This window comes from Stenotrophomonas sp. Ps181 (assembly GCF_025697425.1).
GTDB classification, from domain to species: Bacteria; Pseudomonadota; Gammaproteobacteria; order Xanthomonadales; family Xanthomonadaceae; genus Stenotrophomonas; species Stenotrophomonas sepilia.
In genome coordinates this window covers 1-229,171 of the sequence record NZ_JAHWBI010000002.1, presented here as the reverse complement: position 1 = coordinate 229,171, position 229,171 = coordinate 1, and the positions used below count along the sequence as shown (strand labels likewise).

The window sequence follows — 229,171 nt, the reverse complement described above, 5'->3', positions numbered from 1 at the left end:
CGGTAGATGCCAACCTTGGTTGGCAATGCCCGTTCACGGCATCCGCGGGTGCGGCGTCCAGAATGCAGTAGCGCCGGGCCATGCCCGGCGGAAGATTTCACCGCACGGTGGGAATGTGCCAACCAAGGTTGGCAAATACCAAAGCAGGGTCAGGCCAGGGCTGCAAGCGCCTGCACCAGTGCATCCATCTGCTGCGGCCGGGTGAACACCGACGGCGTCACCCGCACGCAGGCGCCGGAGTCCAAGCCGTCACGATGCGTGCTGAACACGCGATGCTCATCCAGCAGGCGCTTCTGCAGCGCGATGTTGTCAGCCACGCTGGTGCGCCCGCGCAGGCGGAAGCTGGCCAATGCGCTGGCCAGCGCCGGATCAGGCGAAGACAGCACTTCGATATGCGCCATCTGCCGCGCAGGCACGGTCCAGCGCTCGCGCAGGTAGCGCAGGCGCGCCTGCTTGTTGGCCGCGCCGATACGCTGGTGCAGCGCGATCGCTTCCGGCAGCGCCAGGTAAGCGGCGAAGTTGACCGTGCCGGTGTGCACACGGCTGCCCACGCGGCCATCGTCGGTCTCGCCCATGTACGGGTCGAGGTCCGCAACGCGGCCCTTGCGCACATACATCGCGCCGACGCCGACCGGCGCACCGATCCACTTGTGCAGGTTGATGCCAACGAAATCGGCCTTGAGCTGCGGCACCGCGTAGTCGATCTGGCCAAACCCGTGTGCTGCATCAACGATCACGTCGATGCCGCGTGCCCGCGCACGTTCGGCGATTTCGGCCACCGGCAGCACCAGTCCATGGCGATGGCTGACCTGGGTCAGCAGCACCAGTTGCAGGCGTGGCAGCCGCGCGAACGCGGCCTCGTAGGCCTGAAGGATCTGGGCATGGTCGGGCACTGCCGGCAGCGCAATGCGCTCGACCTGCACGCCGCGGCGCTGCTGCAGCCAGCGCATGGCGCCGATCATGCTGTCGTAGTCGATGTCGGCGTACAGCACCTGGTCGCCAGGCTGCAGGCGGTTGTAGCCGCCGATCAGCGCCAGCATCGCCTCGGTGGCGCCGCGGGTCAGCGCAATCTCGTCGGCGCCCACGCCCAGCAGTTCGGCCACCTGCCGCTGCACCGCCATGTACTGCGCCGGAAATTCGCGACGCCCATACCACGCGTTGCCACGGTTCACCTCGGCGGTGTGGCGCTGGTAACTGGCCAGCGTCTCGCGGCCCATCGCGCCCCAATAGCCGTTCTCCAGATGGTTCACTTCGTCGGTGACGTCGAAGTGGCTGGCCACTGCGGCCCAGTAGTTTTCGTCGCGGGCCAGCACGTCCGGCGCCACGGTCGTTGCGGGAATCTGCATGGACGCAGCGTAACGCGTGGCAGCCATGGCCGGCAGTGAAGAAAGTGCGGCTGCGGCCGGCAGCAGGGTGCCGGCACGCAACAGGAAGCGGCGGGCCGGGTCCATCAGAAGCTCAGCCGGTACTGCGCGTACAGGTTGGCGCCGTCGGTGTCATAGGGCGCGTTGCGCGAGTAGACCAGGCCGCGGCTGGCCTGGAAGGTGGCTTCGTCCGGATAGCGGTCGAATACGTTGTCGGCACCGACGCGCAGGCTGTGATGTTCGTTGATGCGATAGCCGACGGCCAGGTCGAGGAAGCTCATCGCGCCGAAGCGCTGGTAGATGTCGCCCACTGCATTGCCGCTGGAATCGGTCCAGGCGCCGTAGTAGCGCATGCGTGCCATCAGCGACCAGGTGCCGATATCCCAGCTGCCGGTCAGGCTGCCCTTGTGCTCGGGCAGGCGATCCTCGAACAGCACGCGCTGGGTCTCGTTGGTGGCCACCGAGGTGCTGCCGTTGTCCACGCGGGTGCGGTTGTAGTTGTAGGCCAGGGTCAGCGTCATGCGGCCGGCGCCGAGGTCGCGCAGGTAGTTGCCGACCACGTCCACGCCGGTGGTGGTGGTATCGAAGTCGTTGGTGAAATAGTTCACCGAGGTATAGCCCAGCGGATTGGGCGTACCGGCCGGAATGGCGAAACTGGCCGACTGGCTGAAGCGGTCGCTGAGCTTGATCTGGTAGACATCCACCGAGCCGGACAGGCCCTGGTCGGTGCGCCAGGTCAGGCCCATCGACGCGGTACGCGATTCTTCCGGCTTCAGCGGCCTGGCGCCGAGCAGCTGCGCCAGCGGATCGTCCGGTGACAGGCGGCCACTGGTGAAGATCTGCAGCGTGCGCGTGTCCAGGCCCTGGGTGGTACTGGTGGTGTTGAGCTGCGCCGGCGTCGGCGCACGGAAGCCGCTGGACACGGTGCCGCGCAGGGCCAGGTCCTGCGTGATCGCGAAGCGCGCCGAGAGCTTGCCGTCCAGCGTGCTGCCGAAGCTGGAGAAGTCCTCGTAGCGGCTGGCCGCACCGATACTCCAGCGCTCGCCCAGCGGCACTTCCATGTCCACGTAGGCGGCCTTGCTGCGCTGGCTCCACTGCCCGGCCTGGCTGGCCGAGAAACCCGGCGCGCCGTTGGAATTGGCCTCCAGGCCTGCAGCCGCGCCCGGGCCCACCGCGTACGAGGCCGGGTCACCGGCGCGGACCTGGTAGGTCTCCTGGCGGAACTCGCCCCCGAAGGCGACATTGATCGGCTGGGACAGCGCGCCCACCTCCCACTCGTAGTTGAAGTCGGCGTTGGCGTTCTTCTCGGTCTGGGTCAGGCGGCCGAGGTCGAACGCGGTCGGGCTGGCCGGACCCAGCGAAGCATTGATCGAGTTCTTCAGGCGGTAGTCGATGGCATTGCGGCCATACGAGGCGCTGACGTCCCAGCGCAGCTTGGGCGTGATCTCGCCACGCAGGCCACCGACCAGCTGCAGGTCGTTCTGGACGTTGCCGTACTGCGGGCTGAAGCCGACCGGATACAGCGAACGCAGGTTCCAGCCGGGGAAGATGGCGGTGGTGCGATACGCGCCGGTGGTGGTATCCGGGTTGCGCCAGTTGAAATCGCTGACGCCATCGCTGTGGCTGTACAGGCCGAAGGCATACAGCTCCAGCGTCCCGCTGGCGTTGGCCTTGACGTTGAAGCCGACGCGGCGGCTCTCCAGTTCCGGCTGGCCCCAGCGCTGCACCGGATCGGGCACCTCCAGCTCCGGATGTGCAGCCTGGAAGGCGATCGCATCCGGGCGCTGGCGCGTGCGCGAGGTGGCGTCCGAGCTGGACGATTCGGCGAACAGCACCAGGCTGCCATAGTCGCCCAGCGACCAACCGGTGCGCGCACTGAAATCGCGCGAGGCACCGTCGCCCTGCGCATACTGCGAGTAGCCGGCGGTGATCTCGGTGCCGGGACCCTCTTCGAGGATGATGTTGATGACACCGGCGATGGCATCCGAACCGTACTGCGCCGACGCACCATCGCGCAGCACCTCGATGCGCTTGATCGCACTGGTCGGAATCTGCGCCAGGTCGGCCGCCTGTGCACCGCGGTTGCCGAGCAGCGCGCTGCGGTGGAAGCGGCGACCGTTGACCAGCACCAGGGTCTGGTCCGGCGACAGGCCACGCAAGGTGGCCGGACGCACGAACACCTGGCCGTCCGCCATCGGCAGGCGCTGTACCACGAATGATGGCACCAGCTGCGCCAGCACGTCCTTCAGGTCGGTGGATTCGACGGACCTGATGTCTTCCTTGGTGAACACGTCCACCGGCGCCAGCGTTTCGAACTGGGTGCGGTTGGAGGCGCGGGTGCCGGTGACCAGCATCGCATCGAGCTGGGTGGGTGCGGCGCGGCTGCCGCCTGCGGCATCGACCGCATCGGCCTCCGCTGCGATCGCGCCTCCTGCGCTGGCCATGGAAAGGGCAAGGAGGATGGAACGCGAAAGCTTCGAACGATGCACGGCAGGGCTCCGGGAGGACGCGACAGGGCCAGCACCTGCAGGGACATCGCAGGCCTGGACAAGGCGCGCAGTCTCGGCGCGCTCTGTGAAGGAGGCATGACGTCAGTGCGACAGCTTGAGTCCGCACAGGCGCAAGAACTGCTAAACGCCGCGCCTGCCGATCCGCTACTGTGCCCAGCATTGGTTCTAGGAACGGCAGGATGAGCGCGGCAGGCAAGGCGTTGTGGTACATCGAAACCCACGCGGACCAGCCACTGGCGCTGGCCGACATTGCCGCTGCGGCGGGCCTGTCGCCGTTCCATCTGTCGCGCCTGTTCCAGGCCCGCACCGGCACCTCGGTGATGCGCTACCTGCGCGGGCGCCGCCTGACCGCTGCGGCGCAGCAGTTGGCCAACGGCGCCGGCGACATCCTGCAGGTGGCGCTGGGTGCCGGCTATACCACCCATGCCGCCTTCACGCGTGCCTTCAGCGAACAGTTCGGACAGACGCCGGAGCGCGTACGCGAACAGGGCACCGATGGGCTGGCGCTGGTGCAGGCGATCCGCGTGGACGAGGCCCCGTCCGCCTGCATTGAAGCCCCCCGCCTGCTCGAGACACCCGCGTTCCAGGTGGCCGGCATCGGCATGCGGCATACCCGCGACAGTGGCGGCGCGATTCCCGGACAGTGGGCCCAGCTCAACCGCGAATGGCCGACGCCGGCGCCGATCAGTTTCGGCGTGTGCTGCAACAGTGATGACAAGGGTGGCTTCGATTACATCGCGGCACTACCGGCAAGCACGGTGCCGAGCGTGCCTGCGCACTGGCGACGCGTGGACATCCCGGCGCGCCGCTACCTGGTGGCCTGGCACAGCGGGCACATCTCGGCCATCCGCTCGACCTGGTTCTGGTTGCTGGATCATTATCTCCCTGCTTCCAACCTGGGCCTTGCCGATGCGCCGGATCTGGAGCGCTACGACGCCCGGTTCGATGAGCGCACCGGCCAGGGCGGCGTGGAAATCTGGCTGCCCGTCGACGACCGTCCCCACTGACAAGGAGTTGAAGATGCGCATGACCGCTGCTGTGCTGGGAGCGATGCTGATGGTGTTCGCGAGCACCGGCGCCGCCCGCGAACGCGGGGTGGCCGGCGAGCGCCACGGCACAACGACGCTGGCCAGCGCCGCCGTGCGCGACGCAGAGCACCGCGACGCGCTGCGCTACACGGTCTGGTATCCGGCACCTGCAGGCAGCCGGGAAACCGCGCTGACCATCGGTCCACCCGACGCGCCGCTGTTCGACGTCGGCTGGTCGTCCAGGGATGCGCCGGTCGCGGGTGGTCGCCTGCCGACCCTGCTGCTCTCCCATGGCAACGGCGGCAGCGCGCGCATGATGGGCTGGCTGGGCACCGCGTTGGCGCGGGCGGGCTATCTGGTGATCGCAGTCGATCATCCGGGCAACAACGGCGTTGACAGCATGACCCTGCCCGGCAGCGTGCTGACCTGGCTGCGCGCCGATGATCTGCGTGCCGCACTGGCGGCTGTGCAGGCCGATCCGGTGCTGGGCCCGCATGTCGATCCCGAGCGCCTGGGGGTCGCCGGCTTCTCGGCCGGCGGCTACACCGCACTGTTGGCGGCCGGTGCGCGACCGGACCTGCAGCGACTGCTGGCCTTCTGCACCGCGCATCCGGATGACGGCGTCTGCCGGCCCCAGCAGGAAGCGGCAACGCACACGATGGAGGCGCGTGTTGCCGCTGCGGCGTCGCCGGAGCTGTCGCCGTGGATGTCCCACGCCAACGACGCACGCGCCATTCCCCGCGTGCGCGCGGTGTTCCTGCTGGCACCGGCAATCGTGCAGGCCTTTGCGCCCGAGCAGCTCTCCTCTCTGAAACAGCCGGTGTCAATCGTGCTGGGCCAGGCGGACACGGTTGCGCCACCGCAGAGCAATGGCGAAGCTGTGCAGGCCTTGATTGCGGGCGCTGCACTGCAGGTGCTGCCCGGTGTCGGCCATTACGATTTCCTCGCCGCATGCACCCCGACCGGACAGCAGCGGCTGCAGGGCCTGTGCAGGACGTCGGTGCCGAAGGCGCAGACCCACGCGCAGGCGGTGGACGCAGCAATACGATTCTTCAACCATTCACTGCGCTAGTGGCCGCCGGGCAGGCCCCAGCGCTACAGTGAGCGCGTCCATGGAGAATCGGTCATGCGCCTGCTTCACCTCACCCTGCCGGTGTCCGACGTCGCCACCGTCGCCGCGTATTTCCACGATGTGCTGCAGCAGCGCGTGGTCAGCAACCACGTGCACATCGGCTGGAGCACGATCGAACTGCAGCCGGCGGGTGATCACCCCGTCGGTGGCGTGCACCTGGCCTTCAACGTACCGGACAACCGCTTCGGCGAGGCGATGGCCTGGTTGCGCGAACGTACCCCGCTGCAACGTAATCCTGAGGGTCTGGATTACTTTGCGCTGGAGAGCAGCTGGCAGTCGCAGTCGGTGTACTTCACCGGCCCGGACGGCCTGATCCTCGAGTTGATCGGCCGGCACCGTCTGCCAGTCAGCACGCGCGCAGGCGCCTTCCATGGCAGCGAGCTGACCTGCCTGAGCGAGGTTGGCCTGCCCAGCCATGATGTCGACGCGGTGCGCGAACAGTCCAGCCAGCGCTTCGGCCTGCAGCCGATCAGCCCGCCGTCGCCGCAGTTCGCGCCGGTGGGCGACGACGAGGGCCTGCTGATCATCGTCGCCGCCGACCGTCGTTGGTTCCCCGAGCAGAAGGACCTGCCCAATGCGCAGGGCGTGCAGCTGCAGGTGGGTGATGTGAGCGGCAGCGGCGAACTGCGCGATGCCGCGCTGGGCTGGCGGGTGTGGGCGGCCTGAGCTACCAGCTGCCCGATGCGCCGCCGCCGCCGCTGCGACCACCACCACCGGACCAGCCGTCGGAACTGCCTGAGGACGAACTCGACGACGAGGTGCTGGACGAGGAACGGTAGCCTTGGGACGACCTTCGTCCGCTGCGTGCTTTTTCGCCGGGCAGCAGGGTGAACACCCAGATGAAGTACAGGAACAGCGTGCCTACGCTGGACACGATCGTCGCCAACGCGCGTGCGTTCTCGTCGCTGGCCCGGTCGATGGCCAGCAGCGCGCCCAGCGCATAGCCGCCGGTCAACAGCACCAGTACCACCAGCCGCACGGCGAAGCTGTTGCGGTTCTTCCGCCAGCGCGCGCGGCCGGCCTGCACCAGGAAGAACACCAGCATGGCGGCAATGGCGACCGCCAGGTTCAGCAACGTGTGCAGGGCAAGGCTGGGCGGCAACTGACCACGGACCAGCATCACCACAAAGAAACCGATACTGACGGCCAACATGCCGGACAGCACGATGCGCACACCACGGCTGCGACGCCAGCACCACCCCAGCAGCGCCGCCACCGGTACAGCGGGTAACAGCACGAAGAACAGCGCAGGCAGCACATGCCGCGGCAGCAGCAGCGTCGCCGAAACCAACCCAGCGGCCATCACTGCCGTTACCAGCAACGGTCTGCCCCAGGCCGGCAATGTCGGCCAGTTCGGCCTGGGCATTGCCGCATTGGCTGCCAGTGCCTTGCGCCGCCGCTCACGGCGTTTACCGCTGAACTCGGCTTCGGTCCTGGTGGCCAGCAGGCGCGGCGGTGATCGCCACAGACCGGCCAGGAACCCCACCAGCAACGTCAGGGCAACGACCGAATCCCCTGTGCGCCAATCCGCTGGCAACAGGTTGCGTGCGGATGAATCTTCCTCGGGCGGCAGCGGCTCGCCATCGATCAGCGCCACCAGCACCTTGCTGCCGTCCAGCATGCCCTGGTCCAGGTTTCCTTCGCGCAGGCGCGGCACGATGGCTTTGTCGATGATGCGCGCGGCATAGGCATCGGGAATGGTGCCTTCCAGGCCATAGCCGGTCTGGATGCGTACGCGCCTGTCCTGTACCGCCACCAGCAGCAACACCCCGTCATCGACACCGGCGCGGCCCAGCCGCCACTGGTCGAAGACACGCTGTGCATAGGCTTCGATGCCGTCATCGCCAACACTGGGCACCACCAGCACCTGCAGTTGCGCGCCTTTGCGTGCCTGCAGCTGCAATGCCTGCTCGCGCAGCGTGGCGCGGGTGCTGGCGGACAGCGCGTTGGCGGTGTCCACCACCGGGTCGTCCAGTGCCGGAATCGGGGCCGCCGCCAGCACTGGCAGCGGCAGCAGGCAGAGCAGCAGTGCCAGCCCTACCCACTGCCATGCGTTGCGCCACCGCAGCACCCGGCTCATGTGGACGCCGTGCCTTGCAATGGCGGCGTGCTGTGCATCATGCGAAACGGCATCCGTGTATGTCCTTGCCCCATGAACGGAAAAGCCGGCCGGATTGCCCCGGCCGGCCTCCTTTACCACACACCTCTTCACACGCAGCGGTCAACGGCCCATGGCCACTCGCTGCTGCTCGTCCTGCACGTGTTGCTGCGAAGGCTCATGCTTGGCCAGCATTGCAGCGCTGGTCTCCTGCAGGCTCGGTGCCGTCTGGGTCATGTCCACCGCAGTACGGAAGCCGGGAACGGTGCCGATGACGAAGGCCTTGCCATCCTGCACGGTGACGCCCTGCAGCTTTTCCGGTGAATCGATGCCGGCGGCCTTGGCCTGGGCGGTCACGTGCGCGCTCATCTCGTTGCAGATCATGCCCGGCATGTGGCCGCGGATCGCATTGTGCAGCGGCGTATCCGGATGCGCCTTGTCGCCCAGTTGCGGCCCCTTCGGCGCCGCCTCGGCATGGCTGCGGCCTTCAGCCAGCTTGCCCAGCGTCGCCGGACCCGCCACGCCATCGGCGGAGAGCCCGTGCTGCTTCTGGTAGGCGATCAGTGCGTCCCTGGTATTGGCACCGAACTTGCCGTCCTCGCTCAGCGGGTTGCCATGGCCGTCGCGCACGCCCAGGCGGTTGAGTTCCTTCTGCAGCGCAGTCACTTCCTCGCCCTTTGCCCCCTGGCGCAGCACGCCGTTGTGGTCGGCGTCATGCGAATGGCCGCCCTTGCCGGTTTCCTTCAACTTGCCGTGGTCCCAGAAGTCCTGCGGGCTGAGCAGCTTGCCGTGCGGATCCTTCAACTGGTAATGCACGTGCTGGGCATACTGACCCGCACCGCCCGGGCCACGCCCGCCCATGGTACCGATCGGCTCACCCGCCTTGATCGGCTGGCCTTCCTTCACCTGGGTCGAATGCAGGTGCAGGATCTCGTGCGAGTTGCCCTGCGCATCCCTGATCTTCACCGTACCGTAGTCGCCGCCGACGAACGTCACCGTTCCGGAGATCGGCGCGTTGACCGTGGGGTGCTGCAGATTACGGCCGTGCTGGCCGCCGACATAGTTGAAGTCGGTACCACCGTGCGGCTTGTGCGCGCGGTGTTCGCCGAACTCACCGGTAATGTGCGGCTTGACCCCGTTCTGCGGGGGCAGCATCACCTGCATCGTCTGCTCGAAGTTGCGGGTCTGGCCTTCGGCATGCGCCGCTGCCGGCTTGGCCTGCGCGTGCGTGGCCGCAGCTACGGTGGGGGCCGCGTGGCTGCCATGGGACTGGCCCTGGGTCAGTCCCAGGCGCTGCTCCACGAACCGCTCGTACTTGTCCACGTACGGCATCACCTTCTTTTCAGACAGGGTGAGGCCGCCGTAATCGCGGGTCGGGCCGTCGTGGTGGTACTTGTAGATGTACTCCTCACCCTGGCCGCGCTTGTGCGCCAGCGTGCGGTTATCGATGTAATGGTCAACCAGTGCATCGGACTGTGCGCCGACGTCGAAGCGGTTGCGGTTGTTGAGGTGGTAGTGGTTGCCGGTCTTGTCGATGAACTGGCCCAGGCCCGAGGCCGAGGTGGTGCCAGCGGCGGCATCGGGGTTGAAGCCCGATTCAACGCGGGCGATGGCCAGTACGTGCGCCGTTTCGCGCGGGGTCAGGCCCTTCTCGCGCGCCGACTCGATGATCGTGTCGATCACCCGTGACTGTACTTCCGGGGTCGCATCGCCCCACCGGCGGGAGTTGCCATGCAGGCGGCCGTCGCTCTGGTCGATCGGCTCCCGGTAGTGGCTCCACGGCTTGATGCGGTCACTGCTGTAGGCCGCCCCGCGGGGCTGGACCATGTCCTGGTAGATGTCTGCCATGTGTGTGCTATCCATTCTATGAAAAGGGGGATTTCCTTAAGGGGTACTGCTCCTGGTACTTCTGGTACTGCGGTACTGCAGTGCTGCGTTCACAGCGCGCGTGCGACGTCCTGCCGCTGCGCTCAGTCTTCGATGTAGTTCACCTCCGGGTGCTTGATGCCGAGTGAGTCAATCAACTTCTCGTACTCGTCGTTGTTGGGCTCCTGCTCCTCGCCTTCCGCGCCGCGCAGCGGCGGTGTGCTGTGGGTCAACTGGCGGCCACTGGCGTCGTACAGGTAGTACCACTCGCAGAAGCTGCAGCCGAACGGCAGTTCACCGTACTGCACGACGAAGTACGGCGTACCGCTGCGGTCCTGCACGCAGGCCAGGCCAACGGCGGTATAGCCGTCCATCTCCTTGGGCGCAGCAATGGCCTGGCGTGCGCCGTCCTTTTCGATTTCCAGCGTGGTCAGCCGGGAAGCGTCCGTGTCTTGGGTGGGCTGGGCCGCCAGGTGCAGGCGGGTGCCTTGGCAATCGATATGCATGCCGGTCTCGTCGCGCGTAAGAGAGGTGGGATGGTCCGCAACGGCAGCCGCAGGCGCGGCCGGCGTCGCTGCCGGGTCAGTAGAAGCAGGGGCCGCCGGTACAGCCGCCTCAGGGCCGCTGCAGGCAGCAAGCATCAGGGCCAGCACGGGGGCAACGGGAGACAGACGCATGCGGTGCTCCTTGGGTGAATCACACGACCGCCCGCAGGCGGTCGCTCAGGGGTCAGATCGATTCGTCCTCACGCTTGACCAGTTGCCAGCACGGCTTCTGGGCAAAGGTGTAGATCTGCTGGTCGCTGGTATCGGGGGTGCGCATCTGCACCTGTACCTGGCCATCGGGCAGGCGGGTGACCTGCATCTCGCGGCCCTGGCGCTGCAGCGTGGCCGGGTCCGGCATCACCGGCCATTCGACCTTGGCAAGCGGCACCTTCTCCTCCACCTTGCGTGGCTCCGGCTCGGCTTCGCTGTCGATGTGGCTGTCCAGCAGCGGATCGGCAGTGGACGTCTCCTGCAGCGCGATCTCGTTGCCGAAATGCTTGAGGAAGTCGTCGAAGACCGGATGGGGGCAACTGGCAGACGCGTCTGCCGGGGCCGCGGCAACCGGCGTGGCCGGCGCCGTGGCGGCGGCCGTGCTGGTCGGAGCCGGTGCGGCGGCGTCAGCGGGGGCCGCCTGGGGGGCAGGCTTGCAGCCCGACAGCGCAAGTCCCAGGGCAAGCGCAAGCAGGGCAACGGGGCGGAGCTGGTTCACGGGATCCTCCTGATTCCGGGCGGTCGCGCGCGGTTCCGGCGCGGTAGGGAGGCAAGGATAGCCATGCCTCCGTCAATTCAGTTTCAACATCCGCTGTCAGGAATATCCCGACATGCTGAATTGAGACTAATATCACACTAATACGGAAATCAACCTCATCGCAGCAGTCGTTAGACTACGCCGCACACGCTTCGACCCTGGCCCCATGCGCGGATTCCTGCTTGCCCTCTCCCTGTTGGTGCCAATGCTGTGGCCTGGTGTTGTGGCCGCGCTGGAGGTCCGGGAAGGCGACCTGCTGTTCGTCACTGCCGGCCGCAGCGGCCTCAGCGCGGCCATCGACGATGCCACCGGCAAGCAGGGCGCACCCAGCTTCGATCACGTGGCCCTGCTCGCTGCGGCGCCGGACGGCTGGGAGGTACTGCATGCGGACGAGAAGGGATCGCGCCGGCAATCGCTGGTCGAGTTCCGCCAGGAGGCCCGGGCCAAGCAGCGGCACATCGTGGTCTATCGCCTGCACACATCCCCGCAGGCTGCCATCAGGGATGCGATCGCGACCGCGCGCACGATGCTGGGCAAACCTTACAACGCGTCATACGTGTTGAACGAGGACAGCTACTACTGCTCGGACTTCATCGAGCGCGCGTTCCGTGCGCATCATGTGTTCGCACTGCAGCCGATGAACTTCCGCAGCCCGCAGACCGGGCAGATCGCACAGCACTGGGTCGATCTCTACCGCGGCATGGGCATGCAGGTGCCGCAGGGTCAGCCGGGCACCAATCCGAACGACATGTCAGCAGCGCCGGTGCTGCAACGCATCGGCGTGCTGGAATAAGCGAAGCCCCGCACGGGGCGGGGCTTCGCGCATCACAGGAAGCGGGTACCGAAGTCACTCTTCCTCGTCCTGCCCACCCTGTTGCTGGTTGCGCTGGTTGCGCTGCTGCTGTTCCTGCTGCTGTTGCTGCTGCTGGTCGCGGCCACGACCCTGCTGCTGATCCTGCTGGTTCTGCTGGCCCTGCTGCTTCTGGTTCGGGTTCTGGTTCTGCTGTGCCATGTCCGATCTCCAAAGCCACGCGCGGAATGCGGTGGACGGGACCATCGTCTGCAGCGAAGAGTTAATCGCGCGTTGGTGGGCGGCTACACGGATGTGTACGCGCGTGAATGAACGGGCAAAGCCTCTTGCGGCACAAGCCGATGAAGGATTCATGCGGGTTCGGCATGTGCTCATGCCGGCCTTGGCGCCACGCCCATTCATGGCGTGCTCTGCCGGAAACACGCGCTGAACGGAGCTGGCGTCCTGTTCGAGCACGCACGCCAGCCCTGCGTTCAGGGCATCACCGGCGGCACATACGCCAGGGTCATGCCCAGCAGCCACAGCAGGCCCAGCACCAGCGGAATGTGCACCAGCAACTGGATGAAGGTGAAGCCCACGATGTCGCGTGCCTTCAGCCCCAGCACGCCCAGCAATGGCAGCATCCAGAACGGGTTGATCAGGTTCGGCAGCGCTTCGGCCGCGTTGTAGACCTGCACCGCCCAGCCCAGGTGCGCCTTCAGCTCGTTTGCGGCCTGCATCACGTACGGCGCCTCGATGATCCACTTGCCGCCACCGGACGGCACGAAGAAGCCCAGCACCGCCGAGTAGACGCCCATCACCAGCGCGAACGAATCGGTGCTGGCCACGTGCACGAACAGGCTCGACAACCGGTGCGCCAGGGTCTGCCCATCACCGCCGGCGGCGTGGGTGAGGATCATCGCGATACCGCCATACAGCGGGAACTGGATCAGCACGCCGGTGGTGCTCGGCACCGCCTTGGCCACCGCGTTGAGGAAGCTGCGCGGGCGCCAGTGCAGCAGCAGGCCCAGCGAAATGAACAGGAAGTTGTAGGTGTTGAGGTTGGCGATGGCAGTGACCACCGGCTTGCTGGCGAACTCGTTGAACAGCCAGCCGAACGCCAGCAGCGAGAGCAGCACGGTCAGCAGCGGGCTGTATTCCAGCCATTCGCCCGGGCGCGTGCGTCGCTGCAGCGGTTCCGGCTCGGCCTGCGCAGCGCCTGGGAACTCCTCGGCAGTACGCGCACTGCCGGCAGCCGGTGCGGTCAGCCAGGCGATCAGCAGCGAGACCAGGATCAGCACTGCAGTCAGCGCAATCGACTGCCACAGGAAGATGGTTTCGGTGAACGGCAACACGCCGGTGATCTCCACCAGCCCCGGCGGCATGCTGGCCGGGTTGGCCTGCAGCTGTGCGGCCGAGGAACTCAACCCCATGGCCCACACCGCGCCCAGGCCAAGATATGCCGACGCACCGGCGGCGCGGTAGTCCATGCGCAGTTCGGTGCGGCGGGCCAGCGCGCGCACCAGCAGGCCACCGAACACCAGCGAGAAGCCCCAGCTGAGCAGCGAGGCGAGCATGCTGACCAGGCCCACGTACACCACCGCACCGCGTCCGGTGCGCGGCACCCGGGCCAGGAAGTCGATGAAGCGTGCGACCACCGGTGCGGTCGCCACGGCGTAGCCACCGATGACCACGAAGGCCATCTGCATGGTGAAGGGGATCAGGCTCCAGAAGCCGTCACCGAAGGCGCTGGCCGTGGCCTGCGGGCTCGAGCCGAAGCCCATCGCGGCCAGCGCGACGATGACCACGCCCAGCACCGCGAACACATACGCATCGGGGAACCACTTTTCCGCCCAGGCGGCCGAACGCAGCGCTGCGCGCGCCATCCAGCCGTCCTGTACTGCTGCCGTCGAGGCCATCGCCTACCCTCCCAGGTTCGATGGATCGATTCTGGGCGGTGGGGTGCAGGCTGTCAGCCACCTATTGGTCGTAGGTGGCGGGGTCGGATCCCTCTCCACAGGAGAGGGCTCTGACCCCGAGCCGGGTATCGGCGCGGCAGAAGGGTCAGAGCCCTTTCCCACAGGAAAAGGGATCCGACCCCGGGCAATCAACGCAGCGCCAGGTCCGCGGCGATGCCGGCAAACAGCGCGGCACCCACCCAGTTGTTGTGCAGGAACGCCTTGAAGCACGGGCCGCGTTCGCGGTTGCGGCAGATCCAGAACTCGTACACCACCAGCGCGGTGGCCACGGCCACGCCGGCCAGGTAGTACCCGCCCAGCCCGCCGCGCACGCCAACCAGCGCCATCGTGGCCAGGAACAGTGCGTACAGCACGCCCTGGATGACCAGGTCGAGATCACCGAACAGGATCGCGGTGGAGTGCGAGCCCATCTTCAGGTCGTCCTCGCGGTCGACCATGGCGTACCAGGTGTCGTAGGCGGTGGACCACAGGATGTTGCCGGCATACAGCAGCCAGCCCAGCATCGGCACTTCGCCCTGCACGGCGGCGAACGCCATCGGGATGCCCCAGCCGAACGACATGCCCAGGTAGACCTGCGGCAGATGGGTGTAGCGCTTCAGGTACGGATAGCTGGCAGCCAGGAACACGCCGATGAAGCTCAGGCCGATGGTCAGCCCGTTCAGGGTCAGCACCAGGCCGAACGCCACCAGCATCAGCACCGCGAACAGGGTGAGCGCGGCGCGGCCGCTGATCGCACCGGTGGCCAGCGGACGCGCCTTGGTGCGCTCCACGTGCGGGTCGAGCCAGCGGTCGGCGTAGTCGTTGATGACGCAACCGGCCGATCGGGTCAGCCACACGCCGGCGGTGAACACGAACAGCGTCCACAGCGGCGGCAGGCCGCCGGCAGCCAGCCACAACGCCCACCAGGTGGGCCACAGCAGCAGCAACGTGCCGATCGGGCGATCAGCGCGCATCAGACTCCAGTAATGCCGCCAACGCGGCGTCGCCGGCGACTGCGGCGAAGTGAGGGGGGTATCAGCCATGGCGATAGGATACTCCTGCCCCTCCGGCAGGGCTTTGCCGTTGGGGGGAGATTTGTTCGACGAAACTGGATAGAATGCCGGTCCCGCACCGCCTCATGGCGCTGCGATGCCCGCCCCGGCACTGGCCGACGGCGCGGCGGTTCTACAACGCGCCCGTAGCTCAGCCGGATAGAGTAGTGGCTTCCGAAGCCATTGGTCGGGGGTTCGAATCCCTCCGGGCGCGCCATTTTTCCTTCGTTGCCTGGCCGGCGCGCCGCCAGAAATGTCAGGGAATGAACGTTGCCGAGCGATGCTCGCAACCGGCAGCGTCCTGTACCACGATGGAGTAATTCGCGCCCGCGCTGGATGCGCCGGGCAGGAACAGGCCATCACCATCGAACAGAACGCTCTGCTGTTCATCCTGCCCGATCGACAGCCCGATCGCTCCCGGTGTGATTTCCTCAAGGATCACGTTGTAAGGCCGCCAGGCATCCTCGCCTGTGCGCCTCATCTCTGCGCGAGCGGTCCTTGGGTTCAACCTGCGTCTCTCATCCACCCACAGCTGAAGCGGCTGATCAGCATTGTGGGTGACCTGGAAGCGCCCGTAGGTCAGTCCGTCGACGCTCTCGGTGCCGACGTAGGTGAAATGGGCCGGCGGACACTTCGTGGTGCGGTTCGGATGCGCCGCACAGGATGTCAGTGCAACCACGAGGCAAAAGGCGTTCAGGTGCTTCATGGCTTCGAGGCCTGACGTGGGTGGTTGTCGCGGCGGTGTTCGGCAGTGAGGGCAACCAGCACTACGCCCCAGAGCGGCGTGAGCAGCACGACGCTCATCACCGTCAGCGAAACCGGTACCTGCCAGAGCAGCGATGGGCTGAATCCGCTGAATCTATAGGCTTCCAGTACAAGCACCACGACCTGGGCCAGAAGGCCCGCGAGCAGCCCCAAGCCAGCCCCCTTGGCAAGCCGCCTGATCGTAAGGCGGCCCGCGGCGGGAACCCGTGCGCAGATTCCCAGCAACAAAAGGCTGACGGCATACAGCCAGAAGAAAACCTGATGTGAGTCGAAGGCGTAAAGCGCCCTGCCCACAAAGTGCAGGAACAGCCAGAGTGCTCCACACGACACCGCGTAGGCCAGCCCGTACCGAAGAATCTGCCTGGCTTTCATCTTGTACCTCTCCGAGGGCGTGCAGCCCGATCGCGTTCTTTTGTGGAGGAGTGCGGGAGCTCATGCACCTTGCCTCCCGCTTGGCGCCCTACTCGCGCAAGGCATCGCGCAGCGCTCGAGAGTACCTGCCTGCCTGCAGCGTTCGCAGCTGGGCCAGTGGAATCCGATACCTCCTGAACAATGCGGCCAGTTCCCAGACGTCCTCCTCCAGAACCGCATCTGGATCCAGGGATAGATAGATGACATCCCCTCTGCCGACCACATTACCGATGCAGCCGATTCGTCCAATCCACTCGAAGAAGAACCGTTCATCCTGTTGAGAAAAGAAAATTACCCTTTTCGCTTCAAGCTCCATGGTAAATCACCGTCCATTCAACCAAGTCATTTGGTTTACCCGCCCCATTCCAGCCTTTGCACCCATTACTCCGGGCCGGCACAACGAACAGAGCTGTCAGCGCGCTGCAGAACATCCTGCGAAGACACGGGTGGGCTTCTTCTTCAAGCTCACAGCGATCACGCGGCGCATGGGATGCTCCGGCACGTGCACGCCTATCTGCAATCACACTTCTTCACTCATCCCCCCCCCTATCTCGTAGAGGAGGCAGGCCAAAGCAGATAGATGATAGGCCAGTGGCTCCTGCTGCCCCGACGCTACTCTTTGAATATCAGAGTAGTCATCGAAAAGACCTCCAACTTCAAGCTCCACCCGCTCACCGCCCATGGAGCGGCGTTCCGACCATGGCACCACGCGGTAGAACACGTCCTCCACTTCAATCTCTTGCAAGCCCCTGGAGCGCAGCGCGTCGAACAATATTGATGAGACCTTTTCCAAGGTGTCCAAACTCATCTTCATACTAGACGCCAAATTCGAATTTCATAAGGCCAGGGTGGCACTGAAAAGAAGATCGCGACTGCCGGCCCACAGCGGGCATCTGCGCCCCCAACAGTGGAGGTCATACGGAGAATATCTGAAAATCAGTATCTGCATATTTCCCGCGCCCTGCCGAGAACGGCCGCACTTGCTCGCCCCACCTCGAGCTTCCGTATCAATCCAGCACATTCAGGCCGGTCCCCAGTCTTCGCTCCATAGATCACGGGCTCACCGTTCCTATCTACTCCATCCAAATAGAGCACTGCGCAGTCACCAGCGATCGTTCCAATGCGCACCGCACGAACCTTCTCGATACTGGCATCTGGCTCGGCTGCACCCTCGCACATCCCACCGTAGTACGCACTACTCAGCTCAGCGTAGATGGGTTTCAGCTGCAGCTCCCCTAAGCGGTCATTCTCGCATCCGCTCAGGACGAGCACACAGACGGACACGAAAGACAAAGCGCGTAGGAAGAAGCCTTTTGCATCGAGAGATCTCCTGAGCAACCCCGATTTCATTTGGCTGTTTTCCATTACTCCCCAGAACGATCTGCTCGAACGCATTGGTCGCGCTGCGCAGATCCCCCTTGCGGTTCCCGAACGCACCATTGGTCTCACACCTGGCGTCATCCGCCAGTTAGTAGGCGGATCTCGACGCTGCAGCACACTATAGCGCCGCCGAGCATCGACCGAATACGTTGGCGGGCTTCTCCCGAAGGCTCACGGCAACCACCCGTTGCTTCTGCTCACCGCAGCCCCCCATCACCCCATACATGATGAGAAGTCCCTTGTCGTTGACGTAGCCGATGAACTTGCCCCTACTTTCATCCGAAGCGGCCCTGACGAGATAGACGCTCTCCCCGGGCGCTGGCTTCAGGTCACTCAACGGCATTGGACCGATCTTCCCTTCAACCTCTGATGCCGATACCACGGCCAGCGAATGCTTCAACATCCACTCCGCAATGGCTGTTTCACTATCAGGATCAAGCGTGGAAATTCGGTCAAGCGGTAGAGTCGTTGAATTGCCAGGGAAGATCGCACCGGACGAAACATCGACCCAGTCCGACCTCCATTCCGTATGTTGAAACTGATGAATGCTGCAGCCCGCCAGCATGGGCAAGAGCAGCACCGCTGCACGCAAGATGCCAGCCTTCGGCATGGACATGAGAGCCCCAGAAAGGGCCGGCCAAATGTTAGTTACCATCTGCAACCCGTTCTGCAAAACGATTCAGGGACTGCACCTCGCGCCCAAGATGGTATGTCATTTCTTGACTTCCCTATCATGGGCTGGCACTTGGCGTGTCGCTACGCTGCTCCGGGTTTGCGGCAGCGTGCGCAGTCGAAGCACCCGGCCTGTGCGCATAGCTGTATTCGGGATCCCGGCAGGCGCGCACGATCGGACTTCGTGCGTGCCTGATCACGCCCGGGAACCAGCACAGCATCAGCACTACCAGACAGATCATTCCCAGCCGTACCCATTCACCCGCGACACTGGCCCCGATCAGCGGCAATGCCGCCACCAGGATGACGACCTGTGTGTACAGAAGATAGAGCGTGTACGTGCCCAACCGCGGGTCTGAACGAAGCTCGACGCGACACCTCCGGCAGGACATCTTTGCTTGACGCCTTCCAGCAAATCGCAGGGGAAAGCGCTGCCCGCTGGCGCCACAAAGTGGACAGATGAAGGTCATCAGGCGCATCGGTAAAACCTCTTTTCAGAAGTTTGCATCAGCAGGTTCCATCTGCGGCGTCGACCATACGCACCACATCATCAAACCTCGGGTCCTGGCACATCATTTCCAGTGGTGTCCGATCAAGCTCATTCCGTGCGTGTGGGTCTGCACCACACCATAAGAGATAGGCCGCAGCCGCGACGCTGCCATGTGCCACCGCGCTTGTCAGCGGCGTCAGATCAAGATCACCACGCACATCGATGTTGGTCACGAAGGGCATCAATGCGCTGAGGAGAGCCACATCGTTGTAATAGGCCACCACATGCAGGGGCGTGTCCTCATAGGCTCCTCGGGTCTCCGGACAAGTCAGCGCCGCATCTCCGAAGTCAGTGTCGACACCGAGCCGGGAAAGCAGTTCGCTGAGTACAGGATCCATGATGTTCATCGGGCTGCACGCACGGTAGAGCCCATTGCGTTGGCCCGATGGTGGTCCGTCCCACAATCCATCTCTCCGTCAGATCCCTGTCGACCTACAAGCGAAGCGGTGCGTGCGTCTTGGAGCGATGCGCTCGACAGATCAGGAATCATGACTTGACAGGAATCAACCGGCTATCCCAAGTGCCCTCTACTAGAAGTGCAATCTCTGCGCCGGCAGAAGCCTCAATGAAGACCAAGGTGTCACCGTCGACAATTTCCCTGGCAGCCACTGGATCTAGGCCAAGGAGGAAGCAACACCGCTTGAATTCAAAGGAATCATCCTTTCGATTGAAGACCTTGAGATCGAGCACAACATTCTGGCTAGAGAAACCATCAATGCTTGCTCTCCTGACTTGGCCAAAGACCAAATCATAGGATGCCCGCGAAGATTCATCGAACAGAGAAACAGTCACACCTGACACCGGATCAAGACGAATTCCAACCAGCTGGAAATCGTGAATAGTGATACCCATGCAATCACCTGTCGGAACCATACGTCGCGCGTGATGCTCCAGGCGCAGCCTACTGATTGGATTTCATTCCTTTAATCACAATTGCCATGAACATGCCGCAAATCAGGAGTGCCCCCAGCGCCACAGGCAACATTACAAAATAATCACCCCTCTCAAGATGACCAATAGCATACACCTTCAATACAAGATAGGACGAGGACCTCAAAAAAACTAGCGCAAATAACAACAAACCAAGCCAATTCATTATTTTCTTGCGCATATGCATATCACCTCCATTATATGCAACTGCACCCAGACCCACCCGAAACATCCTTCAACGCCTTCATGGCATCCAGCGCATCCTTGTCAGGGGCTATGCAGTGCAACAGTTCCGTGTGGCCTTAAGGTGACCGTTGAACGTCAAGCCGAATGACGACAGCTCTCCCGTCTTCGCGCCAACTGCCCCCCGCCACCTCGGTATAGATGGACTCTCTTTCCTTTGCATCCTGAGCGGTTTGTATCACTGACACTCCATCGTACGCCGTTGCTCGACCATTCACCATTACCAGGAATCCGGGGATTGCAACTTCGGGCTGCGGAGACAAAACACCGGCAATGGTGACTCCTTCGCCATTCACAGCTTCCAAGCCTCCAAAGGCGAGGTCTGCCACACCGAACGTCACGCCCAAGTAGTCGACGCACTCACACGGGCACAGACCAGGTGGATCTACCAAATACAACGGGACGCCACCTGCGTACGGCCGGCACTACCCCGGCAGTTGTTCAGAGCATCCCTGGAAAGATCTATGGTGCCCTCCTTTGCCGAAGACGGAGCAGGCCGACAGACCCGATTTTCCACATGGCAAACGCTGTGCAAAGAGAGAGCGCGACAAACGCCAAACCCGCAAATCCGTAGTCTCGTCCACCATCAGAAATATCAACCAGCACAAAGGCAAGGAGCACTGAATTTACGGCAACTCCAAGGCAAGCAACCAGCCTGAGCGCCCAGAAGAACATGATGTAGTAAGCCCAAAAAAAACGATTGTATTTTCTCATCTCAAGGACACCCGCATCCTTTTCCAGTCGGCGCAGCTATCTGACCAGAAACTGTGTAGCCAGATCCCGACATGACGCCAAACCCAACTCCAAGCAGTGGAGGGACCGAAAGGGATCCACCACCGACCTTATCTCGCCTCATATCTTCAAGTGAGAAAAGGCGGCGAAGCCACCCAATCTGCTCCACTCCAGATCGCGACATTCCGCATCGGATCGATCACCACGCGTAGCGTACCCAGGTGATCTGGCTGGACGTAAGCCAGCTCCGGCACTCCGGCGCTCAGCACATTGATCAGCGCCACCGGGTAGTTGTCCAGCCAGATGGCCTGCTGCTGCGCTTGGCCCATGGCCGAAAGTTGCCCAGCGACTGCCCCGCTTCGTCGTATAGGGTGACCTGCGCTGCGCCACCGGTCGGGGCACGCAGCACGCGTTCACCGCGATGGTTGTAGCTGTAGCTTTCCAGTTCAATGATCCACAGATGGACTAGAGCAAGTCTCGGCCCCCATTGAGAAAAAACACGATCACAATCGAGAGAGCCTGCGAAAGAAGCAACATCAACACCGGCCTATCCTTGATCAGCACGGCCGAAACTGTACTGGCAAGGAAGCAAAGGAAACCTTGCCCGATGGATTTCATCGCGAAGTCGAGGGTGAGGACGCCTTGCAAGTTCTGCCCCCCCCGCCAGGCCATCAGGATTACGGTCGAACAAAGAGTCGCCAGAACGACCCTCTCTATGTAGCTCATTTCGGCTCGCCATTCATTGCCACGCTCTCCGAAACGACTGACGATTACCCACTCCTTCAGCAATACCAACGGATCGCTCTGCTGGGGCCACCCCATCACAGGGGCGTGTTTTCGATGTTAGTTGAGGAAGGGGCCGCCAGAATTTTACGACTGCTGATACGGGAGCAGATCGGCAGCCCGAGAACGTTGCGCGCCAGCATTGAATCCACCCAGTGCCAACTATTCTTCTCTCAAGAATTTCCTCGGCCGAGCTCCAAGCCTGATGATCTTTCGCGCAGCGCCAAGATAGATATCACCGAATACAAATGAGAAAGCGACAGCTGTATAGAAAACAAGTAGTGCACCAGGAATGGGAATCGCGCGAACGAAGCTAGCGCATTCGAGATTGCGGGCGACAAGCAACCAAATCATCAGCATCTCGGCCAGGAGCGCCATTGCGAACGCGAAACGCACCCGCCCAACCTCAATCGACAGAATTCCCCTTCTCGCCAGTTCGAACTTGGAATATACGAGCAACATCAGCAACGCGAAAAAAAGAGCAAACATAACTTCCGGTGAGTACCTGGCGACTGGACAGCGCATACTCAACATGGACGCGATCAGCGCGCAACAGACCCCCAGCGCTCCCGCCGCAGCTGCGCCCTTCATGAACCTTATGAAAATCACTTCGCCGGACATTGGCATTTATTGTAGTTTGACCTGTAATTCACGATTGCTCCAAGGGGCCCCAGGATCTTCGACCCACCCCGCAAGAGATTGGCGTTCCCCGGATGCGCTGCAGCTCGATTAAGTCGACCATTGGCAACCGAGATGCGGTTGGCATCGTTGTAGGTGAACGTCTTGCTGCCGATGCTGGTGGTGTTGCCCGCTGCGTCATGGCTGCGCGCCTCGACATCCACCGCAGTCAGCCGATGGCTGGTTGCGGGATAGGGTGTAGCGGGGGCGCCGAGCCCCCGTGCATCCCTCAGCAGACGTCACCGCACCAAGGTGCCCTGCCATCACTGTGTCTTCCCAACCTCGCTGGGTACGCTCTGGCCCATATCCAACTAGGTAATTCACGCAGTGGCAGGTCCTGTTTCGCCACAGTCTCCAGCTTGGTGATCTCAGTTTCGCCTCGCTTAGTTAACTCTAGTCCGCGCTTCTCGCGGTTTCCGGGCAGGATGAGCTCCGGCCCACTGTTGATCTTAGCTCTCGTATTCCATCCCTCACATATCCTATGTGACCCAGATAGCAGACCTTCAGCACGTAACGAGTCTTATCCGGATAAACATATCCAACAACCGGAATCGGAGTAGTACTCGTACCAATTACGCCCCCGCCCTCTGCCGAATCATAAACTTCGATCACGCCCTCCGGCACAACTTCTCTACCCTTGTGTTCGCAAGAGGTGATAGTTAATACTGAGCAGATAAGAAAAATTCCAGGAATAAATTTCATCACCTTTTCCCGCGTTGAATGGTTGAGTCATCAGACATCCACCAAAGCAGGTGGCTTATCGATTCCGGAAGAATCATGTTCACAGGCTGAAGCTCCTTGCCAATCTCCCGCATGCAATTCTGCAACGGCGTCCCGCAGTTATTATTTATTGCACTGTACTCCCCCTGCGGCCTCGCGAGACATGCCGATAGTTTTGACTCCTGCTGCGGTGTAAGTTCTATTGTGTGCTTAATGCCAGTGCGCAAATTAAGCTGAGATGAAACGTAGTTTGTACTTATCGAGTTGCCCGCAGGGCCAAATGAGTAATCGACACCATTTGAAGTTGTCGATATGTGCCCGAAAGAGGAATGCAGCTTTCCATAGCTCGGCAGCCCTCCCTCATAGGGGAGCGGCATCCATACCCAGACGTCGACCAGCCCCTTTTCATCGATCTTCGAAGGAGGCTTGCCGGAGGCGTATAGGTACGTACCAATCCCTCCCATCAACCCATTCGGATCACTCTGCGAATACCGCCCCGCCGCCGGGTCGTACTCGCGCTGGTAGTTGTAGAACAACCCACTTGTATCCGTCGCCTGCTGGCCCGGGAAGCGCAGCGCCAGTTCAAACGCCACACCATCGCCATCTGGATCGGCACTTGGGATCTGGTTGCCGAACACTTCGCTCTTGTTGCTCCACTCCCAGATCGCCACATCACGCACCGGATCGATCACCACGCGCGGCGTACCCAGGTGATCCGGCTGCACGTAGGTCAGTTCCGGCACGCCGGTAGCCGGCGTGTTGATCAGCGCTACCGGATAGTTGTCCAGCCAGATGGCCTGCTGCTGCGCCTGGCCCGTGGCCGAGTAGTTGCCTAGCCACTGCCCTGCCTCGTCGTACAGCGTGATCTGAGCCGCGCCACTGGCCGGGGTACGCAGCACGCGTTCACCGCGATGGTTGTAGCTGTAGCTTTCCAGTACAGCATCACCCTGCTTCACCGCGTTCATGCGGTTGGCATCGCTGTAGGTGAACGTCTTGCTGCCGATGCTGGTGGTATTCCCCGCTGCGTCATGGTTGCGCGCTTCGCCGTCCACGGCGGTCAGCCGGTGGCTGGTTGCGGGATAGGTGTAGCTGGCGGTGCCTGCCGAGGTGGTCAGCGCGGTGCGATTGCCGGTGGCGTCATAGGCATAGGTTTCAATCGGCGTACCGGTCTTACCGTCCTGGGTCTGAGTCAGGCGGCCCAGCGTGTCGTAGGCGTACTTGGCCAGCACCTCGGAACCTGCACCATCCTTCAACTCGATGTTCGAACGGACAGGTCGGACGCTACTTTCCCACTCATGGGCGTTGGGATGTTCTTGGCCATCATCACTACCACGATCTGCGCTAAATTCTGGCTCCCGGCGCTGCGAATAACCGACGGATATCGGCATCCACCCATATACTGACGGTGATACGGAAAGGAGCTGAAAATCGCTATCCGCACATCTCTCTCGCCCTGGCGAGAACGGCCGCATTTGCTCGTCTGGCCTCGAGCTTCCTTATCAACCCGGCACATTCAGGACGCCCCCCAATTTTTGCTCCATAGATCACAAGTTCACCAGCGCTATCTACTCCATCCAGGTAGAGCACGGCGCAATCTCCAGCAGCAGTACCAATGCGCACCGCACGAACACTTTCAGCGCTCGTACCTGGACGCACTTCACCCTCGCACATCCCACCGTAGTACGAACTACTCAGATCCGCATAAATGGGTTTCAGCTGCAGCTCCCCTAAACGGTCACCCTTGCATCCACTGAGAGCGTACGCACAGCCGAATGCGAGAAAAATAGATCGTATAAGGATGTTTTCGACGCCTGGATAGCGCCCACAAAAACCCTGCTCTCGCCCATTACTTTCCATCACTCCCTCCCAGAATGGCAGGTGGAATGACACCACCTTTTGGTATGAAGTAGTATTTTGCACCTTCTATAAGATATGCATCCTGGAAAACACGACCTGGGAGGATTGATCTATTCTTTATGGCATCGATCGAAATCAACGAATCTGCGACCGCGGTTGCACAATTGTGTGATTTGACGTTGTAGTCCTTGGAGTTGTGCGACTTCATGACGCTCTCCATAAGTGTTTCCTGTGCAGCGGACGTTTCGAACTCCACTATTTCCACGCTTCTATTTTTCAGCTGGGACTGGATATATTCACCAACCGACGAACCATAGGCGTGCGATGTTCCGTAGCTATATAGACCCGACTCGGTTGCAAGAGCAATGTGGCCGAACGGATTGTCACCAAACAGTGGGATACCACCCTGCTCGGAAGCGGACAGAATTGCCAGACTCTTCCTCAGCCCCAGCGCATCTATGGCCAAGGTTGGCGCACCGTCTACATAGGCGTACGCAGACATACCCCCCATCAGCCCGATCGGATCACTCTGCGAATACCGACCCACTACCGGGTCATATTCCCGCTGATAGTTGTAGAACATCCCACTCGCATCCGTCGCCTGCTGGCCCGGGAAGCGCAGCGCCAGTTCAAACGCCACACCATCGCCATCTGGATCGGCACTTGGGATCTGGTTGCCGAACACTTCGCTCTTGTTGCTCCACTCCCAGATCGCCACATCACGCACCGGATCGATCACCACGCGCGGCGTACCCAGGTGATCCGGCTGCACGTAGGTCAGCTCCGGCACGCCGGTAGTCGGCACATTGATCAGCGCCACCGGGTAGTTGTCCAGCCAGATGGCCTGCTGCTGCGCTTGGCCCGTGGCCGAGTAGTTGCCCAGCCACTGCCCCGCCTCGTCGTACAAGGTGATCTGAGCCGCGCCACCAGCCGGGGTGCGCAGCACGCGCTCACCGCGATGGTTGTAACCGTAGCTCTCCAGTGTGGCGTTACCCTGCTTCACCGCGTTCATGCGGTTGGCATCGCTGTAGGTGAACGCCTTGCTGCCAATACTGGTGGTATTGCCCGCTGCGTCATGGCTGCGTGCCTCGCCATCCACAGCAGTCAGGCGATGGCTGGTTGCGGGATAGGTGTAGCTGGCGGTGCCTGCCGAGGTGGTCAGCGCGGTGCGATTGCCGGTGGCGTCGTAGGCATAGGTTTCAATCGGCGTGCCTGTCGTCCCGTCCTGGGTCTGGGTCAGGCGACCCAGCGCGTCGTAGGCGTACTTGGCCAGCACCGACGAGCCTGCGCCGTTCTTCAGCTCGGTGATCGAACCGACGGGATCATAGCCATAGCCCAGCGACAGGCCGCCTGCCGCCGGGTCATGCACCGCCTGCGGGCGATAGTCCAGATCCAGCGGACGCTGCAGCTGGCGGCCGTTGCCATAGGTCCAGCCGGTCGCCGGGCCGAAGGCCGCGTAGGTCACGTTGTTCACCACGATCTGGCGGGCTTGGCCGGGCCGGGTCAGGCCGATCTGGCTGATGCGCCCCTGAGTATCGCGCACGTAGTCGGCGACGCTGCCATCGGGATACGTCAATGCCGTCAGGCGACCCGACTTGCTGTACGCATAGCGCAGCGTACTGGCAACGCCGTTGACGGTCTGCACCTTGCGGGTGACCTGGCCGAAACGGTCATGGCAGTACTGGGTGCTGCCATTGGCGTGCAGCACCTGCCCCAGACGTCCCTTGGCAAAGCGTTCGTCGGCGGCACAGGCGGCCGGCGCCACGTCATAGCTATAGCCGATATCCAGATTGGGATCCGGGTAGGCGATACCGATCAGGCGGTTGAGTGCATCGTAATGATAGGTGGCGGTGACGCCACGCGCATCGGTAGCCGTCTTGCGATTGCCGGCGGCGTCCACGGTGAAGCTGCTGGCGCCACTGTCCGGGCTGACTTGCCCGGTCATATCACCGAAACCGTTGTAGGCGTAGGTGGTATGCAGGCCCTTCGGGTCGGTGACCTGGGTGACCTGGTCCAGCGCGTTGTACTGGCTGCGGATCTCCGCCGCGACGCCGCCGACGTCCTGCAGGGTCTGCGCCAAGCGGTTCAACGGATCGTACTGCTGGCTGGTCACGCGCTGCAGGGCATCGGTCACCGTCTGTGGGTTGCCGTTGGCATCGTAGGCAAAGCCGGTGGCGTGGTTGCCCGCATCCTTCAGCGCGGTCAGCTGGCCAAGCGTGTTGAACGTCCGCGCCAGGGTACGGCGCAGGGTGCCGCCTGCATCCAGCGTGTCTTCCTTGAGGCGGTTGCCGGCGTTGTCCAATACGTAGTGGATCGTGTTGCCGCTGTTGTCCGCAATATCGGTCAAGCGCTGGGCGGCGTCATAGACATAGGTGACACTGCTGCCGTCCGGCTCGGTGACCTGCTGCACCTGGCCGGTCGGCCAGTAGCTGATCTGGGTCACCCGGTCCTCGGCTGTGGTGGCACCGCGCACGGTGACCGAGGTCGGCCAGCCGCGCGCATGGTAGGTGTAATCGGTGACCACGCCGTTGGCATCCTTGACCGACAACGGCCGCCCGAACGCGTCGTAGGCCAAGGTCTCGACCGTCTGGCCCAGCGCATTGGTCACGCTGCGCAGGTCGCCCTTGCGATAACTGCAGGCACCACTGGTCGCGCATCCCGCGTCGTCCGCGGTGTAGTAGGCATAGGTGGAGACATCCGCCACATCACTGCGTGGGCCATCCACGCTACGCAGCAGTCCCACCAGCGGGCACTCCGGCCCTTCGGCCTCACAGTAGGTCTGCGTGGTGATGCGGGTATCACCGGTCACCCTGTCGCGCACGGTGATGGTGGTTGGCTGGAGGCGCGCATTGCGTGCGATGCGGATCTCACGGTTACCGATGGTCTGCTGCACCAGCCGATTGCTGTCCATGGCCACGCGCATTTCGCTGACGCGCTGGTCCGGAGTACCGGCCGCTTCGGTGGTGGTGGTCACGCTGACGGCGCCTGCGGCAGCATCACTGGCCTCGGCATAGGCGTAGCTGGTGACGACACCACGGCGATCGGTCACCGACTGCAGCCGACGCCGGAAATCGGTGCCCTCGGGCAGATAGGCGCGAGTGATGCTGCCGTTGCTTTCGGTGATGCCATTGACCTTGCGCGGAAGGCCGCTGGTACCGCTGGCGGTCAAGGCGTAGGTGCTCTGCTTGCCCAGTGCGTCGGTGACGATGGTGGTGCCTGCCGGGGTGTACTCCAGGCGCACGCCATCAATGCCCACGTCGGCTTGGCTGCAATCGCCGGAATGGCGGCTGCAGGTAACCCGCCCCTTGGCGTCATAGCCGTACCAGCTGTAGCGCTGGGTGTCTTCGGCGGTCACGCCGGTCAGGTAGCCCGGGAAGCGGGCGTCCTCATAGTGATACGTACGGCTGGCACCGTCGGCATAGGTCGCGGTGATCAGTTCCCCGTCCGGAGAATAGGCGTAGCTCACCACAGGCTGGCCGGCGATCACCAGGGCCGAGATCAGTGAATCGTCGCCCGGCGCGAGGTACTGGACATCCACGCGCCGACCGGTTGAATGGGTGATGCTGAGCAGGCGGCCGCGGCTGTCGTGTGCATAGGTCAGCGAAGTACCGTCTTCGAAATCACGGCGCTGCATCAAGCCATCAGCATCAAAATAAATGCGCTCTCCGGCACGTGAAAGTTGCCAGTTGGTGCCCTGCTGGACCGCGCGATCGCCGCTTCCGTCCATGGCTTCGTAGCTTGCCCCCACTTTCTGGAATGCGATCTGCCCGCCATCGGCGCCGATCCGCCCAACTTTCAGTTCGGAGCTGGGAGGGAAGGTGGAATCGTCTACGCCTGCGGTAAGCCGCAGATTGTGGGAATGGGTCCAGCCCGTACCCAACGCGCCGCCCGCCGTGCTCGTCAGGGAGTGATAGTGGCGTTGGAAGCTCACCCATCCAAGGTTGAAATCCGGCTCAGGCTGGGATTTATCGCCAGTGGTCGGATCACACGGGTTACCAACAGGACACTGCTGCGGCGGCAGCGGCCCGCTTGTGTAGGAGAGCATGGGCGACATGTGCGGCTCGTCCTGCTGAACCAGAGAGCACATCTGCAGGGCCTCATTCCACGTCAGGGACGGTCGATTCGGACAAAGCGCCGTTCTGGCCCGGCGCACACGCTCCCACCCCACTATCGACGAGCATTCTTGAGTGCTCTGATGATAGAAGTTCAAGGTGTAATGGAAATCCTTCTCCTCGTTGGTGACGCTACCGTCGTCGCCCCTGCCAAGTCCAAGGAGCTCCACCCAAGGATCCTCCGTGAGTGAAGTCGCCGGGCACTGGGGGTCGCTGACGCGGGTAGCGAGGATCACGCTACGAATCTGATCTTCGGATGAGTACTCCTGCCCTGAGTGGATGTAGACCCAGTCGGTAGTAACGATCTTCTCGGGTCTCACCCGGTAATCGTAGATGACCTTCTTTCCAAGGACGCGTTGGCGTTTGACATGCCAATTGAAGGGTTTGTCCTTTTCGTACTGGGAAAAGAGCGACTTGATGTCCTTCTGCACCGCCGCTTCGGTAGCTCGCGGCTGGCCCATCGACAGGTAGCTCTCCCATTTCTTCTGCACCTCCTGCGCCTGCGCAGCCCAAGGAGCCAAGCTCCCCAGCGCGATCATCGCCAGTGCGGCACACGAAATGGTCTTCAGTCGTTCCAACATCCCTGTTCTCCTTCCTGGACAAACACAGCACCGGCAGGAACGAGAACGTGGGGCGGTTGCCTCACCACGTCATGCTTCGGATCGTCCCTGGTCCGGAATGCGGTCTGACCGCATGGGGGACGTTATCTCCGATGTCGTTTACACATTCAAGTCATAAAGTGTGGAGCGGGTCGGATTTCAGAGTTTTCTGATTCAGGGGGGGGGGCGTGTCGGAAACTCAGCCGAGCGTGGGCTCGGCTCTACAAGGCGAATGCCTCCAGAAACAGAAACGCCGGGCATCGCCCGGCATTTCCGTCACAGCATGGAAGGGATGAATCTCAGTATTTACCGTCGAACGCGAAGATCGGCTTGCGCGTCTTCCACGCACCAGCAGTAAAGTCCGGGAACTCCAGCGTCTGGAAACCGTTGGCGATCGACTGCTCGCTCAGCGGCGTGATCGCACTCCAGGTCACCGCATCATAGATGTCGATCGGCATCGGCGCCTTGGCCTTCAGTGCTTCAACGAAGGCATGGATGACGAACCAGTCCATGCCGCCGTGGCCGGCGCTGGCGGCAGTGTCGGCGTTCTGCTTCCACAGCGGATGCTCGTACTGGTCCTGGTACTTCTTGAACTCCTCCCACTGGTGCGGCGGGCTGCGGCCTTCGATGTGGATCGAATGGTTCACGTCCATCCACAGGCCCTTGGTGCCCTGCACACGGAAACCCATTGAATACGGGCGCGGCAGCGAGGTGTCGTGCTGCAGCAGGATGGTCTCACCGTTCTCGCAGGCCAGCGTGGTGGTGACGATATCGCCGAGCTTGAACTTCACCTGGGTGCTGGGGTGGGTGGTGCCGCCACTCTTGGCCACGGTGTATTCGTGCAGGCCGCGTGCCTTGGTCGCGAAGGCGTTGATGTGGGTGAAGCGGTTGCCACGGTTGATGCCGGTGTACATCGCACAGGGGCCGATGCCGTGGCTGGGGTACAGCTCACCGTTGCGCTGCACCGAATGCTCGGTGCGCCAGCGTGCTTCGCTCCAGCCCTTGGGACCGAACTCCACGCCGCTGTCGTACGGCTGGTTGGGATCGCCGGAATTGAACTTCACGCCACGCAGGTCGTGCTGGTAACCGGCCTGCAGATGCACCAGTTCGCCGAACAGGCCCTGGCGCACCATCTGCAACGCGGCCATCACGTCGCGGCGATAGCAGACGTTCTCCAGCAGCATGTACGGGGTGCCGGTGCTGAGCTGGGTCTTCAGCACGTCCCAGTGGTCCTGCAGGGTGATGCCGGCCACCACTTCACAGCCCACGGCCACGCCGGCCTGCATCGCGGCTATCGCCATTGGTGCGTGGTACTCCCACGGCGTGGCGATGATCACGCCATCGATGCCCTTCTGTTCCAGCAGGCGCTTCCACGCGTTGGTGTCACGATCCTGGCCATAGGTCTTCGGCGCGGGCTTGCCGGCCTTCGCCACCATCTCCATGGCGCGACCGAGCATGATCGGCTCGATGTCGCACAGGGCAACCACTTCGACGTCGTCGCGACGTACCAGCTCCTTCAGCAGCACCAGCCCACGCATGCCGGTACCGATCATGGCCAGGCGCACTTTGCCCCCGCGTGCCCATGCCGGGGTCTGCGGCAGCAGGCTGCTGGCGGCGACAGCGGCACTGGCCGCGATGAATTCCCTACGCTTCATGGCAGACATCTCTCCTCTTGGCAGCGTGCCGGCCGCAGCCGGCACGCCAGGTCACGCAAACGGAATTACTTGAACCGGTAGCCGATGGTCACACTGTAACCACGGCCGAAGATGGTGGCGTAGTCACTGGAGTCACCCAGGAAGCTGTTCGGATCGTAGAACGGCAGGCGGTTGAACAGGTTCTTGACGGTGAAGCTCAGGTTCCACGCATCGTCCGGGCGCCAGGTGACGCTCATGTTGGCGGTCCACCACGACGGTGCACCATCGCACTTGCTCTTCTGCAGGGCCAGATAGCCGCCGGTGCAGGTTTCCTTGTTGTTGCTCTCTTCGTCGATCTGGTCGGTGGCCCACTTGGTGCCACCCACGTAGTTGACGAACATGCTGGTGGTCACCTGCTTGTAGGTCCAGTCTGCATTGAGCGTGGCACGCAGGCGCGGGTTGTTGTAGTAGCCCACCACGTCGCCGTAGTACCAGCCGTTCTCCGCGTCCATGTAGAAGCGGTTGCGGTTGGCGATGGTGGCGGCCAGGCCGATGTTCAGGTTGCCCCAGTCGCCCAGCGAGAAGCGGCTGCGCGCGTCGATGTCGAAGCCGTCGATCAGGGTCTTGCCGCGGTTCTTGTACTGGCCGACCACGCTGGCCACGTTACCGGCGGAGTAGCCCGGCAGGGTGGCCGGGCAGCTCACGCCGCTGGCCGGATCGGCGCACATTGCCGCCAGCTGCGCCAGGTTGGCGCGGTCGCTGTCGGTGATCGGCGAGCGCGACATCGAGATGATGTCTTCCATGCGGCGATAGTCCGGCGCAACGATTTCATTGTTGCGGTAGATGAACCAGTAGTCGGCCGACACCGACAGCCAGGTTGCCGGCTCGTAGACGAAGCCGAGGGTGGCGATCTTGGCCTTTTCCGGCTTCAGGTCCTTGTTCGGCTGGGTCATGCGCGCCACGGTGCGGCTGCAGTCGACGTTCAGCAGGGTCTTGCCGAGGTCGACGTCACCCGGCCGCTGCGACTTCAGCAGCAGGTTGGCGATGGCGTTGGTCTCGCCGCAGCGCAGTTCGTCACGGAAGCCACCGAGCTGGGCGAACACGCCGCCGTTGCCGGACTCGGCCAGGCTCGGTGCACGGAAGCCGGTGGAATAGGTGCCGCGCAGCATCAGCTGATCGAACGCCTGGTACTTGAAGCCGATCTTCGGCGCGATGTTGGCACTGAAGTTCGGGTATTTGTCCACGCGCACCGCCGCATCCAGTTCCAGCTTGTCGGTGATCGGTGCCACGGTCTCGGCGAACAGCGCGTAGGTGTTGCGCTTGCCGTCGAACCACGAGCCGCCCTGCTGGGTGATCAGGCCGTTGGCCGCATCGGCGTTGCCCGGGGTGTAGAAGGTCTCACGGCTGGCATTGAAGCCGAACGCGGCGCGCATCTCGCCCGCTGGCAGCTGGAACAGCGGTCCTTCGATCTTGCCGTCCAGTGTATGCAGGCGGGTCCACGACTGGATGTCGAAGGTCGGGAAGGCTTCACGGATCAGCGCGGCGTTGGCTTCGCTGATCTCGCCGAACTTGTACGCCGGGTGGTCGGAGATGATCACCCGACCAGTGCCCGGATCGATCGTGTATGGGCCGAAGGCCTTCTCGAAGCCCTTGGTGTTGACGTTGATCGTCTGGTAGGTGGTGGAGTGGGTACCCGCGCTGGCGAATGCGGTTTCCCAGTTCCAGTCACCCACATTGCCACGTGCGCCTGCCAGCACGCGGTAGCTCTTGTCCGTGTTGCGCTGGCCGAAGTAGTTCGGGCCGGCATCCTGCAGCAGGTAGTTCAGGCCGACCACCCCGCCCATCATGGCCTTCAACTGCGGGCTGGCGTGGTTGTACTCGTTGTTCGGGCCCAGGAACGGGTACAGGAACTGGTTGACGGTGTTGCCGGTATTACGCGAGAACCAGCTGGTCGGGTTGCCGGTGGTGGTGCCGTAGGTGCGCGGCGTGCCGCCGTTGGCGCGCAGGTCGATGTCGGTGTAGGTCGCCTCGGCGAAGATCTCGGTGCTGTCACCCACCAGGAAAGTGCCGTTGAGGTAGGCGGTATTGCGCTCGGACTTGGCGCCGGCATCGATCTCGTTGTTCATCCAGGTTTCCCAGACGCAACGCGGACCGGCCGCTTCACTGGTCAGCACGTTCCTGCAGCCCGGCGCGGCTTCCTGCACGCGGCGGCCGGTGACCGGATCGAACGCGAAGTAGGTGCCCGGGTTGAACTCGCCCGGCTTGCTGCCCACACCCAGGCGCAGGTTGTTGAGGTAGTTCGGATTGTTGACGTAGTACTGGTCGGGCCGCTTGTCGTAGAAATCGCTCAGCGGAATCGCGTCGCGACGGTACATGTTGACCGCACCGTAGATGTTGAAGCGGTTCTCGGCCAGGTCACCGAAGCCGGCGGTGATGCTGGCCTGGCGCTCGCCGTAGGAATCGATGCGCGAGGAGGTGTCGTTGGTGAAGCTGATCTCGGCCCCCTGGAAGTTGCGCTTGGTGATCACGTTGATCACGCCGGCCACCGCGTCGGTACCGTACACGGCCGACGCGCCGTCGGTCAGCACTTCCATGCGCTCGATGGCCGCGGCCGGGATCGCATCGATGTTGACGAACTGGGTCTGGAAGCCGGCCGGCGCACCGTAGTACGACAGGCGGCGACCGTTCAGCAGCACCAGCGTGCCCTGTGCGCCGAGCCCGCGCAGGTTGGCCTGCGAGGCACCATCGGAACCGGTGAACAGCGAGCGCGCATCCTGCTGCGCCGGGCGAGCGGCCGGCAGGTTGTCGAGCACCTGCAGCAGCGTGCGCGCACCCATGTTCTGGATGTCCTGCTTGCTGATCACCTGCACCGGCGAGGCGGTTTCAACGTCGGTGCGGCGGATGTTGGAACCGGTGACCTCGATACGGGCCAGGTCGGTGGCGTTGTCCTTGCTCTCCTGGGCAAAGGCAGGAGCGGCAAGCGAGAACAGCGCGCCGGCAATGGCCAGCGTCAGCGGAGCGATCGGGCGGCAGGGGGGGCGGTGGTGGCGGGCGGGCAACATCGGGGTTCTCTCCTGGCAGGGGTGCGGCGCAACTGAGTGAGCGCGTGGGCGTTCGGCGGGCAAAACGCTCCCGGGCCACGGCCATGAGGGCCGTAGTCGGGATGGGGCGGGGGAGGAGCGGTGTTACGTGGGGGTCACGGGGCGACGATGCTGGCGGAGTCGCCCTCCTGGCCGATCAGTACGGCGTTGGCCCAGTTGGCACAGACCTGGGCGGGTTGGCTGCCCTGCGCACCCAGCGTGCGCAGGCTCAGGGTGGAAAGGCCACGGATGTCCAGCTCCGGCTTGACGACGCCGGGCGCCTTCACCAGGCCGCTGTCGTACAGCAGGCGGTTGTCGCCCCATATCTGGAACTGCAGGCCGCCGGCGTCGCGGCAGGCGTCGTCGATGCCGAGGTCGGCACGCAGCACGTGCCAGCCGCCCTGCAGGCGCAGGTCGATGCGGCTGTTGGCGCCGACCCCCAGGCCACGGCGGAACTGCAGGCCGTTCATGCGCATGCCGGCGTCGCCACGGAAGGACTGGTCGGTACGCAGCTGGCTGGCCAGCGCGGCCGGCACCGGCAGCTCGGAGAGATAGCGCTGCCGGGCCGGTCGCTCCGGTTCCTGGTGTTCGAGGATGTGGAAGGTGGACAGCGCGATCGGGCCGACGTCACGGGGCTGCAGCGCATCGAACGCGCGGGCGCTGCCCTGGGCGGCGGTGACCATCGGGTCGGTGCTGCTGGCGCCGTCGCCTTCGGGGTTCTGCACGCTCAGCACGCGGAAGCGCAGCAGGCGGCCGGCATGCGCCGGGAAGTCGATGCGCTGCACGCCCTCCTTCAACTGCAGGCGGCCACGCGCGATCGGCTCGCCCCACTCCCCGTTGCTGTCGCCCAGGTACACCTCGTAATCGCGCACCTGGCCGTGCTTCCAGTTCTTGTCGTTGCGCGGCGCGATGTCGATGCCATCGATCATCTTGCGCTCGCCGAAGCCGATCACCCACTCGTGCGCACCGGTGCGCACGGCCTGGTTGCGCACGCTGCGGAACCAGGTGTTGGGATCGTCATCGAAGGCGTTCTCCAGCGCATGGCCGGGCTCTTCGGCCGGGCGGTTGACCACCAGCAGGCTGTCTGCGGGCAGTTCGCGGCCCAGCGCCGGCGCGGCCGGGTAGGCATCATCGGCGGCTGCGGCAGCGACCGCGAAGTCCAGCTGCAGCTGCAGTGGCTGGCGGATGTCCTGGGCAGCCGTGCGCACATGCAGCGTGCCGCGGCGCTCCTGCGCGTCGAAGTACCAGCCCTCGTTGGCGCTGTTGAAGGCGGCGGCATCGGCCAGCGCCGGCAACGCACGGCCACCGGCCTGCACTGCACGCGGCGCCTGCCGGCTGAGTACGCGCAGGCCGTAGCGGCGCTGCGCCAGCTGGCCGTTGTACTGGCCCTGCACCGCGTCGATCTGCACCTGCACCGGGCCACTGCCGTGCGCCGGCGCCTGCACGCGGATCTGCTGCGTGCTCGACTCGCCCTGCTGGTAGCGGCGCGTGTTGCCATCGTCTTCGTACAACGTGTACTGCGAGTCGCCCTGCGGGTACAGGTCGAAGGTCACTTCATCGAGCGGTTTTTCGCCATCGAACAGCATCGACGGATACATCGGCAGGATCGCACCGGCACGCACGAACACCGGCAGCGTGGCCAGGTTCACCTGGCGGTCGAGCTGGCGGCCATCGGCACCGGCCTGCACGCGGCGGCCATCCCAGTAGTCGATCCACCCCCCGGCCGGCAGGTGGATGTCGCGGCGCCAGCCACGGCTGGCCGCCTGGCTGCGGTACACCGGCGCCACCAGCAGGTCGCGGCCGAGCAGGAACTGGTACTTGTAGGTCTCATCCTGTGCATGCGGGTCGCGCGGGTAGTCCCACATCAGCCCCCGCACCGGCGGTGCACCGGTCTGCGCGGCCTCGTGCACCAGCCCGTACATGTACGGGGTCAGGCGCATCTTCAACTTCAGGTAATCGCGGTTGATGCTGCGGTACGGCTCGTCGTACCACCACGGGTGCTTGCGTGCGTTCGACGACCAGCCGCTCATGCCCATCAGCACCGGCGTGAACGCCTTCCACTGCAGGTCGCGGGTGAAGGTCTCGGCGCTGCCGCCGAAGATCGCGTCGACATCGCCACTGGCGTAGGCCATGCCGGACAGGCCCGAACCGACCAGGGTCGGCACGTGCCAGCGGATGTAGTCCCAGCTGCTGCTCTGGTCGCCGGTCCAGGCCACGGCATAGCGCTGGATGCCGGCCCAGCCCATCACCGTCCACAGGAACGGGCGCGAATCGGAATTGTCGAGGATGCCGTTGAACGCCTGGCGGTTGGCGTCCATCGCGAACTGGTAGCCCTTGCCGGTCCAGGCCACGTCCAGCTTCTGCACGCGGCTGCCGGCCTTGCCGACTTCCCAGGCGATCTTGTCGACGCCGTTCTCGGTCCACAGGCCGGTGCGGAAGCCGTAACCGGCCAGGCCCTTCACCGTTTCCGGCAGCTGCTTGTAGCCGCAGCCGTAGCCATCGTTGGGCAGGATCCAGCCACCGGGCATGTCGTTGGCGCGGTACTGCTTGGCCACGCTGTTGATCACATCGGGCGTGGTGCCGGTCGGGCCGTCGCTCCAGCCTTCGGGCACGGTGCCGGGCTTCCTGCTGTTGTCGCCGTCGTTGTAGCAATCGGCATCGCCGTAGGACAGCGCCCAGCGCGCGACCATGTTCGGGCGGCCGGTCAGCTGGGTGTAGCGCTCGATCAGCTTGGGCAGGTCGGCGCCGACGAAGTAGTACGCGTCGAAACGGTCTTCGCGGTGCAGCAGGGTGGCCTGGTCGGGCTGGCGCAGGTCGTAGCTGCCATCGCTCCAGGTATTGCGCAGCATGCCCCAGCCACGGCTGCTCAGCAGCATCGGTGCAGGACTGGGACGGTCGCCCTCTTCCCAGCCGCCGGAATAGGACACTTCCAGCTCGCGGCCCTTGAACTGGTAACGGCCGTTCTGCTGGCCGCCACCGAAGTAGCCCTCATCGGCCTGCGAGGACAGCACCTGCACGCTCTGCGTGGCATCCAGGTCCAGCGGCTGCAGTTCCTGCCACAGCGCGGTGGGCTGGCCGTTGTCCAGGCGTTCCAGGCGCATGCGCAGCGGCTGCCGCTGTACATGCAGGACCAGTGCATCGGTGCGCACGCGGATTTCCTGTGCGTCTTCTTCCAGCTGCGCCTGTACGTTCGCCTTGGGCTGCGGCAACACGATCGGTGCGGCCTTGTCGCCGGCACCGGTCAGCGTGCCGTTGCGACCGGCCTGCACGCGGATGATGTCGGTCGCCGGCAGTTCGATGCGGATGCGCGCGCCCTTGTCGGTCTGCAGGTCCCAGCCGCGCACGCCATCGCGGCTGTCGCTGGCGCTGACCGAACGCAGGTTGCCGACCGGCTCGGCGCGGGCCGGCATGGACGCCAGCATCAATGCCGGCAACAGGGCCAGCATCAGCGGCGAGCGACGAACGCAGTTTTCCACGCGGACTCCCAACCCGTTCACCGGGCGTTTCGAAAGCGATTGGGCCGACTCTAGGGCAGCGATTCGAAAGATGTCAACAAATTGAAAGGAAAAAGGAAGATATATTCCGTTGAAACGAAAGTTGTTGCGTCGCAATACTTTGTGTAAGCGCTTGCAGGCGCCTGTTAAGCATTGTGCGATACGGCATTTGGTCTGTCCTTTCGTTTTCGTGGCCCTCCCCGGCTGGAAAAGTGACCCGGCCATTTTCTTTCTTTTTACTTTCGATGTTTGACATTTCGAAAGAAAACACAGATGGTGCGCTGGCCCAACTGGAACCTCCGAATGGACGTCACCCTGCTTTCCGATGTGTCCGCCTGGCAGCGCCTTGGCGGAGCCGATACCGCAACCGAAATCGCCCAGCAGCCTGCGCTGTGGGAAGCACTCGCACAGGACCTGTCGCGTGCCCGCGACCGCCTGCAGGCCTTCCTTGGCGACAGCCTCAACGATCCCAACCAGCGCGTGCTGTTCACCGGCGCCGGCAGTTCCGGCTTCATCGCCGAAATGGTGGCCGACGCGATCAACGCACAGTGGCCGGCCGAGGTGCGCGTGGTGCACACCACCAGCCTGCTGACCCACCCGGCGCTGTACCTGCAGCGTGACCGCCCGACCCTGCTGGTCTCGTTCGGCCGCAGTGGCTCCAGCCCGGAAAGCGTGGCAGCGGTGGATCGCGTGCGCAGCGACGTGGATGACGCGCGCTTCCTCGACATCACCTGCAACGCCGATGGCGAACTGGCCCGCCGTGGCGCCGGCCGTGCCGATACCTGCACCCTGCTGATGCCGTCGGCCAGCTGCGACCGCGCCTTCGCCATGACCAGCAGCCTGACCTGCATGCTGCTGGCCGCACTGACCGTGTTCGATCGTTCGCCGTGGGATGCGCGCGTGGCGCGCCTGAAGCAGATCGCCGCGCTGGCCCGCGAAGGCCAGGCGCAGTGGGACGCACCGGTGGCGGCGCTGGCGCAGCGCCCGTTCAACCGCATCATCTACCTCGGCAGCGGCCCGCTGGAAGCGCTGGCACGCGAGTGCGCGCTGAAGGTGCTGGAACTGACCGCTGGCCGCGTGCTGGCGCTGGCCAACACCCCGCTGGGCTTCCGTCATGGCCCGAAGTCGACGCTGGATGGCAACACCCTGGTGGTAGTGCTGCGCAGCGTGCAGCCGCTCGCGCGCCGCTACGAGCAGGACCTGCTGGAAGAACTGCGCCGCGATGGCGTGGCCGGGCAGGTGCTGGCGATCGGTCCGCATTCGGATATCGGCGCCGATGACGACTACACCCTCACCGTACCGGCGCTGGACGATCCGTGGCTGGCACCGGTGTGGCTGGGCTTCGCGCAGCTGTTCGCGCTGCAGCGCTCGGCCGCGCTGGGACTGACCCCGGACAACCCGTTCCCGGATGGCACCGTCAACCGCGTCGTCAAGGGCGTCACCATCCACCATGGCTGAGCTGATCGCCCACGCCTGCTATGGCATCGACATCGGCGGCACCAAGATCGAGCTGGTGGCGTGCGATGCGGCGATGCAGGTCACCTGGCGCCGCCGCGTGGCCACGCCGCAGGGCGACTACGATGGCTTCCTGCAGGCCGTGGTGACGCTGGTGGCCGAGGCCGACGCCGCGCTGGGCCGGAATGATGCGGCCATCGGCATTGCCCTGCCCGGCGTGCGTGACCGCCGCAGCGGCCGCCAGCTCAGCGCGAACGTGCCCGCACTGACCGGCCAGTGCGTGGCGCAGGATCTGCAGGCGCGGCTGCAACGCTCGCTGCATTTCGGCAACGACCTGCAGTGCTTTGCCCTGTCGGAAGCGCACGGCGGTGCCGCCGAAGGCTATCCCAGCATGTTCGGCGCCATCCTCGGCACCGGTGCCGGCGGCGGCTTCTGCCTGCAGGGCCGGCTGCTGTCCGGCTTCAACGGCCTGGCCGGCGAATGGGGCCACTGGAGCGTGCCCGGCCATCTGCTGCAGCGCCATGGCCTGCCGCTGCTGGACTGCGGCTGCGGCCTGCAGGGCTGCGTGGAGCGCTATGTGTCCGGCAGCGGATTGGCCATGATCGAACGCCACCTCGGAGGCAGCGCCGTCGATGCCAGTGCGGTGATCACGCTGGCCGAAGCCGGCGATGCCCGCGCGCGCAAGGCGCTGGACATCCATCGTGACCTGCTCGGCCACAGCCTGGCCGCGCTGGTGCTGGCGCTGGACCCGCACGTGATCGTGCTCGGCGGCGGACTCTCGCAGTACGCGCCGCTGTACCAGCAGCTGCCGGCCGCCATCGCCACCCATCTGTTCAATGGCGTGCAGGTCCCCCCGATCGTGCCGCCACGGTTCGGCGATGCCGGTGGCGCACGTGGCGCTGCCCTGCTCGCCTGCCAGCCCTCGTTTTCCTGATTGACCGGAGCGTGACCATGTCCCCGTTGCAGACCCTGCTTGCTTCCCACCGCGCCGGCGCCAACGTCGGCCTGTACAGCGTCTGCTGCAGCAACGAGCAGGTGCTGCGCGCGGCCATGCACGTCGCCCTGGCGCATGGCACCGTGCTGCTGATCGAGGCCACCTCCAACCAGGTCGACCAGTTCGGCGGCTACACCGGCATGACCCCGCCGCAGTACCGCGACTACGTCGGCACGCTGGCCGATGAAGAAGGCTTCCCGCGCGAACGGCTGATCCTGGGCGGCGACCACCTCGGCCCGAATGCCTGGCAGAAGCGCCCGGCGGCCGAAGCGATGACCCACGCGCGCGTACTGATCGAAGCCTACGTCGCCGCCGGTTTCCACAAGATCCATCTCGACTGCAGCATGTCCTGCGCCGATGACCCGGTGCCGCTGCCCGATGCCATCGTTGCTGCGCGCTCGGCCGAGCTGGCCGAGATCGCCGAACGCACCGCCGCCGAACATGGCCTGCCGCCGCCGGTCTACGTGATCGGTACCGAAGTGCCGATTCCCGGAGGCGAAGCCTCGCTGGCCGAGGGCCTGCAGGTGACCACGCCGGCCGCCGCCGCGCAGACCCTGGCCATCCACCGGCAGGCCTTCGATACCCCGCAGCTGCGCGATGCGTGGCAGCGCGTGATCGCGATGGTGGTGCAGCCGGGCGTGGACTTCGACCACAGCAGCGTGCACGAGTACGACGCCGCGGCTGCCAGCACGCTGGCCGATTTCCTGGAACAGCAGCCACGCATCGTGTTCGAAGCGCACTCCACCGACTACCAGCGCGAGAGCGGCCTGCATGCGCTGGTGCGCGACCACTTCGCCATCCTCAAGGTCGGCCCCGCGGCCACCTTCGCCTATCGCGAAGCGCTGTTCGCGCTGGCCGCGATCGAGGCCGAACTGCTGCCGGCGGCACAGTGCTCGCGCCTGCCGCAGGTGCTGGACGAGGTGATGGTGGCGCAGCCGAAGTACTGGCAGTCCTACTACCAGGGCGATGACGCCGCGCTGCGCCTGCTGCGCAGCTACTCCTTCAGTGACCGCTGCCGCTACTACTGGGGCGAGCCCGCGCTGGTGCAGGCGGTGCAGACCCTGTTCGCCAACCTGGAACAGCACGCGCCGCCACTGGTACTGCTCAGCCAGTACCTGCCGGAGCAGTACCGCGCCGTGCGTGAGGGCACGCTCGCCAACACGCCCACCGCGCTGGTGCAGCACCGCATCGGCCTGTGCCTGGGCGAGTACGCGCGCGCCTGCAGCGCCAACCAGGCCGGAACCCGCACGCAGAACGCACGTTCGGCTGCCGCCGTTGCTGCGAACGGCTAATCTCTACCTTTCCCCGCGAAACCGAGAATGGCCATGCGCAACACCCGCTCCCGCCGGCAACAGATCCTGCAGCTGCTGATCGAGCACGGCTCGGTGCAGGTGGCCGATCTGGTTGAGCGTTTCGGCGTGTCGGCGGTGACCATCCGTGCCGACCTGACCCACTTCGAGTCGCAGGGCCTGGCCAACCGCACCCACGGCGGCGCCACCCTGGTGCGCACGCCGCCGCAGGAACAGGACATCCATGAGAAGGACGCGCTGAACCTGCCGCTGAAGGAATCGATCGGTGCGCGCGCTGCGCGCCTGGTGCAGCCTGGTGACAACATCATCATCGATTCCGGCTCGACCACGATGACGCTGGCCCGCCACCTGCGCGCGCATCGCGACGTGACGGTGATGACCAATGGCCTGAACATCGCCTGGGAACTGGCCAATGCCGCGGGCATCACCGTGCTGCTGACCGGTGGCCTGCTGCGCCAGCAGTCGCTGTCGCTGCAGGGCAGCCAGGCCGAGGCCAGCCTCAACTCGTACAGCTTCGACACTCTGTTCCTGGGCGTGGACGGCCTGGACCTGCAGTTCGGCCTGACCACCCACGACGAGGCCGAAGCCCGCCTCAACCACCGCATGGTCGAGCGTGCGCGCCGCATCGTGGTGCTGACCGACGCCTCCAAGTTTGGGCGCGTCAGCCTGCACCGCATCGCCCGCCTGGACCAGATCCACGCCATCATCACCGATGCCGGTATCGACGACGCAACCCGCGAAGGGCTGCAGCGGCTGGGCATCGAAGTGATCATCGCCGAGCCTCCCGCATGACCGACGCCCGTTCCCTGCATGGCCGCATCCTCACCCCGCTGGGTTGGCGGCGTGGCCACGTCCACTTCGATTCACACGTTCGCCAGCTGCAGGTGGATGACCACAGCGGCGCTGACGACCTGCAGCTGCCGGTGATCCTGCCCGGCTTCATCGACCTGCACGTGCACGGTGCGGCCGGCGTCGACCTGATGCAGGGTGGCGATGTCGCGCGCACCATCGCACGCACCCATCTGCGCTTCGGTACCACCACACTGCTGGCGACCACCATGACCGCCGGCCTGGATGAGATCGAGCACGCGCTGCAGGGCGTGGCTGCGGCGATGGCGGCGCCCGATGCCGACGCCGCCAGCATCGTCGGCGTGCATCTGGAAGGACCATTCATCAGCCCGCAGCGCCTGGGTGCACAGCCCAACCGTACGATCGAGGCGACGCTGGCGCTGGTGCAGCAACTGCACGCACTCGCGCCGATCCGGGTGATGACGCTGGCTCCGGAAATCGGCGAGCACACCGCACTGATACCCGCGCTGGCGGCAATGGGCATCCGCGTGCAGCTCGGCCACAGCGCTGGCACCTACGAGGAAGGCGTGGCCGCGCTGCAGGCCGGTGCCTCCGGCTTCACCCATCTGTTCAACGGCATGACCGGCGTCGATCACTATCGCCCGGGCATCGCGGCGGCAGCACTGGCGCATGCACAGTACGCCGAGATCATTCCCGACCTGCAGCACATCCATCCCGGCGTGATCCGCCTGGCCGCGCGCGCGATCCCGCGCCTGTATGCGGTGACCGACGCGACTGCCGCCACCGGCATGCCCGACGGCGAGTACGCGCTGGGCCAGCAGCGCGTGCACAAGTGCGGCGGCTGCGTGCGACTGGCCACGGGTTCGCTGGCCGGCAGCGCCCTGACCATGGACCAGGCGCTGCGCAACCTGGTGCGCGTGGGCCTGGAGCTGGCCGACGCCTCGCAACGTGTTTCCACCTTCCCGGCCGACTACCTGGGCCTGGGCGATCGCGGCCGCATCGCGCCCGACGCCCGCGCCGACCTGGTGGTACTGGACGCCGAACTGCGCCTGCGGCAGGTGGTCATTGGTGGGCGCGTGGTCGATCTGACCTGACGCAAGCGATGCGGCCCGGATGCCGCGCGGGCTCCCTGTAGAGCCGGGCCATGCTCGGCTCACCGCGCGAAGCGCGGCATGGGGAACCTCGATATCGGAACGGAAAGCAGCCGAGCATGGCTCGGCTCTACAGAATGCACTCTGCGACGAACCGCCGCCGGGCCTGGCCCGGCGCTACCACAGGAACTGCCGATGACTGCAAGCACCGCTCCGCGCTGGCCCGTACGCTACCTGCTCTTCATCGGCGGCCTCGGTGGCCTGCTGTACGGCATCGACATCGGCATCATCGCCGGTGCCCTGCCCTACCTGGAGGCAACGGCCAGCCACGCCTGGCAGCTCAGCAGCCAGCAGCTCGGCTTCGTGGTGGCGGCGGTACTGCTGGGCAGCGTGCTGTCCTCGCTGTTCGCCGGCATGGTCGCCGACCTGATCGGCCGCCGCGGCGCGATGCTGCTGGCCGGCCTGCTGTTCACCGCCTCCATCCCGATCATGGCACTGGCCTCCGGTTACACGCCGCTGCTGCTGGGCCGCCTGCTGCAGGGCATCAGTGGCGGTTTGATCGGTGTAGTGATTCCGCTGTACCTGGCCGAAGTGCTCAGCCCCGAGCGACGCGGGCGCGGTGCGGCGATGTTCCAGCTGCTGCTGACCATCGGCCTGGTGCTGGCCGCGCTGATCGGGCTGTACCACGCACATGCGGTGGATGCCGCCGCCGAGGCCGTGCGCTCGCTGCCGCTGGCACAGCAGGCGCAGGAGCTGTTCACGGTGAAGGACCACGCCTGGCGCACCATCTTCTGGACCTGCCTGGCGCCGGGCCTGCTGTTCTGCGCGGGCATCTTCTGGCTGTCCGAATCGCCACGCTGGCTGGTACGCCGGGGCCGCATCGATGAAGCCCGCCGCAGCCTGCAGCGCGTACTGCCCGCTGCCGATGTGGAGCCCACCCTTGCGCAGATCCAGGCGCCGGAGTCGAGCAGCAGCGACGGCAGGCGCGACCCGCTGCTCAGCCGCCGCTATGTGGTGCCGTTCCTGCTGGCCTGCGTGGTGCTGGCCTGCACCCAGGCCACCGGCATCAACTCGGTGCTGGCCTACGCGGTGAACATCCTCAACCAGGCTGGCCTGTCCGGCTCGGTCGCCAACAGCGCCGACGTGGCAATCAAGCTGCTGAATGCGGTGATGACCGTGGTCGCGTTGCTGCTGGTCGACCGCAAGGGCCGCAAGTTCCTGCTGATGCTGGGCAGCGGTGGTATCTGCGTGGCCCTGCTGGCAGCGGCCACCTTGTTCTTCCAGGCCGAGCGCGGCCGTGCCGACGTGCAGCCGCAGCTGCAGGCGGCGGTCAGCGGCGATGGCCTGCAGCTGGTGCTGGACGACGCGCAGTGGCAGCGCCTGAGCAATGGCATCGACAGCCAGGGCCGACCGATGCAGCTGACCGTGTCATACGCCTATGGCGATTTCACCAATGTGCGCGCCCTGCGCAGCGACAACCTGACTGATCGCGAGCTGCGCATCGAGCGCGCCGGCACCGTGCAGGCCGACAGCGTGATCGGTGCCTTCTTCCGCAAACTGCATCTGAACCCGTTCGCCGACCCCGCCAGTGCCGCGCAGGCACCGCTGCGCATCGAACAGGCCCGCATCGGCCCGGTGCCGCCGCCTGCACATGGCTGGGCGGTGGCCACCTGCATCCTGGTGTTCGTCGCGTTCTTCGCGGTCGGCCCGGGCGTGTGCGTGTGGCTGGCACTGTCGGAGCTGATGCCGAACCGCATCCGTTCCAATGGCATGAGCATCGCGCTGCTGATCAACCAGTTCGTGTCGACCACCATCGCCGCCATCTTCCTGCCCACGGTGGGCCACTACGGCTACGCCAGCATGTTCGTGTTCTGGGCGGCGTGCACCTTCGTGTTCTTCCTGGTGGCCGCGTTCTGGCTGCCGGAGACCAAGGGCAAGTCACTGGAGGAGATCGAGGCACGGTTCGCCCGGTAGCGGTCGACCTTGGTCGGCCTCCGCGCGCAACGCGGTGGCGTTGGCGCGCCCGTCATTGGCCGGTGATGTGCCTGGCCAACGCCTGCGCCTCGGCGATGCTCGGCAACCCGCTCAGCATCATCGATTCACCGAACGGGCCTTTCACCGTCGCCACCATCAACACGCGGCCATCCACGCTGATCGCCGCTCGCTGGCCCACCAGTGCTTCCGTGCCATCGTGGATGCGCTGATGCGCTTCGTGTCGAAAGCGGATCTGCAGGCCCGGCTGCTTGGCCTCGTCCAGCACGTAGCGCACATCGGCGATGTCGGCGCTGCCAGCGATCGGCGGCTCGCGCAGGGCGAGCGTTTCGCCCTGCCACTTCGCCTGCCTGCCCTTGCCGTCCGCATCGACCGCGCTCAGGCGTACATCCACACCCGCGCGCGGCGCATGATCCTTGCCTGCCAGCGCACCGGGCGTGGCACCCGGCATGCATCCGGCCAGCACCAGCGCTGCGCCCAGCAGGAACGGAAACGCGCCCCTCACTTCAGCTTCCGCAGCTTGAACGCCACCAGCACCTGCAGCAGCCCGTACAGCAGGCTGCCAATGCCGATCCACAGCGTGGTCACCGCCACGCCTGCATACGGATTGGCCGCGAACAGCAGCCCCAGCACCACCGCCAGCACGCCACTGAGGATCAGCAGCCACTCGCCCTGGATCTGCTTGCGCACGCGGATCGCGAACACGATGCGGTAGATGCCGGCTACCAGCAGCCACGCCGCCAGGAACAGCACCAGCACGCTGGCGGTGGCCAGCGGATTGATCACCGCCAGGATGCCGAAGCCCAGCGAGGCGATGGCATACAGCGCCAGCCAGCCGCGCGGAGCACCATTGCCGCCGCTGATCAGTGCGAACAGGCTGATGACACCTTCAACGATGGCCATCACGCCCAGTGTCCACGCCAGCGCCATCGCTGCGGACAACGGCCAGCCGATGGCAACGATGCCGAAACCCAGCGCGACCAGGCCATACAGCAGCAGGATCCACCAGCTGCGGCCAACCGCTGACAACAAGGGAGACAGGGGGGAATTCATGGCCACTCCTTCAGTCCAGTACCGGCCACATCCTAGCCCCCGGCGATGAAGACAGCGATCACGGCACGCGCGCGCAGACCCACACGCGTACTTCTTCTGCGCCTGCGCAGCGCAGTGTTTCGGCGATTTCCACCACCGTGCTGCCGGTGGTCATCACGTCGTCGACCACGGTCAGCCGCGTGGGCACCGGCCCATGGATATCGAACGCATCGAACAGGTTGTCCCTGCGCTGTTCGGCCGTGCGTTCGGACTGCGGCGCGGTGTGCCGCCGCCGATACAGCCCATGCCAGACCGGCATCGGCAGCAGCCGGCACAGTTCAGCAGCCTGGTTGTAGCCGCGCTGGCGCAGGCGGCGGCGGTGCAGTGGTACCGGCACCAGTGGTGGGCATGACCAGGCGGGCGGTGCCCGCTGCATCAACTGCGCCAGCAGGCGGCCAGCCGCCAGGTCCTGATGGAACTTGTAGCGCAGCAGCAGCTGGTCCACCGGCGGCAGGTACAGCAGGCTGGCATGCGTGGCCGCCTGCGGCGGTGCCTCCTCGCGGCAGCTGCCGCAGACGATCAGGGCCGCGTCCGGCAACGGCAGCGCGCAACGCAGGCAGGCGCGGCCGGCCCAGGGGAGTCCGGCGAGGCAGGCGCGGCACAGGTCGAGATCATCATGGCCCGGATCGCCGCAGACCAGGCAGCGGAGTGGCAGCAGCACACCCAGCAGTGCGCGGGAGACACGGGTTGCCGAATGCAGGAGATCAATACGCATCCCCCATGCTTCATCGCGCACCCCGGTGCGGCCATCGGCGAAGGACCGATTGCAGTGTCGGGGCTGCCCGCAACAGCGGAGGGTGCTGCCGATCAGGAAGGGCGTTCGTCCTGCCCAGGCCCGGTTGATGCAACCGCGGGCACCACCAGCACCTCTGCCAGCCCACGGTAGATCGGCACCCGGCACACCAGCCCGGACACACCGCGCGCGATCAGCACCGTGGCCAGGATCGGCAGCAGCAGATCACCACTGTCGGTCAGCTCCAGCGAGATCACCGCCGAGGTCAGCGGGGCCTGGGTGACGCCGGTCAGGTAGGCACACATGCCCAGCAGCACGAACGCACGCGGATCCACGCCCGGCATCAGCACCGCCAGGTTGTGGCCAAGGCCGGCACCGACCGCCAGCGCCGGCGAGAACAGGCCGCCGGGAATGCCGGCTACGTACGATGCGAGATTCGCCAGCAGCTTCATCAACCCGAACTCATGGCCCACCATCGCCTGCCCCTGCACGAGGCTGCGCGCCTGTTCGTAGCCGGTGCCGAATGCGCCTTCTCCGAACGCCAGGGCCAGCAGCACCACCACCAGCCCGCAACCTGCGGCCAGCAACACGGGATGCCGCTGCCGCAGTTGCCCGAGCCAACGGGGGCGGCCCGCCGCACTGGCCAGCACCGCGCGCGCGAAAAGGCCGCCCAGCAACCCGGCCACCACGCCGCACAGCAGGATCGCCAGCCAGCCCTGTCCCAGCGGCAACCGCGCGCTCACATGGCCGAAGTAGGTGTAGTTGCCGAGCAGGCCCAGCGACACCACGCCGCCGACAATCACCGCAGTCAGCAGGGTGCCGGAGAACCGATGCTCGAAACGGCCGCTGAGCTCCTCGATGGCGAAGACGATGCCGGCCAGCGGTGTGTAGAACGCCGCCGCGATGCCGGCCGCGCCACCGGCCAGCAGGAAGTGCGAGAGTTCGCGCGGGTCCTTGAAGCCGAACCAGCGGCCGAACAGGTACATCAGGCTGGCACCCACATGCACGGTCGGGCCCTCGCGGCCAACGGACGCGCCACCGAGCAGGGACAGCGAGGTCAGCAGCAGCTTGCCGGCCGAAACCGCTGGGGAAAGGTTGGTTTTCCGGAACGGCTCATCGGGCTTGTCCAACGCAGCGATGACCTGCGGAATGCCGCTGCCCCGCGTGGGCTTCAGCACGCCACTGGTCAGCCAGGCCAGCAACGCGAAGATGCCGGGCGTGAGCAGCAGGGCCCACCACGGCGAGTGCGCGGTGATGCGCTGGAACAGATGGAAGGCCGCGTCGCTGGCCTTGGCAAACAGGATGGCCACCAGCGCTACGGCCACAGCCCCGCCCCAGAGCGCGGCACGGCGGCGCCAGGCCTCACTGAGAACCAGCGCGGTGATGCGGCCGCGGAGGCGATGAAGATCGGTCATGGGAGAGAGTCTGCGCGCCAGCGCTTGCGTCGGGCAGCGGCCACTGTGGCCGGAGGCCTTGCAGGATGCGGTGAAATGCGGCGCCTTCCTCGCTGCTAGGACACGCCAACGAATTGTAAACCATATCATTCAATAAATAGTTGACAGCCCTCTCCACCCCACCCACACTGCCGCCCTCGCTCCATTCGTATCCAAGGTCCCGCCATGGCTGCTGCCATCCGCCACGACTGGCAACACGACGAACTGCAGGCCCTGTTCGACCTGCCGTTGCCCGAGCTGCTGTTCCGCGCCGCGGCGGTCCACCGTGAGCACTTCGACCCGGCGCAGGTGCAGGTGTCCACGCTGCTGTCGGTGAAGACCGGAGGCTGCCCGGAAGACTGCGCCTACTGCCCGCAGGCGCAGCGCTACAGCACCGGCGTGAACGCGCAGAAGCTGATGGACACCGATGCGGTGCTGGCCAAGGCCCGCCAGGCCAAGGCCGCCGGCGCGTCGCGTTTCTGCATGGGTGCAGCGTGGCGATCGCCGAAGGACCGCGACATCCCGAAGGTGGCGGCGATGATCGCCGGGGTGAAGGCGCTGGGCCTGGAGACCTGCGCCACGCTGGGCATGCTCAGTGGCGAACAGGCACGTGCGCTGAAGGACGCCGGCCTGGACTACTACAACCACAACCTTGACACCGCGCCGGACTACTACGATTCGATCATCCACACGCGCCAGTACCAGGACCGCCTGGACACGCTGGAGCACGTGCGCGAGGCCGGCCTGAAAACCTGCTGCGGCGGCATCGTCGGCATGGGCGAGACGCGCGCGCAGCGCGTGGGCCTGCTGCTGGCGCTGGCCACGCTGCCGGCACATCCCGATTCGGTGCCGATCAACAGGCTAGTGCAGGTGGCGGGCACGCCGCTGCATGGCAGCGCCGAGCTGGACCCGTTCGAGTTCGTGCGCATGACCGCAGTGGCGCGCATCGCCATGCCGCGCTCGATGGTGCGGCTGTCGGCCGGTCGCGAGGCGATGAGCGACGAACTGCAGGCGCTGTGCTTCGTGGCCGGTGCCAACTCGATCTTCTACGGCGACAAGCTGCTGACCACCGGCAACCCAGAGAGCGAGCGCGACCTGGCCCTGTTCGCGCGGTTGGGCCTGCAACCGATGGCGATGCAGGTGGACGCCGAGGGTCACGACCACGGTGGCACCGTGCACGCCGATATCAGTGCAGATACGTCCGGCTGTGGCTGCGCCCGCGCGGCCTGAGACGGGCCGCAAGCAGGCGCCGCGGCAACGCGCTACCCTAGCCGCCCCGTCGCTGCATTCCGCCGCCATGGCCCGCCCCGACCTGACCGCCCGCCTCCACGCCCAACGCGCCCTGCGCGATGCCCAAGGCCGTCGCCGCGCGCGGCGCACGGTCAACCGTCGTGATGGCGTCCGCCTGGAAGTGGACGGCCAGTGGCTGACCGGCTTCTGCAGCAATGATTATCTGGGCCTGGCCCAGCAGTTCAGCGTGGTCAACGCGCTGCAGGATGCCGCCGCACGCGAAGGCACCGGCGCGGGTGCATCGCACCTGGTCTGCGGCCACCACGCCCTGCATGACGCGCTGGAGCGCGAAGTGGCGGAGTGGCTGGGCTACCCGCGCGCGCTGCTGTTCGGTAGTGGCTTCGCCGCCAACCTGGCCGTGCAGCAGGCACTGCTGAGCGAAGAGAACGACGTCTGCGTGCAGGACAAGCTCAACCACGCCAGCCTGCTCGATGCGACGCGGCTGGCCGGTGCGCGCCTGCGCCGTTATCCGCACCTTGATGCCGAAGGCGCGATGCGCCAGCTCAAGCACGCGCCCGACGGCGCGGCGATGCTGGCCACCGATGGTGTCTTCAGCATGGATGGCGACATCGCACCGCTGCGTGCATTGTCACTTGTGGCACGCCTGCAGCAGGCGCTGTTCTATGTGGACGATGCGCACGGCGTGGGCGTGGTCGGTGACGGCCGTGGTGCCGTGGCCGCCGCCGGGCTGGGCGTGGACGATGTGCCGCTGCAGCTGGTCACGCTGGGCAAGGCACTGGGCGGTTCCGGCGCGCTGGTGCTGGGCCGCGACGATCTGGTCGAGCACCTGGCCGAAACCGCGCGCCCCTACATCTACACCACGGCGATGCCGCCACCGCTGGCCGCCGCTGCACTTGAAGCGGTGCGCCTGGCACGCCGTGACAACTGGCGCCGCTCGAAACTGACCGACCTGATCGCGCTGTTCCGCAGCGAGGCACGCCGCCATGGTCTGGACCTGATGGCTTCGGAAACGCCGATCCAGCCGCTGCTGTGTGGTGACGATCACCGCGCTGTGGCGATGTCCAAGACACTGGAACAGGCTGGTTGGCTGGTCGGCGCGATCCGTCCACCCACGGTGCCCGAAGGCAGGGCGCGCCTGCGTGTCACCCTGACCGCCCTGCACACGCCGGAACAGGTGCGTGGCCTGGTGGACGCGATCGCCAGCGCGCGCGATCGCGTGGATCTGGCGGTGCGTGACGCCGCGCCACCGCCATTGCCTGTCTTTGCCTGAGCCTGCTGTCGTTTTCCCATGCATATCGACGTCACCGGCCAGGGGCCGGACCTGGTACTGATCCATGGCTGGGCCCTGCAGGGCGGTGTGTTCGCACCGTTGGTGCAGCGCCTGGCGGACCGGTTCACCCTGCATCTGGTTGATCTTCCGGGCCATGGCCACAGCCGCGAAGACACCACGCCGTTGCGCCTGCCATTCGTGGTCAACGCCATTGCCGCGGCCACGCCGCCGGCGGTGTGGTGTGGCTGGTCACTGGGCGGCCTGTTCGCACTGCACGCCGCCGCGACCCTTCCGAAGGTGCGCGGGCTGGCGATGATCGCGGCCACGCCGCGCTTCGTGCGGGGCGACGACTGGCCGCATGCGGTGGAGCCGGCGGTGTTCGAGCAGTTCGGGCGCGAGCTGGAGACCGACTTCGGCGGCACCCTGGAACGCTTCCTGGCGCTGGACGTGATGGGCTCTGCGCACGCCCGCGAGGAGCTGCGGACGCTGCGCCAAAGGCTGATCGAGCGCGGCGCGCCCACCGAACGCGCCCTGCTGGAAGGCCTGCGCCTGCTGGAAAGCACCGACCTGCGCGGGGCACTGCCGACGCTGGGCAAACCCAGCCTGTGGATCGCCGGCCAGCGTGACCGGCTGGTGTCTCCGGCGGCGATGCAGGCCGCTGCGGCACTGGCCCCGGGTGCGCAGGCGCTGACCATCGCCCATGGCGGCCACGCGCCCTTCCTCGGCCATGCCGACGAGGCGGCCAGCGCCCTGCAACACTTCGTTGCCGGCCTGTCACCGGCCGATGGCGGACAATGAGCCCCCTCCGAATTCCGCAGGATTGACGCATGGATCTGGGTATCAACGGCCGCTGGGCACTGGTCTGCGGCGCAAGCAAGGGCTTGGGCCTGGGCTGCGCGCGTGCGCTGGTGCGCGAGGGCGTCAACGTAGTGATCGTGGCCCGGGGCGAAGCGGCCCTGCAGGCCGCCGCTGAAGCACTGCGTGCTCTGCCCGGCGCCGCGGACATCCGCGCGGTCGCCGCCGATGTCACCACCGAGGCCGGCCGTGCCGCGGCGCTGGCCGCATGCCCGCAGGTGGACATCCTGGTCACCAATGCCGGTGGCCCGCCGCCGGGCGACTTCCGCAATTTCGAGCGCGACGACTGGATCGCCGCGCTGGACGCCAACATGCTGGCGCCGATCGCGCTCATCCGCGCCACCGTCGACGCGATGATCGCGCGCGGCTTCGGCCGCATCGTCAACATCACCTCGTCGGCGGTGAAGGCCCCGATCGACATCCTGGCGCTGTCCAACGGCGCGCGCAGTGGCCTGACCGGCTTCGTCGCCGGCCTGTCGCGCCGTACCGTGGCGCACAACGTCACGATCAACAACCTGCTGCCCGGCCAGTTCGACACCGACCGCCTGCGCGCCAACTTCGCCCACAGTGCGGGCAAGGACGGCAATGCTGCGGAAGTGGCCGAACGCCGCCGCCAGCAGATCCCCGCCGGCCGCTTCGGCACGGCGGACGAATTCGGCGCGGCCTGCGCCTTCCTGTGCAGCGCACAGGCCGGTTACCTCACCGGGCAGAACCTGCTGATCGACGGCGGCGCCTACCCCGGTACGTTCTAAGAGACTTTCGCAATGCCGTCCCACTTCGATGCCCGCCATGTCCGCCGCGCGTTCGCCCGCGCCGCCACCAGCTACGACGCCGCCGCCGCCCTGCAGCGCGAGGTGCAGGCGCGGCTGGTGGAATCGCTGGACTACCTGGAAGCACGCAGGCCCGAGGTGGTGCTGGACATTGGCGCCGGTACCGGCCACGCCAGTGCGCTGATGAAGAAGCGCTGGCCGAAGGCGCAGGTGATCGCACTGGACGTGGCCCTGCCGATGCTGGACCAGGCCAAGCGCCAGGCCGGTTGGTGGAAGCCGTTCCAGCGCCTGTGCGGCGACGCCGCCGCGCTGCCGCTGGCCGACAACAGCGTGGACGTGATCTTCAGCAACCTGTGCCTGCAGTGGGTGGACGATCTGCCGGCGGTGTTCGCTGGCTTCCGTCGCGTGCTCAAGCCCGGTGGCCTGCTGCTGTGCTCCACCTTCGGCCCGGACACGCTGGTCGAACTCAACGAAGCGTTCGCGGCCGCCGATGATCGCCCGCACGTGAGCCGCTTCGCCCAGATCGCCCAGTTCGGCGATGCGCTGATGATGGCCGGTTTCCGCGACCCGGTGCTGGATCGCGATCTGTTCACCCTGACCTACGACGACCTGCCGTCGCTGATGCGCGAACTGCGCGCGATGGGTGCCACCAATGCGCGGGTGGATCGCCGCCACACGCTGACCGGGCGTGGCCGTTTCGCTGCGGCGGCAGCGGCGTATGAACCGATGCGGCGCGCCGACGGCAAGCTGCCCAGCAGCTGGGAAGTGATCTATGCCCACGCCTGGGCACCGGACCCGGGCGCACCGATCCGCGAAGGCGGGCATGACGTGGCCTCGGTGCCGGTGTCGGCGATCCCGATCCGGCGCAAGCAGACCTGATCGTCTGTAGTGCCGGCCGCTGGCCGGCAACCTCACGATTCCATGGTTGGCATCTGCCGGCCAGCGGCCGGCACTACCAAATGCGACGCCATACGCGAATCGCTCTGGTGGGTGCCGACCTTGGTCGGCACAGTGCCGGCAACCTCACGATTCCATGGTGGGCGTCTGCCGGCCAGCGGCCGGCACTACCGCATGGCACCCGCCCAAATCAGGTTTCCGCCTCAGGTGTTGGCCGGCGAACTCAGCGGCGGCCGCACCAGGTCGCGGTGGAAGAAGTAGATTTCCTGCACCAGGAAACGCCAGCTGGTGTGGAAGCTGCGGAAGCGCGTGCTGGGCGTGGACGAGGCCAGTGCATCGATGCCCAGCGCCTTGCTCAGGCGCAGCGCGCGCGCCATGTGCAGCGGGTCGCTGACGATGATCACCCGGTGCAGGTTGCGCTGGTCCATCAGCCGCTTGGCTTCCACCAGGTTCTGCACGGTGTTGCGCGAGGCGGTCTCGATCAGGATCGCATCGTCCGGCACGCCGTGCTTGAGCGCATAGCGCCGCGCCACCTGTGACTCGGAAAAGCGCGCGCCGGTTCCACCATAGCCGCCGGTGAAGATCAGCAGTGGCGCGAACTGGGCCTCATAGAGATCCAGCCCATGACGGATGCGTTCTTCGAATACCGGCGACGGCTTGGCGTCATAGGCCGCCGCACCGAGCACGATGATGGCGTCGGCCTTGGCCGCCTGGTCACGCTCGCCGATCCAGACGATCCAGGCAGTCACGCCCAGCAGCCAGATCACCAGCAGGACGAACAACCGCCACAGCCAGCCCAGCAGGCCAGTGCGATGCCGGTGCCGGTCGCGGCTCACGGCGCCCCCCAGCGCAGTGCGGGCAGGTCGACGTTGCCGCCGGACAGCACCAGGCCCACGCGCAGGCCGGCAAAACGCTGCGGCTGCGCGAGCACCGCGGCGAGCACGGTCGCCGATGACGGCTCGACCACCTGCTTGAGGACCTCCCACAGCAAGCGCATCGCCGCCATCGTCGCCGCGTCATCGACCACGATCACCTCGGCGTTGGCCGCGCGCAGCAGCTCGAAGTTGGGCGCGCCGATCAGGGTGCGCAGGCCATCGCAGATCGTGTCCGGGGTGAACGGCCCCTGGCGCTCGCCAGCGGCCAACGAGCGCGCGGTGTCGTCAGCGCCGGCCGGCTCGGCCAGCACCAGCCGGGTCTGCGGGCTGGCGAGCTGCAGGGCCCGGGCGGTACCGCTGGCCAGGCCACCGCCGCCCACCGGCACCACCAGCACGTCGAACGGGCCGTCGCTGTGCAGCAGCTCCAGTGCCGCGGTGCCCTGCCCGGCCATGACGGCCGGGTCGGCATAGGGATGGACCAGGGTCGCGCCGGTATCAGCCTGTACTTTGGCGCAGGTGGCCTCGCGGTCGGCGATCGTTGGCGGGCAGCGCCAGAGCGTGGCGCCATGGCGGGCGATGTTGGCCAGCTTGGCCGCCACGGCACCTTCGGGCACCACCACGTGGCAGGGAATGCCACGGGTGCGCGCGGCCAAGGCCAGGGCGGCGCCGTGGTTGCCGGAGGAATGGGTGACCACGCCGGCACTGGCGCGATCGGCATCCAGCGACCACACCGCATTGCAGGCGCCGCGGAACTTGAATGCGCCACCGCGCTGCAGATGCTCGGCCTTGAACGCCAGCTGCGCGCCGGCCAGCGCATCCAGCGTGCGCGAGCGCAGCACCGGGGTCACGCTGGCGTACGGCGCGATCCGCGCAGCGGCAGCCAGGACATCATCGGCACGGGGCAACAGTGAATCGCTCATGACGCAAGATTAACGTATGGCTCCCTGCTGGCGACCCCGGCACAGGTCATGCCAGCATGGGAGCCTTCACCGCCATTCATCCTGGACAGTGAAGTTAAGGGCCGATTCAACGCCTGCGCACGAAGCTCACTGCACAACCCGTCCTCTGGGGGGACCCACCATGAAAACGCGCCTGATGCTTGCCGGTGGCCTGATGCTGGCCCTGACCGGCTGCACCACCTACGACTATGTCGGCGGTGGCCGCAGCGGCAGCTACTACCACGGTGCGCCGTCGGTGGAGTACCGCTACCCCGCCGGCTATCCCTACAACTACGGCTACCCGTACTACGGCGGCTATGGCGGCTACTACGGCGGCTATGGCAATCCGTACTACTCGCGCCCGATCTACCGCCCGCCGCACAACCACCGCCCGCCACCGCGCCCACCCGGCAACGGCGGCGAGAACCGCCCGCCGCCGCCGTCGCGGCCGTCGTACAACGGCGGTTCGCCGTGGCGGAACATGGACTCGATGCGCCGCCCGCCTCAGTCGAACATCCAGCCATCTGCGCCCCCGCCGCCGGCCCGTCCGGCTCCGGCGCCGAGTGCGCCAAGAATGAACGGTTCCCCCTGGCGCAACATGGATCGTGGGACGCAGCGCACAGTTGAGCGCTGAACCGTATTGCATTTCACACGGTCCAAGCCGCACTCTACGGGACCAGTGACGGCCCGCGTCACAAAGTGACAAAAACGGCATGGGCCGCCGCAAAAAGCTCTACGTCGATATCCGACAGGAACATCTGGATCCCCCCTGTTCCGGCCCTGTCGGATGTCGGCACCTCTGAAGGCAGACGGCCCCGCAGTGCGGGGCCGTTTGTTTTGCCGGATCACCCACCGGCGACAGCCCCAGCGTCAGTAGATCCACGCCCTGCGTGGATCTCGCCTTCCCGGCAGTCAAAAAAACAGGGCCGGGCAGTCCCCCGACTGCCGGCCCCCTGCTCCCCCACCGTGCGCCTGTACCGGCCCCTGTTCCAATTCCGGTCACGGGCGCCTGCGGCGCCAGCCACGGTGGGTGCTATTGGGTTATCTGCAAAAATCCTGCCAACTTTAGGGCTGATTTCGACGGGAGCCGGCCGGCGCCGACGTCCCGGCCCCGAATGGCGCTAAAATCGCCACCCCGGTGCCGCCCCGGCCGCGCCCGCCCCCAGCTGAACAGCCCCAATGAACCCGTCCTTCCATCGTTACGACGTCATCGTCATCGGCGGTGGTCACGCCGGCACCGAAGCCGCGCTGGCCGCGGCCCGTACCGGCGTGCGCACCCTGCTGCTGACCCACAACATCGAAACGGTGGGCGCGATGAGCTGCAACCCGGCCATCGGCGGCATCGGCAAGGGCCATCTGGTCAAGGAAATCGACGCCCTGGGCGGTGCGATGGCGCATGCCGCCGACCGCGCCGGCATCCAGTGGCGCACGCTCAACGCCTCCAAGGGCCCGGCCGTGCGCGCCACCCGCTGCCAGGCCGACCGCAACCTGTACCGCATGGCGATCCGCGCCATCGTCGAAGGCCAAGCCAACCTGACCGTGTTCCAGGCCGCCGTCGATGATCTGGTCATTGAAGGCGACGCCGTGCGCGGGGTCATTACCCAGACCGGCCTGCGCTTCGACGCCGGGGCCGTGGTGCTGACCGCTGGCACCTTCCTGGCCGGCAAGATCCATGTCGGCCCGACCCAGTACGCCGCCGGCCGCATGGGCGACCCGCCGGCCACTACCCTGGCGGCGCGCCTGCGCGAGCGTCCCTTCCAGGTGGACCGCCTGAAGACCGGCACGCCGCCGCGCATCGATGGCCGCTCGCTGGACTACAGCGTGATGGACGAGCAGCCGGGCGATTCGCCGCGGCCGGTGATGTCCTTCCTCGGCTCGGTGGACGAGCATCCGCAGCAGGTCAGCTGCTGGATCACCCACACCACCGAGCAGACCCACCAGATCATCCGCGACGCGCTGCACCGATCGCCGCTGTACAGCGGCCAGATCGAAGGCATCGGCCCGCGCTACTGCCCGTCCATCGAGGACAAGGTGGTGCGCTTCGCCGAAAAGGCCAGCCACCAGATCTTCGTCGAACCCGAAGGCCTGGGCATCGTCGAGATCTACCCCAACGGCATCTCGACCTCGCTGCCGTTCGACGTGCAGCTGGAGATGGTGCGCAGCATCCGCGGCTTCGAGAACGCGCACATCACCCGCCCCGGCTACGCCATCGAGTACGACTTCTTCGATCCGCGCGGGCTGAAGGCTTCGCTGGAGACCAAGCTGGTGAACGGCCTGTTCTTCGCCGGCCAGATCAACGGCACCACCGGCTATGAAGAGGCCGCCGCGCAGGGCCTGCTGGCCGGCCTCAACGCCGCGCGCCAGGTGCGCGGGCTGGACGGCTGGTGCCCGCGCCGCGACGAGGCCTACCTGGGCGTGCTGGTGGATGACCTGATCACCCACGGCACCAACGAGCCGTACCGCATGTTCACCAGCCGCGCCGAGTACCGCCTGCAGCTGCGCGAGGACAATGCGGACCAGCGCCTGACCCCGACCGGCCGCGAGATGGGCCTGGTGGATGACCGTCGCTGGGGTGCGTTCGAGACCAAGCAGGCCGCTGTTGCTGCCGAGCGCGCACGCCTGGGCGCGCTGTGGGCGACCCCGGCCAATGCGCTGGGCCGCGAAGTGCAGGACACGCTGGGCGTGGCGGTCAGCCGCGAGACCAACGTGCTGGACCTGATCAAGCGCCCCGAGCTGGATTACGCGCAGCTGATGCAGGTGCCATCGCTGGGGCCGGCCGTGGCCGACGCCAAGGTGGCCGAGCAGGTGGAGATCGGCGTGAAGTACGCCGGCTACCTGGACCGCCAGCGCGAGGAGATCGAGCGCCAGCAGCGGCATGAAGCCACGCCGATCGCCGAAGCCTTCGATTACGCGGCGGTGCGCGGGCTATCGGCCGAAGCGCTGCAGAAGCTGGAGCGCGTGCGCCCGCAGACCATCGGCCAGGCGCAGCGCATCCCGGGCATGACCCCGGCGGCGATCTCGCTGCTGCTGGTGCATCTGGAGCGCGCGCGCCGCGGCCGCGTGGCGTAACGCGGGACCGTCCGCTTCTGGTGGGTACCGACCTTGGTCGGTACATGACTCTGCCCTGGTGGGTGCCGACCTTGGTCGGCACGAATCATCCGAACGCGATGCTCCGTGCATGTGTGCCGACCAAGGTCGGCACCCACCGGAGCGGAACACGCACCCACATTGGCGATCGCGCTACCGTGCGTCGGCCGCGCCGCCCAGCACCTTGAACAACGTCACCCGGTTGCCCGCCTCCTGCTGCTGCAACGCGATCAGGTCCTGTTGTGCGGCATACAGGCTGCGCTGCGCATCCAGTGCCTGCAGATAGCCGTCCAGCCCGGTGCGGTAGCGCGCATCGGCCAGCGTGTAGCTGCGCTGGCTGGCGGCGACCAGTGCGCGCTGCGCTTCCATCTGCGTGGCCAGGTGATCGCGCGTGGCCAGCGCATCGGCCACTTCACTGAAGGCCTGCTGGATCGCTTTCTCGTACTGCCCGATGCCGATGTCCTTGCCGATCTTCGAGGCATCCAGCGAGGCCTTCAGTGCGCCGGCGTGGAAGATCGGCGCGGTGATGCTGGGCGCGAACGACCAGCCACGGGTGCCGGCCGAGAACAGCGTCGACAACGCGGTGGAGCTGTGGCCGTAGTTGGCGGTCAATGTCAGCGTCGGGAAGAATGCAGCGCGCGCGGCACCGATATCGGCATTGGCCGCCTGTAGTGCGTGTTCGGCGGACAACACGTCCGGGCGCTGCAGCAGCACGCTGGACGGCAGGTTGGCCGGCAGCGGCGCCAGTGCCACGCTGCCATCCAGCGCCTGCGCGGTTGGCAGCAGGGCCGCATCCAGCGGCGCCCCCACCAGCAACTGCAATGCATCACGATCCTGCGCCTGCTGCGTCTGCAGCTTGGCGAGCGCACCGCGTGCGGCTTCGACGCTGGTCTGTACCTGCGAGACATCCAGCCCCGAGGCCAGCCCCTGCGCATGACGGGCCTCGGTGCGCTGCAGGGTCTGCTGCTGGCTGTCCAGGGTCTGCAGTGTGAACGCCAGTGACTGCTCGTCCGCTGCCAGCGCCAGCCACGCCGTGGCCACTTCGGCCACCAGGCTGGTGCGCGCGGCGCGCTGGTTCTCGGCGCTGGCCAGCCAGTTCTGCAGGGCCTCGTTCTTCAGGCTGCGGATGCGTCCGAACAGATCCAGTTCCCAACTGCTGATACCCACCTGCACGGCATCGGATTCAGTTACCCGGGTGGCACCGGTCTCGCTGTTGGCATCGCTCACGCGCGAGCGGGCGACGCTGCCACTGGCATCCACCGGCGGCAGCAGCGCCGCGCGCTGGATGCGGTACTGCGCCCGCTCCTTCTCCACCTGCAGCATGGCCACGCGCAGGTCGCGGTTGTTCTGCAGCGCCAGCGTGATTACCTGCTGCAGGCGTGGCTCGAGGAAGACGTCGCGCCATGCCGGCATCGCCAATGCCGGCTCGGCCTCGCCCGTGGCGGCATTGCCGAATTGTGCCGGCACCGGCGCCTCGGGCCTCTGGTAATGCGGCGCCATGCTCACGCAGCCGCCCAGCACGGTGGTCATCATTGCGGCCGCAATGGCGCGCAGCAGCATCGGCTTCATGGGCGTACCTCCGGGGCGGTGGCTTCGGCCGGCGCGCGGCCCGGGAACAGGCGGCGCACGAGCAGGTAGAACAACGGCACGAAGAACATGCCCAGCACCATCGAGGCGACCGTGCCGCCGGCCACGCCGGTACCCAGCGAGCGGCGCGCGGCCGAGCCGGCGCCGGTGGCGAACACCAGCGGCAGCACGCCCATCAGGAACGCCAGCGAGGTCATCACGATCGGCCGCAAGCGCAGATAGACGGCCTGCAGGATCGCCTCGCGGGTGTTCCTGCCCTGCTGTTCAAGGATGCGCGCGAACTCGACGATCAGGATGCCGTTCTTGGCCGCCAGGCCAATCGTGGTCAGCAGGCCGACCTGGAAGTACACGTCATTGTTGAGGCCACGCAGGTTCATCAACAGCACGGCGCCGAACACGCCCACCGGCACCGCCAGCATCACCGCGAACGGCACCGCCCAGCTTTCATACAGCGCGGCCAGGCACAGGAACACGAACAGCAGCGAGATGGCGTACAGCATCGGCGCCTGGTTGCCCGACAGCTGTTCCTGGTAGGCCATGTCCGACCAGGCATGGCTGAAGCCTTCCGGCAGTTTGTCGGCCAGGCGCGCGATCTCGGCCATCGCCTCGCCGGAACTGACGCCGGGCGCGGGCTGGCCGGTGATCTCCATCGCCGAGATGCCGTTGTAGCGTTGCAGCGCGGCCGGTGCACTGGACCAGTGCGCGCTGACCAGCGACGAAAGCGGCACCATCTGCCCAACCTGGTTGCGCACGCTCCAGCGCTCGATGTCCTGCGGCTGCATGCGCGCTTCGGCGGCGCCCTGGATGAACACCTTCTTGATGCGGCCCTTGTAGATGAAGTTGTTGACGAAGTCGCCACCCAGCGCCGCGTTCAAGGTGTCATTGATGTCCTGCGGATTCACGCCCATGGCCTGCGCCTTGGCGTCGTCCACCTTCACCGCATACACCGGCGCGTCCTCCAGGCTGGCGTAGCGCACGTTGACCAGCTTCGGATCCTTGGCGGCTTCCTTCAACAGCGTGTTGCGCGCGGCCACGGCAGCGGCATGGCCGGCGCCGCCTTCGTCCTGCAGTTCCAGGGTGAAACCGCCCGCATCACCCAGGCCAAGGATGGCCGGTGGCGAGGTGATGAACACCTGCGCATCGGGCACGCTGGCCAGGGCCGCGGTCAACCGCGCGGCAATGGTGTCGGCGTCGTCCTTGCGGTCATCCCAGTCCTTCAGGCGGATGAAGGCCTGGCCGACGTTCTGGCCGCTGCCGGTGACACTGAAACCGGCGGTGGCTTGGATCGACAGCACGCCGTCGTCCTTCACCGCGGCGGCACTCAGGCGATCCATCACCGCGCGGGTCTGCTCCAGGGTGGCACCGGCCGGCAGCTTCACCAGCGCGTTGAGCATGCCCTGGTCCTCGTCGGGCAGGAACGCGCCCGGCAGGTGCCACAGCAGCAGGCCGGTGGCCACGCTCAGCGCCAGGTAGAACACCACGCCCAGCGTGCGCCGGCCAAGGAAGCCATCCACCCGGCTACGGAGGCCGTTGGACGCGCGCTCGAAACGGTGGTTGAACCAGATGAAGCACTTGCCCAGCAGGCTCGGCTCACCGCCGTGGTCGCCATGCGGATGGCCGCCCTTGGGAATCGGGTGCAGGATGCTGCCGCACAGGGCCGGGGTGATGGTCATCGCCACCAGCACCGACAGGATCATCGCGGCAGCGATCGTCACCGAGAACTGGCGATAGATCACGCCGGTGACACCGCTGAAGAACGCCATCGGCAGGAACACCGCGGTCAGCACCAGCACGATGCCGACCAGCGCGCCGGTGATCTGGCCCATCGCCTTCAGCGTGGCCGGCTTCGGCGCCAGCCCTTCGAAGGTCATCACCCGCTCCACGTTCTCCACCACCACGATGGCATCGTCCACCAGCAGGCCGATGGCCAGCACCAGCGCGAACATGGTCAGCGTGTTGATCGAATAGCCAAATGCCGCCAGCACGCCGAAGGTGCCCAGCAGCACCACCGGCACCGCGATGGTCGGGATCAGCGTGGCCCGCCAGTTCTGCAGGAACAGGTACATCACCAGCACTACCAGGATGACCGCCTCGATCAGGGTGATCACCACTTCCTTCAGCGAGATCGTCACGAACGGCGTGGTGGTGAACGCCACGTGGTAGGTGTAGCCGTGCGGCCAGTGCTTCTGCAGCTGCTGCAGTCGTGCCTCGACGGCCTTGGACACGGCGATGGCATTGGCGCCGGCATTGAGCTCGATGCCCAGCGACGCCGACGGCTTGCCGTTGAAGGTGCTGATGCTGTCGTAGCTTTCCGGCCCCAGGCCGATCGTTGCCACGTCGCCCAGGTGCACCACGCTGCCGTTGGCATCGGCCTTGAGCACCACCCGCGCGAACTGTTCGGGCGTGTGCAGGCGGCTGCGCGCGGTGACCGTGGCGTCCAGCTGCTGGCCCTTCAGCGCCGGCTGGCCCCCCAGCTCACCGGCCGAGACGTCGGTGTTCTGCGCCTGCAGTGCGGTCTCGATGTCCGACGGCATCAGCGCGTACTGCCGCATCTTCTCCGGGTCCAGCCAGATGCGCATGGCGTATTCCTGGCCGATCGGCTGGATGTTGCCGACACCACTGACGCGGCTGATCTGGTCGTCGATGCGCGCTTCCATGAAGTTGGCGACATCGAAGTTGTCCATGCTGCCGTCTTCGCTGGTGAACGACAGCACCTCGAAGATCGAACCACTGGACTTGGTGATGGTCAGGCCGTTCTGTTGCACCGCCTGCGGCAGCGTCGCCATGGCCGCCTGCAACTGGTTCTGCACCTGCACCTGCGCGGTGTCCGGATTGGTGCCGGTGGCAAACACCAGGTTGACCTGCGCCGAGCCATCGGAGGCGCTGGTGGAGGTCATGTACATCAGGTGGTCCAGGCTCTGCTGGGACTGCTCGATGACCTGGGTGACCGCGTTCTCCACGGTCTGCGACGAGGCGCCGGTGTAGGTGGCGCGGATGGTGATGGTGGGTGGGGCGATCTGCGGGTAGCGGTCCACCGGCAGGATCAGGATCGCGAGCAGGCCGAGCAGGCCGACCGCAATGGCGATCACCCAGGCGAAGATCGGCCGGTCGATGAAGAAACGAACCATGCGTGGCAGGCCTCAGTGCGACGTTTCGTCGGTGTTGCCGTCCGGGTCGACCGCCGGCATCGCCGCCAGCTGCGCCGTGGTGGCCGCCGCCGCCTTCACCTGCTGGCCGAGCGAAACCGCGCTGCCATTGCTGACGATCACCCGCTCGCCGGGCTTCAGGCCCTGGGTGATCTGCCACTGGTTGCCCACTACCTGGCCGGTGCTGACCCGGCGCTCGACCACGCGATCCTTTGCGTCGAGCAGGCGCAGCAGCGGCTCGCCACGTTCATTGCGCAGCACCGCCTTCTGCGGCACCAGCAGGGCACGCGCATCGGTGGCCATCGGCAGCACCGCCTTCAGGTACATGCCCGGCAGCAGCAGGCCCTCCGAGTTCGGAATGACCGCGCGCAGCACCACGTTGCCGGTGCCCGGATCGACTGCGCTGCCGACGAACTCCAGGGTGCCTTCATGCGCATAGGTGCTGCCGTCCTCCAGCAGCACCTTCACCTGTGCCTTGCCGTCGATGGCTTTCACCAGGCCGGCGTCGAGCTGCGTGCGCAGCGCCAGCATCTGCGTGCTGGACTGGGTGACATCCAGATAGACCGGGTCCAACCGCTGGATGGTCGCCAGCGCCGCGTCCTGGCCGGCGGCGACCAGCGCGCCAGCGGTCACGCTGGAGGTGCCGATGCGGCCGTCGATGGGGGCGGTCACCCGGGTGTAGTCGAGGTTGATGCGGGCCGCCTGCAGCGCAGCGCGCGCGGCGATCACATTGGCCTGGGCCTGCTTCAGCGCCGAGGTGGCGTCGTCGGCGTCCTGCTTGCTCGCCGCATCCATGCCCAGCAGCGTGCGGGTGCGCTCGGCCTTCGGCTGCGCCGACAACACAGTGGCCTCGGCCTGCGACAGCTGGCCACGCGCGGTATCGAAGGCGGCCTGGTACGGCGCCGGATCGATCTGGTAAAGCAGCTGGCCGGCCTTGACCTGCTGGCCTTCGGTGAACAACCGCTGGCGGATCAGCCCACCGACCTGCGGGCGCACCTCGGACACTTCGAACGGTACGGCGCGACCGGGCAGGGTCTGCTGCAGGGCCAGCGGCTGTGCGCTGGCAGTGATGACGCCCACTTCAGGGGTGGCCGGGGCCTCGGCCCTGCCCGCCGAGCAGGCCGCCAGGGCCAGCAGCAGGGGCAGCAACAGCGGACGGGGAGAACGGGACAGCGGGGGCAGGAGTGACATGAGGGGGCGTGGGGGCCTTGCGTTGACCCGTGCACGCTGCCGTGGAACTGTGCAGAGAATATGGAGATTGTGCGACCGGCTCAGCGGGCGCTTGCTTTCGGCGCCGCATGCGCCGCTAATGGCCCCGCGATGGCGAAGATTCGACTCAAATTCGGCCTGACCGCGAAGACCTTCCTCGCGATCTTCACCGCCTGCCTGCTGGTGCTGGCAGTGAACGGCATTGCCAGCCGAGTGGCGTTCCAGACCGGCTTCCTGGACTACCTCAATGACCAGGGCGATCTGCGCATGCAGCGCGTGATGCCGCACCTGCAGCGCGAGTACAGCGCACACGGCGGCTGGGAGCATCTGCGCGGCGACAGCGACCGCTGGGCGCGGCTGCTGCGCCCGGATCTGGCCCATGGGCACGAGGGGCCCGTGCCACCGCTGTCCGACCAGACCGGCGTTCCCTCCCGCCTGGGCCTGTTCGATGCACAGCATCGGTTCGTGGCCGGCAACCCGGACGCCACCAGCGACGACGAGCCGCACGCCGTGCAGGTGGACGGGCACACGGTCGGCTGGCTGGGCATGGTGCCGTTCCAGACCGTCATCGCCACCAACGACCTGAACTTCTACAACACCCAGATGCGCGCGTGGTGGGTGATCGGCATCGCGCTGCTGCTGGTGACGGTACTGCTGGCCTGGCTGGTATCGCGCGCGCTGCGCCAGCGCCTGGCCAAACTGGCGGCGGCCACCCACCGGCTCGCCGCCGGTGACTACGCCACCCGCATCGAGCGCACCAGCGATGACGAGCTGGACGCCCTGGTCAACGACTTCAACCGGATGGCGCAGGCGCTGGACGACACCGAGCGCAACCGCCGTGCCTTCATCGCCGACATCTCGCACGAACTGCGCACGCCGCTGGCGGTGGTTCGTGCCGAACTGGAAGCCATCGAGGACGGCATCCGCCCGCTGGACCGCGCCAACCTCGGTGCCCTGCAGGGCGAGATCCGCCAACTGGGCAAGTTGATCGACGACCTGCACGACCTGTCGATGACCCAGTCCGGCGGCCTGGCCTACCGCTTCGCGCCGCTGGACCTGGCGGCGCTGCTGCGCAGCGAGCTCAATGGCATGCGCGTGCGCTTCTCCACGGCGGGGCTGGCACTGGAGGAGGACCTGCCCGCCACACCGCTGCAGGTATCCGGTGACGAACGGCGCCTGCAGCAGGTGCTGGCCAACCTGCTGGAGAACGCATTGCGCTACACCCACGCCGGGGGCCGCGTACGCGTGCAGGCAGCGCGCGTGCCTGCCGGTGTGCAGCTGATCGTGGAAGACACCGCGCCAGGCGTGCCGGCCGACAAGTGCGCGCTGCTGTTCGAGCGCTTCTACCGGGTGGAGAGCTCGCGCAACCGGGCCAGCGGCGGCAGCGGGCTGGGCCTGGCCATCAGCCACAACATCATCCTCGCCCACCACGGCCTCATCCACGCCGAGCCATCGCCGCTGGGCGGGCTGCGCGTGGTCATTACCCTGCCGGAGCCTGCATGAGCCTGTCCCCCGCCGCGTCCGCGAAGATCCTGATCGTCGAGGATGAGCCACGCCTGGCCTCGGTGCTGCGCGACTACCTGGCCGCCGCCGGCATGACCAGCGAATGGGTGGACGATGGCGGCCAGGTGATCGACGCATTCGCGCGCTACCAGCCCGACCTGGTGCTGCTGGACCTGATGCTGCCGCAGCGCGATGGCGTGGACCTGTGCCGCGAACTGCGCGCCAGCAGCGATGTACCGGTGATCATGGTCACCGCACGGGTGGAAGAGATCGACCGCCTGCTGGGCCTGGACATCGGTGCCGACGACTACATCTGCAAGCCGTTCAGTCCGCGCGAAGTGGTCGCACGGGTGATGGCGGTGCTGCGCCGCTACCGCCCGGACCCCGCTGCGCGCGCCAACAGCGGGCTGCATATCGACGAACCGGCCGCCCGCGCCACCTGGAACGGCAAGGGCCTGGACCTGACCCCGGTCGAATACCGCCTGCTGCGCACCCTGCTGGCCACACCAGGCCGGATCTGGGCGCGCGATGAACTGCTCGACCGGCTGTACCTGGACCATCGCGTGGTGGTCGACCGCACCGTCGACAGCCATGTGCGCAACCTGCGCCGCAAGCTGGCCGACGCCGGCATGGAAGGCGAACCGATCCGTTCGGTGTACGGCATGGGCTACAGCTACGAACCCTAGCCGGTGGTGCCGGCCGCTGGCCGGCAGCCGCAGAATTCCAGGTGCGCCCATTGAGGTTGCCGGCCAGCGGCCGGCACTACCCGTGCGCAACTGCGCTACAGTCGAGAACGCTCGACATCAACGGATCACGACTGCATGGACGACATCCACCCGGTCGCGCCGGACAAGCGCGCCGCCATCCTTTCCACCCTGGCCGACATCGAACAGCGCTACGACGTACGCGTGCTGCTGGCGTGCGAATCCGGCAGCCGTGGCTGGGGCTTTTCCTCGCCGGACAGCGACTACGACGCGCGCTTCATCTACGTGCATCGCCAGCCGTGGTATCTCAGCGTCAACGAGAGCACCGGTCCCGGCGAAGCGCAGCGCGATGTGATCGAACTGCCGATCGACGATGAGCTCGACGTCAGCGGCTGGGACCTGCGCAAGGCACTGCGGCTGGTCTCAAAATCCAATCCGACACTGATCGAATGGCTGCGTTCGCCGATCGTGTACCGGCAGGACGACGCCGCCGTGGCGCAGCTGTGGGAGGCAGCAAAGTCCTTCTATTCGCCGCTGGGCACGTGGTGGCACTACTTCAACATGGCGCGCTCGAACCATCGCGGTTACCTGCGTGGCGAGATGGTACGCACCAAGAAGTACCTGTACGTGCTGCGCCCACTGCTGGCCTGCCAGTGGATCGAGCACGAACAGACACCTCCGCCGATGGCCTTCGAGGATCTGCTGGATCGACTGCTGCCGCACGGCCCGGTGCGTGAAGCCATCGATGCCCTGCTGGTAGTGAAACGCGCCAGTGCCGAGGTCAATGCCGGACCACGCATCGCGGCGATCAGCGATTTCATCGATCGTGAGCTGGCCACCCGGACTGCGCAGGCGCCACAGCTGCCCGCTGGACACGGTGATGCGGCGTGGCTGGATGGGCTGTTCCGGCAGGTGCTGGCCGAGCACGCACCGGCATGAAGAGCCGCAGCTACTTCCGGTAGTGCCGGCCGCTGGCCGGCAACCGCAGAATTCCAGGTACGCCCATGACGTTGCCGGCCAGCGGCCGGCACTACCACACGGGTATCATCGTCGCGAACGCCCTGATTTCCGGAGACATCGATGAACCCGCTGCGCCCCTTCCGCGACAAGATGCCCGTCCTCGGCGAGCGCGTGTACATCGATCCTGCCTGCACCGTCATCGGTGACGTGGAGCTGGCCGAGGACGTATCGGTGTGGCCGGGCACGGTCATCCGCGGTGATGTCAATCACGTGCGCATCGGCGCGCGCACCAACGTGCAGGATGGCACCATCATCCACGTCAGCCACCACAGCCCCTACAACAAGGCCGGCTACCCGACCCTGATCGGCGAAGGCGTGACCGTCGGCCATGGCTGCATCATCCACGCCTGCACCATCGGTGATTACAGCCTGATCGGCATGGGCGCCTGCATCCTGGATGGCGCCCGTGTGGAACGCCATGGCTTCGTCGGTGCCGGAGCGGTGGTCGGCCCGGGCAAGGTGGTCGGTGAAGGTGAGCTCTGGGTGGGCAACCCGGCCCGCCCGGCGCGCACGCTGAGCGGCAAGGAGATCGAGTCGCTGCACTACTCGGCCGACCACTACGTGCGGCTGAAGGACGAATACCTGGGCTGAACGGCCAACGCCGCCATGCGGCTCTGCTAAAGTCTGGGCCCGACCAGGACCTGTCGAGACCCCCATGCCTGTGGCTGCCTGCCGGAGAGGACTCCGGCGCCCACAACGAAGGCCATCGCACTGATGGCCGCACCGATGCTCGATACCTACCGCGAGGTGGTGACGCCGGAGGGTGTGCCGCTGCAGCTGCCGGCCGCCGGCCCGGTGCCACGGGCGATGGCTTGGCTGATCGATCTGGGCGTGCGCATCGCGGTGCTGGTGCTGATGTCGATTCCGCTGGCACTGCTGGATTCGTTCGGCTCCGGGCTCGGCCTGGTGCTGATGTTCCTGGTCTACTGGGCCTACCCGATCGTCTGCGAAGCGCGGTGGGGCCGTACCCTCGGCAAGCGCGCACTGGGCCTGCGCGTGCTCGCGCGCGATGGCGCGCCGGTGGGCTGGATGGCCGCCATCACCCGCAACCTGCTGCGCACCGTGGACATGCTGCCGTTCGGCTATGCACTGGGCCTGATCAGCAGCCTGTTCGATCCCCATGGCCGTCGCCTCGGCGATCTGGTGGCCGGCACCGTGGTGGTGCATGCGCCCGTGCTGTACCTGCCGCCTCCGCCCACCATCGACAGCGTGCTGGCCCCGCCGCAGCCGCTGCGACCGGAAGAGCAGGCCGCGCTGATGGCCTTCGCCGAGCGCGCGCCACGGCTGTCGGCGGCCCGCCAGCAGGAACTGGCCGGCATCGCCGAACCGCTGACCGGCACCCACGGCCAGGTCGGCGTACTGCGCCTGTATGCCATGGCCAACTGGCTGTTGGGGCGGCGATGAAGCAGGAACAGTTCGTCGCCCGCTACCAGCAGGAATGGCAGGACCTGGAACACTGGCTGCTGCTGCGTGCTGGTGCTGCGCGCCGCACGCGGCGCAAGGCCAGCGCGCTGGCGGTGGACGACACCGCCTTCCCGCAGCGCTACCGGCGCCTGTGCCAGCAGCTGGCACTGGCCCGCGAGCGCGGCTACAGCCCGCAGCTGGTGCAGCGCCTGCAGCAGTTGATGCAGCAGGGCCACAGCGTGCTGTACCGCACGCCGCCGACGCGCTGGCGCGGTGCACTTGAATTCCTGGTGGCCGACTTCCCGCTGCTGGTGCGCAGCCAGGCGCGCAGCATGTGGGTGGCACTGGCGATGTTCGCGCTGCCGGCGGTGGCCTGCTTCGTGCTGGCGCAGCTCTACCCGGACCTGATCCACATGGTGATGGACAACCGCCAGATCGCCGAGATGGAGCGCATGTACGATCCAGCGGCCGAACGCCTCGGGCGTGACAGCGGCACGGACTGGATGATGTTCGGCCACTACATCCTGAACAACATCAGCATCGCCCTGCGTACCTTCGCCAGTGGCCTGCTGGCCGGCCTGGGCACGCTGCTGGTGCTGCTGTTCAACGGCGTGATCATCGGTTCGGTGGCCGGCCACCTGCAGCACATCGGCCATGGCGATCCGTTCTGGCGCTTCGTCGCAGGCCATGGTGCCTTCGAGCTGACCGCGATCGTGATCGCCGGCGGTGCCGGCCTGCAGCTGGGCATGAAACTGCTGGCCCCCGGCCGGCGCAGCCGCCTGGATGCACTGGTCGAGGGCGGCCGCATCGGGGCCCGGCTGTGCCTGGGCGTGGCGTTCATGCTGCTGGTGGCCGCGTTCATCGAAGCGTTCTGGTCGTCGATTGCCGAAGTGCCGGCGTGGGGCAAGTTCAGCGTGGCCGGCGTGCTGTGGGCCGGCGTGCTGCTGTGGCTGTGGCGCGGCGGGCGCGGAGGCGGCAATGCGCATTGACCACCTGGACGTGGCGCTGCGCGCGCGCAGCGGCTGGGAAGCAATGGAGCTGGGCAGCGCCCTGTCCCGCCGCCACGCACGTGCGGTGTGGGGCAGCTGGCTGCTGGCCAGTGCGCCGCTGTTCGCGATCTTCAACGCGTTGGGCTGGTGGCTGGATGCGTTCGGGTGGGCGTGGCTGGCGATGTGGTGGTGCAAGCCGCTGTTCGAGCGCGCACCGCTGTACGTGCTGTCGCGCGGCATCTTCGGTGAGCCGGTGGGCGCGCTGGCAGCGCTGCGCGCGCAGCGCAGCTGGGGCAATGCAGGCTTCTGGGGCTACCTGGGCTGGCGCCGCTTCAGCGTGCTGCGCAGCCTGTGCCTGCCGGTGAACCTGCTGGAAGGCAACGCGCCGGCCCAGCGCGGTGCACGCCGCCGCGCCGTGGCGGCCGGTGCCGCGGGCGCCGCCGTCGTGCTGACCGTGGCCTGCATGGCCTTTGAAGCGGTGCTGGTGTCCGGTGCGATCGGCGCGGTGTTCATGTTCATGCCACTGGAGCTGATGTCCGAATCATGGCGTGCCGCATGGGACATGATCGGCCAGGACACGCCTGCCTGGGCGCAGCTGGGCTTCAACCTGGCGTGCTGGCTGGCATCGGTGCTGATCGGACCGTTCTATGTCGGCGCCGGCTTCGGCCTGTACTTGAACCGGCGTACGCAGATGGAAGCGTGGGACGTGGAGATCGCCCTGCGCCGCCTGCGCGAGCGGCTGCTGCCGGCAGCATCGACGCTGGTGCTGCTGCTGTGCCTTGCCCTGCCACTGGCCTCCGCGCCAGTGCATGCGCAGGACGCGCAGACGGTCGCTGAGCAGGCCGACGATGCCGAAGAGGACGAGGACAGCGCGGAAGAACCCGCCACTGCGGACAACGACCCGGCCAATACGCCGGCGATGATCTTCGGTGCGGCGCCGGTGGACACCGCCGGTTTCCGCCAGGCGGTGAACCGCGCCTATGAAGATCCGCTGCAGCGCCCGACCCGCCAGGTCACGCGCTGGAAGCCGATCGAACAGGCCGAGGAAAAAAAGAAGGAAGACAAGGCGCTGCAGAGCGACGGCAGCGACAAGGGCGAGCGCAGCAACCGCAAGGCCGGCATTGCCTGGCTGGCGCGCCTGGCCGAGTGGGGCCTGTGGGGCCTGCTGGGCGTCCTGCTGCTGGTGCTGTCGTTGACCGCTCGTCTGTGGCTGCCGTGGCTGCGCGGCAGTGGCCGGCGCAAGGCCGACGCTGCACCGCCGGTGGTGGAGGAACAGGTGGAGCTGCCGGTCGTGCTGCCGCCGGACGTGGCCACCCAGGCCGGCCTGCTGTGGGACCAGGGCCGGCCGCGTCAGGCGCTGGCCCTGCTGTACCGCGCCAGCGTGCGCACGGTGGGCGAGCGCAGCGGCATCGCGCTTCCGCCTGGTGCCACCGAAGCGCAATGCCTGCGCGCGTCGCGGCGCATGCCCGATGCCACCGACCGCGAGCTGTTCGCGCGCATCGTGCGCATGTGGCAGTACGCCGCCTACGGTGGCCGCCTGCCCAGCCGCGCCGATTTCGATACATTGGCCGACACCCTGCGCCAGCAGTACCGGTGGCTGGCATGAGCCCGCGCCTGTTCTGGTCGCTGCTGCTGGGCGCGCTGGTGCTGTTCGGCGTGCCGCTGACGATCCTTTACCTGCGCACGCACGAACGCGTGACCGAGACCGTACAGCTGCCGCCGCAGGGCGAGGCCGGTTACAACCCGCTGTACGTGCTTGGCCAGGCCCTGCGTGCCGATGGCATCGACGTGCACTCGCGGCCGCGGCTGGACCTGCAGCAGATGGCGCTGGGTCCGCGCGATACGGTGGTGCTGCTGCAGGACAGCAGCGAACTGCCGGTACCGGCGGCCAGGGCCCTGCTGGCCTGGGTCGATGGGGGTGGCCATCTGCTGGTGCGTACGCCGCCGCCCGCCGAGGACGACGCCAGCAGTACGCAGGGACCGCTGCTGGACCAGCTGGGCGTGGACAGCCTGTACCAGCAGAGCGACTGCCAGCCGTTCCACGTCATCGACGATCCCAGCCATGTGGAGTTCTGCGGTGGTCGCCGCTTCACGCTGGGCTTTGCAGCCCGTACACGAGCCGAACGGCGTTGGGGCAACGAGCGCAACCTGGTGTTCGCGCGACTGCGCCACGGGCAGGGCAAGGTGAGCGTGCTGGCCGACATGGAATTCATGCGCGGCGAGGTGGATTCGCCGGCGGCACGCCTGGCGTCGGCCGCGGGCAAGGCCAGTGATGGCCTGCACGATCTCTCGCACCGCGACCTGACCCGTTATCTGCTCGATCCGAACTACGGCAAGGGCACTTTCTGGCTGGTCTACGCCAGCCGCCCGCCGTCGCTGTGGGCGCGCCTGTTCTACCACGGCTGGCCGCTGTGGGCGCCGCTGCTGCTGGCGCTGCTGGGCTGGCTGTGGGGCCGTTCGCAACGCTTCGGCAGCCGCCTGCCGTCGCCGGTGCTGGAACGCCGCTCGCTGCTGGAACACGTGCGTGCCAGCGGCGAGCTGCTGCTGCGCTTCGGCCACGGCGCGCGCCTGTATGACGCCGTGCTCGCCCTGTTCCTGCATCGCGTGCGCCTGCGCGCGCCGGTGGCTGCCGCACTGGAGGGCGCCCCCCGCGAACAGGCCATCGCCGAACTGCTGAAGTGGCCGCAAGGCCGCGTTGCCAGCGCGCTCACGCCCCCTCCGCCGCACGATTCCTCCGCCCTGCGCGAGCGCATCCGCTTGCTGCTCCAGATGAGATCCCTGCTATGACCGAAGTTCCCGAGCTGCCGGCGGCCGCCAATGCCCGCCTGATCGAACGCGTCGATGCCATCCGCGATGCCGTCGGCCACGCCTTCATTGGCCAGGCCGAGGTGCTGGACCAGATCCTGGTGGCGCTGCTGGCCGGTGGCCACGTGCTGATCGAGGGCGTTCCCGGGCTGGGCAAGACCCTGCTGGTGCGTGCGCTCGCGCAGGCGCTGGAGCTGGATTACGGCCGCGTGCAGTTCACCCCTGACCTGATGCCCAGCGACGTCAGTGGCCACGCGGTGTACGACCCGAAGAGCGAGAGCTTCAGGATCCGCCGTGGCCCGGTGTTCACCAACCTGCTGTTGGCCGACGAGATCAACCGTGCGCCGGCCAAGACCCAGTCGGCACTGCTGGAAGTGATGCAGGAAGGCCAGGTGACCATCGAAGGCAAGGCGTTCACCCTGGCGCCGCCGTTCATGGCGCTGGCCACGCAGAACCCGCTGGAGCAGGAAGGTACCTACCCGCTGCCAGAGGCACAGCTGGACCGCTTCCTGCTGAAGGTGCTGATCGACTACCCGCAGCTGGAGGACGAGAAGCGCATGGTGACCGCGATCACCAGTGGCCGTGCCGCCAGCGATTTCGACCTGAGCCAGGTGCCGCGTGTATTGGGGGCTGGCGAGCTGCTGGAACTGCAGCGTGCGACCGCGGCGATCACCGTCGATGACGAAGTGATCGACTACGCGGTGCGGATTGTGGCGGCCACGAGGCAGTGGCCGGGCATCGCGGTCGGCGCTGGCCCGCGCGGCAGCATCGCGCTGGTGCGTGCCTCGCGCGCGCAGGCGGTGCTGGCCGGCCGTGACTTCGTCACGCCGGACGACGTGCGCGACATTGCCCGCCCGGCACTGCGCCACCGCATCGCGCTGGCCCCGGAACTGCAGATCGAGGGCCAGGACGCCGACGATGTGCTGGGCGCACTGCTGGCCAAGGTGGAAGCACCGCGCCGATGAGGCCGGCCCCGCTGCTGCTGGCGCTGCTGCTGGCCTGGGCCGCCCTGGGCGGCCTGGTGCTGGGCGGGTTGCTGCCGCGCTGGAGCTGGGCGCTGGCCGCCGTGGCCATCGCGCTGCCAGCGCTGTTCGACCTGTGGCGGCAGTCGCGGCGTGCGTCGCCGCAGGTACAGCGCGAACTGCCCGAAGCGCTGGCGCTGGGCGTGCGCCGCGAGGCGGCGCTGCGGCTGCAGGCCGAGCAAGCGATGACGGTGCAGGTGTTCGACCTGGTCCCCGGCGGCTGGCCGCTGGAATCGCTGCCACAGCGCGCGCGCCTGCGGGCCGGTAGCGCCTCCACGCTGCACTATCACCTGCAGCCGCTGCAGCGCGGGCACTTCCGCTTCGAAGGCGTGCACCTGCGCATGCGCTCGCCGTGGCGCCTGTGGTGGCAGCAACGCACGCTGCCGCCCGTACTGGACGTGCGGGTCTATCCGAACTTCGTCCCGCTCACCCGCTTCGCATTGTTCAGTGCCGACCAGGCCTCGCGGCTGGTCGGTGCACACGTGAAGCGCCGCCGTGGTGAAGGCACCGACTTCCACCAGATGCGCGAGTATCGCGTCGGCGACAGCCTGCGCCAGCTGGACTGGAAGGCCACCGCGCGCGCGCGCAAGCTGATCTCGCGCGAGTACCAGGACGAGAAGAACCAGCAGTTGCTGCTGATGCTCGACAGTGGCCGGCGCATGCTGGCCAGCGAAGGCGGGCTCTCGCACTTCGACCATGCCCTGAATGCCTCGCTGGTGGTGGCCTACCTGGCGCTGCGCCAGGGCGATGCCGCCGGCCTGTTCGCTGCCGGTGGCGAACGCCGCTGGGTCGCGCCGCAGCGTGGCATGGGCACGGTCGAGCACCTGCTGCGCGCCAGCTACGACCTGCAGCCGCGCGCGGTGGCCACTGATTACCTGGCCGCTGCCACCGAGGTGTCGCTGCGCCAGCGCCGGCGAGCACTGGTGATGCTGGTCAGCAACGTGCGCGACGAGGACATCGAAGACCTGCTGGCGGCGGTGCGCCTGCTGCAACGGCGCCACCTGGTGTGCGTGGCCAGCCTGCGCGAGCGCGAGCTGGACGGCGTGCTGGAGGGCGAAGTGCAAACACTGGAAGACGCCACCCAGGCCGGTGCCGCCGCGCTGTACCTGCAGCAGCGCGCGAAGGCGCACGAAGCGCTGCGCAGCGAGAAGGTGATGGTGCTGGACGTCACCGCCGACGCCCTGCCCGGCGCGCTGGTGGAGCGCTATCTGGCGGTGAAGCGCGAAGGGCTGCTCTGAGCCGAGCGTGGGCTCGGCTCTACACGAATCGGGTTGTCCGTAACGCCGAGCCCATGCTCGGCTGCCGGCCAGCGGCCGGCACTACCTACCCCTGCAGCAAGCGCCGCTGCAACCGCTCCACCGCACGCTGCAGCAGCACCCGGTTGCGGGCCAGCTTCATCCACTGCGGCAGGCGCGAGAACATGGATCGATGATGGCCGCGGCCCTCGCGTAGCGTCGCGCCCGCGTATTCGTGCAGTGCCTGCAGATGTTCGGCGTTGTAGGCCCACAGCAGGCCCGCGCGGGTCGATTCGACCAGGCGCAGCGGCAGACCGAAATGCGGATCTGCAGCCTCTGCTTCACGCAGCGGGGAAGCCGTGACCGAAACATCACTGGTTCGTCCGCACTGCTCACAGCGAGCAGGAAAAGTGGTCGGTGCGGGTACACCCGATGCAATGTGCCGATTGACGCACAGCCATTGATGCCCGCAGTAGCCGCACGGCCGATGTCCCTGCAGGCGCATCGCACCGACCCAGTCCGTGCCATCCAGGGACGCACTGCAACCGGTGCAGCGGAACCGCGCTGACGTCCTGCAGCAAGTCTTGCTGGTAACCACCCAGCCCGGCGTATCGCAACGATGGCAGCGCACGGCGACCCGGTCGGAGAACGACCGAAGACCACGACCATCATCAAAATGTCGCCCTGCCACCGGCGTCGCTCGTCCTCGTCGTCCTTGGGGGCGCCGCACCGTCATCAGACGTAGATCCGCGTTGGCGCCTCGTCGACGATCGCGTGCGGCACGAAGCGCGCACTGTCGCGGGTGATCGCGCTGTCGTCCTCGCGGATGCCGATGCCGCAGGCGTGGTCACCCACCACCCAGCTGCCGATCAGCGGGTAGCCGCCTTCGAAGCGGGTGAGCGGGTGGGCGCGCTGGATGATCGCCGGGCCGTCGTAGGGACCGTCGCTGCGCTGGGTGCTGCCATCGGCCAGGTGCATCTCGATATTGGCACCTTCGCGCGAGAACAGCGGCTTGCGCACCCAGCCCGACGCCAGCGCGCTGCCGTCGTCGAAATGCGCTTCCAGCAGGTTCGGATGGCCCACGTTGCGTTGCCACAGCAGCGGCAGGATGCCCTTGTTGCTCAGCACCGCCTTCCAGGCCGGCTCCAGCAGCTGCACGCCCGAAGCGGGCAGCGCGCGGCCGAATTCCTCGGCCATCAGGTCTTCCAGCGGATACAGCTTGAACAGCGTGCCGATCACCGAATCATCCAGCGCGGTGAAGCGGCCATCCTCGGACAGGCCGATGTCCTCGATCGCGATGGCCTGGCCATGCAGGCCGGCCTGCGACGCGCAGTCGCGCAGGTACTCGACCGTGCCGCGGTCTTCTTCCGAGCTTCCCACCGCGCTGAAGTACAGTGGCGGCGGCAGCCGCGTGGCCAGTTCGCCGAAGCGCTCGACCAGCGCCTCATGGATCGCATTGAACTGGTCGGCATGCTGCGGCAGGCGGCCGGCGTTGCGCTGGTCTTCCAGCCACTGCCACTGGAAGAAGCTGGCCTCGAACAGCGAGGTCGGCGTATCGTAGTTCAGCTCGTACAGTTTGGCCGGGCCGGTGCCGTCGTAGGCCAGGTCCAGGCGGCCGTAAAGGTGCGGCTGGCGCTGGCGCCAGCTGTCGGCGATCCAGTCGCGGTAATGCGACGGAATCGCCAGCTGGTCCATCAACCGCTCGCTGCCGATGACATCACCGACCAGGTCCAGCGCCATCTGGTGCAGCTCGGCACTGGGGTCTTCGATGTCCTGTTCGATCTGGCGCAGGGTGAACGCGTAGTACGCGCTTTCATCCCAGTAGGGCTGGCCATCGATGGTATGGAAACGGAAACCCGCTTCCTCCGCGCGTGCCCGCCACTGGGCACGCTCGGCAATCCGGATGCGCTGCATGGACCGGTCAGCCGCCGTAGCTGCCGCTGGTGCTGCGGCGTGCGCTGGTGTTGCCGAAGCCACCACGGCTGGCAGTGACCGCACGGTTCGGCTCGCTGGTGACCGGCGTCAGGCCGGCCTTGCCGGCACCGATGCCGCTGGCGGTGTTCAGGCCACCGGTGCCGCCCGGTGCCGGGCGCGCCCAGCCAGCGTTCTTGTCCTGGTAGGCCGGTGCCGACGCCGGCGCCTGCGGGGCCAGGCCGCCGCGGTTGCTCAGCATCTGCGACATGAAGAAGCCCATCATCATCGGGCCGATGAACGAGGTGCCGGCCGAGGTGTGCTGCTGCACGCACTGCTCCGGCTTGTAATCCTTCTCGCAGGCTTCCTTGCTGGCGTACTTCGGCGCCGCATCGGCGGCCTGCTTCTGCGCTTCGGCGAAGGCATTGCGGCACGACGACGGGTCACCGGTGGCCTCGGTGCAGGCCTCGACCGACGTGTACAGGCCTTCCTGCACCTTCACTTCCGGCTCCTTCTGGCAGGCGGTGAACAGCAGCGGCGCGGCGCTCATCAGCAGCAGCGCGGTGGTGCGGGAACGTTTCATGGCCTCATGCCCTGTCGATGGATCAATGCCCCAATGATGCCAAATCCGGGCGAGCAACCGGAATCGGCAAAGTGCGAAAGATGAACGGCCTTTCATTTTCGTCGGCATTGGGGTCAGAGCCCATCGCGCTGCGATGGGATCCGACCCCGGGCGGCACACCGCACTGGTAGGTGCCAACCTTGGTTGGCACACGCCCCGCGGCGCCCCGCTATGCCCGGCGCGCGCAGCCAAGTCTCCGGCGAGAAGCCCCCTTGTTGTTCAAGGGGGCGCGCCGCAGGCGCGGGGATAAGGGGAAATGCGCGGACCACCAAGCCGCTGCAAGCGGTGAAGGTGGTTGCAGCAGCAACCGAAAAAATTGGCCATGATCGGGCGACCCCCACGCCGTACGGCCCGCCCGTTCCGCCCGCCATGCCCGAATACCGTTCCCGCACCTCCACCGCCGGCCGCAACATGGCCGGCGCCCGCGCCCTGTGGCGTGCCACCGGCATGAAGGACGGCGACTTCCACAAGCCGATCATCGCCATCGCCAACTCCTTCACCCAGTTCGTGCCCGGCCACGTGCACCTGAAGGACCTCGGCCAGCTGGTCGCGCGCGAAATCGAACAGGTCGGTGGCGTCGCCAAGGAATTCAACACCATCGCCGTGGACGACGGCATCGCGATGGGCCACGACGGCATGCTGTACTCGCTGCCCAGCCGCGAGATCATCGCCGACGCCGTGGAGTACATGGTCAACGCGCACTGCGCCGACGCACTGGTGTGCATCAGCAACTGCGACAAGATCACCCCCGGCATGCTGATGGCCGCGCTGCGCCTGGACATCCCGGTGGTGTTCGTCTCCGGCGGGCCGATGGAAGCGGGCAAGACCAGGCTGTCCGAGCACAAGCTGGATCTGGTCGACGCGATGGTGGTGGCCGCCGATGACAGCGCCTCCGACGAGAAGGTCGCGGCGTTCGAGCGCAGCGCCTGCCCCACCTGCGGTTCCTGCTCGGGCATGTTCACCGCCAACTCGATGAACTGCCTGACCGAAGCGCTGGGCCTGTCGCTGCCGGGCAACGGCACCACGCTGGCCACCCACGCCGACCGCGAAGCGCTGTTCCGCCGCGCCGGCCGCCTGATCGTCGAACTCTGCCACCGCTGGTATGGCGGCGAAGACCCGAGCGCGCTGCCGCGCGGGATCGCCACCCAGGCCGCGTTCGCCAATGCGATGACCCTGGACATCGCCATGGGCGGCTCCACCAACACCATCCTGCATCTGCTGGCCGCAGCGCAGGAAGCGGAGGTCGACTTCGACCTGACCCACATCGACGCGCTGTCGCGACGCGTCCCGCAGCTGTGCAAGGTGGCGCCGAACACACCGAAGTACCACATCGAGGACGTGCACCGCGCCGGCGGCGTGTTCGGCATCCTCGGTGAGCTGGATCGCGCCGGCCTGCTCGATACCACAGTGCCGACCGTGCACAGCGCCAGCCTGGCCGAAGCGCTGGAACGCTGGGACGTGGTGCGCAGTGACAACGACACCCTGCATACCTTCTTCAAGGCCGGTCCGGCCGGCATCCCCACCCAGGAGGCCTTCAGCCAGGCCACGCGCTGGCCCGCGCTGGACCTGGACCGCGCCGAGGGCTGCATCCGTTCGCTGCAACATGCGTATTCGCTGGAAGGTGGCCTCGCCGTGCTGCGCGGCAACCTGGCCGTCGATGGCTGCGTGGTGAAGACCGCCGGCGTGGACGAATCGATCCACGTGTTCGAAGGCCCCGCGCGCGTCTATGAAAGCCAGGACGCCGCCGTCGCCGGCATCCTCGCCGACGAGGTGCAGCCGGGCGAGGTGGTGGTGATCCGCTACGAAGGGCCGAAGGGCGGCCCGGGCATGCAGGAGATGCTGTACCCGACCAGCTACCTGAAATCGAAGGGACTGGGCAAGCAGTGTGCGCTGCTCACCGACGGCCGCTTCTCCGGCGGCACCTCGGGCCTGTCGATCGGCCACGTCTCGCCGGAAGCGGCCAGTGGCGGTGTCATCGGCCTGGTGGAAGACGGCGACCGCATCCGCATCGACATCCCGGCCCGCCGCATCGACCTGCTGCTGGATGAGGCCACGCTGGCCCAGCGCCGCGCCGACGCCGATGCGAGCGGCTGGAAGCCACGCGCGCCGCGCCCGCGCAAGGTCACCAGCGCGTTGAAGGCCTACGCCCTGCTCGCCACCAGCGCCGACAAGGGCGCCGTACGCAACACCGCCCTGCTCGGCGATTGATCCCTGCGCGGTAGTGCCGGCCGCTGGCCGGCACCTGTGAAAAAGGGGACGGAGGGGATTAAGTCGTCTGTGCCTGAAACGACTTAATCCCCTCCGTCCCTTTTTTCAGCCGATCACGCGCTTGAACGGTGGTAGCGCGTCGATGATGCGCTTGCCGTAGCGGCGGGTCAGCAGCCGCGAATCGAGGATGATCACGCGGCCGGTGTCGGTGGAGGTGCGGATCAGGCGGCCGGCGAACTGGGTCAGCGTGCGCAGCGCGTGCGGGATGGCGATCAGGTTGAAGGCATTCAGCCCACGCCCTTCGAACCACTCGCTGAGGGTGGCGGTCTGCGGGTCGGTCGGCACCGCGAACGGCACCTGGGTGATCACCACCGTGGTGCAGGCTTCGCCGGGCAGGTCGAGGCCTTCACCGAACGAATTCAGCCCGAACAGCACCGAGCCTTCGCCTGCCTCAACGCGCCGCAGGTGTTCCTCGATCAGGCGGGTCTTGGACATCTCGCCCTGCACCAGCACCTGCTTGCGCCGCGCGGCCGGCATCAGACCGGCCACCTTCTCCATCTTCCAGCGCGAAGTGAACAGCACCATCGAGCCCTTGCGCCAGTCCAGCTCGGTGTCGAGATAGCGCGCCACTTCGCGCGGATGGCCTTCGCGGTCGTCCGGGGTAACCGGGAACTTCGGCACGATCAGCTCGGCCTGGTTGGGCAGGTCGAAGGGCGACGACAGCGAGACCATCTCGGCTTCTTCCGGAATGCCGTTGTCGATCGCCAGCGACTGGAAATCACCACCGCCGGTCAGCGTCGCCGAGGTCATCACCACCGAGTCCACTTCATCCCACAGCAGCTTGCGCAGCACGTGCGCGGCCGACACCGGTGAGCCGTGCAGCACCAGGTCGCCGTCGCGGGTGGCGGTGACCCAGCGCGCCATCGGCGGCGCGCCGTCCTTGTCCTCGCGGCGCCAGGCCTGCCACAGGTTGTACTGCTGCTCGATCATTTCCAGCGCCATGCCCAGGTTGCGCTGCAGGCGCTCGCGTGCGGCATCGTCCGGCTTGCCCTTGGCCACCTGCGCGGTGGCGGCATGCGCCCAGTTGTAGAGGCTGCGGGTATCGTCGGCCAGCGCCTCGATCGGCTCGCGCCAGGCCTCGGGCAGGCGCCCGTTGGCCGCGCGCCACATCGGCTCTTCGTCCGCCGGTGCCGGCATCCACACGCGCTCGATGTGATCGCGGAACGCGCGCAGCTGCTTGGCGACGTTGCTGGCGACCTCGATCGCTTCGTTCGGCAGCAGATTGCCAAGGCGGTCCTTGTCGACCGCGCGGTAGGCACCGGCAATCAGGATCTGCAGGCGGCCGGTGCGCTTGGCCATTTCATCCAGCGCCAGGCTGGCCGCACCCTGGTCGATGGCCACGTTGCCGATGTGATGGCCTTCGTCCAGCACCAGCAGCATGTCCGACGGCGGCGCAATCAACGGCTGGCCGTTGTCGCTGTCACCGATCGACAACGCCGACAGCAGCAGCGCGTGGTTGGTGACCACGATCTGCGCATCGCGCACGGTATTGCGCGAACGCAGCACCGCGCACTGCGCCGAATACGCACAACGGCGCCCGGCGCAGCCCGAAGCCGGCGTGGTGATGCGGCTGCGCAGGCCGGGGCTGATGGTCTCCGGCGCATTGTCGATATCGCCGTCCCAGCTGCCGCCGGTGAAGGCGTCGGTCAGGCGCTTGGCGATGTCCATCTCGATCGGCGCCAGCGGCCGGTCGAACAGCGGTGCATCATCCTCGAACATGCCGCCCTGCGAGCCCTCGCCCTGTGCTTCGGCGGCGTTGCGCGTGCACAGGTAGCGGGTACGGCCCTTGGCCAGCGCCACGGTTGCTTCCAGGCCGGTGGCCTTGAGGAAATTCGGGATATCGCGCTCAACCAGCTGCGACTGCAGCGCTACGGTGCCGGTGCTGATCACCAGCTTCTTCCTGGTGGCCAGCGCAATGGGTACGCCGGCGGTGAGGTAGCCCAAGCTCTTGCCGACGCCGGTCGGCGCCTCGACCACGCCAACGCCACCGCTTTTCGACAGCGCGCGCGACACCACGCCGATCATCTGGCTCTGCGAGCGACGGGTGGAGAAGCCGGGGGTATTGGCCTGCAGCGTCGTGTACGCCTTGCGGATCGCGTCCTTCAAGGTGTCATCGAGCGTGCGCGGAGCGGCGACGGTTTCGGTCACGCCGGGAATTACCGTGGCTGGATCGGGCCGGTCATTGTCGCATGGCCGGCCATGTCCGCCGCCGCTGGCTGCCTGAACGGGGCAGCGGCGACGCCCGGCGGCTGGATGAACACACCGTACGCTGCTGGCGACGGCCCTGGGCCGTCACCGGGGTGTCACTGCACCGCGTTGCCGCGCAGCCGCAGCAGGCGCACCAGCGCCCACACCAGCAGCACCACGCCGATGGCCTCGACCATCGCCAGCGCGAAGTGCAGTACGCCGAAGATGGCGCTCATGCCCGAGATGGCGCTGAAGTTGCCACTGCTGACCAGCCACATCGGCAGGAGGCCCGCGGCCAGGCCGCCCAGGCTGGACAACAGCAAAAGCAGCAGGCCGACCAGCGCGCCGGTGCGGGTGGCATCGCGCGGTGCACCGACCACCCAGACCAGGCCGACGCACAGCGCGATCAGCACCGGCAGGCGCACACCGACCATGCTCAGCACGGTCACCATCAGGGTCGTGCCGTCCATCGATCAGTCCTCGCCGGCCAACACAGCCGGGCCCTGGCGCAGCGCCTGGTAGACCTCGTCGGTCTGCGGGCGTACGCCGTGCCACTGCAGGAAGCTCTCGGCAGCCTGCTCGACCAGCATGCCCAGGCCGTCGACGGTGTTACGGCACTGCGCCGCACGGGCCCAGGCCAGGAAGGCGATGGCGGCCTCGCCGTAGTTCAGGTCGACGGCGGTGGTCATCGAATTGACCAGCGACAGCGGCAGCTTGAACTCGACGTCGCGGTCGCGGCCCGCCGAGGTGGCATTGACGATCAGTTCGAAGTCGCCCAGCTCGCGCAGGTCTTCCCAGTAGCGGCTGATCGCGCGGCCCGGCTCGCCCATCGCGTCGATCAGTTCGTCGGCGCGCTCCGGCGTGCGGTTGACCACCACCAGTTCGGTGATGCCGGCATCCAGCAGCGCCGGGGCGACGCTGCGCGCCGAGCCACCGGCGCCGATCATCAGCACGCGGCGGCCGCGCAGATCCAGGCCGTGGCGGTCGGTCAGGTCGCGCACCAGGCCGATGCCATCGGTGGTGTCGCCGTGCCAACGGTCGCCCTTGCGCAGCAGCGTGTTGACCGATCCGGCGCGGCGCGCCCGTGCGGTCAGCGTGGTGCATGCCGAGAACGCGGTTTCCTTGTGCGGCAGGGTGACGTTGGCACCGACACCGCCCTCGGCAGCGAAGGCCTCCAGGCCGGCCAGGAACGCCTCCGGGGCCAGGTCGATCGCGCGATAGTCGATGGCGATGCCTTCCTGGCGACCGAACGTCGCGTGGATCTGCGGCGACTTCGAGTGGGCAACGGGGTGTCCGAAGACGGCGTAACGGTCGGTCATGGAATCCTCAAGCTGGCTAGACTGATGCTCTTTCGTGCACGGAACCGGATGATGCGCATCACCCCGCCCCTGCTGGTGCTCGCCGCCAGTCTACTCTCTGCCCCCGTGGCGATGGCGTTGAACGAGTACGGCATCGAAGGCATGGGCGTGGTCTCGACCCGCGCCGACGAAGGCCGCGCCACGATCAGCGCCGATGGCCAGCGCATCGTCTTCGCCCGCCGCGGCGAGGCCGGCTGGGGCCTGTGGCACGCGCGCGTGGTGGACGGTCGCTGGCAGCAGGCACAGGTACTGCCGGTCGGCGTGGCCGGTGGAGCCCGCGATCCCTACTTCAGCCGTGACGGCCGCTGGCTGCTGTTCGCGGCCGGTCGCGAGGGCGCGCTGGCGCTGTACCGCGCTGCGCTGGCCACCGATGGCCGGCTGGGCCCGGCGCAGCCGCTGGCCGGTGACGGCGGGCGCCGGGAAGAGCGCGGGCCGGCCCTGAGCGCGGATGGCAAGCAGCTGTTGTTTGCCCGCCAGCAAGGCCATGGCGCCGGCTGGGATCTGTTCGTAGCGACGCTGGATGCGCAGGGCGTGCGTGGCCCGGCCACCGCACTGAGCGCGTTGAACAGCGCCGACGACGAGACCGACGGCGACTGGCTGGGCCATGACGGCGCCGTGGTGTTCAGCCGCGGCCACGGCAGTACCGCGCAGGTCTGGAGCAGCGGCTGTGCGTGGAGCGGTGTGGCGCTGCAGCCGCTGGGGCTGTCGTTCAACCAGGCCGGCGGCTGGACCGGCGCGCCGGTGATCGACAACGCCAAGCCCGGCGAGATGATGGTGGCCAGCAGCGCGGCGAAGGCGCCGCGCGCCGGTGGCGTGGACGTGTACCGGTTGGCGGTGCCGAGGGTGGCGGCGGTGGCCGGGTGCGTGCGGTAGATCCACGCCATGCGTGGATGGCGCCCGCGAAGGGGTCAGAGCCCTTTCCTGCGGAAAGGGATCCGACCCCGGGGATTGCCCGTCAGCGCGACAGCACCTTGGCGCGCAACTGCTCGTACTCCATCTCGCTCAACTGGCCGTTGTCCTTGCGCTGGTTCAACGCGGCCAGCTCGGCCTGCACGCTATCCGGCAGGGCCTGCTCACGGGCCACGTGGCGGGCGGCGGAAAGCTGCTCCGGCGGGCGCTTGCCAGCCCGCCAGGCAGCGATGAAGACACCGACGATGATGGCACCGAACACCAGCGTACCGGTGCCCCAGATCAGCCATTGCATCCATCCCAGTTCGGGTCCCATCGCGCAGTCCTCCGTCTATCGTGGCGCTATTGTCAGCGCTCGCGCAGCCATCGCGCCACCTGCGGCGCGAAATAGGTCAGCACGCCATCGGCACCGGCCCGCTTGAAGCCCAGCAGCGACTCCAGCACGCAGGCACGCTCGTCCAGCCAGCCGTTGGCGAAGGCGGCCTTCATCATCGCGTACTCGCCACTGACCTGGTAGGCGAAGGTCGGCACGCCGAACGTCTCCTTCACCCGGCGCACCAGGTCCAGGTACGGCATGCCCGGCTTGACCATCACCATGTCGGCGCCCTCTTCCAGGTCCAGCGCGATCTCGCGCAGGGCCTCGTCGCCGTTGGCCGGGTCCATCTGGTAGGTCTTCTTGTCGGCCTTGCCGAGGCTGGACGCGCTGCCCACCGCATCACGGAACGGGCCGTAGAACGCCGAAGCGTACTTGGCCGAGTAGGCCATGATGCGCACGTTGATGTGGTTGTCGGCATCCAGCGCACGGCGGATCGCGCCGATGCGGCCGTCCATCATGTCCGACGGCGAGACGATGTCCGCACCGGCCTCGGCGTGCGACACCGACTGCTTGACCAGCGCTTCCACGGTGATGTCGTTCAGCACATAGCCCTTGTCGTCGATGATGCCGTCCTGGCCGTGGGTGGTGTACGGGTCCAGCGCCACGTCGGTCATCACGCCCAGTTCCGGGAAGCGCGACTTCAATGCGCGGATCGCACGCTGCGCCAGGCCGTCCTCGGCCCACGCCGCCGACGCGTCCAGCGACTTCAGCGACGGGTCGATCACCGGGAACAGGTCGATTGCCGGAATGCCCAGCTCCAGCGCCTCTTCGGCCACCTTCAGCAGCTCTTCGATCGACAGCCGCTCCACGCCCGGCATCGACGGCACTGCGGTGCGGCCTGCCAGTTCGTGCACGAACACCGGGTAGATCAGGTCGTCGGTGGTCAGCGTGTTCTCGCGCATCAGGCGGCGCGAGAACTCGTCGTGGCGCATGCGGCGCGGGCGGTAAAGCGGATGGGACATGGCAGGCTCCGAGGAGTGGCTATTGCAACAGGTAACCCTGCGGCAGCAGGGGTTCGGGCAAGGGGCGTTCGCCGAGCGCGTCGAGCTGGTCGATCTCGATCGTGCGCACCAGCGCGTCCAGCGGCAGGTCGTTCGGCTCCAGGCCGAACGGGTCTTCCATTTCTTCGCCCAGCTGGTCCAGGCCGAAGAAGGCGTAGGCCAGCACCGCCGACAGCACCGGCGTACCCCAGCCCAGCGAACTGGCCAGGCCGAACGGCAGCAGCACGCAGAACATCCACGCGCAGCGATGCAGCAGCAGGGTGTAGGCGAACGGCAGCGGCGTGGTGAGGATGCGCTCGCAGCCGGCCTGGATCGACGACATCACGTGCAGGCGCTCCTCCAGCTGGGTGTAGAGGATCGGATCGAGCTCGCCGGCGCGCAGCGCCTGGGCCAGCTCGGCAGCGATCATCGACAGCAATGCATCCGGCACGTTCTCGCGCTGGCCCAGCTGCTCGCGTTGCGGCTTGTCCAGCCATGGCAAGGCGGCCAGGGCCACGATGCGCCCACGCAGGCGCGCGGCCAACGCATGGGCGAACGCGGTGGTGAGGTACGCGATGCGGCGACGGCGGCCGGCGTCATCGGCCAGCAGCAGGTGCACCTGGCGGGCCAGCGAACGCGATTCGTAGACCAGCTGGCCCCACAGCTTGCGGCCTTCCCACCAGCGGTCATAGCAGGCGCTGTTGCGGAAGCTGAGGAAGATCGACAGGACCAGGCCGAGCAGGGTGAACGGCGTGACCGACACGCGTTCGATGCCGGTCGGCGGGGCCAGTTCCACCACGGCCGCCACGGCAATGGACAGGATCAGGATGGCCAGCACCTTCGGCGCGATCGCTTTGACGATGGAGCCGCGCAGGATATACAGCAGTTGCCAGCCGTGGGGACGGGGTCGGATGATCATCGGGCAGCCGCGCCAGGCGCGGAATCACAGGCACGCGGGAGGCTCGCGCAGCCGCTCATTGTACGCCCCTGCCCGGCCGGCAGCCGCGTACCTGCGACGCCCTGTCGCACCCGGCGCCGGGACTCAGATCACGCCGCCGCCCAGACCCAGGCGCAGGATGCCGACCACCACCACGATGCCGTTCAGCACCAGTCCGGCCCAGGCCCGGCCGCGCTTGGTCGGATGGGTAAACAGGATGCCCAGCGCGGCGATCACCGCGCCGACGGCGGCGAACGGGATCAGGAACCAGTTGCCCCAGCCAAGCAGCGGAATCAGCGCCAGGATCATCCACAACAGCGCCAGTACGCCCCACAACAGACTGATCACGCCCATTCCGCTCTCCCGCAGTTGGTTCGGTCTGTCCACCATAGTCGTTCCCGCAGTCGCCGCCTACTGCCGTTGGCGGGGCTGTCACCAGGCGCGTGCTAGCGTGCTGCCGTGGGTGCCCTGGCCCGGGTGTTGGCGCCGATTCAGAGTGGCCCGCCGATGATCGCAACCAGTCCTACAGGGGTCGTGCCATGAACATCCGTTGGGCCGCGCTGGCGGCCATCCTGCTGGTCGCCGCCGGTTGTGCCAGCACCTCCAAGGTCATGCTGGGGCGCGCCCGCGCGCCGATCGATCCGGCACTGGTGCAGATCTATTCCACGCCACCGGCCGGCTCGCAGGAAATCGCCCAGCTGGAATCGGCATCTGCCGTGGGCTTCGGCACGCAGGGCCAGACCGATGCCGCGGTGGCACGCCTGAAGCGTGAAGCGGCGGCACTGGGCGCCAATGGCGTGGTGCTGATGGGCGTGGGCAGCAGCGGTTCGCCGGTCGGCATGTCGGTGGGTGCCGGCACCTTCGGCTCGCATGTGGGTGGTGGCGTCGGCATCGGTATTCCGACCACGCAGAAGCGCGCCGCCGGCGTGGCGATCTGGGTACCCAATCCGGAACCGCCGGCACGGTTGCCGACCCAGGTGATCACCCCGCAACCGCAGCGGTGACCGACGCGGACAACCGCAGGTAGTGCCGGCCGCTGGCCGGCAACCTCAGGAATGCTTCCTGCCCCAAGGGAATGCCGGCCAGCGGCCGGCACTACCCCCTGCACAACCAACGCATAGCTCTGGTGGGCGCCAACCTTGGTTGGCACGGGCCCGCAGCGCCGACCAAGGCCGGCATCTACCGACACCGTTTGCCGGCCAGCGGCCGGCACTACCGGATGGCGTTCAGCGCTTGTACTTCGGCACGAATACCTTGTTCACCGCGTCGGCCAGCTGGTCCGGCGGCAGCAGGCCCTGGTCGAGCAGGAAGTTGTTGAACGCCAGGCGGTCGAACTTCGCACCCAGTGCCAGCTCGGTCTGCATGCGCAGTTCGAGGATGCGGGTGTAGCCATAGAAGTAGCTGCCCGCCTGGCCCGGCATGCGCACCATGTAGCGGTCCAGTTCCTGGGTGGCCATCGCCTTGGACAGGCCGACCTGCTCCATCAGCACGCGCTCGCCGTTGGCGCGGTCGGTCAGGCCGAGGTTGAGCATCGGGTCAAGCATTGCGCGTGCGGCCCGCAGCAGGCGGAACTGCAGGGCGATCATCTGCCCGTCCAGCGGCTCGTACGGCACCATCTCGGCCTCGGCATACAGCGCCCAGCCTTCCACGTTCACCGAATTGAACGCGAACATGGTGCGTGCCAGCGAGACACCACGCTCGACCATCGCGGTGAACTGCAGCTCGTGACCGGGGCGGCCTTCATGCGCGCTCAGCGTCCACGCCGCCGCACCGAAGTTGAAATCGTCGTACTGTGCGCCCGGGCCCGCCGCCGGGTTGCCCAGCGGCAGCACGAAGGTGCCCTGCTGCCCGGTGTTGTTGACCAGTGGCGCCGGCAGGAAATGCGGGGCCGGGCTGGCCGCGCTCTCGGCGGCCGAACCCAGGCGCATCTGCATGGCGCGCTTGGGCACGTCGACGATGGCATGCTCGCGGATCAGCGGATCGATCGCATCGATCACCTTGCGGTAGTGGCCTTCCAGATGGTCGTCGGCGATCTTGTCGGCCTTCAGCGCGCGGATCACCGCCACCGGGTCACTCGGGTCGGCCACCTTCAGGCCCTTGTCCTTCACCACCAGCGGCGCCAGCTGCTGCATCGCCGAGCGGGTTTCCATGAACTCCAGCTGCGCGCGCTGCATCAGCAGCTTCGGGTCGATATCGATGCCGACCTGCTTGAGCTGGTAGGCGTACAGCGGCGCCGGCAGGCGCGCATCGGTGCGTGCCTTCGGCAGCACGTCCTTGCGGGTCCAGGCGGCGTAGTCCTTCATCTGCCCGGCCAGGGCCTTCATTGCCTCATCGGCGCCGGTGATCTGGTACTTCTTCAGCAGCGACTCGATGCCGGTGATGTAGGTCTCGACGTTGTCCAGCGACTGCTGCACTTCGATCTTCGTCGGCTGCAGCAGGCTGCCGTCCTTCAAGCGCTCTTCGTAACGCTGGCGGGCCAGCGTGGTGAACGCGGTGCCACCTGGCTGCAGCCCGGCGTAGGCCTTGAGGCGGTCGATCGCCTTGGCCCGGCGCTCGGCCGGCACCTGGTCGGACAGCAGCAGGTTGAGGCCGCTGAAGATGGTCTGCGGCGCGTCACTCCACGGCAGCAGGTACTTCTCGTTGAGCTCACTGCCTTCGATGTTCTGGTTGGCGGCGTGGATCATGATCTCCAGGTCCTGGCGGACGTTGGGATCCTGCTCGGTGGCCAGCTTGGCTTTCAGTTCATCGCGGGCCTTGGCCATCGCGGCACGGTAGCGCTTGCCGTTGTCCGCGCCGAGGTCGGCCACCTTGTCGTCATAGCCGGGCACGCCGAAGAAGCCGGTTTCTTCCGGCTGGAACGGACCCTGCGCATCGAGCAGGATCTGCGCCAGTGCGTTGCTGCGGGTCACCCAGGTCGGGCTGGCCGGAATAGCGGCCTTGGCGGCGGGTGCCGCCAGCGCCGGCGGTGCGGACATCAGCGGGGCGGCAGTCAGGGCCAGGGCAATGGCCAACGCGATCGGCTTCATGGTGCACTCCAGGACAGGGTTGCCCGCACCCTACGCGCTCAGCGCGGCGGCGACAATCGGCCGGAGGTCACAACGCCGCGGCCAGCGGGCATTCGCCGCGTTCGCGGCAGGCCTGCAGCTCGCATTCCTGCGCAGCCTCGTCATCATCCAGCGCGGTCAGGTCGAACGTCTGCTTGTTCTCGCCCAGCACATACATCACCGGATAGTCCCAGACGTCGTCGCTGCGGGTGCCCTTCACGAACAGCCGGCCGTGCGCGCGCGGGCCTTCCAGGGCCACGGTCAGGCCGACGTCGCGCTGGCCATTGATCGCGGTCTGCATGCTGCCCAGCGGCATCGACTCGGCACGCAGCGGCTCGCCGAAGGCTTCCACCAGTTCGATGCTGCATCCGGCGCGGCGCATCGCCTCGCGCATCGGCGGGCTCTCGCGTGCCGCCTCACTCCAGCGCAGCACGCTCCAGGCCACCACGCCACCGGCACCGGCCAACACCAGCAGCACGGCCAGCGGCATCGCCCAGCGCCAGTGACGGGACCACCAGCCGGCAGGCTTCGGGCCATGGGTGGGAATCGGCGGCGGCAGTGTCATCGGCGGGCTCCTTCCCGTTTGTGCATCAGGGCTTCAGGCAGCGTCCCAGGAAGGCTTCGGCCACACGGTAGCGATGCAGGGCATCGGCGCCGGACAGGCCATGCTTGGCACCCGGATAGGTCATCAGCTCGAACGGCTGGCCGCGCTTCTGCAGCGCGCTCATCAGGCTGGTCGAATTGGTGAACAGCACGTTGTCGTCCGCCATGCCGTGGATCAGCAGCAACGGCGAACGCAGGCCCTCGATATGGGTCAGCACGCGCGCTTCGCGGTACCCCGCTTCGTTGCGCGCCGGCAGGTCCATGTAGCGTTCGGTGTAGTGGCTGTCATACAGGCCCCAATCGGTGACCGGTGCACCTGCCACGCCACAGGCGTACTGGTTCGATGCCTTGGCCAGCAGCATCAGGGTCATGTAACCGCCGTTGGACCAGCCCTGCACGCCGATGCGCGCCGGGTCCACCCACGGCTGCTGCTTCAGCCAGGCCACGCCGCGCAGCTGGTCGGTCACTTCCACCGTGCCCTGCTTGCCGTACAGCGCGCCACCGAAGTCACGGCCGCGGCGCGGGGTGCCACGGTTGTCCAGCGAGAACACCACGTAGCCCTGCTGGGCCAGGTACTGGTTGAACAGATGGTCGCCACGGCCGGGCCAGCTGTCGGTGACGGTCTGGCTGGCCGGGCCGCCGTAGACGTACACCGCCACCGGGTAGCGCCTGGACGGATCGAAGCCGGCCGGTTTGATCAGGCTGTAGTTCAGCGGGGTCTTGCCGTCGGCAGCCATCAACGTGCCGAACTCGACCGGGCGCTGCGCATCGCGGTAGCGCGCATAGGGGTGCTTGGGATCGGCCAGATCGTTCTCGACCAGCGTGGCGATCCTCTCGCCGTTGGCGCGGAACAGTTCGATCTGCGGCGGCGTGGTGCTGTTGGACCAGCTGTCCACGTAGACGCTGGCATTGCGGGCGAAGCTGGCGCTGTGCATGCCCGGCGCCTTCGACAGGCGCTGCGGCTCACCGCCCTGCAGCGACACCGCATAGATCTGGCTTTCGCGCGAGGTCTCGATGCCAGCACGGAAGTAGGCCTTGCCGGCCGTCTCATCCACCGCCAGCAATTCGTCCACCGGCCAGTTGCCGTGGGTCAGCGCGGTGGTCTTGCCCTTGCTGTCGATGCGGTACAGGTGCTGGAAGCCGGTGCGCTCGGACGACCACAGCACGCTGCCATCTTCAAGGAAGCGCAGGCTGTTGTGCAGCGGCACCCAGGTCGGGCTGGTCTCGTGGGCGAGCACGCGCTGGCGGTTGGAGTCGAGCGCCACTTCGACCAGCTCCAGCTGCTTCTGGTCACGCGACTGGCGCTGGAAACTCAGGTGCTGCGCATCGCGCCAATCGACGCGGGCCAGGTAGATGTCCTGTTCCTTGCCCAGGTCGATCCAGCGCGGCTGCGCATCGGCGGCCGGTGCGATCACGCCCAGCTGCACGCGCACGTTGGCGTCGCCGGCAGCCGGGTAACGCTGTTCGATCACATCGGTGCGGTCGGCGTAGACCTCGTAGCGCTTCTGCACTGGCACCGGTGCCTCGTCGATGCGGGCAAAGGCAATGGCCGAGTCATCCGGCGCCCACCAGTAACCGGTATGGCGATCCATTTCCTCGTCGGCGACGAACTCGGCCACGCCGTTGCCGATGGTGGTGCCGCCGTCGCGGGTCAGCTGCAGCTGCTTGCCACTGGCCAGATCGATCACCCACAGGTTGCGGCCGCGGATGAAGCTGACGAAACCGCCCTTGGGCGACAGCTTGGCGTCGGTGGCGAAGCCTTCACCATGGGTCAGCTGGCGCACGGCCGCCTGGCCCCGCTGCGTGAGGTCGTACAGGTAGAGTTCGCCGCCCAACGGGAACAGCAGTCGCTGCGCGTCCGGCGACCACTGGTAATCGACGATGCCGGTCATCGCGGCGATGCGCTGGCGCTCGCGTCGGGCCTTTTCCTCATCGCTGAGGGTCTCGGTACCGGGCAGCACCACCTTGGAATCAACCAGCAGGCGGGTCTGGCCGCTGCCGATGTCGTAGGTCCACAGGTCCAGCTGGTTGCGGTCGCTGTCCTTGCCGCGCAGGAAGCTGACCTGCGACCCGTCCGGCGCCACCTTGGGCTTCATCAGGGTCGGGCCGGACAGCGGCAGCGGGCCGGTGATGGCTTCCAGGGTCAGCTTTTCGGCGTGGGCGGCGGTACTGGTGGCGAGCATGAGGGCAAGCGAAGCGAACAGGTGGCGCATGGAGGATCCCGGCAAACGGCAGGTCCGCCTCCACGCGTGGCGCGGGACGGTCGTCCTTCCATCCTAACCAAGCCCGTGCGGGAAGGCAGCATGACCTTCTGCCCATAAGCAGTGCGGACGAGTGCCGACCAACGGTCGGCACCCACCTTCAGATGCCGGGGTCAACGCTGGCCGAACAGGTGCTTGCGCTCCTCGTCGCTGAGCGGCTTGCCGGCGTTCGGGTTCACCTGCTGGCGCAGCGCATAGGCGCGCTGGGTGGCCGGGCGCGCAGCGATGGCCTCGTGCCAGCGCTTGAGGTTCGGGAAGGCAGCGAAGTCCACCGGCAGCGTGTCGTAGGCGCCGATCCACGGGTAGCTGGCCATGTCGGCGATGGTGTACTCGTTGCCGGCCAGGAAGGCATGCTCGGCCAGGCGCTTGTCCATCACGCCGTGCAGGCGGCGCACTTCGTTGTCATAGCGCTCGATCGCATACGGGATCTTTTCCGGGGCATACACATTGAAATGCCCCATCTGGCCGCTCATCGGTCCCAGGCCGGCCATCTGCCAGAACAGCCACTCCAGGGTGGTGACGCGGCCGCGTGGGTCGGTGGGCAGGAAGCGGCCGGTCTTCTCGGCCAGGTACAGCAGGATCGCACCGGACTCGAACACGCTCTGCGGGGCACCGCCATCGGCCGGGGCGTGGTCGACGATGGCCGGCATCTTGTTGTTGGGCGAAATGGCGAGGAATTCCGGCTTGAACTGGTCGCCCGAGCCGATGTTGACCGGGTGGATGCGGTACTCCAGGCCGGTTTCCTCCAACAGCAGGGTCACTTTATGGCCGTTCGGGGTGGGCCAGTAATACAGGTCGATCATGGCGTCGGCTCGGGGGTGCGGAAAGGAACCTGAAGTCTAGTGCGTGAGTTGGGTTGGCACCGTCATGGCGGGCCGGTAACCTCGCCTCTCCCCCGCAACGCAGCATCCCCCGCATGAGTGCAAACCGCCCGCCGCTCTCCCCGTTGTCCACGCTGATCTTCGCCTCGCGCTGGCTGCAGCTGCCGCTGTACCTGGGCCTGATCGTGGCCCAGTGCGTCTACGTGTTCCTGTTCGGCAAGGAACTGTGGCACCTGATCTCGCATTCGGTGTCGATGGGGGAGCAGCAGATCATGCTGATCGTGCTGGGCCTGATCGACGTGGTGATGATCTCCAACCTGCTGGTGATGGTGATCGTCGGCGGCTACGAAACCTTCGTCTCGCGCCTGCGCCTGGAAGGCCACCCGGACCAGCCGGAATGGCTGAGCCACGTCAATGCCAGCGTGCTGAAGGTGAAGCTGGCGATGGCGATCATCGGCATCTCCTCGATCCACCTGCTGAAGACCTTCATCGCCAGCGGTGCGCTGGGCGGTATTCCGCTGTGCACGCCGGAGCAGATGAGCGTGGCCGCGGCCAACATCGGTGTCGCCCGCTGCTCGATGCTGACCCAGGACGGCGTGCTGTGGCAGACCATCATCCACTGCGTGTTCATCCTGTCGGCGATCGGCATCGCCTGGACCGACAAGCTGATGTCCAACGGCCACAGCAAGTCGCACGACAAGGCGCACGACCACTGAGGACGGCGCCGGCAACGGCACGGCCGCCGTTGCTCATCCCGGCCACTGCCCTTGTACGCGGCGGTGGCCGGGATGCTAGATTGCACCCTCGCCGTTGCCGGCGGTGGCGTCGGGAAACGTCACCCTGCCGCGCCCGGACCGCAGGTCCCGGCCATGCATATCAATGATTTACGTCACGTCGTCTTCTAGAGGGGAGCAGGATGTCGCACGTCTCAACGATCACCGCCGCGCGCCGGTGGCTGCCGGTTGCCCTGGCACTGGCGCTGGCCGCCTGCTCGGGCAAGGAAGAAACCGCTGCACCGGCCCCGGCCGCCGCACCCAGCGCTGCTGCACCGGCCGCACCGGTGGTCGCCGCCAAGGTGCAGTCGATGGGCACCGAGCAGCTGCGTGAGTCAGCCAGCCAGGCCCTGCGCGAGAACCGCATGTACGCGCCGGCCGGCGACAACGCCATCGAGTACTACCTCGCCCTGCGCGACAAGACGCCGGACGACGCCTCGGTGAAGAGCGCACTGACCGATCTGCTGCCGTACACCCTGATCGCCGCCGAACAGCACCTGGGCCGCGAGGACTACACCGAAGCGCAGCGCCTGGTGGCGCTGATCGAGAAGGTGGATGCGTCCGCTCCGGCCCTGCCACGCCTGAAGGACGGCCTGGCCAAGGGCGTTCAGAACGCGGCCAAGCGCACCGAGGCCGAAGCCGAGAAGGCGAAAAAGGACGCCGAGGACCGCAGCAAGCAGCAGACCGAACAGCAGCGCCTGGCCGAGCAGCGTGCCAAGGAAGCCGACGCGGCCAAGCAGATCGCGGCCCAGCAGGACGCCGCCCGCCGCGACAACGAGCGCCAGGAAGCTGAGCGCCAGGCTGCGGCCCGCCGCGAAGCCGAGCAGAAGCAGCAGCAGGCTGCCGCCCAGCAGGCCACCGCCGCACGCCAGGCTGCAGCTCCGGCGGCCGCTGCGGCGCCGAACCTGCGCCCGGTCAGCACCCCGGCGCCGCGCTATCCGTCCGAGGCGCTGCGTGCAGGCACCTCCGGCGAAGTGCTGGTGGAAATCACCGTCGGCACCGATGGCTCGGTGACCAACGCCCGTGTGCTGCGCGCAACGCCGTCGCGCGTCTTCGATCGCGAGGCCATGAACGCGGTCAAGCGCTGGCGCTTCGAGCCGGTCAGCGCACCGGTCACCACCCGCCGCACCCTGGTGTTCGCCCCGGGCGGCAGCTGACCACGAAAAGGGGTCGGAGGGGATTAAGTCGTTTCCGCCCCGCAATGACGACACGGCCCGGCATGTCCGGGCCGTGTTCGTTTCAGGAGAGGCTGTCGATCAGGCGTTGCAGTGCCGGATCACGCGCGGCCAGCACCTGGAACAGGCCCAGCGCATGCAGGCCCGGCAGCAGCGCACGCAGGTCGGCTTCGGCGGTGGCGCGGGTGGCGTCATCGCTGGCGGGGTCCTGCCAGTCACGGACGCTGGCGAGGAAGGCGCCGACGCTGCCCTTGCGCACGGTGAGACCGTCTACCTGCACCTCGTTCTGATGGTCGGGAAGGATGTCCTGGGGCTGCATGGGTGATGCTCCTGTGGGATCGGGAGCCCAGTGTGCCGCCCAGCCAGCGGCACTTCTGCCGTATAACTGCCAGTGGATATGGCAGATCAGACATCACCCGCGTTGATTGACCCCGCTTTGGCGAACGCCGAAGGCGATCCCCTCGTCATGGCCTCCCAGCTGCGGGTGCCGGGACGGCGCCGCACCGCACGCCACCAGCACGTGCGCGGCCAATTGCTGGGTGCCCACCACGGCCTGCTGCGGATCGAGGCCGGCGATCTGCACTGGTTGCTGCCGGCGGGGCATGTTGCCTGGATTCCGCCCTTGCTGCCCCACGCCCTGCTAGGGGCAGAGGCATTCGATGGCTGGAGCCTCTACTTCAACGCCGAAGCCTGTCTGGACCTGCCCGCCGTGCCGCGCATTTTCCAGCCGAACGTGCTGTTGCAGGCCGCGATGATGCGCGCACTGAGTTGGCCACATCAGGCGCTGGACGCCGCGCAGGTACGCCTGGCCGGCGTGATCGCCGATGAGATCGCCGCCAGCACGCCTTTGCCGCTTGCCTTGCCACAACCGCAGGATCGACGGCTGCGGCGGATCGCGGCGGCGCTGGCACGGTCGCCGGACGACCTGCGCAGCGTCGAAGCGTGGGCAGCCGCCAACGGACTGTCCAGCCGCAGCCTCGCCCGCCGGTGGCAGGCCGAAACAGGCATGACCCTGGGCCATTGGCGGCAGCGCCTGCGCGTGCTGCTGTCGCTGCCACGCCTGCTGGCCGGCGAGCCGGTGATCAACGTCGCCCTGTCGATGGGCTACGACACCCCGAGCGCGTTCATCACCGTGTTCAAGCGCGAGATGGGGGTGACGCCCGCGCGGTACGCAAAAGGGGACGGAGGGAATTAAGTCGCTTTTGACTCTTCCGACACGGCATCGCGGTGTTGCCTGATGTTCGGCTTCGCGGCCGCAATGACAGGCTTAAATCCCGTCCAGTCTCCCGATCCGATGCCCCGACAAGCGCGCCTGATGCTGGCAGGCCAGGCCTATCACGTGATCCAGCGCGGTGTGAACAAGGGCGCGATCTTCGTCGACGACATCGACCGCCAACTGTTCCTGCATCTGTTGCACAGCGCATTCCTCAAGCACCACGTCGCATTGCATGCCTACGTGCTGATGGGAAACCACGTTCACCTGTTGGCCACGCCCTCCACACAGCAGGGTCTGGCTGGTGCAATGCGCATGCAGGGCAACAACTACGTGCAGGCCTTCAACCAGCGGCACGGGCGCAGTGGACCTCTGTGGCAGGGCCGCTTCCATTCCTCAATGATCGACAGCGATGCGTATCTTCTCAGCGTATACCGCTATATCGAACGCAATCCCGTCCGTGCAGGAATTGCTGTCAGCGCTGAAGATCACCCATGGTCCAGCGTGCATGGCAACCTTCAACGACGCGATGATCCGATGTTGACGCAACATCCCGCGTTCAAGGCACTGGCAGCGACCGGTCTGAAAAGGGCGACGTTGTATGCCGAATTCCTGCGCGATGTGAATGCGTCCGCCGACGTACCCGCGATCCGCAACCACAGCGCCAGACAACGCCCGATGGGGAACGATGCATTCCTGCGGATGGTGGAGCAGACGTTGGGGCGCCCGGTGGAGATGCGCGGACGAGGACGCCCGCGCAAGGAGGGGACGGGAGAGGCAAAAACGACTTAATCCCCTCCGTCCCCTTTTTGGGTCAGCCAGAGATGGCCAGGCGCTCGTTGTGGTAGCGGCGCACGGCGGCGAACCACAGCACGGCGGCCAGGCCGAGGCTGGCGCCGAGGTAGATCGCCCAGACTGCCGGGGTGATGATCTCGTGGCGGATCACCTTCAGCAGCATCTGGTTCTGCGACAGGAACGGCACGGCGTACTGCCACATCTCGCTCTTCAGCGGATAGGCCACCAGTGCGTAGCCGGGCAGCATCGGCAGCAGCATCAGCCAGGTCATGTGGCTCTGCGCTTCCTTCATGCTCTTGGCCGCGGCCGACAGGAAGGTCAGCAGCGAGGTGCCGATCAGCAGCATCGGCAGCATCACCAGCAGCATCTGCAGCATCGAGCCGACGTTCATGTTGAACTGGCGGCCGATGTTGCCGGGCGCGATCTGCGCGCTCACCTTGAACGCGACCAGGGTCAGCAGCAGCGACACGAAACCGACCACGCAGGCGGCGGCGATCTTGCCGCTGACGATCGCGCTGCGCGAGCCCGGCGTGGCCAGCAGTGGCTCCAGCGACTGCCGCTCGCGCTCGCCGGCGGTGGCATCCATGACCAGGTAGGCGCCACCGATGAAGGAGGTCAGCGTCAGCAGTACCGGCAGCAGCATCGACAGGATCATGCCGCGCTTGGCCTCGGCACTGGCCAGGTCCTGGCGCGCCACGTCCAGCGGGCGTGCCACCTGCGCGTCGATGCCGCGTGCCATCAGGCGCAAGGCACCGACCTGGCCGTTGTAAGTGGCCAGCGCCGCCTCCAGGCGTGCACTGGGTACTTCGGCCGCGCGACGCGTGCTGTCCTTGATCACCTCCACCAGCGCCGGCTTGCCCTCGGCCCAGTCCCTGCCGAAGTCATCGCTGATGCGCAGCGCCACATCGATGTCCTGGGTGCGGATGGCCTCGGCCAGGTCCTTCGGTGCCGGTGCGGCATTGAGGCCCTGCGCGGCGAGGAAGCGCACCAGGTTCGGCGCGTTCTCGGCGCCGATGGTCGGGATCTGCAACGGCTCTTCGATCTGGGTACGCACCCGGCTCTCGGCCAGCTTGCCCATGCCCAGCAGCAGCACCGGGTACAGCAGCGGCCCGAACAGCAGGGTCAGCAGCAGCGTGCGGCGGTCACGCGACAGGTCGCGCAGTTCCTTGCGCATCACCGTCATCAGGGTCGACATCATGCTCATGCGTGCAGGCCCTCTTCGCTGCCGATCAGTTTCACGAACGCATCTTCCAGGTTGGCTTCGCCGGCCTGCGCACGCAGCTCGTCGGCGCTGCCGGCAGCCATCACCGTGCCCTTGGCGATGATCACGATGTGGTCACACAACGCCCCCACCTCCTGCATGATGTGGCTGGACAGAATCACGCAGCGCCCCTCTTCGCGCAGGCCCAGCAGGAAGCGGCGCAGTGCGCGCGTGGTCATCACGTCCAGGCCATTGGTCGGTTCATCCAGGATGACGTTGCGCGGGTCGTGCACCAGCGCGCGGGCAATCGCGGTCTTGGTGCGCTGGCCCTGCGAGAAGCCATCGGTCTGCCGGTCGAGGATGTCACCCATGTCCAGCGCGTGCGACAACACCTCGATGCGTTCGCGGATGCGCTCGGCCGACAGGCCGTGCAGTTCGCCGAAGTAGGCGATGTTCTCGCGCGCGGTCAGGCGCTTGTAGACGCCACGCGCATCGGGCAGCACGCCGAGGTGGCGACGTACCTCCACCGGATTGCGCGCCGCATCGATGCCATCGACAGTGATGCTGCCCTGGTCGGGCGTCATCAGTGTGTAGAGCATGCGCATGGTGGTGGTCTTGCCGGCACCGTTGGGGCCGAGCAGGCCGGTGATCTGCCCATCCCGGGCGCGGAAGCCGACGTTGGCGACCGCCTGGATGCGGCCCGTGCGGGTGTCGAAGGCCTTGTGCAGGTTGTCGGCGACGATCATGGTTCCCATCCGTTGAACGAGGTGAACGCCGGCACGTAGCTCAGCGTGTCCAGGCAGCCGGCATCCAGCGCCTTGGCATCGGTCTTGTCGATGAACTGTCCGAGCAGGCGCGGCATGCAGCCGGCGGTCAACGTGCCATGGCCCTGGCCACGGGCGACCAGCGCACGGCCGTTGGGCAGGCCCTTGAGCACCTGTGCGGCGTAGCGCGGTGGCGTCACCGGGTCCAGCTCACCGGACAGCAGCAGTGCCGGCACGTCGCTGCGCAGCGGCACGGCATCGGTTGCCGGCGCCGGACGGTGCGGCCACGCCGGGCAGGCCGCGAAGAACGCACTGGCCACCTCGTTGCCGAACAGCCGCTCGGGATCCTCGGCCGGCGCGTGGTAGCGCGGCGCATCCTCGCTGCAGATCACCGACCACTGCATGCCGCGGTTGATCTGGAAATCCATGCTGCGGTTCGCGCCGCGCGCCAGCGATGCCAACGGGGCATAGCGCCCGTGTGCGGCTTCATCCAGCACCAGTGGCAGCAGCGAGGAATACTGCGGCACGTAGGAGAAGGCGAAGGCAAGGCCGACCACGCTGTCCGGCGTCAGGACATCCTGCCGGGGTGCGTTGGTACCCGGGTCGCGATACTCGACCGAGACCGGTGCACGGCGCAGGGTGTCGACCACGCTGCGCAGCTGCGCGCGGGTATCGGTCGGGAAACGCTTGCTGCACGCGGCATCCTTGCGGCACTGCGCCGACTGCAGGGCGATCGCATCCTCGAAGGTGGTTGCGAAGTCGCCACCGACCACCAGCTCGTTCGGTACCACGCCATCGATGACGATGCTGCGGGTGTGCTGCGGGTAGGCCCCGGCATAGCGCTGGGCCACGCGGGTACCGTAGGAGCCGCCAACCAGGTTGAGCTGGTCCACACCGAGCGCCGCACGCACCGCATCCAGATCGGCGATCGCCTCGGTGGTGGTGTAGAAGCGCGCATCGGCACGCCCCTGCAGCGATGCGGCACAGCGCTGGGCGTAGTCGCGCAGCGATGCCTCGGAAGGCGCGGCTTCCTCGTCCAACTGCAGCGGCTTGCCGTCCGCGCCCAGGCAGCTGAGCGGGTTGGAGCCGCCGGTGCCGCGCTGGTCGATCAGGAACACGTCGCGCTGCTTGCGCACCTGGCGCAGTGCAGTATCGACGATGACCGCCACCTCGCTGGCCGCCTGGCCGGGGCCGCCGGCCAGGAAGAACACCGGGTCGGGCTGGCTGGCGCCGCTGCTGCCCGATTCCAGCCAGGCAATGCGCAGGCCGATCCGGCGGCCATCGGGCTGGGCCCGGTCCTCCGGCACCTGCAGGGTGGCGCACTGCGCCTCCACGTTGGCGCTGGCGCCTTCGGTGGACAGCGTGCAGGGCTGGAAGTCGATCGTGCCGAAGCGGCGGCTGGGTGCATCGCTGGCGCTTCCGGCGTCGGCCGGCGCCGGCTGGCTGCACCCGGCAAGCATCAGGCTGGCCAGCATCCCGGCCAGCGCGAGGTGGTGTCTTTGCATCGTGCTCGTTTCCCCTGGAGGACGTTCCTGTCGACCACGACGGGCTGCCGCGGAAGATGTGACCCAACTTACACGGGCAGCGTGCCGACGGCGATGGGCAATGACGAATCCGCCGCCAACGGCGCGCAGACCAGGCGGTCCCGCCCCTCGGCCTGGGCCGGCACAGGGCGGCATCGGCGGCGGCCCGCAACGCCCCATGGGCCAGTGCCCCGGCCCGACGGCGATGCGGGGTCTGAAAACGGCGAGCACTGCCGCCGGCGCACGCGCAGAATCCGCCGCAGACCCAGGAGACGCCCATGCACACGTGGTACCTCAGTGGCATCGACCATCGCCCCTTCCTGCACCTGTTCGAGATGAGCGACAGTGCGCTCGCCGCGCTCGGCATCCAGCGTCGCTGGGCCGGCGCCAACGGCGGACATCCCTGCCGGATCAGCCTGAGCGATCCCGCGCCTGGCAGCGAGCTGCTCCTGCTGTCCCACGTCCACCTGCCGCTGCATTCGCCGTATCACGCCGCCGGCCCGATCTTCGTGCAGCGCGGCGTGAGCCGTTGCGTCCTGCCGCCGGGCGAGGTGCCCCCGTATGTGCAGCGCCGGATGATTTCGATGCGTGCCTATGACCACACCGCGCTGATGTACGGTGCCCAGGTCTGTGCGGGCACCGAGGTGGCCGGCCATCTGGATGCACTGTTTGCCGACCCGTCGGTGGCGTTCGTCCAGCTGCACAACGCGGCGCATGGCTGTTTCTCGTGCCAGGCAGATCGGGTGGGTACCGAGACTGCGTAGCGTGATCTCCATGACGTGATCGATGCCACGCCGATCACGTGACATCCAGCGCATCCGTTCAGCCCTGCGTGAAGCCTGCGGGAAGGGCTTCACATGCGCAGTCACGGATCGGCACTTCGATGGTTCCGTCGCCTGCATCGCGACTCGATACTCGCCGTGGTGCCGCCGGAAGTCCGCCGCGCAGCGCAGCTCCTGCGGTCACCGTTCCCTTTCGACGACCACAAGGATGCGCCATGTCATTCCGATCCACACCGCTGCTGCTGGCCACCTCGTTCGTTGCTGCGGGCCTGTGCCTGGCCGGCAACGCGTTCGCCCACGGCACCATGACCACGCCGGTCAGCCGCGTCTACGCCTGTTTCCAGGGCAACCCCGAGAACCCGACCAACCCGGCCTGTGCCGCGGCCAAGGCCATCGGCGGTTCGCAGGCGTTCTACGACTGGAACGGCATCAACCAGGCCAATGCCAACGGCAACCACCAGGCCGTGGTACCCGACGGCAAGCTGTGCAGCGGCAACAACCCGACCTTCCGCGGCTTGGACGTGAACCGCAGTGACTGGCAGACCACGCCGATCCAGCCCGATGCCAATGGCAGGTTCACCTTCGTGTTCAAGGCGACCGCGCCGCACGCCACCCGTGACTGGCGCTTCTTCGTCACCCGCGAAGGCTGGCAGCCGGGCAGCCCGCTGCGCTGGGCCGACCTGCAGGAGTTCTGCACGCTGGGCAATACACCGTTGTCGGCCGATGGCACCTACAAGCTGCAATGCACGTTGCCGCAGCGCACCGGCCAGCATGTGATCTACAACACCTGGCAGCGCTCGGATTCGACCGAGGCGTTCTATACCTGCATGGACGTGCGCTTCCAGGGCGGCGGAGGGACCGCACCGGCACCGCAATGGCAGGACGCCGGCCCGGTCACCGCGCGCGGCGAGCTGCCGGTCGGCACCACGTTGGCGCTGCGCGTGTTCAATGCCAACGGCAACGATGTCGAACGCGTGGAAGCCACGCTGGCCAGCGGCCAGACCGCCCCCGCACAGTGGCCGCTGGCACTCGCCCGCAAGGTCAATGCCAGTGCCCAGCACGCGCGCGTGGGCGTGCTTGCCGATGGCGTGATCACGCCGGCCGCCTCGGCCACCGACAACCGGGTGTACCTGAAGGACGGCAACCGCTTCCAGCTCGATACCCAGGTGCCCGACACGGGCACGCCGTCGCCGGGCGGTGATTTCGACCACGTGTACCCTGCGGGCATTGGCAGCTACATCCCCGGCCAGACCGTGGTGAAGGGTGCCGACGGCAAGCTGTACGCGTGCCGCCCGTTCCCGGAAGGTGCGTGGTGCAACGTCAATGCCGAGGCATATCGCCCCGGTGTGGGCAGTGCATGGCGCGATGCTTGGGTGCCCTACTGACCCGTTGTAGAAGGCGGTGCGGATCGCGCCGCCTTCTGCCTGGGCCGCAGTGCTTTGAGCAGCGTGCTGCAGATCAGGCACGACAGCCACTGAAATCAAACTTGTCCGGTATTTCCGGCCTGTCTGCATGTGAAGACTCCATGGGGTTTCCCCACACCTCGCAAGGGAATCTCTGCATGCACCTGTCCCATCAGGCAGTCCTCGCACTGTCCGTCGTTGACGGACTGGCCGACCACGCCGATCCGCGCCGACGCGCGCGGCCGATACACCTTCGAGTTCCATGCCCCGGCCCCGCATGCCACCCGCGAGTGGAAGTTCTATGTCACCCGTGAGGGCCGGCAGCCGGGCAGCCCGCTGCACTGGGCCGACCTGCAGGAGTTCTGCACCCTGGGCAACGTGCCGGTGGATGGCAAGACCTACAAGCTGGATTGCCCTCTGCCCAAGCGCCGCCGCCGCAGTGGCAGGATGCCGGTCCAGTCACCGCCCGCGGTGCGCTGGAGACAGGCACCACGCTGACCCTGCGCGTGTTCAATGCCAACGGCAACGATCTGGAGCGCCCGGAAGTGACTCTGGCCGCCGGCCAGACCGCTCCGGCGCAGTGGCCGATGGTGCTGGCCCGCAAGGTCAAGGGCTGCGGCCAGCACGCCCGCATCGGTGTGATGAAGAATGGTGTGATCACGCCGGTGGCGTCCGCCATCGAGAACCGCGTGTACCTGAAACCGGGCAACCGCTTTGAACTGGAAACCCGGATTCCGGGCCCGGTCGATCCGGTCGATCCGCCGGGTGGCGATTTCGACTTCGTGTATCCGACCGGCCTCGGCAGCTACACGCCGGGCGAGACCGTGGTAAAGGGCACCGACGGCAAGCCGTATGCCTGCCGCCCGTTCCCGGACGGTGCGTGGTGCAACATCAATGCCGACGCCTATCGCGCGGGCACCGGCTCTGCCTGGCGTGATGCCTGGATCGCGTGCTGAGGCCGGGCACCGGGGGCGGCGTGGGGTCGCCTCCGGTTTCCAGGGTTGCCGGCCAGTGCGATTGCCGGCCAGCGGCCGGCACTACCGGGTTCGTGCGGTTGCCGGCCAGCGGCCGGCACCACCCAGGCCTATTTGCTGCTGACGTACTTCTCGCGGCGGATCTGCGGGTTGCCCAGGCCGGCGGCCTTCAGCAGCTCGGCGCAGGCATCGACCATGTCCGGGTTGCCGCACAGGTAGGCGATGTCGGTGGCCGGGTCCGGCGTGAAGCCGGCCAGCGCCTGCTGCACGTAGCCGTGCTGTACGTCCGGGTGCGGTTCGGCCGGCAGTTCGCGCGACAGGCACGGAACATAACGGAAGTTCGGATGCTTTTCGGCGAAGCTGTAGAAGTCCTCGCTGTACAGCAGCTCGCCGGGGCTGCGCGCGCCCTGCAGCAGCACGATCTGCACACCGCGTTCGGCCATGGCCTTTTCCAGCAGCGGCAGCATGGAACGGTACGGGGTAACGCCGGTACCGGTGGCGATCAGCAGGTAACGGGCGTTGTGGTCACCGGGATTCAGGCAGAACCGGCCATAGGGGCCGGACGCACTGATCTGGCTGCCCTGCTCCAGTGCCTCGAACAGGGCCGTGGCAGCGCCACCAGGCACGAAACTGACCGCGATATCCACCGCCTCGCCCGGGCCCAGCGCATGGTCGTGGATGGTCGCTAGCGAGTAGCTGCGCTTGGTTTCGGTGCCGTCGGCGTAGCTGAAATGGACCTGGATGAACTGGCCGGGCTGGAAATCCAGCGGCTGCCCATCGTCACGCACGAACTGGTAGTGGCCGACGGTCGGGGCCAGCATGCGGCAGCCGACCAGCTTGAGGGGGAATTGAACAGGCACGACTTTTCGGGACAGTGTGTAGCCGGGGCAAGCCCTCGGGGTCTTCTATAATAGCCCCTCCCCGCCCCTCTCCAGCGCCAGCCCATGGGCGCGAAGGCTTCGAGCTTGGCATCCCAGAACGATACGGCGCCCGCCCTGCGCGTGCGCGACCTGCGCAAGACCTATGACAACGGCACCCAGGCCCTGAAGGGCGTTTCCCTGGAAGTGGCCCCGGGCGACTTCTTCGCCCTGCTCGGCCCCAACGGGGCCGGCAAGTCGACCCTGATCGGCATCATCAGCTCCCTGGTCAACCTCAGCGAGGGCCAGGTGGAGGTGTTCGGCAGCGACCTGGTGCGCAACCGCAGCGCCACCATGCGCCTGATCGGGCTGGTGCCGCAGGAAATCAACTTCAACCTGTTCGAGAAGCCCTTCGACATCCTGGTGAACTACGCCGGCTTCTACGGCGTGCCACGCGAGGAAGCCGAAAAGCGCGCCGAGGAAGAGCTGAAGCGCGCACACCTGTGGGAAAAGGCGCAGGTGATGAGCCGCACGCTGTCCGGCGGCATGAAGCGCCGGCTGATGATCGCCCGCGCGATGATGACCCGCCCGCGGCTGCTGATCCTGGACGAACCCACCGCCGGCGTGGACATCGAGATCCGCCGCGACATGTGGCGCGTGCTGAAGGAGATCAACGGTGCCGGCACCACGATCATCCTCACCACCCACTACCTGGAAGAGGCCGAGTACCTGTGCCGCCACCTGGCGATCATCAACCATGGCCAGATCGTCGAGCAGGGGCCGATGCGCACCCTGCTGGCCAAGCTGGACGTGGAAGGCTTCCTGCTGGACATCGACGGTGACCTGCCGGCGCAGCTGCCGGTGATCGAGGGCGCGACGCTGACCGCGCCGGACCCGCACACGCTGGACATCGACATGCCACGCGCGATGGACCTCAACCGCGTGTTCGCCACGCTCAATGAGTCCGGTATCCGCGTGCGTTCGATGCGTACCAAGAGCAACCGCCTGGAGGAGCTGTTCGTGCGCCTCACCGGCAACATGGAGAAGCCCGCATGAGCACCACCGAGCTGACCGACGGCCAGCGCAACCGCATCGCGCTGATGACCATCGTGCGCCGCGAAGTCGCCCGCATCATGCGCATCTGGGGCCAGACCCTGGTGCCGCCGGCGATCACCATGACCCTGTACTTCCTGATCTTCGGCAACCTGATCGGGTCGCGCGTGGGTGACATGGGTGGCTACACCTACATGCAGTTCATCGTGCCGGGCCTGGTGATGATGAGCGTGATCCAGAACAGCTACGGCAACATCAGTTCCTCGTTCTTCGGTGCCAAGTTCGGCCGCCACGTCGAAGAACTGCTGGTCAGCCCGATGCCGAACTGGGTGATCCTGTGGGGCTATGTGGCCGGCGCGGTGCTGCGCGGCCTGATGGTGGGCGTGATCGTGCTGATCATCGCGATGTTCTTCACCCCGGTGCGCATCCCGCACCCGCTGGTGATGCTGACCACGGTGATCCTGGGCGCGACGATCTTCTCGCTGGCCGGCTTCATCAACGCGGTGTACGCCAAGAAGTTCGATGACGTGGCGATCGTGCCGACCTTCATCCTGACCCCGCTGACCTACCTGGGTGGCGTGTTCTATTCGGTGAAGCTGCTGCCGGGCTGGGCCGAAGCGGCCACGCACGCGAACCCGATCTTCTACATGGTCAACGCGTTCCGCTATGGCCTGCTGGGCAGCAGCGATGTGCCGCTGCCGGTAGCCTACGGCCTGATGATCGGTTTCGTGGTGGTGCTGACGGCGCTGGCGCTGTGGCTGCTGCGCCGTGGCGTGGGCATGCGCAGCTGAGACCTGCGTGGTAGTGCCGGCCGCTGGCCGGCGACACTGGATCCACGCCATGCGTGAATGCAGCAGCCTGTAGAGCCGAGCCTATGCTCGGCTCTTTTTTTGCCTGCAATCTCCGGCACAATCGCAGTTCTGATTCCCCCAGAAAACGGTGAACGTGCAATGCGCATCCTGATCCTCGGCGCCGGCGGTACCGGCGGTTACTTCGGTGGCCGCCTGGCCCAGGCCGGCGCGGACGTGACCTTCCTCGTGCGCCCCGCGCGCGCCGCGCAGCTGGACCATGATGGCCTGGTCATCCGCAGCCCACTGGGTGATGCGCGCTTCCCGGTTCAGCACGTCACTGCTGATGCACTGCCCGCACTGGCCGCGCAGAAGCCCTTCGACCTGATCATCCTCAGCTGCAAGGCCTACGACCTGGACAGTTCGATCGATGCCATCGCCCCGGCAGTCGGCGCGAACACCACCGTGCTGCCGATCCTCAATGGCCTGCACCACTACAACACACTGGATCTGCGCTTTGGCCGCGACGCGGTACTCGGCGGCCTGTGCTTCATCAGCGCCACCAAGGCGCCCGATGGCGCGGTGCTGCATCTGGGCAAGCCGGCCAAGCTCACCTTCGGCGAGCGCGACGGCGGCGCGATCTCCGCGCGCGTGCGCGCCTTCGCTGCGGTCTGCGCGAAGGCCAACCTTGACCACCTGGCCAGCGAACGCATCGGCCAGGAACAGTGGATCAAGTACACCTTCCTGACCGCGCTGGCCGCGGCCACCTGCCTGCTGCGCGCGGATATCGGCACCATCGTCGCCACCGACGATGGCGAGGCGATCGTACGTGGCCTTTACGACGAGTGCCTGGCCGTCGCCGAAGCCGCCGGTGAACCGGTTCCGGAGGCAGCGCAGGACACCGCGCGCGGCACGCTGACCCAGGCCGGCTCGTCGCTGAAGGCCTCGATGCTGCGCGATCTGGAGGCCGGCCAGCAGGTGGAGGCCGAACAGATTGTCGGCGACATGCTGGCGCGTGCGCGAACGGCCGATCAGGAGGCCCTGCTGCTGCAGGTTGCCTACAGCAGCCTGCAGGCCTACCAGGCACTGCGGGTCGCGTGACTCCCGCATTGCAGGCCAGCCCGTTGCCCGCGCGGGTACTGATTCTCGGGCTGGGCTGGAGCGGACGCGTGCTGGCCGCGCAGCTGCAGGCGCGGGGCGTAGCCGTGTCCGGCACGGTGCGCGACCCGTCTGCGGCACCGCACGATGGCCTGCTGCGACACCCGCTTCGAGCTGACACCGCACCGTCACCTGCCCTGCTCGAAGAGATCGCGCAGGCCGATGCCGTGCTGTGCAGCGTGCCGCCGGATGCTGAAGGGGACCCGGCACTGCGCCTGCTGCTGCCCGCGCTGCAGGCCAGCCCGGCATTGCGCTGGGTCGGCTATCTGTCGTCGACCTCGGTGTATGCCGACCGCGCCGGCGGTTGGATCGACGAGCGCAGTGCGGCCGACGCCACTGAAACGGCTGGCGTGCAGCGCCTGCTCGCGGAAGCACAGTGGCGTGCACTGGCCGGACAACGTGGCATCGCCTCAGCGGTGTTCCGCCTGCCCGGCCTGTACGGGCCGGGTCGCAATGCGCTGGTGCAGTTGGCGCAGGGGCGTGCACGCCACGTGGTTCGCCCGGGCCAGGTGTTCAACCGGCTGCACGTGCAGGATCTGGCCGCGGTGATCATCGCGGCGATGCAGCGACCGGTAGCGCAGGGGATGTACCTGCCCAGCGACGACGAGCCTGCACCGCCGCAGGACGTGCTGGCCTTCGCCGCGAAGCTGGGCGGGTTTGCGATGCCACCTGCCGTGGCATGGGACGACCCTGCACTCAGCCCGACGCTACGCCGCTTCTACGAGAGCAACAAGCGCATCGACAGCCGTGGCACGCGTGAAGCGCTGGCGTGGCAGCCGCGCTTCCCCAGCTACCGTGAGGGCCTGCGCGACCTGCTCCGGTAGTGCCGGCCGCTGGCCGGCACCATGGTTGATTGCCGGCCAGCGGCCGGCACTACCATCAACCCGCGTCGGGCAGGCGGAAGAACGCGCGGGCGGCCGCCGTGGCATTGGCCGCAGTCACTGCAACGTCCTCGCCACGGTCACGTGCCAGCTCTTCCACGATGTGCGACAGGAACATCGGCTCGTTGCGCCGGTCCTTCGGCATCGGCTTCAGCGTGCGCGGCAGCAGGTACGGCGCGTCGGTCTCGATCATCAGGCGGTTGGCCGGGATGTTCTTCACCAGTTCGCGCAGGTGCGCGCCACGGCGTTCGTCGCAAAGCCAACCGGTGATACCGATGTACCAGTCCTGATCCAGGTAATCGAACAGCTCATCGCGTTCGCCGGTGAAGCAATGCACCACCGCCGGGCCGATGCGACCTTCGAAATTCTTCATCTGTGCCATGAAGTCGGCATGCGCATCACGCTGGTGCAGGAACAGCGGCTTGCCATTGTCCGCGGCCAGCTGCAGCTGGCGCTCGAACGCACGGTGCTGGGCCGGGCGCGGTGAGAAGTCACGGAAGTAGTCCAGCCCGCACTCTCCCACCGCCACCACTTCCGGATGGGCGTGCAGCGCGCGCATCTCGGCATCGCATTCCTCGGTGTATTCCACCGCGTGGTGCGGGTGCACGCCGGCGGTGGCGTACAGGGAACCGGGGTGCTGCTGGGCCAGCTGCACCGCCAACGGCGAATGCTCGCGGCTGGCGCCGGTGATGACCATCTGCACCACGCCGGCCTGCCGCGCGCGGTCCAGCACGGCATCGCGGTCGCGGTCGAAGGAGTCGTGGGTCAGGTTGGCGCCGATATCGATCAGGTGCATGGTCATCGCGGGGGAAAAGTACCCGCGCATTGTACCTGCGCCCGCCGTGCCCCCTTATCCTTTGCACATGACCGCCCCGCTCTTCCCGATTTCCCCGCTGTTGCCGCAGATCCAGCAACACCTGGCCACACAGTCGCGACTGGTGCTGGAGGCCCCGCCCGGTGCCGGCAAGACCACCCAGGTGCCACTGGCACTGCTCGACGCACCGTGGCTGCAGCGCCGCAAGATCATCCTGCTGGAACCACGCCGGGTCGCCGCCCGCAGCGCCGCGCTGTTCATGGCGCGGCAGCTGGGCGAGGAGGTCGGTGGCACGGTCGGCTACCGCATCCGCTTCGAAAACAAGGTTTCGGCGCGCACGCGCATCGAGGTCGTCACCGAAGGCATCCTGACCCGCATGCTGCAGGACGACCCGATGCTGGAAGAGGTCGGGGCAATCCTGTTCGACGAGTTCCACGAACGCCATCTCAGTGGCGACCTCGGGCTGGCGCTGGCGCTGGACGTGCAGGCGCAGCTGCGTGACGACCTGCGCCTGGTGGTGATGTCGGCCACGCTGGACGGGGAGCGGCTGGCGCGCTTCCTCGATGCACCGCGGCTGAGCAGCGAGGGCCGCAGTTACCCGGTGGCGATCAGCCACTTCCCCGCGCGCCGCGATGAAGCACTCGAGCTGCAGGTGCGCCGCGCGGTGCAGCAGGCCCTGGTCGAGCACCCCGGTGACCTGCTGGTGTTCCTGCCCGGCCAGCGCGAGATCGCGCGGGTGCAGGCTGGCCTGCAGGAATCGCTCAATGGCGATGTCGAGGTCCTGGCCCTGCACGGTGAGCTGCCGGTGGAACAACAGGCGCGCGTACTTCAGGTGGCCAGCGATGGCCGCCGTCGCGTGGTGCTGGCCACCAACGTCGCCGAGTCGTCGGTGACGTTGCCCGGCGTGCGCGTGGTGATCGACAGCGGCCAGGCACGCGAACCGCGCTACGACCCCAACAGTGGTTTCACCCGGCTGGATGTGGTGGCCATCGCGCAGGCATCGGCCGACCAGCGCGCCGGCCGCGCCGGCCGCGTCGCCGAGGGCGTGGCCTGGCGGCTGTGGCCACAGTCGCAGAGGCTGGAACCGCAGCGCCGCGCCGAGATCGACCAGGTGGAACTGGCCGGACTGGCACTGGAACTGGCAGCCTGGGGCAGCAGCGACCTGCGCTTCCTCGATCCGCCACCTGCCGGCCCGATGGGCGCCGCGCGCGAACTGCTGCAGCGGCTGGGCGCGCTGTCCAGCAGTGGCGCGATCACCGCACTCGGCCGCCGCGTACTGGCGCTGGGCACGCATCCACGGATGGCGGCGATGCTGCTGGCAGCGCCCGATGCCCGCGCGCAGGCGCTTGCCGCCGATCTGGCCGCGCTGTTGGAAGCGCGCGATCCGCTGCGCCAGGGCGGCGACGCGCTGGCGGCCCGCTGGCGCGCACTGGCCGCGTTCCGTAACGGCCGCGCGCCGGTGGACGCCAATCGCAGCGGGCTGGCCGCCATCGATGCTGCCGCCAAGCAGTGGCGACGACGCCTGCGCTGCGAGACCGCGCCGCCGTCCAGCATCGAGGCGCACGAACTCGGTGACCTGCTCGCACACGCTTTCCCCGACCGGATCGGTTTCCAGCATCCCAGCGATCCCCTGCGCTACCTGCTGGCCAATGGCCGCAGCGCGCGCCTGCACGAACTGAGCGACCTGCGCGGCGAGCCCTGGCTGGTGGCCAGCGAACTGCGCTTCGAAGCGCGCGATGCGTTGTTGCTACGTGCCGCACCGGTGGATGAAAGTGCTCTGCGCAAGGCGTGGCCGGAGCGCTTCGTCACCGAAGACGTAGTGCGTTGGGACAGCGAACGCCGCGCCCTGGTGGCGCTGCGCGAGACCCGTTTCGACCGCATCGTGTTCGACAGCCGCTCGGCCGGGCGGGTCGATCCGCAGCATGCCGCGCAGGCGCTGACCGATGCGGTAGCCGAACTCGGCCTGCAGGCCTTGCCGTGGACCGAAGGCCTGCGCCAGTGGCAGGCCCGTGTCGAATCGCTTCGACGCTGGATGCCGGAACTGGATCTACCCGACTGCAGCGATGCGGCCCTGCTGGCCAACCGTGCACAGTGGCTGCAGCCCGCGTTCGCCGGCAGGACGCGACTGGATGCGCTGGATGAATCCAGCTTCGGCGAAGCGTTGAAGTCGCCCTTGGAGTGGTCACAACGGCAGCTGGTCGAGCGTCATGCACCGACCCGCATCACTGTGCCGTCCGGGCTGGAGCGGCCGATCACCTATGCGCTGGACAGCGAGACTGGCGACCCGCTGCCGCCAGTGCTGGCGGTGAAGCTGCAGGAACTGTTCGGCCTGGCCGACACGCCGCGCATCGCCGATGGCCGCGTGCCGCTGACCCTGCACCTGCTCTCCCCCGGCGGCCGTCCGCTGCAGGTCACCCAGGACCTGCGCAACTTCTGGGAAAACACCTACGCCGAAGTGAAGAAGGAAATGAAGGGCCGTTACCCGCGCCATCCGTGGCCGGACGATCCGTGGACCGCCACAGCCACGCACCGTGCCAAGCCGCGTGGAACCTGACGGGTAGTGCCCGCCGTTGGCCGGCAGCCCCCTGGCACCAGGCAGAGAGCATTGCCGGCCAGCGGCCGGCACTACCGGTTTGGGACCCTGCCTGATCCTGAATGGCTGCGATAGAGTCACACCACGTGCGTCCCTGACTGACATACCGTTTACGGGCAACGCGCGACACTGGACTTCGACCCGAGGCAAAGGACCCCCGCATGAGCAAGCTGACCGTAATCACCGACCGCGCTCTGGAGCGCGCCCTGGACCTGGCCCACAGCGCCGGCGACGGCCTGAAGAGTGCCGGTGGCAGCCTGCGCCACCTCGGGCCGCAGGCCAGTGACTGGATCAAGACCGGCGCGGCGCTGGGCGCCGTCAAGACCGGTGGCAAGGTGGCCACCAAGTTCGCCCGGCGCAACCCGGCGGTGACCATTGCCGCCGCTGCCGTCGGTGTCGGCCTGCTCGGCTACGCGCTGTACCGCAAGCAGCAGAAGAAGAAGGCCGCCAACGGCCACGTGGTGAATGGCCAGGCACAGCGCATCAATGCGCGTGACCGCCGCAACGACACCGTGGTGGACGAGCACAGCGATATCGGCAGCGACGCCTGAGTCTGCCGGGGTCGGCTCCCATCCGCAGGATCTGAGCCCATCAGCCCGCTATGAGCGGCCGGATACCGTAGGGTATCCGGCCTTTTCTGTTTCAGCCGATCTGCCGCCACTGCCCCGGCTGCAGGTCGTCCAGCCGGTAGGGGCCCATCGACACGCGGACCAGCCGCAGCGTCGGCAGGTTCACCGCCGCGGTCATCCGCCGCACCTGGCGGTTGCGGCCCTCGCGGATCGTGATCGCCAGCCAACTGTCGGGCACGGTCTTGCGGAAACGTACCGGAGGATCGCGCAACCACAACGCCGGCGCCGGATCGAGGCGTTCGATCTTCGCCGGCAGGGTCGGACCGTCGTTCAGCTCGACGCCGTCGCGCAGCCGCTGCAACTGCTCGTCACCGGGCGTGCCTTCCACCTGCACCCAGTAGGTCTTGTCGGCCTTGTGCCTGGGGTCGGTCAGCTTGTGCGCCAGCGTGCCATTGTCGGTCAGCAGCAGCAGGCCCTCACTGTCATGGTCGAGCCGACCGGCGGCATACACCCGCGGCGGCAGACCGAATCCCGCCAGGGTCGGCCGCGGCGGCACGCTGCGGTCGGTGAACTGGCAGAGCACGTTGAAGGGCTTGTTGAAGGCGATCAGCATTGCGGGCACGGCAGTCGGCGGGTGGGGCATTGTCCCACGCCGCGCCACGCACCACGTCCCTGTGGAGCCGAGCAAGGGCCCGGCTCCACAACGTCAACGCGCGCACGGCATGCGACGTGCCCTTACGGCTTGATGAAGCGCAGGGTCATGCGGTCGCTTTCGCCGATCGCCTGGTACTTCGCATCATCGGCCTTGTCGTGCTGGTTGGTCGGCGGCAGCGTCCACACGCCGTTGGGGTGGTCCTTGGTGTCGCGCGGGTTGGCGTTGACCTCGCTGCGCGCATCCAGCCTGAAGCCGGCGGCTTTGGCCATCGCGATCACCTGCTGCTGGCCGACATAGCCGGTGTCATCGTCATCGGCCACATCGGCCTTGGCGCGATGTTCGACCACGCCCAGCACGCCGCCCGGCTTGAGCACGTTGAAGAAGCCCTGGAACATGCCCTGCGCCTGGCCGGCCTTGCGCCAGTTGTGCACGTTGCGGAAGGTCAGCACCACATCGGCTGAATTGGCCGGGCCGAACACCGGCTTGGCCGGATCGTAGGCGACCACGGCAGTCTTGCCGAACTGCGCGGGTGCACCGGCGTACTTTTTTTCCAGGCTGTCGCGGCTGCGCTGCTGGTAGTCACGGCCGCGACCCTCAGGCACCGCCATCGGATCGACCACGGCAGCCACATAGTGGCCCTTGTCATGCAGCAGCGGCGCCAGGATCTCCGAATACCAGCCGTTGCCGGGCGTGATCTCGATGACGGTCTTTTCCGGCGTCACCTTGAAGAACGACAGCGTCTGCGCCGGGTGGCGGAAGCCGTCGCGCTTGACGTTGTTGGCATCGCGGGTGGGTGCCTTCACCGCCGCGTCGATGGCCGGTGACACCTGGATCTTCGCCGGCGCCACCGTGGCCGGTGCGGCGAACGCAGGAACAGCAGCAAGCAGGGCCGAAGCAAGCAGCAGGCGGCAACCACGCAGGGACGAAGCAGGCATCATCGGGACGACTCCAGTGGAAGATGCGGCGAGACTAGCAGTCGCAGCGTCCCAGGTGTTCACAAAACGTTAGCGGCGTGCGCGTCGCGGAACACTGTTTTGTGGTCGTCGCCGCAGCACGGTCACACATCGCGTTCTATTCTGGAACACTTCCCCCAAGGAGTCCGTGCCCATGACGGCAACCCGCGAACTGGGCCGTTCCGGCCTGCATGTACGTCCGCTCGCCTTCGGTGGCAACGTGTTCGGCTGGAGCGCCGATGAGAAGGCCAGCTTCGCCCTGCTCGATGCCTTCGTTGACGCCGGTTTCAATCTGGTCGACACCGCCGATGTGTACTCGGCCTGGGTGCCGGGCAATGCCGGCGGCGAATCGGAAACACTGATCGGCAGGTGGTTTGCCCGCAGCGGCAAGCGCGACAAGGTGGTGCTGGCGACCAAGGTGGCCAAGTGGGCCGAGCGCCCTGGCCTGACCCCGGACAACATCAATGCAGCGGTCGAGGATTCGCTGCGCCGGCTGCAGACCGACGTGATCGATCTGTACCAGGCCCACGAGGATGACGAGGCGACGCCGCTGGAAGCGACCCTGGCCGCATTCGGCCGCCTGATCGAGGCCGGCAAGGTACGAGCGATCGGTGCCTCCAACTACAGCGCCACGCGCCTGGCCGATGCGCTGAAGGTGTCCACCGACTACAAGTTGCCGCGTTACGAAACCCTGCAGCCGGAGTACAACCTGTATGACCGCGCCGGCTACGAAAAGGAACTGGAACCGCTGGTGCAGCGCGAGCAGATCGGCGTGATCGGCTACTACGCGCTGGCCAGCGGCTTCCTCAGCGGCAAGTACCGCACGCCGGCCGATGCAGCCAAGAGCCCGGCACGTGGCGAGACCGTGGTGAAGCGCTACCTGAACCCGCGCGGCCTGCGCATCCTGCAGGCGCTGGACGACGTGGCCAGCGAGCACAGCGCAAGCGCTGCACAGATCGCACTGGCATGGCAGATCGCGCGGCCGTCGGTCACCGCACCGATCGTCAGCGCCACCAGTGTCGAGCAGCTGCACGACCTGCTGGCAGCGGCCAACCTGTCGCTGAGCGTGCAGGACATCGCGCAACTTGACGCCGCCAGCGCCGAAGCCTGAGACCCGGTAGTGCCGGCCGCTGGCCGGCATGACACAGTCAGGTAGTGCCGGTCGCTGGCCGGCATCGCGCGGTAAAGAAGAAAATAATTGAACAAAATGGTTGCGCGCGACTAAATCGTGGTTTATCGTGCGCACCTCGTTTCAGCAACCACTGGAAACTTCCCTTGAACGCGCATTCCGTCGCCATCGCCAAACTGCTGCCATGCCTGCGCATGGACGTGCTGGCGCGCGCGTTCGGCAAGGAAGCCCAGCTGACAACGGCCTGATACCCGCCCTGCGGAGATCGGCCACCCCGATCTCCGAGGCCTGACGACGCCCTCGGAACACAAGTCCCGGGGGCGTTTTCGTTTGCGTCGGCACAAGGACCCGCGATGCCAGAACTGCACCCCGCGCGGCAACCCGCCGCTCACTGACCCAGGTTTCTCCCGCCCCGCCGAAGGATTTACTTCGCGCGATCGGCAACGCCTGGACATTATCTGCATCGCACCCAAACATTATCGCTCGCCGATAATGTCGGTGGCCTGCACCCTCGATTCTCCAACGGTCCCGTTTCAACCACGGGCTGGTGCGCGCGGCGTTGCCGTGGCGTATGCCGGAGGTCGCGGACATGCCATCGCCTGGATCGCCTGCTGGAGGCAGGCGCCGGTTCGCCGGCACGCGGTTCGATTCCGCGCGGTTCACCACTGGATAGCTCAGTAGGGTAGAGCAACGGATCCGTAATCCGTCTGTCGTGGGTTCGACTCCCACTCCAACCACATGACCTGTCACGTCATGACTTGAAGCAACACCCGGGGCGCAAGCCCCAGCGGCCATCGTCGCCGTCCACGGTCACTGCCTTCGGGCGGGGGCGTGGAAGGCAACGGACCGCACGCCGGGCCTCGGCCTGTCACCACTACCTGCCCCACGCTGCTCCGGTGCTGTCTGCCGGCAGCGATGGCCGCAAGGGTGATGACGCACCGCAGGCTCCGCGCGCGGACCATCCGCCGATGGCCGCCCTCTTCCGCTGCCTGCACGTGGTGTGCAGGCGACCTCGCCACGACCTGATCGACCCGGGTCATGGCGATTCATCCGCAATGGGTCGAACCACCAGAGCCATACAAGGAGAGACTCCCATGTTCTGGACCATCAAGGTCGTGATCGGCGACGGCGAGCGCGGCCTGGTGTATCGCAACCGTCGTTTCCAGCAGATCCTGCTGCCGGGCGTGCACCGCCTGTCGCCGTTCGGCGGCCGCCCGCAGGTGGACATCCACACTGCATCGAAGGGCGCGGCCTATACCGGCAGCGACCAGGACAGCCTGATCGAAGCGCTGGGCGCACAGCTGGACACGCACTTCGTGCTGGCCAACGTCGGTGCCGGCGAGGTCGGCCTGTTGCTGCGCAATGGCCGCATCGATGAAGTGCTGCCGCCGGGCAGCCGTCGCCTGTACTGGCGCGGTTCGGTCGACACCCAGGTGCGCGTGATGGCGCTGGGTGACGAGCCGCGCATTCCGGCGGACGTGCAGCAGCGCCTGGGCCAGCTGGGCGTGCTGCCGCGTGTGGCGGTGATCAGCAGCGTGCCGAGCGAGTCGGTGGGCCTGCTGTTCATCGATGGCACGCTACGGCAGACGCTGGACGCCGGCCTGCACGCGTTCTGGAACTTCAACGGCAACGTGTCGGTGGAGCGTGTGGAGCTGCGCGCGCGGTCGCTGGACGTATCCGGCCAGGAGCTGCTCAGCCGCGACAAGGTGACCCTGCGGGTGAACCTGGCCGCGACCGTGCAGGTGGTCGACCCGGTGCGTGCACACCGCACGCTCAGCAATGCCGATGAGTTCGTCTACCGGCAGCTGCAGTTCGGCCTGCGCCAGGCGATTGCCGCGCGCAGCCTGGACGAGCTGCTGGGTGACAAGGCAGCACTGGACGGTGAGATCGCCGCCCATGTGCAGGCCGCGATCGAGGGCCACGGTGTACGTCTGCTTGGCGTGGGCATCAAGGACGTGATCCTGCCGGGCGAGATGAAGGAGATCCTCAACGGCGTGGTGCTGGCCGAGAAGCAGGCCCAGGCCAGCGTGATCCGTCGCCGCGAGGAGGCCAACGCCACGCGTTCGCAGCTCAACACCGCAAAGCTGATCGAGGACAACCCGGTGCTGATGCGCTTGAAGGAGCTGGAGGCACTGGAGAAGGTCACCGAGAAGATCGACACGCTCACCGTGTTTGGCGGCCTGGATGGCGTGCTGAAGCAGCTGGTGACGATCAGGTAGGGGGTAGCGGCGGTGCAGGGACGCGCCGCCGGCCCATCAAGGACAAACACGAAGACATGGACACTCAACACAACTATCAATGGCTGCATGCCGAGGGCACCACGCCGATCAAGGGCTGGGTCAACGGTGTGCCGCTGGAAGCGCAGGCGCATGAGCAGCTGCGCAACATCGCCGCGATCCCGTTCGTCGGGCCGTGGGTGGCCGTGATGCCGGACGTGCACCTGGGCAAGGGCGCGACCGTGGGCTCGGTGATCCCGACCCGCGGTGCGATCATCCCGGCCGCGGTCGGCGTCGACATCGGCTGCGGCATGGCGGCGGTGCGCACCACGCTGCGCGCCAATGACCTGCCCGACGACCTCCGGCAGCTGCGCAACAGCATCGAGCGCAGCATCCCGGTCGGCAATGGGCGCGGCGGCGAACATCAGCGCATGCCCGACAGCATCCATACCCGGCTGGTGCAGTCCGGGCTGGCCGCCGGCCTGGAGAAGATCAAGGACAGGCACCGCCGGATCCGCACCGACAAGCTCGACCGCCAGCTGGGGACGCTGGGTGGCGGCAACCACTTCATCGAACTGTGCCTGGACGAGACCGACACGGTCTGGGTGATGCTGCACAGCGGGTCGCGCGGCACCGGCAACCTGATCGGTACCTACTTCATCGAGAAGGCGCGCGAGGAACTGGCCCGGCGTGTGCTGGGCTTCCACTTGCCGGACAAGGACCTGGCGTTCTTCATGGAAGGCGAGCCGCTGTTCGATGACTACGTCGAAGCCGTGTCGTGGGCGCAGGACTACGCCCGGCAGAACCGCGAGGCGATGATGTCGCGCGTGCTGGCCGAGATGCGCCACCGGCTGCCGAAGTTCCAGCTGGCGGCAATGGCGGTGAACTGCCACCACAACTACGTACAGAAGGAAGCGCACCACGGGCAGGAGCTGCTGGTGACCCGGAAGGGGGCCGTCAGCGCCCGCGAGGGTGAGCTGGGCATCATTCCCGGCAGCATGGGCACGCGCAGCTACATCGTGCGTGGCAAGGGCAACGCGGACAGCTTCCACAGCTGCAGCCACGGTGCCGGCCGGGTGATGAGCCGTGGCGCCGCGCGCCAGCAGATCACGCTGGCCCAGCATCGCGAGGCCACCGCGCACGTGGAATGCCGCAAGGACAGCGGCGTGCTGGACGAGTCACCGGCCGCGTACAAGTCGATCGACGATGTGATGGCCGCGCAGCTGGACCTGGTCGACGTGGTGCACACCCTGCGCCAGGTGTTGTGCGTGAAGGGGTAACGGAGCGGTGCCGGCCAAGGCCGGCCTCTACCAGAGCAGCACGTCGCGTCGGGGGTCAGATCCCTTTCTGCGAAAGGGATCTGACCCCGGCACATTCAGCGCGGCACGCTGTCTTCGGCCACCAGCGCGTGGTGCACGCCGATGCCCGCGCGCACGCCTTCGGCCATGGCCAGGGTGATGTTGCCGACCGTCGTCGCATCGCCTGCGGCATACACGTTCGGCACCGAGGTCTGCTTCATCATGTCGACCTCGATCAACTCGCCCAGCGGGCTCTCGGCCAATGTGCAGCCCAGCTGCTGCACCAGCGGCGTGGCCATCACCTGGGTGGCCGGCACGAACAGCGCCCGCTGGGCGATGCGGCGGCCATCGGCCAGCTCCACTTCCAGCCAGGTCGGCTGGTCGCCCTGCACGCCCAGCACCGGCGACGTCTCGATCTGCACGCCGCGCTGCTGCATGGCAGCCCGTTCCTCATCGGTGATCGGCAGGCCCTGGCTGAAGAAGGTGACATTGCCCCAGTCGGCAAACAGCGGCGCCTTGCCGGCGGACATCGGATGGCCGCCAAGCAGGCCGATGGCGCCGCCACCCACTTCGTAACCATGGCAGTAGGGGCAGTGCAGCACGGTGCTGCCCCAGCGCTCGGCCAGCCCGGGCAGTTCCGGCAGCTGGTCGGCGATACCGCTGGCCAGCAGCAGCTTGCGCGCGGCCAGCACCTGGCCATCGGCGGTACGTACTTCCACGCCCTCTGCGCTGGCGTTGGCCTGCACGGCCTCGGCATGCACCCAGCGCACGCTGGGGTAATCCAGCAGCTGCTGGCGCGCGGTCTTCAGCAGCTCGGCGCCGCTGATGCCATCCAGCCCCAGCACCCCGTGCGAATGGCTGGCGAAGCGGTTGCGTGGTGAACCGGCGTCGATGACGGTGACCGGGCGGCGGGCACGGGCCAGGATCAGGCCGGCGGCAATGCCGGCATAGCTGCCGCCGACGATGAGCACATCAGGATTCATGGTGACCTTCCAGGGAACGGTGATGGGCGAGATGGCGGGCGAAGTCGGCGCCGAGCTTGTCCAGCGTGGCCGCCCGCAGGCGCTGTTCGAGCAGGCGCTGTGCTTCGCGTGCACCCTCCAGCAGGGCGCTGTTGACCAGCTGCTGGATCGGGCAGCCACCGCCGGAATCGCGGGTGCCTACCTGTACCAGCGACGGTGCGCCCACCGCCAGGTAGACGTCATGCAGGGTGATGGCTGCGGCAGCACGGGCCAGCTGGCTGCCCCCCCCATGGCCGCGGGTGCTGCGTACCAGGCCGGCCTTGCGCAGCTGCGCCAGCAGACGGCGGATCACCACCGGATGGGTCGGCAGGCAGGACGCCAGCTGCTCGGAGGTGCGCGGGCCATCCTGGCCGACCAGGTGCGCCATCACGTGCAGTGCGTCAGAGAGCGGGTTCGCGGATTTCATGTAACTAGATTAGTTACATTTATATCCCCTGTCCAGGGTCCGTATTCGTTCCATATGGACACATTTGTCCTATGAAACACTTCCTTCACATCACTAAACGAAACGCTAATGTGATGTTCGTCGCACTTCAGCGGGAGCTTGGCAGGTCGATACCGCATTGCCCCTTCCTGAGAGTGCTTCCCGATGAATGCGTCTGTCCGTGCTCCGCGCCTGCAGTCCAAGCTGCTCGGCGCGGTCTCTGTTGGCTTGGCCGTGGTCCTGCTGTGCGCGCTGGCTGGCCTGGCCTCCGCCTGGTTCAAGTTGTCCACCGAGGTTCCACCCGAAGTCGCGCACAGCCGCGACGCCGAACGCCTGCAGCGTGAGTTCCGCGGCCAGGTGCAGGAATGGAAGAACGTGCTGCTGCGTGGCCACGACGACGCGTTGCGTCAGCGCCACCTGGACGCTTTCGACAACGAAGGCCGCCTGGTCGAACGGCTGGCCAAGGGCCTGGTGACCAGCCCGGACGCGCGCACGCGTGAACTGGCGCAGGCGTTCGTTGGCCTGCACGCGCAGCTGCAGCAGGACTATCACGCGGCGCTGCAGGCATTTGCCGCGGCCGGCTACGATCCGGCCGCCGGCGACAACCTGGTGCGCGGCAAGGATCGCGCGGTGGCGACCGCTCTGGATGCATTGAGCGCGCATGCCACGCAGGTGGCCGAAGCGGCGCTGGCGGCACGTTCGCAGCAGGCGCGGCAGACCCTGCTGCTGTGCGCGTCACTGACGGTGCTGGCCGCCGTGCTGTTGCTGATCGGCCTGGCCTGGTGGCTGCGGCGCGCCGTGGTGCAGCCGGTACTGGCGGTGGAAGCCGCTGCGCGCGCAGTGGCTGCCGGCGACCTGCAGCACGTGGTGCAGGTACGCAGCCGCGACGAGATCGGACGCCTCGCGCAGGCGATGCAAGCGTTGCAGTCCACGCTGCGCGGCGTGCTGGATGCGCAGGCCGCGATGGCCCAGGCGCACGAGGCCGGCACCATCAGCCATCGCATGGACGCCGCTGCCTTCCCCGGCGCGTTCGGCACCATGGTGGCCGACTGCAACACGCTGGTCGACGCGCACATCCGGGTGAAGATGCGCGCGATCTCGATCATGGGCCGCTACGCCGTCGGCGACCTCAGCCAGGACATGGAACGCCTGCCCGGCGAGAAGGCAGTGATCACCGAAGCGCTGGATGCGGTCAAGCACAACCTCGGTGCGATCAACGGCGAAATCCGCCGCCTGGCCGAAGCGGCGGCCGCCGGTGACTTCAGCCAGCGCGGCGACAGTGCGCGCTTCGAGCATGATTTCCACGCGATGGTCGAGGGCCTCAACCGCCTGATGCAGACTACCGAGCTGAACCTGGGCGAGGTCTCCAGCATGCTGCGTGCCATCGCCGGCGGCCGCCTCGGCGCGCGCATGCACGGTGATTTCCAGGGCGTGTTCGCGCGCATCGCCGGCGATGCCAACACCACTGCCGCGCAGCTGGCAACCATCGTCACCGACATCAAGCATGCCTCCGGCAACATCCATACCGCTGCCGCAGAGATTGCCGCCGGCAACAATGACCTGTCGCGCCGCACCGAACAGCAGGCCGCCAATCTGGAAGAGACCGCGGCATCCATGGAAGAGTTGACCTCCACCGTGCGCCAGAATGCCGAGCACGCGCGCCAGGCCAATCAGCTGGCGATCGGTGCACAGGGTGTCGCCTCACACGGTGGCAGCGTGGTCGGGCAGGTGGTGGCGACCATGGGTGCGATCGAAGCGTCGTCGCGGCAGATCGCCGAGATCATCAGCGTCATCGATGGCATCGCGTTCCAGACCAACATCCTGGCGCTGAATGCTGCGGTGGAAGCGGCACGCGCCGGAGAACAGGGCCGCGGCTTCGCGGTGGTCGCCAGCGAAGTGCGCACGCTGGCGCAGCGCTCGGCGGCGGCCGCGAAGGAGATCAAGTCACTGATCGAGGCGTCGGTGGAACAGGTCGGTGAGGGTGCGCAGCGCGTGCGCGAGGCCGGTGACACCATGGCCGAGATCGTCGCCTCGGTGCAGCGCGTGACCGACATCATGGCCGAGATCTCTGCGGCGTCGCAGGAGCAGAGCGCAGGCATCGAACAGGTCAGCCAGACGGTGATCCAGATGGACGGCACCACCCAGCAGAACGCCGCGCTGGTGGAAGAAGCCAGCGCCGCGGCGCGCAGCCTGGAACAGCAGGCGAACCGGTTGATCGATGCGGTGGATGTGTTCGACCTGTCGGCCACGGCGGCGGCGAAGGGCGGGCTGGCACGCGCGGCTTGATTGATCCGGTTGCCGGCCAGCGGCCGGCACTACCGTGGAGCGCAGACAGGAGGAGTGCCGGCCACTGGCCGGCAGCGTCCAACGCTGCATGGGTGGTGGCATGAACAGTGCGGACCAACGGTCCGCACCCACCACCACCTGCCGTCGTACACGTCGATGCAATGCACCGTTGCCGGCATGCACACGGCCGCTGGCCTACCCTTTCGTGGACATTCCCGCCTCCCTCCCCCTCTGCTGGAGCCCCCATGACTGTCCCCGCCTTCGGTCTCGGCACCTTCCGCCTGAAAGACCAGACCGTGATCGACTCCGTGCGCAACGCGCTGGCGGTCGGCTACCGCGCGATTGATACCGCGCAGATCTACGGCAACGAAGCCGAGGTCGGCCAGGCCATCGCCGATTCCGGCGTGCCGCGCGATCAGATCTACTTGACCACCAAGGTCTGGATCACCGCGTTCAGGCGCGAAGCGCTGCTGGCCAGCCTGCGTACCAGCCTGGAAAAGCTGCGCACCGACCATGTCGACCTGGCACTGATCCACTGGCCATCGCCGAACGACAAGGTCGACGTGCCGATGGAGGAGTACCTGACCGCACTGGCCGAGGCCAAGGCACAGGGCCTGACGACGGAAATCGGCATCTCCAACTTCACCATCGCGCAGACCCGCAAGGCGATCGAGATCCTTGGCGCTGATGCGATCGCCACCAACCAGATCGAGATCCACCCGTACCTGCAGAACCGCCTGCTGGTGAAGTTCCTGCAGGACAACGGCATCCACATCACCGCCTACATGAGCCTGGCCTATGGCGAGGTGATCAAGGACCCGGTGATCCAGGCCATTGCCGGCCGCCACCAGGCCACGCCGGCGCAGGTCGCGCTGGCCTGGGCACTGCAGCAGGGTTTCTCGGTGATTCCGTCCTCGACCAAGCGCGAGAACCTGGCGAGCAACCTGGAAGCGGCCGCGGTCCGCCTGACCGACGAAGACATGGCACAGATCGCCAAGCTCGACCGCGGCCATCGCCTGGCCAACCCGGAAGGGATTGCACCCGCCTGGGATTGATTCCACCGACGGCGCGCAACTGCTCTGGTAGACGCCGACCTTGGTCGGCGCGGACGTCTGATCGATCGATGAAACGCCGTGCCGACCAGGGTCGGCACCTACCAGAACGCGGGGATCATCCCCTGCCCCGCAGCAACCACCCACGCATTGCCGCACTCACTTCGTCCGGTTTCTCCATCGGTGCCAGGTGCCCGCAATCAGGCACCACCACCAGCTGCGAGTGCGGCACCATCGCGTGCATTTCCTCGCTCACCGCGAGTGGCGTAATGCGGTCGTTCGCACCGCAGACGATCAGCAGCGGATCGCGGTAACCAGCCAGCACATCATGGCCATCGCGGCGTTCCAGTGCGCTCTGGCGCAGGAACACTTCCGCGCCCAGGCGGGCGGTCATGTCACGCACACGTTGCACCAGCACGTAATCATCCAGCCGCGACGCATCGATGTAGCTACGCATCAGCACATCACCGAAACCATGGAACTTGCCGGGCAGGCGCACGCTGGCACGTTGGCTGCGGCGCTGCTCGGCCCGCTCGGGTGAGTCGGCGTGGATCGAGGTGTCAATCAGCGCCAGCTGCAGGACCCGCTCCGGCGCGATGCGCAGGATCTGCTGGGCGACGAAACCGCCCAGCGAGAATCCAGCCAACGCAAAGCGTTCCGGCGCCTGCGCCAGCACGTCCTCGGCCACCGCCTGCAGGGTCTCGCCACGGGTCTGGTCGCCTACGGTGCAATCGGCAATGTCGGCAAGATCAGCCAACTGTGCGCGCCACAGCTCGGCGTCGTTGAGCAGGCCGGGCAGCAGCAGCAGGGGAGTACGGTTGGTCATGGGGGTATTGTCGCGCCATCACGGTGACGGAGCCATGCCGCAACGGGGGTTGGATTGTAGCGTCGAGCCACGTTCGACGGCTGCACAGCCAGTGGGGCATGGCTCGACGCTACAGAACGCAGCGGCGGAGGCGCTCTTCGGCGACACCATCACCATCTACACCGCGCTGTGCGAACAGGCCCGCGAGAAAACCTGGCGCAGCAGGGTCAAGCACGCACGGCAGCTGGGTGCCAACGCGACCATCGGCATGCGCTACGACGCCACCGATGTGATGACCGGGCTGACCGAAGTGCTGTGCTACGGCACGGCAGTGGTGGTGGAACCACTGCGTTGAAGCTGTAGAGCCGAGCCCATGCTCGGCTCAGGCGTGCCCGTGAGATGCAAGGCAGCCGAGCGTGGGCTCGGCTCTACAATGGGGTTTCGGGCACCTCGACCTGCTGCACCGGCAGGGTCACCATCATTACCGTCGGGTCATCCGGGTCCAGCCTGGTCTTGAAGCCCAGGCTCTGGCACATCGCCAGCATGGTGCTGTTTTCGCGCAGCACCTGGCCTTCGACCACGTCCAGGCCCAGCCACTTGGCGTACTCGATCATGATCGCCATCAGCCGCCAGCCGATGCCGTGGCCCTTCAGGTCCGAGCGGATCAGGATGCCGTACTCGCCGCGATGGTAATCGGCATCGGCGTGCAGGCGCACCGCGCCAAGCATTTCGCCGCTGCGCGGTTCGATCGCCACCAGCGCGATCGAGCGTGCGTAGTCGAGCTGGGTCAGGCGCGCGATGAACTCGTGGCTGAAGTGCTTCACCGACTGGAAGAAGCGCAGGCGCAGGTCCTCGTCGCTGACACGGGCGAAGAACGCACGGAACAGCGCATCGTCTTCCGGCCGCACCGGACGCACGAACGCGCGGCCGCCATCGGACAGTTCGATGGTGCGCTCCCACTCCTTCGGATACGGGAACACCGAAAAGCGCGGATGGCCACGGCCCTTGTGCAGGATGCGCGACGGTGCCACTGCCACGCGCGCGTCGAGGGCGAGGATGCCCTTGCCGTCGACCAGCAGCGGGTTGATGTCCAGCGTGCGCACTTCGGGAATGTCGGCGGCCAGCTGTGCCAGCTTGACCAGCGCCAGCGCGAGTGCGCGCTCGTCGGCGGCGGGCACATCGCCGTAGGCCTTGAGGATGCGCGAAGCACGGGTCTGTCCGATCAACTCGTGGGCCAGGCGCAGGTCCAGCGGCGGCAGGGCCAGCGCCTTGTCGTTGATCACTTCGACCGCGGTGCCGCCACGACCGACCACGATCACCGGGCCGAACGTCGCGTCATCGGCGATGCCGACAATCAGTTCGCGCGCCTTCGGGCGGACGATGGTCGGCTGCACCAGCAGGCCATCGATGCGCGCATCCGGCCGCAGCTGGCGCGCACGCGACAGGATCGCGTTGGCCGCGCTCTGCACCGCCGGCAGCGTGGACAGGTTCAGGCGCACGCCGTCCACTTCCGATTTGTGCGGGATGTCCGGTGACAGGATCTTCAGCGCCACGCTGGCGCCACGCTCCAGCAGCGGCTGCGCAAGGTCCATTGCCTCGTGCGCATCGCGCGCGTGCATCACCGGCGCGGAGGGGATGCCGTAGGCCTTGAGCAGCTCATGCGTGGCCAGCGGGTCCAGCCACTGCTGGCCGTTGGCCAGCGCGGCATCGACCAGTGCGCGCGCGGTAGCCGTGTCGACGCTGAAATCCTGCGGCAGGCTGGGCGGCGTTTCCATCAACGCGTTCTGCGCTTCGCGGTAGCGCACCAGGTGCTGGAAGCCACGTACGGCTTCGGCCTCGGTCGGATAGGTCGGCACCCGTGCCGCGTTGAGCGTGGCGGTGGCCTGGTCGTCGTTGCCCAGCCATACGGCGAACACCGGCTTGTCGCGATGATGGCGCGGGCGCAGGCCGAGCGTGCGGGTGAGGGCCTGCGCCGCATCGGCGGACGAGGTGAACGCGGTTGGCACGTTGACCACCAACACCGCGTCGTTCTCGTTGTCGGCCAGCAGTGCTTCGATGGCCGACGCATAGCGGTCGCCATCGGCGTCGACCACGATGTCCACCGGATTGCTGCGCGACCAGCCCTGCGGCAGCACCGCATCGAGCTTCTCCACCGTGCTGTCGGAAAGGGTGGCCAGCGTGCCACGCAGCGCGATCAGTTGGTCCACGGCCAGGCGGCCGACACCGCCGCCATTGCTGAGAATGGCCAGGCGGCGACCGGGGAAGGTGCCCAGCCGCCCCAGCGATTCAGCAGCAGTGAACAGTTCGTCCAGCGCACCCACGCGCAGCAGGCCGGCGCGATTGAAGGCCGCGCCGTACACATCATCGGCACGCGCCAGGGCCTGCACATGGGTATCACGGCTGCCCGGCTGCACGCGCTCGGCGCGACCGGACTTCACCACCACCACCGGCTTGGCGCGGGCGGCGGCACGCGCGGCCGACATGAACTTGCGCGCGTCCTTGATCTGCTCGACATACAGCAGGATGGCGCGGGTGCGGTAGTCCGTGGCGAAGTAGTCGAGCAGGTCGCCGAAGTCGACGTCCATCGTGTCGCCCAGCGAAACCACGGCGGAGAAGCCCACCGAGCGCGCCACGCCCCACTCCACCAGCGCGGCGGCAATGGCCGAGGATTCGGAGATCAGGGCGAGGTCGCCGGCCTGCGGGAAGTGCGCGGCGATGCTGGCATTGAGTCGCGCGTGCGGCGCGATGACGCCCAGGCAATGCGGCCCGAGGATGCGCAGGCCATGCTTGCGCGCCACCGCCTCTACCTGTGCGGACAACGAACCCGGGCCTTCGCCCAGGTGCGCGGTGAGGATGATCGCCGCCTGCACGCCACGCTCTGCAGCTGTACGCACCACTTGCGGCACGATCGCCGCCGGCGCGGTGATCACCACCAGGTCGGGCACCCAGTCCAGGTCCTTCAAGCGCTTGACCGTGCGGATGCCATCGATCTCGGCGTGCCGCGGGTTGATCCACGCCACCTTGCCGGGGAAGCCGGTTCCGCGCAGGTTGCGCATCACTGCGCGGCCGGCCGAACGCTCACGCGGACTGCCGCCGATCACCGCGACCGACTGCGGACGGAATACGGACTGCAGGTGGTAGGTACTCATGCGCCTACGGTACCCAAAAAAGGGGACGGAGGGGATCAAGTCGTCTGTGCCACAAACGACTTGATCCCCTCCGTCCCCTTTTTTGTTACAGCAGCGTGCCGTGCAGGATCAGCGCGGCGATGCTGAAGTAGATCACCAGGCCGGTTACATCCACCAGGGTGGCCACGAACGGGGCCGAGGCGCTGGCCGGGTCGAAGCCGAGCCGCTTCAGGACGAAGGGCAGCATCGAGCCGGACAGCGAACCGAAGGTGACGATGCCGACCAGCGCGGCACCGATGGTGATCGCCAGCAGGATCCAGTGCTCGCCGTAGTCATGCAGGCCACCCAGCTGCCAGATCACGATGCGCACGATCGCCAGGCAGCCGAGGATGGCACCCAGCACCATGCCGGTCGGGATCTCGCGGATCGCCACCCTCCACCAGTCGCGCAGGCGCAGTTCGCGCAGCGCCAGGCTGCGGATCAGCAGCGAGGTGGCCTGCGAGCCCGAATTGCCGCCCGAGCTCATGATCAACGGGATGAACAGGGTCAGCACCACCGCGCGCGCCAGTTCGTCCTCGTAGTGCTGCATCGCACTGGCCGTCAGCATCTCGCCCAGGAACAGCACGCTCAGCCAACCGGCACGCTTGCGCAGCATCTCGAAGAAGCCGATCTGCATGTAGGGCTTGTCCAGCGCTTCCATGCCACCGAACTTGTGCGCGTCCTCGGTCGATTCCTCGATCAGCGCATCGAGCACGTCGTCCACGGTGACGATGCCGAGCATCTGCTGCTGCGCGTCGACCACCGGAATCGCCAACAGGTCGTGGCGGCGGATCAGACGCGCGACTTCTTCCTGGTCCATCAGCGCGTCCACCGTCACCGGCGGATTGACCTGGGCCACGTCCAGGATCGATTCCTCGGGCAGGCCGGTGATCAGCCGGCGCATGGTCACCACCTGCTGCAGCTGCTGGCTGGCCGGCTCCAGCACGTAGATCGCGTAGACCGTCTCGCGGGTGCGCTCGACCTGGCGGATGTGCTGCAGGGTCTGCGCCACGGTCCAGCTGGCGGGCACCGCCACGTACTCGGTGGTCATCAGCGCGCCGGCGGTGTTCGGCGGATAGCTCAGCAGCTTCTGGATGGCCTGGCGGGCGTCGGTGCCCAGCAGCGGGATCAGCCGCGCGCGTTCTTCCTCATCCAGCTCGTGGACGATGTCGGTGGCGCGGTCGTCAGCCATCAGCCCCAGCAGGGCGGCGGCGCGTGCCGGGGGCAGCGCGGCCACCAGCTCACCGCTGCGGTGCAGCTCCGGCGCTTCCAGCATCTTCACTGCACGCGGCAACGGCAGCGCGGCCAGCGTTTCCGCGGCGCGGGCCAGTTCCAGTGTGTTGAGGAATTCCACCGCATCGGCGGTGTTGTAGTTCGCCAGCGGTGCGGCCAATGCGGCGGCATCGGCCACCGGGCGCAGCAATTGCTTCTGGTTCATCGGTTTTGCCTTGTGGGGGTGCGACCTCGCGCAACGCCAACGCAGGCAAACCGTCCCGATGTCAGGCGGTGGCCATCGCTGGCGTCGAACGAGGTCGACTTCTACTGTCGCTGGACATGGGTTGGGGACTCCGGAATGCGCGTGCCGGCGGTGCGCCGCCAGCGGCGGGCAGTCTGGACCCGTGGGCCATGCAGGTCAACCCGGCATCCCTGCGCCGGGCGCCGGCCGGCCGGTTGTTCTCGTGCATACACAGACCGGCGCGCATAATGGCCGGGTGGCGCTCGCCACGCTTTCCCCACCCGAACGGACGCACTGCGGGCTTCCCCGATGACCAGGTATTCCCATGCATAGCGGCGGTCTGGAACTGGCCCTGGTGCTGCTGCTGGCGGCGGTCATTGCCGTGCCGGTGTTCAAGAAGTTCGGCTTCGGCGCGGTGCTGGGCTACCTGGCGGCCGGCGTGGTGCTGGGCCCGGACGGGCTGGGCTTCGTGCAGGACGCCGACCGCATCCTCGGCGCCGCCGAGATCGGCGTGGTGATGCTGCTGTTCGTGATCGGCCTGGAGCTGTCGCCGGCACGCCTGAAGGTGATGCGGCGCTCGGTGTTCGGCGCGGGCGCGGCGCAGGTGGCGATGTCCGGGCTGGTGCTGGGCGGCCTGCTGCTGCTCGACCACTTCCAGTGGAAGAGCGCGCTGGTGGTCGGTGTTGCGCTGGCGCTGTCATCCACCGCGGTAGGCCTGCAGCTGCTGTCCGAGCACAAGGCGATCAACAGCGACCATGGCCGGCTGGGTTTTGCCATCCTGCTGTTCCAGGACCTGATCGCGATCCCGCTGCTGGCGGCCATCCCGCTGCTGGGCGGGGCGAAGAACGAGACCCTGCGCTGGGAAGACGCTGCCGTGGCGCTCGGCGCGCTGGCCGTGGTGATCCTGTGCGGGCGACCGGTGCTGCGCAAGGTGTTCAGCATCATCGCCCGCACCCGCAGCCCGGAAGTGTTCACCGCCACCGCCCTGCTGGTGGTGCTGGGCACTGCCTGGTTCATGCAGGAAGCGGGCCTCAGCCCCAGCCTGGGCGCGTTCCTGGCCGGCGTGCTGCTGTCCGATTCGGAGTTCCGGCACGAACTGGAAGCGCAGATCGAGCCGTTCAAGGGCCTGCTGCTGGGGCTGTTCTTCATCGCGGTGGGCATGGGCATCGATCTCGACCGCATCGGCGCCGAGCCGTGGCTGATCGCCGCCGGCGTGGCGATCCTGCTGGTGGTCAAGTTCAGCCTGCTGTACGTGATCGGCCGCATCGCCAGGCTCAGTCCGCGGCAGTCGCTGCTGCTGGGCAGCGTGCTGTGGCTGGGGGGCGAGTTCGCCTTCGTGGTGTTCAACGAAGCGCAGCGCGCGCACCTGCTCGGCAACGCCAATCACGATCGGCTGGTGGCGATCGTCGGCCTGTCGATGGCGATCACGCCCCTGCTGATGATCGCGCTGCTCAAGCTGCTCGGCCAGGAGAAGGCCCCACCGCGCGAGGCAGCCGAGGCCGACAAGGTGGCACCGGACAACCGCCCGAAGGTGCTGATCGCCGGCATGGGCCGCTTCGGCCAGGTGATCGCACGCCTGCTGACCGCACAGAAGGTGCCGTTCGTGGCGCTGGAGGCGAACCCGGATACCGTGGCCGACCTGCGCCGCTTCGGCAACCAGCTGTACTACGGTGACCCAACCCGGCCGGAGATGCTGCGTGCGGCGGGCGGCGAGCACATCGATGTGTTCGTGATCACCGTGGACGACCCGGAGACCAACCTGCGCGCGGTGCGCATGGTGCGCCGGCTGTACCCGGACGCGAAGGTGCTGGCGCGAGCGCGCAACCGCCAGCATGCATGGCGCCTGATGGACATGTCAGCCGAGCCGTTCCGCGAAGTGTTCGGCACCAGCCTGGAGATGAGCGGGCGCGTGCTGACCGCATTGGGCGTGGCACCGGACGTGGCCGAGCGCCATGTGCAGCGCTTCCGTGAGCATGATGAGCAGCTGCTGCGTGACCAGTACCTGGTGTACGACGACGAGGCCGCGGTGATCCAGACCTCGCGTGATGCGCGCAACGACCTGATGCACCTGTTCGAGGCCGACGCGGAAAGGGACGGCGAGTAGGTGTGCCGACCAACGGTCGGCACCCACCCGATCAATGGCGGACCCGGTAGTGCCGGCCGCTGGCCGGCAATCCCGTGATCCCGGAGATGTCATGAGGTAGCCGGCCAGCGGCCGGCACTACCCTTTTCCAGCGATCAGCCGTTGTCGCGCAGGAACCGCGCCATCGAGGAAACGCCCGGCACGCGCGGCTCGAACTCGCCGGCCACGTCGATGAAGCCACGCATCACCGCGATCTCGCGCGGGCTGCGGTTGAGGCTGTCGCGCGCTTCCGGATCGGCGCCGGCGCGCAGCAGGCGCTGCACCAGCAGCGGCAGGCCATGCAGCGCGGCCAGATGCAACGGGCCGAAGCCACGCGGGTCGCGTACGTCCAGGCTTACGTCCTCGTCCAGCAGGCGCTCCACTGCGGCCATCACCACCTGCTCGTCGCAGGCGGTACCCGGCTCTGCGCGCGCGCCCAGCAGCAGCAGCAGCGGCGTGACCGAACCAGCGGCGGCCTGGTCCGGTTCGGCACCGGCCAGCAGCAGGGTGTCGAGCAGCGCCAGCAGGCGCGAGCGGTCGCGGGCACTGAAACCGTACAGCGCGGCACAGTGCAGCGGACCCAGCTGCTGCGCGTCACCGGCATGCACGTCGGCACCCGCCGTGAGCAGGCGCGCGACGATGTCCGGAAGGCCCAGCGCGGAGGCCAGCATCAGCACCGTCACGCCACCCGGCAGGCGGTGTTCCAGCTTGGCGCCAGCGTCGAGCAGGGCCGAAACGATGTCCACCTGGCGCATGCTGACTGCCGCCGACAGCGGCGTCGCGCCACTGGCCGCCGCGTGCTGCGGATCGGCGCCGCGCGCCAGCAGCAGGTCGGTTACCGCCAGGTGGCCGCCACCGGCAGCACGCAGCAGCGCGGTGCAGCCCTGTGCGTCGACCGCGTCGACGGCGAAGCCCAGATCGATCAGGCGGCGCACTGCATCGACGTCACCGGCCATTGCGGCGGCCGGCAGATCGGCCTCGCGCAGGGTGCGGCGCGGCAACGGCCACACCCGCCAATCGAGCCAGTCGGCCAGATCGCGGCGACCGATCGACAGCGCCACGCCCAGCGGTGTCTGGCCGTCGGCGGCACGTGCTTCCGGCGAGGCACCATGCTGCACCAGCAGCTTGAGCGCGCCTTCGCGGGCCAATGCGGTGGCCAGGTGCAGTGCGGTCATGCCGTGGCTGTCGCGTGCTTCGCGATCAACGCCGGCCTTGAGCAGGGCCTGCTGCAGCCGCAGCCAGCCCAGGCGCACCGCCAGCGACAGCGGCGGATCGCCCGCCGGCGAGGCAGCGAACGGATCGGCGCCACGCTCAAGCAGTTCCAGTGCCAGCTGTTCCAGACCACGCGCGGCCTGGTCGTGCTGTGCGCAGGCAGCAAGGAAGCGCGCCAGGCCGCCGCGGCCGGCCGGCGACAGGCCACGCTGCAGCATCACCTGCAACGCCGGCACCGCATCGATGCCGCGCGACAACAGCGCGAACATCGGCGTATCGGAGCAGGCATCACGCACATAGGGATCGGCGCCGTGGCCCAGCAGCCAGTCCACCGCACGCGGTTCCAGCGCCAACTCCGGATCGAGCAGCAGCCCGCCCAGTTCCTCCGGCTGGCACAGCCTGGCCAGCGCCGCCATGCCGTCGGTGTTGCCGAAGCCCAGCGCCTCGCGCAGCAGGGTCAGCGGCGGACGGTCCGGCAGCAGGCCGCTGGCACTGGCTGCTTCGCCACGATCGGCCAGGCCATCACTGACCGCGGCCGGCAACGGATAGGACGGGTCCAGCAGGGCTACGATCGCCCAGCGGCCGGCTTCGGCGGCGTAGTCCACCGCACGGCGGCCGACCGGATCGGTGGCATCGGCCGCGATGCCCAGTTCGACCAGGCGCTTGATCAGCAGCGGCGAGACATCCTCGGCCATCGCCGCCAGCTGCACAGCATTGCGGCCTTCGCCGTCCACCGCAACCAGGTCCGGCTTGTGCGGCAGCAGGTGCTCGATCACGGCTGCGCGACCGGCACGGGCCGCTTCCAGCCACGGCGTACGCCCCAGTGCATCGCGCGCTTCCAGATTGGCGCCCGCGCCGAGCAGCACGCCGATGATCTCGACATGGCCGGCCAGGGCCGCTTCATGCAACGCACTGCGGCGCTGGCGATCGCGGGCGTCGGCCCGTGCCTTGTGCTTGAGCAGCAGCTGCACACCCGCCGGATCGTCATCCTCGGTGGCGGCGGCGGCCAGCAGCACCGGGGTGCCATCGGCCGGTTCGCAGCGTGCACCGCGTTCGAGCAGGAAGCGGGCCAGACGCCAGTTGCCCACCTGGCAGGCCACCGCCAGCGGCGACCAGCCATCACGGTTCAGCGCATCGACTTCGGCAGCGGCATCGCGCAGCAGCGCGGCCACCCCCGGGTCGGAACTGCGTGCGGCATGGTGCAGCGGGGTGTTGCCATCACTGTCGGTGGCACGCGAGTCGGCGCCATTGGCGAGCAGGGTCATCACCGCTTCGGGGCGGCCATGCCAGCTGTCGCGGGTCGCCGCCAGCAGCGGGGTCATGCCCCGGTGCGGCGCATTCACATCGACGCCGCGGGCAATCAGTTCACGCAGCAGGCGCAGGTCCGGCAGCACCGCGGCCAGCACCGCCAGGCTGCGCTGGTCACGCCAGTTCGGGTCCGGCAGCGCATACGGATCGGCACCGGCCTGCAGCAGCTGCAGGCCCCGGTCGATGCGGCCCTGGCGGGCGGCCTCATACAGCGCCGGTGTCAGTTCCTGCGGCGCCATCGCCTCCAGCGGCACGGTTTCGGCCGCCGCTGCGAACATCGGTTCGGGTTCAGCGCTGGACGCCGCCAACGGCCTGGAGCGCAGCGACACCAGCGGCGCGGGCGCGACCCGCTGCAGCAGCAGGTGCAGCACCGGCGACAGCAGCACGACCGCCAGCGCGGCGGGCCAGCGCGCGCTTTCCGGCAACAGGCCCGGCCAGGCCGGCAGCACCACCAGCGCGGCCAGCGCAATGACCAGCGCGGCCACGCCGAGGCCACGCCAAGCAGTCAGGTCGCGCCCCGCCAGCGCCTGCCAGTGCTGGGCCAGGCTGCCGTCGAGGCGTTCGACATCGTTCCACAATGGCCAGGTGCGCCAGGCCGCCAGCAGGCCGGCACTGACCAGTACGCTCAGGCCAAGCACTGCCGCCAGGCTGCCGCTGTCACGCAGCGCAGCGAGCGGCCAGGCCAGCAGCAGCGCCAGCAACAGCGGGGCGGCTGCCCACAATGCCAGCAGCGCCGGCAGGTCCTGGCGTGCGACCACCTTCAGCGGCCGCAGCGCGCGGCTGCGGCGCCACCACGATATCGCCAGCGCGAACGCGGGCTGCGCCAGTGCGGCAAGGACGGCACCCGGGACGCCGCCCACGGCGGCGCCCAGCGCCAGCACCGCGCCCGCGGCGAAGGCAATTGACAGAATGCGCGGACGGGAGGCGTCAGTCATAGTGGCGCGGCATCAGGCTGGCCACCGACGGCGGCACCTGCAGGTAGAACCCGCGCTCGCTCATTTCGCTGCGGACCTTTTCCGGGTCAGCCTGCGCCAGGCGGCGCTGGGCATCCAGGGCCACCTCCAGGACGAAGGCGAGCGTCCCCAGCGAGGTGAGCAGCGGCGCGGGCAGCGCGCTGAAATCATCGCGTCGGGGAACGTAGACGTAGGTGTCCGGCTTGAGTTGGCTTTTATAGACGTAGGCGTGCATGTCCGCGGGACGATAACCCGGGAAGAGCCATGATTGTGTCGGAAAGCCGACACTGGGGAAAGCCGTCAGCCGACGATGGCGGCGCGATCAGCGGCGTTTCGCCTGCGGGGTTCAGCAATGTGGCGGCGACGTTCAGGCTGCGCCGCCGCCACACGGGCGCTTACTTGACCTTGGCGTAGGTGCCCTTCAGCGCGACACCCGCGAGGATGGCACCGGCGTAGCACTCGTAGTTGGTGCTGCTCTTGAACTCGTTCTTCTTGTAATAGCTGACAATGTCGACCACGGCGTTGGCGCCGCGCGACTTGGCACCGTCCTGCAGCGCGCGCAGTGCCGACAGCGCAACCCAGCGGCAGGCCTCGGCATCGCTCTTGTTGGCGGCGTTGGTCTTCTTGTTGGTCACGTCTTCGCCCAGGCGCTGCTGCACGCTGACCGGCTGGCCGGCCAGGTAGAAGCGCACGCTGCCGTCGATGCCGGCGTCCTTGGCGGCCTGCGAATTGACCAGTTCCTGCAGGGACTGTTCGACACGCGTGTCGCGGGCGGAAGCGGTGGAAGTCAGGGCCAGCAGCGCGGTAGCCGTGGCGATCATGAGAGTGCGGCGCATCGGAACATCTCCTTGTCGAGGGTGCGGGGGGTAACGGGAACGGTGTGTTGGCGCAGTGGATCACTCGCTCCAGCGGCGGAACACCAGCGAGGTGTTGATGCCGCCGAAGGCGAAGTTGTTGCTCATCACGTACTCGGCCTGCAGTTCGCGGCCCTGCCCGGTGATGAAGTCGAGCTGGCCACAGCGCGGGTCGACTTCGGCCAGGTTCAGGGTGGGCGCGAACCAGCCGGCACGCATCATCTGGATGCTCACCCAGGCCTCGAACGCGCCACAGGCACCCAGCATGTGGCCGACGTAACTCTTCAGCGAGCTGATCGGCACGCGGCTGCCGAACACCTGTGCGGTGGCCTGGGTCTCGGCGATGTCGCCGTGGTCGGTGGCGGTGCCATGGGCGTTGACGTAGTCGATCTGCGCCGCGTCCAGGCCGGCGTCCTCCAATGCCAGGCGCATGGCCTGGGCCATGGTGTCGGCACTGGGCTGGGTGACGTGCTGGCCATCGCTGTTGGTGCCGTAGCCGACCACCTCGGCAAGGATGGTGGCGCCGCGCGCCTGCGCGTGTTCCAGGTCTTCCAGGATCAGCGTGCAGGCGCCCTCGCCCAGCACCAGGCCATCGCGGCCGGCATCGAACGGGCGCGGCGTGGTCTGCGGCGCGTCGTTGCGCACGCTGGTGGCGAACAGCGTGTCGAACACCGCCGCAGCAGTGGCATCGAGCTGCTCGGCACCGCCGGCCACCATCACCGTCTGCTTGCCGCTGCGGATGGCTTCATAGGCCGCGCCCACACCCTGGCTGCCCGACGTGCAGGCGCTGGAGGTGGTGTACACGCGCCCGGACAGGCCGAAGAACACGCCGATGTTGACCGGCGCGGTGTGGCTCATCATCTTCAGGTAGGTGGTGGCGCTGATGCCGTCGGTGGTGAACTCGTTGAGCATGCGCCCGAATTCGCCGGTGGCCTCGTGGCTGCCGGACGAGGAGCCATAGGCCACGCCGGTACGGCCACTGCGCAGCACCGGATGCTCATGCAGGCCGGCCTCGCGCAGCGCCACCTCGGTGGCGCGCACCGACATGATCGCGACCTTGCCCATCGAGCGGGTGGTCTTGCGGTTGTAGTTCGGCGGCAGCTCGAAGTCCTGCGCCGGCGCAGCCAGCTTGGTGTTCAGCCCGGCATAGACATCCCACTCGGGCATCGCACGCACCGCGTTGCGGCAGCTGCGCAGGTGGGCCTCGATGGTCGGCCAGTCGTGGCCGAGTGGACTGATGGCGGCGGCGCCGGTGACCACCACACGACGATCGGCGGCCATCAGAGCATGCCTCCGTTCACCGAGATCACCTGGCGGGTGATGTAGCCGGCCGGTTCGGACAGCAGGAATGCCACGGTAGCCGCCACTTCGTCCGGCCGGCCAACGCGGCCGGCGGGAATCAGCTTGAGCGCGTGTTCAACCACTTCGTCGTTGAGCATTTCGGTCTCGATCAGGCCCGGGGCCACGCAGTTGACGGTGATCTGGCGGCTGGCCAGTTCCAGCGCCAGGGCCTTGGTGGCGCCGATGATGCCGGCCTTGGCGGCACTGTAGTTGACCTGCCCGCGGTTGCCGGCCAGTCCGGAGACCGACGACAGGGTGACGATGCGGCCCGGCTTGCGCCGCCGCACCATCGGCATGATCAGCGGATGCAGCACGTTGTAGAAGCCATCCAGGTTGGTGTGGATGACCTGGTCCCAATCGTCCGCTGACAGCGCCGGGAAGGCGCCATCGCGGGCGATGCCGGCATTGCAGACCACGCCGTAGTACGCGCCGTGTGCTTCGACATCGGCCTCCAGCGCGGCCCGCGCAGACGAGCGGTCGGCCACGTCGAACACCAGCACGCGGGCCTGCTGGCCCAGTGCCTGGATCTCGGCGACCACCGCCTGTGCTTCATCCACGCGGCTGCGGCAATGCACCACCACGTCGAAACCATCGCGCGCGATGCGCAGCGCAATGGCCCGGCCGATGCCCCGGCTGGCGCCGGTCACCAGCACGCCTCGATTCCCTGTCATGCCTGTCCACTCTCCAGATAGGCCATCGCGTCGGCCGGTTCGAACACCGACACGTTGGCTGTCGCCCATTCTTCCTCGCCTGCCAGGATGCGGCAGGCGAACATCCCCAATCCATTGTCACCCAACAGCTCGCAGCGCGCCTGTACGCGCAGCCGCGTACCGCTGGGGAAGCTGCTGCGCGCGCTGCTGTAGCGGCGGCTGCCGAGCAGGAAGCCCAGCTGCGGTGGCCTGTCGGCCGCACGCGCGCGGCAACCGGCCCAGGCCGCGATGGCCTGTGCCATGTACTCGATGCCGACCCATGCCGGCACCTGGTCATCCTCGACGAACAGGCCGGCCTCGGGCACCAGCAGTTCGGCCTCGATGGCGTCCTGGTCCCACTGCGTGATGCGCTCCAGCAGGCACATGTCCTGGCGGTGCGGCACCACGTCTTCGATCGCGTACAGCGTGTTCATCGACGCTCCAGTGCCAGCACGGCATTGCTGCCGCCGAAGGCGAACGAATTGCTCAGCACCCGCCGCGGCGGCTGCGCAAGGCGCGTGCCCGGCGCCACCAGCGGCAGCACCGGCAGTGCCGGGTCGGCCACGCCGTCCCACCAGTGCGGCGGCAGCAGCTGCTGCGGGTTCTCGGCCAGCAGGATCCAGCACAGCGCCGCCTCGATGGCACCCGAGGCACCCAGCGTGTGGCCGGTCAACGGCTTGGTCGAACTGGCCGGCACGTGGCTGCCCAGCACCTGCGACACGGCCAGGCTTTCCATCGCATCGTTGTGGCCGGTCGCGGTCCCATGCAGGTTCACATAGTCCACTTCGCCGGCGGCCCAGCCAGCACGCTGCAGCGCCTGCTGCAGGGCGTCGATGGCGCCCAGGCCCTGCGGGTCCGGGGCGGACATGTGGTGGGCGTCGGCCGACTCGCCCCACCCCGCCAGGCATACCGGGCCGGGTTCGCGGGTGAGCAGGAACAGCGCGGCGCCTTCGCCGATGTTGATACCGGTACGATGCTGCGAGAACGGATTGCAGCGTTGGGCCGAGACCGATTCCAGCGCGCTGAAGCCGGCCACGGTGAAACGGCACAGCGAATCGGCGCCACCGGCGATCACCGCATCGACGATGCCGGCGCGCAGCATGCGTGCGGCCGACATCAGCGCCTTGGCACTGGACGAGCAGGCAGTGGACAGGGTCCATGCCGGCCCCTGTGCGCCACTGCGCTGGCGCACGAACTGCGCGGCGGTGCCCATTTCCTGCTGGGCGTAATCAAAGCCCTGCGGCCACTGGCCCTGTTCGGCATGGCTGCGCAATGCCTGCTCGGATTCACCAATGCCCGAGGTGCTGGTGCCCATCACCACCGCTACGCGCTCGGCGCCATGGCGGGCGATCGCCGCGGCCACTGCCGGCGCGATCTGAGCCAATGCCACGTCCAGCAGGGCATTGTTGCGCCCGCGCAGGGCCACCGGCAGATCATCCAGCGCCGGCAGCGGCGTGCGTACTTCTCCCAGCGCCAGGGTGCGCCCCGGCAACAGGCTGTCGTTGTCGCTGAGCCCGCCCGGCGCGTCGGCGAACAGTGCCGACGTCACTTCGGCGCGGCCAGCGCCGAGTGCACAGACCACGCCCAGGTCGTTCAGGTAGATCGGTGCGCTCATCGGTCCGGCCCGGCCATGTCGATCGATTCGATGCGCAGCGCATAGCCTTCGGCGCGGTTGTCCAGCTGCACGCTGCCATCGTCCAGCCGCTGCAGCTGCAGCCACACGGTGCCCTCACGCGACAGGCTGCGCTGATGGCCATCATCACTGACCTGCCAGCCCGCCGGCAGAACGGCGGCAATGGCCGCAGTCGGCCACAGCGCGAACTGCAGGTCATCCAGCACGCGCTCGGCGCGCACCTGCGGTGGCAGCCATGGCGCGCGCTGCTGGGTCAGCTGCTGGCCGTCCCATTGCAGGCGCACACCGGTCTGGCCCATCGCCTGCACGGCCAGCTGCACCTGCTGGGCGTCGGCTTCCAGCAGCGCGTCGAGATCGCGCTCATGCGTGCCGAAGCGGAAATGCAGCTGCTGCTGCAACGCCAGCGGCGCCGGCAGGCTGGCCGGCGCCAGGCGCAGCGACGGCAGTTCCACCTGCGGTTTCGGCATGCGGCCGGCACAGGCGGCCAGCAGCAGGCACAGCAGCAGCACCGCAGTACGGGCAATCACGCGCCGCACAGCTGCTCCAGCACGCGCATGCGGCGGCCGCTGTCGTCGGCCACGTACGGGTTGTTGGTGTCCCAGGCGTAGCCGGCCAGGATGGAGCTGATCATGTCGCGCACTTCGGGCTGCTGTTGCGGGTGGTAGATGATCTTCTGGAAACCGCCCTCGTACCAGCTTTCGACGAAGCGCCGGAAGGTCTTCACGCCGGCACGCAGCGGGATCGAGAACTCGGCCTCCCAGTCCACGGCCTGGCCGGCATAGCGGCGCTTGAGGCATTCGCTGGCCAGCTGCGCGGACTTGAAGGCAATGGTCACGCCGGAGGAGAACACCGGATCGAGGAACTCGCCGGCGTTGCCCAGCAACGCGTAGCCGGGCCCCCACAGCGAACTGACGTTGGCCGAATAGCCGGTGATGCGGCGCACCGGCAGCACCGCCCATTCGGCGTTGGCCAGCAGCCCGGTCAGGTTGGGGTCCTCGCCGACGATGGCCTGCAGCTTCTGCAGGTCGTCACCCTCGTAGCGCTCGAAGAACGACGGCTCGGCGACCACGCCCAGCGAACAGCAGCCATTGGAGAACGGGATCGTCCAATACCAGACGTCGATGTGCTCGGGGTGGGTGGTGATCAGGATCTTGTTGCGATCGAAGTCCGCTTCGGCCGGAATGTTGTCGCGAACGTGGCAGAAGATCGCGCCGCGCACCGGGAAGTTGGACGGCGACTCCAGCTGCAGCAGCCGCGGCAGCAGCCGCGCGAAGCCGGAGGCATCGAGGATGAAATCGGCCTCGATGCGGTATTCACTGCCGTCCGGGCGGCGCACCATCACCGCCGGTTGCTCGCCCGGCTCGACCGCAAGCACTTCGTCGCCGAAGCGCAGCGTGGTGCCCATGCGCTCGGCACCGCGTGCCAGCACGTTGTCGAAGTCGGCGCGCTGTACCTGGTAGGTGGTGCCCCAACCCGGCGAGAACTTCTTCCTGAAGTCGAACGCAGTGCGTGCCTGGCCATGCACGAAGGCGGCGCCGTTCTTGTGCTGGAAGCCCGCTTCGACCACGTCCTGCAGCAGGCCCGCCGCCTCGATGTACTCCATGCTCTGCGGCAGCAGGCTTTCGCCGATGGAGAAGCGCGGGAACTGCTGGCGCTCCAGCATCAGCACCTGGCGGCCCTGCTGGCGCAGCATCGCTGCGGCCACGGAACCGGCCGGGCCGGCGCCGATGATCAGGATTTCAGTACGTTCGACAGCATCCACAGCAGTGTTCATCGGTGCGTCCTTGTTGCTCGATCAAGTGGAAAGAAGGAAGTCGGAAAACAGGCTCAGGCCGGCGGCAGATCGTGCGGCGGCGGACGGAACAGCGGCGAGATCAGCCAGACCAGGCCGATGCCGAACAGCAGGGTCAGGCCGAACGCGCGCAACGCCGGGGTCTGCGACAGGCCCAGCAGGCCGAACGACAGCCAGGTGCTGGCCGCGCCCACGCACACGGCCAGCCAGGCACTGGCGTCGCCGCGATGCTCGATCAGGAAAATGCCGTAGTCGATTCCCATGCCCAGCAACAGCATCAGTGCCAGCACGTTGAACAGCTGCAGCGGCTGGCCGAACAGGCCCAGCAGGCCCAAGGTCAATGCGCCGGCAATCAGGGTCGGCGCGAACACGCGCCAGGCCTGGCGGCGGTAGCGCAGCCACAGCGCGCCGAACACCAGCACGATGCCGACCAGCAGCAGCCCGCCCATCAGCTTGCGGTAGTGGCCCAGCAGCTGCGAGAAGTCGGCGGTGCGATCCACCCAGCGCACACCGGGCAGGCCCTCGGCCGCCCCGCGCAGGGTGGCCAGTGCATCGGCGCGCGACAGGTCATCGACCATCACCACGCTGATCATCTGCCCGCCGACCTGGCCCACCCACAGGTGCCGGAACGGCTGCGAGGCCGGCGAGGCCAGGAACGCTTCGGCCGTCAGCGGCGTGGTGGCGAAGTCCGGGCGCGGCAAGGGTTCTCCGACCGCATCGGACACGGCCTGCAGCACGCCCGGTTCCACCTTGGCGGTCAGCGCGGCGTCGGCCTGCTGGCGTGCCGGCGACGGCAGCCAGTCACTGATCGCGCGGTAACCGCCGATGCGCTTGTCGGCGGCCAGCGCACGCAGGCGTCCGGTCAGCGCCTCTTCGCGCTGCAGCAGCTGCGCCGCGTCGGTGCCCTGCACGAGGTAGAACTGTGCCGGGCTGGGCATGCCCAGCAGCTGGCTCAAGCGGATCTGCTGTGCCATCAGCGCGGGCGGCGAGGACTGCAGGCTGCGCAGGTCGTCGTCGCTGTGCAGGCGGGCGATGCCGATGGCCGAAAGCACCACGGTGGCACCGAGGAACACCATCACCGGCCGGCGCCCCTGCAGGCGCGGGAAGCGCTCCAGCGTGTTGCCCAGCCACTGCGAGAAACGGGTCTGGCGGATCTCGCCGCCATCCAGCCACGGGAACCAGAAAATCACCGTAAGGAAGGCGGCGGCCAGGCCGACCACCGAGAACAGTGCCATCTGGCGCAGGCCCGGGAACGGGGCCAGGCCCAGTGCCAGGTAGGCCAACGCGCTGGTCAGCAGGGCCAGCCACAGGCCGGGCAGCAGGTGCCGCAGCAGTTTCCAGCGACGATCGGCCGGTTCGGCCTGGCGCGAAGCGAACCAATGGATGCCGTAGTCCTCGGCCACGCCCACCAGCGACGCACCAAACACCAGGGTCAGCACGTGCACCTTGCCGAACACCAGCACGGTCACCGCCAGCGCCACGCCACAGCCGATCAGCAGCGACGCGGCGACCAGCAGGATCGGCCGCAGCGAACGGAACGCCAGCCACACCAGCAGCAGCACGGCGGCCAGCGAGCCCCAGCCGATCGTGTTGATCTCCTGGTTGGCCTGCACCGCCGCCGCTTCGGCGTGCAGCGGCACACCCGCATGCAGGATTTCCAGTTCTGGCGCCGCCGCCCTGGCGGCCTGCCCGGCCCGTTCCAGCAGGCCATCGAGATGGCGCTCGCCATCCAGCTGGAACGCCGACCCCGGCGTATCGAACTGCAGTACGGCCCAATGCCTGCCTTCGGCTTCGAGCAGGCCGTCATCACCCAGCCGCAGCCCCGACCCCTGCGCCTGCTGCTGCCACCATTGCGGCCACAGCGACAGCGGGTCCTGGCGCCAATCGGTCAGGCGCGGGGCGCCCATCGGGCCATACAGTGCAGCCAGCGCCTGCTCGGCCAGCGCGCCCGGCTCGCTGCCCTGCAGCTGCTCGCGCTGGGCCGGGGTCAGCAGGCGGTCGCGGTACGGCGCGTAGAACGCGCGCGCCTCGTCGAACCAGCCTTCGATCGAACCGCTGGGCACCAGCAACGCGCTGTCGGCATCCGCCGCCATCGCCGCAGCGAATGCCGCCTGTGCGCGCTTGGCGGCGGCGCCATCCTTGCTGCCCAACAGCACCACCACCTGCCGCGAGCTGCCATCAGCGATGCGCCGGGTGACGTCACTCAGCAGGCGGTCATGCGCGTCCTGCGGCAGCAGGGCGAGGATGTCGGTGTCGATCCGCGACTGCTGGCTCCACAGGCGCCATTGCTGCGCACCCAACACCAGCAGGAGCACCAGCCAGGCGATGCCCAGCCAATGCCACCAGCGCCGCAACCGGTCCGGCCCGTTCGATGCTGCACCCTCACTCAAAGCGGCGCGCCTCGTCGGCGGTGAGCGTGGCCGGCGCTTCGCTCAGTGCACTGAACTGGATCTGCGTGCGGTCCTTGTTGGCCTCGACGATCTCGACCTGGCGCACGTAGCGGTCACCCTGCAGGGTCAGCGACTGGAAGGCCTTGGCCAGCATCGCCGACTTCGGCGTCAGGCGCAGCCGCCAGCCCTGCCCTTCACGGCTGGCCGCCACGTTGAACTGGCCGGACAGCGCCTGCACGTCGCCACTCATCAGCGCGAACATGATCGCGTTCACCGAACGCATCGCCGGCTGCTGCCGCGCATCGAGCTCGACACGGGTGCTGCCATCGCGCTGGCGGCTGAGGATGCGGTCGGCGGTGACCACCACTTCGGAGGGGAACGGCTTGAGCGTGGTCCAGATCACGCCATGCTGGCGCGCGACCACGAACTGGCCCTGCGAGCGCAGCGGGTTCCTGAAGCCGCTGACCTGCTTTTCCTGGCTGAACTGGCCACGCAGCACGTCCGGCTGCGCCACCGCCTGGGTGATCGCATCCATGGCGGGGTCGGCCGCCTGCACCTGCGGTGCGGCAGCGAAGATCAGTGCGCACAGCAGCACGCTCGAAAGACGGGCAAGGGTGTTCACGGTGCAGGCACTCCCAGCCGTTCCCACAATACTGGAGGGCACTGGTAGAGCATTTCCCTGCTGGCCGCGTCCACCGCGACCTGGATGGTCATCGCACGGGTCAGCACCTGGCCGCTTTCCGCATCAAGGATCTCGTACTCGATCTTCAGCCGGTTCTCCCATTCCACGATGCGCGCAATCACGCGCAGCGCCTGGTTGAACAGCAGCGGGCGCACGTACTTCACCCGCGCATCGACCACCGGCCACAGGTAGCCCGATTCGAGCATCTGCGGGTAGTCGTAGTCGTAGCGCCCGAGCAGCGCGCAGCGCGCGATCTCGAAGTACTTGAAGTAATTGCCATGCCAGACCACGTTCATCGGATCGCAGTCATGGAAGGCGGGGGTCAACGCAATTTCGCCAACCCGTTCAATAGCCTCATTCACCGGCATACAGCTCCCAACGTTGCGCGCGGATCTCCACCAGCAGTTCCCGCAGTTCGCGATCCAGCGCGCGGTCTTCTTCAACCAGGGCGATGCGCTGCCCCAGGTCGGCGTACATGCCGGCCAGACTGCCATGCAGCTGCGCGTTCAGGCCAACCCGTTCGCGCAGCGCCAGGCCCTGGCGGGCGGCGATCAGCATCGCGGCCACCACCTGTTCAGTCAGCTCGATCACGCGCAGGCAGTCGCGCGCGGCGATGGTGCCCATGCTGACCTTGTCCTGGTTGTGGCACTCGGTGGAACGCGAGAACACGCTGGCCGGCAGGGTCTGCTTCAGCGCTTCGGCAGTCCAGGCCGACACGCTGATCTGCAGCGCCTTCAGGCCATGGTTGATGGCCGCGCGCGGGCCGGTGGCCGCCGACAGGTTGGCTGGCAGGCCATGGCTGTAACGGGCATCCACCACCAGCGCCAGCTGCCGGTCGAGCAGGTCGGCAACGTTGGCCACGGTGTTCTTCAGGGTGTCCATCGCCAGCGCGATGTGGCCGCCGTAGAAGTGGCCGCCATGCAGGATGCGCTCGCCGTCGGCGTCGATCAGCGGGTTGTCGTTGGCACTGTTCAGTTCGGTTTCGATCAGCTGGCGCAGGAACGGCAGGCTGTCCTCCAGCACGCCGATCACGTGCGGCGCGCAGCGCAGCGAATAGCGGTCCTGCAGGCGCTGTTCATTGCGTGGCGGACGCTCGCTGTGCAGGTCGCTGCGCAGGCGCGCGGCGATGCGGCCCTGGCCCGGGTGCGGCTTGGCCGCGAACAGGGTTTCGTCGAAGTGGTGCGCGTTGCCGTCGCTGGCCAGCACGTTGAACGCGGTCAACCGCGTGGCCATGCGGGCCAGGTAATCGGCGCGCTGCCAGGCCAGGCAGGCCAGGCCGGTCATCACCGCTGTGCCGTTCATGATCGCCAGGCCTTCCTTCGGCCGCAGCTTCAGCGGGGTCATGCCGATCTTCGCCAGCACTTCGGCCGCCGGCTGCACGCGGCCGTCGTGCAGCACCTCGCGCTCGCCGCACAGCACCGCCGCCACGTAGGACAGCGGCGTCAGGTCACCACTGGCCCCCACCGAGCCTTCGGCCGGGATCATCGGCAACACATCGTGCTGCAGCAGCGTGGCCAGGCCTTCCAGCAGCGGCACGCTGACACCGGACATGCCGCGCACCAGCGACGCCAGGCGCGCGGCCAGCACCGCACGGGTCTCGACCGGGTCCAGGTAACGGCCCAGGCCGCAGCCATGGTAGGTGTACAGGTGGTGCGGCAGTTCCGCCACCAGCGCCGGCGGGATGTTCACCGTGCACGAGTCGCCGTAGCCGGTGGTCACGCCGTAGATCACGCCGTCCTCGCGCAGCAGGCGGTCGAGGAAGTCGGCACCGCGCTGGATGTGCGCGCGGAACGCCGGCGCGTCGCTCAGTGCGGCCTCGCACTGGCGCTGGGCCAGGGCAACCACGTCTTCGATGGTCAACGGTGCATCGCCAAAGCGGCACACGGGTACGGCGTCAGTCGTCATGCGGAGCCTGATCCCAGAAGGGGAAGAAATTGAACCAGTCCAACGGGGACTGGATGACCTGGAGTTCCAGCCAGCGCGCGAAGCGCTGTGCCTGTTCGGCCAGCGCGGCGTCGCGCGAGCCACGCGGCAGCACGATGCGTTCGGCGAACTGTTCGAATGCCACCCGATAGCCATCGCCCTCGTGCAGGCAGGCCATGGTGTAGACCGGGCAGCCCAGCGCCGCGGCGAGCACATAGGCGCCGATCGGGAACGGCGCGCGATGGCCGAGGAAATCGGCGGTGACGCTGCGACCGCCCTGCACCGGCGTGCGGTCGCCGACGATGGCAACGAAGCCCCCCGCCGCCACGCGCTCGGCCAGCATCACCGCCGTGGCCGGCCCCATTTCGGTCACCTGCACCAGTTCCACCGCCGCCAGCGGGTCCAGCCGCTGCAGCAGACGGTTGAAGCGCTGCGCGTGGGCGGTATGCACCAGCACGGTGATGCGGAACCCCGGCACCTGCTCGGCCAGCACCTGGCACAGCTCCAGGCAGCCGATGTGCGCGGTGAGGATCAGCCCGCCCTCGCGGCGCGCGATCTTCTGCAGCACCAGGTCGCGGTGCAGGTGGATACGGTCGGCCGGGTAGCGCCCGCCCAGGCCGAGGATCTTGTCCAGCATCGTGTCGGCGAAGGCGAAGAAGTGGCGCAGGCTGTCGCGCCGGGTCGGCGCGCGGCCGAGCACACCGCTGTATGCCTGCAGCCGCTGCAGGTACTGCATCGAGGCCTGTCGCCCCACACGGTTGCCCAGCCAATGGCAGGCCACCACCGGCCACGCGCACAGGCGGAATGGCCAGCGCCCGAACCAGCGGTGCACCCAGCACAGGAACAGCACGCCGGCCACCGACGTCGATTCGCCGATGTCGGCCCAGTGCGGGACGTCCTGCGCGGTCGCCATCTCAGCGCTGCCCCTGCAGGCGGCGCCACAGCAGCCGCGGTGCGCGCCAGAGCATGCCGAAGAACAGGCGGGTATGCATGCGGCTGATGCGCACGTTGTCGCGCCACACATCGAAGTGCGACACGCCATCGGACGGATAGGTCACGCGCGTGGCCAGGTGCTCGACCGGCAGCCGGCGCCAGTACAGGCGCACCATTATTTCGGTATCGAAATCCATGCGCCGGCCGATGGTCTCTTCACCGATCAGGCGCAGCACCGGCGGCAGCGGATACACCCGGAAGCCGCACATGGTGTCGCGCAGGTGCAGCGACAGCGTGTTGATCCAGACCCAGACGTGGGTGGCGTAGCGGCCATACAGGCGTGCCTTGGGAACACTGGCGTCGTAGGCCGGAATGCCGCAGATCACTGCATCCGGATGCGCACGCGCGGCCTCGATGAAGCGTGGCAGGTCAGCGGTATCGTGCTGGCCGTCTGCGTCGATCTGCAGCACGTGGCTGTAGCCACGCGCGCCGGCTTCAGCAAAACCGGCCAGCATCGCCCCACCCTTGCCCTGGTTGGCGTCCAGGCGCAGCAGGTCGACGCCCTGGCGCTGTGCCAGCGTACGCAGCACCGCCGCGCACGCGTCATGCGAGCCATCGTCGACCAGCAGGCAAGGCAGGCCAGCGGCCTGCACACCGTCGACCACCGCCACGATGGCGTGCTCGTGGTCGTAGACGGGAATCACTACCAGTGGCGCGAACGCGGCACCGGCAACGGCCGGGTCAGTTCGCATCGGCGAAAACCACCTTGCCGCTGGCATGCACACCGTGGCTGGAGGTATAGCGGAAGGCCAGCACGTTGCGTGCGGCATCCCAGTCCAGCTGCAGGGTCAACTCATCGCCGGGGCGGGCCACATGCTGGAACTTCACCGCGTCCATGCGCAGGAACGCCCGCGGCATCGCAAATGCCTGGCGGCCGAAACGCATCGCCCAGTCCAACTGCGCCACACCGGGCAGGATCGCCGCCTGCGGGAAGTGGCCCTGGAACGGCCGCAGCGCCGGGTCGAGGGTCATGCGCAGCGTGGCGCTGGCGGCGTCGCGGCGGTCCCAGACCGGCACCGGCATCAGTGGCTGGAACAGCGCCGCCAAGGCCGCCTGGGTCACCTTGCCCTGCGCGTTGATCGGCAACGCCTGCACCAGGCGCCAACGGCGCGGCCGGGTCACCGCGTCATGCGCATGCGCCAGGCGCGCGCCCAGGCGTTGGCCCAGCGCACGGCGCGCGGCGTCGCCGCCCTCCAGCAGCGCCGGATCGGCCGGAACCACCACGGCGGCCAGCTGCTCGCGCTGCCCGGGCAGCACCAGCACGCGCACGTCATCCACTTCGGTGTCTTCGCGCAGCGCGCGTTCCAGCGCATCCAGCGAGACGCGGCGCTCTTCGATCTTGACGATGCGGTCGGCGCGGCCCAGCAGCCGGAAACGGCCATCGGCCAAGGCTTCCACGCGGTCCTGGGTGCGCCACCAGCCGGGGGTTTCCAGATGCGCCGAGGCCACCGCCAGGCAGCCGTCGTCGATCCGCCACTGCACACCCGGCAGCGGCTGCCACGGCGGCAGGTCGGTGTCCCAGCGGCGCCAGGCGATGCCGCCGGTTTCGCTGCTGCCATAGACCTCGGTCGGAGCCACGCCCAACCACTGCCGCACCTGTCGCGCCGCGTCCTCCGGCAGCGGGCCACCGGAGGAGAACACCGCGCGCAGGCGGCCATGCAGGCTGGCCCAGTCGAGCTGCTCGGGCAGGCGCTTGAGATGGGCCGGCGTCGCCACCAGCACCGTGTCGGTACCGGCCAGCGCGCCCACCAGGTCTTCGTGGAAGAACCGGCGCGGGTGGATCAGGCGGCCGGCAGCCAGCGGCCACAGCACCCGGAACAGCAGCCCGTAGATGTGCTGGTGGGACACCGTGCCGTGCACCTGCGCGCCATCCAGCTGCGCACCGAACGCGGCCTGCAGCGCTTCCACCTCGCGCGCCAGCTGGTCCAGGCGTTTGCCGATCGCACTGGGCTGGCCGGTGCTGCCGGAGGTGAACACGCACAGCTCGCAGGCGCGCTCGTCCAGCGCCTGCAGTTCGTCGTCCAGTGCGGCGTCCAGCGCCGCCAGCGGGCGGTAGTCGGCCGACACGTCGCCCGCGAAACCGCTCACCTGCGGCTGCAGCGCCTGCAGCGTGGCCGGCAGGTTGTCAGCGGCCAGGAACACCCGCTTGCCGGCATGCCAGGCGCCGAACAGCGCCGCAGCGAAGGCCACGGCGTCATCGAAATACAGGGCCCAGTCGCGGCCTTCGGCCGCCGCAAAGGCGGCGCGCCAGCCCAGCACGCGCTGGCGGAAGCAGGCGTGGTCAACCATGTCTCCGTCGCACAGGCCGACGCTGCGCTGCGGCCGCGCCTCCAGCAGCAGCCGGTCCAGGGCAATCCACTCAGCCATGCGCGTGCGCCGCCTTCACCCGCCGCCGCACCAGCCACTCACCTGCGAACAACACGCCCATCATCACGTACGCCAACAATCCGTTGTAGAGCATCCAGGCCCGGTCCGACGCGTACAGCGCGGTCAGCAGGGCCAGGCTGCCGTTGAGAACGAAGAAGCCGCACCACACCTGGGTGACGCGGCGGGTATAGGCCACCGCGAACGGGGGCAGGTCCGGCTCCTGCAGCCGCGCCAGGCGCTCCACCAACGGCGGCCCGAAGCGCAGGCTGGTGCCGAACACCGCCAGCATCACCGCATTGACCAGCGCCGGGTACAGCTTCAGCGGCAGGGCCTGGTTGAGCACGGTGGCCAGCACCGCCAGCAGGCCGGTGCCGGCGGCGGCGGCCCACCACAACGGCTGGCGCGTGCTCAGCGCACGCAGCAGGGCCAGGGTGAACAGCAGCAGCGACAGCCAGCGCGGCTCGAAGCGGCCCATCGCCAGGTACACCAGCAGCGGGTAGGCAAGCGAAATCGCTGCCACCACGACGGTACGTGCGCGAGCCATGGCGAAGCCGCCGGCGCTGCGGTCAGGCGGCTGCCTGGTCCGGCAGCAGTCCATGCACGACATCAACGATGTCCTGCACGGTGCGCACGGCCTTGAACGCTTCCGGCTGCAGGTTGCGGCCGAGCAGTGGCTTGAGCTGCACGATCAGGTCGACCGCATCGATGCTGTCGATGTCCAGGTCGTCGTAGAGCCGGGCCTCGGGGGTGATCCGGGCGGTTTCAATCTCGAAGCTGTCGGTCAGGATGCTGACGATGCGTTCGAACAGTTCATTCTTGGTCATGGCAATTCCTGGCGCCGTTACGACTGGCGGGCGGCGACGAACTCGCCGAGCGCGCGCACGCTGGAGAAATGGCGACGGGTTTCTTCCGAATCGGCCGACAGGCTGACACCGTACTTCTTCTGCAGTGCCAGGCCCAGCTCCAGCGCGTCGATCGAATCCAGGCCGAGGCCCTCGACGAACAGCGGCGCGTTCGGATCGATGTCCTCCGGCGTGATGTCCTCCAGCGAAAGGGAGGAAATGATCAATTCCTTGATCTCGTGCTCAAGTGCTTGCACGGGGCGGATCTCCAGACAGGTCGAAATAACGAGAAAGGTGCTCGGTGACGCGGCGTGCTGCCAAGGCATCCCCCCTTGGCGAGTCGTCATCGGCCAGGAAGGGCGCGATCGGGATATCTTCGCCGATCTGCAGCCGAACGTGAAAGCGACGTGAGGGGACACGATACCACTTCTGCCCCTTGGTCAACGTGGGCGGGGTGCAGGTGATCCGCACCGGGGTGATGTCCAGCCGGCCACGGACGGCGATGTTGGCGGCCCCGCGCTGCAGCCGCGGCGGCTGGCCCGGCACGCTGCGGGTGCCTTCGGGGAAGATCACCAGGGTGCCGCCGGCGTGCACCGCGGCCACGCAGTCATCGACCAGGCCCGCCCCGTCGTCGTTGGCGATGTAGCCGGCCGCCCGCACCGGCCCGCGCATGAACGGGTTGCAGGCCACGGCCCGCTTCACCACGCAGTCGGCGTTGGGCAGCAGCGAGATCAGGCAGACCACATCGATCAGGGTCGGATGATTGGCCAGCACCAGCAGGCCGTCGCGCTGCAGGCGCTCACCGCCCTCGATCTGGTAGGTCATCACCCCCAGCGCACGCATCAGGCGCAGGTGGCTGGCAAAGGCGACCTGGACCACGCGGCGGGCGCGGCGGCGGCGGACCACCGGGTCGCGCATCAGCAGCAGCACCGGCATCACCAGCACGCCCAGCAGCAGGCCGCCCACGCCGAACGCGGCAAAGCTCAGGCCGGTGCCGAGCACCCGCCAGGCGTGATCGAGGCGGCGCAGCGCCTCAGCCACGGCGTCCCCAGCGCCAGCGCTGGCCCTGTGCCACATGTTCCAGCGCCGGCGCGCCGGACAGCAGGAAGCGGTGCAGGTCCAGCGCGTGCGGCAGTGCGCCCGGGGCGGTGGCAGTGGCCTCCGGCGCCGCCTCCCACTGCAGGGAGAGGGTCGGCTGGCCCGGCACCGGCGCCGTCAAACGCCAACACCAGGCAAAGAACGGGTCGGGTTCGTCGGCGAACGTCGAGTAAATCTCGGGAAGGCGCGACTCATACACCACCACCCGCACTTCGCGGGCGCCATCGGCGAGCAGACCGGCCGCTTCCAGGCAGGCGGTCTCGACCGTGGCCTGGCCGGCGGCCAGCGCCAGGTAGTTGCCACGGTGGCCGCGCGCGATCGAGTACAACGCAGCGATCGCGTTGTGCACCGACAGGCCGAACCCCGTCGGTGACAAGGGCTGATCGCTGGCCAGCGCCCCCAGCAGCTCCATCGAACGGGCCACGTCGCCGTGGCGGCTGGCGAACACCAGCGGGACCTGGCTGTCCGCCCCCTGCCCATCCTCGCACCAGCAGGCAGCCTGGATCGCCATCCGGCCCAGCCGCTCGATGCGGCGGCGCTGCATTGCCGGGATCTCGGCCAGCGCCGGCGTGTCTTCGCCAACCGGCAGATACGGCGCATCGGCCCAGCCCAGCCACTGGCTACGCTCGCTCAGGCCGGGCGCCCAGGCAGCCCAGTCGACGATGGAGAATTCGATCATTTAGCGAAGGTGCTTCAACGGGAGAACGATAGGCACGAGCCATTACGGCGACGCGCGGCGGCCCCCCAGTCCTGCAGCCGTGCGTCCGTCCAGGACGTCGCCGGCTGCCCCCCTGGCTGCCGGAAAGGAGCGCACGCTAGCACGTCCTGCACGGGGTGTGCAGGTTTCACATTCCCCAACACGGGAGCCGGCACCGGCGGCCCCCGCTTCAATCAATCAGTGGTAACCGGTATCGGCGTGCACCTTGCCGCGGAATACCCGGTACGACCACGCGGTATAGCCGAGGATGACCGGCAGCAGAACGACCAGCCCGACCAGGGTAAAGCCCAGCGAGGAGGCCGGCGCGGCGGCCTGCCACAGGGTCATCGACGGTGGCAGCAGGTAGGGCCACATGCCCAGCACCAGGCCGAGGAAACCGAGCACGAACAGGGCCAGGCTGAGCAGGAACGGCGGCAGGTCGCGGCGCGGATGGGTCGCGCTGCGCCACAGCGCGGCGGCTACCGCCAGGGTCAGCAGCGGCACCGGCGACAGCCACCAGAAGTTGCCGTCGCTGAACCAGCGCGCCATCAGCCGCGAATCGAGGAAGGGCAGCCAGCTGCTGACCAGGCCCATCGCCGCGATCACCGCCACCACCAGCGGCCGGGTCATCTGCCGCGCCAGCGCCTGCACGCGCCCTTCGGTCTTCAGGATCAGCCAGGTGCTGCCCAGCAGCGCATAGCCGGCCACCAGCGCGGCACCGGTCAGCATCGCGAACGGGCTGAACCAGGCGAACGGCCCGCCCTGGTAGGCGCCGTCCACCAGCGGGATGCCCTGCACCAGCGTGCCCAGGATCACGCCCTGGGCGAACGTCGCCAGCAGCGAACCGAGGCCGAACGCCACGCTCCACAGCCGGCGTGACCGATGTGCCTTGAAGCGGAATTCAAAGGCCACGCCACGGAACACCAACGCCACCACCAGCACCAGCACCGGCAGGTACAGCGCCGACAACAGCACCGCATAGGCCTTGGGGAAGGCCGCCAGCAGGCCGGCACCACCCAGCACCAGCCAGGTCTCGTTGCCGTCCCAGATCGGCGCGGCGGTGTTCATCATCAGGTCCAGCTGCTCCTCGTCCTCGGCGAAGGGGGCGAGGATGCCGATGCCAAGCACGAAGCCGTCCAGCACCACGTACATCAGCACGCCGAAGCCGATCACCGCGAACCACGCCACCGGCAGCCAGGTCATCAGGTCCATGTCAGCGCTCCTCCAGCGGTTCGTCGGCTGCCGACAGCGGGCGCGCCGGGGTGTGGCTGCCGTGGTCCAGCGACGGCCCCTCGGCATACGGCTGCGGTCCGTGGCGCAGGATCTTCACCAGGTACCAGATGCCCCAGCCGAACACGAAGGCGTAGCCGACCACGTAGACGCCCAGCGACAGCGCCGTCATCCACGCGCTCTGCGGGCCAACCGCATCGGCGGTGCGCAGCACGCCGTACACCACCCACGGCTGGCGCCCCATCTCGGTGACGAACCAACCGGACAGCAGCGCGACGAAGCCACTCGGCAGCATCCAGTTCCATCCACGCAGCAGCCACGGTGAATCCAGCAGCTTCCTGCGCCACAGCTGGAACGCTGACACCCAGGCCAACAGCAGCATCAGCGTGCCCAGCCCGACCATGATGCGGAAGGCAAAGAACACCGGCGTCACCGGCGGCCGCTCGCTGGCCGGTACCGAGGTCAGCGGGTCGAAGGTGCCATCCAGCGAGTGGGTGAGGATCACGCTGCCCAGCTTCGGGATGGCCACTTCGAAATCGTTGCGCTCTTCCTTCTCGTTGGGCAGCGCGAACACCACCAGCGGTACGCCCTCGCCTTCCTCGGTTTCATGCCAGTGCGCTTCCATCGCCGCGATCTTCATCGGCTGGTGCTTGAGCGTGTTCAGGCCATGCATGTCGCCGACGAAGATCTGCACCGGCACGGTCAATGCCGCGAACGCCACCGCTGCGATCAGCATGCGACGTCCCGCTTCCACGTGCGTGCCCTTGCGCAGGTACCACGCACCGACGCCACCAATCACGAAACAGGTGGTGATGAACGAGCCCAGTGCCATGTGCGCCAGGCGATAGGGGAACGAGGGGTTGAACACCACCTGCCACCAGTCCACCGGATGCACGATGCCGTTGACCATCTCGTAGCCGGCCGGTGTATGCAGCCAGCTGTTGGACGACAGGATCCAGAACGTGGAGAACAGCGTGCCCAGCGCCACCATGCAGGTGGACAGGAAATGCAGGCGCGGCGAGACCCGGCCCCAGCCGAACATCATCACGCCGAGGAAGCTGGCTTCCAGGAAGAACGCGGTCAGCACCTCGTAGGTCAGCAGCGGGCCGATGACCGTACCGGCCACCTCGCTCAGCCGCGGCCAGTTGGTGCCGAACTGGAAGGCCATGACGATGCCACTGACCACGCCCATGCCGAACGACACCGCGAAGATCTTCTGCCAGAAGAAGTACAGCTCGCGCCACACGGGCAACTTGGTGCGCAGCCAGCGCCATTCGATGAAGGCCAGCCAGCTGGCCGTGCCGATGGTGAAGGCGGGGAACAGCACGTGGAAACTGATGACGAATCCGAACTGGATCCGGGACAACAACAACGCGTCCAAGGGACGCCTCCTGCCTGCGACCGGTGGGATACCAGACCACTTTAGGAGGATTTCGTTAAGACGGGATGCGACCGGGTGACGCGCTGCTTCACTTTGTCGCAGGGGTCAACCGTTCTGGTAGCTGCCAACCCTGGTTGGCACACACGCCCAAACGCCGACCTAGGTCGGCATCTACCCACCGCGATTGGAGCGGCCCACCGCCCGGCGGGTGCCTCAGTGCCAGAAATACCAGGCCGCTGCAGCCAGCAGTGCGCCAAACAACAGCACCTGCACCACCACATAGCCCACGCCACTGTCGCGCGACTCAGCGGCAATGCGCTTCTGCAGCGCCTCGCTCACATCCGGCGTTGCTTCCTGCTGCACCTGCTCACGCAACGCCTGCGCCAGCGCGCGCTTTTCCGCATCGCGAGGGTCGGTCGATTGAGTCACAGCAGCTCTCCGGCGGTGGCATGCCGCGTCAGTTCCTGCTTCAGGACCTGGCGCGCGCGGTGCAGGTGGCTCTTGATGGTACCGCGCGCCAGCCCGGTCACCTGCTCGATCTCGGCCAGATCGAAATCCTCCAGGTAATGCAGGCCGACGATCAGGCGCTGCGGCGCGCTCAGCCGTTCCAGTGCCGCGCCGAGCTGGCGCCCGGCCTGCAGCGCCTCGCTCAACTCGGCGGGCCCGGGGCCTTCATCGCCGATCCCCAGTTCCTCCGGCACCTCCACCGCCACCATCCATTGCGCCTCCAGCCGCCGCCGGCGCAGGTGCTGCAGCGCCGTGGTGTAAGCGACCCGGGAAACCCAGGTGCGCAGCGAGGATTCAAAACGGAACCGGTGCAGCTGGCGGAACACGGCAAGGAAGGTTTCCTGCAGCAGGTCGGCGACCTGGTCGCGGTCGCCGACCATGCGTCCGATCACATGCGCGCAGGTGCGCTGGTGGGTCTCCACCAGCTGCGCGAAGGCCGACTGCGAGCCATCGATGATGGCTCGCACCAGGGCCTGGTCCGCGTCCAGCGCTTTGCCGGGGGCCGCCGTCGCCGCCCTATCCTCGCGGCGACGCCCCCGCAATGCGGCCAGTGCTCCGCCCAGCAGGCTCATGCGCGGGGCGCCCCCTGTGCCCGTGGCATATTCCGGCTCAGCCCTTGCGTGCCGCAGGGCGGGTGAAGTGCCAGGCCAGCAGCTGGCCGAGGCCGGCACTACCGACCAGCGCGGCAGCGGCACCAAAGGTCAGGTCACGGGCACCGATGGCTTCCAGCAGGGCCATGGCCAGGGCCAGGCAGACCAGGCTGATGCCCCAGCGCAGCGCCCCCTGGCGGCGGCGCTCTTCTTCCAGCACGGCCAGCGAGCGGATCACTTCCTCCGGCACGTGCGGGGCCACCAGCTTGCTGCGCGCGCGCGCATCGGCAATGGCATGGATCGCGTAGGCGATGCAGATGAAGAGGGTGATCGGAATGAGTTCCTGCATGGTCGGGCTCCTGTTCGATGGATGATGCGGGTTCAGGAGAATGGATGCGCGACCACGGCAACCGGTTGCACCACTTTGCCAATCCCGCTGCCATGACCTGTGGCCCCTGCCCCGGGCCCGTGCGGCTGCTACGCTTGCCCGGTTTCCTCTTCTGGTGCCGTCCGCCCATGTCCCGAGTGCTGCCCCTGTCCCTCCTGCTGTCGGCCGTGCTGGCCGCACCGGCTGCGCATGCTGCGCCGACGCCGATCACCATCGAACAGGCGATGGCCGACCCGGACTGGATCGGTCCGCCGGTCGAGAAGGCCTGGTGGTCGTGGAACAGCCAGCAGGTGGAATACCAGCTCAAGCGCAACGGCAGCCCGGTGCGCGACACCTTCCGCCAGCCGGTGGCCGGCGGCGTGGCCGCGCAGGTGGCTGATGACCAGCGCGGCACCCTGGACGTGGCCGATCCGGTCTACGACCGCAGCCGCAGCCGCAGCGCCTTCGTGCGCAATGGCGATGTGTTCGTGCGCGACCTGCGCAGCGGCGCGCTGACCCAGCTCACCCGCAGCAACGAGCGCGCGGGCAACGTGAACTTTGCCGCCGACAACGGCGTGATCTGGCGCGTCGGCCAGAACTGGTTCCACTGGACCGCCGCCAGCGGCGTGCAGCAGGTGGCCAGCCTGAAGGCCGAGAAGGACCCGCGCACGCCGCCGAAGGCCGACGTGCTGCGCGACCAGCAGCTGCGCACGCTGGAAACCCTGCGCCGCGACCGCGAGCAGCGCGAGGCATTGAAGGACCAGGACCAGCGCTGGCGCCAGGCCGACCCGACCCGCGCACCGGGCCCGGTCTACCTGGGCGCCGACGTCGAGATCGGTGACAGCGTGCTGTCGCCGGACCTCACCCACCTGATCGTGGTGACCAAGCCGAAGGACTTCGACGACGGCCGCACCAGCAAGATGCCGCTGTACGTGACCGAATCGGGATACGAGGAAACCGAGGACACCCGCACCCGCGTCGGCCGCAACGGCTTCGAACCGCACACCCTGTGGTACGTGGACGTGCGCACCGGCAAGGCCGAAAAGCTCTCGCTGGCCAGCCTGCCGGGCATCAGCACCGACCCGCTGGCCGAACTGCGCCGCAAGGCCGGCAAGGACGCGCTGAAGGGCGAGCGCAGCGTGCAGGTGATGAGCGACTTCATGGGCGGCGGCATCCGCTGGAGCGCCGACGGCCAGCAGGCCGCGGTGATGCTGCGTGCCAACGACAACAAGGACCGCTGGATCATCAGCGTCAATGCCGCCGACGGCCGCGTGCAGAACCGCCACCGCCTGACCGACAACGCCTGGATCAACTGGGGCTTCAACGATTTCGGCTGGATGGCCGATGGCCGCACGCTGTGGCTGCTGTCCGAGGAATCGGGCTTCTCGCACCTGTACACCCAGGCCGGCACCGCCAAGCCGCAGGCGCTGACCAGCGGCAAGTGGGAAACCTCGGCGCCGGTGCCGTCGGCCGATGGCAAGGGCTTCTACTTCCTGTGCAACCAGCAGGCCCCGCATGACTACGAAGTCTGCGCGGTCGACACCGGCAGCCGCCAGGTGCGCGAGCTGACCAGCCTCAACGGCGTGGAGGATTTCTCGCTGTCGCCGGATGGCCAGCAGCTGCTGGTGCGTTACTCCGGTGCCTACCTGCCGCCGCAGCTGGCGGTGCTGCCCAGTGCCGGTGGCCAAGCGCGCGTGCTGACCGACACCCGCACCGCCGACTACAAGGCACGCCAGTGGATCCAGCCGAAGCTGGTGGCAGTGCCGTCCAGGCACGGTGCCGGCGTGGTCTGGGCCAAGTACTACGAGCCGGAAAACAAGGAACCGGGGAAGAAGTACCCGATCGTGATGTTCGTGCATGGCGCCGGCTACCTGCAGAACGTGCACCAGCGCTACCCGGCCTACTTCCGCGAGCAGATGTTCCACAACCTGCTGGTGCAGAAGGGCTACATCGTGCTGGACATGGACTACCGCGGCAGCGAGGGCTACGGCCGCGACTGGCGCACGGCCATCTACCGCAACATGGGCCACCCGGAACTGGAAGACTACAAGGACGGCCTGGACTGGCTGGTCGACACCCAGCAGGGTGACCGCGACCACGCCGGCATCTACGGTGGTTCCTATGGCGGCTTCATGACCTTCATGGCGCTGTTCCGTGCGCCGGGCACCTTCAAGGCCGGCGCCGCGCTGCGCCCGGTGGTCGACTGGCACAACTACAACCACGGCTACACCAGCAACATCCTCAACACCCCGGACATCGACCCGGAGGCGTACCGCGTGTCCTCGCCGATCGAGTACGCGCAGAGCCTGCAGGACAACCTGCTGATCGCCCACGGCATGATGGATGACAACGTGTTCTTCCAGGATTCGGTGAACCTGACCCAGCGCCTGATCGAGCTGCACAAGGACAACTGGTCGATCGCACCGTACCCGCTGGAACGCCACGGCTACGTGCGCGCCGATTCCTGGCTGGACCAGTACAAGCGCATCCTCAAGCTGTTCGAGCAGAACCTGAAGTGAGCAACGCCGCGGCCACGATCCGGATCGTGGCCGCGGTCATCCTGGATGACCGCGGCCGGGCGCTGCTGGTGCGCAAGCACGGTGCCCGCCGCTTCATCCAGCCCGGTGGCAAGCCCGAACCCGGCGAAGCACCGCTGCAGGCGCTGGCCCGCGAGCTGGACGAAGAACTGGGCGTGCAGCTGCGCGCCGATGCCGCCATCGCGCTGGGCACGTTCGAGGACTGGGCGGTGAACGAGCCCGGCCACCGCGTGCAGGCACAGGCGTGGTGGGTGCAGGTGGACGGTACGCCGCAGGCGCGCGCCGAAATTGCCGAACGCGCCGAAATTGCCGAACTGGCCTGGGTATCGCTGCAACCACCGCATGGCCTGCCCTTGGCACCCTTGAGCGAACACCATATCCTGCCGGCGGTCGCCACCCGGGTGACGGCCCGCTGAGCAGGCGGGCGCCGACTGCAAGGACATCGGATGTCAATGTCGATCCCGTCGATCCCCTCGCCGCCGTCCCCGGCCTATCACGCCTGGGTGCGCCCGGTGGCACAGGCCTCGTTCTGGCTGTCACTGCTGCTGACGGTCTACTTCGTGCTGCAGGGACTGGTGCTGTGGCCGCTGCACCAGCTAGCGCTGTGGCGCCTGGTGGAAAGCGAAGTGCAGCACCAGCAGCTGCACAGCCTGGTCTGGCTGCTGGCGCATCCGGTCGCCGCGTCAATGGTCGTCGCGTTGTTGTGCCTGGCCTCGACCGTATCCAGCTGGGGCCTGCTGCGTGAACGTCGCTGGGGCCTGTGGAGCTTCGTGGTACTGCTGCTGCTGAGTGCCCTGACCAACTTCGCAGCCGCCTGGTGGCTGGACCTGTTCATGGGCGACTTCATTCCGCTGCTGGCCGATGACCCGGCCCTGCTGCAGGAGCTGCAGCTGAAACGCTGGCTGATCACGCTGACCGTGGTCGGCATGTCGTTCGTGCTTCTCGGCCTGCAGGGCTGGCTGGCCTGGCGCCTGCTGCGCCCCGACCTGCGCGCGCGCTTCCGCTGAGTTCTGCCGGGTGTGGGCCAGGGCCTCCGGCAGCACCCGGCGTTTTGCCTTTGATCGTCAAGGAGTCGACATGCTCTCACTCGCACCGTACCGCCACTGGCTGGCCTGGGCGTTGCTGCTGGCCACGCCGGTGGCCGCGGCACAGGCACCGCAATGTGGCCTGTTCAAGGCCGACGAAGGCAGCAGCACGCTGCGCGTCAGCTCATCCAACCGTGGCGAGCAGAAGCACTTCGGCAGCGCTCCGACCCCGGTCGCGTTCCAGCAGATCGAAGGCAAGCTGCAGCTGGTGAATCTGGAATATGGCCTGCCCAGCGCGCTGCAGGTGCGCGACCGTGGCCGCACCCTCGAGCTGGACGGCACGGTCTACACCCTGCAGGCCCCTGCACAGTGCGCCGCAGCCGCTGCGCCGGCTGCGGGCAGCTGCCTGGCCGATGCGGCGGCCTGCCTGGACAACCGCCACGAGGCGACCCCGACCGTGCTGGCAGCGGCGTGCCGGGAAGGCGTGCCCGGCATGTGCCTGCAGCTGGCCGATCGCTGGCATGACGAGGCCAGGGCGCCGGCCACGCCGGATGAGGTGCAGCAACAGGCCCTCCTCGATACCGCACTCGCCGGCATCGAACTGCCTGTGCCGTGCCGGAATGGCGGCTTCAGCAACGAGACACCGGCCTGTGCAGCGGCGCTGGAAGCGGATCCGGCGCTGCAGGAGCAGATCGTCAAGGCCGCGATGGGTGCGGCGATGGTCGAAGCCGTGAGCTCCGTGCTGTCACCCTCCACGCCGGTAGTGGTGCCGGCCGTGCAGCGCCAGCAGCTGTTGCAGTTGTGCCAGCAGGTCGGCCATGGCGGCTTCTGCAGCCGCGTGGCCGAGCTCTCGTGGGAATCCGGCGACCCCTTGCAGGCGGTGCAGGCACTGACCACAGCGTGCGCGCCCGGCAAGGACAGCGCCGCCTGCGAGCGCCTGCCTGCATTGCAGGCGCTGGGCGCCTCGTTGCGACCGCAGCCGGCTACGGCGCTGCCCTGCGGCACCTTCCGCGCCGCAGGTGGCCTGATGGATACGCTGGACTTCGGCGATGCAGGACGGGTCGGCATCGGCTGGGACAGCCAGCTGCGTGCTCGTGTCGAAGACGGCGACATCCGCATCCGCCACGACAAGGGCGGCGACTTCGTGCTGCGGCCGTTGCCCGGGGGCCAGCTGCTGGGCCTGGACACGTGGACACGCTTCCAGGTGTTCGTGCCGACCGGCGAGGGCGCGAGCACCTGCAGCCCGCCGAAACACTACACGGTGCTGCCGCTGCCGCAGGACTGCCCGCAGGCGCTGGCCAGCGGCGGTGCCGAAGCCTGCTGCGCGCAGGGCAAGCTGCAGGGCTGCAACATTCTTGGCAACCGTCTTGCGCTGTCCGGCCAATGGCGACAGGCAGCAGAGCACTACACCCCCGTGTGCCGTGCCGGCGTGCGCGAGGGCTGCGAAAACCTGGTCGAAGCGCAGGGCCGCAGCAGCGACGTCGACGCCCATGCGACGCTGGAGCGGCTGTGTGCCGCCGACCGCAGCGGGCGCCACGTCGCCTGCGACGTGCTGGACACCGGAAACTGGAGCGCCCTGGAGCTGGGCCGCGTCCTGCAGGAGGCGGTGGACGAAGCGACGGCCGAGGACACTCCGGCGCCGCGCGCTTCCAACCGCAAGCGCTGAGCCTGCCAGGGCCTGTCCGCAGCGTTGGCCGGGCCCTGCGGTAAAGTACGCGCCATGAACGAATTCGAGCGCGTTCGCGCCTACCTCACCGAGCTGCAGGACCGCATCTGTGCGGCGATCGAGGCCGTCGATGGCCGGGCCCGCTTCCAGGAAGACCTGTGGCAGCGTGCAGAGGGCGGTGGCGGGCGTACCCGCGTGCTGCGCGACGGTGCGGTGTTCGAGCAGGCCGGCATCGGCTTCTCCGACGTTGCTGGCAGCCGCCTGCCGCCGTCGGCCTCGGCCAACCGCCCGGAACTGGCGGGCGCCTCCTGGCGCGCCACCGGCGTGTCGCTGGTGTTCCACCCGCTCAACCCGTACGTGCCGACCACCCATGCCAACGTGCGCTTCTTCCAGGCACAGCGCGACGGTGAAGTGGTGGCCAGCTGGTTCGGCGGCGGCTTCGACCTGACCCCGTTCTACCCGTTCGACGAGGACGTGCAGCACTGGCACCGGGTCGCACGCGATCTGTGTGCACCGTTCGGCGACGAACGCTACGCCGCGCACAAGCGCTGGTGTGACGAGTACTTCTTCCTGCGCCACCGCAACGAAACGCGCGGCGTCGGCGGCCTGTTCTTCGACGACCTGCACGGCGACTTCGAGCGCGATTTCGATTATCTGCGCGCGGTCGGCGATGGCTTCCTCGACGCCTACCTGCCGATCGTGCAGCAGCGCAAGGACACACCCCATGGCGAACGCGAACGCGAGTTCCAGCTGTACCGCCGCGGCCGCTACGTGGAATTCAACCTGGTCTACGACCGCGGCACCCTGTTCGGGCTGCAGAGCGGTGGCCGCAGCGAAAGCATCCTGATGAGCCTGCCGCCGCGGGTGCGCTGGGAATACGGCTTCTCGCCCGAACCCGGCAGCCCCGAATCGCGCCTGGCCGACTACCTGGTGCCGCGCGACTGGCTCTGAGGGGTGTCGTCGCGCGGGGCGTGGGCTCGGCGCTGGTCAGCTGCCCTTCCGCGCGATGATGGTGATGTGCCCTGTCGTCTCCAGCAGGGCAATCTGCACATCTTCAATCTGCAGCCCGCCCTGCTGGCGCAGCGCGGCATCGAAGTCGGCGCGGCTGATCAGCTCGCGGCGAAGTACCGCCTCGAACAGGCGACCATCGCGCGCGATTACGGTGGGTTCTCCTTCGATCAACCGCTCCATGCGCCGATTCCGGGTGGTGAGCCAGCCCACCCCGTAGTTCAGCAGGATCAGGGTCGCCGCCAGCAGCAGGCCGCCGCCCAGCGAGGTATCCGTGCCCAGCAGCGCGTTCTGCACCGCGTTGCCCAGCAGCACGATCAGCAGCACGTCGAACGGCGTGATCTGCCCCAGAGCCCGCTTGCCGCCCAGCCGGACCATGCCCAGCACCACGACGTAGACCACCACCGCGCGCAGGATGAATTCCCACCACGGCATGGCCAGGGCGAACAGGTCGGGCATGGTCTTCCCCTGCGGAACGGTGGCCCAGCCTAGCACCTGGGGTCAGATCCCTTTGCCCCATCAGCGCCTGGGGTATTCCATCGGCACAAATAAAAAGCCCCGCTGACCAGGGGGAGGTCAACGGGGCCGGGGAACGGGCACTTGGGGAGGAGTCCCCGTTCCGAGATCTGCTCCAGGGGATGGGAGAGATCCACAACAGGCATTGCGCCTGTCGGGAGTTATAGAAGCACTCCGAACACTAACGGTTCGTGAAGGGGCCCCATTTAATGAAATTCAATCGGGACAACATTCATGGTCGAGTCAGAAACCCCCGACTCATGAACAAATTCACGTCGTTTTCGGCCCGGAATGCGGTCAGTGCGCTTCATCCCAGTTGCTGCCGACGCCCGTATCGACCACCAGCGGCACCCGCAGTTTGGCCGCTTGCGACATGCGTTCCACCACCTGCAAGCGCAAGTCTTCGACGAAACTGCTTTCGGTTTCGAACACCAGTTCATCGTGCACCTGCAGGATCATCCGTGCCGGTGCCCCGCTGTCGCGCAGCCACTGGTCCACATCCACCATCGCGCGCTTGATGATGTCGGCGGCTGTGCCCTGCATCGGCGCGTTGATCGCGGCGCGCTCGGCCCCGGCACGCAGGCCCTGGTTGCGGGCGTGGATGTCGTTCAGGTACAGGCGGCGGCCGAACAGGGTTTCCACATAGCCCTGATCGCGGGCCTGCTGGCGCATCCGTTCCATGAAGTCGCGCACGCCCGGGTAGCGGCTGAAGTACAGCGCCACATAGTCCTGCGCCTGGCCGCGGTCGATGCCCAGGTTGCGGGCCAGGCCGAAGGCGCTCATGCCGTACATCAGGCCGAAGTTGATCGCCTTGGCGGCGCGGCGCTCGTTCGGGGTCACCTCCTCCAGCGTGCGCCCGAACACCTCGGCGGCGGTGGCACGGTGCACGTCGGCGCCCTGCTCGAAGGCGCGCACCAGGCCCGGGTCCTCGGACAGGTGCGCCATGATCCTCAGCTCGATCTGCGAATAGTCGGCGGCCAGCAGCTGGCAGCCTTCCGGGGCGATGAACGCGCGGCGGATGCGACGACCGTCCTCGGTGCGGATCGGGATGTTCTGCAGGTTCGGGTCCGACGAGGACAGGCGGCCGGTAGCGGCGCCGGACTGGTGGTAGCTGGTGTGCACCCGGCCGGTGTCCGGATTGACCATCTCCGGCAGCTTGTCGGTGTAGGTGCTGCGCAGCTTGGCCAATCCGCGGTAGTCGAGGATCACCCGCGGCAGTTCATGCTGGTCGGCAATCGCCTCCAGCGCCTCTTCGTTGGTGCTGGGCTGGCCCTTCGGGGTCTTCATCACCGCCGGCAGCTTCAGCTCGTCGAACAGCACCGCCTGCAACTGCTTGGGCGAATCCAGGTTGAAGCTGCGGCCGGCCATCTCGGTGGCCTTCTGCTGCGCGGCCAGCATGCGCGAGGACAGGTCCTGGCTCTGCCGGCGCAGTTCGTCGGTGTCGATCCGCACGCCATTGGCTTCGATACTGGCCAGCACCGGCACCAGCGGCATCTCGATGTCGCGGTACACGCTGTCCAGCGCCGGCTCGGCCAGCAGCTGCGGCTGCAGCGCGCGATGCAGGCGCAGGGTGATGTCGGCGTCTTCGGCCGCATAGCGGCTGGCTTCGTCGATGCCCACCTGCGAGAACGGGATCTGCTTGGCGCCCTTGCCGGCCACGTCCTCGAACTTGATGGTGCTGTAGCCCAGGTAACGCAGGGCCAGCGAATCCATGTCGTGGCGGGTGGCGGTGGAGTTGAGCACGAAGCTCTCGAGCATGGTGTCGTCGTGGTAGCCCCGCACGTCCACGCCGTGGCGGCGCAGCACATGCAGGTCGTACTTGCCATGCTGGCCCAGCTTCTTCTTCGCCGGGTCCTGCAGCGCCGGGCGCAGTGCGTCCAGCACCTGCTGCATCGGCAGCTGGGCCGGCGCACCCGGGTAATCGTGGCCGACCGGAATGTAGGCCGCCCTGCCCGGCTCGACCGCCAGGCTGATGCCGACCAGGCGCGCGCGCATCGCATCCAGTGCGTCGGTCTCGGTGTCGAAGCTGATCAGGTCGGCCTGCTGCAGGCGTTCGACCCAGGCCTGCAGCTGCTCGGCGGTCAGAACGGTCTCGTATTCACCCGGCGCGGACAGTGCCGGATCCAGCGTGCCGGCGGCGGGCGCCTCGACGCTGCCACGTGCGAAGCCGGCCGCGGTACCGCGCAGGCTCGGGGTGGCCTCGCTGGCCGCTGCCGGCGCCGGCACAGGCGCACCCAGTTCCTTCAGCGCCTGGGTGAAGCCGTAGCGCGTATACAGTTCGGTCAGCTCCGGCACGTCCTGCTCGCGCAGCGCCAGCGTGGTCGGGCTGGCCTCCAGTTCCACATCGGTGCGGATGGTCACCAGCTCGCGGTTCAGCGGCAGGCGCTCCAGCGCGGCGCGCAGGTTCTCGCCGATCTTGCCCTTCATGGTCGGCGCGGCCGCCATCACCCCGTCCAGGTGCTGGTACTCGGCCAGCCACTTGGCAGCGGTCTTCGGCCCGCACTTCTCCACGCCCGGCACGTTGTCGACCGCGTCGCCCATCAGCGCCAGCAGGTCGACGATCTGATCGGCGCGCACGCCGAACTTGTCCATCACCGCCGCGTCGGAATCCATGCGGCTGCCGGTCATGGTGTTGACCAGCTCGATGCCCGGGCGCACCAGCTGGGCGAAGTCCTTGTCCCCGGTGGAGATGGTCACCTTCAGGTCCTGCGCCAGGCCCTGCAGCGCCAGCGTGCCGATCACATCGTCGGCTTCCACGCCGGGGATGCGCAGGATGCTGATGCCCAGCGCTTCGACGATGCGGCACATCGGCTCGACCTGGCTGCGCAGCTCATCGGGCATCGGCGGGCGGTTGGCCTTGTACTGGTCGTACAGGTCATCACGGAAGGTCTTGCCGGGCGCATCGACCACGAACGCGACGTAGGCCGGGCGCTCCTTCAGCGTCGAACGCAGCATGTTGACCACGCCGAACAGCGCGCCGGTGGGCTCACCCTGTGCATTGGACAGGGGCGGCAGCGCGTGAAACGCGCGGTACAGGTAACTGGACCCGTCGATCAGGACTAATCTGCTCATGCGCCGATTCTACGCGCCCGTGCCTGCACCGCGACGACACGGCACGCACCTGGCGATGGGGCATAATCAGGGCTCTCTCCAGGCAAAGGCCCCCGTCGATGAAGACCCTGATGCTGGCTTCCCTGCTCCTGCTCGCTGGCTGCGCCAGCATGGGTGGCGCAGGTGCTCCCCCGGTGGACGTCAAGGGCGCCGATGTCTCCAAGCGCACCATGGACAACGGCGATGTCATCGAGGAATACCGTGTGTCCGGCCAGCTGCGCATGGTCAAGGTGACGCCGTCGCGCGGTGCCCCGTTCTACATGTACGACAAGAACGGCGATGGCCGATTCGACAACGACAAGGACGGCGTGTCGCCGGTGTACTGGAAGCTGTACAGCTGGTGAGGTGACCGGGGTTGTGACCGGGGTCGGATCCCTTTCCACAGGAAAGGGCTCTGACCCCCTCGAAGCCATCGGCACGGCCGCCGATCCCCCCACAAAAAAAGCAACGCCGGCGCGCATCCTGCGGCCGGCGTCGGGTCCCCTCCCCGGGGAACGCTTGAATCAGCGGGTATGGATCAGCGGATGACCAGCACCGGCAGCGTGCTGCGCGCCAGCACCTCGGCGGTCTGGCTGCCCAGCAGTACACGGGTCACGCCCCGGCGGCCATGCGAGGTCATCACGATCAGGTCGCTGTTGCGCTCGGCCGCCGTCTCGATGATGCCGTCGGCCGCGTAGCGGTCCAGCACGTGCACCGGGTTGGCGGTGATGCCCTGCTCGGCGGCCTTGGCCAGCGCCGGCTGCAGCACCTTCTGCGCGCCTTCCTCGCGGTCAGCCTTGTATTCCGGGCTGTTCATGTAGCCCACGCTCCAGCCCATGGCGTCGTACATGCCGACGGCCCACGGCTCGGAAACAGTGACGATATCGACCTCGGCGTTGAGGTCCTTGGCCAGTTCCAGGCCCTTGGCCAGGCCCTTGTCGGCCAGCTCGGAGCCGTCGGTGGCAATGAGGATGCGCTTGTACATGGTGGGGCTCCGTGGCGGTCTGCCAGATGGGAACGCCACCATTGCACACCGGATGTGCAGGCGGCGCCTTGAGCAGGATCAATCCGGCGCCGTGCAGCGGCCTGTGCGCACTACCGGCTTGCGTACTCACTGACCGCGGCGCATGCTGACCCAGCGGTATCGGGCCGCCCCGGGAGAACGTTGATGCAGGACAGCAAGCCGACATCACAAAGCACCCTCAGGATCATCCTGTGGAGCCTCGCCGCCATCTTCGCCCTGTTCTGCGGCGGCTATTACCTGGGCAAGGATCTTGCCCAGCGCGACAACGCCCGGCAGTCAGCCGGCCGATAACCTGCTTCTGTAGAGCCGAGCCCATGCTCGGCTCCACAATTGAACGTCTCAGGCGATCTGCACCACACGTGCGTTCTGGCACAGCGGGTAGCTGGCCACGAACTCGTCAATCGCATCGCGCATCGCCTCGAACGATTGGCCGTACATGTACAGCGCGGTCTCGCTCGGGCCCTGCCACCAGCTGCAGATCTCGCCAAGGCCATCAATGCGCTCGGACAGCTGCTCGAACACGTGGTTGGAATCGCACTGCTCGTAGACTTCGTCCGGCAGGTTCAGGCCATCCAGGTAGATGCCCAGGCCCTCGGTCACGCCGAAACTGCGGTCGGCCTCACCAGCCCCCTGCAGCTGCGAACCCTTCGGTGCACCCAGCTGTTCCAGCAGATCGATCAGCTTCGGCACGCCGGCCGCATCGACCAGCGCCACTTCGATATCGCCGTATTCGACCTCACCCAGGTCGGACATCGCCGTGCCGCCGCCGGTGATCTCGCCGACATTGGCCGCCTGCAGCAGCGCATCGAGTGGGTCCTCGAACAGTTCGTGGCGATGTTCGGGCTGCAGCCGGGCATTCAACGTCACGGTGACGTGCAGCGCGGGTTCGGTCATGGGAGCGTTCCTGAAAGAAGTGCCGCCTATTGTAGAGCCGAGCCCATGCTCGGCTGCTTTTTCGCGCCAGACGCAGCCGAGCATGGGCTCGGCTCTACAGGAATTCCCGCCCCCCGACGGTGATCAGATCACCGTCAGGTTGGCGTAGGCCATCACCAGCCACTTGCTGCCGGCGTCGGCGAATTCGACCTGCACGCGGGCGTGGGCGCCGCTGCCTTCGTAGTCGGTCACCATGCCTTCGCCGAACTTGGGATGGGTGACCAGTGCGCCGAGCTTGAGCGGCGGCGCCTCGATCGAGGCATGGCCCATCACCCGGCTGGCGCCCATCGAGGCCGGCCGCGAGACCTGCACCTTCGGACGCACTTCGTGCAGCAGCTCGCGCGGAATCTCGCGCAGGAAGCGCGACGGCAGGCTGTAGTTGTCCTGGCCGTGGATGCGGCGCGATTCGGCGTAGCTCAGCACCAGCTTCTGGCGCGCGCGGGTGATGCCGACGTAGGCCAGGCGGCGCTCTTCTTCCAATCGCCCGCTTTCCTCCAGCGAACGTGCGCTGGGGAACAGGCCTTCTTCCAGGCCTGCCAGGAACACCAGCGGGAATTCCAGGCCCTTGGCCGAATGCAGGGTCATCAGCTGCACACCGTCCTCGCCCGCCTGCGCCTGGCCCTCGCCGGCCTCCAGTGCGGCATAGGCCAGGAACGCGACAAGCTCGTCCATGTCCTCACCCACTTCCTCGATGTCGTCGGCGCGGCGCACGAAGCGCGAGGCGACCGAGACCAATTCGTCGAGGTTGTCGGTGCGCGATTCCGAATCCAGCGAATTGCGGCTTTCCTTGCTCCAGTGCTCGCGCAGCTGCGAGCGGGCCAGCACGTGGTCCACGCGCTCGGCCAGGGTCATGTGCACGGTCTGCGCCTGCAGCTCGTTGACCAGCCCCAGGAAGCCGGCCAGTGCATTGCGCGCGCGCGCGGCCAGCGCGTTGCCCTGGGTGACCAGCATCGTTGCTTCCCACAGCGAGATGCCCTGCGCGCGCGCCTCGCGGCGCACTTCGTCCAGCGTGCGGTCGCCGATGCCACGCGTCGGCGTGTTGACCGCGCGCTCGAAGGCGGCGTCATCGTTGCGGTTGGACAGCAGGCGCAGGTAGGCCAGCGCGTCCTTGATTTCGGCACGCTCGAAGAAGCGCATGCCGCCATACACGCGGTACGGCACCTGTTCGCTCAGCAGCGCTTCTTCCAGCGCGCGCGATTGCGCGTTGCTACGGTAGAGCACGGCAACTTCGGTGTAGCTGCCACCGTCGCGCACCCACTGGCGGGCGCGCTCGACGATGTAGCGCGCCTCGTCCATCTCGTTGTACGCGGCGTACAGGTCGATCGGCTCGCCGTCACCGCTGTCGGTCCACAGCTGCTTGCCGATGCGATCCGGGTTGTGCGCGATCACCGCATTGGCGGCGCCGAGGATGTTGGCGGTGGAGCGGTAGTTCTGCTCCAGGCGGATGGTCTGCGCGCCCGGGAAATCGCGCAGGAAGCCCTGCACGTTCTCGACCTTGGCGCCGCGCCAGCCGTAGATGGCCTGGTCATCGTCGCCGACCACGAACACGTGGCCGGAATCGCCGGCCAGCACGCGCACGAAGGCGTACTGGATGGCATTGGTGTCCTGGAACTCGTCCACCAGGATCTCGCGGAAGCGGGCGCGGTAGTGCGCCAGCAGCGCCGGGTTGTCGCGCAGCAGTTCGTGCGCGCGCAGCAGCAGCTCGGCGAAGTCGACCAGGCCGGCGCGGTCGCAGCGCGCCTGGTACTCGATGTAGGCCTGGCGCATGGTTTCCAGCCACGCATCGTGCGGTTCGGGCTGGATGTGCTGCGGGCGGCGGCCTTCATCCTTCTGCGCGTTGATCCACCACGCGATCTGCTTGGGCGGGTACTTGCCGTCGTCCAGCTCCAGCGCCTGCACCACGCGCTTGACCAGCCGCAGCTGGTCGTCCGAGTCCATCACCTGGAAGCCTTCGGGCAGCTTGGCGTCCTGCCAGTGCAGGCGCAGCAGGCGGTTGGCCAGGCCGTGGAAGGTACCGATCCACATGCCACGGCTGCCATGGGGCAGCTGGGCGTCGATGCGGTGGCGCATCTCGCCGGCCGCCTTGTTGGTGAAGGTCACCGCGAAAATGCCGTGGGTCGGCACGCCGTCGACTTCATGCAGCCAGGCGATGCGGTGGGTAAGTACGCGGGTCTTGCCGGAACCGGCACCGGCCAGCACCAGGTGGTGGCCGGGGGGAGCGGAGACGGCTTCGCGCTGGGCCGGGTTCAGGCCATCAAGCAGGTGGGAGACATCCATACCCCCATTTTACGGCATCGCCGTCGCGGCTCCTGCGACCACCTGGGTGGCCAGTGCCTGCGCCTGCTGACGCAGTTCAGGCACCGCCAGGCTTTCCCACAGGCTGCCGATGCGCAGGCTGCCGAGCACGCCCAGCCGTGCCTGCGGCTGGCCCCCAGCGGCACACAGGCGGTCGCCCGGCACCGTGCTGTCCAGGCCCAGCCCATGCGGGCCGGGGCGGGCCAGGCCATCGGCCTGCAGCTGCTGCAGCAGCGGGTTGCGCAGCGCGCTGGCGCGGGTTTCCACGCCGGTAGCGTTGATCACGCCGCTGATCGTCCATTGCTGTTCATTGCCGGTGGCATCGCGACCCGACAGCCGCAGGGCATCGCCTTCGCGGCCGACGCGTTGCAGGCGGGACCGATGGATGCGCAGTTGGCCGCTGTCCTGCAGGGACTGCAGCTGCGCATCCACCTCTTCGGCGATGCGGTGGCGATGCACGTCCCAGTAGCGCACCACATGGCGCAGGAAACGGCGCTGGTCAGCCTCGTCGAGGCTGCACCACAGCGCCTGCCCGTGTGGACGGATGCGGTCCATCACGCCCTGCCACGGCAGGCCGTCGGCCTGCGCCTGCCGCGCGAACCCGCGCAATGCGTGCAGGCGCTGGCGCAGGTTCATCGGCAGCAGCGTCGCCGGATCGAACGCGGGCAGGCCACCATGCGCGTGCGGCAACGGCAGCAGGCCATGGCGCGAGATCACGTGCAGCGGGCCGGTGTGGCCGGCCGCAACCAATGCCAGCACGGTGTCGGCCATGCTCAGGCCGGAACCGACGATGGCCACGGCCTGCTCACCGGCCAGGGTACGCACGCCGTCGTAGTCCCAGGCTTCGATCACATCATCGGCGGGCAGCGCCTCGGCACCGGCCACCGGCAGCGGCCGCATGCTGTTGCCGGTGGCGAGCACGGCCTGTGCGGCGTGCAGCGTCTGGCCATCGCCGAGTGTCAGCTGGTAGCCGTGGTCATCCGGCTGCAGGCCCAGCACCGGCTGCGCGATCACCTGCAGCTGCGCCGGGCTGGCCGCGGCGGCCTCCTGCAGGCGCTGCTGCAGGTACGCTGCAAAGTAGTGGCGGCACACGTAGCGCTCGCCCAGCACCTCGCGCGCCTCGCCCGGGTAGGCATTGGCGGCCATCAGGTAGTCGAGGAAATCGCCGGGCTGGTCGGCAAACGCACTCATCTTCGCCGCCGGCACGTTCAGCAGGTGCTCCGGCCACGGCGTGGCATAGGCGATGCCCTGGGCCAGCTGCGAGGCGGGTTCGAAGATGGCCAGCGCCAGCGGCGCCTGGGCCTGGCGCAACACCTGGATCGCCACCAGCACCCCGGCCGCACCGCCGCCGATGATTGCCAGGTCCAGTTCGCCATTACGCGGTGAATCAGTCATGCGCCGATTGTAGGCCATCGGCGATGACGGGCCGGATTGCCGAAATGGGCGGCCGGCATTGCCTCACATCAACGCATCGGCCAGCCGTGCGATGCCTTCGCGGCTGCGCCGCCACGTGGGGCGGCTGCGCCATTGCTGCAGATCCAGCTGCCGCGCTTCACGCAGGTAGCCGTCCTCGATCGCACACAGCTGCTGCACCAGCGCACGGTCGTAGCAGATCAGGCCGATCTCGGCATTCAGCGCGAACGAGCGGATATCCATGTTGATCGAGCCGAGCACGGCGATGTCCTCGTCCACGCTCATGTGCTTGGCATGCAGGAACTGCGGTTCGTACAGCGCAATGCGCACGCCACAGCGCAGCAGCTCGTCGTAGTACGCCTCCTGCGCCCACGAAGTCAGCCGCTGGTTGTTGCTGGCCGAGAGGATCAGCTGCACCTCCACGCCGGACAACGCGGCAATGCGCAGCGCACTGAGCGTGGCTTCGTCGGGCACGAAGTACGGGGTAACCATCACCAGCCGGCGCCGCGCCAGGTGGATCAGCGCCGCCACCGCATCGCGTGCGTTGCTGTAGGGATAGGCGGGGCCGCTGGGCAGCAGCTGGGTGGCGATGTCGTCGCTGCACTCGGGCACATCGGCGATCACGTCCAGGCGCTGGCCGGTTTCCATGTACCAGTCGCTGGCGAACACCGCTTCCAGATGCGCCACGGCCGGGCCACGCACGCGCGCCACCAGCTCGCGGTTCGGGTGGCCGGGCACGAACTGCGGGCCCGCCAGGTTCTGCGAACCGACATAGGCCACTTCGTTGTCGATCACCGCGATCTTGCGGTGGTTGCGCAGGTCCATGCGCCCGCTGCGGCGCCAGCGCAGGCCACCGGGCAGCATCGCGCGCACTTCGATGTCGCGCGCCTGCAGGCGCTTGCGATAGGCGCGCAGGCCGCGCTTGGCGCCCACCGCGTCGAGCAGCACGCGGCACTGCACGCCACGCGCAGCCGCACGCTGCAGGGCCTCGACGATCGCCTCGCCCACCGCGTCGTCGAACATCAGGTAGTACAGCAGGTGCACGCGGTCTTCGGCCTGGTCGATATCGGCAATCAGCGTGTGCAGCGATTCGTCGTAGTCGGTCAGCAGGTCGACGGCGTTGCCGTGCACCGGCATGAAATCGCCCTGGCGCTGCACCAGCGGCACGATTTCGGCGCTGGCGGTGTCCAGTTGCGGTGTCCAGCGCAGGCGATACTGCAGCGCCTGTTCCTCGCGGATGACCTGCGAGGCCTCGGCCTGGCGGCGGATGCGCTCGCGCGACAGCCATGGGTGGCCGAACAGCAGGTACAGCGGCAGGCCCAGCAGCGGCACGAAGCCGACCAGCAGCAGCCAGCTGCGCGCCGCCCCCGGCGTGGTGCGGGTGGGAATCCAGCACAGCGCAACCAGCCGGATCAGCCAGTCGATCAGCAGCAGGTAGGAACCCAGCAACCACTCGAACAGCATCGTGTCGCCCGTCGGGAGGTGATGGGCCATTCTGCCCACCGGCCCTTGTAGAGTCGAGCCGCGCTCGACGGCCTTCCGGTCCGACTGCACAGCAGCCGAGCGTGGGCTCGGCTCTACAGGATGGATCAATGCCGCACCGGCACCTCGCACAGCTGCCGCACCGCGTCGGCATGGCGGCGGCCGTTGAGCGCCATGCAGGCGATCGCCTGTGCGGCCCGCTCCAGCTGCGCCTCCGGCAGCGGCGACGGCGCGCCGTTGGCCAGTGCCAGATGGTGGTCGCACAGCAGCAGCGCCATGCCCTCGATGCCTTGCAGCATGCGCTGCAGGCGCAGCCAGCCCAGTTCCAGGTCCTGCCGGTGGGATGGGGTGTTCATGCAACCTCCTTCAACGGATCTGGCCACCGTGAAGGTGGCGGACGATGCGTGGTTGCAATACCGGGAACGGTAGCCACCAAACCGGCGGGCGCGAAGCCCCCACGCACCGTCCGCCAAAGAGGCAGATGGGTCGCCCGCCGTCGGCGGAGTTTTTCCGGCAACGGCGGGCGAGTTTACTGGCTACCGATTCGACGGGATTGCAAGCCCGACCGCTGCAACCGCAGCGGCTCGCCATCATGGGCACGGCAGGGCCTGTCGTTCCAATCGATTTGGAGCGCGCGAAGTGCCGGAACCGGTAGGCACAATCACTTATCGCATTCGGCCCATCGTTCCGCGCACGGCGCCATTGGCGACAGCCTGCGCGGGAGGTGTTGCAGTGCCGACCAACGGTCGGCACCCACCACGGCAATGCAGGAAGTACCCACCACCCGAATGCCAGACATGAAAAAACCCGCCACAAGGGCGGGTTTCTTCGCGGGGACCAGCAATCCTTGCGGATTACTTGATCTTGCCTTCCTTGTACAGGACGTGCTTGCGCACGACCGGATCGTACTTCAGGAATTCCATCTTCCCCGGGGTGTTCTTCTTGTTCTTGTCGGTCGTGTAGAAGTGGCCGGTACCGGCCGAGGAAATCATACGGACCTTATCGCGCTTGCCTGCCATGATGCTTTACTCCTCAGACCTTTTCGCCGCGCGCACGCAGCTCAGCCAGAACGGAATCGATGCCGTTCTTGTCGATGGTGCGCAGTGCATGCGCGGAAACACGAAGCTTGACCCAGCGGTTCTCGCTGGCCACCCAGAAACGGCGCTCGTGCAGATTCGGCAGGAAACGACGACGGGTCTTGTTGTTGGCGTGCGAGACGTTGTTACCCGTCTGCACTCGCTTGCCGGAAACCTGGCATACGCGGGACATTGCGCACCTCGATAGTAGTAGTTGTCAGCCCGTAGCCCGGGCGACGGCGGCCTCGATGGTTGCCCACCACACGTCAAGAGAATCAAAGGGTTACGCTGGCGTTGGGCGGCCGGGGACGTGCTCCCGGGGGCGCCGCCCGGTAGAAAACCGGACACAGCGAGCCGCGCATTATGCACGGGTTCAAGCACTTGCGCAAGTTACCCACAGGCGGGGCAGAACCGGCGGGGCCGGGGGGACTTCGCCAACCGGCATACTGGCCCGGATCACTGCGGAGCTTTCCATGCGGCTGCTGGCCCTGACCTACGGAACCGAAGGCGATACGCGCCCGCTGGCCATGCTCTGCCATGGGCTGATCGGCGCAGGCCACGCGGTGACACTGCTGGCCGATGGCGGCACCCTGGGCAGCGCGCAGGCCCTGGATGTGCCCCACGCGGCCCTTGAGGGCGACATCCATGACGAAGTGGTCGCTCTGGTGTCGCGTGGCAACGGTGTTGCCGCCGCCAGTACCGGTCTGGCACGGATGGCGCTGCAGCATGTCAGCGGCTGGATGCGCCAGGCCGATGCCGCCGCCGAAGGCTGCGATGCGATTCTGACCGGCGGACTGGCGGCCCTTGTCGGCATGAGCGTGGGCGAACGTCGGGGTCTGCCGGTCATCGGCACCGGCATGATTCCGCTGACCCCGACGCGAGCCTTCCGCTCTCCGTTCCTGCCACCCGGACGCTCGCCGGGCTGGTTGAACCGGGCCAGCTACGGGTGGGTCAACGGCCTGATCTGGCGCCAGTTCCGCCGGCCGATCAACGCGGCACGCCAGCAACTGGGGCAATCGCCGCGTCGCGCGCTGTGGTCCGGCCTGCCGATGCTCTATGGCATCTCCCCGCAGCTGCTGCCGCCACCGGCGGACTGGCCGGCCGACCACATCGCCTGTGGCCAATGGCGGCTTCCTGATGCGCCCTGGACGCCGCCAGCCGATCTGCAGGCCTTCCTCGATGCCGGGCCGCCGCCGGTCTATCTGGGCTTTGGCAGCATGACCGGATTCGATCGCGAGCGCGTGCTGCCGGCCCTGCTGCAGGCGCTGGCACCGCGCCGGGTGCTGCTGTTTCCAGGGTGGGCCGGATTGCCGACGGGCGCGCTGCCAGCAGATGTGTTCGTGCTCGGCCCGACGCCACATGAAGCACTGTTCCCGTATTGCGCACTCGCCATCCACCATGGTGGCAGCGGCACCACGCATTCGGCCTGCCGCGCCGGCATTCCCTCGCTGGTGATGCCGTTCGCCGCGGATCAGTTCTTCTGGGCCGATCGCCTGTATCGGTTGGGCGTGGCACCGGCACCGTTGTCACCGAAGCGACTGGATGCAGCAACGCTGGCAGCCGCCATCACCTTCGTTGAAGCCGACGCAACACGCGCACGCGCGGCGGCCCTGGGCGCGGCGATGGGCCATGAGGACGGGGTGGCACGTGGGGTGGCAATGATCGAGCGCTGGTTGCGGCCGGTGTAACCCCGGCCGGGCCTCAGCGCAGGTGCGGAATCACCTGCGCCAGCAGATGGGCATCCTTGAGCGCGCCGTGCAGGCCGCGCTGGCTGGGAATGCGCAGGCGCTGCAGCACATCATCCAGCTTGTTGCCTTGGCCCGGCCAGCGTCCCCGCGCCAGCTTCAGGCTGCAGGTGATGCGGCAGTGCTGGGCCAGCGTGCCGGGGATACCGGACAGACGCAGCTCGTTGTCCAGGAAGCCCACATCGAAGGTGGCGTTGTGCGCGACCATCTCGCTGCCGCGCAGGAAGTCCAGCAGTTCGGCGGCCTTGCTGGAGAACAGTGGCTTGCCCACCAGCATCGCATCACTGATGCCATGCACGCGCTGTGCACCCCAGTCGACCCTGCGCTGCGGCTGCAGGTAGGTGTGGAACTGGCGGCCGGTGAGCTGACCATCGATCAGTTCGACGGCACCGATTTCGATCACCCGATGCCCCAGGCGATGGGAGATGCCTGTGGTTTCGGTATCCAGTGCGACGATGCGGCTCATGTGAGGCGATGTTTCCTGTTACGTGCTGTGGTGATTTTCGCATGCCGGTAGAGCCAGGCCCGCGCTCGGCTGGCGCGCGTAGCGCGGGCTTGGTGATGCCAGAAGCAGCCGAGCGTGGGCTCGGCTCTACAGATGCGCGCGCGCGATCAACCCAGCGCTTCCACCACCCAATCGATGAACACCCGCAACCGCTGGCTCATATGCCGGTTCGGCGGGAACATCACGTGCATCGGCATTGGCGGCAGCTGCCAGTCCTGCAGCATCGGCAGCAACTCGCCGCGCGCCACGTGCGGGTCGGCCATGTAGCTGGGCAGCGCCACCACGCCCAAGCCCGCCAACGCAGCCGCCAGATACGCGTTGCCGTCATCGAAACCGACCGTATAGCGGCCCTGCACCTCGATGCGTTCATCGCCGCGCTGCGTGCTGAATACCCGCGACCGGCCACTGCGCGGGCTGAGGAAGCCGACCATGTGGTGGTCGGGTCCTTCCAGCGCGCGCGGATCGGCCGGCAACCCGAAACGCTGCACATAGCCGGGGCTGGCGTGGAAGCCGATCGGCAGCGCCGCCAGCGGTCGCGCCACCAGTGCCGGGTCGGCCGGGGTGCCACCCCGGATCACACAGTCGACGTTGTCGGCGATGACATCGACCTCGCGGTCACTCACGCCGATGTCCAGCTGGATCTCCGGGTAGCGCGCCTGGAACTCCGGCAGCGCCGGCACCAGCCGCAGCCGTGCGTACGGTCCGGGCACATCCACGCGCAGGCGCCCGCGCGGTTGGGCAGCCGCCTCGCCGAGGCCGCCTTCCACCTCGTCCAGCTCGGCCAGCAGGCGGGCGATACGCGGGTAGTAGGCCGCGCCATCGGCGGTGACGCTGACCCGGCGCGTGGTGCGGTTGAGCAGACGCAGCCGCAGGTGTGCCTCCAGCTGCTGCACCAGCTGGGTCACCGTGGTGCGGCTGATCTGCAGGGTCTGCGCGGCACGGGTGAAGCTGCCGGTTTCCACCACGCGGGCAAATGCCCGCATCGCCTCGAAACGGTCCATGACGGGCCATGATTGTTTGGAATTGACAATCAATCTAGGCCGATCATCGCGGTTTATCCAGACAGCACTGGCGCGGAGGATGGCGTTTTCTCCCTCGGGATCTTCCCCATGTCACAGCGTGATGTCGTTATCCCCACCGGCCGCCAGGCCCTGTACGCGCGCAACCGCTACTCGCCGGCGATCCGGTCCGATGGCTTCCTGTTCGTCTCCGGCCAGGTCGGCAGCCGCGAGGACGGTTCGCCCGAGCCGGACTTCGAAACCCAGGTGCGCCGCGCCTTCGAGAATCTCAATGCGGTGTTGGCTGCCGCCGGCTGCACCTTCGATGACGTGATCGACGTGACCGTGTTCCTGGTCGATCCGGAGAAGAACTTCGAGAAGGCCTGGGCGATCGTGCCCGAGTACTGGGGCGAGGCGCCGCACCCGACCCTGACCGGTATCGGTGTGACCTGGCTGTATGGGTTCCAGTTCGAGATCAAGGTGATCGCGAAGCTGCCTGCAGACCGGTAGGGCCGGCCGCTGGCCGGCAATGTGTCGGGGGTCGAAAAGCGTGTCGACCAAGGTCGACACCTACCAGAGCACATGTGCGCGGCGCACCCGAACGATGTGGTGGGGTCAGAGCCCTTTCCGGAGGAAAGGGATCCGACCCCGCGCCCGGCCCAGCTGAACGGGAGATTCCGACGTATTCCCGAGGCGGCCATTGATATTGTATCCGGCGAAAACCGCTTGCTAGCCTCCCGTCCATGCGCCGGATCACCCGCCAACTGCGTACGTACCTGATGATGCTGCTGATGGCGGCATTCGTGGTCGTGCCGGTGGCCGACGTGCTGGCCTGCGCGGTCGAGCCGCACGACACCACTGCGGTGCACGTGGAAAGCAACGCCAACGATGCCGAGGGTGACAGTGACGGCAAGCACGCCGGTGCCTGCAGCCACAACCACTGCCACCACTCCAACCTGAGCCTGCCGGCCAGCACCCTCGCCGCCTTCGGTGCGCCGCTGCCGGCGCGCTGGATGAATGCCGGCGACGCGGCGACCTATGCGGTCGCCCAGGATGAATTGACGCGTCCCCCCCGGGCGTGAGTTGAGCGCGTCCCGCGATTGCGGGCTCCCGTTTCACTCACAACCGGAATCCCCCTATGTCGATCCTGACACCTCGGTCGCTGCGTGCGGCCGGGCGGGTCGTCGCCGTGTTGCTGGGCCTGGCCCCGGCGGCATCGGTGATGGCGCAAGCCGCCCCTTCCTATGACACCCTGCTTGAACGCCTGGACCAGCTGCCCGGCACCCGCGTCGGTGCGGCGCTGGCCGAGGCCGCCGATGCGCGCGCCGACCAGGCCCGTGCGTTGCCCAACCCTTCTCTCTCCTACTCGGCTGAAAATGCCTGGGGCACCGGCTCCTACGGCGGCATGGGCAGGGCCGATACCGTGCTCACCCTGTCCCAGCCGCTGGAGGTCTGGGGCCAGCGCGGCGCGCGCGTCCGTGCGGCCCGCGCCGAGGCACAGGCGGCCAACCTGCGTGGCGCGCAGAGCCGCAGCGATGTGGCCAGCCAGCTGGCGGTGGTCTATGCACAGGCGGAGAGTGCATTGCGCCGCTACACCCTGGCCGAAGAAGCCCTGTCACTGACCCGCGCCGACGCCAACGCCGTCAACGCCATGGTCAGGCAGGGCCGCGAACCGCAGCTGCGTGCGGTGCAGGCACAGAGCGAAGTGGCCAATGCCAGCGCTGCGCTGGATGAGGCGCAGGCCTTCCGCGATGCCGCGCTGGCACGCCTGGCCGGTGCTGCACTGCTGGATGCGCCGGTGCAGTCGATCGGTGACAGCCTGCTCGACCGTGCGCCGCCGCTGCCGCGCGGTGCCACCGATACCGCACTGGCGGTGCGCATCGCCGAAGCCGAAGCGGATGCGGCGGGCAAGCAGGTCGACGTTGAGCGCAAGCGCGCCCTGCCCGACCTGAGCGTCACTGCCGCGCAGACCCGCTTCCGCGAGGGGGGCGAGCGTGCCTACAACCTCGGGGTCAGCCTCAGCATCCCGCTGTTCGACCGCAACCGCGGAGGCATCCGCGCCGCCAATGCCGACCAGCGCGCGGCCGAGGCACGCCTGGACCAGCAGCGCCGCGACAGCGAGGCGGCACGCCTCTCCGCCGTGGCCGGTTTGAAGGCCGCCGGCAGCCGTACCCGCGCCGCCGATGAAAGCGTGGTCGCCGCCGAAGAGGCGTATCGCCTGGCCCGCATCGGCTTCGACGCCGGGCGCATCTCGCAGCTGGAACTGCGCAGCACGCGCAGCGCCCTCATCACCGCCCGCGCCGCCGCCGTGGATGCGCGCCTGTCGCGCGTCGGCGCGGAAATCGATCTTGCCCGCCTTGAAGGGCGCGCACCCTTTGTGGAGGCCCCATGACCCTGTCCCGTTCCTTCCCCCTGATCGGCGGCCTCCTGCTGACCGCGCTGCTGGCCGGCTGCGCCGGCAACGCGCAGACACCTGCCAATGAAGACCTGGCTGCGGCCAAGGCCGGCACCGACGATGGCCACGGCCATGCCGCCGACAGCAAGGAGGCCAAGGCCGAATCCGCAAAGGCGCCCGCCGAGGCCGATGAGGGTGTCGTGCAGTTGACCCCTGAGCAGATCAAGGCGTCCGGTATCGAAGTGGTCGCGGTCGGTCGCGGTGGCGGCGGCTCCACGCGCCTGTCCGGCCGGGTCGAACCGTCGGTCGGTGCACGCGCCTCGGTAGCTTCGACCGTCACCGGCCGCGTCGAACGCGTGCTGGTCGCGCCGGGCACGGCGGTGAAACAGAACCAGGCGCTGGCCATCGTGGTCAGTGGCGAGGCAGCGGTGTTCCGCGCCAATGCGCTGGCCGCATCCGCCGAGGCCGAGGCCGCACGCCTGGCCTATGGCCGCGACAAGGCGCTGGTCGACCAGGGCGTGGTCGCCCGCCAGGAGCTGGAAGCCTCGCGCGCACGGTCGCTGGCGGCACAGGCCCAGGCCGCTGCCGCGCAGGCCCAGGCCGCTGCCAACGGTGCGCCCGATGCCAGTGGCCGCGTGCGCATCACCAGCCCGGTGGCCGGCATCGTCGGCAACGTGCAGGTCACTCCGGGCGGTGTGGTCGCCGCCGGCAGTGCGGTGGCCGACGTCGCCGACCCGTCGATGAACGAGCTGGTGTTCACCGCACCGCCAGCGCTGGCGGCACAGGTCATGCCCGGCATGAAGCTGGAAGTCAGCGTGCCGGGGGGCAGCTTCACCGCGACCGTCACCGGTGCGGCCGCCGATGTGCGGCAGCAGGGCGGCGTCGCGGTGATCCGCGCCACGCCGGTGGATGCGTCGCTGCCGCCGGCCGGTTCGCCGGTCTCGGCTGTGGTGGTCACCGAAGGCCAGGACGGTTCGCTCAGCGTGCCCGCCGATGCGGTGCAGAACGTTGATGGCAGCAGCGCGGTGTTCGTCGCCGTCGAAGGTGGCTTCAAGGCGCAGCCGGTGCTGGCCGGGCGCCGTGCCGGTGATCGCATCGAGATCCTCGGTGGCCTGAGCGGCAACGAGCGCATCGTCGGTGCCAACGCCTTCCTGCTCAAGGCCGAGCTGGCCAAGGGCGAAGCCGAGCACGGCCACTGAGGAGGCGACCATGTTCAAGCTGATCATTGAAACAGCGGTGCGCCACCGCTGGCTGGTGGTGTTCATGGCGGCGCTGATCGCCGCCGTGGGCCTGTTCCAGCTGGGCAAGCTGCCGATCGACGCCGTGCCGGACATCACCAACCGCCAGGTGCAGATCAACACGGTGGCCCCTGCACTGACCCCGGAGCAGATCGAACGGCAGGTGACCTATCCGCTGGAAACCGCGCTGGCCGGCATTCCCGGCCTGACCACCACGCGTTCGCTGTCGCGCAATGGCTTCTCGCAGGTCACCGCGATCTTCACCGATGCCACCGACATCTACTTCGCCCGCCAGCAGGTGGCCGAACGCATGCGCGAGGCATCGGAAGACCTGCCCGATGGTGCGTCGCCGATGCTGTCGCCGGTCACCACCGGCCTCGGCGAGGTGCTGATGTGGACGGTGGACTTCACCGCGTTCGATCCGGCCAAACTGGCCAAACCCGGTGAAGCGGGCTGGCAGGCCGGCGAGGTCTACCGCACGCCGGAAGGCAACCTGCTGCGCACGCCGGAAGAGCGCGCGACCTACCTGCGCACCGTGCAGGACTGGATCATCGCGCCGCAGATGCGCTCCAGCCCGGGGCTGGCCGGTGTCGATACGGTCGGCGGCTACGTCAAGGAGTACGGCGTGCATCCGGACAGCGCCAAACTGGCCGCGCATGGCCTCGGCCTGGCCGACCTGGTCACTGCCCTGCAGCGTTCCAACGTGCAGGCCGGTGCCGGCTTCGTACAGCGGGCCGGCGAGGGCCTGGTGGTGCGTGCCGATGGCCTGGCGCTGACCACCGACGACCTGGCACAGGCGCCGGTGGCCACCCGCAATGGCGTGGTGGTACGCGTAGCCGATGTGGCCACTGTGGAACTGAGCCGCGCGCCGCGGCTGGGTGCGGCCAGCCGCAACGGCCATGAGGCCGTGCTGGGCACCGCGCTGATGATCGCCGGTGGCAACAGCCGCACCGTGGCCCAGGCCGCAGCGGCGCGCCTGGAACAGGTGAACAAATCGCTGCCGGCCGACATCGTGGCCGCGCCGGTGCTGGACCGCAGCGTGCTGGTCAATTCCACCATCAAGACCGTGGCCAGGAACCTCACCGAGGGCGCGCTGCTGGTGGTGGTGGTGCTGTTCCTGCTGCTGGGCAACCTGCGTGCGGCCACCATCACCGCGCTGGTGATTCCGCTGTCGTTCCTGTTCGCGGTAATCGGCATGAACCGCTTCGGCATCAGCGGCAACCTGATGAGCCTGGGTGCACTGGACTTCGGCATCCTGGTGGACGGTGCAGTGATCGTGGTCGAGTCGACGCTGCTGATGCTGGGCCAGCGCCGCGCCGAACTGGGCCGTGCGCTGACCGCGATGGAACGGCTGCGCGTGGCCGCCGATTCTGCGCTGAAGATGGCGCGCCCTGCGGCCTTCGGCCAGCTGATCATCCTGCTGGTGTTCGCGCCGATCCTCACCCTGGAAGGTGTGGAGGGCAAGACGTTCCACCCGATGGCGGCGACCTTCATGCTGGCCCTGGTCGGTGCCTTCCTGTTCTCCTTCACCTTCGTGCCGGCGATGACGGCGCTGCTGGTGCGCGAGCCGAAGCTGAAGGACGGCGATGCACATGCGGACGACGGCGAGCACGAGACCAGGCTGATCCGCGTGCTGCGTGCGCGCATCGAGCCGGTGATCCGCAAGGCCGTGGCGCATCCGCGCACGGTAGTGGCCAGTGCGGTGATGATGGTGGTGGTGGGCATCGGTTCGTTCTCGCTGCTGGGCCGCGAGTTCATGCCGACGCTGGACGAAGGCAACGTGGCGATGCAGGCCCTGCGCGTGCCGTCGACCTCGCTGGAGCAGTCACTGGCCATGCAACTGGCGTTGGAAAAGGTGATTGCCAAGCAGCCGGAAGTGGAAACCGTGTTCTCGCGTACCGGTACCGCCGAGGCGGCGATCGACCCGATGCCGACCAACATCTCCGACAGCGTGATCGTGCTGAAGCCACGCAAGGACTGGCCCGATCCGACGCTGGCCAAGGACGCGCTGGTGGCCCGCTTCGAAACGCTGGCCGGGCAGCAGCTGGGCAACAGTTTCGAGTTCAGCCAGCCGATCGAGCTGCGCTTCAACGAACTGATTTCCGGCGTGCGTACCGACCTGGCCGTAATGATCTTCGGTGATGACTTCAGCCAGCTGCAGAAGGTGGCCGACCAGGTGGCGCTGAAGCTGCGTGCGGTGAATGGCGCGGCCGACGTGCGGGTGGAACAGATCTCCGGCCTGCCCACGCTCAACGTGGCCATCGACCACGTGGCGGCGGCACAGTACGGGTTGACTGCGGCGGATGTGAGTGATGCGCTGTCCACCGGCATCGGCGGTACCGTGGCGGGCAAGATCTTCGAAGGCGACCGCCGCTTCAACGTGGTGGTGCGCCTGGATGATGCCGCGCGCAACGATCCGGATCAGTTGGCGTCGCTGCCGATCGCCACGCCATCAGGGCTGGTGATTCCGCTGTCGTCGGTGGCGCGCATCACGGTCAGCGAAGGGCCGAACCAGATCAGCCGCAACAACGGCAGCCGCCGCGTGGTGGTGCAGGCCAACGTGCGCGGCCGCGATCTGGGCGGCTTCGTCGGCGAGGCGCAGGCCGCGGTGGCCGACGTGGCGCTGCCGCCGGGTGTCTACCTGACCTGGGGCGGTCAGTTCGAGAACCTGCAGCGCGCCGAGAAGCGGCTGGCGACGGTGGTGCCGGTGGTATTCCTGCTGATCGGCAGCCTGCTGTTCATGGCCCTGCGCAGTGGCAAGGAAGCCATTCTGGTGTTCAGCTGCGTGCCGTTGGCGCTGGTCGGCGGCATCCTCGCACTGCTGCTGCGGGGCATGCCGTTCTCGGTGTCGGCGGCGGTCGGCTTCATCGCCGTCTCCGGCGTGGCCACGTTGAACGGCCTGGTGCTGATGCAGGCGATCCGCGAGCGCCTGGATGCCGGCGACCTGCCACTGCAGGCGGCGATCAACGGTGCGTCCAGTCGCATCCGCGCGGTGCTGACCACGGCACTGGTGGCAATCGTCGGCTTCATCCCGATGGCGATTGCCAGCGGTTCCGGTGCGGAGGTGCAGAAGCCGCTGGCGACGGTGGTGATCGGTGGCCTGATCACCGCCACCGTGCTGACCCTGCTGGTGCTGCCGACCTTCGCTGCACGGGTGGCCAAGCCGCGGGCGGTGGGCTGAGCTGAGAGGGGGTCGGAGCCCTTTCCGCGGGAAAGGGATCCGACCCCGTGACCGGGTCGGATTGCCGGCCAGCGGCCGGCACTACCCGGTAACGGTCAGGCCTTCTTGCGCTCGGCGATGTAGGACTGGATCTGCTGTTCCAGCACCGGCAGCGGCACCGAGCCCTGCTTGAGCAGGGTGTCGTGGAAGCCCTTGATGTCGAACTTGTCGCCCAGCTCCTTCTCCGCCTGCGCACGCAGGCGCACGATGGCGATCTCGCCCAGCTTGTAGCTCAGCGCCTGGCCCGGCCAGGAAATGTAGCGGTCCACTTCGGTGGTCACTTCATGCTCGCTCAGCGCGGTGTGGTCACGCAGGTAGGCCAGCGCCTGCTCGCGGCTCCAGCCCTTGCTGTGCACGCCGGTGTCGATCACCAGGCGCGCCGCGCGCCACATCTCGTAGGTCAGGCGGCCGAAATCCTCGTACGGGGTTTCATAGATGCCCATCTCCACGCCCAGCTTCTCGCAGTACAGCGCCCAGCCCTCGCCATAGGCGGAGATGTAGGCGTTGCGGCGGAACTCCGGCAGGTTCTTCTGCTCGGCGGCGATCGCGCCCTGCAACGCATGGCCCGGATCGGATTCATGCAGGGTCAGCGCCGGCAGGTTGTACAGCGGGCGCGACGGCAGGTTGTAGGTGTTGAGCCAGTAGGTGCCCATGCCACCGCGGCCGGCGGTCCAGAACGGGGCGATGTCCGGCGGCACCGGCACGATGGTGAAGCGTGCGCGCGGCAGCGTCATGTACTTGCCCAGCTGGCCATCGGCCCGCTTGGAGATCCACGCGGCGCGCGACAGCAGCTCTTGCGGTGTCTTGGCGTAGAACTGCGGATCGGTACGCAGGAAGGTCAGGAACTCGGCGAAGCTGCCCTTGAACTTCACCTGCCTGATGATGTCGTTCATCTCCTTCTGGATGCGTGCGACTTCCTCCAGGCCGATGCGATGGATCTCGTCCGGCGACAGGTCCAGCGTGGTGTATTCGTGGATCTGCTGCCGGTAGTACGCCTTGCCATCGGGCATCGCTTCGGCGGCCAGGGTGGTGCGCGCCTGCGGCACGTACTCGTTGACGAAGAAGGTGCGCAGCTGCTGGAACGCCGGCACCACCTTGCCGCTGATCGCTTCACGCGCCTGCGCCTGCAGCCTGGCCTGCTCGGCGGCCGGGATGGTGGTGGGCAGTTTCTTGAACGGCGCGTACAGCGGCGATTCGGTCGGGTCCTTCAGCTCGGCGACGGTGGCGATGGACACTTCGCGGCCATCGAGCACCGCGCGCGGCACGCTGAAACCACGCTTCAGGCCGGCGCGCATGTTCTCGGTCTGCTGGCCGAAGTAGCGCGGCACGTCGTTCAGGCGGGCAATATAGTTCTGGTAGTCCTGCACGGTCTTCATCTCGCGCCGGGCCATGAAGGACAGGTTGGACCAGAACGAGGAATCGGCGTTGAACGGCATTTCGTAGCCGCGCAGGCGCGTCTCTTCGGCCAGGTTGAACACTTGGTCGTGGTAAATCGCGTAGTTGACCTGGTTGTCCGGCGACAGGGTCTTCGGGTCGATCTTCTTCAGTGCGGCCAGGGTCTCGTCCCACACCTTCAGGCGTGCCTGCTGGGCGGCCGGGCCGACGTCAGGCATGCGGGTGGCGTTGGCCGGAGCGTCCTCGTCCTCGCTGGCCTCGCCACCTCCCTGCTGGCGCCACTTCCACTCCTTCTCGTACAGCGCGCGGAAGGCGGCGTCGGCGGGCGATTCGGCGGCCACGCTGGCCGGTGCGGCGGTGGCGGCGGGTGTGGCCACGGCCACGGCGGGGGCGGACAGGGCGAGCAGCAGGGCGACGGCAAGACGGGTTTTCACGAGCACAGGTTCCCGGGAAGGCAGGCCCCGATCATGGCACCGCCCACGGTCCAAGGCATGGGACGAAGGTCCTGCTTGCAGCGCAGGCAGGACCGGGAACCGGCCGCAAGTAGGGGCCCCAGCGCCGGAGGCGCGTGGTAGAGCCGACTGGGTAGAGCCGACCGTTAGTCGGCTGCTCTTCCGCCAGACGCGGCAAAGCCCGCGCTCAGCGCGAAAGTCGACTGACAGTCGACTCTACCCACGGCAGACCGCATCCCGGCGCAGCCTCAGTGGCTGGCCCTGTCGCGCTTCCAGCCGCGGTGCTTGATGTCCAGGTGCAGGCTGTACAGGGCGGTAAACGCCGGGAACAGGTTCTGCAGCACGCCCACCGAGTCCTGCTTGGCCGAGAACAGGAAGTAGCTCAGCGTCATCAGGCTGCCGATCACGCTCATGTACCAGAACAGGCGCGGGATGACGGGCTTGCCGGCGCGCTTGGAGGCGATGAACTGGACCAGCCAGCGGCCGCCGAACATCAGTGCGCCGGTGTAGCCGATCAGCTTCCAGCCGGTCACATGCAGGCCGGTCCAGTACAGCCAGGTCAGGGGCTGATCCAGCCAGTGCAGCTCCAGATCCATCAGCGCTCCTCCACCGCGGTGCGCTTGCTTCGGGTGATCAGCCAGGCCACGCCACGCAGGTCGCGGATGCCGACCAGCGCGCGGCCGAGGTTGTTGTACTTGGACACCCCGGCGGTACGGTGGCGGTGGTTGACCGGCACGCTGGTGGTCTTCCAGCCGGCACGCTGCATCAGCGCCGGCAGGTAGCGGTGCATGTGGTCGAAGTACGGCAGGTCGAGGAACGCGCTGCGTTCGAACAGCTTGATGCCGCAACCGGTATCGGGCGTGTCGTCGCGCAGCATGCGCGCACGGATGGCGTTGGCCCACTTGCTGGCCCAGCGCTTGCTGCCGCTGTCCTGGCGGTTGACGCGCCAGCCGGCGAACAGCTTCACCTGCGCGTCGGCGGCGTCGCGTGCAGCGAGCAGCTTGGGAATATCGGCCGGATCATTCTGGCCATCGCCATCCAGGGTGGCGATCCACGGCGCCCGCGCATGCTTGACACCGGTCCGCACGGCGGTGCTCTGCCCGCTCTGGTTCACATGGTGCAGCACGCGCAGTTCCGGGGTGGTCGCCTTCAGTCCCTGCAGCACCGCCAAGGTGTCATCGCGCGAGTGATCGTCGATGTAGACGATCTCGAACGGCAGCCGGCCACGCAGCGCGGCGGTGATTTCGGCGACCAGCGGGGCGACATTGTCGCGCTCGTTGAATACCGGGACGACGACGGAAAGCTCGGGTTGGCTCATAAGGCACTCGGCCAAAGGGGGGACAAAGACCGCGCATTCTCCGAAACCGAGGTTATCCGAAGATGAACCCGGCGGCGTGAGGATCCGTCCTCAGGCGCGATCGCCAAAATACTCGCGGCACCACTGCACCACAGGCGGCAGACCTTGTTCGATCGGGGTCACCGCATCGAAGCCGAAAGCGTCATGTGCGCGCCGGGTATCGGCCATCGTGCGCACCATGTCGCCGGGCTGCATGGGCTTGTAGACCTTCTGCGCAGGGCGGCCGGCGGCCTGCTCGATCACGCTGATGAAGCGCTCCAGCTCGACCGGCGTATGGTTGCCGAGGTTGAACACCCGGTGCGGCACCGGACCGTCGGCCGGATGCGCGAGGGCGCCGAGGATACCGGAGACGATGTCGGAGACATGTGTGAAATCGCGCTGCATGCGGCCTTCGTTGAACACGTCGATCGGCCGACCGGCCAGCACTGCGCGCGAGAACAGCAGCGGTGCCATGTCCGGCCGGCCCCACGGGCCATACACGGTGAAGAAGCGCAGCCCGGTGGCATGCAGGCCGTACAGCTGCGCGTAGGTGTAGGCCATCAGCTCGTTGGCCGCCTTGGTCGCCGCGTACAGCGAGCGCGGCTGGTCCACGCGCTGGTCTTCGGAAAACGGCGGCGTGGCCGAATCGCCGTAGACCGAACTGCTGGAGGCATACACCAGGTGCTGCACGCCACGGTGGCGGCACAGCTCGAGCATGTTGACGAAGCCGACCAGATTGCTGTCGACGTAGGCATGCGGGTTTTCCAGCGAATAGCGCACGCCGGCCTGCGCGGCCAGGTGGATCACCGCGGTCGGCTTCACCTCGTCGAACAGTGCGGCCAGGCCCTGCTGGTCGGTCAGGTCCAGGGTGCGCAGGTCAAGCGCCGGACACAGCGCGGCCACGCGGTCACGCTTGATCTGCGGGTCGTAGTAATCGTTGAAGTTGTCCAGGCCGACCACGGCCTGGCCGGCCTCCAGCAGCGCGCGGGCGGTGTAGGCACCGATGAAGCCGGCAGCGCCGGTGAGCAGGATGGTCATGGCAGGGGCCTGGGAACGAAGTTCAGGCCCCTGATGTTACCGGTCTCAGAACAAACCGAAACGCTTCTTCGCCACGTTGGTGCGGCCGGGCTCGATCAGATCGTTGATCTGTTTCGCATCGAAGCGGTCGAGCAGGGCGTCGGCGCCCTTCTTCAGCTTCAGATCCATCTCTTCGGGGTACAGCGGAACCAGGCTCATGAAGCTGATGGTCCTGCCATCCTCCAGCTCCAGCGTGGCGAAGTCCTCCGGGGCGGTCACCGGCGGCAGCACGATGGCACCGTCGAAACCCACGCCCGGCGCATAGGGCTCGCTGGGATGGCCGTTGGGAATGGTGTGGCCGAAGCCCAGCCAGGTGTCGTACTCGTGCGGCAGCCGCGCCATGCCCTTCAGCAGGCGCACCGGCCAGTAGTTGCGCTCATCCTCGAAGGCGTCCTGGGACATCGGCCAGTCGGCCGGCAGGGTCACCATCAGTTCCATGTAGCGCGGCACGTCCGCATCCACCTCGGCGGGCACGGTCATCGGCAGGTCACTCATGCCGGAAGTGACCAGGCGCAGGTACGGGCAGTGGTCATTGGCCGGCACCACGTGCACGTCGATGTGCACCAGGTCGGAGATGATTTCATGGAAGACACCGGACACCGGGCCCAGATGGCGTTCGATGTGGGCACTGATCGCCTCGATGTGCCGTTCTTCGCCGATGGCGAGCACGAAGTCCTTCTCACGGCGGTGTACCAGTATCTGGGTGCCGTCCGGGCTGACGTCCTCGTAGTCGTTGCTCATGTCCTGCTCCCTGGATGAGGCCACGGGCCGGAAGGCAGTGCATTCCCCCGGCGCGCGTGGCAGTGCGTTCCCTGTCATTCGCCGGGCGCGGCAGGAACAGGCCGCCCCCCCGACGCGGCGCCGGGCTCAGCCCTGGCGCGTGCGCAGTTTTTCCAGCACGCCGTCCAGGGTGTCCAGGTCGGTGTAGTGGATGATCAGCTTGCCCTTGCCGCCACGGCCGTGGCTGATCGCCACCTTGGCGCCGAGCGCTTCGGACAGCTCGGTTTCCAGCGAGGCAATGTCGGCCTGCTGCACCTTCGGCGTGGCCACCGGACGGCTGCTCGGCACCTTGCCGGCGGCGAAGGCCTGCGCGCGCCGCTCGACCTCACGCACCGACCAGCCTTCGTCGGCCGCTTCCTGGGCCAGCTTGCCGGCCAGTTCGGGGGCCAGGGTCAGCAGCGCGCGGGCGTGGCCCATTTCCAGGCGGCGGGTTTCCAGCAGCAGGCGGATCGCCACCGGCAGTTCCAGCAGGCGCAGCAGGTTGGACACCGCCGCGCGCGAGCGGCCGACGGCCTCGGCGGCCTCGGCATGGGTCAGGGTGAACTCGCTGATCAGGCGCTGCAGCGCTTCGGCTTCTTCCAGCGGGTTGAGGTCTTCGCGCTGGATGTTCTCGATCAGCGCCATCGCGATGACGGTGCGGTCTTCCAGCTCGCGCACCACCACCGGCACTTCGTCCAGCCCGGCCAGCTGCGATGCGCGCCAACGGCGTTCACCGGCGACGATTTCGTAGTTGCCCGCCGGCAGCTGGCGCACCAGGATCGGCTGGATCACGCCCTGCGACTTGATCGAGTCGGCCAGCTCGGACAGCTTGCCCTCGTCCATCTCGCGGCGCGGCTGGTACTTGCCCGGCTGCAGCTGGCCGACCGGCAACTTGCGCAGCACTTCACCCGGCAGCGGCTCGATCACCGCGGTGGTGGCCTGCACCTGGCTGACCGCGCCTTTCGGGCCCAACAGCGCATCCAGACCACGGCCGAGGCCTCGCTTCTTGGCTGCCGGCTTGCTGCTGGTCATCAGACGATCTCCACGGCCTTGCCGGCCTTGTTGCGTTCGTTGTTGCGGCGGATGATCTCGCCGGCCAGGCCCAGGTAGGCCACGCCACCGCGCGAGGCACGGTCGTAGCCGACGATGCTCTGGCCATGGCTGGGTGCCTCGGCCAGGCGCACGTTGCGCGGCACGATGGTGCGGAACACGCGATCGCCGAAGTGCTCGGTGAGCTCGGCCGACACCGCGTTGGCCAGGTTGTTGCGCACGTCGAACATGGTGCGCAGCACGCCTTCGATCTCCAGCGCCGGATTGAGGTTGGCACGCAGCGCTTCGATGGTTTCCACCAGCGCGCTGAGGCCTTCCAGGGCGTAGTACTCGCACTGCATCGGCACGATCACCGAATCGGCGGCGGCCAGCGCGTTGAGCGTCAGCAGCGACAGCGCCGGCGGGCAGTCGATCAGGATGTAGTCGTACTCGTCGCGGATCGGTGCCAGCGCGCGCTTCAGCCGCTGCTCGCGCTCGCTCTGCGCCATCAGCTGGATCTCGGCGGCGGTCAGGTCGATGTTGCCGGGCAGCAGATCGTAGCCTTCGGCGGTCTGCACGCGTACATCGGCGGCGCTGGACTCGCCCAGCAGCAGATCGTAGGTGGAGGCGGCCAGCTCACGCTTGTCCACGCCACTGCCCATGGTCGCGTTGCCCTGCGAATCCAGGTCGACCAGCAGCACGCGCTTGGGTGCGTTGGCCAGGGAAGCGGCCAGGTTGACGGCGGTCGTGGTCTTGCCGACGCCACCCTTCTGGTTGGCGATGGCGATGATGCGGGCCATGCGGGTGTGCCTCGTCGACGTGTGCTGGGACCGGTCATTATGCGTACAACCGGCCCCTTGCGGAAATCGTGGATCGCCAACCCGTTGTTGCACAAGGGGCTGGCGGCGGGAATCAGGGGCCTGTAACAGTGACAAGGTGGCGTTCGCCGGCCAGGCCGGGCACGCTCAGCGGGGTCACCTCACGCACCTGCCAGCCGGCCGGCAGGTCCGCGATCTCCTCATGCGGGTAGACGCCCTTCATGGCCAGCAGCACGCCGCCGGGCCGCAGCAGGTGGCCACCGACGCGGACGATGCCGGCCAGGGTGTCCATCGCGCGGGCGGTCAGCTGGTCATAACGGCCGGCCTCGTCCAGCGCCTCGGCGCGCGATTCGGCCACGCGGGCATTGCCCAGGCCGAGCTGGCGCACGGCCTCGCGCATGAAGCGCGCCTTCTTGCCATTGCTCTCGACCAGGGTCACCTGCAGGCCCGGGCAGGCGATGGCCAGCGGGATGCCGGGCAGCCCGGGCCCGGTGCCGAGGTCGGCCAGGCTGCCATCGGCCACGAACGGCTGCATCGCCAGCGAGTCGAGCAGGTGGCGGGTGACCATCTCCTGCGGGTCGCGGATGGCGGTGAGGTTGTAGGTGCCGTTCCAGCGGTGCAGCAGGGCCAGGTAGCGCAGCAGCGGCGGCGCCAGCGCGGCATCCAGGCCCATGCTGGCCAGGCCCTGTTCCAGCGTGGCAGCCACGCTGGCGGGAAGTGGGTGTTCGCTCATGCTGGCATTATCGCCGGTTTTGCGCGCTGATTCCCCGCCTCAGTGCGGATACCAGGCCAACGCCGCCCGGAACTGACCGGTGGCCTGCCATTCGTGCAGGTGCCAGCGCGCGGCCTCGCCCAGTTCCGGGTCGCACCAGCGCAGGTGCAGGGCGCCATCGGCCCCCGGCGCCAGCTGCAGGCGGTGCAGGCCGAACGAAATGCCCTGGCCGTGCGCCTTCAGCACCGCTTCCTTGGCGCACCACACGCGGAAGAACCAGTGTTCGCGGTCGGCCTGGTCCAGGCTTTCCAGCCAGGCCACCTCCTCGGGGTGGAAGAAGCGCTGCACGATCTCCAGCAGGCGGGCCCGCGGCCGCAGCAGTTCCAGGTCCACCCCCAACCGCACGCCTTCGCCCAGCGCCACCAGCAGCACCTCGCCGCTGTGGCTCCAGCCGGTGCCGTAGTGGGCCAATGCGCCGCTCAGTTCCGGCCGGCCCTTGTCATCGCGGACCAGCGGCAGCGTCTCCGGGTCGGCCCCGAGGGCCTGCGCCAGCACCTGGCGTGCCTGCGGTTCGCCGCGATGGCCGGGCACGTGCGGGCGCCGCCAGACCGTCACCGGACCAAAGCGCCACGGGCCGTCGAGGGTGGCTGGCAGGCTCATGCGCACGCGCCCGTCACACGATTGCACGACGGGTTCACGGCCCTGCGCGTCAACTGGTCACCGTTCCCCACCGGAGGTTCGATCATGGGCATCATCATCTGGCTGATCGTCGGCGGCATCGTAGGCTGGCTGGCCAGCATCATCATGAAGCGCGATGGCCAGCAGGGCATCATCCTCAACATCGTGGTCGGCATCGTCGGCGCGCTGATTTCCGGCTGGCTGTTCGGCGGCGGCATCAACGAGGCGATCACCCTCCGCACGTTCCTGTTCTCGCTGATCGGTGCAGTGATCCTGCTGGCGATCGTCAACCTGTTCACCCGCAAGAGCATACGCTGACGCGGCGGTAGCGCCGGCCGCTGGCCGGCGGGCCTTTCAGAACGGGCCCGGCGATGCCGGGCCCCGTTCGTTCAACCGATCTGCACCCACGCCGGCGCATGGTCGCTCGGGCGTTCCCAGGTGCGCGGCTCGCGGTCGATGCCCGAAGCCACCGCACCGCTCTTCAGCGCATCGGAGACCAGGGTCAGGTCGATGCGCAGGCCCAGGTTGCGGCGGAAGCCGGCGGCACGGTAGTCCCACCAGCTGAAGGTACCCGCCTCGTCGTTGTGCAGGCGGAAGCCGTCGTGCAGGCCCAGCTGCAGCAGCTTGTTGAGTGCGCCGCGCTCGGCGGTGGAGGTCAGGATGTGGTTGTCGTTCCACACCTCCGGGTCGTGCACATCGCGCGCGTCCGGGGCGATGTTGAAGTCGCCCATCACGATCAGCTTCGGATGCCGCTGCAGTTCTTCGGCAATCCAGGCGTGCACCGCCTCCAGCCAGCGCAGCTTGTAGTCGTACTTGTCGGTGCCGATGTCCTGGCCGTTGACCACATACAGGTTGATCACCCGCAGGTCGCCGAAGGTACCGGCGATGACACGCTTCTGTTCGTCCTCGAAGCCGGGAATGCCGATCTGCACGTCCTGCGCCGGCTCGCGCGACAGCAGCGCCACGCCGTTGTAGGTCTTCTGGCCGGCGAACACGCTGCGGTAGCCCGCGCCGATCAGTGCCGAATCGGGGAACTTGTGGTCCTCCAGCTTGGTTTCCTGGATACCGACGATGTCCGGGCCGAAATCCTTGAGCCACTGCTCCAGGTGCGGCAGGCGGACATTGAGCGAATTGACGTTCCACGAGGCGATTTTCATGGGGGCATTCTAACCGGGCCAGCTTTGGTAGACGCCAACCTGGGTTGGCGCATGGCCGCCCCCGTGCCAACGAAGGTTTGCACCACCGGTAGTGCCGGCCGCTGGCCGGCAACCCCATTAACCGTCGGCAAGACCCCGCAGTTGCCGGCCAGCGGCCGGCACTACCGAAGCAGCAGCTTCAACAACCCCGCAATCTTCGAATACGGCGGCCGCAGCCGGTCGCTGGCCGCCCAGCGCGACTGCCACAGCACCGGCAGCCGCTTGCTCATCGCGTCGAACCCGGCCCGGCCGTGGTACGCGCCCATGCCGCTGGCCCCCACCCCGCCAAACGGCAGGCCATCGGCGGCGAAGTGCAGCAGCGTGTCGTTCACCGTCACCCCGCCGGCCACCACCTGGCCGAGGATACGCTCCACCGTCGCCGTGTCGTGGCTGAAGGGATACAGCGCCAGCGGCCGGTCGCGGGACAGCACGTCGGCCAGCGCCGCCTCCAGGTCCGGGTAGGCCCGCACCGGCAGGATCGGCCCGAAGATCTCCTCGCGCATCAGGTCCAGGTCGTCCGGCGGGTCCAGCACCACGGTGGGCACCAGCAGACGCTCGCGGTCGGCGCGCGCGTCATCCACCTGCGCCAGCGGAATCACCGGCACCCCGCGCTCGCGCGCCTGTGCCAGGTAGCCCTGCAGGCGCTGGTACTGGCCCTCGTTGATGATGCGGGTGTAGTCGTCGGCATTGCTGAAGTCGCCATAGCGCTCGCGCACCTGCTGCTGCAGCGCCTGCACGAACTCGCGCTGGCGCGCGGTATCGATCAGCACGTAATCCGGCGCGATGCAGGTCTGGCCAGCGTTGAACCATTTGCCGGTGGCCAGCCGCGCAGCGGCTTTATCCAGCGGGAAATCGCGACAGACAATCGCCGGCGACTTGCCGCCCAGCTCCAGGGTCAGCGGTACCAGATGCTCGGCCGCGGCGGCCATCACCTTGCGGCCAACGGCCGTCGAGCCGGTGAACAGCAGATGGTCCAGCGGCAGCGACGACACCGCCGCGGCCACATCCGCCCCGCCCTGCACCACCGCCACCCGATCGGGCGGGAACACGCTGGCCAGCAGATCGGCCAGGAACGCACTGGTGCGCGGCGTGTGTTCCGAAGGCTTCAGCAACACGTGGTTGCCCGCAGCGATGGCGGTGGCCAAAGGCACCAATGCCAGCGTGACCGGGTAGTTCCAGGGCGAGATCACCCCGACCACGCCCAGCGGCGTCGGCCGCAGCTGCGCGCGCGCTGGCCACAACTTCCATCCCGCCGATGCCCGTTGCGGCTTCGACCAGCGCCGCAGGTGGCGACGCAGGTGGTCGATGGCCGACAGCACGCTCATGCCATCGGCCAGTTTCGATTCAACGTGGGCACGGTGGCTGAAGTCCTCGGCGATGGCCTGGGCCATCTCGTCCAGGCGCGGCTTGAGCGCTTCGCGGAGGCGATGCAGGTCTTTCTCGCGCTGGTCCAGCGACGGGCGCTGCGACTGCCAGGCGCTGCGCAGGGTGTGCAGGAGGGCGGGGAGGTCGGCTGGGGCGGTGGTGGTCATGGGCCGACTATACGGGGAGCTGCGCAACGCCATGGTAGTGCCGGCCGCTGGCCGGCAATGGGTTCATGTCTGCGGAGATTCATGGGGTTGCCGGCCAGCGGCCGGCACTACCGGAATGCGAGCCGAGTGGGCACGGTCCACAAACAGAAAGGCCGCGGTCTGCACCGCGGCCTTCCCTTCACTGCGCGGAACCCACCGGTTATTGGGTGATATCCACGTTCTTGGTTTCGCGCAGGAACAGGCCGCCGATCACCACCGACATCAGTGCGATCGCAATCGGGTACCACAGGCCGTAGTACAGGTTGCCGGTACCGGCCACCAGCGCGAACGAGATCGCCGGCAGGAAGCCACCGAACCAGCCGTTGCCGATGTGGTACGGCAGCGACATCGAGGTGTAGCGGATGCGGGTCGGGAACAGTTCGACCAGGTAGGCGGCGATCGGGCCGTAGACCATGGTCACGTACAGCACCAGCAGCCACAGCATGAAGATGGTGCCGGCGATGTTGATGCGCGCACCATCAGCCTTGGCCGGGTAGCCGGCGGTGGTCAGCGCGGTCTTCAGTTCCGCACCGAACGCATCGGCCTTGGCCTTGCCTTCTTCCTTGGTCAGGCCGGCGGCCTCATACGAGGTGACACTGGCGCTGCCCACATTCACCATCGCCAGCGAACCGGCGGCGGCGGGCTGCACGTCGTACGGCACACCGGCCTTGGTCAGCGCAGCGGTGGCCACGTCGCAGGAGCTGGTGAACTTGCGCAGGCCCACCGGATCGAACTGGAACGAGCAGGTGGCCGGATCGGCGACGACCAGCGCCGGCGAGCTGCTGCGGGCTTCTTCGATGGCCGGGTTGGCGAAGTGGGTCAGGCCCTTGAAGATCGGGATGTAGGTGATGGCCGCCAGCAGGCAGCCGGCCAGGATGATCTTCTTGCGGCCGATGCGGTCGGACAGCCAGCCGAAGAAGATGAAGAACGGCGTGCCCAGTGCCAGCGCTGCGGCGATCAGCAGGTAGGAGGTGGTGGCATCGACCTTCAGCATGCTGCTGAGGAAGAACAGCGCGTAGAACTGTCCGCCGTACCAGACCACGGCCTGGCCAGCCGCTGCACCGAGCAGGACCAGCAACATCAGCTTCAGGTTGCCGCCCTTCAGGCTGTCGCGGAACGGGGTCTTGGAGCCCTTGCCTTCAGCCTTCATCTGCTGGAACAGCGGCGATTCGCTCAGCTGCAGCCGGATCCATACCGAAATGCCCAGCAGCAGGATCGACACCAGGAACGGAATGCGCCAGCCCCAGGCCTCGAACGCCTCGTTGCCCAGGGTCATGCGGCAGGCCAGGATGATCAGCAGCGACAGGAACAGGCCCAGCGTGGCGGTGCACTGGATGAAGCTGGTGTACAGGCCGCGCTTGTCGTCCGGTGCGTGCTCGGCCACATAGGTGGCGGCACCGCCGTACTCGCCGCCCATCGCCAGGCCCTGGGCCAGGCGCAGGATGATCAGGATCACCGGTGCGGCAAACCCGATCGAGGCGTAGTTGGGCAGCACGCCGACCAGGAAGGTCGAGATGCCCATGATCAGGATGGTGACCAGGAAGGTGTACTTGCGGCCGATGCGGTCGCCGAGGCTGCCGAAGAAGGCCGCGCCGAACGGACGCACGAAGAAGCCGGCGGCGAACGCCAGCAGGGCGAAGATCATGCCCGTGGTTTCATTGACGCCACTGAAGAACTGCTTGGCGATGATGGCTGCGAGCGAGCCGTACAGGAAGAAGTCATACCACTCGAACACCGTGCCGAGGCTCGATGCGAAGATGACCTTCTTGTGGCCCTTGGTCAGGGTGCCCGCCGCATGGTGCGGGCTTGATGCAGTGCTGGACATGGGACGCTTTCCCTCTGTAGGTGCCGACCGCCGGTCGGCACTCAATCTCGGTAGGTGCCGGTCACTGGACCGGCTCCGCTTTGGGTAGCTGCCGGCCGCTGGCCGGCACGCTCTTAGAAGCTGTACTTCGTAGTGAACTGCAATCGGGTGATGTCACCCTTGTTGCCGTTTTCCACTTCGCGACGGCCATACATCAGCTCGGCGCCGATATCGACCTTGGGCAGCGGTGAATAGAAGATGTTGCCGCGGATGCTCTGCACGCTCTTGGTCACCAGCGGGCCGAGGATGCTGTCGTTGTCGTAGTCGCTGCGCGCGTAGATCAGGTTGGTGCGCAGCTTCGGCGAGAACGCATGCCGCCAGCCGACATAGCCGGCCAGCACGCCGGTCGGGTTGAGCTCGTCGCGGGCCACGTCGTAGGCACTGTCGGCAGTGATGCCCAGGCCGATGTAGCGGGCGATGCCTTCGCCACCGGTCAGCTGGTAATGCAGCGAATCGCTGTCACCCATCACCCACTTGCCGCCCAGGGTCAGGCCGCCGGCCACCTTGTCGGCCTTCGCGCCAGTCGCCTGGTTGTCGACCTTCAACTGGCGGACGATGCCGCCGACACCGAAGGTTCCCCAGTCGCCCTTCCAGCCATAGCGCATGGTCAGATCGGGCAGGCTGCCACGATCGGAGTTGGCGCTGGCGTTGGTCCAGGCGCCGGTGACCGGGTTGCGGGTACCGGTAAGGGTGGTGGTTTCCGGGTTTTCCAGCGCGACGCTGAAGCCGCCCTGGGTGTAGCGCACCTGGGCCTGGCGCACGAAGATCACGCCGTCGGTGGGGCCGACGAAGTCGACCGCTTCCGGCAGTGCGGCCGCGTCCATGAAGTTGGACCAGGTCTGGCCGGCCATCCAGTTGTTCCAGTACATGTAGGCGTGGCGCAGGGTCACGCCATAGGTGTTGGTGGCGGTCTGGTTGCCCAGCGAGTTGCCGAAGAAGTCCATCTCGAAGAACGCACCCGCCTTGTTGCCCGATTCGCTGACGTTGTCGATGCCCAGGTTGAAGCGCGAGAACTTGGCATGGGCGTTGAAATCGGTGCCCGAGCGCTTGCCGCTGCCGCCGGCGCCTTCCACCGGGGTCTGGCCCGGCAGGTACAGCGAACGGCCGGTGGCGTCGTCGGCCAGCTGGCCATCGCTGGTCTGGGTGGCCAGGAAGTCGGCCTTGATGAAGCCGCCGATCTTGACCGTGGTGCCCGGTGCCGCGCCCGGGGTGAGGGTGGTGACCTGGATCGGCTGCTTCCCGGCCGGCACCTGTGCGACCGGTTTCTGCCCGGCCTGCACCGTGCGCACTTCGGTTACCGCCTGCTGGGTCTGGCTGATCTGGGTCTGTTGTTGTTGCTGCGAAGACAGCAGCAGCTGGACCTGGCGTTCCAGTTCGGCAACGCGTGCTTCCAGTGCCTTCTCTTTGGCGGTCTCTGCGAACGCCATGCCCGGTGCGACCAGGGCGACCAGCAGGCAGGCCGCCAAAGGTGTGCGCACGGCTTTCAACGTACGGTGGCTCATGTTGCCCTCTCTCCCAAGTGGCAAGGTGATGCCGCGCGTGGGGCACGGTCGAGCCGAGACTGCGGGGCGATTATGTATAGCGGCTATTCGCCATTGGTCGAACCCGGCCCTGCAAGGCGCTCACTTTCGACCATGGTCTAACCAGGGTGGTGACGCGGCCGGGGGTGGATGGGGCAAACTGAGGGGGATCGGTCGTTGCGATGCTGCGACCGCACATACAAAGTCAACGTGCAAGTGAGGGTGCCATGGCTGATATCTACCCCGTCGATCCGCAGTTCGCCGCCAAGGCACGCATCGACAAGAAGACCTATGAACAGCAGTACCAGGCGTCGGTGGCCGATCCGGATGGATTCTGGGGCAAGGCGGCCGAGCGCCTGCAATGGATGCGCAAGCCGACGAAGATCAAGAACGTCAGCTATGACCTGTCCGACTTCCGCATCAAGTGGTTCGAGGATGGCGAGCTCAATGCCAGCGTGAACTGCCTGGATCGCCAGCTCGAGACGCGCGGCGACAAGACCGCCCTGTTGTTCGAGCCGGATGGCCCGGATGCACCGGCCCAGCACGTGACCTATCGCGAGCTGTACGAGCGCACCTGCCGCCTCGGCAATGCGCTACGCAACCTTGGGGTCAGGAAGGGCGACCGGGTCACCATCTACCTGCCGATGATCGTCGATGCCGCGGTGGCCATGCTGGCCTGCGCGCGCATCGGTGCGATCCACTCGGTGGTGTTCGGTGGCTTCGCGCCGAACTCGATCGCCGACCGCGTCAGCGACTGCCAGAGCAAGCTGATCATCACCGCCGACGAAGGCTTGCGCGGTGGCCGCAGGATTCCGCTGAAGGCCAACGTCGATGCCGCGCTGAAGCTGCCGGGCACGAACACGGTTGAAACCGTGCTGGTGGTGCGCCACACCGGTGGCGCGGTGGACATGCAGGCCCCGCGCGACCGCTGGTTCCACGATGTCGTGGACAGCCAGCCGTCGACCTGCGAACCGGAACGCATGAACGCGGAAGACCCGTTGTTCATCCTCTACACCTCCGGTTCCACCGGCAAGCCGAAGGGTGTGCTGCACACCACCGGCGGCTACCTGCTGTATGCGGCCTACACCCATGAAGCGGTGTTCGACCTGCGCGAGGACGACATCTACTGGTGCACCGCCGACGTCGGCTGGGTCACCGGCCACAGCTACATCGTGTACGGGCCACTGGCCAACGGTGCGACCTCGCTGATGTTCGAAGGCGTGCCGAACTATCCGGACACCTCGCGCTTCTGGAACGTGATCGACAAGCACAAGGTGAGCATTTTCTACACCGCCCCGACCGCGATCCGTGCGCTGATGCGCGAAGGCGAGGAGCCGGTGAAGAAGACCTCGCGCGCGTCGCTGCGCCTGCTCGGCAGCGTCGGCGAGCCGATCAATCCGGAAGCCTGGCGCTGGTACTACGAGGTGGTCGGCGACAGCCGCTGCCCGATCGTCGATACCTGGTGGCAGACCGAAACCGGCGGCATCCTGATCTCGCCGCTGGCCGGCGCGATGGACCTCAAGCCGGGATCGGCCACCCTGCCCTTCTTCGGCGTGCAGCCGGCGCTGGTCAATGCCGATGGCGAGATCCAGGACGGACCGACCGAAGGCAACCTGATCATCCGTGATTCCTGGCCGGGCCAGATGCGCACGGTGTACGGCGACCACCAGCGTTTCATCGATACGTATTTCCGCACCTACCCGGGCAGCTATTTCACCGGTGACGGTTGCCGCCGTGACGAAGACGGCTATTACTGGATCACCGGCCGCGTCGACGACGTGATCAATGTGTCCGGCCATCGCATCGGCACCGCCGAAGTGGAAAGCGCGCTGGTCTCGCATCCGAAGGTGGCCGAAGCGGCGGTCGTGGGCTTCCCGCACGACGTCAAGGGCCAGGGCATCTATGCCTATGTGACCCTGGTGGCCGAAGAGACCCCCAGCGATGAACTGCACAAGGAGCTGATCGCCTGGGTGCGCAAGGAGATCGGCCCGATCGCCACGCCGGACCACCTGCAGTGGGCGCCGGGCCTGCCGAAGACCCGCTCGGGCAAGATCATGCGCCGCATCCTGCGCAAGATTGCCGAGAACGCGCCGGACCAGCTTGGCGACACCTCGACCCTGGCCGATCCGTCGGTGGTGGCGTCGCTGGTGGACGAGCGCAAGGTGCGCTGACGTACGACCCGGGGTCGGATCCCTTTCCGCAAGGAAAGGGCTCTGACCCCATCTGCTTTCCCCCACGGTTCCCCCCGACCATGACCACCCTCCTGATTGCCGATGACCACCCGCTGTTCCGCGAAGCCCTGCGTGGGGCCGTGCAGCGGGTCATCCCCGGCGTGCAGCTGTTCGAGGCCGACAGCGTGGAAGCGTTGTATGCACTGGCCGACCAGCACAACGACGCCGACCTGGTCCTGATGGACCTCAACATGCCTGGCGCACAGGGTTTCAACGCGCTGGTGCACATGCGATCGCTGCACCCGCACCTGCCGGTGGTGGTGGTGTCCGCGCGCGAAGAGGCCACGGTGATGCGCCGCGCGCTCGACCACGGCGCGCTCGGCTTCATCCCGAAGTCTGCGGATTCGGACACCATCGGGCATGCGCTGGGCACCATCCTCGATGGCGAGACCTGGGCACCGCCGGAAGCGCACAACGTGCCGCCCACCGGCAGCGAAGAACGCGAAGTTGGCCAGCGCCTGCGCGAACTGACCCCGCAGCAGTTCCGCGTGCTGCAGATGCTGGGCGCCGGTCGCTTGAACAAGCAGATCGCCTACGACCTCAACGTCTCCGAAGCGACGATCAAGGCCCACGTCACCGCCATCCTGCGCAAGCTGGGCGTGACCAACCGCACCCAGGCCGTGCTGATGGCCGGCAAGCTGGCGATCGACGACGACGCCATCGTGCTGCCGCCGGAAGAAGATTGAGGTAGTGCCGGCCGCTGGCCGGCAATCGCCCGGAACGGCGTCGCCGCCGTGCTCGCCGGGCATGGCCCGGCGCCACCTGGGCAACATCGCCGACTCGAACGACGCTTTCGGCCCTGTGGCTGAACCGGCTGCCGTTGCAAACTGCTGCTGCCATTCCACACACCGCCGACAATGAACAATCCGCTCGACACCACAGGGGCTCGGCTACAGCTCCAACCGGAAGAACGGGAGTCCATCCGCAGGTTGATTGCCTTCGTCCGCGAAGGCTGTCCAGACGGCGCTTGTCCTCCCGGTTTTCCTGCTGACCGGATCGACGACTTCAGACGAGCAGCCCTCGAGTACTTCTCCGATCCGCCAGATCCCATCAATCATTTCCGGATTGATGTCCCCAGCGATGAGTACATCCGCGCCGAGGTCCTGGTCTATGAGCACCCATCGGGTATTCACGTGGAGTTGGATCTATTCGCTGATGGCGAGCGGTGCGACTTGACCGCCACGTTCGATCTTGATCGTGAGAGTGCAGTGTTCAGTGGGCCCAGGTTGTACGACATGCACGTGATGTAGCCGGTTGTGGTGGGAGCCCTGCCGGCCAGCGGCCGGCACTACCCGGCACCGCTGCGCTCGCGATATAGCCATCGCTATACAAACCAGCCCTGCCTGCGCGTTTCGCTGGAAATGCGCCACGCGCGAATCGCGGTGCTAAGCTTCGCGTCCCCCTTGGGGAGTAGCCGGATTCCTTCGCAGGAATCGTCCACGTCAACATACTCGGCCAGTGCGCCGTGGCGTGGACAACCATGATGGTTGGCGAGACCAGCGGCCCGCGCGCGCAACGTCAGGTTGGGCGCGAGCGCAGGCCGTGCGTCCGTCCTTGCCCGACCTCAGCAGCTGTCCATGTCCCCCATTTCGATCCTCCTGATCGGCTTCGCCATGTCCACCGATGCCTTCGCCGCGGCGATCGGCAAGGGTGCGGCCATGCGCAAGCCGGTGTTCCGCGACGCACTGCGTGCCGGCATCATCTTCGGCGTCATCGAGGCGATCACGCCCATCATCGGCTGGCTGCTGGGCCGCGCCGCGCTGCAGTACGTCGAAGCCTTCGACCACTGGATCGCCTTCGGCCTGCTCGGCGCGCTGGGCATCCACATGATCTACAACGGCCTGCGCCCGGACAGTGCCGAGGAAGACGAAGACCCCTCGCAGCATCACGGCTTCTGGAAGCTGGCGCTGACCGGTTTCGCCACCAGCATCGACGCGATGGCGGTGGGTATCGGCCTGGCCTTCATGGACGTGCATATCGGCGTGATGGCCACGGTCATCGGCCTGTGCACGCTGACCATGGTCACCGTCGGCATCATGCTCGGCCGCGTGCTGGGCAGCATGGTCGGCAAGCGTGCCGAGATCATCGGTGGCGTGATCCTGGTGATCATCGGCGCGACGATCCTGTACGAGCACCTGCACGGCGTGGGGTAACGCTTCCGCGATTACGTGGTTGCCGGCCAGCGGCCGGCACTACCTGACGTCACATCCACGCATGGCGTGGATCTACCGCCGGGCTGATGAAGCTCTGGTAGATGCCAGGCTTGCCTGGCATGGTTTCACGTCGTGGTTGCCGGCCAGCGGCCGGCACTACTGCGCGTCGCGCAGCGCGCCGAGGAAGGCGCGCAGCGAGGCCGGCTTGATCGGCTTGGTCAGCACGCGGTAGCCACGCTCGCGTGCCATCCGCTTCAGTTCGTCACGCCCATCGGCGGTCAGCAGCGCACCCGGCAGCGGGTAGCCGGCCGCCTCGCGCAGCGCCACCAGCGCATCCAGGCCATCCATGCGATCGTGCAGGTGGTAGTCCACCAGCATCACCTGCGGCCGCTCGGCGATCTTCTCCAGTGCCTGGTCGACGGTGGCGGCAGTGATCACCTGCACCTGCCAGCGGCCGAGCAGCGCGCGCATGCCGTCAAGGATTTCCTCGTCGTTGTCCACGCACAGCACCCGCAGGCCCGCCAGCGAATCGCTGCGCACCGGTGTGGCCACGGCCTGGGTCGCCTTGGCAGGCTCGGTGTAGCCGGGCAAGGGCGCAACCCGCGGCAGGATGATCGAGAACATCGAGCCGCTGCCAACCCGGCTGCGTGCATTGAGGCGATGGTCGAGCAGGCGCGAGATGCGCTGGCAGATCGACAGGCCCAGGCCCAACCCCTGCTCGCCCCAGTCGAACGGCTGCTGGTAGCGGTGGAACTCGTCGAAGATCTGCCGCATGTGGTGTTCGGGAATGCCGGGGCCGGTATCCCACACCTGCAGTTCCACCTCGTCGCCGCGCTGACGCACGGCCAGCACGATGCGGCCCTGGCGGGTATAGCGCAGTGCATTGGCCAGGAAGTTCTGCAGTACGCGGCGCAGCAGGCGGCGATCGCTGCGTACCCAGGCCGCGCGCGCGAACAGGTCCAGTCGCAGGCCACGACCGGCGGCGACCGGCGTGTACTGCGCGGCCAGCTCGCGCATCAACGCACTCACATCGAATTCGCCGATCACCGGGTGCAGGCCACCGGCATCCAGCCGCGACACGTCCAGCAGGCCATCAAGCAGTTCTTCGGCAGCGCGCAGCGACGCGTCCACGCGTTCGGCCAGATGCTTCTGTTCGTCGCTCACGTGATCGCTGTCGCGCAGCGCGGACGCAAACAGGCGCGCCGCATTCAACGGCTGCAGCACGTCATGGCTGATCGCCGCCAGGAAACGGGTCTTCGACTGCTGCGCGACCTCGGCCTCATGCGAGCGTTCGGCCACGCGCTGTTCCAGCGTCTCGTTGGCTTCAAGCAGCGCCTTTTCGGCATGCTTGTAGTCGGTGATGTCGTTGTAGCTGGTCACGTAACCGCCGCCGGGCAGCGCCTGGCCGCGCATCTCGATCACCTTGCCGTCGCTGCGGGTGCGCTCGAACACGTGCGGCGAACCGGCGCGCATGTAACCGATGCGGCGGTTGATCTGCACTTCGATGTCGCCCTCGCCCAGCTCGCCGCGCTCGGCGTTGTAGCGGATCAGGTCGGCCACCGGGCGGCCCACGTAGAGCATGCCGTCGGGGTAGCCGAACATGTCCTGGTACCGGCGGTTCCACGCGGTCAGGCGCATGTCCGGGTCGACCACGCTGACCCCGGCGCTGATGTTCTCCAGCGTGGTCGACAGGATCTCGCGGTTGAAGCGCAGTTCCTGCCCGGCTTCGTCCAGCACCGCCACCACTTCACCCAGGTCCATGCCCGAACCCCGCAGCAGGCTGGTCAGCAGCAGGCGCGCCGAGGCCGCACCAATCGAGGCGGCCAGCAGGCGCTCGGTGAACTGCACCCACGGCCGGTCAGCCGGTGCCGAAGACTGCAGCTCGCGGCCCAGCGACTGTGCCTGCTCGAAGAACGAACGCCGCGCATGGCGTTCGCCGACCACGCGCGAAGCCAGCGCCAGCAGGTCGCCCACATGCACATGCCCAGGCCAGCCGCCGGCCACCGACGGGCGCTCGGCATACGGGTCGAGGAACGGTGCCGCACGCAGGCGCTCGTCGACGCCGGGCCGCCAGCGTGCGGACACCAGCATCATCGTGGCTGCATTGACCAGCAGCGACCAGAACGTGCCGTGGGTCAGCGGATCCCAGCCGGACATGCCGAACAGCTGCTGAGGACGCAGCCACTCGATGCCGAACGGGCCGTGCTGCACCCAGGCGGCGTCGACCCAGCCGGCCATGGTCATCGCCGGCAGCAGCAGGGTGTACAGCCAGGTGGCGAAGCCCAGCAGCATGCCCACTTCGACGCCGCGCCGGCTGGCACCGCGCCAGTACAGGCCGCCGATCAGGCCGGGCGCGAACTGCGCCACCGCTGCGAACGCCATCAGGCCGTACGAGGCCAGCGTGCTGTCGTTGCTGCTGGTGCGGTAGTAGCTGTAGGCCATCAGCGCCAGCAGCAGGATCGCCAGGCGGCGGATCCACAGCACGCGCGAGGCGACGTCGGCGGCTTCCTGGTGGTCACCGCTCCGACGCAGCAGCACCGGCATCACCAGATCATTGCTGACCATGGTCGCCAGCGCGATGGACGAGACGATGACCATGCCGGTGGCCGCCGAGAAGCCGCCCACGTAGGCGATCAGCGCCAGCGCATTGCGGCCTTCGGCCAGCGGCAGCGCCAGCACCATCGAATCGTCGGCGACGCTGCCGCCGGTGCCGAACAGGGTCACGCCGGCGGTGGCGATCGGCAGCACCATGCCCGAGATCAGTACCAGGTAACCGCCGAACATCCAGCGCGCGCGGCGCACGTCGCGCACCTCACCGCACTCGACCACGGCCACGTGGAACTGGCGCGGCAGGCAGATGATGGCGAGGAAACTGAGCAGGGTCTGCGAGATGAAGCCGACCGGCGGCAGGCCGGTGAACAGCGTATGCACCGATTCGACCACCGCATCGGTGCGGTCGCTCAGCCACAGGTAGGCGAACACGCCCACCGCCAGCATCGCCAGCAGCTTGATCACCGATTCGAAGGCGATCGCCAGCATCATGCCGTGGTGGTGCTCGGTGGCATCGACCTGGCGGGTGCCGAACAGGGTGGCGAACAGCGCCATCAGCAGCGCCACGTACAGCGCCGGGTCGGTGAAGAAGCCAGTGGGGCCGGTGTTGCCGGTCAGCACCTGCAGGCTCATCGCCACCGCTTTGTACTGCAACGCCAGGTACGGAATGATGCCGATCAGCGCGATGATCGCCACCAGCGCCGCCAGCCGCCGCGATCGACCGAAGCGCGAGGAGATGAAATCGGCGATGGAGACCACGTTCTGGCTGCGTGCAATCAGCGCCAGGCGCTCGATGATGCGCCAGCCGAACAACAGCAGCAGCAGCGGGCCGATGTAGATCGGCAGGTAGCCCACGCCATTGCGCACGGCGGTGCCGACCGCGCCGTAGAAGGTCCATGACGAGCAGTACACCGCCAGCGCCAGGCTGTAGACCACCGGCCGCAGCCACGGCCGGTCGGGGTACATCGGCCGACGGTCGCCCCACCACGCCACGCCGAACAGCAGCGCGGCATAGGCAACCGAGACCAGCAGCAGGATCCAGCTGGAGACCACGCGTGCGTTTCCGTCGGAAGAACCCGCAGTGTAGGCCAGGCGTGGCCGGGGATGCGGGCTCGTTGGGGGCAACCACCCCCACCAAGGTGGGGGCCTACGCGGTGCGGGCCACGACCGTTGGTCGTGGCCGGCTTCTTACTGGGCCGGCACGCCCATTTCCTTCAGCAGTTCCGGCGCCGGGTAGACCTTGGCCAGCAGCCAGCGCAGGTAGCGCATGTCCACGTGCACGGCGCGCTTGTAGCGCGGGTCGAACCACCAGCTGGCACTGACCGACTCCCAGTTGCTGTCGAAATTCAGGCCGATCAGTTCGCCCTTCGCATTGAGCACCGGCGAGCCGGAGTTGCCGCCGGTGGTGTCCAGGTTGGTCAGGAAGTTGACCGTCTGGGTGTTGAGTGCCGGATCGGCGGTGCTGCCGAAGTCACCCTTGGCGATCGCTGCCAGCAGCGGCTTGGGTGCGTCGAACGGATAGGCGTTGGTGTTCTTCTCGACGATGCCGGCCACGGTGGTCACCGGCGAGTAGGTCACGCCATCGCGCGGGTGCAGTGCCTCGACCCTGCCGTAGCTGATGCGCAGGGTGCGGTTGGCATCCGGGTAGACGGCGCGGCCCTGCTTGGCACGCCAGGCGAACAGCGCCTGCATGTAGGCCGGGCGCAGGCGCAGCTGCTCGCCCTCGCGGGTCTTGCTCTCGTTCTCGATGCGCAGCTGCGCGGCCACCAGCGGGCCGGCCACGGCGATCAACGGATCGGCGGCCAGGGCCTTGCCTTCGCGCGCAGCCGCGAACCGCGACAGGCGCTGCGCCTCGTCACCCAGCTGGGTGCCGGCGTACAGGGTGTCCAGTGCCGTGGCCAGCTGCTGCGGGGTACGGCCGAAGGCTGCGTCGAACTCGGCCACGCGCTGCGCGTCCGGCAGCTGCTGGTAACGGGTCAGCAGGGTGGTCAGCAGGGCCTTCTCGACCTCCGGTGCGTAGCGGCGCTGGACCTGCTTGAGCACGCCTTCGATCATCGCCTGGTCGCGCTGCTGGTAGCCGCTCTCGCGCTGTGCGTCCGGCTTGGCCGATTCGATGCGCAGGCGTTCCAGCAGCAGCGCCGAGCGCAGCAACTGGCTCTGTGCGGCCATCTGGTCCAGCAGCAGGTCACGCTCGCCCACCGCCGCGCCCTGTGACAGGTTGGCCAGCAGCGCCTTGATGTCGCCCTGGTACTTGCGGTCGGTGGCGGCCAGCATCGCCGTCTCGTCGGCGGCACGCTGGGCCTTGGCATCGCTGCGCAGCAGGCCTTCCAGCTCACCGGCGGCGCGCTTGCGGTTGTTCTTCAGCGACTGCAGCTGCGAAGCGTAACGGGTACGTGCCTGCGCGTCCTTGGCGGTTGCCGCCTCGATGGTGTCGATCATCTGCTGGAACACCGAAACGCGGCGCGGCAGCACGGTGTCGATCTGGCCGGCGAATTCTGCCGCGGTACGGTGGCGGTAGGTGATGCCCGGATAACCGGCCAGCATCGCGTAGTCGCCCTCCTTCGGGCCCTCCACCGACATCTGCAGGTGTGCCGGCGCCTGGTAGGGCACGTTGTCCTTGCTGTAGGCGGCCGGCTTGCCGTCCTTGCCCACATAGGCGCGCAGCAGGGTGAAGTCGCCGGTGTGGCGCGGCCACATGAAATTGTCGATCTCATCGCCATAGTTGCCGATCGCACGCGGCGGCGCGTACACCAGGCGCACGTCGCTCAGTTCCAGCTGGGCGATGCGGTAGAAGTCGGTGCCGTAGTACATGTTGGCCACCGAGCAGCGCACGCTGCCGTCCTTCTCGCACTCGGCCACGATCTGCTTGCTGGCCGCATCGACGGCATCGAAGTAGGCACGGCCGGTCTTGCCGCGGGCCTGCGCCAGCACCTGATCGGTCACCTTGTCGAAGCCGACGGTGACCAGCACGCGGAAGTCCGGGTTGGCCGGGCGCTCGTCGGCACGGTCCCTGGCGATGAAGCCACCGTTGATCAGGTCGTGCTCGGGCGAGCTGTTGTACTGGATCACGCCCATCGCCACGTGGTGGTTGGTCAGCAGCAGGCCGTCGCTGGACACGAACGAGCCGGTGCCGCCGCCCGCGCGCACCACCGCGCTCAGCGGCGGCGTGGTGACATTGGCGAGGTCGGCCGGATTGCCCTTGAAGCCAGCGGCCTGCAGCGGCTTGGCCAGTTCCGGCAGCTGGGTCGGCATCCACATGCCTTCATCGGCGTGGGCACCGGCGGCGAGGGTCAGGCCCAATGCCAGGGCGGTGGGAAGGGCTTTGCGTGGTGACATGAGGCAATCCGGTACGACAGAACAGCCCGGGACCATAGCCGCTGGGGCCGGAAGGGGCAACGGCCGATGGTTGGGGGCCTGTCAGGTAGAGCCGAGCCCATGCTCGGCTGCTCTTCCTGCAGACCGCGCTGCGCGCGGAAGCCGAGCATGGCTCGGCTCTACAGGGATGCCACGGCGGGTCATTTCTCCCGCCGCCAGTTGATCGAACCACGGTTTTCCACCGTGCTCGACTCCACTTCCACATCAAACCCGCGGCGCAGCAGGTACTTCAGCGTGATCACCGAACCGGCGCCCACCAGCGACACGCCGTAACCCACGTAAAGCTTGGGCGAGATGTACTTGCCGACGCCGATCACCGAGCCACCCAGCGCGCGCGACTGGCTCACGCCTGCATCGTCCAGGCCCAGCTTGGCACCCAGCTGCGAGGCGAGCAGGCCACTGCCGGCCGAGAGCGCCGCCGAGGCCGCGTTGACCTGCTGCGCCTGGTCGCTGCTGGCGCCGGTCAGGCTGCGTCCCAGCACCAGATAGGCCAGTGCCTCGGACTGCGACATCGCCGGATCGGACCACACGTCGGCACGCGGCTGCTGCGCACGCCCGGTCACGTCGATGCCGGCGGTGACATCACCGATGCGGCGCTCGGCGCGGATGTTGATGCGCGGGTCGGACACCGCGTTGTAGTTCCAGTTGAGGTTGCCGCGGGTGATGGTCAGGTCCTGCCCATACGCCTTGTAGCGGCCGCTCACTTCGAGGCCGCCATTGGCAGTCATTTCGCGGCCGGGCTTGGCCCAGACCTGCATCTTGCCAGTCAGCGCGCCCTTCAGGCCGAACCCGGTCATCTTCACCTTGTCGCCCAGGCTGACCGTCAGGTCCATGTCCAGCGGCGAGGTGCGCGACTCTTCCGGATCGGCCGGGTCGAGCACCACCACGTCTTCGGACACCGAGGTGCCGCGGTCCAGGCGTTCCAGGTCGATGTCGGCCTCGGGCACGTGCACGGTACCGCGCAGCTCCATCGCCGCCTTGGCCAGGGTGAAGTCGAGGTTGGGGTTGGCGACGATGCGCAGTTCGCTGGTGTTGGACAGCAGCACGTTCTCGCCATGGATCTTCAGCTGCAGCGGCTGCGCATCGCCGAACCACGACAGGCCACCGTCCACGTACAGCGTGCCCTGGCCGGAGTTGGCCTGCGCGGTGATCTTGGCCGAACCATCGGGCTGGGCCACGAAGCTGCCCTTGCCCTGGTCGAAGGTCAGGCCAAGCGCCGGGAATTCACCCTTGAAGTTGCTCAGCTGTGCGTCGCCACCCAGCGACGGCTGGCCTCGCGTACCGCGCAGGCTGACGTGGCCTTCGATCAGGCCGGTCGGCCGCACGATGTCCGGCGAGAACAGCTCCAGCCAGTACAGCCGCGACATGTTGAGGTAGAGCTCACCGTTCAGCGGTGCACTGGCTTCCCAGCCGGTCTGCATCTTCGCGTCGACGAAGCCATTGCCCTGGAAGCCCATGCCCAGGTAACCCTTGATGCTGGCCGGGGTCATGTCGAGCTTCAGCGAGAACTGGTCATAGCGCACCAGCTCGCCGCGGGTGGTATCGCCCACGGTGTTGCGGTTCTCGCCCAGGCGCACGCCGCCTTCCTTCGAGCGCACTTCCACATGGCCTTCCCAGGCGTTGCCGCGCGGGCGGATCTGCGCGTCCAGGCTGACCTCGCCGCGCAGGTAGATGCGGCGGCCGGACTGCGGCGGCAACCACGGCTGCACCAGCGCCAGCGGCAGCGCGTCACTGCGCACCACCAGGCCTTCGCGCGGCCAGTTGGCCTGTGCGCACAGCGCGCCGCTGCTGGCGGCGGCCAGGCAGGCTTCGGACAGGGTGTAGGTGCTGCCGTTGATCGCGAATGCCGCCGGTGCACGCAGCGACCAGGCATCGCCCTTCACCGGTGCGATGCGCAGCGACGCCAGCTCGCCACGCCACTGCGTGCCTTGCTGGCGCACGCTGCCCTGCAGCTCGACCGCACCCATCTCGTTGCGGGTCTGCGCAGCCAGGCGCAGGTTGGACACACTGCCCTGCGCGTCGATGTTCAGCCGCTCCAGCAGCATGCCCGCGTTGACCTGCTGGCCCTGCACCGCCAGCGCGCCGCTGTCGCCGCGCCACGGCAGGCGGCCCTTGATGCTCACACTCTCGGCGCCGTAGCCATCCCAGTTGAGGTTGTTGCCGACCAGGTCGGCGGTGATGTCCGGCGCATCGCGCGGGCCCTTCACCTGCACCTGGCCGCGCAGGCCACCGTCGGCGCCCGGCAGCAGGTCGCTCAACTGCAGCGGCTCGAAACGCGCATCGATGTCGAGGCGGTCGCCGACCTTGCCCGACGCGGTCACCCGGCTGCTGCCCAACGCCAGTTTCAGGTCACCCTGGCCCTGCGCGCCCTGCAGCGCGAACCTGCCCTGCGCGTCGAGATTGCGCTGGCGCAGCATGCCCTTCAGCGAGGGCAGGTCCACCGTGGCTTCCAGCGTACCCGCGGTGCCCGGTGCGGCATTGGCCGGCGGCGGCAGCTGGCGGCCCTTGGAGGCCAGGTTGCCGGACAGGCGGCCATTCCAGCCCGGCACGAAATAGCCGGGGTCGAAGTCCTTCAGCGTGGCCTTGGCGTCCCAGTCCAGCCGCGGCGCCCACGCCACCTGGCCTTCCACCTGCAGCTGGCCACCGGGCGTCTGCGCCTGCAGCTGGTGGATCGACGCCGCCTGGTCGTTGCCACGCACATCGAAGTGCAGCTGCGCCTTCTGCTTTTCGCGTTCGACCTCGGCACGGCCGATCGCCGCCCAGGCCTTCAGGGTACCGGCCAGGCCGAAGCGTGCTTCCTTCAGGGTGACCGGCACCGGTGCGCTGCCGGCGGTGTTCGGATCGGGCGCCGGTACATAGGTCAGGTCACGCGCGACCACCGAGAAGTTGAGTTTCTGCTGGTCTTCCTGGCTGAAATCGGCGGTGCCCTCCAGGCGGGCTTCGCCACCGAGGCCCTTCAGCAGCAGCGGCGAAACCTTCAGCACCTGGTCCTGCAATGACACCACCGACGGTGCCAGTTCCAGTTCCTGCTCGCCCTGCTTCACCTTGCCACGCAGGTTGGCATTGCCGCCCTTGCCAGCAGCAGTGAAATCCAGCGACAACGGCGTGATCGCCGAGCTCGCCAATGCCGGCGACAGCAGCGCCAGATCCAGCTCGTCGCTGCGCACGCTGGCGTTCCAGGTCGGGTCGGTGCGGCCATCGAACACCAGCATCGCGTGCAGCGGCTTCGGTGCGCGCCCGGCTACCGCCACTTCCATGTGCGACAGGTCACCGCGGGCGACCAGGCCGACGGTAGCGGCGGTGCGCCCACGCGGTGCCGGCAACACCGCCGTCACCGTCACGTCGGTGTCGTAGTCCTTGGCCGGGATGTAACGGCCCTGGGCAGTGAAGTTGCCCATGTCACTGTCCACCACCAGCTTGTGCGCCTGGAACTCGCCGTTGGCGATCTCGATGCCGCCGCGCACGCGGCTGATGTCGATCACCGGTTCGTTGGCCTGGCTGATGCGGAAGCCATCGATGGCGATGGCATCGGCCTGGATCGCCAGCGGCATCTCGATCTGCGGCAGCGAATCGGGCCAGGACGGCAGCTTGAACGGCTCATCGCTCTTGGCCAGGTTCAACGTCGCGTTGGTCAGCTCCAGCTTGTCCAACAGCAGCTTGCGGCCCAGCAGCGGGCGCAGGTCCGGCTCCAGGTGCGCACGCTCGGCGTGGAAATGGATGTCGTCATAGCGGAAGTCGACGTTGTACAGGGTCAGCGGCCCGGCCACCGGGCCCTCCACCTTGTCCCAGGTAAAGCTGGCACCCACCGGCAGCCGCGCCACCACCTGGGCCAGCAGTACGTCACGGCCGGCCACGGTCTGCAGCAGCCAGTACACCGCCAGCAGGGCCAGCAGCACCAGGCCAAGCACGCCCACACCGGACCAGGCCCAGAAGCGGCGGCGGCGGTAGAAACGCACGCGTGGCGGCGGGGTGTTCGGGGTCGGTGCGGACGCGCTCACAGGTCCGCTCCGATGTTCAGGTACAGCTGGAACTGCGAATCCGGGTTGTTCAGGCCGTGCGCCACGTCGATGCGCACCGGGCCCACCGGCGATTTCCAGCGTACGCCGAAGCCGACGCCGGTATGCAGGTCGATGGTGTTGTCGAAGGCACTGCCGGTATCGACGAACACCGCCGCACCCCAGGGGCCACCGTTGAAGTAGTGCTCGTACTCGGCCGAGCCGATCACCAGGTTCTTGGCACCCAGCGCATACTTGTCCGGCTTCGGCGTACGCGGGCCGACCTCACGGTAGGCGTAGCCGCGGATGCTGCGGTCACCACCGGCGAAGTAGCGCAGGCTCGGCGGCATCGCCACCAGATCGCTGGTCCACGTGGTGCCGCCCTCGCCGCGCAGGATAAGGCGGTTGCTTTCACCCACCGGGATGTACCAGCGCAACACGGCGTTGGCCTGCACGAAGCTGGTATCCGAGCCGGCGCCTTCCACGCCGGCACGCACCGTTGCGGCGCCGCTGATGCCCTTGCGCGGGAACATCTCGTCGTCGACGTTGACGTAGTCGGCAACCATCTGCGGGTACACCAGCGTCGAGGTGTTGTAGACGGCGTCGGTGAATTCGGTGCCGGAGGCATAGCGCCAGCGCTCGCGCAGCGCGTTGATCGAGGCGATCGCGGTCCAGTGTTCGTTGATCTCGCCGCTGCGGCTGGCGATCAGCTTGAAGTTGCGCAGGTCGATGTAGTCGGTCTGCTCGTCGTACGCGCTGGCAGCGAAGGTGTACCAGCCATCAAGCCAGTTGAAGGCCGGAATGCGGTAACTGGTGACCAGGCTCTTGCGCTTCTGCGCATAGTCCAGCTGCGTGTTCATCTTGTGGCCGCGGTTGTTCAGGAACCGCCGCTCGATGCCACCGCGCACACCCGGGCCGCTCTCGCTGCCGTAGCTCAGGCCTGCGGTGTAGATGGTGCGCTTGGCCCGGGTCAGCTTCACATCCACCGGCACTTCGCCGTTCTCGTCGGCCTGGTCCGGGCGCGGCTGGATGTCGATCACGCTGAAGTAGTCCAGCTTGGTCAGCGACTCGCGCAGCCGGTCCAGCTTGCCCTCGTGGTAGTAGCTGCCCTGGTCCCAGTACACCAGTGGATCGAACAGCTTGTCGACGAAGTAATCCTGCTCGAAGCGCACCGGGCCCATGTTGTAGCGGCGGCCGCTATCCCAGGTCAGGTCGATGTCGGCGGCGTTGTCGGCGCGGGTGATCTGCACCTGGCGCTGGGTGTAGTCGGCATCGAAGTAGCCACGCTCGGCCAGGCGCCGGGTGATGGTGATCTTGCTGGCTTCGTACTGGGTGTGCTCGAAGCGCTGGCCCTTGCGGGGCTTGAAGGCGGCCAGGTCGTCCTGCAGGTACTGGTCGTACATCGCCGGGCCGGTGATGTCGATGTGCTCGCGGCGCACGGTCACCGGGGCGCCCTTGTCGACATGGATCAGCACGCGCACGTGCTCGTCCTCACGCGGCGCCTCGACCTTGATCACCGGGTTGTAGTAGCCGAACGGCTCCAGCGCCTGGCGGGTCTGCCGCTCCGCCTGCGACAGCAGGTACTCCAGGCGCGATTCGCCCTGCTCCTTGCCGATCGTGTCGTACAGCGACAGCGATTCCTGGATGTTCTCGATGATTGCGGCGTCGTCGCCCTTGTCCAATCCCTTGATGTCCACCTTGTCGATGGTGCCGCGTGCATGGACCACGGAAGTGGCGGCCAGCGACAGGACCATCAGCGGCAGGGCGTATTTCTTTGGCTGCATGCGGCACAGCATACCGACCGGAGGTGACGATGCGAAATGCACCACGTCATTGGGGATCGGTTGTTAAGTAGCGGTCAAAATGCGCGCCTTTGTGGCGATCATCGTGATCGCAGGCGAGGATGCCGGCATCGTCCACGATGTCGGCAATGACCCCGATAGACATCGCCGGCGACGTTCCGGCAATGCCGGCCAGCGGCCGGCACTACCGATACGGGCATCAGCTCGACAGATGCTCGATCGCCGCCACCTTGCCCAGGCGCTCGCCCAGCATCGTCAGCAGCGCCAGACGGTTGCCACGCAGCGCCGGCTCCTCGGCATTGACCATCACCCCGTCGAAGAACGCATCGACCTGTGGACGCAGGCGCGCCAGGCGCGCCAGCACTGCCACATAGTCCTTCTGGTGCAGGCTGGCGCCGGTGTCGTCGATGGCGGCGGTGACCGCTTCGGCCAGCGCGCGCTCGGCATCTTCCTGCAGCAGTGCCGCGTCGATCTGCGCCGGAATCTCGCCCTCGGCCTTGCGCAGGATGTTGCGGATGCGCTTGTTGGCCGCGGCCAGCGCCTCTGCCTCCGGCAGCGCGGCGAAGGTGCCGATCGCATCCAGGCGGCGATCGAAGTCGTACAGCGAGGCCGGCTTCAACTCGGCCACCGCGTTGAAGTGCGTGGCCGGCACGCCCTTGTCGCCGTAGTAGCCCTTCAGGCGGTCGAGGATGAAGTCGTAAAGCTCGCCGACATCGGCCTGCACGTTGCGCGCGGCCAGGCCGGCATTGGCGCTGGCCATCAGCGCGCGCAGGTCCAGTTCGAAGCCGCTTTCGATGATCGTGCGGGCCAGGCCCAGCGCGTTGCGGCGCAGGGCGAACGGATCCTTGTTGCCGGTCGGCTTCAGGCCTGCAGCGAAACCACCGGCCAGCGTATCCACGCGTTCGGCGATGGCCAGCACCTTGCCCAGTGGCGACAGCGCGATGTCGTCACCACCGAAGCGCGGCTGGTAGGCCTCGTCGATGGCCAGCGCCACGTCGGCCGATTCACCACCGGCCACGGCGTAGTGGCGACCGGCGATGCCCTGCAATTCCGGGAATTCGTTGACCATGCGCGACTGCAGGTCGTTCTTGGCCAGCTCGGCAGCCCGCCTGGCCTGCGCCGGATCGGCACCGACCTGGGCTGCGATCACTTCGGCCAGTGCGGCCACGCGCGCCACCTTGTCGGCCACGCTGCCCAGCTTGGCCTGGTAGGTCACCGTCTTCAGGCCGTCGCCCATCGACACCAGGCCCTGCTTCAGGTCCTCGTCGAAGAAGAACTTGGCATCGGCGAAGCGCGGGCGGATCACCCGCTCGTAGCCCTTGGCCACTTCGGCCACGTCCTTCGACTCGATGTTGGCAATGCCGATGAACTTCTCGGTCAGCGTGCCGGCGGCATCCAGCACCGGGAAGAACTTCTGGTTGATCTCCATCGTCTCGATCAGCGCTTCCTGCGGCACCGCCAGGAACGCGCGTTCGAAGCTGCACAGCACCGCCGACGGCCATTCGACCAGGTTCACCACCTGCTCCAGGTTGTCTTCGGTGATGCGGGCGCTGCCACCGGCCCCGGCTGCGGCGGCCTCGACCTCGGCGACGATGCGCGCACGTCGCTCGCTCGGGTCGACCAGCACGAACGCGGCGCGCAGGGCTTCAACGTAGTCCTGCGGCTGCGCCAGCGACACGGCCTGGTCGTGGTGGAAGCGATGGCCACGGCTGGCACGGCCGGCCTGCAGGCCGAACAGTTCGGCCTCGACCACGTTGGCGCCATGCAGCAGCACCAGCCAGTGCGCCGGGCGCGCGAAGCCCCAGGCGTGGTCGCCCCAGCGCATCGGCTTGGGAATCGGCATCGCCGCGATCGCCTCGCGCAGGATGTCCGGCAACAGGCTGGCGGTGCTCGCGCCCGGGGTCACCGCGCGGTGCACGAAGCGCTCACCCTTGTTGTCGGTGGTCTTCTCCAGCGCGGTCCAGTCGATCCCGGCCTTGGCGGCGAAGCCCTGCAGGGCCTTGGTCGGCTGGCCTTCGGCGTCCAGCGCGATGTTCAGATACGGGCCCAGCACTTCGCTGTGCTGTTCCGGCTGTTCCAGGCCGACGCCCGGCAGCAGCACGGCCAGGCGGCGCGGGGTCGACAGCGGGCGCGCATCGCCCAGCTCCAGCGCGACGCCGCGCTTGCGCAGGCCTTCGACAACACCGTCGAAGAACGCCTGGGCTAGGCCCGGCAGCGCCTTGACCGGCAGCTCCTCGGTGCCCAGTTCGATCAGCAGGGGGGACAGTTGGCTCATCGGTTCGATCCTGTGGTGGGGGCGCAGCGCGCAACGCGTCCGGCGCCCCGGGTAGTTGATGAAAAGCGGGACGGTGCAGGAAGGCGGTCAGGCCTTCTTCGCACCCGGGAAGCCCAGCTTCTCGCGCTGCTCGTAATACGCTTTGGCCACCGCCTGGGCCAGCGCGCGCACGCGCAGGATGTAGCGCTGGCGCTCGGTCACGCTGATTGCGCGGCGCGCATCGAGCAGGTTGAAGGTGTGGCTGGCCTTCATCACCTGCTCGTAGGCCGGCAGCGGCAGGCCCACTTCCACCAGCTTCTGCGCTTCACGCTCGCAGGCATCGAAGCGGTGGAACATTTCGTCCACGTCGGCGTATACGAAGTTGTAGGTGCTCTGCTCCACCTCGTTCTGGTGGTAGACGTCGCCATAGGTCACCGGCTGGCCGTCCGGGCCGTAGGTCCAGACCAGGTCATAGACGTTGTCGCAGTTCTGCAGGTACATGCACAGGCGCTCGAGACCGTAGGTGATCTCGCCCAGCACCGGGCGGCACTCCAGGCCACCGGCCTGCTGGAAGTAGGTGAACTGGGTCACTTCCATGCCGTTGAGCCAGACCTCCCAGCCCAGGCCCCAGGCGCCCAGCGTCGGCGATTCCCAGTTGTCCTCGACGAAGCGCAGGTCGTGCACCAGCGGATCGATGCCCAGTGCCTTCAGCGAATCCAGGTACAGCTGCTGGATGTTGTCCGGCGCCGGCTTCATCGCCACCTGGTACTGGTAGTAGCGCTGCAGGCGGTTCGGGTTCTCGCCGTAGCGGCCATCGGTCGGGCGGCGCGACGGCTGCACGTAGGCCGCGTTCCAGCTTTCCGGCCCGATCGCCCGCAGGAAGGTGGCCGGGTGGAAGGTACCGGCGCCCACCTCCAGGTCGAGCGGCTGGATGAGCACGCAGCCCTGCTGGGCCCAGAACTGGTTCAGGGTCTGGATCAGGCCCTGGAAGGTGATCGGAACGGTCGGGGTCGCGGACATGCGTACGAGTCTTGGCCGGCAAGGGGGTGCGCTAGTATAACGGCCGACCTGCGGGGCATTCCGTACCCGGGAGGAGCAGGCAGATGGAACATCGGCTGCCGGTGGGCACGCCCGGCGAGCCAGGCGGCGTCCCGCTGCCGTGGGGCCGCCTGCATTTCGAGCAGGTCGGTGCGGCGCTGCTGGCCGACGGCCTGGTCGCCGAGCACGAGGGCGAGCGCATGCGGTTTTCCGCACAGGGCGCGCGCAATGCCAGCGAAGTGCACCCATTGGTGCTGCTGTCCAACCTCAAGCTGGCCACCCGCGACGGCGGCGAACTGACCCTGGAACGCCTGACCGAATGGCTGGCCCAACGCACCGGCAGCCGCTACCTGCGCATCGATCCGACCCGGGTCGACGTCGCTGCGGTCACCGCGCTGGTCTCCCACGCCTATGCCCGTCGCCACCGCTTCCTGCCGCTGGCAGTGGATGCCGAACGGGTGCTGGTGGCCACCAGCGAGCCGCTGGTGCAGGAATGGCGCCGCGACCTGCAGCACCTGACCCGCCGCCGCATCGAGCTGGCGGTGGTCAATCCGCTCGACCTGCACCGCTACACCATGGAGTTCTACGGGGTGACCCGTTCGGTGCGTGGCGCGCGCGGCGACGTCCGCGGCGAGACCAACACCACCCTGCCCAGCTTCGAGCAGCTGGTCGAGCTGGGCCGCACCGGCGACGTCAATGCCGACGACCAGCACATCGTGCACATCGTCGACTGGCTGCTGCAATACGCCTATGAGCAGCGCGCCTCGGACATCCACCTGGAACCGCGCCGCGAGATGGGACGCATGCGCTTCCGCATCGACGGCGTGCTGCACAAGGTGTTCGAGGTGCCGCCGGCGGTGATGACCGCGGTGGTCAGCCGCATCAAGGTACTCGGCCGCATGGACCTGGCCGAACGCCGGCGCCCGCAGGACGGCCGCATCAAGACCCGCTCGCCGGGTGGCCGCGAGGTCGAGATGCGCCTGTCGACCATGCCCACCGCCTTCGGCGAGAAGTGCGTGATGCGCATCTTCGACCCGGACGCCGCCTTCAAGAGCATCGACCAGCTCGGCTTCAGCCCGCAGGAGGCCGCTGGCTGGAATGCGCTGGTCGAGCGCCCGCACGGCATCGTGCTGGTCACCGGCCCGACCGGCTCGGGCAAGACCACCACCCTGTATTCCACGCTGAAGCGGCTGGCCACGCCGGACGTCAACGTGTGCACGGTGGAGGACCCGATCGAGATGATCGCGCCCGAGTTCAACCAGATGCAGGTGCAGGCCAACATCGACCTGGACTTCGCCAGCGGCGTGCGCACCCTGCTGCGGCAGGATCCGGACATCATCATGATCGGCGAGATCCGCGACCTGGAAACCGCTCAGATGGCGGTGCAGGCCTCGCTGACCGGTCATCTGGTGCTGTCCACCCTGCACACCAACGACGCGCCGTCGGCGGTCACCCGCCTGCTCGACCTGGGCGTGCCGCACTACCTGCTGGCCAGTACCCTCAATGGCATCCTTGCCCAGCGCCTGGTGCGCACGCTGTGCCCGCACTGCAAGCAGCCGCACAGCCTCGGCGCGGCTGATTGGGCGGTACTGGCTGATAGCCAGGATGCATATCCAGATGCCGCCACGCCCTGTCGTCCGGTCGGTTGCCTGGAGTGCCGGCGCACCGGATTCCTCGGCCGCATCGGGCTGTATGAGTTGCTGCCATTGGGCTCGCGGCTGCGCGGGCAGATCCGCGCCGACATGGATCTGGCCGGTTTCACCCGTGCCGCACGCGCTGAAGGGCTGCGAACCCTGCGCCAGGCCGGGCTTGAAAAGGTGGCGCAGGGGCTGACTACAATCGAGGAAGTCCTGTCAGTGCTGCCGCCCCCGGATGAACCCAGCCCCCTTCCTGATCCTTGAAACCGGCCGCCCGGTACCGTCACTGCGCCGCTACGGGCGCTTTCCGCACTGGATCCGCGTCGCCGCCGGGCTGGAAGAGCACGAGACGATGGTGGTCGATGTCGAACACGGTGGCGCCCTGCCCGATCCGCACGGTTTTGCCGGCGTACTGGTGACCGGCTCGGCCGCCTTCGTTACTGACCACGCCGAATGGAGCGAGCGCAGCGCGGCGTGGCTGCGCCAGACCGCCCACGCCGGCCTGCCGGTGTTCGGCATCTGCTACGGCCACCAGCTGCTGGCGCACGCGCTGGGCGGTGAGGTGGCCTACAACCCGGCCGGGCGCGAGTCCGGCACGATCGAACTGGAGCTGCAGCCACAGGCGGCACAGGATCCGCTGTTCCAGGGCCTGCCGCAGCACTTTGCCGCCCACGCCACCCACCTGCAGACCGTGCTGCGCGCGCCCGACGGTGCCGCGGTGCTGGCACGCTCGCCGCTGGATGGCTGCCACGCGTTCCGCTGGGGGCGCCAGGCCTGGGGCGTGCAGTTCCACCCCGAATTCGCCACCCACCACATGCGCGGCTACGTGCGCGCCCGCGCCGACTGCATCGGCCGCCACGGCGGCTGCGCGCGCAGCATCGAGCGCGCAGTCAGCGCCGCACCGCTGGCCCGCCAGCTGCTGCGCCGCTTCGTCCGACAGGCGCGGCTGTCTTCAGCCCAGCCGGCGGCAAAACAGGGATAATCAGCGGCACGGGCAACCGCCCGTCCCCTCCTGTCCTTCCCGGATGTCCATGAAAGAGATTCGCAAGCTGCCGGCCTCGGCGGGCGCCCAGTGGTTGCTGGATACGTTCTCGCTGTATCGGCGTGCGCCGCTGCAGCTGGCCCGGATCGGCCTGGCCTGGCTGCTGGTGAGCTGGGTGGTCACCCTGTTGTCGACGCTGATTCCCGGCGCCGCCGGCATGGCCGTGCAGCTGATGACCCTGGCCATCTCGCCGATCATGTTCGGCGGCATGCTCTACGCCGTGGGCGAGATCGACGAAGGCCGCCCGGGCCTGGCCTCGCACCTGCTGCAGCCGATCCGCGACCACCGCGTCAGCCACCTGCTGGTGCCGCTGGCGATCCAGGTGCTGGCGGTGCTGCTGCTGGGCGCGTTGCTGTTCCTGATGATCGGCCGCGAAGGCTTCACCGCCTTCAGCGAGGTCATGACCAAGATGGAAGAGATCAGCCGCACTGGCCAGCAGATCAAGCCGGACGATGCTGCGGCGCTGGTCGCCAACCTGCCGGCCAAGCGCATCGCGCTGTGGATGCTGCTGGTGTTCCTGAGCGCGGTCGCACTGTCGCTGGCGATGTTCACCCAGCCGGCGCTGGTGGTGTTCGACAAGCAGAGCGGCATGCACGCACTGCGCCTGAGCCTGCAGGGCTGCATCGAGAACATCGGCGCGATGATCGTGTTCGCCGTGCTCGGCCTGATCGCCGCGTTCTGCATCTACATCCTGTTCGTGATCGTGATCCAGATCGCGATGCTGATCGGTGGCCCGCTGGCCGCCGCCTTCATCGCGCAGCTGGTGCTGACCACGGTGCTGATGCCGCTGTATGTCGGTGCGGTCTATGCCGCATGGAAGCAGATGTTCGTGCACCGTGGCAGCCGCGCCGCACCGCCGGTCCCGACCACCCCGACCTCAAGCGACATCTTCCACGCCTGACGAAAAAGGGGACGGAGGGGATTAAGTCGTTTGTGCCACTGTGCCGATAACGACTTAATCCCCTCCGTCCCCTTTTATCTTTCAGGCGGCCGGTTTCTTCACGGCCGACGACGGCACCAGCCAGCGTGCGGCGTGGATGCCCAGCTCGTAGAGCAGGCACATCGGGATCGCCAGCATCAGCTGCGAGACCACGTCCGGCGGGGTCAGCACCGCCGCCAGCACGAAGATGCCGACGATCGCGTAGCCACGGCCTTCCTTGAACTGCTGCGGCGTCACCCAGCCCAGCAGCACCAGGATCACCATCGCCACCGGCAGTTCGAAACTGCCACCGAAGGCGAAGAAGATCGCCAGCACGAAATCCAGGTAGGCATTCGCATCCGGGGTGATCGCGATCACGTCCGGGCTGAAGGTGGTCAGGAAATGGAACACCGCCGGCAGCACCAGGAAGTAGGCGAAGGCACAGCCGGTGTAGAACAGCAGTACCGAAGACACCAGCAGCGGCACCGCCAGGCGCTTCTCACGCGCGTACAGCCCCGGGGCGACGAAGGCCCACAGCTGGTACAGCAGCCACGGCACCGCCACGAACAGGGCCACGAAGAAGGTCAGCTTCAATGGCGCGAAGAAGGCGCCGGCCGGATTGGTCGCGATCATCGTCTGCCCGTTGGGCAGCTGCGAGACCAGCGGTTCGGCCAGCGCGTTGTACAGCTTCTGGGTAAACGGCAGCAGCGCCAGCAGCACCACGCCCAGGCCCAGCAATGCGCGCACCAGGCGGCCGCGCAGTTCCACCAGATGTTCGACCAGCGAGCTTTCGCCGAAATCCTGTTCACTCATGGCTGGCGCTCCGTGCGCTGCGGCGTCGGAGCACCGGCTTCAGGGGGTGTCGCCGGCATCGGCTCTGGAGCAATGCGCTCCTGCACCGGCGCATCGGCAGGCGACAGGCTGCCCATATGCGGCGGCGGATCCGCAGGCGCAGGCGCGCGTACCTCCTGCACCAGCGTATCGCCCTGCTGCTGCGCCTCCTGCGCTTCGCGACGGATCGCCTCGCCGCTGGCGCGCAGCTGGTTCTCGGTGTCCTGCATGCCCTGGCGCACCTCCTGCATCTGCCGCTTGATGTCCTCGGCCTGCAGTTCGCGTTCCAGTTCCTGTTTCACCGAATCCCACTGATTGCGGGCACGGCGCACCCACAGGCCAGCGAAACGGGCCGCCTTGGGCAGGCGCTCGGGACCGAGCACCACCAGGGCGACCACCGCGATCACCAGCAGTTCGCTGAAGCCGATATCAAACACCGCAACCGCTCCGGATCAGCGAGGGGTGCGGTCGTGCTCGTCCTGCGCGGTGCGCGAGGCGTCCTGGCTGCGCGACTCGTCGCCCAGCTGCGCGTTCGGCTTGTCCTCGTCGCGCATGCCCTTCTTGAATTCCTTGACCGCCGAGCCGAGGTCCTTGGCGCCACTGGTCAGGCGCTTGGTGCCGAACACCAGCAGGACGATGGCCAGCACGACCAACCAATGCCAGATGCTGAAACTGCCCATAAAGACGCTCGTTACGTTAGTGATCAGGCTGTCGAGCATAGCGCACCGGCTGTCAGCCGGCGCGCGTGACGAAAGTCAGTTCCCGCCCAGCGTTTCCGTGCGGATTTCGCCGTCGTTGACCGGCTGAAAACCCTGCTGCTGCGGCGGCGGGTTCTGCGGCACGTTCTGCAACGGCGCGGTGGTGGCTTCGGCCGGGGCCGCCGGCGCTGCCTGAACAGGCGCCGGCGCAACCGCCGGGGTCGCCGCCGGACGCGGTGCACTGCCACCGTTGCCGTTGCGGTTGTTGCGGGCGGCGTAGGTGGCCTCTTCCAGACGATCACGGAAGGCGACCACGTCCATCGAGGGCGAACCGGCGGCGCGCCCCTCGAAGATCATGCGCGGTGTGGTGTTGCTGCCGTACGCGTCAAGGTTGGCGGCATCGTCGATCTGCAGCACCGCCCCATCCAGCGCGACGCCCGCGAACAGCCCACGGGCACGCGACCAGGACCAGATCTCGGCCTTCAGCTGGCCGTCGGTGGCGGCGGCGGCATTGCGGCCGACCGGACCGGCGGCAACGCCGGCATCGGCGCCGAGCGTGAACTTGCCGTTGACCAGGTTGTCCAGGCTGCGGTCGTTGCGGAACACCAGCACCACATCCGAAGATTGCACGCCGGCCTGGAAGCCGATGCTGCCACCGGTGAGCTTCACGAACACCGGGTTGGACCATGCGCCATTGGGCATGCGCACCGACATCAGGCCGTGGCCACGGCGACCGCCAATGACAAGACCGGCCTTGATCGTGTCGGGAATGACGATGACCGCGCGGCCTTCGTCGAGCAATTTATCCGGAATGCCCTGTTCAGGAATTTCCTGGATTTCAGCCAGCACGCGCACGGCGTTGCGGGCGCGCTGGTCTTCCTGCGGTCCGGCCATGGCCTGGCTGGACAGCAGGCTGGCGGCGATCAGCAGGGCTTGGATCGGGCGACGCATGGCAGGCTCCAGAAGTCAGTCCATAGGAAGATATAGCAAGTGACTGAAATTAGTGGTGTTGTCATGAATCCCCAATGAGCGTTCCCTGCCCGCATTGATGCGCGCTATGCCTGCAATCCGAACCCTGCATCCCGGTGCGGCGCCGGATAGGCGACAATACCGCCCATGCTCGACGCACCCGATACCGCCGTGCTGGCGGTCAACCTAGGCACGCCCGAGACGCCGACGGCCCCCGCCGTACGCCGTTACCTGGCCGAATTCCTGTCCGACCCGCGCGTGGTCGCGATTCCGGCACTGCTCTGGCAGCCGCTGCTGCGCGGGCTGATCCTGCCGCTGCGAAGCGGCCGGTCGGCGGCCAAGTACGCCCAGGTCTGGCTGCCCGACGGCTCACCGCTGATGGTGCATACGCGCCAGCTGGCGCAGGCCATGCAGGCCCTGCTGCCGACCCTGACGGTGCGCCATGCGATGCGTTACGGCGAACCGGCGCTGGCCGGCGAGCTCGACCGTCTGGCCGCCGACGGCGCGCGCCGGATCGTGGTGCTGCCGCTGTACCCGCAGTACTCCACCACCACCACCGCCTCGGTCGAAGACCGGGTCGATGCGTGGCAGCGCCGCAACCCGGGCGTGACCGTGAGCCTGGTGCGCGATTACTCGGTCGATCCCGGCTGGGTCGAGGCCGTAGCCGGATCGATCCGTCGCTACTGGGAACAGCACGGTCGCGGTCAGAAACTGATGTTCTCCTTCCATGGTATCCCGCAGCGCCTGGCCGACGCGGGCGACCCGTATCCGCAGCGCTGCGAGGCCAGTGCGCAGGCCATCGCCAATGCACTGGGCCTGGACAAGGACGACTGGCAGATGGGTTACCAGTCGCGCTTCGGCCGCGAGCGCTGGTTGCAGCCGTATGCCGAGCCCAGCCTGTGGGCGCTGGCCGAATCCGGCGTGAAGCAGATCGACGTGGTCTGCCCCGGATTCGCCACCGACTGCCTGGAGACGCTGGAAGAGGTCGCGCTGGGCTTCACCGAAACACTGGCCGAGCGCGGTGCGACGATGCGCTATATCCCCTGCCTCAACGCCGAGCCGGAGCATGCACGCGCCCTGGCACGGCTGGCCGTGTCCTCGCTGGCATGAGCCTGCAACCGTTTGGACTCCAGGTCGGTGGCGCACGCGTCGCCGGCCTGCGCAACCACGGCGGCGGCCCACGCGTGCTGGCCCTGCATGGCTGGCTCGACAACGCCGCCAGCTTCGTGCCGCTGGCGCCGCACCTGTCGGCGTTGCAGCTGGTTGCCATCGATCTGCCCGGCCACGGTCACAGCGCGCACCTGCCGGCGGGTGCCAGCTACACCACGGCCGCCGCGATCTGCCACGTACTCGATGTCGCCGACGCGCTGGGCTGGGACCGATTCAGCCTGCTCGGCCATTCGATGGGTGCCGGCATTGCCAGCCTTACCGCCTCGGTCAGCGACCGTGTCGATCGGCTGGTGGCGATCGAAGCACTCGGCGGCCTGCGCGGTCCCGAGGAAGAAACGGCGCATCGCCTGCGCGAGCATGTGAACGCCACGCGCGCGTTGGCACGCAAGCAGCTGCGCGTGTTCCCCGATCTGGCAGCGCCGATCCGCGCGCGGATGATGACCAACCAGCTCAGCGAACCCTGCGCACGGCTGCTGGTCGAGCGCGGCGTGGAACCGGTCGAAGGTGGCTATCGCTGGTGCAGCGATCCGCGCCTGATGCTGCCCACCGCGATCCGCCTCAGCGAAGGCCAGATCGACAACCTGCTGCAGGCCATCGGCTGCCCGACGCAGGTGATCTATGCCACGCCGGCACAGTCGTACTACCCCGAGCCGATGCGCAGCGATCGCCTGCAGCACCTGCGTGATGGACGGCTGGCCGTGTTTCCCGGCAACCACCACCTTCATATGGAAGACCCGGAACGCATCGCCGAGGTGATCCTGCGCTTCTTCAGCAACGACAACGCCGACTGAGTCGCAGCGTCCGCGCACTTCATTCTGCGCAGTTGCGGCCGATACATCAGTTGCGGGCCACTGCGTCCGCAGCACGTGGGCCCGGTCGGGCCTGCGGCGTGTGTCTGGTCCTGCAAGGAAGTCCGCATGCCCGCTCCATTGCTCCGTCACCCACAGGATGTGGTCACGGCGCCCCGTCTGCGCGACGTTGATTGCGTCGCATTCCCCGAATTCCCGGTCCATGCCCTGGCCACGCACTCGTGCGTGCGCCACCGTGTGGCCGTTGCCGTCTGCTGATCCAGGAGTCGCCGATGTCCGCTGCATCCACTCGTCCCCCCGATACCGCCCGCCTGCCGCATCTGCAGCAGCTCGCCCACCGCGCTGACCGCCGATTGCTGATCGGCAGTGCGGCACTGGGGGTGGCCAGCCTGGTGCTGGCCCTGCGCGGGCCTCATGCCCTGACCGCCTCGCTGGTTGCGGCCGCTGTGCTGCCTGCCATGTGGCTGGCCGGTCCCAAAGCGGGCCACAGCGTCACCCGCAATGGCCTGGCGCTGTTGTTGTCGCTGCAGCTGGCAGGGCTGTGCGCGATCGCCGGCCTGTCACCGGCGTTGCCGATTGCGTTGCTGCTGGGCGTGCTGTTGAGCCATCGTGATCGCCTGCCGGTATGGCTGGCCGGTGGCATCGGTACGCTCGCCCTGCTGGCACCGTTGCAGGACGGTGCCGCGCTGTGGCCAATGCTGCTGCAGGCCGGTTTGTTCGCAGGCCTGACCTTGTTCCTCGGCCAGGTCGCACTGCGCCTTCGGCAGCAGACCGAGGCCCTTGGCCACGGCCCGCGTCGGCTTGCCGCGCTGGCACGCGACATCGCCACCGGTGCCGATCTTGGTGCACATGCCGACACCAGCGCCTATGCACCGGGCTCACTCGCCCACGCCCTGGCCGACACTGCACGCCACGTGCAGGCCCAGCGTGGACGCGAGGCGGCGGCGCATGCCGAGAATGCGCAGATCCGCCAGGCGCTGGATGCCTCGCGCACCGCGATGATGATCGCCGACAACGATCACGTGATTCGCTATGTGAACCGCTCGGTGGTGGCTCTGCTGCGCAACCAGCAGGCGACACTGCGCCAGGCCTTCCCTGACTTCGATGCCGAACGCCTGGTCGGCAGCAGCATCCATCGCTTCCATGCCAACCCGGACCGCATCCGCGCCATCCTCAATGGACTGCAGGCCAGCCACAACGGCAAGGTACAGATCGGCCCGGTGCACTTCGCCCAGGTGGTCACCCCGGTGTTCGATGCACAGGGCATGCGCCTCGGTTTCGCCGTGGAATGGCATGACCGTACCCAGGAGCTGGCGCTTGAGAACGCCGTGGCCGGGATCGTCGCTGCTGCGGCTGCCGGTGATCTGGGCCAGCGCCTGCAGGCGACCGAAGGCGCCAGCTTCCTTGATGGCCTGACCGGTGGCATCAACCAGCTGCTCGATACGCTGGGCAGCACCGTCGATGAAGTTCGGCAGATGCTCTCGGCGCTGGCCAACGGCGATCTCGATCGGCGCATGCGCGGTGAGTACCACGGTGCCTTCGCCGCGATCCAGCGCGATGCCAACGCCACCGCCGGCCAGCTGGCGCGCATGGTGGGCCGCATCCAGCAGTGCGCGGCCTCGATCAGTACCGCCGCCAGCGAGATCGCTGCAGGCAATGGTGCGCTGTCCGAGCGCAGCGAGCGCCAGGCGGCGCACCTGCAGGAAACCGCAGCCTCGATGGAGGAGCTGACCGCCACCGTGCGCCAGAACGCTGCGCATGCCCGCGAGGCCAGTGAGCTGGCTGCGTCCACGCAGCGCGCCGCCAGTGGTGGCAACACCGCGATGCAGCGGGTTGTCGACACCATGCAGGCGATTGAAGGCGCCTCGAAGCGGATCGGCGACATCACCGGCGTGATCGATGGCATCGCCTTCCAGACCAATATCCTCGCGCTCAATGCGGCGGTGGAAGCCGCACGTGCCGGTGAGCAGGGTCGTGGTTTCGCCGTGGTGGCCAGCGAGGTGCGCGTGCTGGCGCAGCGCTCCGCCGCCGCCGCACAGGAAATCAAGAAGCTGATCGATGAGGCAGGCCGCCAGGTGGGCGAAGGTGCCCAGCTGGTCGCCGACGCCGGCCAGCGGATGCAGGGCATTGTCGGCGGCGTTGAGAATGTCAGCCACCTGATGCAGGAGATCTCGGCGGCCTCGCAGGAGCAGTCGGTCGGCATCGAGCAGATCAACCAGACCGTGGTGCAGATGGACCAGGCCACGCAGCAGAATGCAGCGCTTGTGGAGGAAGCCACCGCGGCCGCACGCGAGCTGCAATCGCAGGCGGGTACGCTGACCGAGGCGGTATCGGTGTTCCGCCAGCAGGAACCGTATAAGGTCCCGCGGGCCGCCTGATCCGGCCTGCAATGCGATCCTGGTCAGGACGGCGCCCGCAGGGCGCCGTCTTTTTGCCTGGTTTTGCGTGATGGGTCAGGAAAGGTCCGCTTCCGGACCTGCCGTGAGGAGCGGCCAACCCTGATTGGCGCCGCATCCACACACGGCGTGGATCTACCGGTCGTGCCGGCCGCTGGCCGGCAATCACAGCCGCGCGCACTGTCTGACCTGCCGCCGGCAGCGGCCAACCCTGGTTGGCGCTGTGGCTGCCCGCGGAGAATATCCACGCATCGCGTGGATCTACCGGGCGATGTAACGCCATCGGGTTGCCGGCCAGCGGCCGGCACTACCTGTATTACTACGCCCAAAGAAAAACCCCGCTGCGCGAGCAGCGGGGTTTTGGGTATAAACCCTGGCGATGACCTACTCTCGCATGGCTTGAGCCACACTACCATCGGCGCAGCTGCGTTTCACTTCCGAGTTCGGGATGGGATCGGGTGGTTCCACAGCGCTAATTTCACCAGGGAGGCTTT

194 protein-coding genes, 2 tRNA genes, 1 rRNA gene, 3 pseudogenes and 1 riboswitch are annotated in these 229,171 nt (G+C 67.5%); of the genes and pseudogenes, 76 read left to right on the top strand and 124 right to left on the bottom strand.

Translation table 11 applies throughout. The annotated features are described in order from the left end of the window. Nucleotides 1-149: 149 nt before the first annotated feature. Both KXV01_RS04605 and KXV01_RS04600 read right to left on the bottom strand, forming a co-directional pair. Nucleotides 150-1,451, bottom strand: coding sequence for an aminotransferase class V-fold PLP-dependent enzyme (locus tag KXV01_RS04605; protein WP_263467539.1), 1,302 nt, complete (start codon nt 1,449-1,451; stop codon nt 150-152). Further along, a complete protein-coding gene (locus KXV01_RS04600) occupies nt 1,451-3,853 on the bottom strand; it encodes a TonB-dependent receptor (protein ID WP_263467538.1) in 2,403 nt (800 codons plus the stop codon). The genes KXV01_RS04605 and KXV01_RS04600 overlap by 1 nt, the downstream gene beginning before the upstream one ends. 200 nt (nt 3,854-4,053) lie before the next feature. On the opposite strand from KXV01_RS04600, the gene KXV01_RS04595 reads away from it, so the two are divergent. The 3 genes from KXV01_RS04595 to KXV01_RS04585 are packed head-to-tail and all read left to right on the top strand — an operon-like array spanning nt 4,054 to nt 6,700. Next, complete coding sequence (locus tag KXV01_RS04595; RefSeq protein ID WP_049439970.1) at nt 4,054-4,881, top strand: AraC family transcriptional regulator; 828 nt, start codon at nt 4,054-4,056, stop codon at nt 4,879-4,881. A gap of 13 nt (nt 4,882-4,894) precedes the next feature. Beyond that, on the top strand, nt 4,895-5,974 hold the full coding sequence (locus tag KXV01_RS04590) for an alpha/beta fold hydrolase (RefSeq protein WP_263467537.1): 1,080 nt from the start codon (nt 4,895-4,897) through the stop codon (nt 5,972-5,974). A 54-nt stretch (nt 5,975-6,028) separates the two neighbouring features. Beyond that, nucleotides 6,029-6,700 (top strand): VOC family protein, encoded by a 672-nt coding sequence (locus KXV01_RS04585; RefSeq protein WP_263467536.1) that lies wholly within the window; start codon nt 6,029-6,031, stop codon nt 6,698-6,700. A 1-nt stretch (nt 6,701) separates the two neighbouring features. Here the strand turns inward: KXV01_RS04585 and KXV01_RS04580 are convergent, their stop codons facing one another. The 4 genes from KXV01_RS04580 to KXV01_RS04565 form a co-directional block, all read right to left on the bottom strand. Then, entirely contained in the window at nt 6,702-8,114 is a 1,413-nt protein-coding gene (locus KXV01_RS04580; RefSeq protein ID WP_164283152.1) for a TPM domain-containing protein, read from the bottom strand. A gap of 141 nt (nt 8,115-8,255) precedes the next feature. Next, on the bottom strand, nt 8,256-9,980 hold the full coding sequence (locus tag KXV01_RS04575) for a peptidoglycan-binding protein (protein ID WP_049417020.1): 1,725 nt from the start codon (nt 9,978-9,980) through the stop codon (nt 8,256-8,258). A 122-nt stretch (nt 9,981-10,102) separates the two neighbouring features. Beyond that, nucleotides 10,103-10,504 (bottom strand): hypothetical protein, encoded by a 402-nt coding sequence (locus KXV01_RS04570; RefSeq protein WP_005420055.1) that lies wholly within the window; start codon nt 10,502-10,504, stop codon nt 10,103-10,105. Nucleotides 10,505-10,727: 223 nt separating this feature from the next. After that, nucleotides 10,728-11,252 (bottom strand): hypothetical protein, encoded by a 525-nt coding sequence (locus KXV01_RS04565; protein WP_188217877.1) that lies wholly within the window; start codon nt 11,250-11,252, stop codon nt 10,728-10,730. Nucleotides 11,253-11,496: 244 nt separating this feature from the next. Between KXV01_RS04565 and KXV01_RS04560 the strand changes: the two genes are divergently transcribed. Further along, on the top strand, nt 11,497-12,084 hold the full coding sequence (locus KXV01_RS04560; protein WP_263467535.1) for a YiiX/YebB-like N1pC/P60 family cysteine hydrolase: 588 nt from the start codon (nt 11,497-11,499) through the stop codon (nt 12,082-12,084). Nucleotides 12,085-12,138: 54 nt separating this feature from the next. On the opposite strand, the gene KXV01_RS04555 is transcribed toward KXV01_RS04560, so the two are convergent. The 3 genes from KXV01_RS04555 to ubiA form a co-directional block, all read right to left on the bottom strand. Next, nucleotides 12,139-12,303 carry a hypothetical protein gene (locus KXV01_RS04555; protein WP_005414774.1) on the bottom strand — a complete coding sequence of 55 codons (165 nt, stop codon included), beginning with the start codon at nt 12,301-12,303 and terminating at the stop codon, nt 12,139-12,141. 272 nt (nt 12,304-12,575) lie between these two features. Next, nucleotides 12,576-14,000 carry a TIGR00366 family protein gene (locus KXV01_RS04550; RefSeq protein WP_263467534.1) on the bottom strand — a complete coding sequence of 475 codons (1,425 nt, stop codon included), beginning with the start codon at nt 13,998-14,000 and terminating at the stop codon, nt 12,576-12,578. A 188-nt stretch (nt 14,001-14,188) separates the two neighbouring features. Further along, complete coding sequence (gene ubiA / locus KXV01_RS04545) at nt 14,189-15,082, bottom strand: 4-hydroxybenzoate octaprenyltransferase (protein WP_263467533.1); 894 nt, start codon at nt 15,080-15,082, stop codon at nt 14,189-14,191. Between the two features lie 149 nt (nt 15,083-15,231). Here ubiA and KXV01_RS04540 point away from each other — a divergent pair. Continuing rightward, nucleotides 15,232-15,308: transfer RNA gene (locus KXV01_RS04540), tRNA-Arg, on the top strand. 39 nt (nt 15,309-15,347) lie between these two features. On the opposite strand, the gene KXV01_RS04535 is transcribed toward KXV01_RS04540, so the two are convergent. From KXV01_RS04535 to KXV01_RS04455, 17 genes and pseudogenes are all read right to left on the bottom strand, one after another. Next, nucleotides 15,348-15,797, bottom strand: a complete 450-nt coding sequence (locus tag KXV01_RS04535; RefSeq protein ID WP_111097111.1) for an adhesin — start codon at nt 15,795-15,797, stop codon at nt 15,348-15,350. Then, the gene (locus KXV01_RS04530; RefSeq protein WP_005420072.1) at nt 15,794-16,228 is read right to left on the bottom strand and encodes a hypothetical protein; all 435 of its coding nucleotides are present in this window, start codon (nt 16,226-16,228) and stop codon (nt 15,794-15,796) included. Before KXV01_RS04530 ends, KXV01_RS04535 begins: the two co-directional genes overlap by 4 nt. Nucleotides 16,229-16,316: 88 nt before the next feature. Then, the gene (locus tag KXV01_RS04525) at nt 16,317-16,583 is read right to left on the bottom strand and encodes a hypothetical protein (RefSeq protein ID WP_111097110.1); all 267 of its coding nucleotides are present in this window, start codon (nt 16,581-16,583) and stop codon (nt 16,317-16,319) included. Between the two features lie 204 nt (nt 16,584-16,787). Then, the gene (locus tag KXV01_RS04520; RefSeq protein WP_146256747.1) at nt 16,788-17,075 is read right to left on the bottom strand and encodes a hypothetical protein; all 288 of its coding nucleotides are present in this window, start codon (nt 17,073-17,075) and stop codon (nt 16,788-16,790) included. 690 nt (nt 17,076-17,765) lie between these two features. Further along, nucleotides 17,766-18,263 (bottom strand): hypothetical protein, encoded by a 498-nt coding sequence (locus KXV01_RS04515; RefSeq protein ID WP_258390928.1) that lies wholly within the window; start codon nt 18,261-18,263, stop codon nt 17,766-17,768. Between the two features lie 115 nt (nt 18,264-18,378). Continuing rightward, nucleotides 18,379-18,798 (bottom strand): hypothetical protein, encoded by a 420-nt coding sequence (locus tag KXV01_RS04510; protein ID WP_111097107.1) that lies wholly within the window; start codon nt 18,796-18,798, stop codon nt 18,379-18,381. Nucleotides 18,799-18,826: 28 nt separating this feature from the next. After that, complete coding sequence (locus tag KXV01_RS04505; RefSeq protein ID WP_181452440.1) at nt 18,827-19,207, bottom strand: ankyrin repeat domain-containing protein; 381 nt, start codon at nt 19,205-19,207, stop codon at nt 18,827-18,829. Between the two features lie 148 nt (nt 19,208-19,355). Beyond that, on the bottom strand, nt 19,356-19,721 hold the full coding sequence (locus KXV01_RS04500; protein WP_146256746.1) for a hypothetical protein: 366 nt from the start codon (nt 19,719-19,721) through the stop codon (nt 19,356-19,358). Between the two features lie 49 nt (nt 19,722-19,770). Then, entirely contained in the window at nt 19,771-19,986 is a 216-nt protein-coding gene (locus KXV01_RS04495; RefSeq protein ID WP_111097105.1) for a hypothetical protein, read from the bottom strand. A gap of 916 nt (nt 19,987-20,902) precedes the next feature. Then, complete coding sequence (locus tag KXV01_RS04490; protein WP_061479745.1) at nt 20,903-21,103, bottom strand: hypothetical protein; 201 nt, start codon at nt 21,101-21,103, stop codon at nt 20,903-20,905. Between the two features lie 136 nt (nt 21,104-21,239). Continuing rightward, nucleotides 21,240-21,569, bottom strand: coding sequence for a hypothetical protein (locus KXV01_RS04485; protein WP_146256745.1), 330 nt, complete (start codon nt 21,567-21,569; stop codon nt 21,240-21,242). A 150-nt stretch (nt 21,570-21,719) separates the two neighbouring features. After that, nucleotides 21,720-22,178 (bottom strand): hypothetical protein, encoded by a 459-nt coding sequence (locus KXV01_RS04480; protein WP_111097103.1) that lies wholly within the window; start codon nt 22,176-22,178, stop codon nt 21,720-21,722. Between the two features lie 1,184 nt (nt 22,179-23,362). Beyond that, nucleotides 23,363-24,211, bottom strand: a pseudogene (locus KXV01_RS04475) (RHS repeat-associated core domain-containing protein); the annotation flags it as partial. 590 nt (nt 24,212-24,801) lie between these two features. Beyond that, entirely contained in the window at nt 24,802-29,505 is a 4,704-nt protein-coding gene (locus KXV01_RS04470) for an RHS repeat-associated core domain-containing protein (RefSeq protein ID WP_258393609.1), read from the bottom strand. 317 nt (nt 29,506-29,822) lie between these two features. Continuing rightward, complete coding sequence (locus KXV01_RS04465) at nt 29,823-31,178, bottom strand: Gfo/Idh/MocA family oxidoreductase (protein ID WP_111097379.1); 1,356 nt, start codon at nt 31,176-31,178, stop codon at nt 29,823-29,825. A gap of 65 nt (nt 31,179-31,243) precedes the next feature. After that, nucleotides 31,244-34,219 carry a TonB-dependent receptor gene (locus tag KXV01_RS04460; RefSeq protein ID WP_263467532.1) on the bottom strand — a complete coding sequence of 992 codons (2,976 nt, stop codon included), beginning with the start codon at nt 34,217-34,219 and terminating at the stop codon, nt 31,244-31,246. 134 nt (nt 34,220-34,353) lie between these two features. Continuing rightward, nucleotides 34,354-37,713, bottom strand: a complete 3,360-nt coding sequence (locus KXV01_RS04455) for a TIM-barrel domain-containing protein (RefSeq protein ID WP_263467531.1) — start codon at nt 37,711-37,713, stop codon at nt 34,354-34,356. A 321-nt stretch (nt 37,714-38,034) separates the two neighbouring features. Between KXV01_RS04455 and KXV01_RS04450 the strand changes: the two genes are divergently transcribed. The 6 genes from KXV01_RS04450 (at nt 38,035) to KXV01_RS04425 (ending at nt 45,365) form a co-directional block, all read left to right on the top strand. Next, on the top strand, nt 38,035-39,189 hold the full coding sequence (locus KXV01_RS04450; RefSeq protein ID WP_164283043.1) for an SIS domain-containing protein: 1,155 nt from the start codon (nt 38,035-38,037) through the stop codon (nt 39,187-39,189). Continuing rightward, nucleotides 39,182-40,120, top strand: coding sequence for an ROK family protein (locus KXV01_RS04445; RefSeq protein WP_049417012.1), 939 nt, complete (start codon nt 39,182-39,184; stop codon nt 40,118-40,120). Before KXV01_RS04450 ends, KXV01_RS04445 begins: the two co-directional genes overlap by 8 nt. Nucleotides 40,121-40,137: 17 nt before the next feature. Beyond that, nucleotides 40,138-41,472: a D-tagatose-bisphosphate aldolase, class II, non-catalytic subunit gene (locus tag KXV01_RS04440; protein ID WP_049417011.1), complete on the top strand. Its 1,335-nt coding sequence runs from the start codon at nt 40,138-40,140 to the stop codon at nt 41,470-41,472. 33 nt (nt 41,473-41,505) lie between these two features. Continuing rightward, nucleotides 41,506-42,282, top strand: a complete 777-nt coding sequence (locus tag KXV01_RS04435) for a DeoR family transcriptional regulator (RefSeq protein ID WP_049417055.1) — start codon at nt 41,506-41,508, stop codon at nt 42,280-42,282. Then, nucleotides 42,279-43,394 (top strand): N-acetylglucosamine-6-phosphate deacetylase, encoded by a 1,116-nt coding sequence (nagA, locus tag KXV01_RS04430; protein WP_263467530.1) that lies wholly within the window; start codon nt 42,279-42,281, stop codon nt 43,392-43,394. Before KXV01_RS04435 ends, nagA begins: the two co-directional genes overlap by 4 nt. A 192-nt stretch (nt 43,395-43,586) precedes the next feature. Further along, a complete protein-coding gene (locus KXV01_RS04425; protein WP_180879524.1) occupies nt 43,587-45,365 on the top strand; it encodes an MFS transporter in 1,779 nt (592 codons plus the stop codon). A gap of 52 nt (nt 45,366-45,417) precedes the next feature. Here the strand turns inward: KXV01_RS04425 and KXV01_RS04420 are convergent, their stop codons facing one another. The 4 genes from KXV01_RS04420 to KXV01_RS04405 all read right to left on the bottom strand — a co-directional run bounded on the left by KXV01_RS04420 (nt 45,418) and on the right by KXV01_RS04405 (nt 48,623). Beyond that, nucleotides 45,418-45,888, bottom strand: a complete 471-nt coding sequence (locus KXV01_RS04420) for a hypothetical protein (RefSeq protein WP_049439439.1) — start codon at nt 45,886-45,888, stop codon at nt 45,418-45,420. Then, nucleotides 45,885-46,436: an HdeD family acid-resistance protein gene (locus tag KXV01_RS04415; protein WP_049439442.1), complete on the bottom strand. Its 552-nt coding sequence runs from the start codon at nt 46,434-46,436 to the stop codon at nt 45,885-45,887. Before KXV01_RS04415 ends, KXV01_RS04420 begins: the two co-directional genes overlap by 4 nt. A 58-nt stretch (nt 46,437-46,494) precedes the next feature. Continuing rightward, nucleotides 46,495-47,190, bottom strand: coding sequence for a ComF family protein (locus tag KXV01_RS04410; protein WP_262256526.1), 696 nt, complete (start codon nt 47,188-47,190; stop codon nt 46,495-46,497). Between the two features lie 92 nt (nt 47,191-47,282). Then, entirely contained in the window at nt 47,283-48,623 is a 1,341-nt protein-coding gene (locus KXV01_RS04405) for a chloride channel protein (RefSeq protein WP_263467529.1), read from the bottom strand. 204 nt (nt 48,624-48,827) lie between these two features. On the opposite strand from KXV01_RS04405, the gene bioB reads away from it, so the two are divergent. The 5 genes from bioB to bioC all read left to right on the top strand — a co-directional run bounded on the left by bioB (nt 48,828) and on the right by bioC (nt 53,666). Further along, a complete protein-coding gene (gene bioB, locus KXV01_RS04400; RefSeq protein ID WP_263467528.1) occupies nt 48,828-49,871 on the top strand; it encodes a biotin synthase BioB in 1,044 nt (347 codons plus the stop codon). A gap of 67 nt (nt 49,872-49,938) precedes the next feature. After that, nucleotides 49,939-51,162: an 8-amino-7-oxononanoate synthase gene (gene bioF / locus KXV01_RS04395; RefSeq protein ID WP_099494968.1), complete on the top strand. Its 1,224-nt coding sequence runs from the start codon at nt 49,939-49,941 to the stop codon at nt 51,160-51,162. An 18-nt stretch (nt 51,163-51,180) separates the two neighbouring features. After that, nucleotides 51,181-51,960, top strand: a complete 780-nt coding sequence (gene bioH / locus KXV01_RS04390; RefSeq protein WP_099486906.1) for a pimeloyl-ACP methyl ester esterase BioH — start codon at nt 51,181-51,183, stop codon at nt 51,958-51,960. Between the two features lie 29 nt (nt 51,961-51,989). Further along, nucleotides 51,990-52,769, top strand: a complete 780-nt coding sequence (locus tag KXV01_RS04385) for an SDR family oxidoreductase (protein WP_099494967.1) — start codon at nt 51,990-51,992, stop codon at nt 52,767-52,769. A gap of 12 nt (nt 52,770-52,781) precedes the next feature. Further along, on the top strand, nt 52,782-53,666 hold the full coding sequence (gene bioC / locus KXV01_RS04380; RefSeq protein WP_049415722.1) for a malonyl-ACP O-methyltransferase BioC: 885 nt from the start codon (nt 52,782-52,784) through the stop codon (nt 53,664-53,666). Nucleotides 53,667-53,887: 221 nt separating this feature from the next. Here the strand turns inward: bioC and KXV01_RS04375 are convergent, their stop codons facing one another. Continuing rightward, nucleotides 53,888-54,520, bottom strand: a complete 633-nt coding sequence (locus KXV01_RS04375; protein ID WP_049415725.1) for a YdcF family protein — start codon at nt 54,518-54,520, stop codon at nt 53,888-53,890. After that, nucleotides 54,517-55,479: a pyridoxal-phosphate dependent enzyme gene (locus tag KXV01_RS04370; protein ID WP_263467527.1), complete on the bottom strand. Its 963-nt coding sequence runs from the start codon at nt 55,477-55,479 to the stop codon at nt 54,517-54,519. Before KXV01_RS04370 ends, KXV01_RS04375 begins: the two co-directional genes overlap by 4 nt. A gap of 160 nt (nt 55,480-55,639) precedes the next feature. On the opposite strand from KXV01_RS04370, the gene KXV01_RS04365 reads away from it, so the two are divergent. Then, nucleotides 55,640-56,131 carry a hypothetical protein gene (locus tag KXV01_RS04365; RefSeq protein WP_049415731.1) on the top strand — a complete coding sequence of 164 codons (492 nt, stop codon included), beginning with the start codon at nt 55,640-55,642 and terminating at the stop codon, nt 56,129-56,131. 545 nt (nt 56,132-56,676) lie between these two features. Continuing rightward, nucleotides 56,677-58,566, top strand: a complete 1,890-nt coding sequence (gene mnmG, locus KXV01_RS04360; RefSeq protein WP_100478909.1) for a tRNA uridine-5-carboxymethylaminomethyl(34) synthesis enzyme MnmG — start codon at nt 56,677-56,679, stop codon at nt 58,564-58,566. A 171-nt stretch (nt 58,567-58,737) separates the two neighbouring features. Here the strand turns inward: mnmG and smeC are convergent, their stop codons facing one another. From smeC to smeA, 3 genes are read right to left on the bottom strand one after another with little or no spacing between them, the layout of a single operon-like run. Further along, nucleotides 58,738-60,153 carry a multidrug efflux transporter outer membrane subunit SmeC gene (gene smeC, locus KXV01_RS04355; protein ID WP_099494964.1) on the bottom strand — a complete coding sequence of 472 codons (1,416 nt, stop codon included), beginning with the start codon at nt 60,151-60,153 and terminating at the stop codon, nt 58,738-58,740. Beyond that, nucleotides 60,150-63,299 (bottom strand): multidrug efflux RND transporter permease subunit SmeB, encoded by a 3,150-nt coding sequence (smeB, locus tag KXV01_RS04350; RefSeq protein ID WP_099494963.1) that lies wholly within the window; start codon nt 63,297-63,299, stop codon nt 60,150-60,152. Before smeB ends, smeC begins: the two co-directional genes overlap by 4 nt. Nucleotides 63,300-63,311: 12 nt before the next feature. After that, nucleotides 63,312-64,508, bottom strand: a complete 1,197-nt coding sequence (gene smeA / locus KXV01_RS04345; protein WP_263467526.1) for a multidrug efflux RND transporter periplasmic adaptor subunit SmeA — start codon at nt 64,506-64,508, stop codon at nt 63,312-63,314. 129 nt (nt 64,509-64,637) lie between these two features. Here smeA and baeS point away from each other — a divergent pair, with 129 nt between their 5' ends. The 10 genes from baeS to KXV01_RS04295 all read left to right on the top strand — a co-directional run bounded on the left by baeS (nt 64,638) and on the right by KXV01_RS04295 (nt 75,211). Further along, nucleotides 64,638-66,029, top strand: coding sequence for a sensor histidine kinase efflux regulator BaeS (gene baeS, locus KXV01_RS04340; protein WP_065196828.1), 1,392 nt, complete (start codon nt 64,638-64,640; stop codon nt 66,027-66,029). Then, nucleotides 66,026-66,715: a response regulator gene (locus KXV01_RS04335; protein WP_049439469.1), complete on the top strand. Its 690-nt coding sequence runs from the start codon at nt 66,026-66,028 to the stop codon at nt 66,713-66,715. Before baeS ends, KXV01_RS04335 begins: the two co-directional genes overlap by 4 nt. Nucleotides 66,716-66,850: 135 nt before the next feature. After that, nucleotides 66,851-67,672, top strand: a complete 822-nt coding sequence (locus KXV01_RS04330) for a nucleotidyltransferase domain-containing protein (RefSeq protein WP_099494961.1) — start codon at nt 66,851-66,853, stop codon at nt 67,670-67,672. Between the two features lie 141 nt (nt 67,673-67,813). Further along, the gene (locus tag KXV01_RS04325; RefSeq protein WP_049414384.1) at nt 67,814-68,344 is read left to right on the top strand and encodes a gamma carbonic anhydrase family protein; all 531 of its coding nucleotides are present in this window, start codon (nt 67,814-67,816) and stop codon (nt 68,342-68,344) included. 123 nt (nt 68,345-68,467) lie between these two features. Continuing rightward, nucleotides 68,468-69,157, top strand: coding sequence for an RDD family protein (locus KXV01_RS04320; protein WP_099494960.1), 690 nt, complete (start codon nt 68,468-68,470; stop codon nt 69,155-69,157). Beyond that, a complete protein-coding gene (locus tag KXV01_RS04315; protein WP_049414385.1) occupies nt 69,154-70,146 on the top strand; it encodes a stage II sporulation protein M in 993 nt (330 codons plus the stop codon). The genes KXV01_RS04320 and KXV01_RS04315 overlap by 4 nt, the downstream gene beginning before the upstream one ends. Further along, nucleotides 70,136-71,752 carry a DUF4129 domain-containing protein gene (locus KXV01_RS04310; RefSeq protein ID WP_049439477.1) on the top strand — a complete coding sequence of 539 codons (1,617 nt, stop codon included), beginning with the start codon at nt 70,136-70,138 and terminating at the stop codon, nt 71,750-71,752. Before KXV01_RS04315 ends, KXV01_RS04310 begins: the two co-directional genes overlap by 11 nt. Further along, entirely contained in the window at nt 71,749-72,933 is a 1,185-nt protein-coding gene (locus KXV01_RS04305; RefSeq protein WP_263467525.1) for a DUF4350 domain-containing protein, read from the top strand. The genes KXV01_RS04310 and KXV01_RS04305 overlap by 4 nt, the downstream gene beginning before the upstream one ends. Beyond that, nucleotides 72,930-73,916 (top strand): MoxR family ATPase, encoded by a 987-nt coding sequence (locus tag KXV01_RS04300; RefSeq protein WP_049414388.1) that lies wholly within the window; start codon nt 72,930-72,932, stop codon nt 73,914-73,916. The genes KXV01_RS04305 and KXV01_RS04300 overlap by 4 nt, the downstream gene beginning before the upstream one ends. Next, nucleotides 73,913-75,211, top strand: a complete 1,299-nt coding sequence (locus tag KXV01_RS04295; protein ID WP_049414389.1) for a DUF58 domain-containing protein — start codon at nt 73,913-73,915, stop codon at nt 75,209-75,211. The genes KXV01_RS04300 and KXV01_RS04295 overlap by 4 nt, the downstream gene beginning before the upstream one ends. An 85-nt stretch (nt 75,212-75,296) precedes the next feature. Here the strand turns inward: KXV01_RS04295 and KXV01_RS04290 are convergent, their stop codons facing one another. Genes KXV01_RS04290 through KXV01_RS04280 form a run of 3 tightly spaced genes read right to left on the bottom strand, consistent with a single transcriptional unit; the run spans nt 75,297 to nt 77,702 of the window. Further along, nucleotides 75,297-75,944, bottom strand: coding sequence for a hypothetical protein (locus tag KXV01_RS04290; RefSeq protein WP_111096717.1), 648 nt, complete (start codon nt 75,942-75,944; stop codon nt 75,297-75,299). Then, nucleotides 75,944-77,122 carry a glutathionylspermidine synthase family protein gene (locus tag KXV01_RS04285; RefSeq protein ID WP_049414391.1) on the bottom strand — a complete coding sequence of 393 codons (1,179 nt, stop codon included), beginning with the start codon at nt 77,120-77,122 and terminating at the stop codon, nt 75,944-75,946. Before KXV01_RS04285 ends, KXV01_RS04290 begins: the two co-directional genes overlap by 1 nt. 7 nt (nt 77,123-77,129) lie before the next feature. Beyond that, entirely contained in the window at nt 77,130-77,702 is a 573-nt protein-coding gene (locus KXV01_RS04280) for a DUF1190 domain-containing protein (RefSeq protein WP_049439485.1), read from the bottom strand. Nucleotides 77,703-78,110: 408 nt separating this feature from the next. Between KXV01_RS04280 and ilvD the strand changes: the two genes are divergently transcribed. After that, a complete protein-coding gene (gene ilvD, locus KXV01_RS04275; RefSeq protein ID WP_099494953.1) occupies nt 78,111-79,949 on the top strand; it encodes a dihydroxy-acid dehydratase in 1,839 nt (612 codons plus the stop codon). A gap of 105 nt (nt 79,950-80,054) precedes the next feature. Here the strand turns inward: ilvD and dinG are convergent, their stop codons facing one another. From dinG to aroE, 3 genes are all read right to left on the bottom strand, one after another. Beyond that, a complete protein-coding gene (gene dinG, locus KXV01_RS04270) occupies nt 80,055-82,157 on the bottom strand; it encodes an ATP-dependent DNA helicase DinG (protein ID WP_099494952.1) in 2,103 nt (700 codons plus the stop codon). Between the two features lie 155 nt (nt 82,158-82,312). Beyond that, nucleotides 82,313-82,666 carry a hypothetical protein gene (locus tag KXV01_RS04265; protein ID WP_049439388.1) on the bottom strand — a complete coding sequence of 118 codons (354 nt, stop codon included), beginning with the start codon at nt 82,664-82,666 and terminating at the stop codon, nt 82,313-82,315. Between the two features lie 3 nt (nt 82,667-82,669). Beyond that, the gene (gene aroE / locus KXV01_RS04260; protein ID WP_049414396.1) at nt 82,670-83,515 is read right to left on the bottom strand and encodes a shikimate dehydrogenase; all 846 of its coding nucleotides are present in this window, start codon (nt 83,513-83,515) and stop codon (nt 82,670-82,672) included. Between the two features lie 48 nt (nt 83,516-83,563). Between aroE and KXV01_RS04255 the strand changes: the two genes are divergently transcribed. Continuing rightward, nucleotides 83,564-84,427 carry a PD40 domain-containing protein gene (locus KXV01_RS04255; RefSeq protein WP_049414397.1) on the top strand — a complete coding sequence of 288 codons (864 nt, stop codon included), beginning with the start codon at nt 83,564-83,566 and terminating at the stop codon, nt 84,425-84,427. A gap of 82 nt (nt 84,428-84,509) precedes the next feature. Here KXV01_RS04255 and KXV01_RS04250 read toward each other — a convergent pair whose 3' ends face one another. From KXV01_RS04250 to KXV01_RS04235, 4 genes are all read right to left on the bottom strand, one after another. Then, nucleotides 84,510-84,779 carry a hypothetical protein gene (locus KXV01_RS04250; RefSeq protein ID WP_005411545.1) on the bottom strand — a complete coding sequence of 90 codons (270 nt, stop codon included), beginning with the start codon at nt 84,777-84,779 and terminating at the stop codon, nt 84,510-84,512. 32 nt (nt 84,780-84,811) lie between these two features. After that, nucleotides 84,812-85,801 (bottom strand): porphobilinogen synthase, encoded by a 990-nt coding sequence (hemB, locus tag KXV01_RS04245; RefSeq protein ID WP_049414398.1) that lies wholly within the window; start codon nt 85,799-85,801, stop codon nt 84,812-84,814. Nucleotides 85,802-85,820: 19 nt separating this feature from the next. After that, nucleotides 85,821-86,738 carry a bestrophin gene (locus KXV01_RS04240; RefSeq protein ID WP_164283055.1) on the bottom strand — a complete coding sequence of 306 codons (918 nt, stop codon included), beginning with the start codon at nt 86,736-86,738 and terminating at the stop codon, nt 85,821-85,823. Nucleotides 86,739-86,861: 123 nt separating this feature from the next. Continuing rightward, the gene (locus tag KXV01_RS04235; RefSeq protein WP_005420185.1) at nt 86,862-87,110 is read right to left on the bottom strand and encodes a hypothetical protein; all 249 of its coding nucleotides are present in this window, start codon (nt 87,108-87,110) and stop codon (nt 86,862-86,864) included. A gap of 185 nt (nt 87,111-87,295) precedes the next feature. On the opposite strand from KXV01_RS04235, the gene KXV01_RS04230 reads away from it, so the two are divergent. Continuing rightward, the gene (locus KXV01_RS04230) at nt 87,296-87,760 is read left to right on the top strand and encodes a hypothetical protein (protein ID WP_049439393.1); all 465 of its coding nucleotides are present in this window, start codon (nt 87,296-87,298) and stop codon (nt 87,758-87,760) included. 222 nt (nt 87,761-87,982) lie between these two features. On the opposite strand, the gene KXV01_RS04225 is transcribed toward KXV01_RS04230, so the two are convergent. The 4 genes from KXV01_RS04225 to KXV01_RS04210 form a co-directional block, all read right to left on the bottom strand. After that, the gene (locus KXV01_RS04225) at nt 87,983-89,782 is read right to left on the bottom strand and encodes a DUF885 domain-containing protein (RefSeq protein WP_263467524.1); all 1,800 of its coding nucleotides are present in this window, start codon (nt 89,780-89,782) and stop codon (nt 87,983-87,985) included. Between the two features lie 67 nt (nt 89,783-89,849). After that, nucleotides 89,850-90,365 carry a cytochrome c oxidase assembly factor Coa1 family protein gene (locus KXV01_RS04220; protein WP_049414402.1) on the bottom strand — a complete coding sequence of 172 codons (516 nt, stop codon included), beginning with the start codon at nt 90,363-90,365 and terminating at the stop codon, nt 89,850-89,852. A 25-nt stretch (nt 90,366-90,390) separates the two neighbouring features. Then, entirely contained in the window at nt 90,391-92,616 is a 2,226-nt protein-coding gene (locus KXV01_RS04215; RefSeq protein WP_263467523.1) for a S9 family peptidase, read from the bottom strand. A 161-nt stretch (nt 92,617-92,777) separates the two neighbouring features. After that, nucleotides 92,778-93,467, bottom strand: coding sequence for a glutathione binding-like protein (locus tag KXV01_RS04210; protein ID WP_263467522.1), 690 nt, complete (start codon nt 93,465-93,467; stop codon nt 92,778-92,780). 113 nt (nt 93,468-93,580) lie between these two features. Here KXV01_RS04210 and KXV01_RS04205 point away from each other — a divergent pair, with 113 nt between their 5' ends. Together KXV01_RS04205 and KXV01_RS04200 are read left to right on the top strand one after the other, a co-directional pair. Beyond that, nucleotides 93,581-94,201 carry a TIGR00645 family protein gene (locus KXV01_RS04205; protein WP_049414405.1) on the top strand — a complete coding sequence of 207 codons (621 nt, stop codon included), beginning with the start codon at nt 93,581-93,583 and terminating at the stop codon, nt 94,199-94,201. Nucleotides 94,202-94,401: 200 nt separating this feature from the next. Then, nucleotides 94,402-95,415, top strand: coding sequence for an energy transducer TonB (locus KXV01_RS04200; protein WP_049414406.1), 1,014 nt, complete (start codon nt 94,402-94,404; stop codon nt 95,413-95,415). A gap of 82 nt (nt 95,416-95,497) precedes the next feature. Here the strand turns inward: KXV01_RS04200 and KXV01_RS04195 are convergent, their stop codons facing one another. Further along, nucleotides 95,498-95,752: a hypothetical protein gene (locus KXV01_RS04195; protein WP_049414407.1), complete on the bottom strand. Its 255-nt coding sequence runs from the start codon at nt 95,750-95,752 to the stop codon at nt 95,498-95,500. A gap of 78 nt (nt 95,753-95,830) precedes the next feature. On the opposite strand from KXV01_RS04195, the gene KXV01_RS04190 reads away from it, so the two are divergent. Then, nucleotides 95,831-96,628: a helix-turn-helix transcriptional regulator gene (locus KXV01_RS04190; RefSeq protein ID WP_262256502.1), complete on the top strand. Its 798-nt coding sequence runs from the start codon at nt 95,831-95,833 to the stop codon at nt 96,626-96,628. A gap of 99 nt (nt 96,629-96,727) precedes the next feature. After that, entirely contained in the window at nt 96,728-97,438 is a 711-nt protein-coding gene (locus KXV01_RS04185; protein ID WP_049439403.1) for a transposase, read from the top strand. 22 nt (nt 97,439-97,460) lie between these two features. On the opposite strand, the gene KXV01_RS04180 is transcribed toward KXV01_RS04185, so the two are convergent. The 3 genes from KXV01_RS04180 to KXV01_RS04170 are packed head-to-tail and all read right to left on the bottom strand — an operon-like array spanning nt 97,461 to nt 100,911. After that, a complete protein-coding gene (locus KXV01_RS04180) occupies nt 97,461-98,645 on the bottom strand; it encodes an ABC transporter permease (protein WP_049414410.1) in 1,185 nt (394 codons plus the stop codon). Then, entirely contained in the window at nt 98,642-99,388 is a 747-nt protein-coding gene (locus KXV01_RS04175) for an ATP-binding cassette domain-containing protein (protein ID WP_049414411.1), read from the bottom strand. The genes KXV01_RS04180 and KXV01_RS04175 overlap by 4 nt, the downstream gene beginning before the upstream one ends. Further along, complete coding sequence (locus KXV01_RS04170; protein WP_111096723.1) at nt 99,385-100,911, bottom strand: alpha/beta hydrolase; 1,527 nt, start codon at nt 100,909-100,911, stop codon at nt 99,385-99,387. Before KXV01_RS04170 ends, KXV01_RS04175 begins: the two co-directional genes overlap by 4 nt. 296 nt (nt 100,912-101,207) lie before the next feature. Here KXV01_RS04170 and KXV01_RS04165 point away from each other — a divergent pair, with 296 nt between their 5' ends. The 3 genes and pseudogenes from KXV01_RS04165 to KXV01_RS04155 form a co-directional block, all read left to right on the top strand. Next, nucleotides 101,208-101,693 carry a DUF1203 domain-containing protein gene (locus tag KXV01_RS04165; RefSeq protein ID WP_111096724.1) on the top strand — a complete coding sequence of 162 codons (486 nt, stop codon included), beginning with the start codon at nt 101,208-101,210 and terminating at the stop codon, nt 101,691-101,693. A 233-nt stretch (nt 101,694-101,926) separates the two neighbouring features. Continuing rightward, nucleotides 101,927-103,096: a lytic polysaccharide monooxygenase gene (locus KXV01_RS04160; RefSeq protein WP_263467521.1), complete on the top strand. Its 1,170-nt coding sequence runs from the start codon at nt 101,927-101,929 to the stop codon at nt 103,094-103,096. Between the two features lie 219 nt (nt 103,097-103,315). Then, nucleotides 103,316-104,070: pseudogene (locus KXV01_RS04155) on the top strand (lytic polysaccharide monooxygenase); the annotation flags it as partial. 128 nt (nt 104,071-104,198) lie between these two features. Here the strand turns inward: KXV01_RS04155 and KXV01_RS04150 are convergent. Beyond that, the gene (locus tag KXV01_RS04150) at nt 104,199-104,948 is read right to left on the bottom strand and encodes a ferredoxin--NADP reductase (protein ID WP_080352897.1); all 750 of its coding nucleotides are present in this window, start codon (nt 104,946-104,948) and stop codon (nt 104,199-104,201) included. Nucleotides 104,949-105,032: 84 nt separating this feature from the next. Here KXV01_RS04150 and KXV01_RS04145 point away from each other — a divergent pair, with 84 nt between their 5' ends. The 4 genes from KXV01_RS04145 (at nt 105,033) to KXV01_RS04130 (ending at nt 108,768) form a co-directional block, all read left to right on the top strand. Beyond that, entirely contained in the window at nt 105,033-106,001 is a 969-nt protein-coding gene (locus KXV01_RS04145; RefSeq protein WP_049413227.1) for an ABC transporter ATP-binding protein, read from the top strand. Next, the gene (locus KXV01_RS04140; protein WP_005411568.1) at nt 105,998-106,789 is read left to right on the top strand and encodes an ABC transporter permease; all 792 of its coding nucleotides are present in this window, start codon (nt 105,998-106,000) and stop codon (nt 106,787-106,789) included. Before KXV01_RS04145 ends, KXV01_RS04140 begins: the two co-directional genes overlap by 4 nt. A 159-nt stretch (nt 106,790-106,948) precedes the next feature. Next, nucleotides 106,949-107,887: a 2-dehydropantoate 2-reductase gene (gene panE / locus KXV01_RS04135; protein WP_111190467.1), complete on the top strand. Its 939-nt coding sequence runs from the start codon at nt 106,949-106,951 to the stop codon at nt 107,885-107,887. Beyond that, nucleotides 107,884-108,768 (top strand): NAD-dependent epimerase/dehydratase family protein, encoded by an 885-nt coding sequence (locus KXV01_RS04130; RefSeq protein WP_049413222.1) that lies wholly within the window; start codon nt 107,884-107,886, stop codon nt 108,766-108,768. The genes panE and KXV01_RS04130 overlap by 4 nt, the downstream gene beginning before the upstream one ends. 55 nt (nt 108,769-108,823) lie before the next feature. Here the strand turns inward: KXV01_RS04130 and KXV01_RS04125 are convergent, their stop codons facing one another. Beyond that, nucleotides 108,824-109,621 carry a TatD family hydrolase gene (locus KXV01_RS04125; RefSeq protein ID WP_263467520.1) on the bottom strand — a complete coding sequence of 266 codons (798 nt, stop codon included), beginning with the start codon at nt 109,619-109,621 and terminating at the stop codon, nt 108,824-108,826. Between the two features lie 67 nt (nt 109,622-109,688). Between KXV01_RS04125 and hrpB the strand changes: the two genes are divergently transcribed. Then, nucleotides 109,689-112,193: an ATP-dependent helicase HrpB gene (gene hrpB / locus KXV01_RS04120; protein WP_263467519.1), complete on the top strand. Its 2,505-nt coding sequence runs from the start codon at nt 109,689-109,691 to the stop codon at nt 112,191-112,193. A gap of 200 nt (nt 112,194-112,393) precedes the next feature. Then, nucleotides 112,394-112,783, top strand: coding sequence for a hypothetical protein (locus KXV01_RS04115; protein WP_019661686.1), 390 nt, complete (start codon nt 112,394-112,396; stop codon nt 112,781-112,783). A 91-nt stretch (nt 112,784-112,874) separates the two neighbouring features. On the opposite strand, the gene KXV01_RS04110 is transcribed toward KXV01_RS04115, so the two are convergent. Together KXV01_RS04110 and KXV01_RS04105 are read right to left on the bottom strand one after the other, a co-directional pair. After that, nucleotides 112,875-113,414, bottom strand: a complete 540-nt coding sequence (locus KXV01_RS04110; RefSeq protein WP_049413220.1) for a pseudouridine synthase — start codon at nt 113,412-113,414, stop codon at nt 112,875-112,877. A 122-nt stretch (nt 113,415-113,536) separates the two neighbouring features. Beyond that, nucleotides 113,537-114,394: a methyltransferase gene (locus tag KXV01_RS04105; protein WP_263467518.1), complete on the bottom strand. Its 858-nt coding sequence runs from the start codon at nt 114,392-114,394 to the stop codon at nt 113,537-113,539. A gap of 169 nt (nt 114,395-114,563) precedes the next feature. Here KXV01_RS04105 and KXV01_RS04100 point away from each other — a divergent pair, with 169 nt between their 5' ends. The 4 genes from KXV01_RS04100 to KXV01_RS04085 all read left to right on the top strand — a co-directional run bounded on the left by KXV01_RS04100 (nt 114,564) and on the right by KXV01_RS04085 (nt 119,034). Continuing rightward, the gene (locus KXV01_RS04100; RefSeq protein ID WP_263467517.1) at nt 114,564-115,520 is read left to right on the top strand and encodes an aldo/keto reductase; all 957 of its coding nucleotides are present in this window, start codon (nt 114,564-114,566) and stop codon (nt 115,518-115,520) included. A gap of 684 nt (nt 115,521-116,204) precedes the next feature. Beyond that, nucleotides 116,205-116,275 (top strand) — tRNA-Thr (locus KXV01_RS04095). 357 nt (nt 116,276-116,632) lie between these two features. Next, nucleotides 116,633-117,757: a slipin family protein gene (locus KXV01_RS04090; RefSeq protein ID WP_263467516.1), complete on the top strand. Its 1,125-nt coding sequence runs from the start codon at nt 116,633-116,635 to the stop codon at nt 117,755-117,757. Nucleotides 117,758-117,813: 56 nt separating this feature from the next. Further along, on the top strand, nt 117,814-119,034 hold the full coding sequence (locus KXV01_RS04085; RefSeq protein ID WP_111190464.1) for an RtcB family protein: 1,221 nt from the start codon (nt 117,814-117,816) through the stop codon (nt 119,032-119,034). A gap of 95 nt (nt 119,035-119,129) precedes the next feature. On the opposite strand, the gene KXV01_RS04080 is transcribed toward KXV01_RS04085, so the two are convergent. After that, nucleotides 119,130-120,035 (bottom strand): NAD(P)/FAD-dependent oxidoreductase, encoded by a 906-nt coding sequence (locus KXV01_RS04080; protein ID WP_049413213.1) that lies wholly within the window; start codon nt 120,033-120,035, stop codon nt 119,130-119,132. Next, on the bottom strand, nt 120,025-120,480 hold the full coding sequence (locus tag KXV01_RS04075) for an Rrf2 family transcriptional regulator (RefSeq protein WP_164283069.1): 456 nt from the start codon (nt 120,478-120,480) through the stop codon (nt 120,025-120,027). The genes KXV01_RS04080 and KXV01_RS04075 overlap by 11 nt, the downstream gene beginning before the upstream one ends. A 183-nt stretch (nt 120,481-120,663) precedes the next feature. On the opposite strand from KXV01_RS04075, the gene KXV01_RS04070 reads away from it, so the two are divergent. After that, complete coding sequence (locus KXV01_RS04070) at nt 120,664-122,784, top strand: methyl-accepting chemotaxis protein (RefSeq protein ID WP_099494936.1); 2,121 nt, start codon at nt 120,664-120,666, stop codon at nt 122,782-122,784. Nucleotides 122,785-123,029: 245 nt separating this feature from the next. Beyond that, nucleotides 123,030-123,839: a 2,5-didehydrogluconate reductase DkgB gene (dkgB, locus tag KXV01_RS04065; protein WP_049435810.1), complete on the top strand. Its 810-nt coding sequence runs from the start codon at nt 123,030-123,032 to the stop codon at nt 123,837-123,839. A 115-nt stretch (nt 123,840-123,954) separates the two neighbouring features. On the opposite strand, the gene KXV01_RS04060 is transcribed toward dkgB, so the two are convergent. Then, on the bottom strand, nt 123,955-124,662 hold the full coding sequence (locus KXV01_RS04060; protein WP_263467515.1) for an alpha/beta hydrolase: 708 nt from the start codon (nt 124,660-124,662) through the stop codon (nt 123,955-123,957). A gap of 127 nt (nt 124,663-124,789) precedes the next feature. On the opposite strand from KXV01_RS04060, the pseudogene KXV01_RS04055 reads away from it, so the two are divergent. Then, nucleotides 124,790-124,996: pseudogene (locus KXV01_RS04055) on the top strand (heavy metal-binding domain-containing protein); the annotation flags it as partial. A gap of 73 nt (nt 124,997-125,069) precedes the next feature. Here the strand turns inward: KXV01_RS04055 and KXV01_RS04050 are convergent. Together KXV01_RS04050 and mgtE are read right to left on the bottom strand one after the other, a co-directional pair. Beyond that, nucleotides 125,070-127,790, bottom strand: coding sequence for a bifunctional acetate--CoA ligase family protein/GNAT family N-acetyltransferase (locus KXV01_RS04050; protein WP_049411510.1), 2,721 nt, complete (start codon nt 127,788-127,790; stop codon nt 125,070-125,072). An 85-nt stretch (nt 127,791-127,875) separates the two neighbouring features. Next, a complete protein-coding gene (gene mgtE, locus KXV01_RS04045; RefSeq protein ID WP_049411514.1) occupies nt 127,876-129,246 on the bottom strand; it encodes a magnesium transporter in 1,371 nt (456 codons plus the stop codon). A gap of 343 nt (nt 129,247-129,589) precedes the next feature. On the opposite strand from mgtE, the gene KXV01_RS04040 reads away from it, so the two are divergent. Then, on the top strand, nt 129,590-131,368 hold the full coding sequence (locus tag KXV01_RS04040; RefSeq protein ID WP_049411517.1) for a monovalent cation:proton antiporter-2 (CPA2) family protein: 1,779 nt from the start codon (nt 129,590-129,592) through the stop codon (nt 131,366-131,368). Nucleotides 131,369-131,502: 134 nt separating this feature from the next. Here the strand turns inward: KXV01_RS04040 and KXV01_RS04035 are convergent, their stop codons facing one another. From KXV01_RS04035 to KXV01_RS03910, 26 genes are all read right to left on the bottom strand, one after another. After that, nucleotides 131,503-134,841 (bottom strand): ankyrin repeat domain-containing protein, encoded by a 3,339-nt coding sequence (locus KXV01_RS04035; protein ID WP_263467514.1) that lies wholly within the window; start codon nt 134,839-134,841, stop codon nt 131,503-131,505. Then, on the bottom strand, nt 134,834-135,094 hold the full coding sequence (locus tag KXV01_RS04030; protein ID WP_014648833.1) for a YcgL domain-containing protein: 261 nt from the start codon (nt 135,092-135,094) through the stop codon (nt 134,834-134,836). Before KXV01_RS04030 ends, KXV01_RS04035 begins: the two co-directional genes overlap by 8 nt. A 160-nt stretch (nt 135,095-135,254) precedes the next feature. Beyond that, nucleotides 135,255-135,695 carry a hypothetical protein gene (locus KXV01_RS04025; RefSeq protein WP_005420284.1) on the bottom strand — a complete coding sequence of 147 codons (441 nt, stop codon included), beginning with the start codon at nt 135,693-135,695 and terminating at the stop codon, nt 135,255-135,257. 60 nt (nt 135,696-135,755) lie between these two features. Continuing rightward, the gene (locus KXV01_RS04020) at nt 135,756-136,994 is read right to left on the bottom strand and encodes a beta-ketoacyl-ACP synthase (protein WP_049438266.1); all 1,239 of its coding nucleotides are present in this window, start codon (nt 136,992-136,994) and stop codon (nt 135,756-135,758) included. Further along, the gene (locus tag KXV01_RS04015; RefSeq protein ID WP_111096665.1) at nt 136,994-137,725 is read right to left on the bottom strand and encodes a 3-ketoacyl-ACP reductase FabG2; all 732 of its coding nucleotides are present in this window, start codon (nt 137,723-137,725) and stop codon (nt 136,994-136,996) included. Before KXV01_RS04015 ends, KXV01_RS04020 begins: the two co-directional genes overlap by 1 nt. After that, nucleotides 137,722-138,177 (bottom strand): dehydratase, encoded by a 456-nt coding sequence (locus tag KXV01_RS04010; RefSeq protein ID WP_049438267.1) that lies wholly within the window; start codon nt 138,175-138,177, stop codon nt 137,722-137,724. The genes KXV01_RS04015 and KXV01_RS04010 overlap by 4 nt, the downstream gene beginning before the upstream one ends. Continuing rightward, nucleotides 138,174-139,358 carry a beta-ketoacyl-[acyl-carrier-protein] synthase family protein gene (locus KXV01_RS04005; protein ID WP_111096666.1) on the bottom strand — a complete coding sequence of 395 codons (1,185 nt, stop codon included), beginning with the start codon at nt 139,356-139,358 and terminating at the stop codon, nt 138,174-138,176. The genes KXV01_RS04010 and KXV01_RS04005 overlap by 4 nt, the downstream gene beginning before the upstream one ends. Continuing rightward, nucleotides 139,355-139,912, bottom strand: coding sequence for a DUF3261 domain-containing protein (locus tag KXV01_RS04000; RefSeq protein ID WP_049438268.1), 558 nt, complete (start codon nt 139,910-139,912; stop codon nt 139,355-139,357). The genes KXV01_RS04005 and KXV01_RS04000 overlap by 4 nt, the downstream gene beginning before the upstream one ends. Further along, the gene (locus KXV01_RS03995) at nt 139,900-141,150 is read right to left on the bottom strand and encodes an NAD(P)/FAD-dependent oxidoreductase (RefSeq protein ID WP_049416022.1); all 1,251 of its coding nucleotides are present in this window, start codon (nt 141,148-141,150) and stop codon (nt 139,900-139,902) included. The genes KXV01_RS04000 and KXV01_RS03995 overlap by 13 nt, the downstream gene beginning before the upstream one ends. Nucleotides 141,151-141,203: 53 nt before the next feature. Continuing rightward, a complete protein-coding gene (locus KXV01_RS03990; RefSeq protein ID WP_111096667.1) occupies nt 141,204-143,558 on the bottom strand; it encodes an MMPL family transporter in 2,355 nt (784 codons plus the stop codon). Then, the gene (locus KXV01_RS03985) at nt 143,551-144,180 is read right to left on the bottom strand and encodes an outer membrane lipoprotein carrier protein LolA (protein ID WP_100478946.1); all 630 of its coding nucleotides are present in this window, start codon (nt 144,178-144,180) and stop codon (nt 143,551-143,553) included. The genes KXV01_RS03990 and KXV01_RS03985 overlap by 8 nt, the downstream gene beginning before the upstream one ends. After that, the gene (locus KXV01_RS03980) at nt 144,177-144,608 is read right to left on the bottom strand and encodes an acyl-CoA thioesterase (RefSeq protein ID WP_005420298.1); all 432 of its coding nucleotides are present in this window, start codon (nt 144,606-144,608) and stop codon (nt 144,177-144,179) included. The genes KXV01_RS03985 and KXV01_RS03980 overlap by 4 nt, the downstream gene beginning before the upstream one ends. Beyond that, nucleotides 144,595-146,145 (bottom strand): aromatic amino acid ammonia-lyase, encoded by a 1,551-nt coding sequence (locus tag KXV01_RS03975; protein ID WP_049438270.1) that lies wholly within the window; start codon nt 146,143-146,145, stop codon nt 144,595-144,597. The genes KXV01_RS03980 and KXV01_RS03975 overlap by 14 nt, the downstream gene beginning before the upstream one ends. Then, nucleotides 146,135-147,076, bottom strand: coding sequence for an acyltransferase (locus KXV01_RS03970; protein WP_100478947.1), 942 nt, complete (start codon nt 147,074-147,076; stop codon nt 146,135-146,137). Before KXV01_RS03970 ends, KXV01_RS03975 begins: the two co-directional genes overlap by 11 nt. 1 nt (nt 147,077) lies before the next feature. After that, on the bottom strand, nt 147,078-147,848 hold the full coding sequence (locus tag KXV01_RS03965; RefSeq protein WP_100478948.1) for a glycosyltransferase family 2 protein: 771 nt from the start codon (nt 147,846-147,848) through the stop codon (nt 147,078-147,080). After that, nucleotides 147,838-149,523 carry an AMP-binding protein gene (locus KXV01_RS03960; protein WP_100478949.1) on the bottom strand — a complete coding sequence of 562 codons (1,686 nt, stop codon included), beginning with the start codon at nt 149,521-149,523 and terminating at the stop codon, nt 147,838-147,840. Before KXV01_RS03960 ends, KXV01_RS03965 begins: the two co-directional genes overlap by 11 nt. Then, on the bottom strand, nt 149,516-150,067 hold the full coding sequence (locus KXV01_RS03955; RefSeq protein ID WP_049416044.1) for a membrane protein: 552 nt from the start codon (nt 150,065-150,067) through the stop codon (nt 149,516-149,518). The genes KXV01_RS03960 and KXV01_RS03955 overlap by 8 nt, the downstream gene beginning before the upstream one ends. Before the next feature lie 22 nt (nt 150,068-150,089). Next, on the bottom strand, nt 150,090-150,347 hold the full coding sequence (locus KXV01_RS03950; RefSeq protein ID WP_005411609.1) for an acyl carrier protein: 258 nt from the start codon (nt 150,345-150,347) through the stop codon (nt 150,090-150,092). 17 nt (nt 150,348-150,364) lie between these two features. Next, nucleotides 150,365-150,622, bottom strand: coding sequence for a phosphopantetheine-binding protein (locus KXV01_RS03945; RefSeq protein WP_111096668.1), 258 nt, complete (start codon nt 150,620-150,622; stop codon nt 150,365-150,367). After that, the gene (locus tag KXV01_RS03940; protein WP_049416042.1) at nt 150,609-151,406 is read right to left on the bottom strand and encodes a lysophospholipid acyltransferase family protein; all 798 of its coding nucleotides are present in this window, start codon (nt 151,404-151,406) and stop codon (nt 150,609-150,611) included. The genes KXV01_RS03945 and KXV01_RS03940 overlap by 14 nt, the downstream gene beginning before the upstream one ends. After that, complete coding sequence (locus KXV01_RS03935) at nt 151,399-152,142, bottom strand: beta-ketoacyl synthase chain length factor (protein WP_111096669.1); 744 nt, start codon at nt 152,140-152,142, stop codon at nt 151,399-151,401. Before KXV01_RS03935 ends, KXV01_RS03940 begins: the two co-directional genes overlap by 8 nt. Nucleotides 152,143-152,358: 216 nt before the next feature. Then, nucleotides 152,359-153,372, bottom strand: a complete 1,014-nt coding sequence (gene cydB / locus KXV01_RS03930) for a cytochrome d ubiquinol oxidase subunit II (protein WP_049415994.1) — start codon at nt 153,370-153,372, stop codon at nt 152,359-152,361. A gap of 1 nt (nt 153,373) precedes the next feature. Continuing rightward, nucleotides 153,374-154,771, bottom strand: coding sequence for a cytochrome ubiquinol oxidase subunit I (locus KXV01_RS03925; RefSeq protein ID WP_049438274.1), 1,398 nt, complete (start codon nt 154,769-154,771; stop codon nt 153,374-153,376). Between the two features lie 213 nt (nt 154,772-154,984). Beyond that, complete coding sequence (locus KXV01_RS03920) at nt 154,985-155,200, bottom strand: hypothetical protein (protein WP_049415989.1); 216 nt, start codon at nt 155,198-155,200, stop codon at nt 154,985-154,987. Further along, nucleotides 155,197-155,850, bottom strand: a complete 654-nt coding sequence (locus tag KXV01_RS03915) for a sigma-70 family RNA polymerase sigma factor (RefSeq protein ID WP_263467513.1) — start codon at nt 155,848-155,850, stop codon at nt 155,197-155,199. The genes KXV01_RS03920 and KXV01_RS03915 overlap by 4 nt, the downstream gene beginning before the upstream one ends. A 37-nt stretch (nt 155,851-155,887) precedes the next feature. Then, entirely contained in the window at nt 155,888-156,217 is a 330-nt protein-coding gene (locus KXV01_RS03910) for a hypothetical protein (protein ID WP_005414880.1), read from the bottom strand. Between the two features lie 167 nt (nt 156,218-156,384). Between KXV01_RS03910 and KXV01_RS03905 the strand changes: the two genes are divergently transcribed. From KXV01_RS03905 to hemF, 5 genes are all read left to right on the top strand, one after another. After that, nucleotides 156,385-158,754 carry a S9 family peptidase gene (locus KXV01_RS03905; protein ID WP_111096670.1) on the top strand — a complete coding sequence of 790 codons (2,370 nt, stop codon included), beginning with the start codon at nt 156,385-156,387 and terminating at the stop codon, nt 158,752-158,754. Beyond that, nucleotides 158,751-159,188, top strand: a complete 438-nt coding sequence (locus tag KXV01_RS03900) for an NUDIX domain-containing protein (RefSeq protein ID WP_111096671.1) — start codon at nt 158,751-158,753, stop codon at nt 159,186-159,188. Before KXV01_RS03905 ends, KXV01_RS03900 begins: the two co-directional genes overlap by 4 nt. Nucleotides 159,189-159,218: 30 nt before the next feature. Then, on the top strand, nt 159,219-159,779 hold the full coding sequence (locus KXV01_RS03895; RefSeq protein ID WP_099494926.1) for a hypothetical protein: 561 nt from the start codon (nt 159,219-159,221) through the stop codon (nt 159,777-159,779). 70 nt (nt 159,780-159,849) lie between these two features. Continuing rightward, entirely contained in the window at nt 159,850-161,463 is a 1,614-nt protein-coding gene (locus KXV01_RS03890; protein ID WP_111096672.1) for a hypothetical protein, read from the top strand. 54 nt (nt 161,464-161,517) lie between these two features. After that, entirely contained in the window at nt 161,518-162,414 is an 897-nt protein-coding gene (gene hemF / locus KXV01_RS03885) for an oxygen-dependent coproporphyrinogen oxidase (RefSeq protein ID WP_049415973.1), read from the top strand. 36 nt (nt 162,415-162,450) lie between these two features. Here hemF and KXV01_RS03880 read toward each other — a convergent pair whose 3' ends face one another. Together KXV01_RS03880 and polA are read right to left on the bottom strand one after the other, a co-directional pair. Next, the gene (locus KXV01_RS03880; protein ID WP_021203514.1) at nt 162,451-162,930 is read right to left on the bottom strand and encodes a YetF domain-containing protein; all 480 of its coding nucleotides are present in this window, start codon (nt 162,928-162,930) and stop codon (nt 162,451-162,453) included. A gap of 354 nt (nt 162,931-163,284) precedes the next feature. Further along, nucleotides 163,285-166,059 carry a DNA polymerase I gene (gene polA, locus KXV01_RS03875; protein ID WP_111096673.1) on the bottom strand — a complete coding sequence of 925 codons (2,775 nt, stop codon included), beginning with the start codon at nt 166,057-166,059 and terminating at the stop codon, nt 163,285-163,287. Between the two features lie 98 nt (nt 166,060-166,157). Here polA and KXV01_RS03870 point away from each other — a divergent pair, with 98 nt between their 5' ends. After that, nucleotides 166,158-166,442, top strand: a complete 285-nt coding sequence (locus tag KXV01_RS03870) for a DUF2782 domain-containing protein (RefSeq protein ID WP_005411628.1) — start codon at nt 166,158-166,160, stop codon at nt 166,440-166,442. Between the two features lie 173 nt (nt 166,443-166,615). On the opposite strand, the gene KXV01_RS03865 is transcribed toward KXV01_RS03870, so the two are convergent. Next, complete coding sequence (locus KXV01_RS03865; RefSeq protein ID WP_005420335.1) at nt 166,616-167,062, bottom strand: universal stress protein; 447 nt, start codon at nt 167,060-167,062, stop codon at nt 166,616-166,618. A 183-nt stretch (nt 167,063-167,245) separates the two neighbouring features. Here KXV01_RS03865 and KXV01_RS03860 point away from each other — a divergent pair, with 183 nt between their 5' ends. Beyond that, nucleotides 167,246-167,392: a hypothetical protein gene (locus KXV01_RS03860; RefSeq protein WP_162838146.1), complete on the top strand. Its 147-nt coding sequence runs from the start codon at nt 167,246-167,248 to the stop codon at nt 167,390-167,392. A gap of 48 nt (nt 167,393-167,440) precedes the next feature. On the opposite strand, the gene KXV01_RS03855 is transcribed toward KXV01_RS03860, so the two are convergent. From KXV01_RS03855 to rpmB, 7 genes are all read right to left on the bottom strand, one after another. Further along, nucleotides 167,441-167,995 (bottom strand): hypothetical protein, encoded by a 555-nt coding sequence (locus KXV01_RS03855; protein ID WP_100478954.1) that lies wholly within the window; start codon nt 167,993-167,995, stop codon nt 167,441-167,443. 123 nt (nt 167,996-168,118) lie between these two features. Further along, nucleotides 168,119-170,311 (bottom strand): DNA helicase II, encoded by a 2,193-nt coding sequence (gene uvrD / locus KXV01_RS03850; protein WP_100478955.1) that lies wholly within the window; start codon nt 170,309-170,311, stop codon nt 168,119-168,121. 9 nt (nt 170,312-170,320) lie between these two features. After that, nucleotides 170,321-171,742 (bottom strand): FAD/NAD(P)-binding protein, encoded by a 1,422-nt coding sequence (locus tag KXV01_RS03845; protein WP_263467512.1) that lies wholly within the window; start codon nt 171,740-171,742, stop codon nt 170,321-170,323. Between the two features lie 45 nt (nt 171,743-171,787). Next, a complete protein-coding gene (gene cls, locus KXV01_RS03840) occupies nt 171,788-173,206 on the bottom strand; it encodes a cardiolipin synthase (RefSeq protein ID WP_263467625.1) in 1,419 nt (472 codons plus the stop codon). A gap of 125 nt (nt 173,207-173,331) precedes the next feature. Next, nucleotides 173,332-173,580, bottom strand: coding sequence for a hypothetical protein (locus tag KXV01_RS03835; protein WP_032960654.1), 249 nt, complete (start codon nt 173,578-173,580; stop codon nt 173,332-173,334). 498 nt (nt 173,581-174,078) lie between these two features. Beyond that, nucleotides 174,079-174,246: a 50S ribosomal protein L33 gene (gene rpmG, locus KXV01_RS03830; RefSeq protein ID WP_169411268.1), complete on the bottom strand. Its 168-nt coding sequence runs from the start codon at nt 174,244-174,246 to the stop codon at nt 174,079-174,081. Nucleotides 174,247-174,256: 10 nt separating this feature from the next. Beyond that, nucleotides 174,257-174,493, bottom strand: a complete 237-nt coding sequence (gene rpmB / locus KXV01_RS03825; RefSeq protein ID WP_005411638.1) for a 50S ribosomal protein L28 — start codon at nt 174,491-174,493, stop codon at nt 174,257-174,259. 280 nt (nt 174,494-174,773) lie between these two features. Between rpmB and KXV01_RS03820 the strand changes: the two genes are divergently transcribed. Next, entirely contained in the window at nt 174,774-175,988 is a 1,215-nt protein-coding gene (locus KXV01_RS03820; protein ID WP_111096689.1) for a glycosyltransferase, read from the top strand. Between the two features lie 13 nt (nt 175,989-176,001). Here KXV01_RS03820 and dnaQ read toward each other — a convergent pair whose 3' ends face one another. Together dnaQ and KXV01_RS03810 are read right to left on the bottom strand one after the other, a co-directional pair. After that, nucleotides 176,002-176,511: a DNA polymerase III subunit epsilon gene (gene dnaQ, locus KXV01_RS03815; RefSeq protein ID WP_014648871.1), complete on the bottom strand. Its 510-nt coding sequence runs from the start codon at nt 176,509-176,511 to the stop codon at nt 176,002-176,004. Nucleotides 176,512-176,657: 146 nt separating this feature from the next. Then, nucleotides 176,658-177,551 carry a LysR family transcriptional regulator gene (locus KXV01_RS03810; protein ID WP_049415951.1) on the bottom strand — a complete coding sequence of 298 codons (894 nt, stop codon included), beginning with the start codon at nt 177,549-177,551 and terminating at the stop codon, nt 176,658-176,660. Nucleotides 177,552-177,659: 108 nt separating this feature from the next. Between KXV01_RS03810 and KXV01_RS03805 the strand changes: the two genes are divergently transcribed. From KXV01_RS03805 to KXV01_RS03785, 5 genes are all read left to right on the top strand, one after another. Next, nucleotides 177,660-178,058, top strand: coding sequence for a RidA family protein (locus KXV01_RS03805; protein ID WP_164284087.1), 399 nt, complete (start codon nt 177,660-177,662; stop codon nt 178,056-178,058). 233 nt (nt 178,059-178,291) lie between these two features. Further along, nucleotides 178,292-178,630 carry a hypothetical protein gene (locus KXV01_RS03800; protein ID WP_049415948.1) on the top strand — a complete coding sequence of 113 codons (339 nt, stop codon included), beginning with the start codon at nt 178,292-178,294 and terminating at the stop codon, nt 178,628-178,630. 56 nt (nt 178,631-178,686) lie between these two features. After that, nucleotides 178,687-179,940, top strand: a complete 1,254-nt coding sequence (locus KXV01_RS03795) for a TolC family protein (protein ID WP_049438288.1) — start codon at nt 178,687-178,689, stop codon at nt 179,938-179,940. Then, entirely contained in the window at nt 179,937-181,142 is a 1,206-nt protein-coding gene (locus KXV01_RS03790) for an efflux RND transporter periplasmic adaptor subunit (RefSeq protein WP_263467511.1), read from the top strand. Before KXV01_RS03795 ends, KXV01_RS03790 begins: the two co-directional genes overlap by 4 nt. 10 nt (nt 181,143-181,152) lie before the next feature. Next, nucleotides 181,153-184,362 (top strand): CusA/CzcA family heavy metal efflux RND transporter, encoded by a 3,210-nt coding sequence (locus KXV01_RS03785; RefSeq protein WP_263467510.1) that lies wholly within the window; start codon nt 181,153-181,155, stop codon nt 184,360-184,362. A gap of 95 nt (nt 184,363-184,457) precedes the next feature. On the opposite strand, the gene KXV01_RS03780 is transcribed toward KXV01_RS03785, so the two are convergent. The 9 genes from KXV01_RS03780 to KXV01_RS03740 form a co-directional block, all read right to left on the bottom strand. Continuing rightward, nucleotides 184,458-186,230, bottom strand: coding sequence for a DUF885 family protein (locus KXV01_RS03780; RefSeq protein WP_263467509.1), 1,773 nt, complete (start codon nt 186,228-186,230; stop codon nt 184,458-184,460). Nucleotides 186,231-186,496: 266 nt separating this feature from the next. Then, the gene (locus tag KXV01_RS03775; RefSeq protein WP_049415940.1) at nt 186,497-186,844 is read right to left on the bottom strand and encodes a lipid-A-disaccharide synthase N-terminal domain-containing protein; all 348 of its coding nucleotides are present in this window, start codon (nt 186,842-186,844) and stop codon (nt 186,497-186,499) included. Continuing rightward, nucleotides 186,844-187,566, bottom strand: a complete 723-nt coding sequence (locus KXV01_RS03770; protein WP_049415938.1) for a glycosyltransferase family 2 protein — start codon at nt 187,564-187,566, stop codon at nt 186,844-186,846. The genes KXV01_RS03775 and KXV01_RS03770 overlap by 1 nt, the downstream gene beginning before the upstream one ends. Nucleotides 187,567-187,656: 90 nt before the next feature. Further along, nucleotides 187,657-188,622, bottom strand: coding sequence for an NAD-dependent epimerase/dehydratase family protein (locus KXV01_RS03765; protein WP_049415935.1), 966 nt, complete (start codon nt 188,620-188,622; stop codon nt 187,657-187,659). A gap of 45 nt (nt 188,623-188,667) precedes the next feature. Continuing rightward, on the bottom strand, nt 188,668-189,402 hold the full coding sequence (locus KXV01_RS03760; protein ID WP_049415934.1) for a suppressor of fused domain protein: 735 nt from the start codon (nt 189,400-189,402) through the stop codon (nt 188,668-188,670). 126 nt (nt 189,403-189,528) lie between these two features. Next, nucleotides 189,529-190,452 carry a ParB/RepB/Spo0J family partition protein gene (locus KXV01_RS03755; protein ID WP_049415931.1) on the bottom strand — a complete coding sequence of 308 codons (924 nt, stop codon included), beginning with the start codon at nt 190,450-190,452 and terminating at the stop codon, nt 189,529-189,531. Continuing rightward, on the bottom strand, nt 190,452-191,249 hold the full coding sequence (locus tag KXV01_RS03750; RefSeq protein WP_049415928.1) for a ParA family protein: 798 nt from the start codon (nt 191,247-191,249) through the stop codon (nt 190,452-190,454). The genes KXV01_RS03755 and KXV01_RS03750 overlap by 1 nt, the downstream gene beginning before the upstream one ends. A 112-nt stretch (nt 191,250-191,361) precedes the next feature. Beyond that, the gene (gene rsmG, locus KXV01_RS03745) at nt 191,362-192,000 is read right to left on the bottom strand and encodes a 16S rRNA (guanine(527)-N(7))-methyltransferase RsmG (RefSeq protein ID WP_005420388.1); all 639 of its coding nucleotides are present in this window, start codon (nt 191,998-192,000) and stop codon (nt 191,362-191,364) included. Nucleotides 192,001-192,039: 39 nt separating this feature from the next. After that, complete coding sequence (locus KXV01_RS03740) at nt 192,040-192,639, bottom strand: 4'-phosphopantetheinyl transferase superfamily protein (RefSeq protein ID WP_049438294.1); 600 nt, start codon at nt 192,637-192,639, stop codon at nt 192,040-192,042. Nucleotides 192,640-192,723: 84 nt separating this feature from the next. Between KXV01_RS03740 and KXV01_RS03735 the strand changes: the two genes are divergently transcribed. Then, the gene (locus KXV01_RS03735) at nt 192,724-192,975 is read left to right on the top strand and encodes a GlsB/YeaQ/YmgE family stress response membrane protein (RefSeq protein ID WP_025878785.1); all 252 of its coding nucleotides are present in this window, start codon (nt 192,724-192,726) and stop codon (nt 192,973-192,975) included. 71 nt (nt 192,976-193,046) lie between these two features. On the opposite strand, the gene xth is transcribed toward KXV01_RS03735, so the two are convergent. From xth to KXV01_RS03715, 4 genes are all read right to left on the bottom strand, one after another. Further along, entirely contained in the window at nt 193,047-193,814 is a 768-nt protein-coding gene (gene xth / locus KXV01_RS03730; protein WP_049415919.1) for an exodeoxyribonuclease III, read from the bottom strand. Between the two features lie 161 nt (nt 193,815-193,975). After that, entirely contained in the window at nt 193,976-195,385 is a 1,410-nt protein-coding gene (locus KXV01_RS03725) for a coniferyl aldehyde dehydrogenase (protein WP_263467508.1), read from the bottom strand. Nucleotides 195,386-195,584: 199 nt separating this feature from the next. Continuing rightward, a complete protein-coding gene (locus tag KXV01_RS03720) occupies nt 195,585-197,249 on the bottom strand; it encodes an MFS transporter (RefSeq protein ID WP_111096680.1) in 1,665 nt (554 codons plus the stop codon). Between the two features lie 113 nt (nt 197,250-197,362). Further along, nucleotides 197,363-198,790 carry a DcaP family trimeric outer membrane transporter gene (locus KXV01_RS03715; protein WP_100478971.1) on the bottom strand — a complete coding sequence of 476 codons (1,428 nt, stop codon included), beginning with the start codon at nt 198,788-198,790 and terminating at the stop codon, nt 197,363-197,365. 245 nt (nt 198,791-199,035) lie between these two features. Between KXV01_RS03715 and acs the strand changes: the two genes are divergently transcribed. The 4 genes from acs to KXV01_RS03695 all read left to right on the top strand — a co-directional run bounded on the left by acs (nt 199,036) and on the right by KXV01_RS03695 (nt 203,192). Then, nucleotides 199,036-200,979, top strand: coding sequence for an acetate--CoA ligase (gene acs, locus KXV01_RS03710; RefSeq protein ID WP_049412029.1), 1,944 nt, complete (start codon nt 199,036-199,038; stop codon nt 200,977-200,979). A gap of 80 nt (nt 200,980-201,059) precedes the next feature. After that, the gene (locus KXV01_RS03705) at nt 201,060-201,725 is read left to right on the top strand and encodes a response regulator transcription factor (RefSeq protein WP_006477308.1); all 666 of its coding nucleotides are present in this window, start codon (nt 201,060-201,062) and stop codon (nt 201,723-201,725) included. A gap of 171 nt (nt 201,726-201,896) precedes the next feature. After that, entirely contained in the window at nt 201,897-202,289 is a 393-nt protein-coding gene (locus KXV01_RS03700; protein WP_111096679.1) for a hypothetical protein, read from the top strand. Between the two features lie 148 nt (nt 202,290-202,437). Then, nucleotides 202,438-202,528: riboswitch (yybP-ykoY riboswitch) on the top strand. 88 nt (nt 202,529-202,616) lie between these two features. Next, nucleotides 202,617-203,192, top strand: coding sequence for a manganese efflux pump MntP family protein (locus KXV01_RS03695; RefSeq protein WP_053504779.1), 576 nt, complete (start codon nt 202,617-202,619; stop codon nt 203,190-203,192). A gap of 156 nt (nt 203,193-203,348) precedes the next feature. Here KXV01_RS03695 and KXV01_RS03690 read toward each other — a convergent pair whose 3' ends face one another. The 6 genes from KXV01_RS03690 to glyQ form a co-directional block, all read right to left on the bottom strand. Then, nucleotides 203,349-206,795, bottom strand: coding sequence for a PAS domain-containing hybrid sensor histidine kinase/response regulator (locus KXV01_RS03690; RefSeq protein WP_049412022.1), 3,447 nt, complete (start codon nt 206,793-206,795; stop codon nt 203,349-203,351). 135 nt (nt 206,796-206,930) lie between these two features. Continuing rightward, complete coding sequence (locus tag KXV01_RS03685) at nt 206,931-209,078, bottom strand: S46 family peptidase (RefSeq protein ID WP_111096678.1); 2,148 nt, start codon at nt 209,076-209,078, stop codon at nt 206,931-206,933. Between the two features lie 179 nt (nt 209,079-209,257). Further along, a complete protein-coding gene (locus tag KXV01_RS03680; RefSeq protein ID WP_111096677.1) occupies nt 209,258-213,115 on the bottom strand; it encodes a translocation/assembly module TamB domain-containing protein in 3,858 nt (1,285 codons plus the stop codon). Beyond that, on the bottom strand, nt 213,112-214,908 hold the full coding sequence (locus tag KXV01_RS03675) for an autotransporter assembly complex family protein (protein ID WP_032954656.1): 1,797 nt from the start codon (nt 214,906-214,908) through the stop codon (nt 213,112-213,114). The genes KXV01_RS03680 and KXV01_RS03675 overlap by 4 nt, the downstream gene beginning before the upstream one ends. 205 nt (nt 214,909-215,113) lie before the next feature. Next, nucleotides 215,114-217,189 carry a glycine--tRNA ligase subunit beta gene (gene glyS / locus KXV01_RS03670; RefSeq protein ID WP_049440563.1) on the bottom strand — a complete coding sequence of 692 codons (2,076 nt, stop codon included), beginning with the start codon at nt 217,187-217,189 and terminating at the stop codon, nt 215,114-215,116. 87 nt (nt 217,190-217,276) lie between these two features. Then, on the bottom strand, nt 217,277-218,188 hold the full coding sequence (gene glyQ / locus KXV01_RS03665; RefSeq protein ID WP_111096676.1) for a glycine--tRNA ligase subunit alpha: 912 nt from the start codon (nt 218,186-218,188) through the stop codon (nt 217,277-217,279). 83 nt (nt 218,189-218,271) lie between these two features. Here glyQ and KXV01_RS03660 point away from each other — a divergent pair, with 83 nt between their 5' ends. From KXV01_RS03660 to KXV01_RS03650, 3 genes are read left to right on the top strand one after another with little or no spacing between them, the layout of a single operon-like run. Next, nucleotides 218,272-220,107: a GspE/PulE family protein gene (locus tag KXV01_RS03660; protein ID WP_099494908.1), complete on the top strand. Its 1,836-nt coding sequence runs from the start codon at nt 218,272-218,274 to the stop codon at nt 220,105-220,107. Further along, nucleotides 220,079-220,825 carry a glutamine amidotransferase gene (locus KXV01_RS03655; RefSeq protein WP_099494907.1) on the top strand — a complete coding sequence of 249 codons (747 nt, stop codon included), beginning with the start codon at nt 220,079-220,081 and terminating at the stop codon, nt 220,823-220,825. The genes KXV01_RS03660 and KXV01_RS03655 overlap by 29 nt, the downstream gene beginning before the upstream one ends. 49 nt (nt 220,826-220,874) lie before the next feature. After that, on the top strand, nt 220,875-221,786 hold the full coding sequence (locus KXV01_RS03650; RefSeq protein ID WP_049411999.1) for a BPSS1780 family membrane protein: 912 nt from the start codon (nt 220,875-220,877) through the stop codon (nt 221,784-221,786). A gap of 81 nt (nt 221,787-221,867) precedes the next feature. On the opposite strand, the gene tatC is transcribed toward KXV01_RS03650, so the two are convergent. From tatC to KXV01_RS03630, 4 genes are all read right to left on the bottom strand, one after another. Next, on the bottom strand, nt 221,868-222,617 hold the full coding sequence (tatC, locus tag KXV01_RS03645) for a twin-arginine translocase subunit TatC (RefSeq protein ID WP_005420449.1): 750 nt from the start codon (nt 222,615-222,617) through the stop codon (nt 221,868-221,870). Continuing rightward, nucleotides 222,614-223,072 carry a Sec-independent protein translocase protein TatB gene (gene tatB / locus KXV01_RS03640; RefSeq protein ID WP_049411996.1) on the bottom strand — a complete coding sequence of 153 codons (459 nt, stop codon included), beginning with the start codon at nt 223,070-223,072 and terminating at the stop codon, nt 222,614-222,616. The genes tatC and tatB overlap by 4 nt, the downstream gene beginning before the upstream one ends. A 15-nt stretch (nt 223,073-223,087) precedes the next feature. Further along, nucleotides 223,088-223,315 (bottom strand): Sec-independent protein translocase subunit TatA, encoded by a 228-nt coding sequence (gene tatA / locus KXV01_RS03635; RefSeq protein WP_012512521.1) that lies wholly within the window; start codon nt 223,313-223,315, stop codon nt 223,088-223,090. A gap of 75 nt (nt 223,316-223,390) precedes the next feature. After that, nucleotides 223,391-224,284 (bottom strand): YSC84-related protein, encoded by an 894-nt coding sequence (locus tag KXV01_RS03630; RefSeq protein ID WP_049411991.1) that lies wholly within the window; start codon nt 224,282-224,284, stop codon nt 223,391-223,393. 165 nt (nt 224,285-224,449) lie between these two features. On the opposite strand from KXV01_RS03630, the gene hemH reads away from it, so the two are divergent. From hemH to KXV01_RS03615, 3 genes are all read left to right on the top strand, one after another. Further along, on the top strand, nt 224,450-225,412 hold the full coding sequence (gene hemH, locus KXV01_RS03625) for a ferrochelatase (RefSeq protein WP_049411985.1): 963 nt from the start codon (nt 224,450-224,452) through the stop codon (nt 225,410-225,412). Beyond that, nucleotides 225,409-226,263, top strand: a complete 855-nt coding sequence (locus KXV01_RS03620; protein WP_111096675.1) for an alpha/beta hydrolase — start codon at nt 225,409-225,411, stop codon at nt 226,261-226,263. The genes hemH and KXV01_RS03620 overlap by 4 nt, the downstream gene beginning before the upstream one ends. Before the next feature lie 290 nt (nt 226,264-226,553). Next, nucleotides 226,554-228,659: a methyl-accepting chemotaxis protein gene (locus KXV01_RS03615; protein WP_111096674.1), complete on the top strand. Its 2,106-nt coding sequence runs from the start codon at nt 226,554-226,556 to the stop codon at nt 228,657-228,659. Nucleotides 228,660-229,048: 389 nt separating this feature from the next. On the opposite strand, the gene rrf is transcribed toward KXV01_RS03615, so the two are convergent. After that, a 5S ribosomal RNA gene (gene rrf / locus KXV01_RS03610) occupies nt 229,049-229,163 on the bottom strand. Nucleotides 229,164-229,171 lie beyond the last annotated feature (8 nt).

Coding starts and splice junctions, on each gene's coding strand:
- KXV01_RS04605 (WP_263467539.1), bottom strand. CDS start 1,451: ATGGACCCGGCCCGCCGCTTCCTGTTGCGTGCCGGCACCCTGCTGCCG.
- KXV01_RS04595 (WP_049439970.1), top strand. CDS start 4,054: ATGAGCGCGGCAGGCAAGGCGTTGTGGTACATCGAAACCCACGCGGAC.
- KXV01_RS04590 (WP_263467537.1), top strand. CDS start 4,895: ATGCGCATGACCGCTGCTGTGCTGGGAGCGATGCTGATGGTGTTCGCG.
- KXV01_RS04585 (WP_263467536.1), top strand. CDS start 6,029: ATGCGCCTGCTTCACCTCACCCTGCCGGTGTCCGACGTCGCCACCGTC.
- KXV01_RS04580 (WP_164283152.1), bottom strand. CDS start 8,114: ATGAGCCGGGTGCTGCGGTGGCGCAACGCATGGCAGTGGGTAGGGCTG.
- KXV01_RS04575 (WP_049417020.1), bottom strand. CDS start 9,980: ATGGCAGACATCTACCAGGACATGGTCCAGCCCCGCGGGGCGGCCTAC.
- KXV01_RS04570 (WP_005420055.1), bottom strand. CDS start 10,504: ATGCATATCGATTGCCAAGGCACCCGCCTGCACCTGGCGGCCCAGCCC.
- KXV01_RS04560 (WP_263467535.1), top strand. CDS start 11,497: ATGCTGTGGCCTGGTGTTGTGGCCGCGCTGGAGGTCCGGGAAGGCGAC.
- KXV01_RS04555 (WP_005414774.1), bottom strand. CDS start 12,303: ATGGCACAGCAGAACCAGAACCCGAACCAGAAGCAGCAGGGCCAGCAG.
- KXV01_RS04550 (WP_263467534.1), bottom strand. CDS start 14,000: ATGGCCTCGACGGCAGCAGTACAGGACGGCTGGATGGCGCGCGCAGCG.
- ubiA (WP_263467533.1), bottom strand. CDS start 15,082: ATGGCTGATACCCCCCTCACTTCGCCGCAGTCGCCGGCGACGCCGCGT.
- KXV01_RS04535 (WP_111097111.1), bottom strand. CDS start 15,797: ATGAAGCACCTGAACGCCTTTTGCCTCGTGGTTGCACTGACATCCTGT.
- KXV01_RS04530 (WP_005420072.1), bottom strand. CDS start 16,228: ATGAAAGCCAGGCAGATTCTTCGGTACGGGCTGGCCTACGCGGTGTCG.
- KXV01_RS04525 (WP_111097110.1), bottom strand. CDS start 16,583: ATGGAGCTTGAAGCGAAAAGGGTAATTTTCTTTTCTCAACAGGATGAA.
- KXV01_RS04520 (WP_146256747.1), bottom strand. CDS start 17,075: ATGAGTTTGGACACCTTGGAAAAGGTCTCATCAATATTGTTCGACGCG.
- KXV01_RS04515 (WP_258390928.1), bottom strand. CDS start 18,263: ATGTCCATGCCGAAGGCTGGCATCTTGCGTGCAGCGGTGCTGCTCTTG.
- KXV01_RS04510 (WP_111097107.1), bottom strand. CDS start 18,798: ATGCGCCTGATGACCTTCATCTGTCCACTTTGTGGCGCCAGCGGGCAG.
- KXV01_RS04505 (WP_181452440.1), bottom strand. CDS start 19,207: ATGGATCCTGTACTCAGCGAACTGCTTTCCCGGCTCGGTGTCGACACT.
- KXV01_RS04500 (WP_146256746.1), bottom strand. CDS start 19,721: ATGGGTATCACTATTCACGATTTCCAGCTGGTTGGAATTCGTCTTGAT.
- KXV01_RS04495 (WP_111097105.1), bottom strand. CDS start 19,986: ATGCATATGCGCAAGAAAATAATGAATTGGCTTGGTTTGTTGTTATTT.
- KXV01_RS04490 (WP_061479745.1), bottom strand. CDS start 21,103: ATGGGCCAAGCGCAGCAGCAGGCCATCTGGCTGGACAACTACCCGGTG.
- KXV01_RS04480 (WP_111097103.1), bottom strand. CDS start 22,178: ATGTCCGGCGAAGTGATTTTCATAAGGTTCATGAAGGGCGCAGCTGCG.
- KXV01_RS04470 (WP_258393609.1), bottom strand. CDS start 29,505: ATGTTGGAACGACTGAAGACCATTTCGTGTGCCGCACTGGCGATGATC.
- KXV01_RS04465 (WP_111097379.1), bottom strand. CDS start 31,178: ATGAAGCGTAGGGAATTCATCGCGGCCAGTGCCGCTGTCGCCGCCAGC.
- KXV01_RS04460 (WP_263467532.1), bottom strand. CDS start 34,219: ATGTTGCCCGCCCGCCACCACCGCCCCCCCTGCCGCCCGATCGCTCCG.
- KXV01_RS04450 (WP_164283043.1), top strand. CDS start 38,035: ATGGACGTCACCCTGCTTTCCGATGTGTCCGCCTGGCAGCGCCTTGGC.
- KXV01_RS04445 (WP_049417012.1), top strand. CDS start 39,182: ATGGCTGAGCTGATCGCCCACGCCTGCTATGGCATCGACATCGGCGGC.
- KXV01_RS04440 (WP_049417011.1), top strand. CDS start 40,138: ATGTCCCCGTTGCAGACCCTGCTTGCTTCCCACCGCGCCGGCGCCAAC.
- KXV01_RS04435 (WP_049417055.1), top strand. CDS start 41,506: ATGCGCAACACCCGCTCCCGCCGGCAACAGATCCTGCAGCTGCTGATC.
- nagA (WP_263467530.1), top strand. CDS start 42,279: ATGACCGACGCCCGTTCCCTGCATGGCCGCATCCTCACCCCGCTGGGT.
- KXV01_RS04425 (WP_180879524.1), top strand. CDS start 43,587: ATGACTGCAAGCACCGCTCCGCGCTGGCCCGTACGCTACCTGCTCTTC.
- KXV01_RS04415 (WP_049439442.1), bottom strand. CDS start 46,436: ATGAATTCCCCCCTGTCTCCCTTGTTGTCAGCGGTTGGCCGCAGCTGG.
- KXV01_RS04410 (WP_262256526.1), bottom strand. CDS start 47,190: ATGCGTATTGATCTCCTGCATTCGGCAACCCGTGTCTCCCGCGCACTG.
- KXV01_RS04405 (WP_263467529.1), bottom strand. CDS start 48,623: ATGACCGATCTTCATCGCCTCCGCGGCCGCATCACCGCGCTGGTTCTC.
- bioB (WP_263467528.1), top strand. CDS start 48,828: ATGGCTGCTGCCATCCGCCACGACTGGCAACACGACGAACTGCAGGCC.
- bioF (WP_099494968.1), top strand. CDS start 49,939: ATGGCCCGCCCCGACCTGACCGCCCGCCTCCACGCCCAACGCGCCCTG.
- bioH (WP_099486906.1), top strand. CDS start 51,181: ATGCATATCGACGTCACCGGCCAGGGGCCGGACCTGGTACTGATCCAT.
- KXV01_RS04385 (WP_099494967.1), top strand. CDS start 51,990: ATGGATCTGGGTATCAACGGCCGCTGGGCACTGGTCTGCGGCGCAAGC.
- bioC (WP_049415722.1), top strand. CDS start 52,782: ATGCCGTCCCACTTCGATGCCCGCCATGTCCGCCGCGCGTTCGCCCGC.
- KXV01_RS04370 (WP_263467527.1), bottom strand. CDS start 55,479: ATGAGCGATTCACTGTTGCCCCGTGCCGATGATGTCCTGGCTGCCGCT.
- KXV01_RS04365 (WP_049415731.1), top strand. CDS start 55,640: ATGAAAACGCGCCTGATGCTTGCCGGTGGCCTGATGCTGGCCCTGACC.
- mnmG (WP_100478909.1), top strand. CDS start 56,677: ATGAACCCGTCCTTCCATCGTTACGACGTCATCGTCATCGGCGGTGGT.
- smeC (WP_099494964.1), bottom strand. CDS start 60,153: ATGAAGCCGATGCTGCTGCGCGCCATTGCGGCCGCAATGATGACCACC.
- smeB (WP_099494963.1), bottom strand. CDS start 63,299: ATGGTTCGTTTCTTCATCGACCGGCCGATCTTCGCCTGGGTGATCGCC.
- smeA (WP_263467526.1), bottom strand. CDS start 64,508: ATGTCACTCCTGCCCCCGCTGTCCCGTTCTCCCCGTCCGCTGTTGCTG.
- baeS (WP_065196828.1), top strand. CDS start 64,638: ATGGCGAAGATTCGACTCAAATTCGGCCTGACCGCGAAGACCTTCCTC.
- KXV01_RS04335 (WP_049439469.1), top strand. CDS start 66,026: ATGAGCCTGTCCCCCGCCGCGTCCGCGAAGATCCTGATCGTCGAGGAT.
- KXV01_RS04330 (WP_099494961.1), top strand. CDS start 66,851: ATGGACGACATCCACCCGGTCGCGCCGGACAAGCGCGCCGCCATCCTT.
- KXV01_RS04325 (WP_049414384.1), top strand. CDS start 67,814: ATGAACCCGCTGCGCCCCTTCCGCGACAAGATGCCCGTCCTCGGCGAG.
- KXV01_RS04320 (WP_099494960.1), top strand. CDS start 68,468: ATGGCCGCACCGATGCTCGATACCTACCGCGAGGTGGTGACGCCGGAG.
- KXV01_RS04315 (WP_049414385.1), top strand. CDS start 69,154: ATGAAGCAGGAACAGTTCGTCGCCCGCTACCAGCAGGAATGGCAGGAC.
- KXV01_RS04310 (WP_049439477.1), top strand. CDS start 70,136: ATGCGCATTGACCACCTGGACGTGGCGCTGCGCGCGCGCAGCGGCTGG.
- KXV01_RS04305 (WP_263467525.1), top strand. CDS start 71,749: ATGAGCCCGCGCCTGTTCTGGTCGCTGCTGCTGGGCGCGCTGGTGCTG.
- KXV01_RS04300 (WP_049414388.1), top strand. CDS start 72,930: ATGACCGAAGTTCCCGAGCTGCCGGCGGCCGCCAATGCCCGCCTGATC.
- KXV01_RS04295 (WP_049414389.1), top strand. CDS start 73,913: ATGAGGCCGGCCCCGCTGCTGCTGGCGCTGCTGCTGGCCTGGGCCGCC.
- KXV01_RS04290 (WP_111096717.1), bottom strand. CDS start 75,944: ATGACGGTGCGGCGCCCCCAAGGACGACGAGGACGAGCGACGCCGGTG.
- KXV01_RS04285 (WP_049414391.1), bottom strand. CDS start 77,122: ATGCAGCGCATCCGGATTGCCGAGCGTGCCCAGTGGCGGGCACGCGCG.
- KXV01_RS04280 (WP_049439485.1), bottom strand. CDS start 77,702: ATGAAACGTTCCCGCACCACCGCGCTGCTGCTGATGAGCGCCGCGCCG.
- ilvD (WP_099494953.1), top strand. CDS start 78,111: ATGCCCGAATACCGTTCCCGCACCTCCACCGCCGGCCGCAACATGGCC.
- KXV01_RS04265 (WP_049439388.1), bottom strand. CDS start 82,666: ATGGACGGCACGACCCTGATGGTGACCGTGCTGAGCATGGTCGGTGTG.
- aroE (WP_049414396.1), bottom strand. CDS start 83,515: ATGACCGACCGTTACGCCGTCTTCGGACACCCCGTTGCCCACTCGAAG.
- KXV01_RS04255 (WP_049414397.1), top strand. CDS start 83,564: ATGATGCGCATCACCCCGCCCCTGCTGGTGCTCGCCGCCAGTCTACTC.
- KXV01_RS04250 (WP_005411545.1), bottom strand. CDS start 84,779: ATGGGACCCGAACTGGGATGGATGCAATGGCTGATCTGGGGCACCGGT.
- hemB (WP_049414398.1), bottom strand. CDS start 85,801: ATGTCCCATCCGCTTTACCGCCCGCGCCGCATGCGCCACGACGAGTTC.
- KXV01_RS04240 (WP_164283055.1), bottom strand. CDS start 86,738: ATGATCATCCGACCCCGTCCCCACGGCTGGCAACTGCTGTATATCCTG.
- KXV01_RS04235 (WP_005420185.1), bottom strand. CDS start 87,110: ATGGGCGTGATCAGTCTGTTGTGGGGCGTACTGGCGCTGTTGTGGATG.
- KXV01_RS04230 (WP_049439393.1), top strand. CDS start 87,296: ATGAACATCCGTTGGGCCGCGCTGGCGGCCATCCTGCTGGTCGCCGCC.
- KXV01_RS04225 (WP_263467524.1), bottom strand. CDS start 89,782: ATGAAGCCGATCGCGTTGGCCATTGCCCTGGCCCTGACTGCCGCCCCG.
- KXV01_RS04220 (WP_049414402.1), bottom strand. CDS start 90,365: ATGACACTGCCGCCGCCGATTCCCACCCATGGCCCGAAGCCTGCCGGC.
- KXV01_RS04215 (WP_263467523.1), bottom strand. CDS start 92,616: ATGCGCCACCTGTTCGCTTCGCTTGCCCTCATGCTCGCCACCAGTACC.
- KXV01_RS04210 (WP_263467522.1), bottom strand. CDS start 93,467: ATGATCGACCTGTATTACTGGCCCACCCCGAACGGCCATAAAGTGACC.
- KXV01_RS04205 (WP_049414405.1), top strand. CDS start 93,581: ATGAGTGCAAACCGCCCGCCGCTCTCCCCGTTGTCCACGCTGATCTTC.
- KXV01_RS04200 (WP_049414406.1), top strand. CDS start 94,402: ATGTCGCACGTCTCAACGATCACCGCCGCGCGCCGGTGGCTGCCGGTT.
- KXV01_RS04195 (WP_049414407.1), bottom strand. CDS start 95,752: ATGCAGCCCCAGGACATCCTTCCCGACCATCAGAACGAGGTGCAGGTA.
- KXV01_RS04190 (WP_262256502.1), top strand. CDS start 95,831: ATGGCAGATCAGACATCACCCGCGTTGATTGACCCCGCTTTGGCGAAC.
- KXV01_RS04185 (WP_049439403.1), top strand. CDS start 96,728: ATGCCCCGACAAGCGCGCCTGATGCTGGCAGGCCAGGCCTATCACGTG.
- KXV01_RS04180 (WP_049414410.1), bottom strand. CDS start 98,645: ATGAGCATGATGTCGACCCTGATGACGGTGATGCGCAAGGAACTGCGC.
- KXV01_RS04175 (WP_049414411.1), bottom strand. CDS start 99,388: ATGATCGTCGCCGACAACCTGCACAAGGCCTTCGACACCCGCACGGGC.
- KXV01_RS04170 (WP_111096723.1), bottom strand. CDS start 100,911: ATGCAAAGACACCACCTCGCGCTGGCCGGGATGCTGGCCAGCCTGATG.
- KXV01_RS04165 (WP_111096724.1), top strand. CDS start 101,208: ATGCACACGTGGTACCTCAGTGGCATCGACCATCGCCCCTTCCTGCAC.
- KXV01_RS04160 (WP_263467521.1), top strand. CDS start 101,927: ATGTCATTCCGATCCACACCGCTGCTGCTGGCCACCTCGTTCGTTGCT.
- KXV01_RS04145 (WP_049413227.1), top strand. CDS start 105,033: ATGGGCGCGAAGGCTTCGAGCTTGGCATCCCAGAACGATACGGCGCCC.
- KXV01_RS04140 (WP_005411568.1), top strand. CDS start 105,998: ATGAGCACCACCGAGCTGACCGACGGCCAGCGCAACCGCATCGCGCTG.
- panE (WP_111190467.1), top strand. CDS start 106,949: ATGCGCATCCTGATCCTCGGCGCCGGCGGTACCGGCGGTTACTTCGGT.
- KXV01_RS04125 (WP_263467520.1), bottom strand. CDS start 109,621: ATGCACCTGATCGATATCGGCGCCAACCTGACCCACGACTCCTTCGAC.
- hrpB (WP_263467519.1), top strand. CDS start 109,689: ATGACCGCCCCGCTCTTCCCGATTTCCCCGCTGTTGCCGCAGATCCAG.
- KXV01_RS04115 (WP_019661686.1), top strand. CDS start 112,394: ATGAGCAAGCTGACCGTAATCACCGACCGCGCTCTGGAGCGCGCCCTG.
- KXV01_RS04110 (WP_049413220.1), bottom strand. CDS start 113,414: ATGCTGATCGCCTTCAACAAGCCCTTCAACGTGCTCTGCCAGTTCACC.
- KXV01_RS04105 (WP_263467518.1), bottom strand. CDS start 114,394: ATGATGCCTGCTTCGTCCCTGCGTGGTTGCCGCCTGCTGCTTGCTTCG.
- KXV01_RS04100 (WP_263467517.1), top strand. CDS start 114,564: ATGACGGCAACCCGCGAACTGGGCCGTTCCGGCCTGCATGTACGTCCG.
- KXV01_RS04090 (WP_263467516.1), top strand. CDS start 116,633: ATGTTCTGGACCATCAAGGTCGTGATCGGCGACGGCGAGCGCGGCCTG.
- KXV01_RS04085 (WP_111190464.1), top strand. CDS start 117,814: ATGGACACTCAACACAACTATCAATGGCTGCATGCCGAGGGCACCACG.
- KXV01_RS04080 (WP_049413213.1), bottom strand. CDS start 120,035: ATGAATCCTGATGTGCTCATCGTCGGCGGCAGCTATGCCGGCATTGCC.
- KXV01_RS04075 (WP_164283069.1), bottom strand. CDS start 120,480: ATGAAATCCGCGAACCCGCTCTCTGACGCACTGCACGTGATGGCGCAC.
- KXV01_RS04070 (WP_099494936.1), top strand. CDS start 120,664: ATGAATGCGTCTGTCCGTGCTCCGCGCCTGCAGTCCAAGCTGCTCGGC.
- dkgB (WP_049435810.1), top strand. CDS start 123,030: ATGACTGTCCCCGCCTTCGGTCTCGGCACCTTCCGCCTGAAAGACCAG.
- KXV01_RS04060 (WP_263467515.1), bottom strand. CDS start 124,662: ATGACCAACCGTACTCCCCTGCTGCTGCTGCCCGGCCTGCTCAACGAC.
- KXV01_RS04050 (WP_049411510.1), bottom strand. CDS start 127,790: ATGAGTACCTACCACCTGCAGTCCGTATTCCGTCCGCAGTCGGTCGCG.
- mgtE (WP_049411514.1), bottom strand. CDS start 129,246: ATGAACCAGAAGCAATTGCTGCGCCCGGTGGCCGATGCCGCCGCATTG.
- KXV01_RS04040 (WP_049411517.1), top strand. CDS start 129,590: ATGCATAGCGGCGGTCTGGAACTGGCCCTGGTGCTGCTGCTGGCGGCG.
- KXV01_RS04035 (WP_263467514.1), bottom strand. CDS start 134,841: ATGACTGACGCCTCCCGTCCGCGCATTCTGTCAATTGCCTTCGCCGCG.
- KXV01_RS04030 (WP_014648833.1), bottom strand. CDS start 135,094: ATGCACGCCTACGTCTATAAAAGCCAACTCAAGCCGGACACCTACGTC.
- KXV01_RS04025 (WP_005420284.1), bottom strand. CDS start 135,695: ATGCGCCGCACTCTCATGATCGCCACGGCTACCGCGCTGCTGGCCCTG.
- KXV01_RS04020 (WP_049438266.1), bottom strand. CDS start 136,994: ATGGCCGCCGATCGTCGTGTGGTGGTCACCGGCGCCGCCGCCATCAGT.
- KXV01_RS04015 (WP_111096665.1), bottom strand. CDS start 137,725: ATGACAGGGAATCGAGGCGTGCTGGTGACCGGCGCCAGCCGGGGCATC.
- KXV01_RS04010 (WP_049438267.1), bottom strand. CDS start 138,177: ATGAACACGCTGTACGCGATCGAAGACGTGGTGCCGCACCGCCAGGAC.
- KXV01_RS04005 (WP_111096666.1), bottom strand. CDS start 139,358: ATGAGCGCACCGATCTACCTGAACGACCTGGGCGTGGTCTGTGCACTC.
- KXV01_RS03995 (WP_049416022.1), bottom strand. CDS start 141,150: ATGAACACTGCTGTGGATGCTGTCGAACGTACTGAAATCCTGATCATC.
- KXV01_RS03980 (WP_005420298.1), bottom strand. CDS start 144,608: ATGCCGGTGAATGAGGCTATTGAACGGGTTGGCGAAATTGCGTTGACC.
- KXV01_RS03975 (WP_049438270.1), bottom strand. CDS start 146,145: ATGACGACTGACGCCGTACCCGTGTGCCGCTTTGGCGATGCACCGTTG.
- KXV01_RS03970 (WP_100478947.1), bottom strand. CDS start 147,076: ATGGCGACCGCGCAGGACGTCCCGCACTGGGCCGACATCGGCGAATCG.
- KXV01_RS03965 (WP_100478948.1), bottom strand. CDS start 147,848: ATGCGAACTGACCCGGCCGTTGCCGGTGCCGCGTTCGCGCCACTGGTA.
- KXV01_RS03960 (WP_100478949.1), bottom strand. CDS start 149,523: ATGGCTGAGTGGATTGCCCTGGACCGGCTGCTGCTGGAGGCGCGGCCG.
- KXV01_RS03955 (WP_049416044.1), bottom strand. CDS start 150,067: ATGGCTCGCGCACGTACCGTCGTGGTGGCAGCGATTTCGCTTGCCTAC.
- KXV01_RS03950 (WP_005411609.1), bottom strand. CDS start 150,347: ATGACCAAGAATGAACTGTTCGAACGCATCGTCAGCATCCTGACCGAC.
- KXV01_RS03935 (WP_111096669.1), bottom strand. CDS start 152,142: ATGATCGAATTCTCCATCGTCGACTGGGCTGCCTGGGCGCCCGGCCTG.
- cydB (WP_049415994.1), bottom strand. CDS start 153,372: ATGGACCTGATGACCTGGCTGCCGGTGGCGTGGTTCGCGGTGATCGGC.
- KXV01_RS03915 (WP_263467513.1), bottom strand. CDS start 155,850: ATGAGCCTGCTGGGCGGAGCACTGGCCGCATTGCGGGGGCGTCGCCGC.
- KXV01_RS03910 (WP_005414880.1), bottom strand. CDS start 156,217: ATGCAGGAACTCATTCCGATCACCCTCTTCATCTGCATCGCCTACGCG.
- KXV01_RS03905 (WP_111096670.1), top strand. CDS start 156,385: ATGTCCCGAGTGCTGCCCCTGTCCCTCCTGCTGTCGGCCGTGCTGGCC.
- KXV01_RS03895 (WP_099494926.1), top strand. CDS start 159,219: ATGTCAATGTCGATCCCGTCGATCCCCTCGCCGCCGTCCCCGGCCTAT.
- KXV01_RS03890 (WP_111096672.1), top strand. CDS start 159,850: ATGCTCTCACTCGCACCGTACCGCCACTGGCTGGCCTGGGCGTTGCTG.
- hemF (WP_049415973.1), top strand. CDS start 161,518: ATGAACGAATTCGAGCGCGTTCGCGCCTACCTCACCGAGCTGCAGGAC.
- KXV01_RS03880 (WP_021203514.1), bottom strand. CDS start 162,930: ATGCCCGACCTGTTCGCCCTGGCCATGCCGTGGTGGGAATTCATCCTG.
- polA (WP_111096673.1), bottom strand. CDS start 166,059: ATGAGCAGATTAGTCCTGATCGACGGGTCCAGTTACCTGTACCGCGCG.
- KXV01_RS03870 (WP_005411628.1), top strand. CDS start 166,158: ATGAAGACCCTGATGCTGGCTTCCCTGCTCCTGCTCGCTGGCTGCGCC.
- KXV01_RS03865 (WP_005420335.1), bottom strand. CDS start 167,062: ATGTACAAGCGCATCCTCATTGCCACCGACGGCTCCGAGCTGGCCGAC.
- KXV01_RS03860 (WP_162838146.1), top strand. CDS start 167,246: ATGCAGGACAGCAAGCCGACATCACAAAGCACCCTCAGGATCATCCTG.
- KXV01_RS03855 (WP_100478954.1), bottom strand. CDS start 167,995: ATGACCGAACCCGCGCTGCACGTCACCGTGACGTTGAATGCCCGGCTG.
- uvrD (WP_100478955.1), bottom strand. CDS start 170,311: ATGGATGTCTCCCACCTGCTTGATGGCCTGAACCCGGCCCAGCGCGAA.
- KXV01_RS03845 (WP_263467512.1), bottom strand. CDS start 171,742: ATGGCCTACAATCGGCGCATGACTGATTCACCGCGTAATGGCGAACTG.
- cls (WP_263467625.1), bottom strand. CDS start 173,206: ATGCTGTTCGAGTGGTTGCTGGGTTCCTACCTGCTGCTGATCGACTGG.
- KXV01_RS03835 (WP_032960654.1), bottom strand. CDS start 173,580: ATGAACACCCCATCCCACCGGCAGGACCTGGAACTGGGCTGGCTGCGC.
- rpmB (WP_005411638.1), bottom strand. CDS start 174,493: ATGTCCCGCGTATGCCAGGTTTCCGGCAAGCGAGTGCAGACGGGTAAC.
- KXV01_RS03820 (WP_111096689.1), top strand. CDS start 174,774: ATGCGGCTGCTGGCCCTGACCTACGGAACCGAAGGCGATACGCGCCCG.
- dnaQ (WP_014648871.1), bottom strand. CDS start 176,511: ATGAGCCGCATCGTCGCACTGGATACCGAAACCACAGGCATCTCCCAT.
- KXV01_RS03810 (WP_049415951.1), bottom strand. CDS start 177,551: ATGGACCGTTTCGAGGCGATGCGGGCATTTGCCCGCGTGGTGGAAACC.
- KXV01_RS03805 (WP_164284087.1), top strand. CDS start 177,660: ATGTCACAGCGTGATGTCGTTATCCCCACCGGCCGCCAGGCCCTGTAC.
- KXV01_RS03800 (WP_049415948.1), top strand. CDS start 178,292: ATGCGCCGGATCACCCGCCAACTGCGTACGTACCTGATGATGCTGCTG.
- KXV01_RS03795 (WP_049438288.1), top strand. CDS start 178,687: ATGTCGATCCTGACACCTCGGTCGCTGCGTGCGGCCGGGCGGGTCGTC.
- KXV01_RS03790 (WP_263467511.1), top strand. CDS start 179,937: ATGACCCTGTCCCGTTCCTTCCCCCTGATCGGCGGCCTCCTGCTGACC.
- KXV01_RS03785 (WP_263467510.1), top strand. CDS start 181,153: ATGTTCAAGCTGATCATTGAAACAGCGGTGCGCCACCGCTGGCTGGTG.
- KXV01_RS03775 (WP_049415940.1), bottom strand. CDS start 186,844: ATGGATCTGGAGCTGCACTGGCTGGATCAGCCCCTGACCTGGCTGTAC.
- KXV01_RS03770 (WP_049415938.1), bottom strand. CDS start 187,566: ATGAGCCAACCCGAGCTTTCCGTCGTCGTCCCGGTATTCAACGAGCGC.
- KXV01_RS03765 (WP_049415935.1), bottom strand. CDS start 188,622: ATGACCATCCTGCTCACCGGCGCTGCCGGCTTCATCGGTGCCTACACC.
- KXV01_RS03760 (WP_049415934.1), bottom strand. CDS start 189,402: ATGAGCAACGACTACGAGGACGTCAGCCCGGACGGCACCCAGATACTG.
- KXV01_RS03755 (WP_049415931.1), bottom strand. CDS start 190,452: ATGACCAGCAGCAAGCCGGCAGCCAAGAAGCGAGGCCTCGGCCGTGGT.
- KXV01_RS03750 (WP_049415928.1), bottom strand. CDS start 191,249: ATGGCCCGCATCATCGCCATCGCCAACCAGAAGGGTGGCGTCGGCAAG.
- rsmG (WP_005420388.1), bottom strand. CDS start 192,000: ATGAGCGAACACCCACTTCCCGCCAGCGTGGCTGCCACGCTGGAACAG.
- KXV01_RS03740 (WP_049438294.1), bottom strand. CDS start 192,639: ATGAGCCTGCCAGCCACCCTCGACGGCCCGTGGCGCTTTGGTCCGGTG.
- KXV01_RS03735 (WP_025878785.1), top strand. CDS start 192,724: ATGGGCATCATCATCTGGCTGATCGTCGGCGGCATCGTAGGCTGGCTG.
- xth (WP_049415919.1), bottom strand. CDS start 193,814: ATGAAAATCGCCTCGTGGAACGTCAATTCGCTCAATGTCCGCCTGCCG.
- KXV01_RS03725 (WP_263467508.1), bottom strand. CDS start 195,385: ATGACCACCACCGCCCCAGCCGACCTCCCCGCCCTCCTGCACACCCTG.
- KXV01_RS03720 (WP_111096680.1), bottom strand. CDS start 197,249: ATGTCCAGCACTGCATCAAGCCCGCACCATGCGGCGGGCACCCTGACC.
- KXV01_RS03715 (WP_100478971.1), bottom strand. CDS start 198,790: ATGAGCCACCGTACGTTGAAAGCCGTGCGCACACCTTTGGCGGCCTGC.
- acs (WP_049412029.1), top strand. CDS start 199,036: ATGGCTGATATCTACCCCGTCGATCCGCAGTTCGCCGCCAAGGCACGC.
- KXV01_RS03705 (WP_006477308.1), top strand. CDS start 201,060: ATGACCACCCTCCTGATTGCCGATGACCACCCGCTGTTCCGCGAAGCC.
- KXV01_RS03700 (WP_111096679.1), top strand. CDS start 201,897: ATGAACAATCCGCTCGACACCACAGGGGCTCGGCTACAGCTCCAACCG.
- KXV01_RS03695 (WP_053504779.1), top strand. CDS start 202,617: ATGTCCCCCATTTCGATCCTCCTGATCGGCTTCGCCATGTCCACCGAT.
- KXV01_RS03685 (WP_111096678.1), bottom strand. CDS start 209,078: ATGTCACCACGCAAAGCCCTTCCCACCGCCCTGGCATTGGGCCTGACC.
- KXV01_RS03675 (WP_032954656.1), bottom strand. CDS start 214,908: ATGCTGTGCCGCATGCAGCCAAAGAAATACGCCCTGCCGCTGATGGTC.
- glyS (WP_049440563.1), bottom strand. CDS start 217,189: ATGAGCCAACTGTCCCCCCTGCTGATCGAACTGGGCACCGAGGAGCTG.
- glyQ (WP_111096676.1), bottom strand. CDS start 218,188: ATGTCCGCGACCCCGACCGTTCCGATCACCTTCCAGGGCCTGATCCAG.
- KXV01_RS03660 (WP_099494908.1), top strand. CDS start 218,272: ATGGAACATCGGCTGCCGGTGGGCACGCCCGGCGAGCCAGGCGGCGTC.
- KXV01_RS03655 (WP_099494907.1), top strand. CDS start 220,079: ATGAACCCAGCCCCCTTCCTGATCCTTGAAACCGGCCGCCCGGTACCG.
- KXV01_RS03650 (WP_049411999.1), top strand. CDS start 220,875: ATGAAAGAGATTCGCAAGCTGCCGGCCTCGGCGGGCGCCCAGTGGTTG.
- tatC (WP_005420449.1), bottom strand. CDS start 222,617: ATGAGTGAACAGGATTTCGGCGAAAGCTCGCTGGTCGAACATCTGGTG.
- tatA (WP_012512521.1), bottom strand. CDS start 223,315: ATGGGCAGTTTCAGCATCTGGCATTGGTTGGTCGTGCTGGCCATCGTC.
- KXV01_RS03630 (WP_049411991.1), bottom strand. CDS start 224,284: ATGCGTCGCCCGATCCAAGCCCTGCTGATCGCCGCCAGCCTGCTGTCC.
- hemH (WP_049411985.1), top strand. CDS start 224,450: ATGCTCGACGCACCCGATACCGCCGTGCTGGCGGTCAACCTAGGCACG.
- KXV01_RS03620 (WP_111096675.1), top strand. CDS start 225,409: ATGAGCCTGCAACCGTTTGGACTCCAGGTCGGTGGCGCACGCGTCGCC.
- KXV01_RS03615 (WP_111096674.1), top strand. CDS start 226,554: ATGTCCGCTGCATCCACTCGTCCCCCCGATACCGCCCGCCTGCCGCAT.